At 45.9% G+C, this 230,686-nt stretch carries 208 protein-coding genes, 2 tRNA genes and 1 pseudogene (1 of these 211 cut by a window edge); 101 read left to right on the forward strand and 110 right to left on the reverse strand.

The window, feature by feature from the left end; genetic code table 11:
• Positions 1–187: 187 nt before the first annotated feature.
• The 3 genes from ACN5NT_RS05460 (at position 188) to ACN5NT_RS05470 (ending at position 3,299) form a co-directional block, all read left to right on the forward strand.
• On the forward strand, positions 188–880 hold the full coding sequence (locus ACN5NT_RS05460; RefSeq protein ID WP_419174759.1) for a hypothetical protein: 693 nt from the start codon (positions 188–190) through the stop codon (positions 878–880).
• Positions 881–976: 96 nt separating this feature from the next.
• Positions 977–1,306, forward strand: coding sequence for a hypothetical protein (locus tag ACN5NT_RS05465; protein ID WP_419174760.1), 330 nt, complete (start codon positions 977–979; stop codon positions 1,304–1,306).
• 1,060 nt (positions 1,307–2,366) lie between these two features.
• On the forward strand, positions 2,367–3,299 hold the full coding sequence (locus ACN5NT_RS05470) for a DnaJ C-terminal domain-containing protein (protein ID WP_136799295.1): 933 nt from the start codon (positions 2,367–2,369) through the stop codon (positions 3,297–3,299).
• 91 nt (positions 3,300–3,390) lie between these two features.
• On the opposite strand, the gene ACN5NT_RS05475 is transcribed toward ACN5NT_RS05470, so the two are convergent.
• Together ACN5NT_RS05475 and ACN5NT_RS05480 are read right to left on the reverse strand one after the other, a co-directional pair.
• A complete protein-coding gene (locus tag ACN5NT_RS05475; protein WP_419174761.1) occupies positions 3,391–3,924 on the reverse strand; it encodes a 3-isopropylmalate dehydratase small subunit in 534 nt (177 codons plus the stop codon).
• Between the two features lie 14 nt (positions 3,925–3,938).
• Positions 3,939–5,225 carry a 3-isopropylmalate dehydratase large subunit gene (locus tag ACN5NT_RS05480; RefSeq protein ID WP_136799293.1) on the reverse strand — a complete coding sequence of 429 codons (1,287 nt, stop codon included), beginning with the start codon at positions 5,223–5,225 and terminating at the stop codon, positions 3,939–3,941.
• A 211-nt stretch (positions 5,226–5,436) separates the two neighbouring features.
• Here ACN5NT_RS05480 and ACN5NT_RS05485 point away from each other — a divergent pair, with 211 nt between their 5' ends.
• The 4 genes from ACN5NT_RS05485 to ACN5NT_RS05500 all read left to right on the forward strand — a co-directional run bounded on the left by ACN5NT_RS05485 (position 5,437) and on the right by ACN5NT_RS05500 (position 10,645).
• Positions 5,437–7,233, forward strand: a complete 1,797-nt coding sequence (locus ACN5NT_RS05485; protein ID WP_419174762.1) for an extracellular solute-binding protein — start codon at positions 5,437–5,439, stop codon at positions 7,231–7,233.
• A gap of 236 nt (positions 7,234–7,469) precedes the next feature.
• The gene (locus ACN5NT_RS05490; protein WP_136799291.1) at positions 7,470–7,685 is read left to right on the forward strand and encodes a cold-shock protein; all 216 of its coding nucleotides are present in this window, start codon (positions 7,470–7,472) and stop codon (positions 7,683–7,685) included.
• Between the two features lie 501 nt (positions 7,686–8,186).
• On the forward strand, positions 8,187–8,672 hold the full coding sequence (gene tsaE / locus ACN5NT_RS05495; protein ID WP_136799290.1) for a tRNA (adenosine(37)-N6)-threonylcarbamoyltransferase complex ATPase subunit type 1 TsaE: 486 nt from the start codon (positions 8,187–8,189) through the stop codon (positions 8,670–8,672).
• A 224-nt stretch (positions 8,673–8,896) separates the two neighbouring features.
• The gene (locus ACN5NT_RS05500) at positions 8,897–10,645 is read left to right on the forward strand and encodes a YcaO-like family protein (RefSeq protein WP_136799289.1); all 1,749 of its coding nucleotides are present in this window, start codon (positions 8,897–8,899) and stop codon (positions 10,643–10,645) included.
• Positions 10,646–10,738: 93 nt separating this feature from the next.
• On the opposite strand, the gene ACN5NT_RS05505 is transcribed toward ACN5NT_RS05500, so the two are convergent.
• Genes ACN5NT_RS05505 through ACN5NT_RS05520 form a run of 4 tightly spaced genes read right to left on the reverse strand, consistent with a single transcriptional unit; the run spans position 10,739 to position 14,422 of the window.
• Complete coding sequence (locus tag ACN5NT_RS05505; RefSeq protein WP_419174763.1) at positions 10,739–11,164, reverse strand: hypothetical protein; 426 nt, start codon at positions 11,162–11,164, stop codon at positions 10,739–10,741.
• A complete protein-coding gene (locus ACN5NT_RS05510) occupies positions 11,164–11,565 on the reverse strand; it encodes an ATP-binding protein (RefSeq protein WP_419174764.1) in 402 nt (133 codons plus the stop codon). Before ACN5NT_RS05510 ends, ACN5NT_RS05505 begins: the two co-directional genes overlap by 1 nt.
• A gap of 4 nt (positions 11,566–11,569) precedes the next feature.
• The gene (locus ACN5NT_RS05515; protein ID WP_419174765.1) at positions 11,570–12,712 is read right to left on the reverse strand and encodes a SpoIIE family protein phosphatase; all 1,143 of its coding nucleotides are present in this window, start codon (positions 12,710–12,712) and stop codon (positions 11,570–11,572) included.
• 21 nt (positions 12,713–12,733) lie between these two features.
• Positions 12,734–14,422, reverse strand: a complete 1,689-nt coding sequence (locus ACN5NT_RS05520; RefSeq protein WP_419174766.1) for a PAS domain-containing sensor histidine kinase — start codon at positions 14,420–14,422, stop codon at positions 12,734–12,736.
• Between the two features lie 459 nt (positions 14,423–14,881).
• Here ACN5NT_RS05520 and ACN5NT_RS05525 point away from each other — a divergent pair, with 459 nt between their 5' ends.
• The 11 genes from ACN5NT_RS05525 (at position 14,882) to ndk (ending at position 26,070) form a co-directional block, all read left to right on the forward strand.
• A complete protein-coding gene (locus ACN5NT_RS05525; RefSeq protein ID WP_167495877.1) occupies positions 14,882–15,874 on the forward strand; it encodes a cobalt-precorrin 5A hydrolase in 993 nt (330 codons plus the stop codon).
• The gene (gene cobJ, locus ACN5NT_RS05530; RefSeq protein WP_419174767.1) at positions 15,865–16,608 is read left to right on the forward strand and encodes a precorrin-3B C(17)-methyltransferase; all 744 of its coding nucleotides are present in this window, start codon (positions 15,865–15,867) and stop codon (positions 16,606–16,608) included. Before ACN5NT_RS05525 ends, cobJ begins: the two co-directional genes overlap by 10 nt.
• 12 nt (positions 16,609–16,620) lie before the next feature.
• Positions 16,621–17,211, forward strand: coding sequence for a histidine phosphatase family protein (locus tag ACN5NT_RS05535; RefSeq protein WP_419174768.1), 591 nt, complete (start codon positions 16,621–16,623; stop codon positions 17,209–17,211).
• Positions 17,208–17,756 (forward strand): bifunctional adenosylcobinamide kinase/adenosylcobinamide-phosphate guanylyltransferase, encoded by a 549-nt coding sequence (cobU, locus tag ACN5NT_RS05540; RefSeq protein WP_419174769.1) that lies wholly within the window; start codon positions 17,208–17,210, stop codon positions 17,754–17,756. The genes ACN5NT_RS05535 and cobU overlap by 4 nt, the downstream gene beginning before the upstream one ends.
• A 35-nt stretch (positions 17,757–17,791) precedes the next feature.
• Positions 17,792–18,859: a nicotinate-nucleotide--dimethylbenzimidazole phosphoribosyltransferase gene (gene cobT / locus ACN5NT_RS05545; protein ID WP_419174770.1), complete on the forward strand. Its 1,068-nt coding sequence runs from the start codon at positions 17,792–17,794 to the stop codon at positions 18,857–18,859.
• Between the two features lie 152 nt (positions 18,860–19,011).
• The gene (gene cobS, locus ACN5NT_RS05550; RefSeq protein WP_419174771.1) at positions 19,012–19,764 is read left to right on the forward strand and encodes an adenosylcobinamide-GDP ribazoletransferase; all 753 of its coding nucleotides are present in this window, start codon (positions 19,012–19,014) and stop codon (positions 19,762–19,764) included.
• Positions 19,765–19,839: 75 nt separating this feature from the next.
• Complete coding sequence (locus ACN5NT_RS05555) at positions 19,840–22,422, forward strand: cobyric acid synthase (protein ID WP_419174772.1); 2,583 nt, start codon at positions 19,840–19,842, stop codon at positions 22,420–22,422.
• Positions 22,423–22,458: 36 nt separating this feature from the next.
• Positions 22,459–23,454 carry an adenosylcobinamide-phosphate synthase CbiB gene (gene cbiB, locus ACN5NT_RS05560; protein WP_136799277.1) on the forward strand — a complete coding sequence of 332 codons (996 nt, stop codon included), beginning with the start codon at positions 22,459–22,461 and terminating at the stop codon, positions 23,452–23,454.
• Entirely contained in the window at positions 23,448–24,818 is a 1,371-nt protein-coding gene (locus ACN5NT_RS05565; RefSeq protein ID WP_419174773.1) for a cobyrinate a,c-diamide synthase, read from the forward strand. Before cbiB ends, ACN5NT_RS05565 begins: the two co-directional genes overlap by 7 nt.
• An 18-nt stretch (positions 24,819–24,836) precedes the next feature.
• Positions 24,837–25,484 (forward strand): precorrin-8X methylmutase, encoded by a 648-nt coding sequence (locus ACN5NT_RS05570; protein WP_419174774.1) that lies wholly within the window; start codon positions 24,837–24,839, stop codon positions 25,482–25,484.
• Between the two features lie 172 nt (positions 25,485–25,656).
• Positions 25,657–26,070, forward strand: coding sequence for a nucleoside-diphosphate kinase (gene ndk, locus ACN5NT_RS05575; protein WP_136799274.1), 414 nt, complete (start codon positions 25,657–25,659; stop codon positions 26,068–26,070).
• A gap of 124 nt (positions 26,071–26,194) precedes the next feature.
• Here ndk and xseA read toward each other — a convergent pair whose 3' ends face one another.
• Positions 26,195–27,550 (reverse strand): exodeoxyribonuclease VII large subunit, encoded by a 1,356-nt coding sequence (gene xseA, locus ACN5NT_RS05580; protein ID WP_419174775.1) that lies wholly within the window; start codon positions 27,548–27,550, stop codon positions 26,195–26,197.
• Positions 27,551–27,686: 136 nt separating this feature from the next.
• Between xseA and ACN5NT_RS05585 the strand changes: the two genes are divergently transcribed.
• Genes ACN5NT_RS05585 through ACN5NT_RS05595 form a run of 3 tightly spaced genes read left to right on the forward strand, consistent with a single transcriptional unit; the run spans position 27,687 to position 30,489 of the window.
• Positions 27,687–28,382 (forward strand): tetratricopeptide repeat protein, encoded by a 696-nt coding sequence (locus ACN5NT_RS05585; protein ID WP_419174776.1) that lies wholly within the window; start codon positions 27,687–27,689, stop codon positions 28,380–28,382.
• Positions 28,379–29,230, forward strand: coding sequence for a pantoate--beta-alanine ligase (gene panC, locus ACN5NT_RS05590; RefSeq protein ID WP_419174777.1), 852 nt, complete (start codon positions 28,379–28,381; stop codon positions 29,228–29,230). Before ACN5NT_RS05585 ends, panC begins: the two co-directional genes overlap by 4 nt.
• A 56-nt stretch (positions 29,231–29,286) precedes the next feature.
• Positions 29,287–30,489: a DegT/DnrJ/EryC1/StrS family aminotransferase gene (locus tag ACN5NT_RS05595; protein ID WP_419174778.1), complete on the forward strand. Its 1,203-nt coding sequence runs from the start codon at positions 29,287–29,289 to the stop codon at positions 30,487–30,489.
• Positions 30,490–30,575: 86 nt separating this feature from the next.
• Here the strand turns inward: ACN5NT_RS05595 and ACN5NT_RS05600 are convergent, their stop codons facing one another.
• Positions 30,576–30,938: a cell wall hydrolase gene (locus ACN5NT_RS05600; protein WP_136799269.1), complete on the reverse strand. Its 363-nt coding sequence runs from the start codon at positions 30,936–30,938 to the stop codon at positions 30,576–30,578.
• Between the two features lie 471 nt (positions 30,939–31,409).
• On the opposite strand from ACN5NT_RS05600, the gene ACN5NT_RS05605 reads away from it, so the two are divergent.
• Entirely contained in the window at positions 31,410–31,826 is a 417-nt protein-coding gene (locus ACN5NT_RS05605; RefSeq protein ID WP_136799268.1) for a secondary thiamine-phosphate synthase enzyme YjbQ, read from the forward strand.
• Positions 31,827–31,861: 35 nt separating this feature from the next.
• Here the strand turns inward: ACN5NT_RS05605 and lpxC are convergent, their stop codons facing one another.
• Both lpxC and lpxK read right to left on the reverse strand, forming a co-directional pair.
• Positions 31,862–32,857: a UDP-3-O-acyl-N-acetylglucosamine deacetylase gene (gene lpxC, locus ACN5NT_RS05610; protein WP_136799267.1), complete on the reverse strand. Its 996-nt coding sequence runs from the start codon at positions 32,855–32,857 to the stop codon at positions 31,862–31,864.
• A gap of 446 nt (positions 32,858–33,303) precedes the next feature.
• On the reverse strand, positions 33,304–34,365 hold the full coding sequence (lpxK, locus tag ACN5NT_RS05615; RefSeq protein WP_419174779.1) for a tetraacyldisaccharide 4'-kinase: 1,062 nt from the start codon (positions 34,363–34,365) through the stop codon (positions 33,304–33,306).
• Positions 34,366–34,561: 196 nt separating this feature from the next.
• Here lpxK and ACN5NT_RS05620 point away from each other — a divergent pair, with 196 nt between their 5' ends.
• The 8 genes from ACN5NT_RS05620 (at position 34,562) to ACN5NT_RS05655 (ending at position 41,907) form a co-directional block, all read left to right on the forward strand.
• Positions 34,562–35,674, forward strand: coding sequence for a branched-chain amino acid ABC transporter substrate-binding protein (locus tag ACN5NT_RS05620; protein ID WP_419174780.1), 1,113 nt, complete (start codon positions 34,562–34,564; stop codon positions 35,672–35,674).
• 91 nt (positions 35,675–35,765) lie between these two features.
• The gene (locus tag ACN5NT_RS05625; RefSeq protein WP_136799264.1) at positions 35,766–36,668 is read left to right on the forward strand and encodes a branched-chain amino acid ABC transporter permease; all 903 of its coding nucleotides are present in this window, start codon (positions 35,766–35,768) and stop codon (positions 36,666–36,668) included.
• A 14-nt stretch (positions 36,669–36,682) separates the two neighbouring features.
• On the forward strand, positions 36,683–37,894 hold the full coding sequence (locus ACN5NT_RS05630; protein WP_419174781.1) for an ABC transporter permease subunit: 1,212 nt from the start codon (positions 36,683–36,685) through the stop codon (positions 37,892–37,894).
• A 14-nt stretch (positions 37,895–37,908) separates the two neighbouring features.
• The gene (locus tag ACN5NT_RS05635; RefSeq protein WP_136799262.1) at positions 37,909–38,700 is read left to right on the forward strand and encodes an ABC transporter ATP-binding protein; all 792 of its coding nucleotides are present in this window, start codon (positions 37,909–37,911) and stop codon (positions 38,698–38,700) included.
• On the forward strand, positions 38,693–39,400 hold the full coding sequence (locus ACN5NT_RS05640) for an ABC transporter ATP-binding protein (RefSeq protein ID WP_136799261.1): 708 nt from the start codon (positions 38,693–38,695) through the stop codon (positions 39,398–39,400). Before ACN5NT_RS05635 ends, ACN5NT_RS05640 begins: the two co-directional genes overlap by 8 nt.
• Positions 39,401–39,460: 60 nt before the next feature.
• Positions 39,461–40,438 (forward strand): Gfo/Idh/MocA family protein, encoded by a 978-nt coding sequence (locus tag ACN5NT_RS05645; RefSeq protein WP_136799260.1) that lies wholly within the window; start codon positions 39,461–39,463, stop codon positions 40,436–40,438.
• A gap of 18 nt (positions 40,439–40,456) precedes the next feature.
• Entirely contained in the window at positions 40,457–41,602 is a 1,146-nt protein-coding gene (gene lpxB, locus ACN5NT_RS05650; RefSeq protein ID WP_419174782.1) for a lipid-A-disaccharide synthase, read from the forward strand.
• An 11-nt stretch (positions 41,603–41,613) separates the two neighbouring features.
• A complete protein-coding gene (locus ACN5NT_RS05655) occupies positions 41,614–41,907 on the forward strand; it encodes a Smr/MutS family protein (protein WP_136799258.1) in 294 nt (97 codons plus the stop codon).
• A 67-nt stretch (positions 41,908–41,974) separates the two neighbouring features.
• On the opposite strand, the gene ACN5NT_RS05660 is transcribed toward ACN5NT_RS05655, so the two are convergent.
• The 3 genes from ACN5NT_RS05660 to queD all read right to left on the reverse strand — a co-directional run bounded on the left by ACN5NT_RS05660 (position 41,975) and on the right by queD (position 44,845).
• On the reverse strand, positions 41,975–42,787 hold the full coding sequence (locus ACN5NT_RS05660) for an RluA family pseudouridine synthase (protein WP_419174783.1): 813 nt from the start codon (positions 42,785–42,787) through the stop codon (positions 41,975–41,977).
• A gap of 239 nt (positions 42,788–43,026) precedes the next feature.
• Entirely contained in the window at positions 43,027–44,307 is a 1,281-nt protein-coding gene (locus ACN5NT_RS05665; protein WP_419174784.1) for a nucleotide sugar dehydrogenase, read from the reverse strand.
• 157 nt (positions 44,308–44,464) lie between these two features.
• A complete protein-coding gene (gene queD / locus ACN5NT_RS05670) occupies positions 44,465–44,845 on the reverse strand; it encodes a 6-carboxytetrahydropterin synthase QueD (RefSeq protein ID WP_136799256.1) in 381 nt (126 codons plus the stop codon).
• 373 nt (positions 44,846–45,218) lie between these two features.
• Here queD and ACN5NT_RS05675 point away from each other — a divergent pair, with 373 nt between their 5' ends.
• The 5 genes from ACN5NT_RS05675 to thiL all read left to right on the forward strand — a co-directional run bounded on the left by ACN5NT_RS05675 (position 45,219) and on the right by thiL (position 50,747).
• Positions 45,219–45,977, forward strand: coding sequence for a tRNA1(Val) (adenine(37)-N6)-methyltransferase (locus ACN5NT_RS05675; protein WP_419174785.1), 759 nt, complete (start codon positions 45,219–45,221; stop codon positions 45,975–45,977).
• A 67-nt stretch (positions 45,978–46,044) separates the two neighbouring features.
• Positions 46,045–47,571: a YifB family Mg chelatase-like AAA ATPase gene (locus ACN5NT_RS05680; protein WP_419174786.1), complete on the forward strand. Its 1,527-nt coding sequence runs from the start codon at positions 46,045–46,047 to the stop codon at positions 47,569–47,571.
• A 12-nt stretch (positions 47,572–47,583) separates the two neighbouring features.
• Positions 47,584–49,296 (forward strand): DUF3352 domain-containing protein, encoded by a 1,713-nt coding sequence (locus ACN5NT_RS05685; RefSeq protein ID WP_136799253.1) that lies wholly within the window; start codon positions 47,584–47,586, stop codon positions 49,294–49,296.
• 9 nt (positions 49,297–49,305) lie between these two features.
• A complete protein-coding gene (locus ACN5NT_RS05690) occupies positions 49,306–49,695 on the forward strand; it encodes a hypothetical protein (RefSeq protein ID WP_419174787.1) in 390 nt (129 codons plus the stop codon).
• Positions 49,696–49,718: 23 nt separating this feature from the next.
• A complete protein-coding gene (gene thiL, locus ACN5NT_RS05695; protein WP_419174788.1) occupies positions 49,719–50,747 on the forward strand; it encodes a thiamine-phosphate kinase in 1,029 nt (342 codons plus the stop codon).
• Positions 50,748–50,775: 28 nt separating this feature from the next.
• Here thiL and ACN5NT_RS05700 read toward each other — a convergent pair whose 3' ends face one another.
• Positions 50,776–51,282, reverse strand: a complete 507-nt coding sequence (locus ACN5NT_RS05700) for a deoxycytidylate deaminase (RefSeq protein ID WP_136799250.1) — start codon at positions 51,280–51,282, stop codon at positions 50,776–50,778.
• A 26-nt stretch (positions 51,283–51,308) separates the two neighbouring features.
• On the reverse strand, positions 51,309–52,145 hold the full coding sequence (locus ACN5NT_RS05705) for an alpha/beta hydrolase (protein ID WP_419174789.1): 837 nt from the start codon (positions 52,143–52,145) through the stop codon (positions 51,309–51,311).
• A gap of 607 nt (positions 52,146–52,752) precedes the next feature.
• Between ACN5NT_RS05705 and ACN5NT_RS05710 the strand changes: the two genes are divergently transcribed.
• The 10 genes from ACN5NT_RS05710 (at position 52,753) to ACN5NT_RS05755 (ending at position 61,739) form a co-directional block, all read left to right on the forward strand.
• Positions 52,753–53,181, forward strand: a complete 429-nt coding sequence (locus ACN5NT_RS05710) for a PPC domain-containing DNA-binding protein (RefSeq protein WP_419174790.1) — start codon at positions 52,753–52,755, stop codon at positions 53,179–53,181.
• Positions 53,168–53,770, forward strand: a complete 603-nt coding sequence (locus ACN5NT_RS05715; protein ID WP_419174791.1) for an ECF transporter S component — start codon at positions 53,168–53,170, stop codon at positions 53,768–53,770. Before ACN5NT_RS05710 ends, ACN5NT_RS05715 begins: the two co-directional genes overlap by 14 nt.
• Positions 53,771–53,841: 71 nt before the next feature.
• Positions 53,842–54,627: an energy-coupling factor transporter transmembrane component T family protein gene (locus ACN5NT_RS05720; protein WP_419174792.1), complete on the forward strand. Its 786-nt coding sequence runs from the start codon at positions 53,842–53,844 to the stop codon at positions 54,625–54,627.
• A 3-nt stretch (positions 54,628–54,630) separates the two neighbouring features.
• Complete coding sequence (locus ACN5NT_RS05725) at positions 54,631–55,500, forward strand: energy-coupling factor ABC transporter ATP-binding protein (RefSeq protein WP_419174793.1); 870 nt, start codon at positions 54,631–54,633, stop codon at positions 55,498–55,500.
• The gene (locus ACN5NT_RS05730; RefSeq protein WP_419174794.1) at positions 55,484–56,290 is read left to right on the forward strand and encodes an energy-coupling factor ABC transporter ATP-binding protein; all 807 of its coding nucleotides are present in this window, start codon (positions 55,484–55,486) and stop codon (positions 56,288–56,290) included. Before ACN5NT_RS05725 ends, ACN5NT_RS05730 begins: the two co-directional genes overlap by 17 nt.
• 197 nt (positions 56,291–56,487) lie before the next feature.
• Positions 56,488–57,540 (forward strand): selenide, water dikinase SelD, encoded by a 1,053-nt coding sequence (selD, locus tag ACN5NT_RS05735; RefSeq protein WP_419174795.1) that lies wholly within the window; start codon positions 56,488–56,490, stop codon positions 57,538–57,540.
• 13 nt (positions 57,541–57,553) lie between these two features.
• On the forward strand, positions 57,554–58,162 hold the full coding sequence (gene yedF, locus ACN5NT_RS05740) for a sulfurtransferase-like selenium metabolism protein YedF (RefSeq protein ID WP_419174796.1): 609 nt from the start codon (positions 57,554–57,556) through the stop codon (positions 58,160–58,162).
• A gap of 467 nt (positions 58,163–58,629) precedes the next feature.
• On the forward strand, positions 58,630–59,352 hold the full coding sequence (locus ACN5NT_RS05745) for a hypothetical protein (RefSeq protein WP_419174797.1): 723 nt from the start codon (positions 58,630–58,632) through the stop codon (positions 59,350–59,352).
• A gap of 410 nt (positions 59,353–59,762) precedes the next feature.
• On the forward strand, positions 59,763–60,512 hold the full coding sequence (locus ACN5NT_RS05750; protein WP_419174798.1) for an HNH endonuclease: 750 nt from the start codon (positions 59,763–59,765) through the stop codon (positions 60,510–60,512).
• A gap of 126 nt (positions 60,513–60,638) precedes the next feature.
• Positions 60,639–61,739, forward strand: coding sequence for a hypothetical protein (locus ACN5NT_RS05755; protein WP_419174799.1), 1,101 nt, complete (start codon positions 60,639–60,641; stop codon positions 61,737–61,739).
• A 1,224-nt stretch (positions 61,740–62,963) separates the two neighbouring features.
• On the opposite strand, the gene ACN5NT_RS05760 is transcribed toward ACN5NT_RS05755, so the two are convergent.
• From ACN5NT_RS05760 to ACN5NT_RS05775, 4 genes are all read right to left on the reverse strand, one after another.
• A tRNA-His gene (locus ACN5NT_RS05760) sits at positions 62,964–63,040 on the reverse strand.
• Positions 63,041–63,314: 274 nt separating this feature from the next.
• Positions 63,315–63,391, reverse strand: a tRNA-His gene (locus tag ACN5NT_RS05765).
• A gap of 68 nt (positions 63,392–63,459) precedes the next feature.
• A complete protein-coding gene (locus ACN5NT_RS05770) occupies positions 63,460–64,110 on the reverse strand; it encodes a zinc ribbon domain-containing protein (RefSeq protein ID WP_136796751.1) in 651 nt (216 codons plus the stop codon).
• Between the two features lie 69 nt (positions 64,111–64,179).
• Positions 64,180–65,880 carry a prephenate dehydratase domain-containing protein gene (locus tag ACN5NT_RS05775; RefSeq protein WP_419174800.1) on the reverse strand — a complete coding sequence of 567 codons (1,701 nt, stop codon included), beginning with the start codon at positions 65,878–65,880 and terminating at the stop codon, positions 64,180–64,182.
• Positions 65,881–66,263: 383 nt separating this feature from the next.
• Here ACN5NT_RS05775 and ACN5NT_RS05780 point away from each other — a divergent pair, with 383 nt between their 5' ends.
• Positions 66,264–69,209, forward strand: a complete 2,946-nt coding sequence (locus tag ACN5NT_RS05780; protein WP_419174801.1) for a DEAD/DEAH box helicase — start codon at positions 66,264–66,266, stop codon at positions 69,207–69,209.
• Positions 69,210–69,275: 66 nt separating this feature from the next.
• Here ACN5NT_RS05780 and ACN5NT_RS05785 read toward each other — a convergent pair whose 3' ends face one another.
• The 3 genes from ACN5NT_RS05785 to ACN5NT_RS05795 form a co-directional block, all read right to left on the reverse strand.
• The gene (locus tag ACN5NT_RS05785; protein ID WP_419174802.1) at positions 69,276–69,749 is read right to left on the reverse strand and encodes an SH3 domain-containing protein; all 474 of its coding nucleotides are present in this window, start codon (positions 69,747–69,749) and stop codon (positions 69,276–69,278) included.
• A 154-nt stretch (positions 69,750–69,903) separates the two neighbouring features.
• Positions 69,904–70,830 (reverse strand): S66 peptidase family protein, encoded by a 927-nt coding sequence (locus ACN5NT_RS05790; RefSeq protein WP_419174803.1) that lies wholly within the window; start codon positions 70,828–70,830, stop codon positions 69,904–69,906.
• 3 nt (positions 70,831–70,833) lie between these two features.
• Positions 70,834–71,634, reverse strand: a complete 801-nt coding sequence (locus ACN5NT_RS05795) for a type III pantothenate kinase (protein WP_136796746.1) — start codon at positions 71,632–71,634, stop codon at positions 70,834–70,836.
• A gap of 167 nt (positions 71,635–71,801) precedes the next feature.
• Between ACN5NT_RS05795 and cutA the strand changes: the two genes are divergently transcribed.
• From cutA to ACN5NT_RS05815, 4 genes are all read left to right on the forward strand, one after another.
• Positions 71,802–72,122 (forward strand): divalent-cation tolerance protein CutA, encoded by a 321-nt coding sequence (gene cutA / locus ACN5NT_RS05800; protein ID WP_176360052.1) that lies wholly within the window; start codon positions 71,802–71,804, stop codon positions 72,120–72,122.
• Entirely contained in the window at positions 72,119–72,325 is a 207-nt protein-coding gene (locus ACN5NT_RS05805) for a hypothetical protein (RefSeq protein ID WP_136796744.1), read from the forward strand. The genes cutA and ACN5NT_RS05805 overlap by 4 nt, the downstream gene beginning before the upstream one ends.
• A gap of 224 nt (positions 72,326–72,549) precedes the next feature.
• On the forward strand, positions 72,550–74,394 hold the full coding sequence (locus ACN5NT_RS05810; RefSeq protein WP_136796743.1) for a DNA topoisomerase IV subunit B: 1,845 nt from the start codon (positions 72,550–72,552) through the stop codon (positions 74,392–74,394).
• A 66-nt stretch (positions 74,395–74,460) separates the two neighbouring features.
• Complete coding sequence (locus ACN5NT_RS05815; RefSeq protein ID WP_419174804.1) at positions 74,461–76,551, forward strand: DNA topoisomerase IV subunit A; 2,091 nt, start codon at positions 74,461–74,463, stop codon at positions 76,549–76,551.
• A 129-nt stretch (positions 76,552–76,680) separates the two neighbouring features.
• On the opposite strand, the gene miaB is transcribed toward ACN5NT_RS05815, so the two are convergent.
• The 6 genes from miaB to ACN5NT_RS05845 form a co-directional block, all read right to left on the reverse strand.
• Positions 76,681–78,033: a tRNA (N6-isopentenyl adenosine(37)-C2)-methylthiotransferase MiaB gene (miaB, locus tag ACN5NT_RS05820; RefSeq protein WP_419174805.1), complete on the reverse strand. Its 1,353-nt coding sequence runs from the start codon at positions 78,031–78,033 to the stop codon at positions 76,681–76,683.
• A gap of 47 nt (positions 78,034–78,080) precedes the next feature.
• Positions 78,081–78,257: a DUF4911 domain-containing protein gene (locus ACN5NT_RS05825; protein ID WP_167495726.1), complete on the reverse strand. Its 177-nt coding sequence runs from the start codon at positions 78,255–78,257 to the stop codon at positions 78,081–78,083.
• A 28-nt stretch (positions 78,258–78,285) separates the two neighbouring features.
• The gene (gene purB / locus ACN5NT_RS05830; RefSeq protein WP_419174806.1) at positions 78,286–79,731 is read right to left on the reverse strand and encodes an adenylosuccinate lyase; all 1,446 of its coding nucleotides are present in this window, start codon (positions 79,729–79,731) and stop codon (positions 78,286–78,288) included.
• Between the two features lie 1,214 nt (positions 79,732–80,945).
• On the reverse strand, positions 80,946–82,622 hold the full coding sequence (gene recJ / locus ACN5NT_RS05835) for a single-stranded-DNA-specific exonuclease RecJ (protein ID WP_419174807.1): 1,677 nt from the start codon (positions 82,620–82,622) through the stop codon (positions 80,946–80,948).
• Positions 82,623–82,655: 33 nt separating this feature from the next.
• Positions 82,656–83,627, reverse strand: a complete 972-nt coding sequence (gene miaA, locus ACN5NT_RS05840) for a tRNA (adenosine(37)-N6)-dimethylallyltransferase MiaA (RefSeq protein WP_419174808.1) — start codon at positions 83,625–83,627, stop codon at positions 82,656–82,658.
• Positions 83,624–83,923: a helix-hairpin-helix domain-containing protein gene (locus ACN5NT_RS05845; protein WP_419174809.1), complete on the reverse strand. Its 300-nt coding sequence runs from the start codon at positions 83,921–83,923 to the stop codon at positions 83,624–83,626. The genes miaA and ACN5NT_RS05845 overlap by 4 nt, the downstream gene beginning before the upstream one ends.
• A 562-nt stretch (positions 83,924–84,485) precedes the next feature.
• On the opposite strand from ACN5NT_RS05845, the gene trmL reads away from it, so the two are divergent.
• From trmL to ACN5NT_RS05875, 6 genes are all read left to right on the forward strand, one after another.
• Positions 84,486–84,959, forward strand: a complete 474-nt coding sequence (gene trmL / locus ACN5NT_RS05850; protein WP_136796760.1) for a tRNA (uridine(34)/cytosine(34)/5-carboxymethylaminomethyluridine(34)-2'-O)-methyltransferase TrmL — start codon at positions 84,486–84,488, stop codon at positions 84,957–84,959.
• Between the two features lie 52 nt (positions 84,960–85,011).
• Entirely contained in the window at positions 85,012–86,094 is a 1,083-nt protein-coding gene (gene serC, locus ACN5NT_RS05855; protein ID WP_419174810.1) for a 3-phosphoserine/phosphohydroxythreonine transaminase, read from the forward strand.
• A 192-nt stretch (positions 86,095–86,286) separates the two neighbouring features.
• Positions 86,287–87,153, forward strand: a complete 867-nt coding sequence (locus ACN5NT_RS05860) for a radical SAM protein (protein WP_419174811.1) — start codon at positions 86,287–86,289, stop codon at positions 87,151–87,153.
• On the forward strand, positions 87,150–88,214 hold the full coding sequence (gene rlmN, locus ACN5NT_RS05865; protein WP_136796734.1) for a 23S rRNA (adenine(2503)-C(2))-methyltransferase RlmN: 1,065 nt from the start codon (positions 87,150–87,152) through the stop codon (positions 88,212–88,214). The genes ACN5NT_RS05860 and rlmN overlap by 4 nt, the downstream gene beginning before the upstream one ends.
• A gap of 12 nt (positions 88,215–88,226) precedes the next feature.
• The gene (locus ACN5NT_RS05870) at positions 88,227–88,967 is read left to right on the forward strand and encodes a SagB/ThcOx family dehydrogenase (RefSeq protein ID WP_419174812.1); all 741 of its coding nucleotides are present in this window, start codon (positions 88,227–88,229) and stop codon (positions 88,965–88,967) included.
• A gap of 101 nt (positions 88,968–89,068) precedes the next feature.
• Positions 89,069–89,494: a pyridoxamine 5'-phosphate oxidase family protein gene (locus tag ACN5NT_RS05875; RefSeq protein ID WP_419174813.1), complete on the forward strand. Its 426-nt coding sequence runs from the start codon at positions 89,069–89,071 to the stop codon at positions 89,492–89,494.
• A gap of 169 nt (positions 89,495–89,663) precedes the next feature.
• Here ACN5NT_RS05875 and ACN5NT_RS05880 read toward each other — a convergent pair whose 3' ends face one another.
• From ACN5NT_RS05880 to ACN5NT_RS05935, 12 genes and pseudogenes are all read right to left on the reverse strand, one after another.
• Positions 89,664–90,413, reverse strand: coding sequence for a hydrogenase (locus tag ACN5NT_RS05880; RefSeq protein WP_419174814.1), 750 nt, complete (start codon positions 90,411–90,413; stop codon positions 89,664–89,666).
• Positions 90,414–90,453: 40 nt separating this feature from the next.
• Positions 90,454–91,965 (reverse strand): hydrogenase, encoded by a 1,512-nt coding sequence (locus tag ACN5NT_RS05885; protein WP_419174815.1) that lies wholly within the window; start codon positions 91,963–91,965, stop codon positions 90,454–90,456.
• Positions 91,958–93,385, reverse strand: a complete 1,428-nt coding sequence (locus tag ACN5NT_RS05890) for a proton-conducting transporter membrane subunit (RefSeq protein ID WP_419174816.1) — start codon at positions 93,383–93,385, stop codon at positions 91,958–91,960. The genes ACN5NT_RS05885 and ACN5NT_RS05890 overlap by 8 nt, the downstream gene beginning before the upstream one ends.
• Positions 93,386–93,389: 4 nt before the next feature.
• Positions 93,390–94,043 (reverse strand): hydrogenase, encoded by a 654-nt coding sequence (locus ACN5NT_RS05895; RefSeq protein ID WP_419174817.1) that lies wholly within the window; start codon positions 94,041–94,043, stop codon positions 93,390–93,392.
• Positions 94,040–94,957 (reverse strand): respiratory chain complex I subunit 1 family protein, encoded by a 918-nt coding sequence (locus tag ACN5NT_RS05900; RefSeq protein ID WP_419174818.1) that lies wholly within the window; start codon positions 94,955–94,957, stop codon positions 94,040–94,042. Before ACN5NT_RS05900 ends, ACN5NT_RS05895 begins: the two co-directional genes overlap by 4 nt.
• Before the next feature lie 38 nt (positions 94,958–94,995).
• Positions 94,996–96,948 (reverse strand): proton-conducting transporter membrane subunit, encoded by a 1,953-nt coding sequence (locus ACN5NT_RS05905; protein ID WP_419174819.1) that lies wholly within the window; start codon positions 96,946–96,948, stop codon positions 94,996–94,998.
• A gap of 355 nt (positions 96,949–97,303) precedes the next feature.
• Complete coding sequence (locus tag ACN5NT_RS05910) at positions 97,304–97,570, reverse strand: hypothetical protein (RefSeq protein WP_419174820.1); 267 nt, start codon at positions 97,568–97,570, stop codon at positions 97,304–97,306.
• A 110-nt stretch (positions 97,571–97,680) separates the two neighbouring features.
• Complete coding sequence (locus ACN5NT_RS05915) at positions 97,681–97,923, reverse strand: hypothetical protein (RefSeq protein ID WP_419174821.1); 243 nt, start codon at positions 97,921–97,923, stop codon at positions 97,681–97,683.
• 480 nt (positions 97,924–98,403) lie between these two features.
• Positions 98,404–99,762: pseudogene (locus ACN5NT_RS05920) on the reverse strand (sigma-54-dependent transcriptional regulator).
• Positions 99,762–101,228, reverse strand: coding sequence for a sensor histidine kinase (locus ACN5NT_RS05925; RefSeq protein WP_419174822.1), 1,467 nt, complete (start codon positions 101,226–101,228; stop codon positions 99,762–99,764). The pseudogene ACN5NT_RS05920 and the gene ACN5NT_RS05925 overlap by 1 nt, the downstream one beginning before the upstream one ends.
• A gap of 419 nt (positions 101,229–101,647) precedes the next feature.
• Positions 101,648–103,261: a DUF445 family protein gene (locus tag ACN5NT_RS05930; RefSeq protein WP_136796721.1), complete on the reverse strand. Its 1,614-nt coding sequence runs from the start codon at positions 103,259–103,261 to the stop codon at positions 101,648–101,650.
• The gene (locus ACN5NT_RS05935; RefSeq protein WP_136796720.1) at positions 103,242–103,901 is read right to left on the reverse strand and encodes an HAD family hydrolase; all 660 of its coding nucleotides are present in this window, start codon (positions 103,899–103,901) and stop codon (positions 103,242–103,244) included. The genes ACN5NT_RS05930 and ACN5NT_RS05935 overlap by 20 nt, the downstream gene beginning before the upstream one ends.
• Before the next feature lie 194 nt (positions 103,902–104,095).
• Here ACN5NT_RS05935 and ACN5NT_RS05940 point away from each other — a divergent pair, with 194 nt between their 5' ends.
• From ACN5NT_RS05940 to ACN5NT_RS05960, 5 genes are all read left to right on the forward strand, one after another.
• A complete protein-coding gene (locus ACN5NT_RS05940) occupies positions 104,096–104,749 on the forward strand; it encodes a succinate dehydrogenase cytochrome b subunit (protein WP_419174823.1) in 654 nt (217 codons plus the stop codon).
• Positions 104,750–104,861: 112 nt separating this feature from the next.
• Positions 104,862–106,790: a fumarate reductase/succinate dehydrogenase flavoprotein subunit gene (locus ACN5NT_RS05945; RefSeq protein WP_136796718.1), complete on the forward strand. Its 1,929-nt coding sequence runs from the start codon at positions 104,862–104,864 to the stop codon at positions 106,788–106,790.
• A 66-nt stretch (positions 106,791–106,856) separates the two neighbouring features.
• Complete coding sequence (locus tag ACN5NT_RS05950) at positions 106,857–107,621, forward strand: succinate dehydrogenase/fumarate reductase iron-sulfur subunit (protein WP_419174824.1); 765 nt, start codon at positions 106,857–106,859, stop codon at positions 107,619–107,621.
• A gap of 110 nt (positions 107,622–107,731) precedes the next feature.
• Positions 107,732–108,766 (forward strand): FAD-dependent monooxygenase, encoded by a 1,035-nt coding sequence (locus ACN5NT_RS05955; RefSeq protein WP_419174825.1) that lies wholly within the window; start codon positions 107,732–107,734, stop codon positions 108,764–108,766.
• Between the two features lie 62 nt (positions 108,767–108,828).
• On the forward strand, positions 108,829–109,098 hold the full coding sequence (locus ACN5NT_RS05960; protein WP_136796715.1) for a hypothetical protein: 270 nt from the start codon (positions 108,829–108,831) through the stop codon (positions 109,096–109,098).
• 5 nt (positions 109,099–109,103) lie between these two features.
• Here the strand turns inward: ACN5NT_RS05960 and ACN5NT_RS05965 are convergent, their stop codons facing one another.
• The 4 genes from ACN5NT_RS05965 to pepN form a co-directional block, all read right to left on the reverse strand.
• Entirely contained in the window at positions 109,104–109,454 is a 351-nt protein-coding gene (locus tag ACN5NT_RS05965) for a putative signal transducing protein (protein ID WP_136796714.1), read from the reverse strand.
• 9 nt (positions 109,455–109,463) lie between these two features.
• Positions 109,464–110,183 carry an SDR family NAD(P)-dependent oxidoreductase gene (locus ACN5NT_RS05970; protein ID WP_419174826.1) on the reverse strand — a complete coding sequence of 240 codons (720 nt, stop codon included), beginning with the start codon at positions 110,181–110,183 and terminating at the stop codon, positions 109,464–109,466.
• Positions 110,184–110,283: 100 nt separating this feature from the next.
• A complete protein-coding gene (locus ACN5NT_RS05975; RefSeq protein ID WP_419174827.1) occupies positions 110,284–111,051 on the reverse strand; it encodes a Mut7-C RNAse domain-containing protein in 768 nt (255 codons plus the stop codon).
• A 66-nt stretch (positions 111,052–111,117) separates the two neighbouring features.
• The gene (pepN, locus tag ACN5NT_RS05980; RefSeq protein ID WP_419174828.1) at positions 111,118–113,748 is read right to left on the reverse strand and encodes an aminopeptidase N; all 2,631 of its coding nucleotides are present in this window, start codon (positions 113,746–113,748) and stop codon (positions 111,118–111,120) included.
• Positions 113,749–114,075: 327 nt separating this feature from the next.
• Between pepN and ACN5NT_RS05985 the strand changes: the two genes are divergently transcribed.
• Positions 114,076–115,299 carry an LL-diaminopimelate aminotransferase gene (locus ACN5NT_RS05985; RefSeq protein WP_419174829.1) on the forward strand — a complete coding sequence of 408 codons (1,224 nt, stop codon included), beginning with the start codon at positions 114,076–114,078 and terminating at the stop codon, positions 115,297–115,299.
• Positions 115,300–115,426: 127 nt separating this feature from the next.
• Here the strand turns inward: ACN5NT_RS05985 and ispH are convergent, their stop codons facing one another.
• The 15 genes from ispH to ACN5NT_RS06060 all read right to left on the reverse strand — a co-directional run bounded on the left by ispH (position 115,427) and on the right by ACN5NT_RS06060 (position 131,969).
• Complete coding sequence (ispH, locus tag ACN5NT_RS05990) at positions 115,427–116,350, reverse strand: 4-hydroxy-3-methylbut-2-enyl diphosphate reductase (protein WP_136796709.1); 924 nt, start codon at positions 116,348–116,350, stop codon at positions 115,427–115,429.
• A gap of 111 nt (positions 116,351–116,461) precedes the next feature.
• Positions 116,462–116,950, reverse strand: a complete 489-nt coding sequence (locus tag ACN5NT_RS05995; RefSeq protein ID WP_136796708.1) for a universal stress protein — start codon at positions 116,948–116,950, stop codon at positions 116,462–116,464.
• A gap of 204 nt (positions 116,951–117,154) precedes the next feature.
• Positions 117,155–118,552 carry a TRAP transporter large permease gene (locus ACN5NT_RS06000; protein WP_136796707.1) on the reverse strand — a complete coding sequence of 466 codons (1,398 nt, stop codon included), beginning with the start codon at positions 118,550–118,552 and terminating at the stop codon, positions 117,155–117,157.
• The gene (locus ACN5NT_RS06005; protein ID WP_136796706.1) at positions 118,549–119,094 is read right to left on the reverse strand and encodes a TRAP transporter small permease; all 546 of its coding nucleotides are present in this window, start codon (positions 119,092–119,094) and stop codon (positions 118,549–118,551) included. Before ACN5NT_RS06005 ends, ACN5NT_RS06000 begins: the two co-directional genes overlap by 4 nt.
• A gap of 101 nt (positions 119,095–119,195) precedes the next feature.
• Positions 119,196–120,140 (reverse strand): TRAP transporter substrate-binding protein, encoded by a 945-nt coding sequence (locus ACN5NT_RS06010; protein WP_419175031.1) that lies wholly within the window; start codon positions 120,138–120,140, stop codon positions 119,196–119,198.
• 373 nt (positions 120,141–120,513) lie between these two features.
• Entirely contained in the window at positions 120,514–121,875 is a 1,362-nt protein-coding gene (locus ACN5NT_RS06015) for a sigma-54-dependent transcriptional regulator (protein ID WP_136796704.1), read from the reverse strand.
• A complete protein-coding gene (locus ACN5NT_RS06020; RefSeq protein ID WP_419174830.1) occupies positions 121,875–123,734 on the reverse strand; it encodes a sensor histidine kinase in 1,860 nt (619 codons plus the stop codon). The genes ACN5NT_RS06015 and ACN5NT_RS06020 overlap by 1 nt, the downstream gene beginning before the upstream one ends.
• Before the next feature lie 123 nt (positions 123,735–123,857).
• Positions 123,858–125,447 (reverse strand): imidazole glycerol phosphate synthase subunit HisF, encoded by a 1,590-nt coding sequence (gene hisF / locus ACN5NT_RS06025; protein ID WP_419174831.1) that lies wholly within the window; start codon positions 125,445–125,447, stop codon positions 123,858–123,860.
• Between the two features lie 21 nt (positions 125,448–125,468).
• Positions 125,469–126,059, reverse strand: a complete 591-nt coding sequence (locus tag ACN5NT_RS06030; RefSeq protein WP_136796701.1) for an FmdE family protein — start codon at positions 126,057–126,059, stop codon at positions 125,469–125,471.
• 114 nt (positions 126,060–126,173) lie between these two features.
• On the reverse strand, positions 126,174–126,707 hold the full coding sequence (gene cobO / locus ACN5NT_RS06035; RefSeq protein WP_267313993.1) for a cob(I)yrinic acid a,c-diamide adenosyltransferase: 534 nt from the start codon (positions 126,705–126,707) through the stop codon (positions 126,174–126,176).
• Positions 126,700–127,479, reverse strand: coding sequence for a precorrin-4 C(11)-methyltransferase (gene cobM, locus ACN5NT_RS06040; RefSeq protein ID WP_136796700.1), 780 nt, complete (start codon positions 127,477–127,479; stop codon positions 126,700–126,702). The genes cobO and cobM overlap by 8 nt, the downstream gene beginning before the upstream one ends.
• A gap of 4 nt (positions 127,480–127,483) precedes the next feature.
• Complete coding sequence (cbiE, locus tag ACN5NT_RS06045) at positions 127,484–128,758, reverse strand: precorrin-6y C5,15-methyltransferase (decarboxylating) subunit CbiE (protein ID WP_419174832.1); 1,275 nt, start codon at positions 128,756–128,758, stop codon at positions 127,484–127,486.
• A gap of 4 nt (positions 128,759–128,762) precedes the next feature.
• Complete coding sequence (gene cbiD, locus ACN5NT_RS06050) at positions 128,763–129,857, reverse strand: cobalt-precorrin-5B (C(1))-methyltransferase CbiD (protein WP_419174833.1); 1,095 nt, start codon at positions 129,855–129,857, stop codon at positions 128,763–128,765.
• Positions 129,858–130,104: 247 nt separating this feature from the next.
• Positions 130,105–130,377: an HU family DNA-binding protein gene (locus tag ACN5NT_RS06055; RefSeq protein WP_136796697.1), complete on the reverse strand. Its 273-nt coding sequence runs from the start codon at positions 130,375–130,377 to the stop codon at positions 130,105–130,107.
• Positions 130,378–130,796: 419 nt separating this feature from the next.
• Positions 130,797–131,969: a homocysteine biosynthesis protein gene (locus ACN5NT_RS06060; protein WP_136796696.1), complete on the reverse strand. Its 1,173-nt coding sequence runs from the start codon at positions 131,967–131,969 to the stop codon at positions 130,797–130,799.
• A 377-nt stretch (positions 131,970–132,346) separates the two neighbouring features.
• Between ACN5NT_RS06060 and pheA the strand changes: the two genes are divergently transcribed.
• The 5 genes from pheA (at position 132,347) to ACN5NT_RS06085 (ending at position 137,263) form a co-directional block, all read left to right on the forward strand.
• Positions 132,347–133,432 (forward strand): prephenate dehydratase, encoded by a 1,086-nt coding sequence (gene pheA, locus ACN5NT_RS06065; RefSeq protein ID WP_136796695.1) that lies wholly within the window; start codon positions 132,347–132,349, stop codon positions 133,430–133,432.
• Between the two features lie 235 nt (positions 133,433–133,667).
• Positions 133,668–134,669: a tRNA (adenosine(37)-N6)-threonylcarbamoyltransferase complex transferase subunit TsaD gene (gene tsaD / locus ACN5NT_RS06070; RefSeq protein WP_136796694.1), complete on the forward strand. Its 1,002-nt coding sequence runs from the start codon at positions 133,668–133,670 to the stop codon at positions 134,667–134,669.
• 8 nt (positions 134,670–134,677) lie between these two features.
• Positions 134,678–135,178 (forward strand): DUF2062 domain-containing protein, encoded by a 501-nt coding sequence (locus ACN5NT_RS06075; protein WP_419174834.1) that lies wholly within the window; start codon positions 134,678–134,680, stop codon positions 135,176–135,178.
• A gap of 22 nt (positions 135,179–135,200) precedes the next feature.
• Positions 135,201–136,103 carry a 16S rRNA (adenine(1518)-N(6)/adenine(1519)-N(6))-dimethyltransferase RsmA gene (gene rsmA / locus ACN5NT_RS06080; protein WP_136796692.1) on the forward strand — a complete coding sequence of 301 codons (903 nt, stop codon included), beginning with the start codon at positions 135,201–135,203 and terminating at the stop codon, positions 136,101–136,103.
• Complete coding sequence (locus tag ACN5NT_RS06085) at positions 136,103–137,263, forward strand: iron-containing alcohol dehydrogenase (RefSeq protein ID WP_419174835.1); 1,161 nt, start codon at positions 136,103–136,105, stop codon at positions 137,261–137,263. The genes rsmA and ACN5NT_RS06085 overlap by 1 nt, the downstream gene beginning before the upstream one ends.
• Before the next feature lie 95 nt (positions 137,264–137,358).
• On the opposite strand, the gene ACN5NT_RS06090 is transcribed toward ACN5NT_RS06085, so the two are convergent.
• Positions 137,359–137,865 (reverse strand): hypothetical protein, encoded by a 507-nt coding sequence (locus tag ACN5NT_RS06090; RefSeq protein WP_419174836.1) that lies wholly within the window; start codon positions 137,863–137,865, stop codon positions 137,359–137,361.
• Positions 137,866–138,431: 566 nt separating this feature from the next.
• On the opposite strand from ACN5NT_RS06090, the gene ACN5NT_RS06095 reads away from it, so the two are divergent.
• Both ACN5NT_RS06095 and ACN5NT_RS06100 read left to right on the forward strand, forming a co-directional pair.
• Complete coding sequence (locus ACN5NT_RS06095; RefSeq protein ID WP_136796689.1) at positions 138,432–138,653, forward strand: RNA-binding S4 domain-containing protein; 222 nt, start codon at positions 138,432–138,434, stop codon at positions 138,651–138,653.
• 616 nt (positions 138,654–139,269) lie between these two features.
• Positions 139,270–140,478, forward strand: a complete 1,209-nt coding sequence (locus ACN5NT_RS06100; protein ID WP_419174837.1) for a multiheme c-type cytochrome — start codon at positions 139,270–139,272, stop codon at positions 140,476–140,478.
• Between the two features lie 269 nt (positions 140,479–140,747).
• Here the strand turns inward: ACN5NT_RS06100 and ACN5NT_RS06105 are convergent, their stop codons facing one another.
• Complete coding sequence (locus ACN5NT_RS06105; protein ID WP_136796687.1) at positions 140,748–141,677, reverse strand: manganese-dependent inorganic pyrophosphatase; 930 nt, start codon at positions 141,675–141,677, stop codon at positions 140,748–140,750.
• Between the two features lie 308 nt (positions 141,678–141,985).
• On the opposite strand from ACN5NT_RS06105, the gene ACN5NT_RS06110 reads away from it, so the two are divergent.
• From ACN5NT_RS06110 to ettA, 7 genes are all read left to right on the forward strand, one after another.
• Entirely contained in the window at positions 141,986–142,987 is a 1,002-nt protein-coding gene (locus tag ACN5NT_RS06110) for a hypothetical protein (protein WP_419174838.1), read from the forward strand.
• Positions 142,988–143,389: 402 nt separating this feature from the next.
• The gene (locus tag ACN5NT_RS06115) at positions 143,390–144,703 is read left to right on the forward strand and encodes a M18 family aminopeptidase (RefSeq protein WP_419174839.1); all 1,314 of its coding nucleotides are present in this window, start codon (positions 143,390–143,392) and stop codon (positions 144,701–144,703) included.
• A gap of 219 nt (positions 144,704–144,922) precedes the next feature.
• Positions 144,923–144,997, forward strand: coding sequence for a hypothetical protein (locus tag ACN5NT_RS06120; protein ID WP_419175032.1), 75 nt, complete (start codon positions 144,923–144,925; stop codon positions 144,995–144,997).
• A gap of 753 nt (positions 144,998–145,750) precedes the next feature.
• On the forward strand, positions 145,751–146,338 hold the full coding sequence (locus ACN5NT_RS06125; protein ID WP_167495721.1) for a TorD/DmsD family molecular chaperone: 588 nt from the start codon (positions 145,751–145,753) through the stop codon (positions 146,336–146,338).
• Positions 146,313–148,550: a molybdopterin-containing oxidoreductase family protein gene (locus tag ACN5NT_RS06130; RefSeq protein WP_419174840.1), complete on the forward strand. Its 2,238-nt coding sequence runs from the start codon at positions 146,313–146,315 to the stop codon at positions 148,548–148,550. Before ACN5NT_RS06125 ends, ACN5NT_RS06130 begins: the two co-directional genes overlap by 26 nt.
• 43 nt (positions 148,551–148,593) lie before the next feature.
• Complete coding sequence (locus tag ACN5NT_RS06135; RefSeq protein ID WP_136796682.1) at positions 148,594–149,409, forward strand: 4Fe-4S dicluster domain-containing protein; 816 nt, start codon at positions 148,594–148,596, stop codon at positions 149,407–149,409.
• Between the two features lie 281 nt (positions 149,410–149,690).
• A complete protein-coding gene (ettA, locus tag ACN5NT_RS06140; RefSeq protein WP_136796681.1) occupies positions 149,691–151,373 on the forward strand; it encodes an energy-dependent translational throttle protein EttA in 1,683 nt (560 codons plus the stop codon).
• Positions 151,374–151,665: 292 nt separating this feature from the next.
• Here the strand turns inward: ettA and ACN5NT_RS06145 are convergent, their stop codons facing one another.
• The 3 genes from ACN5NT_RS06145 to purD form a co-directional block, all read right to left on the reverse strand.
• A complete protein-coding gene (locus ACN5NT_RS06145; RefSeq protein ID WP_136796680.1) occupies positions 151,666–151,989 on the reverse strand; it encodes an Hpt domain-containing protein in 324 nt (107 codons plus the stop codon).
• Positions 151,990–152,139: 150 nt separating this feature from the next.
• Positions 152,140–152,778 (reverse strand): L-threonylcarbamoyladenylate synthase, encoded by a 639-nt coding sequence (locus ACN5NT_RS06150; RefSeq protein WP_136796679.1) that lies wholly within the window; start codon positions 152,776–152,778, stop codon positions 152,140–152,142.
• Positions 152,765–154,540, reverse strand: a complete 1,776-nt coding sequence (gene purD / locus ACN5NT_RS06155; RefSeq protein WP_419174841.1) for a phosphoribosylamine--glycine ligase — start codon at positions 154,538–154,540, stop codon at positions 152,765–152,767. Before purD ends, ACN5NT_RS06150 begins: the two co-directional genes overlap by 14 nt.
• 197 nt (positions 154,541–154,737) lie before the next feature.
• Between purD and ACN5NT_RS06160 the strand changes: the two genes are divergently transcribed.
• On the forward strand, positions 154,738–155,340 hold the full coding sequence (locus ACN5NT_RS06160; RefSeq protein ID WP_419174842.1) for a TetR/AcrR family transcriptional regulator: 603 nt from the start codon (positions 154,738–154,740) through the stop codon (positions 155,338–155,340).
• 50 nt (positions 155,341–155,390) lie between these two features.
• On the opposite strand, the gene greA is transcribed toward ACN5NT_RS06160, so the two are convergent.
• The 4 genes from greA to ACN5NT_RS06180 all read right to left on the reverse strand — a co-directional run bounded on the left by greA (position 155,391) and on the right by ACN5NT_RS06180 (position 162,288).
• Complete coding sequence (gene greA / locus ACN5NT_RS06165; protein ID WP_136796676.1) at positions 155,391–155,876, reverse strand: transcription elongation factor GreA; 486 nt, start codon at positions 155,874–155,876, stop codon at positions 155,391–155,393.
• Between the two features lie 87 nt (positions 155,877–155,963).
• Positions 155,964–159,968, reverse strand: a complete 4,005-nt coding sequence (locus tag ACN5NT_RS06170; RefSeq protein ID WP_419174843.1) for a hypothetical protein — start codon at positions 159,966–159,968, stop codon at positions 155,964–155,966.
• Between the two features lie 81 nt (positions 159,969–160,049).
• Complete coding sequence (locus tag ACN5NT_RS06175) at positions 160,050–161,225, reverse strand: DegT/DnrJ/EryC1/StrS family aminotransferase (protein ID WP_419174844.1); 1,176 nt, start codon at positions 161,223–161,225, stop codon at positions 160,050–160,052.
• Positions 161,226–161,295: 70 nt separating this feature from the next.
• Positions 161,296–162,288 (reverse strand): sigma-70 family RNA polymerase sigma factor, encoded by a 993-nt coding sequence (locus tag ACN5NT_RS06180; RefSeq protein WP_136796673.1) that lies wholly within the window; start codon positions 162,286–162,288, stop codon positions 161,296–161,298.
• 266 nt (positions 162,289–162,554) lie between these two features.
• Between ACN5NT_RS06180 and lepA the strand changes: the two genes are divergently transcribed.
• The gene (gene lepA, locus ACN5NT_RS06185; protein WP_419174845.1) at positions 162,555–164,351 is read left to right on the forward strand and encodes a translation elongation factor 4; all 1,797 of its coding nucleotides are present in this window, start codon (positions 162,555–162,557) and stop codon (positions 164,349–164,351) included.
• Positions 164,352–164,474: 123 nt separating this feature from the next.
• On the opposite strand, the gene ACN5NT_RS06190 is transcribed toward lepA, so the two are convergent.
• The 9 genes from ACN5NT_RS06190 to dctP form a co-directional block, all read right to left on the reverse strand.
• Complete coding sequence (locus ACN5NT_RS06190) at positions 164,475–165,353, reverse strand: DMT family transporter (RefSeq protein ID WP_419174846.1); 879 nt, start codon at positions 165,351–165,353, stop codon at positions 164,475–164,477.
• A gap of 325 nt (positions 165,354–165,678) precedes the next feature.
• The gene (locus ACN5NT_RS06195) at positions 165,679–165,816 is read right to left on the reverse strand and encodes a hypothetical protein (protein ID WP_419174847.1); all 138 of its coding nucleotides are present in this window, start codon (positions 165,814–165,816) and stop codon (positions 165,679–165,681) included.
• Positions 165,817–165,876: 60 nt separating this feature from the next.
• Entirely contained in the window at positions 165,877–166,032 is a 156-nt protein-coding gene (locus tag ACN5NT_RS06200; protein WP_419174848.1) for a hypothetical protein, read from the reverse strand.
• A 110-nt stretch (positions 166,033–166,142) separates the two neighbouring features.
• Positions 166,143–167,777, reverse strand: a complete 1,635-nt coding sequence (pruA, locus tag ACN5NT_RS06205; protein WP_419175033.1) for an L-glutamate gamma-semialdehyde dehydrogenase — start codon at positions 167,775–167,777, stop codon at positions 166,143–166,145.
• 118 nt (positions 167,778–167,895) lie between these two features.
• Positions 167,896–168,807, reverse strand: a complete 912-nt coding sequence (locus tag ACN5NT_RS06210) for a proline dehydrogenase family protein (RefSeq protein ID WP_136796669.1) — start codon at positions 168,805–168,807, stop codon at positions 167,896–167,898.
• A gap of 673 nt (positions 168,808–169,480) precedes the next feature.
• Complete coding sequence (locus ACN5NT_RS06215; protein ID WP_419174849.1) at positions 169,481–170,470, reverse strand: ornithine cyclodeaminase family protein; 990 nt, start codon at positions 170,468–170,470, stop codon at positions 169,481–169,483.
• Between the two features lie 462 nt (positions 170,471–170,932).
• Positions 170,933–172,255 carry a TRAP transporter large permease gene (locus tag ACN5NT_RS06220; protein WP_136796667.1) on the reverse strand — a complete coding sequence of 441 codons (1,323 nt, stop codon included), beginning with the start codon at positions 172,253–172,255 and terminating at the stop codon, positions 170,933–170,935.
• A complete protein-coding gene (locus tag ACN5NT_RS06225) occupies positions 172,256–172,834 on the reverse strand; it encodes a TRAP transporter small permease (protein ID WP_419174850.1) in 579 nt (192 codons plus the stop codon).
• Between the two features lie 97 nt (positions 172,835–172,931).
• A complete protein-coding gene (gene dctP, locus ACN5NT_RS06230) occupies positions 172,932–173,942 on the reverse strand; it encodes a TRAP transporter substrate-binding protein DctP (RefSeq protein WP_136796665.1) in 1,011 nt (336 codons plus the stop codon).
• Between the two features lie 914 nt (positions 173,943–174,856).
• On the opposite strand from dctP, the gene ACN5NT_RS06235 reads away from it, so the two are divergent.
• Positions 174,857–175,576, forward strand: coding sequence for a GntR family transcriptional regulator (locus tag ACN5NT_RS06235; RefSeq protein WP_419174851.1), 720 nt, complete (start codon positions 174,857–174,859; stop codon positions 175,574–175,576).
• Positions 175,577–175,794: 218 nt separating this feature from the next.
• A complete protein-coding gene (locus tag ACN5NT_RS06240; RefSeq protein ID WP_419174852.1) occupies positions 175,795–177,342 on the forward strand; it encodes an L-serine ammonia-lyase, iron-sulfur-dependent, subunit alpha in 1,548 nt (515 codons plus the stop codon).
• Positions 177,343–177,506: 164 nt separating this feature from the next.
• On the opposite strand, the gene ACN5NT_RS06245 is transcribed toward ACN5NT_RS06240, so the two are convergent.
• Positions 177,507–177,845: a hypothetical protein gene (locus tag ACN5NT_RS06245; RefSeq protein ID WP_419174853.1), complete on the reverse strand. Its 339-nt coding sequence runs from the start codon at positions 177,843–177,845 to the stop codon at positions 177,507–177,509.
• A 411-nt stretch (positions 177,846–178,256) separates the two neighbouring features.
• On the opposite strand from ACN5NT_RS06245, the gene ACN5NT_RS06250 reads away from it, so the two are divergent.
• The 3 genes from ACN5NT_RS06250 to ACN5NT_RS06260 all read left to right on the forward strand — a co-directional run bounded on the left by ACN5NT_RS06250 (position 178,257) and on the right by ACN5NT_RS06260 (position 181,695).
• Positions 178,257–179,705, forward strand: a complete 1,449-nt coding sequence (locus ACN5NT_RS06250; protein ID WP_419174854.1) for an ATP-binding protein — start codon at positions 178,257–178,259, stop codon at positions 179,703–179,705.
• Between the two features lie 92 nt (positions 179,706–179,797).
• Entirely contained in the window at positions 179,798–180,325 is a 528-nt protein-coding gene (locus ACN5NT_RS06255; protein WP_419174855.1) for a hypothetical protein, read from the forward strand.
• Positions 180,322–181,695: a sigma-54-dependent transcriptional regulator gene (locus tag ACN5NT_RS06260; RefSeq protein ID WP_419174856.1), complete on the forward strand. Its 1,374-nt coding sequence runs from the start codon at positions 180,322–180,324 to the stop codon at positions 181,693–181,695. The genes ACN5NT_RS06255 and ACN5NT_RS06260 overlap by 4 nt, the downstream gene beginning before the upstream one ends.
• A gap of 39 nt (positions 181,696–181,734) precedes the next feature.
• Here ACN5NT_RS06260 and ACN5NT_RS06265 read toward each other — a convergent pair whose 3' ends face one another.
• From ACN5NT_RS06265 to ileS, 10 genes are all read right to left on the reverse strand, one after another.
• Positions 181,735–181,953, reverse strand: coding sequence for a hypothetical protein (locus tag ACN5NT_RS06265; RefSeq protein WP_419174857.1), 219 nt, complete (start codon positions 181,951–181,953; stop codon positions 181,735–181,737).
• A gap of 36 nt (positions 181,954–181,989) precedes the next feature.
• Positions 181,990–182,694 carry a dethiobiotin synthase gene (gene bioD / locus ACN5NT_RS06270; RefSeq protein WP_419174858.1) on the reverse strand — a complete coding sequence of 235 codons (705 nt, stop codon included), beginning with the start codon at positions 182,692–182,694 and terminating at the stop codon, positions 181,990–181,992.
• Positions 182,691–183,482 (reverse strand): methyltransferase domain-containing protein, encoded by a 792-nt coding sequence (locus tag ACN5NT_RS06275; protein ID WP_419174859.1) that lies wholly within the window; start codon positions 183,480–183,482, stop codon positions 182,691–182,693. Before ACN5NT_RS06275 ends, bioD begins: the two co-directional genes overlap by 4 nt.
• Positions 183,483–183,508: 26 nt before the next feature.
• Positions 183,509–184,192 carry a DUF452 family protein gene (locus ACN5NT_RS06280; protein WP_419174860.1) on the reverse strand — a complete coding sequence of 228 codons (684 nt, stop codon included), beginning with the start codon at positions 184,190–184,192 and terminating at the stop codon, positions 183,509–183,511.
• On the reverse strand, positions 184,189–185,391 hold the full coding sequence (locus ACN5NT_RS06285) for an aminotransferase class I/II-fold pyridoxal phosphate-dependent enzyme (RefSeq protein WP_419174861.1): 1,203 nt from the start codon (positions 185,389–185,391) through the stop codon (positions 184,189–184,191). Before ACN5NT_RS06285 ends, ACN5NT_RS06280 begins: the two co-directional genes overlap by 4 nt.
• Positions 185,392–186,681, reverse strand: a complete 1,290-nt coding sequence (gene bioA, locus ACN5NT_RS06290) for an adenosylmethionine--8-amino-7-oxononanoate transaminase (RefSeq protein WP_419174862.1) — start codon at positions 186,679–186,681, stop codon at positions 185,392–185,394.
• An 11-nt stretch (positions 186,682–186,692) separates the two neighbouring features.
• Complete coding sequence (gene bioB, locus ACN5NT_RS06295) at positions 186,693–187,667, reverse strand: biotin synthase BioB (RefSeq protein ID WP_419174863.1); 975 nt, start codon at positions 187,665–187,667, stop codon at positions 186,693–186,695.
• Between the two features lie 122 nt (positions 187,668–187,789).
• Entirely contained in the window at positions 187,790–188,731 is a 942-nt protein-coding gene (gene fabD / locus ACN5NT_RS06300) for an ACP S-malonyltransferase (RefSeq protein WP_419174864.1), read from the reverse strand.
• On the reverse strand, positions 188,728–189,213 hold the full coding sequence (lspA, locus tag ACN5NT_RS06305; protein WP_419174865.1) for a signal peptidase II: 486 nt from the start codon (positions 189,211–189,213) through the stop codon (positions 188,728–188,730). The genes fabD and lspA overlap by 4 nt, the downstream gene beginning before the upstream one ends.
• Positions 189,214–189,215: 2 nt before the next feature.
• Entirely contained in the window at positions 189,216–192,038 is a 2,823-nt protein-coding gene (ileS, locus tag ACN5NT_RS06310) for an isoleucine--tRNA ligase (RefSeq protein WP_419174866.1), read from the reverse strand.
• A gap of 556 nt (positions 192,039–192,594) precedes the next feature.
• Between ileS and ftsE the strand changes: the two genes are divergently transcribed.
• The 5 genes from ftsE to ACN5NT_RS06335 are packed head-to-tail and all read left to right on the forward strand — an operon-like array spanning position 192,595 to position 197,289.
• Positions 192,595–193,302: a cell division ATP-binding protein FtsE gene (gene ftsE, locus ACN5NT_RS06315; RefSeq protein ID WP_228721345.1), complete on the forward strand. Its 708-nt coding sequence runs from the start codon at positions 192,595–192,597 to the stop codon at positions 193,300–193,302.
• A complete protein-coding gene (ftsX, locus tag ACN5NT_RS06320) occupies positions 193,299–194,186 on the forward strand; it encodes a permease-like cell division protein FtsX (protein WP_419174867.1) in 888 nt (295 codons plus the stop codon). The genes ftsE and ftsX overlap by 4 nt, the downstream gene beginning before the upstream one ends.
• A gap of 11 nt (positions 194,187–194,197) precedes the next feature.
• Positions 194,198–195,535, forward strand: coding sequence for a murein hydrolase activator EnvC family protein (locus tag ACN5NT_RS06325; protein WP_419174868.1), 1,338 nt, complete (start codon positions 194,198–194,200; stop codon positions 195,533–195,535).
• 33 nt (positions 195,536–195,568) lie between these two features.
• On the forward strand, positions 195,569–196,900 hold the full coding sequence (locus ACN5NT_RS06330; RefSeq protein WP_419174869.1) for a S41 family peptidase: 1,332 nt from the start codon (positions 195,569–195,571) through the stop codon (positions 196,898–196,900).
• Complete coding sequence (locus tag ACN5NT_RS06335; protein WP_136796645.1) at positions 196,900–197,289, forward strand: DUF1992 domain-containing protein; 390 nt, start codon at positions 196,900–196,902, stop codon at positions 197,287–197,289. Before ACN5NT_RS06330 ends, ACN5NT_RS06335 begins: the two co-directional genes overlap by 1 nt.
• Before the next feature lie 92 nt (positions 197,290–197,381).
• Here ACN5NT_RS06335 and ACN5NT_RS06340 read toward each other — a convergent pair whose 3' ends face one another.
• A complete protein-coding gene (locus ACN5NT_RS06340; protein WP_419174870.1) occupies positions 197,382–199,073 on the reverse strand; it encodes a serine hydrolase in 1,692 nt (563 codons plus the stop codon).
• Positions 199,074–199,293: 220 nt separating this feature from the next.
• On the reverse strand, positions 199,294–200,202 hold the full coding sequence (era, locus tag ACN5NT_RS06345) for a GTPase Era (protein WP_136796756.1): 909 nt from the start codon (positions 200,200–200,202) through the stop codon (positions 199,294–199,296).
• Positions 200,203–200,438: 236 nt separating this feature from the next.
• On the opposite strand from era, the gene ACN5NT_RS06350 reads away from it, so the two are divergent.
• The gene (locus ACN5NT_RS06350; RefSeq protein ID WP_419174871.1) at positions 200,439–202,442 is read left to right on the forward strand and encodes an RNB domain-containing ribonuclease; all 2,004 of its coding nucleotides are present in this window, start codon (positions 200,439–200,441) and stop codon (positions 202,440–202,442) included.
• 48 nt (positions 202,443–202,490) lie between these two features.
• On the opposite strand, the gene ACN5NT_RS06355 is transcribed toward ACN5NT_RS06350, so the two are convergent.
• On the reverse strand, positions 202,491–202,685 hold the full coding sequence (locus ACN5NT_RS06355) for a hypothetical protein (protein ID WP_136796642.1): 195 nt from the start codon (positions 202,683–202,685) through the stop codon (positions 202,491–202,493).
• Positions 202,686–202,981: 296 nt separating this feature from the next.
• Here ACN5NT_RS06355 and ACN5NT_RS06360 point away from each other — a divergent pair, with 296 nt between their 5' ends.
• Positions 202,982–203,950, forward strand: a complete 969-nt coding sequence (locus tag ACN5NT_RS06360) for a helix-turn-helix transcriptional regulator (RefSeq protein ID WP_419174872.1) — start codon at positions 202,982–202,984, stop codon at positions 203,948–203,950.
• A 45-nt stretch (positions 203,951–203,995) separates the two neighbouring features.
• A complete protein-coding gene (locus ACN5NT_RS06365) occupies positions 203,996–204,406 on the forward strand; it encodes a hypothetical protein (RefSeq protein ID WP_419174873.1) in 411 nt (136 codons plus the stop codon).
• A 27-nt stretch (positions 204,407–204,433) separates the two neighbouring features.
• Here the strand turns inward: ACN5NT_RS06365 and ACN5NT_RS06370 are convergent, their stop codons facing one another.
• On the reverse strand, positions 204,434–205,051 hold the full coding sequence (locus ACN5NT_RS06370) for a LysE/ArgO family amino acid transporter (RefSeq protein WP_419174874.1): 618 nt from the start codon (positions 205,049–205,051) through the stop codon (positions 204,434–204,436).
• Between the two features lie 97 nt (positions 205,052–205,148).
• Here ACN5NT_RS06370 and ACN5NT_RS06375 point away from each other — a divergent pair, with 97 nt between their 5' ends.
• Together ACN5NT_RS06375 and ACN5NT_RS06380 are read left to right on the forward strand one after the other, a co-directional pair.
• Positions 205,149–206,063: a LysR family transcriptional regulator ArgP gene (locus ACN5NT_RS06375; RefSeq protein ID WP_419174875.1), complete on the forward strand. Its 915-nt coding sequence runs from the start codon at positions 205,149–205,151 to the stop codon at positions 206,061–206,063.
• A gap of 240 nt (positions 206,064–206,303) precedes the next feature.
• Positions 206,304–206,912, forward strand: a complete 609-nt coding sequence (locus tag ACN5NT_RS06380; protein WP_419174876.1) for a DUF2284 domain-containing protein — start codon at positions 206,304–206,306, stop codon at positions 206,910–206,912.
• 2 nt (positions 206,913–206,914) lie between these two features.
• Here the strand turns inward: ACN5NT_RS06380 and ACN5NT_RS06385 are convergent, their stop codons facing one another.
• Positions 206,915–207,439, reverse strand: coding sequence for a DUF523 domain-containing protein (locus ACN5NT_RS06385; RefSeq protein ID WP_419174877.1), 525 nt, complete (start codon positions 207,437–207,439; stop codon positions 206,915–206,917).
• A gap of 277 nt (positions 207,440–207,716) precedes the next feature.
• On the opposite strand from ACN5NT_RS06385, the gene ACN5NT_RS06390 reads away from it, so the two are divergent.
• The gene (locus ACN5NT_RS06390) at positions 207,717–208,172 is read left to right on the forward strand and encodes a glycine zipper family protein (protein ID WP_136796635.1); all 456 of its coding nucleotides are present in this window, start codon (positions 207,717–207,719) and stop codon (positions 208,170–208,172) included.
• Positions 208,173–208,736: 564 nt separating this feature from the next.
• Entirely contained in the window at positions 208,737–210,185 is a 1,449-nt protein-coding gene (locus ACN5NT_RS06395) for a DNA integrity scanning protein DisA nucleotide-binding domain protein (protein ID WP_419174878.1), read from the forward strand.
• Positions 210,186–210,292: 107 nt separating this feature from the next.
• Here ACN5NT_RS06395 and ACN5NT_RS06400 read toward each other — a convergent pair whose 3' ends face one another.
• The gene (locus ACN5NT_RS06400; RefSeq protein ID WP_136796633.1) at positions 210,293–210,547 is read right to left on the reverse strand and encodes a hypothetical protein; all 255 of its coding nucleotides are present in this window, start codon (positions 210,545–210,547) and stop codon (positions 210,293–210,295) included.
• Between the two features lie 72 nt (positions 210,548–210,619).
• Positions 210,620–210,814 (reverse strand): 50S ribosomal protein L28, encoded by a 195-nt coding sequence (gene rpmB, locus ACN5NT_RS06405; RefSeq protein WP_136796632.1) that lies wholly within the window; start codon positions 210,812–210,814, stop codon positions 210,620–210,622.
• 1,100 nt (positions 210,815–211,914) lie between these two features.
• On the opposite strand from rpmB, the gene resB reads away from it, so the two are divergent.
• The 3 genes from resB (at position 211,915) to ACN5NT_RS06420 (ending at position 214,742) form a co-directional block, all read left to right on the forward strand.
• Positions 211,915–213,225 carry a cytochrome c biogenesis protein ResB gene (resB, locus tag ACN5NT_RS06410; RefSeq protein ID WP_419174879.1) on the forward strand — a complete coding sequence of 437 codons (1,311 nt, stop codon included), beginning with the start codon at positions 211,915–211,917 and terminating at the stop codon, positions 213,223–213,225.
• A gap of 95 nt (positions 213,226–213,320) precedes the next feature.
• Positions 213,321–214,169, forward strand: coding sequence for a c-type cytochrome biogenesis protein CcsB (gene ccsB / locus ACN5NT_RS06415; RefSeq protein ID WP_136796630.1), 849 nt, complete (start codon positions 213,321–213,323; stop codon positions 214,167–214,169).
• 150 nt (positions 214,170–214,319) lie between these two features.
• Entirely contained in the window at positions 214,320–214,742 is a 423-nt protein-coding gene (locus ACN5NT_RS06420) for a cytochrome c3 family protein (protein ID WP_419174880.1), read from the forward strand.
• Positions 214,743–214,877: 135 nt separating this feature from the next.
• Here ACN5NT_RS06420 and glyS read toward each other — a convergent pair whose 3' ends face one another.
• From glyS to ACN5NT_RS06465, 9 genes are all read right to left on the reverse strand, one after another.
• Positions 214,878–216,950 (reverse strand): glycine--tRNA ligase subunit beta, encoded by a 2,073-nt coding sequence (gene glyS, locus ACN5NT_RS06425; RefSeq protein WP_419174881.1) that lies wholly within the window; start codon positions 216,948–216,950, stop codon positions 214,878–214,880.
• A gap of 66 nt (positions 216,951–217,016) precedes the next feature.
• A complete protein-coding gene (locus ACN5NT_RS06430) occupies positions 217,017–217,742 on the reverse strand; it encodes a GTP cyclohydrolase I FolE2 (protein WP_136796627.1) in 726 nt (241 codons plus the stop codon).
• Positions 217,743–217,850: 108 nt separating this feature from the next.
• The gene (locus ACN5NT_RS06435) at positions 217,851–218,201 is read right to left on the reverse strand and encodes a response regulator (RefSeq protein WP_136796626.1); all 351 of its coding nucleotides are present in this window, start codon (positions 218,199–218,201) and stop codon (positions 217,851–217,853) included.
• Between the two features lie 24 nt (positions 218,202–218,225).
• A complete protein-coding gene (galT, locus tag ACN5NT_RS06440; protein ID WP_136796625.1) occupies positions 218,226–219,221 on the reverse strand; it encodes a galactose-1-phosphate uridylyltransferase in 996 nt (331 codons plus the stop codon).
• A gap of 6 nt (positions 219,222–219,227) precedes the next feature.
• Positions 219,228–219,590: an RNA polymerase-binding protein DksA gene (gene dksA, locus ACN5NT_RS06445; RefSeq protein ID WP_136796624.1), complete on the reverse strand. Its 363-nt coding sequence runs from the start codon at positions 219,588–219,590 to the stop codon at positions 219,228–219,230.
• Between the two features lie 40 nt (positions 219,591–219,630).
• Positions 219,631–220,134: a cyclic pyranopterin monophosphate synthase MoaC gene (moaC, locus tag ACN5NT_RS06450; RefSeq protein ID WP_136796623.1), complete on the reverse strand. Its 504-nt coding sequence runs from the start codon at positions 220,132–220,134 to the stop codon at positions 219,631–219,633.
• 6 nt (positions 220,135–220,140) lie between these two features.
• A complete protein-coding gene (gene dnaJ / locus ACN5NT_RS06455; RefSeq protein WP_136796622.1) occupies positions 220,141–221,274 on the reverse strand; it encodes a molecular chaperone DnaJ in 1,134 nt (377 codons plus the stop codon).
• Positions 221,275–221,295: 21 nt separating this feature from the next.
• Entirely contained in the window at positions 221,296–221,565 is a 270-nt protein-coding gene (rpoZ, locus tag ACN5NT_RS06460; protein ID WP_419174882.1) for a DNA-directed RNA polymerase subunit omega, read from the reverse strand.
• Between the two features lie 85 nt (positions 221,566–221,650).
• Positions 221,651–222,958, reverse strand: a complete 1,308-nt coding sequence (locus ACN5NT_RS06465) for an adenylosuccinate synthase (RefSeq protein WP_136796620.1) — start codon at positions 222,956–222,958, stop codon at positions 221,651–221,653.
• 447 nt (positions 222,959–223,405) lie between these two features.
• On the opposite strand from ACN5NT_RS06465, the gene ACN5NT_RS06470 reads away from it, so the two are divergent.
• Together ACN5NT_RS06470 and tatC are read left to right on the forward strand one after the other, a co-directional pair.
• The gene (locus tag ACN5NT_RS06470; RefSeq protein WP_136796619.1) at positions 223,406–223,921 is read left to right on the forward strand and encodes a twin-arginine translocase TatA/TatE family subunit; all 516 of its coding nucleotides are present in this window, start codon (positions 223,406–223,408) and stop codon (positions 223,919–223,921) included.
• 81 nt (positions 223,922–224,002) lie between these two features.
• Positions 224,003–224,776 (forward strand): twin-arginine translocase subunit TatC, encoded by a 774-nt coding sequence (gene tatC / locus ACN5NT_RS06475; RefSeq protein WP_419174883.1) that lies wholly within the window; start codon positions 224,003–224,005, stop codon positions 224,774–224,776.
• Between the two features lie 80 nt (positions 224,777–224,856).
• On the opposite strand, the gene ACN5NT_RS06480 is transcribed toward tatC, so the two are convergent.
• From ACN5NT_RS06480 to ACN5NT_RS06495, 4 genes are all read right to left on the reverse strand, one after another.
• A complete protein-coding gene (locus ACN5NT_RS06480; RefSeq protein ID WP_419174884.1) occupies positions 224,857–225,900 on the reverse strand; it encodes a radical SAM protein in 1,044 nt (347 codons plus the stop codon).
• A gap of 31 nt (positions 225,901–225,931) precedes the next feature.
• Positions 225,932–226,549, reverse strand: coding sequence for a nucleoside deaminase (locus ACN5NT_RS06485; RefSeq protein WP_419174885.1), 618 nt, complete (start codon positions 226,547–226,549; stop codon positions 225,932–225,934).
• A 116-nt stretch (positions 226,550–226,665) separates the two neighbouring features.
• Positions 226,666–227,928, reverse strand: a complete 1,263-nt coding sequence (locus tag ACN5NT_RS06490) for a hypothetical protein (RefSeq protein WP_419174886.1) — start codon at positions 227,926–227,928, stop codon at positions 226,666–226,668.
• 3 nt (positions 227,929–227,931) lie between these two features.
• The gene (locus ACN5NT_RS06495) at positions 227,932–229,071 is read right to left on the reverse strand and encodes an SPFH domain-containing protein (RefSeq protein WP_419174887.1); all 1,140 of its coding nucleotides are present in this window, start codon (positions 229,069–229,071) and stop codon (positions 227,932–227,934) included.
• Between the two features lie 119 nt (positions 229,072–229,190).
• On the opposite strand from ACN5NT_RS06495, the gene ACN5NT_RS06500 reads away from it, so the two are divergent.
• Positions 229,191–229,565: a hypothetical protein gene (locus ACN5NT_RS06500; protein WP_419174888.1), complete on the forward strand. Its 375-nt coding sequence runs from the start codon at positions 229,191–229,193 to the stop codon at positions 229,563–229,565.
• 64 nt (positions 229,566–229,629) lie between these two features.
• On the opposite strand, the gene ACN5NT_RS06505 is transcribed toward ACN5NT_RS06500, so the two are convergent.
• Both ACN5NT_RS06505 and aroB read right to left on the reverse strand, forming a co-directional pair.
• On the reverse strand, positions 229,630–230,133 hold the full coding sequence (locus ACN5NT_RS06505) for an FmdB family zinc ribbon protein (protein WP_419174889.1): 504 nt from the start codon (positions 230,131–230,133) through the stop codon (positions 229,630–229,632).
• Between the two features lie 60 nt (positions 230,134–230,193).
• Positions 230,194–230,686, reverse strand: the end of a protein-coding gene (aroB, locus tag ACN5NT_RS06510) for a 3-dehydroquinate synthase (protein ID WP_419174890.1). It continues 581 nt past the right edge of the window; only the last 493 of its 1,074 coding nucleotides appear in the window; its start codon lies off the right edge, out of view; the stop codon is at positions 230,194–230,196.

Raw genomic sequence — 230,686 nt, forward strand, 5'->3', positions numbered from 1 at the left:
TGAACTGTATTCTTTGGCATGTCGTTTCTCCCTGTGAAGGTTATCCAAGGGATTATGACATGCCAGGGGTATCACAGAGTGACCACCCTCAAGGGTTTTTTAAATGCTGAGCTTTAGGGGTAATCAGAATAATGATTACAGTGCCGGGGGAAATCTTATCGCCCTTACCTAACATTACACATATAAAATGGAATTAGCCATATTCATAGGAATAATAATTTTAATTCAAAAATGCCTGGAGAAATTCAATATTAAGATCAGGCATAAGGAAATCACTTTAGGCCTCCTTGGTATTCTGATTGTTATTTCCGCAATGTTAGGTGCTGCCTTGTTTTCACTGCGTAGTGGCAAGTACAGCAGTGGACTTAACATGTTCTTTGTCCCAATCGCAATTTCTATGCTATCGGTTTTTGGTTTCATTAAGGCTTTCGGATCAAATGTGAAAATATCAAACGAAAATAACACATTCCAAACATCGAAAAAAAACATCATAGCCATGAGCGTTCCACTTGTCATAATGGTGTTTGCAGATTATTCCTTCAAGTTACCAATATACAAACCGAATATTTTTAAACTTAGTGAACCTTCACCAGTCATGGCAGTCACTGCCTATGTCATATTTGCAATTATCTTGGCAATTTCAATGTATTATTTTTTTAGAATCAATAAAGAGTCTTTGTGTAAAACCATCGCCTTGGCACTAACCGGCTATTTTGTTTTTCAAACAACAATTTATAGCTTGGCTCTTATTTATGGCCTTATAAAAAGATATGAAGTCAGTTATACATGTTGGGGTGGTCTTCTATCGCTATCATTTATTCCTGTGATTGGCTTCCTGGTAAGTATTTTACAGGAAAAAGACCATAATGTTAAAGTGTAACAAAAACATCAACATGGCTTCGCTAAAGCTCGACCAGTTGTGTCCAATTTATGCCAGGGAGAATAAAATATCGCTTTAATCGGGAGGTGAACTATCGTGAAAAATATCATTTTATGTCTCCTCAGAAGTATTCCTCTTTCCGCCTTAATTATTGGCTTTGGCTACCTTTACGTTTTTTTAATTATTCAAAATCCAGAAAAACTAGACTTTACTTTATTTGTATTAGGTTCAATCCCCATAGTAATATTTCTGCCAAGTGTTTTTAGCCAATCTAAAAGTGGGTGCTTGCACACACCAAAGGTTATCTTCCGAAAGGTTGATACGCTTGAGAAAAGAGGAGAGGGAAAAACGGAAAGCCTTTTCCCGGCATTAAGTTATGTTCTTGCAGGAATTATAACCTGGTTATTTAGTTCTGTAATTTATTAAAAATAAGGCATCGCAAAATGTAGAAGGAGCGCGGAAGTTCATCCGATTTAGTAGACACCAGAAATTAACTCGAATTTGATGGTGTTCGATGGCAGGAGACAACAACCCAGGAACGATCTGGAATTCTCATGAATATTTAAAACTGGAGCCAATGAAATTTAGTCCGTAGAGAGGAGTGAAGGTAAGAGAGAAAGTAACCAGAACATCTCTTTTTTTTGCTGTGTTTTTCGCTCATAATACTCCCCGGTAGCGGTATTGAGGTGAGTATCAAAAGGCTTCTATTCCCTTTACTGTATTGTCCCAGTATGCACCATTTTCCTGAACATTTTCTGGAATCATAGGCTTACTTTCCCGCAAGATATTCAGTGCTATTCCGTTAGAGCCTGAATTTCCATAGATTTTCTCCAATAGCGTTGACGTCAGCCAATGCCGCCGCCTGGAATTAACCTCCTGATGGAAGGGTGAAAATTAAAGATTCTGTTCTTAGTGTGAAGCACCGTGGTCATTTCTCTTTCAGCTCCGAGGTGGTTTGGGTCTAGCCGAACTCCTTCAATGTGCTGGCAACATACCTGGATATGCAAGTACAGGCTATTTTCTGGTAACGGCAGGTTGAAGATTTAATCCCCGAAAAGCTATATTGCTACTCTGCTACATCTGGATTACATCCCCCAGAGAGAGTTGCATTATTACTCGAATACAACATGTAGCCATCTTGATCGAGTGAGAAAAAAATTTACAAAGAGAAGCATGTTTGTTAGTGTTTCCAGCTCGTATATACACTGTAAATGGTTCCTGATAACAAACGGTTGGGTTCGCTTTAGCGTTGTTCTTATAACGATAAGCAACACTTAACCATCTGATGATAAACAGCACTTTCACTCAATTATAATTGGGTTGCCTTATGGAATTGAACAGGCAGCCTTTTTTTGTGTCTCAGCCATTTGTTTTGACAAAGAAAAATCACCTTGACTGAGAGATGGGGCATCCATATTGTGATGGTAGTGGAATGAGGCAGGTTTGGAACCGTCAATGAGACGAATTCAAATGGTGTAAAGCATAAATGGGATATTACGAAAAGTTAGGTGTTGCCAAGAGCGCAACTACCAGTGAAATCAAGAAAGCTTACAGAAAACTTGCGCTGAAATATCACCCTGATAAAACCAAGGGCGACAAGGCATCTGAAGAAAAGTTCAAGGAAATCAGTGAAGCATATGCCGTCCTTTCTGATGCTGAGAAAAAAAGGCAGTATGATACGTATGGTTCTGCAGGTTTTCACCAGCGGTATTCACAGGAAGACATCTTCAGAAATTTTGATTTGAACGACATTTTGCGCCAATTTGGTTTTGGCGGTGGAATGGGTGGGCAGCATCAATCCGGTTTTAGCAACGGCATGGGAGGAGGAAACTATAATTTCTTCAACCAGGGCAACATGCACGGAGGAGGCTGTGGTGGCGGTTGTCACCAACCTGAAAAAGGCCAGGATATGACCTATCAGATCACCGTGACACTGGAGGAAATATTGAGTGGCGCGGAACGATCCATCTCCCTCAGAAAGAATGGTCAACCTGAGCAGGTAAGCGTAAAAATCCCTAAGGGTATCGAGGCCGGAAAGCGACTGCGCCTGCGCGGAAAAGGTGGCCCTTCGAGAAATGGTGGTCCATCTGGAGACCTTTACCTTAAAGTTGATGTTGCAGATCACGCAGTCTTCTCCCGTGACGGTGAAGATCTTATCGTAACCCAGCATCTCAATTTCAGTGACATCTGCATGGGAGGTAAGGTTGAGGTTCAAACTCTTGAGGGTAAGAAATTCAATGTGAGTGTGCCTAAGGGAACCATTGATGGTGCCAAGCTGAGAATTCGAGGCTATGGGCTACCGAGTGGGCCTTTGGGTGAACGGGGCAACCTCTACGTGAAGTTGGCAGTCAGGGTGCCTGAAGAGTTGAGCGAAGACCAGCTTAAGATTGTTGAACAGCTCAAGGAAGTAGGGCTTTAGACGTATACCTGCTATTCTGGCAGCTGCCATATAAAAAAAGGGGCTTGTGATTTCGATCACAATCCCCTTTTTTTATTTATAAATCTACAAACTAGAACTTCTGGTCTGCATATGCGAGCCAGCCACCAGCGCTGACAAGATCTTTATCGAACGAATTCATATCAAATGAGCATACCACAGGTTCTCCGCCCCTGGTGGAGGTTGCTGTCATTTCGCATTTGCTCATGTCTACATCAATGGCAACATCACCCTCTATGGCGAAGAGTTTGTTGATATCTTCCTTGGGGAGTTGGATTGCCAGAATGCCGCAGTTGAACATGTTCTGACGGAAAATGCGCGCAAAGCTCTCGGCGATGATAACGTTGATATCATTGACTTCAAAAGCCCACACTGCATGCTCACGGGAAGAACCACAGCCGAAGTTCTCTCTGGCAACAACGACATTAGCGTTCTGCAGTGCCGGGGCAGTGGGGTCGAAAGCCTTGCCGTCAAGAAGAAGATCTTCGAGGAGATGTGGTTTAAGTGCTGTCTTGGTGATCTCGGTCAGATATTTTGCCGGGATGATTTCGTCAGTGTTAATGTCGTTTCTGTCAAAAAATATAGCAGGACCTCCAAACTTTTTCATGTGTATGCCTCGTATTAGTTAAGATATTCGCGGGGATCGACAATGGTGCCGGCAACAGCGGCGGCAGCTGCACTGTATGGGCTCATGAGATGAACCATACCGCCTTTACCCATTCGTCCGTTGAAGTTTCTGTTGGTGGTAGAAGCGCACACTTCGCCTTCGGCCAGAACACCGGAACTCATTCCAAGACAGGCGCCGCAGGTCGGGTTCAGAACGCAGAAACCTGCATCCATGAAAATACGGATGATACCTTCTTCGAGAGCCTGGCTGTAAACAGCCGGGGTTGCAGGAGTAACGATTCCGCGCACGCCATCGGCAAGTTTCTTCCCTTTAAGGACCTGGGCGGCATCACGAAGGTCTTCAATTCTGCCGTTGGTACATGAACCGATATAAATCTGATCGACAGGGGAGCCGGCCAGTTCCTGAATGTCTTTGACCTGATCAGGTTTGAAGCCGTGAGTAACCTGTGGTGAGAGTTCAGTCACATCGATGGTCAACACCTGTTCATAGTCAGCGTCTGGATCTGAGTGCCATTTCTGGTAATCTGCAACGGCGTCATCAATTGTGGTGTACTCATCTTTGATAAACGGCCAGAGGTACTCAGCGGTAACCTTGTCCGGCATGCAGATGCCACAGGTGCCGCCAGCCTCGATTGCCATATTGCAAAGGGTCATACGAGCAGCCATTGACATGTTGTCTACAACCGGTCCGACAAATTCAATAATCCTGTCAGTTGCCCCGTTTACTGTGATTTTCTTAATGATTGCCAGAATGACGTCTTTGGCGGTTACACCGCGGCTCAATTCGCCCTCTAGTACCACTTTCATGGTTTTAGGGGTTCTAAAAGAGCAGACACCCTTGTAAATGCCAACTTCGAGGTCAGTGGTGCCGACACCTGCTGCAAAAGCACCGAAAGCGCCATGGGTGCAGGTATGCGAGTCTCCCATAATAATAGTGTAACCTGGGCGGACGAAGCCTTTTTCCGGGAAGAGAGCGTGGCATACACCGTTCTGGCCTACGTCAAAAAAGTCCTTGATCTGGTGACGCTTGGCCCAGTCGCGCATGATTTTGCCCTGGGTTGCAGTCTTGGAATCTTTGGCAGGGGTTACATGATCGATAACTGCCTTGATTTTGGTGTTGTCAAAAACCTTGTCCATACCTTTTTCGACCAGATCCATAATGGCGATAGGAGTGGTGATTTCATGGCACATGACGACATCTAGATCGAGAACCATATTTTCCGGGGTCGGTTGGTCTCGCAAGTGAGCTTCAAATATTTTCTCAGCTATGGTTTTTCCCATGAGTAAGCTCCAGAAGTGTTGGGGTGTTGAATGTTGCAGTACTGTAAACATGCAGGATGCACTGTAGCTGCGTAATGACGAAATGCACCTAAGACAGCGCACGAAAGATAAGTAGGTTCGACATAGTACCCCAAAAATGCTATTCTTTCCAGAGTATAATTCTCTTAGTATTTCTGAATCGTTACATTTTTCTTCAAGGTTAAAAAAGCGAATGCGCCATTTTCTTTCTGTAATTCTGTTGTTTATTCTTACTCTCGCAAATGGGAGCACAGGTTATGGTGCTCACGGTATCACCCTGAACGGTGAACTGCGCTATCCCGCTGATTTCGAACAGTTCGAATATACTTCATCCGATGCGGTCAAAGGCGGTGAGCTGGTGCTCCATGGCACAGGAGGGTTCGACAAAATGAATCCTTTTACCCTGAAGGGCACGGCTCCCGACCTTATTGAGATGCTCCTTTTTGATAGCCTTGGAGTCGCAAGCCTTGATGAGACTTCTGCAGAATATGGTCTTATAGCCCAGGATATTGAAGTTGCTGAAGACGGTCTCTCCATGGTGTATACCATTAACCCGAAAGCACGGTTCAGCGATGGAAGCCCGGTAACTGCTGAAGATGTAAAATTTTCCTTCGACACCTTGAAAGGCCCTGAAGTACATCCTTTTTATCCATATTACTATCGTGATATTAAAGAAATACTGGTTTTAGACGAGATGAGGGTACAGTTGTCGTTCAGCCAGCCGAACAGGGAATTGCCAATGATCGCGACCCAGGTCCCGGTAATGTCTCGGGCGGGCTATGAGGATGGCGAGAGTAGAGACGGATTTCCCAAAGCGCCCATTGGCTCCGGACCGTATGTGGTGGGAAAGGTAAAGCCGAACAAATCTATTACCTATACACGAAATCCTGATTATTGGGCCAAAGATCATCCGACCCGGAAAGGGATGTTCAATTTCGATAAAATTACCATCGAATATTACAAAGACTCGGTGGTAGCTGTTGAGGCCTTTAAAGCCGGCGAGTTTGATATCCTTTCCGTTTATATTGCCAAACAGTGGGCCAGGGATATGGATGGCCCTGCATTTTCTTCAGGTCGGTTGAAGAAGGACTTGTTCCCGCATGGGAATAACGCCGGTATGCAGGGTTTTTTGATGAATAGCCGCAGGGAGCTTTTCAGTGATCGCAAGGTTCGTCGGGCAATAGGGTTGGCCTTTGATTTTGAATGGACCAACGAAGCACTCTTTTATGGTCAATACACCAGGGCCGATTCTTTTTTCAGCAATTCCTATCTGGCAGCTAGACAACTGCCGGAGGGACTGGAGCTCGAGTACTTAAACGAATATCGGGATACTCTGCCTGCAGAGGTCTTTAGCACTCCGCCGGCGCCACCAGCGGCCAGAGACTGGCGGGAACTGCGGGATAATCTACAGCAAGCCCAGGAGTTGCTCAAGGAAGCGGGATATGTGGTGAAAGACCAGAAACTGGTTGATAGCCAGGGGAAGCAATTTGAGTTTGAAATTCTTCTGGTTCAACCAACCTTTCAGCGGGTGATGGCCCCTTTCGTACGTAATCTTGAGAAGCTTGGCATGAAGGTGCAGTACAGAGCAATTGATATGACTCTTTACAGCTCGAGATTGAAAAAATTTGATTTTGATATGATCGTTATGAGCTATGGTCAATCTATGTCACCGGGCAATGAGCAGAGGAATTTCTGGCACTCGGAGGCAGCTGACAAAGAAGGGTCCAGAAATTATGCAGGAATACGTTCTCCGGCAATTGATGGTCTGGTAGATAAGGTTATTTATGCGCGTAATCAGGAACAATTAACAGCGGCTTGCAAAGCTCTGGATCGGGCACTCTGGTACGGCTATTATCTGGTGCCCAACTGGTATATGAGCGGTTACAGGATTGCCTATCGCGATAAATTTTTTATGCCTGAAGTGTTGCCAAAGTATTATTCTCCCAGCGCTTTATTTATGACCTGGTGGAGCCGTGAAAAGGCTGAATAGTTGAAAAATACAATTGTCTAAGCGTTTGAACACTATCTGGCCTCTGTCTCCCACTTTCGCTAAGCCTTCAAAATAGTGTGCTAAATGTTCGTTGCACCCTTGACTCCCTAACCTATTATTTGATATGAAGGAAAGTGTCCCCTAACGTGTTATGGGGCACGGTAAATCGGGCGCGGCCCGTTCTTTTCCGGCGCGACGGAGGACTTCCGTCGTATTAATAATGGGAGGATTTTCGGATGTCAGATCGTGTGAAAGGCAAGGTCAAATGGTTTAATGCAAGTAAAGGGTACGGTTTTCTGGAAAGGCCAGACGGGCAGGGTGATGTTTTCGTGCACTACAGCGCCATTAAGGGAGACGGTTTTCGCAGTCTCGAAGAAGGGGAACCGGTAGAATTTTCAGTGGCTAAAACTGAAAAAGGTCTACAGGCTGAAGATGTCTCAAAAGTGGATTGAGCGTTTTCAGTACAATGATTGCATGCCCTGACAATCGTAATGCACCATTGTCAGGGCATTTATTTATCTGATTCCCTATGAAGCCTCCAGGAATTGCGCTGGAGGCAGGCGCAAGGCAACAGGGCATATGGGATACATTTCGAGGTGAAATGTTGAGTAAATTAAATAGAATATCCTACAACCTTGAACAACCGTTTAATAGCGAATCGGTATGATGAAATGTTGCTCCTCAACTCTTTCTCCAAACCCATCACAACTCTTAATTGAGGCCTGGCGCTAAACATACATGTTCTATATGTCATTCAATTTAGGTATGTGTTTCTTTTAAACAGCCTCAGCTTTCTGCTCCTCTGGTGGTTCCCAATAGATCCCTGATTTGTCCGAAAGAATATTTTCATCGCGATAATGATACATATCTTGTATGTTCACAGGCCGAAATTACGTGCTAAATGGATCGAATTTCCGCATATGTAAATATACCCGCCCATAGAAAAAACTGTTATGCAATCAATACGTTTCTCATTAACTAGCCGTGAGGAGACCGAGAAATTCGGTTTCTCCCTTGGGGCGTCTGCAAAGCCTGGTGATGTCATTTGCCTCGATGGTGATCTCGGTGCAGGTAAGACCACACTTTCCCAGAGTATAGCCAGAGGTGTAGAGGTACCTGGAGATTGTTATGTCACCAGTCCATCATTTACCATCTTTCATGAGTATCCTGGCAGAATTCCGATGTACCACATGGATTTTTATCGCCTGGGAGACGCTGCGGAGGTGGAGGATCTCGGCTTTGATGAGTATTTTTATTTATCGGGTCTCACCGTCATTGAGTGGGCTATTCGGGCTGAAGAAATACTGCCTGAAGAACGCCTGCACATCATGATTGAAGTATCCGGAGACGAGTCGCGCGCAGTACAGTGCCTGTTTGCCGATAAGAGATGGCGTGAGCTTATCGAGAAAGCGTTGGATGATGCAGGTGTTTCGCAATAATCTGCGGGGTTGTTGTACTTTCAATTATATGAATGAAAATGAAAGGCTAGGAGAAAAGATCAATTGCAGGCATGTTTTCCTGGTACTGATAGGCACATTTTTGTACATGAAAATGCATGAAAGAAATGAAAAAAAGACCACACTGTGGTACTTTGTGAGCGTTTGTTTATAGCTGGTTATAATAACAGGAACAATTCAAAACTCGAAAAAGGTTTTAATACATAATGAAAAAGAAGACCCTGCAGTTTAATGACTGTCTCAAAACATTCACCAGGGATCAGGATAAGGCGATCAGCCCGGAAGATACCCTGAAGAGATTTTACCAACAGGTTGAAAAGCTTGACGTTAATATCATGAACGAGATTAACAGGATCGACAACGGAAGGCTCGATATCCCTGTTTACTTCAGTGTTTGTGGTGAAGATGCAAGTAAATTGACTGGTACCAAGAAGCAGATGGGTAAAGGTGCTTCTCCGGTTCAGGCAGAGGCGTCCGCCTGTATGGAGCTTGCCGAGCGCTTTTCCTTCTTTTCATTCAAAAACGATGCAGGCAACTTTATCACCGGTGATTATCCGCAAATGATAAAAGCGGGTTACCCGGTTATGTCCATGGAGTTGCTGCTTGAGTCGGTTCATGATACGACCACACCGGTTGCAACTCTTGAGAAGTTACTTGAAGGCATTCCAATGCAGTGGACCTGGTCCACCAATATCACCACTGGAGAGAATGTCCTGGTGCCTTTCTCCTGGTTTTTTGCAATCAATGAGTTTAACGGCCCATCCTCCGGTAATACCTATGAAGAGGCTGCCTTGCAGGGGCTCTGTGAGATCATTGAGCGTCATGTCTGCTCCCTGATTGATCATCAGGAAATAGAGACACCGCTCATAGACCCCGCTTCCGTAAAAGATCCGGTTGCCAAAGAGTTGCTTGAGAAATTTGAGAAGAACGGCATTGAGATGTATCTCAACGACTTCACACTCGATACCGGCATATGTACCGTAGGTGCCCTGGCTATCGATCGCTCCACTTTTCCTGGGTTGAGTGAGATAGTCTACACTGCCGGAACTTCTACCTGCCCTGAAAAAGCAGTAATCAGGGCAGTGACTGAGGTTGCCCAGCTTGCTGGTGACTTCAACAGTGGTGCAAACTATGTTGCCTCCGGTCTGCGTAAGCCGCTTTCCATGGATGAGGTAAAATATCTTACCGAGTCTTCAAAGTGTACGACCATTTCGAAGATGGCAAATCTCACCGATAACAACATGAGAGTTGAGCTTGAGAAAAGCATCAATGCGCTCAAAGAGCGGGGAATGCAGATTTTCATGATGGATGTAACCCATGAAAAACTGGATATCCCGGCATTGTACACCATTATTCCCGGTGCGCATTTCCGTGAGAGATCAATGGTTCAGGATGTTGGTCTTTTTGCAGCCAAGTTGCTGTTTGACCTGGTAGATGACCCGGAACTGCTTGAGAACAAGATGCAGCAGATGGAAGGCCTCATGCCGGAAGCGTACTTCCTGGAGTTTTATCGTGGTAAGAACTTCGTGACCATGGGCTTCCCTGAATCTGCCATTGCTCATTTCGACAAGGCACTGACCTTGAACCCCGAGCAGGAAGATCTGCCATACATATACTCCTATAAGGGCCACTGCCTGAAAGAGATGGAGAAATACGACGAGGCGATCAAGGTGCTGAAGCAGGGCACTGATGAAGATGATGAGCGTCCTGATCTACACAATATGCTTGGCGTATGCTTTTTTAAGAGAGAAGAGCATGAGACCGCAATCTATCATTTCAAGCGGGCTGTTGAGCTGAACCCGGCTTCTGGTATCGACTACGCAAACCTGGGCGTGAACTACAGCAGATTGGGAAAAAGGGATGAGGCTATCGAATATTTCACCGTCGCCCTGACCATAGACCCGTCGCTTGACTTTGCCAAGCAGGAGCTCTCCGGCCTGATGAAGGCAGAGTAGGGAGAACAGCGTCTCTCACCCTTATGAAATATAAAAAATCCGGGTCGCGACACATCGCAACCCGGATTTTTTTTGGTTCGAAAAAGAAAAAAGCTATTTTGGTATCAGGCTGGAGAGGCCTTCTTCGACCGACTGAAACGTTACAATTCTTCCCAGATCATCTCGAAACCGGGTGCCTGTGCTGGTGTCTGTGCTGGGTTCACCAGAAAAATTCGAAGTAATAATCCCATAACGCCTTAAAACATCCTTCACTGTCGGCTGCAAGCCGCATAATGCGAGGACGGAAATCTTCTTATCGACAATCAGCGAGCAGAACAATCCGATAAGTTTGGAACCTATGATATTGAATCCAGAGAGGTCAAGAAAAAGAAATCTATCAATTTCCAGCAGGGGATGACTCTCGTTGGCCGAGAGGAACTGTAATGCATTTTCCATATCTTCCAGGCCGTCTTTTATCGATTCAAACTCTGAAGCGCGAATAATTGTGACTCGACTGTCACTCATGGTGATATCAGTCATTAAAGCCTCTTTGCACGAAACATAAATGTTATGGCGTTCCCTTTATCATTGAAATGTAAAGAGTCTGCGTAGCATTTCATGCCATATAGTCCACGCCCCTGTTTTTGGGATAAGGGTGGTGGTTCTTCCGGTATGTCGGGTCTGAATCCTTCCCCCTCATCTGTTACACTGTATGTGTATGTATCTTTATCATGCCAGCACCGGATGGTTATTATCTTATGTTCCTGTTGTTTGTTGCCGTGTTCATAGGCATTTTCTATTGCCTCCATCAGGCAAAATTCTATTCGGTCTTTGATCTTCTGGTCCAGTTTTTGCCATTTGAGGTAACCGATCCGGAACTCATGCAAAAAGGAGGAGATGGCGTGGCGTTCGGTACGGATAGATTTTGTGAATACAATCATTTCTCTATTTTCTCTCAAGTACCAGCAAAGTCAGATCGTCACTGGCGGTGGCCCCGGCCAGGAAACTGTTTAGCTCCTTTGCCAAGTTAGTCAATACCTCCTGACAATCTATGAATCTGTTAGCAGACGTCAAGGACGAGATAAGCCGATCACGACCGAAAATCTCACCATCACTTCGAGATGACTCAACAATACCATCAGTATAAAGAATGAGTCTGTCGCCCTGTTGGAAGGTAAACGAAATCTCCTTGTATGGTGATGAACTCACCATGGCAAGTGGCAGACCGTTGAGTACCAATTCATGTATTCCTGAATTGTTGACCAGGAGCGGGTAGGGTTGTGCCGCATTACTCATGGTGCAGATGTCAGAAGTAAAGGCAAATGCTGAGGCTGCAATGAATTTTTCCGTGGTTAGCAGACCGCAAAGATCAGTATTCATGGTATCAAGGACTGCAGCAGGGGAATTACCATTATTTTTAATCTGATGCAGAAGGCCGATAATTCGCATGGAGATAAGGGCAGCAGATAGACCGTGACCACAGCTGTCGCCCAAAAATAACGAAACGGTACTATCGCTTTTACGAGTCAGAAAAAAATCACCTGATACAGGGCCATGGGCCTTATTGTAGACGCACGCCTCGATACCGATCTCATTGAACAGTGAAACTGTAGAGTGTGCATCCGTCAGGAATCTGGCCTGAATACGCGCCCCATCAGAGATATCTTCCTTAACCCTGCGTTCAAGGTATCTGTTACGAAGCAGGGTCTTAACCCGGGCGACTAGTTCTTCTTCGGCGAAAGGTTTTTGGAGGTAGTCGTTGGCACCTGCATCCAGGGCTTTGACGATGCTTTTAGTTTCAGTCCTGGCGGTCAGCATCAGGACGGGTATGTCCTTCAGGTTGGCATCCGCTTTCAGGCAGGCCAGCATCTCAAATCCATCTATAATCGGCATCATGATGTCGAGCAAAATGATGTCGGGGATGATGTCTTTGGCGATAGTGAGTCCCATCTCGCCATTTTCGGCATTGTAGATAGGGAGATTCAGGTGTTCGAGACTGATGGCACAGATATCACGGTTTATTTCATTGTCATCGACAACGAGAATACCGCCGTTTTTCCTCGAGGGAATGGTTTTGAATACCGCCATATCAATAACAGCCTGTTCCGGTTATTTCTTTTTTTTCTGCAGCCACAGGGCTTTGGTGAGGTTTTCCTCTGAAACCAATCCTTCTTTTAAAAGGATCTGGCCAATTTTTTCAGGTTGTTCAGATGTAGGAAGCGTAAAGTGAAATGAGGTAAGGCCGTTCTCGCTCTCTGCCCAGATGATTCCGTGCATATCGTTGAGAATCCGCCTGCAAATGGAGAGACCGAGGCCTGTTCCACCTGCCCCCGTTCTGGTGATGCTGCTCTGATAAAATTTATCGAAAATCGCTTCCGATTCATTCTTTGGAATGCCTATTCCTGTGTTGATTATAGTCGTGCGCAGGCAGTCTGAGTTGTTTAAAGCCTTGTCTTTATGGAAGAATATTTCAACAGTACTGCCAGGTGTACTGAACTTGAGAGCATTGGAGAGAATGTTTCTGATTACCTGACCAAGGCGTTGCCTGTCAAAGCTGGCAACAGGTTTAAAGGGTGGATCATTAAGTTTAAAGTTGATCTTCCTTTCTTCAGCAAGGGGTGTGAATTCTGCCAGCGCCTGAGAAAACTCTTCACGTATATCATCAAAGCAAAAGGTGTACTCCATTTTGCCCGCCTCAAGCTTGGAGAGATCAAGCAGACCGTCTATGAATGGAAACAGTCGATGGGCAGATTTACTTATCTGGTTGAAGTAATGGCCGAGGTCGCTTCTGGGTGAATCCTGGTACTTTTTCTCGCCATATCTTGAGTAGCTCAGTATGGCGTGTAAAGGAGTACGCAATTCATGGGACATGTTGGCGAGGAAATCACTTTTGGCATCGTTGGCTCTTTCCGCTGCCTCTTTGGCCAGACGGAGGCGTTTTTCATAGATCGCTCCTTGGGTGATATCGCGATCTATCCCTCTAAAACCTGCAAACAAGGTCCGGTTTCTCAGGGTCTTGAAGACCGGTTCGCCGCTGGACTGCATGGTGATTTCCTGACCATCTTTGTGTTTGAAAGTGTAATTCCAGTCTTTAAATTTTTTTATCTGTAAATCTCTGGTTTGTATTTCAGAGAAAAATTTATCGGCGGTAGCCGGATTGCGTAATAAAAGGTATTGGTGGCCCAGCAATTCTTCAGGACTGTAACCAAGGATTTCATAGCATTTGGGGCTGGCATAAGTGTACAGTCCATTGGCGTCTATTTCCCAGATAAAATCACTCGTGGTTTCAGTTAGATTGCGAAACCGCAGTTCGCTTTCCTGCAAAGCCTTGAGGGCCGATTGGTGTCTTCGAATTTCTCTTCTCAATCTTTCATTGGTTTCTATCAGATAGCTGCTGTTTGCTTCAGTGCGACTTGACGAAGTTGAGAGTTGATTTTGGTCAGCAGGAGTGCTGTCTTTTTCTGATCTTTCAACAACTGCTATCGGCTTGGTAATTGTGAAGGTAAATATTCTCTTGGTGACAGTGCTGTCATCCGCAAAAGAAGCGTGAGAAATGATAGTTTTGGGAAAATTCCTTTGAATTTCAAAACTCCAGAGAGGCCAACCAATTTTGAGAGTGGTAAACGAATTTGTATGGGCCAGTATATCCTTGCGGAAGGAGTCATCTTTGAAAACATCAGAGAAATCAGACAGAAGATCGAAAATATTTCTCTCAACAATTTCAATTTGTTCTTTGCCGCAGAGTTTACTGAATAAAGGGGTGCAGTAATGAATAGACAAGGATTGACTTGTTATCACAACTGCTGTCTGCTCGGGTAAATATGCCTCCAATTTTCCAGATAGATTGCTAAATGAGAAGGTTATAGGATGAACACGCAATGTGACCATGGAATACTGTGGAATATGTCTGTTCATGGCACGTATGTGCTTAAAGAATGGTACTATTTTCGTTGGTAAATCAATGAAAAGTCAAGGAGAAAAACATATATCAAGACGTGGAGCAAACAGGGCAAAGTTGATGCCAGATATACAAGCTGTATTTGATAGGTAATTGATGAAATAACAATTTTTTCATCAAGAACATGATCAGGCTATTTCAGGCTCATTTCACTTGCACCAGATGGGATGTGTGCTATCTATTCATTCACAAAAGCTTAATCGAAAGAACTGAATAGGATCAGGTGCAACAAACTATGTTCCTTGGGCCAGGCCAAACTATTTGTAAACATTTTGTCGAAATTCTTGAGAGATTAGATTTTGAAAACATGCATTATTTATAAAACCGAGGGCGGCAGGGCAATTGCGGAAAGGATTGCTGCTTCGCTTGAGGGTACCACTATTCTGCCCCTTGAAGAAAAAGTCGCTCTTCAATTATCCCACGCCTGGCATGAATTTGACGGCATTATTTGTGTAATGGCTGCGGGTATCGTTGTTCGTTCAATTGCTCAACTTATAAAAGACAAACTGACCGATCCCTGCCTGATAGTACTCGATCAGGAAGGCAGGCATGTGATCAGTTTACTTTCGGGTCATCTCGGTGGGGGAAATGCACTTGCTTTAAAAGTAGCAGAGATCACAGGAGGGACTGCTGTGATTACTACAGCAAGTGATGTGCTGGGTAAAACCGCGCTGGATCTGTGGGCAAAGAGAAACTCTCTGTCGGTGGACAGCAAGGATAAATTGACCAGGGCATCTGCCAAGATGGTAAATGAAGGCTCCGTAACAATTTTCAGCACCCTGGCACTTGATTTCTTGCCCGCAGATATAGTGAGATACGATGAAAGGGATACGGCTGATATTGTCGTAACCATTAATAAATACATGACATCAAATGCGCTCTGTTGTATACCAAGAATCCTCTACATCGGCGTCGGCTGTAACCGTGGAACCGGGGTAAATGATATTGCAGAGTCGTTTGGCGAATTGTGCGATGCACATGATATCAACCCGAACGCTGTCGCCGGATTGGCAAGTGTCGATGTGAAGCATGATGAGGAAGGAATTTTGGCTTTTGCCGAATCGATAGGTTTGAAGCCGGACTTTTTTTCCCGAGATCAGTTGAATGGTGTTAAGGACGTTTCTTTTTCAGCGGCGGCAATGAAAGCAGTTGGTGTTCAGGGTGTTGCTGAGCCGGCAGCTCTTCTTGCTGCACAGGCTGATGGTTCTGAGGCAGAACTTATTGTACGGAAGATGAAGTGGAAAGACGTAACCCTTGCAGTAGCGGAAAGGAAAAAGAATAGATGGGAATGATACACGTAGTTGGTACGGGTCCCGGGGCAGTAGCAAGCATTACTCCGGAGGCAGTCGGATGCATTCAGGATTCAGATATTGTTATTGGCTATTCCACCTATCTGGATCTCATCGAGCCATATCTTGATGGCAAGAAAGTTATTTCTTCCAAAATGATGCAGGAGGTGCAGCGTTGCAACACAGCATTCGATGAAGCTGAGAAGGGCGCAGTCGTCACCATGATCTCAGGAGGCGATCCGGGCATTTATGCCATGGCGGGACTGATCTACGAGATAGCCGCCGAGCGGGACACCGATGTGTCCATCAACGTGGTTCCCGGGCTTGCGGCGCTTAATAGCTGCGCAGCCCGGCTTGGTGCACCGTTGATGCATGATTTTGTGGCGATAAGCCTCTCTGATCTGCTGACGCCAATGGAGCTTATCGAAAAAAGAATTGAGGCTGCGGCTTCTGCTGACTTTGTGATCGTTCTCTATAACCCGAAGTCAAAGCGCCGTACCGCCCACATTGAAAAAGCTCAGGAAATTATCAGCAAGTATCGTGATCCTGACACTCCTGTAGGTATCGTCACAGCGGCCACCAGGGAACATGAGACTGTCGTGGTAACAACCCTGAAGGATATGCTTGCTGAAGAAATTAACATGCAGTCCTGCGTGCTCATCGGTAATAGCTCCACTTTCACCTGGCGCGACAAAATGGTGACACCCAGAGGTTACAAAGACAAATACTCACTCTGATACGGAGTCGATATGCCGAAGACGCTATACCTGATGCGTCATGGAGATACTGGGGCAGGGGGTAGATTTATAGGCAGTACAGACCTGCCGGTGAGCCAAAGCGGATTTGCCAGGATCGACACCACTGCCGAGATGCTACGGGAGACCGGCATCTCAAAGGTTCTCTGTAGCCCAATGCTTCGATGTCGCCAGACTTTTGAGAGAATTGGGCTCGCTTGTGCTGTTGATTTTCAGGAAAACCTGCGTGAAGTTCATTTTGGTCTCTGGGAAAACAAAACGTTTTCCGAAATAAGCAAGGAGTGGCCGTCCGAGGTGGACTCGTGGGCTTCCTGGTCAGAAGAGTTCCGTTTTCCAGGGGGAGAGAAGACAGCCGATTTCCTCAGTCGTATTCAATCCATCAAAAGATATATAGACGACCTTGATCAGGAAAAAGTCCTGATTGTCAGTCATGGTGGTGTTATCAGGCAGTTGATTTGTCTCTATCTCGGTCTTTCTCCGGTCAATTATCTCTTATTCGATATAAAAGCGGGCTGCTATTCAACCCTCACACTTTTTAGTGAGGGCGGGATACTCACTACGCTTAATTCAGGGTATTCAGCATGAGCACATTTACACTGGTTACGGGTGGAGCGCGTTCAGGAAAAAGCTCCTACGCTCTGGAACAATGTGAAGAGCAGGGCCGGAATCGTTGCTTCATTGCCACCTGCCCCGTGATTGATCCGGAAATGGATGATCGCATCAGGGCTCATAAGCTTGAGCGCCAGGGCAGAAACTGGCATTCCATTGAAGAAGAGGTCAATCTGGCCGCAAAATTGGACGGACTTCACCAATCGCAAGTTGTACTTATTGATTGCCTTACGCTATGGGTGAACAACCTGATGTACCGCTCTTCACAAGTTCAAAAGATTTTTGGCGAGCAGGAAATAAAAGCTGAGGCAGAAAAGCTGCTGTCTGCCATAGAAAGATTTCCCGGCCATGTTTGCTGTGTAACCAACGAGGTTGGATTGGGCATAGTGCCTGACAATGCTCTTGCACGTAAATACAGGGATCTGGTCGGCAGTTGCAACCGCTATCTTGCTAAAAATGCAGACGAAGTTATACTTGTTTCCTGCGGGATACCATTGGCTTTGAAATCCCGCAGTAACTGATTTAAACCGAGAATCACCAACAACGGATATTAGGTATGGGTTTACTGGAAACAACCAAACAAGCAATTTTCCCACAAGATTCAGAAGCGCGCGAGCTGGCAAAGGCGCGGCTTGATAACCTGGCTCTTCCCCATTGGGCACTTGGAGATATAATGGATCTCGGTCTTGATTTGGCTGGGATTACTAAGACAATCACGCCTGAGATCAAAAAGAAGGCTATTGTCACCATGGCTGGTGATCATGGCGTGGTGGCGGAAGGGGTCAGCAAGTTTCCAAGCGAAGTAACTCCCCAGATGGTTTACAACTTCGTACGTGGCGGTGCCGGTATCAATGCCCTGGCACGACAGGCGGGTGCGGATGTATTCGTGGCCGATATGGGCGTTGCCGCCGATCTCAGTGAGCTTGCCAGGGATGGCAAAATATTCGATAAAAAAGTTGGCTTTGGCACCAATAATATTGCTGCAGGTCCGGCGATGAGTGACGCCATGGCGCGCAAGGCTTTAGAAGCCGGTATCGAGATCGCCAATGAGCTTTCGAAGGAGTACGACATATTCGGGACCGGCGATATGGGGATCGGCAATACCACACCATCAACCGCAATCGCCGCAGTATGTACCGGAAAAGATGTTGCTGAGCTGACTGGCAGAGGTACCGGGCTTGATGACGATCAGCTCCTGCACAAGATCGAGGTGGTGAAAAAGGCCATCGAGATCAATAAGCCGGATCCCAAAAACGGAATTGATATCCTTGCCAAAGTAGGTGGTTTTGAAATTGGCGGAATCGCAGGTCTGATTCTGGGCGCCGCGGCACACAGAAAACCAGTGGTTATCGATGGTTTTATTTCTACCGCAGGTGCTCTTATTGCCTATAAAATTGAACCGTTTGTACGGGACTACCTCATCTTTGCCCATCGTTCTGTTGAGCCGGGGCACAAGCACATGCAGGAAGCGCTGGGTTGCACCAGACCGTTGCTCGATTTGAACTTTCGCCTCGGTGAGGGAACTGGAGCAGCCCTTGCCATGAATGTGGTTGAAGCGGCTGTCGCTGTCATGACAGAGGTGTTGACCTTTGAAGAAGCTGCAGTTGCCGGCGCAGACAAGTAGGCTGCGCTGAACTCATTTCATTTCTAGCAATGTAAAAAATGTTCTTCCCTGTCTGTCCTTATAAAAAGAGGATGTTTCTGGAGGCAGGGAAGCGTTGCTTCATATAACAGCCCCAATGCAGGCTTTAAGGGGCGTAAAAGGAAAGGGCCATTATGATTCCGTTCTTTACTGCCTTACGATTTCTTACAGTGATTCCAATATCGTGGCGTGCTGAGCGTGATGGCGAACTTTTCAAGCAGAGCATTTACTATTTTTCCCTTATTGGTTTATTGATAGGCAGTTGTGGCTGGTTACTGGTATCAGCGCTCGGCTTTATTCTACCCAACTCCTGTGTTGCCTTTTTTGCTTTATTCTATCTATCTGCAATATCCGGTTTTTTGCATCTGGACGGGCTTGCCGACAGCGGTGATGGGCTTCTCAGCTATCGACCAAAAGATGCTTCGCTGAACATTATGAAAGATAGCAGAACCGGTGCCATGGGGGTCGTGGTATTGATGATGGTGCTGCTGGGCAAATACTCTTCACTTTCAAGCCTTCCTGTTTCAACTATTGCTCTAGCCGTATTCTTTATGCCCCTCGCTGGTCGTACTGCAATTCTGGTAACCATGGCGGCGAACAATTATGCCCGACCTGAGGGAGGACTTGGTGGACTGTTCTATTCCTCACGTTCGTTAAAGGCAGCTCTTGCCGGATGTTTGCTGTTATTTGTTGTCGCAACTTTCGTCGCTGGCCTGAAATATGCCGCAGTTGTGGTTTGTTGCATGTTATTCACCGTGTTGATTTTTTCCCTGTTCTGCAGAAAGCGGATAGGAGGAGTAACGGGTGACACCCTTGGGGCGATGTGTGAGCTGACAGAATTGGCCATTGCTCTTGCAGTAGTTGTGATGTTTACCATCAATGGCTGAAAGAGAATTGCATTCGTGGTGGCAGAAGCAGAATTGCTGAGCAAATAGTTAACAGAACTTACTAGGAATTATTTGATGACAGAAATACCTGGCAGGAATCGAACTGGACATGGCGGAAATATTCACGCAGTTCTTCAACAGGCTGGATGTGAATATGGTGAAATTTTAGATTTCAGCGCCAACATAAATCCGCTTGGACCACCTGAGTGGTTGCGCTCCATGGTTTCCCGGGAGTTGGACAAAGTCCTGCACTACCCGGACCCGGATTATAGTGATCTGGTCGAAGAGATTGCCAGGTTTTACAAGGTTGATTCGGATCAGGTTATTCCGGCAAACGGATCGACAGAACTGTTATACATCCTGCCACGGCTGCTTGGCTGTAAACGCGCTGTTATTCCGGTACCTTCATATATCGATTATGTTCGTGCTGTTGAATTGGCCGGGCTTGAAGTATTGCCGTTGGTATTGAAGGAAGATGATGATTTTCAGCTGGATCTAAAAGAGTTGAGCAGGGTCATTGGAGATGATGATCTGGTGATTTTCGCTTCTCCGAACAACCCTACAGGCAGCATGGTGGAGGCTGATGCAGTCCTGGCCCTGGCGACTGATTTTCCCGGGACGAAATTCATTATAGATGAAGCATTCCTCGATTTTGTCGAAGGTGGAGTGAGTGTTGGCGGCAAATTGCCAAACCTCATAACACTGAACTCCATGACCAAATTTTTCGGTGTCCCCGGGTTGCGACTCGGGTTTGGACTGATGCCTGCGGATATTGCCGCCGCAGTAAAGCAGGTTATGCCCCCCTGGACCTTGAACAGCCTTGCCCAATCCTTTGGTGTCGAGTGCCTGCGCGATGAAGAGTACCATACTGAAAGTAGAAAATATGTGGTGGCCCTCAAAGAGAAGTTGTCGAATGATCTGGCAGCATTAGAACCGTTGACGGTATATCCGTCCCATGCGAATTATCTGCTGCTCCGTTTAAATAATGGGGTGACTGCCCCCGAGCTTGCACAAAGAGTGCTGAAAAGTGGTATCCTGATTCGGTGCTGCGACAATTACAACGGCCTTGATGAACGGTTTTTCAGGGTTGCAGTACGTACCGAGCAGGAAAATGAACGTCTGGTATCGGCGCTGAAATCCGGGCTTATGATCGAAAGAGAAGCGAAGATCAAAAGCAGGAAGCGTACCCCTGCAATCATGTTTCAGGGTACTTCCTCTAATGCCGGTAAATCTGTTTTGACCGCTGCTCTCTGTCGCATTCTGCTGCAGGATGGCGTGCGGGTTGCTCCTTTTAAGGCCCAGAACATGTCCCTTAACTCCTTTGTTACCAGAAATGGTGAAGAGATGGGAAGGGCACAGGTCGTTCAGGCGCAGGCAGCAAAGTTAGATCCCGATGTGCGGATGAACCCCATCCTGCTGAAACCAAACTCCGATACGGGGAGCCAGATCATTGTGTGCGGCAAACCTGTCGGCAACATGTCCGTTCTTGATTATGGCAGGTATAAACCTGAGGCTTGGCAGGCAGTGCGCCAGTGCTACGATAGTCTGGCAGACGAGTATGAAGCGATTGTGCTTGAAGGCGCAGGTTCACCCGGTGAAGTAAACCTGAAGGCCGAAGATATCGTAAACATGCGTATGGCCCGTTACGCTGATTCCCCGGTTCTGCTCGTCGGAGATATCGACAGGGGAGGGGTCTACGCCTCTTTTGTGGGCACCATGGAGGTGCTTACCCAGTGGGAGCGCGATCTCATAGGCGGTTTTGTGGTTAACCGGTTCAGGGGGGATGCATCACTTCTTACCAGCGCGCATGATTATTTGCTGCAACATACCGGTAAAAGCTCCCTGGGGGTCGTGCCGTACCTGATGGATCTGGGGTTGCCGGAAGAGGATTCAGTTTCCTTTAAAGAAGGAATTTTTCACAGGGAATCCAAGGAGAATGAAGCGGTCGATATTGTATTGATTAACTTCCCGCATATCTCCAATTTTACAGATGTGGAACCCTTTCTCGATGAGCCGGATGTGAGCCTGCGGGTCGTCGACACGGTATCGGAACTTGGCAACCCTGATGCTATTCTTCTGCCTGGCTCAAAAAACGTTATAGGCGACCTGAGCTTCCTCCTTGATCGTGGTTTTGGCGATGTCCTCAGGCAGAAAGCGGAGACAGGTTGCGAGATAGTCGGGATCTGCGGAGGGTATCAGATTCTCGGCAGGGAAATTGATGATCCGATTGGTCTGGAATCAAACCTGAAAAGTCTCGCAGCGCTTGGGCTCATGGATATGACCACCGAACTCAAGCCGGAAAAGCAGCTGACGCGCCAGAAAGGGGTGCATTTACCTTCGGGCCTCGAAATTTTCGGTTATGAGATCCATCATGGTGTTTCAAACTCAGCCTTAAAGCCTGTGGTGGAATTTGATTCAGGTGGCTATTGCGGTTCGTTGTCCACTGCCGCTAATGTCTGGGGATCATATTTGCACGGAATCTTTGACAGTGACAACTTTCGTCGCTGGTTTATTGATAACCTGCGCGAGAGAAAAGGGTATAGGCGACTTGAAGAGGTCCAGGCTCCTTATGATCTCGAGAGTGCTTTTGATCGCCTGGCAGATACGGTTCGTAACAATATCGATATGGATCAGGTGTATAAACTACTCAAAATTTGATTACGGGTTCTTCGGGATCTTCTGGACCGTTTCTATATGCTTTTTTCTTTGCAATTCATGGGCAGTATGCTGCTCGACTTTATTTTTGGTGACCCAAGGTCAATCCCGCACCCGGTACGCGGGATTGGCTGGTTGTGCACCAGTTATGAGACTGTCACCAGGGCGATATTTGGCAATGCCCGTTCTGCGGGAACTGTAGCATTTCTGCTCGTGCTGTTAAGCACCGTAGCGATTGTTACAGCCTTGCTGATGTTTATCCATTCATTCTCCATCTGGGCAGAGGCCGTCGCTTCGGTATTGGTATTGTACAGCAGTGTTGCCTGTCGGGACCTGCAAAGACACAGCATGGAAGTCTATAATGCTCTGACTGGAGGTGCATCAATTGAAATTTCCAGGCAGAAAGTAGCCTGTATAGTCGGCAGGGATACCGCATCACTCGATGAAGCCGGAGTCAGCCGGGCCACAGTCGAGACTGTGGCGGAGAATCTGGTGGATGGCGTGACGGCACCGGTATTTTTCGCAATACTGTTCAGCGCTTTGCCCCTGGACGGGATACTCTCTCCAATCGCACTTGCCGCCATAGGGGCCTATTTTTATAAGGCAATCAATACTATGGACTCCATGTATGGCTATAAAAATGAGCGGTATATCAAGTTTGGCACGGTGGCTGCCAGAGTCGATGATTGCGTAAATTTTATACCAGCCAGAATTACCGGTGTAATTCTGGTCGTTACCGCCTGGTTGCTGAGGCTCGATGCAAAAGCGAGCTGGCGGGTGTTGTTGCGGGACAGACTCCAGCATTCAAGCCCGAATGCCGGCCATCCTGAAGCCGCCGTGGCAGGTGCCCTGGGGATTCAGCTTGGCGGCACCTCCGACTATTTCGGTAAGGCGGTGCACAAGCCGACTATCGGCGATGCAGTACGAGCTGTCTCGCCACGGGATATACAATTGACAAACAGGATTATGTTCGTGTCATCATTTCTGTTTGTCGTACTCTTTTTAGCTCTTCGATATTGGATTGTACAATGGTGAATTCCGGCAGATCCGAATTTCTGATAGGTGCGACCAAAAGTGGATCAGGCAAGACCTTAATAACCCTGGGCATATTGGCAGCACTGGCAAAGCGGGGGATAGATGTACAGCCGTTCAAGTGCGGGCCGGACTTTATCGATCCGACTCTGCATCAACTCGTTGTGCCGAGGCCATCAATCAATCTCGATTTGCAGATGATGGGGGAGGAGGGGTGTCGTAACTCCCACCACTTTTATGCTGCTGATGCCGAGGCCGTGGTTGTTGAAGGGGTAATGGGGTTATTCGATGGGGGACTGGCCAGCTCTGCGGCTTTGGCAAAATCACTGGATATCCCGGTGTTGTTAATCGTCGATGTGCGCTCAGCAGCCGAGAGTGTGGCCGCTGTGGTTAAAGGTTTCGAAACGTATAGTCCTGATACCAGGTTACTCGGGGTGATATGCAACAGGGTTGGGTCGAGCAGGCATCGTCAGTTAATAGAAGACGCGATTTCGGCCTCGTGCCAGACTCCGATTCTTGGTTTTTTCCCAAGAGATGTCGATTTTGAAATGCCATCACGGCATCTTGGTCTGTATATGGGGCATGAAATAGACCAGGATCAGCGACGAATGGAAAAGTTGATCCAGACAGTAGAGGAATCAATTGATTTAGACAAATTACTTGAACTTTCTCTGAAAAAAAATCCTATCACCCCTGATCTTCGCGCGGATGATTCGCAGGTTCAACAAAATACCAAACCTCGCCTCGCTGTAGCCAGGGACGAGGCGTTTTGTTTCTACTACCCTGAGAATATAAGAATATTTGAAGAGTGCGGCTTCGAGATAGTAAATTTCAGTCCGTTACATGATAACGCACTGCCTGATGATATTGCGGGTATCTATCTTGGCGGCGGTTATCCCGAGCTGTACGCCCAGCAGTTGTCTGCAAATATTTCTATGAGAAATATTATCAGAAAGTGGGCAGATGATGGTAAGTTCATATACGGTGAATGTGGTGGATTTATGTATATGACCGATGATATTGTCGATCACGATGGCCGGTTGCATGAAATGGCTGGGATTTTCCCAGTATCAGTCGCGATGAAGAAGCGTCTGTCCAGACTTGGCTATCGTAGCCCGGAGCTGGTAACAGATTGTTTGCTTGGCGATGGTGGCGAGCAATTTTTCGGTCATGAATTTCACTACTCAGACATTGTCAATCGGGCAGATGAACTCGAGTTTTTGTACACATTAGCTGATGGCAGGAAAGAAGGGTGCAAGAGGGCTCAAGCCTATGGCAGTTATATTCACCTCCATTTTGCCCGTAATGTTAAGAGTATAAAAAAACTTCTGGAAGAGCTGGAAGTTAATCGAGCAAAGCGTGGATAACGTATTAAGAGGATATATATGGTACGCCTTCAGAATGTATTGCCGTCAGAGATAGAAGCTGAAAGCTTCAGGATAATCGAATCTGAATTTTTTGAGCAGACAGGAAAAAAAATAACTGATTATTCAGAACCAGAATTCAGGGTGTTACAGAGGGTCATCCATGCAACCGGTGATTTCGCTCTGGCAGATACGATAGTCTTTCAGCATGATCCGATTACTGCCGCGATTTCCGCCATTCGATCTGGTGGTAACGTTCTCACTGATGTAAACATGGTTTCCAGCGGTGTGAGCAAGGTGAACCTGGATCGGTTTGGTGGCAAGGTGTATTGCGGGGTAAGTGACCCTGAGGTCGCTGTATATGCGAAAGATAAAGGGATAACCAGATCGGATGCGGCGATGCAGCTCTATCACGACAGAAACATAGCCGTGTTGGCTATCGGCAATGCCCCGACTGCGCTCGTCTCAGCCCTCAAGCTCATTGATAAAGGACATTTCAAACCTGGCGTTATTGTTGGGGTTCCTGTTGGTTTTGTTAATGCTGCGGAGTCTAAGGAGATGCTGAAAGAGAGAGCAGTTCCTGCTATTACCGTGTCCGGTAGAAGAGGGGGAAGCCCCATAGCTGCGGCTATCACCAACGCTTTATTGAAACTCGCTCTCCTGAATTAAAACGTTGTAGAGCGTAATAAGGCTTGGTAGTTCCGGCTGAAATAGGCAGGTTGGCCAGACACTGCACAAATATTAAGAAACTGAATTTCTAATACGAACCATGAAGCTTGACTTTTGTATTGAGTGATGCTAACTCTCTGTATCTCGTTAACATTATTCAAGAGGGATTTTCATGGAACGAACATTTGCAATCATTAAGCCCGATGCATTCAAGGCGGGTAATGCAGGAAAGATTCTGGCCAGAATTTACGCAGAGGATTTCAAAGTTGTTGGACTGAAAAAGTTGTTTTTGAGTAAAAAGGAAGCGGAAGGCTTTTATGATGTTCACCGGGGCAAACCGTTTTTCGATGAGCTTACAGATTTTATGAGCAGTGGACCGTGTGTCGTGATGGTACTGGAAGCTGATGGAGCTATCAAAAAGTGGCGTGATCTGATGGGTGCTACCAACCCGACAGAGGCTGCTGACGGTACACTTCGTAAGGAGTTTGGAACCTTCGTTGGTGAGAACGCCACCCATGGCTCAGACGCTCCCGAGACCGCGGCCTTTGAAATCGGATATTTCTTTTCAGGCCTCGAGCTTCTGTAAAAACGTTTTAGCTGTACGCTCCGCAGCGGCACTCTGTGTTGCTGCGGGCAAGTATAGAACTTTTAAACTCCCCGCCCAACGCTTTTGTCCAGAGAAGTAATTATCCCGCAGACCTTGTCAAAGCTCAACTTTCCGTCTTCGCCAAAACCTCGCAGAGAAGTTCTCCCTCATGGAGCAGTACGTTGACGTTTTCTCCAATGGTTACTTGTTTTGCCGAATTGATGGTGGTTGATTCCCCTGTTCTTTCATCCTTTTTTTGAACGATACTGTATCCTCTGGCCAGGGTAGACAGTGGACTGACGCCTTGCAAAAGGGCGGCGGATTTAGCCAGTGAGTTCCGGTTTTTCTGAAGAATTCTTTGTATGTGCTGGGTGAGATTGTTATGTAAGTGCCCGATTCTCTGCTGTTGCAGAGCAATCTGGTTTAATGGAGCCTGGTGATTCAGCCTTTGGTTGAGATCCTTCAGGTGCCGCTCTCTCTCATTAAAAAATCGATATCCAGCTCTCTGGAATTTCTCTGTCGACAGGTCGACCCTGAGCGAGAGTGTTTCAAGTCTGTTGTGGAAGTTGGCCAATACCCGTGACTGGTGTTGTACCTGTCCGGCAAGTTGTGAAATAGAGTTGCTGATAGTTCTGCGAAGCCTGTTTCGCGCCGCCAGTAATTGAAGGCCAAGTTGTTCACTGTCGGAGATGATCATTTCAGCCGCACCGGTTGGAGTCGCGGCTCGTACATCAGCACAGAGATCAGCTATGGTCGTGTCAATTTCGTGACCAATCCCGGTGAGCACAGGAAGGCGGGAGGCATAAATTGCCCTGGCGACGATTTCTTCATTAAAGGCCCAGAGGTCCTCCAGAGAGCCGCCCCCCCGGCAGAGCACAATCATGTCGCAAGGGATTTTCCTGTTAATAACAGATAGTGCACGGGCGATCTCCCCGGCAGCCTTATCACCCTGCACAGCTACAGGATACACTTGAATATGTGCGCTGGTTTTGCGTTGTTTGCAGATTTTAAGAAAATCCTGGATGGCGGCACCGGTAGGGGAGGTAACGACAACGATCTTTTGTGGAAAATCGGGAAGAAGCTTTTTGGAACTCACATCAAATAGCCCTTCCTCAGAGAGTTTTTTCTTCAGTGCTGCAAACTGCATCTGCAATACACCAAGACCGTGATGGTCGATGGTGTCGACAATAAGCTGGTACTCTCCCCTTGGCTCGTACACAGAGATTCTACCCCGGCAAATAACCTGCTGGCCATCACGCAATTTTTCGGCAAGGTATCTCTGCTGCCCTTTAAACATAACCGCACGGATCTGTGCATTTTCATCTTTTAAGGTGAAATAATGGTGACCTGAGAAGGGTGTACGTAGGTTGGAGATTTCTCCGCCAACAGCAATAAATCGGTATTGCCCTTCAAGCATCAGCTTGATTTCAGTTGTAATCTGTGTGACGGTGCGTACTGTAGCGTGAGGTTCAATTTGCATAATATAATGGCTAATTGGGTTATAAGTATAAAGGCTGCTATGTTTACGCATAGACAGTGAATGCAGTATATATTATAATCGCCCTGCCGAAACAATCTTATATCCATATTTGTTGTACAATCATTGGAGACGTATAATGTCTGGTCCGAGCGCTTATGAAAAGAAATATGTAGACCCTAAAGATCAAAGTCAGGTTGAGGGACTGCTTGAACATTTCAATCTTCCTCCGAAAGTGATCCGTTATCTGCGGGAAAACAAACGTCAGATACAGATCGCCCTTGCTGTAACTCTAATCGCAATTGTTACAGTGTCACTTTATGGTTCTTACAAGGAGAAGCGTGTTGAGAAAGCTGCATCTGCTCTTACGCTTGCCGAGAAAGAAACAGGCGATGCCCAAATCGCAGCATTTGAGAAAGTTGCGTCCGAGTTCGATGATACCGCATCCGGTGTATGGGCCAAGGTCGAATTGGCTCATCTTGAGATGAGAGAAAAAAATTATGATTCTGCCGCCCAGAAATATAGTGATGTCAGCAAGGGGTTGAAAGCAGATAGTCCACTGTATCCGCTTACCTTGGTTGGACTTGCTGAAGCTTACGAGGCTCAGCAGAAATATGACGAGTCCTATGCAGCTTTTGAATCACTCAAAACTGTTAACGGCTATGAGCTGACAGCCTATGCGGGAATGGCACGTATACATGAGACTCGAGGAGAGTTCGACCAGGCTATGGGCATCTATGGCCAATATCTTGCGGTGATAGGCGAGGAACCAGGTCTCGATGCTCAAAGAGCGTATGTAGATGAAAAAATTGCAAGAATCAAGGCACAGAAGTGAGAATTGTTCGCACAACCAAAGAGCTTCAGCAGCAGGCAAACCAATGGCGAAGTAATGGTTTAACGATTGGTTTGGTTCCAACCATGGGCTTTTTCCACGAAGGTCATCTGTCGCTCATGCGTGAGGCGCGAAGACAGTGTGACCGTGTCATTACTACGCTCTTTGTCAACCCCATGCAGTTTGGTCCGAATGAAGATCTTGACTCATATCCTAGAAGCTTTGAGCGGGATCAGCAAATGGCTGAAGGTGAGGGTGTCGATCTGCTCTTTTGCCCGGATCCGAGCGAAATGTATGGTGAGCAATTCCAGACAAAGATCAGCCTGGACAAGGTTTCGCAGGGACTATGCGGCGCAGATCGTCCAGGGCACTTTGATGGTGTCGCAACAGTTGTCACCAAGCTATTTAATCTGGCCAAGCCGCACAAAGCAGTATTTGGACAGAAAGATTTTCAACAACTTGCCTTGATTCGACAACTGGTAGCTGATTTAAATTTTGATATAGAAATCATTGGTCATCCTATCGTTCGTGAAGAGGATGGCCTGGCAATGAGTTCGAGAAACAAGTATCTGGACGCCAATGAGCGCAAGATCGCTGTGTGTCTGTCCCAGGCGATCGGTCAAGCGAAGAAGATGCTTGCCGATGCAGGTGGAAGTCTGCCGGCTCAGGAAATCATCACTATGGCAGAAAGCATGATAGAGCAACATCCGGAGTGTTCTGTCGAGTATGTCAGCATTGTGCATCAGAGCACCCTGCGTCCGATGGAAATCGCCGATGGTGAAAGCGTTCTCGCTATGGCCATGAAGGTCAATAATAAAGTTCGTCTGATCGATAACTCACCTCTTTGTTGAGCTACTTGATTACGACTACAAGCAAAAGATTGCACTAAAGCATTAAGGAGTACATTATGCCAGGTTTTGAAATATTTGGTGAAGAAGAGAAGAAAGAGATCCTTGAAGTTCTCGATACCGGTGTTCTGTTTCGTTATGAGTTCCCGGAACAGCGTAAAGGTATATACAAGGTAAAGCAGTTTGAGGAAAACTTTGCCAGCTACTGCGGCACCAGCCATGCCCAGGCGGTTACATCCGGCTCCACCGCGCTGAAAGTAGCCCTTACCGCTCTTGGCGTCGGGCCTGGAGATGAGGTTATCACCCAGGGTTTTACCTTTGTAGCAACCTGGGAAGCGATTTTTGAAGTAGGTGCTGTACCGGTATTTACTGAGGTTGACGAGACCATGAATATGGATCCGGAAGACCTGAAAAATAAAATTACCGATAAAACCGCATGTATCATTCCAGTCCATATGCTTGGCGCTCAGGCAAATGTGGAGGAAATCGTCAAGATTGCAGCGGAGCATAATATACCTGTACTTGAAGACACTGCTCAAGCCACTGGCGGACATATTGGCGGCAAGTATCTCGGTACTTTCGGCAGCTGCGGTACCTTCTCATTCGACTCTGTTAAGACCATGACCACCGGTGAAGGTGGAATGATCATTACTGGTGATGAAGAACTTTGGCGTACCATGTCTGAGTACCACGATCATGGCCATGACCACATTCCCAACCCTGGTGCACGTGGCGGTGAGGGACGTCGTTTCATTGGTTTCAATTACCGTATGATGGAAATCCAGGGTGCAATCGGCATTGCTCAGTTGGCAAAATTGCCTTACATGATCGAAGCTCAGAAAAAGACCAAGTCCCGGTTGCTTGAAACAATCGCTGAAATTCCAGGGTCAGGCGTTAGAAAGCTCATGGATCCGGAAGGTGACACAGCAACGTTCTGCTGTTTTACTCTGCAGGATCGTGAGCAGTGTTCCAGAGTGAATGAGGTTCTCCGTGCTGAAGGCTTTGGTGCAATCAACTTCGCAGAGAATACCTGGCATTTCTACCCGGCATGGGAACACATTCTGGCAGGTTCCACCCCGATAAAGTCAGGTTGGCCTTTTGCTGAGCCAGGCGGTAAGCGCAGGGTTGTCTATGATCCAACAGCATTGCCGAAATCTGCTGACCTCATTGGCAGAACCCTCGTATATCCGGTTCCTGTCAAGATGCCCGAAGACAGACTCGATGCAATGTGTAATGCGCTGAGAAAAGCGAAAAACGCCTGATGTAACATAGTATATTGATGCAACGAAAAAGGCCTGGTACTCGAAATTGAGTATCAGGCCTTTTTTATTGGATGTGGATCGGGGAACTACTTGTAAAACTTATGCGATCCGAACTGGTCAACATAGGTGTATTGTTTTGCCCAGTAGGGGGTGATGGTATCCAGGTGGTAATGTGTGGCACCATTGGTGATGTCGGCCGTTTGCAGGGCAACATATACAGATTGTAAGCACTGCATGAAAGCCTTGGTGTCGTTAGGTACGTAGGATGCCTTCTGGAATGTCCAGCTAAACTGGTATGGCTGAGTTACCACTGCTTTGATCGGCATGTTTTGCTCTTTGGCCCGGTTCAAGGTTACATGAACTATTGCGACCTGCCCAACCTGTGGCTCTGAGCGAGCTTCATGATAGACGTTAAGGGTCAGCCATAGTAGGCCTTCAAGAATAGACACTTTGTTCCTCCAAATAATTGGTATAGATAATCGTTACCAGATAGTGAAGAATACTATTTCCAGTTATCTTTCTATGTGTTGTAACAATTTGTAATGACTTGGTTTGCTGTTGCGTATGTATTTAAACTACTTCACAAAGGAAAAGCTAATGGTGGCAAGTGATAAGTCTAATATACAGGAATACGGGACAAGGTCAATAAAATAATTATTTTTTGAATAAAATTTCTTTCAAGAATTTCTGAGGATAACAGTGGCTTGTATTGCTTGTTGCGTGTTACGGCGAATGGTAAGGCAAAGTTCAGATCGCAGTTGTAAAATGATACACCAATTTCAGTGTCAATGCATGGTGTTGATAGGCGGACAGTACTGGATCATGGCGAGTTGTGCAGCAATTGGCGTGATCCTTTGAGGCCTAACGGACGTCACATTGCCCTTTACCAGAGAGAAAAGCAATATTGAACGGAGGGTTCAGTGAAATCATATTTTAAGGAGTTGACCTTTAACGTGCCATCGAGGAGAGGTCTTATCAATATTACGCCTGAGGTTGAAGCGTGTTTGGCTGAAAGTGGCATTACCGAAGGTCTGCTGCTTTGCAATGCTATGCACATTACAGCGTCAGTCTTCATTAATGATGATGAGAGTGGACTGCATCATGATTATGAGGTCTGGCTTGAGAAACTTGCACCTCATGCACCTGTTGAACAATATCGACATAATGGCTACGAGGATAATGCCGACGCGCATATGAAGAGACAGATAATGGGTCGCGAGGTTGTGGTAGCTGTTACGGGTGGCAAATTACATTTCGGCACTTGGGAGCAGATATTCTACGGGGAATTTGATGGTAGAAGACCAAAGAGGGTGCTGGTAAAAATAATCGGAGAGTAAGTAACGAGTAGTAAAGGTTCTTCACCCGCCTGTGATCAGGCGGGTGAAGTGGCTGGACTGCCAGCGCTTGCACCGGCGAAAATAGGCATAATGATGTCTTGCGCTGCTTTGGTGCTATGGAAAACATCATTGAACACGGACTGAGTGCCATTGTGGCTGAGTTCTACCAGTTCCCAGCATTCGGGGCTGTCGACAATAGCCTGCATGAGACCCAGGTGCTGGGTGTGACCAGCTTTGTATGCTTCAATATGACCGAGCACAGGGCAACCGAGAAGGGCTATATCACCGACCAGATCCAGAACTTTATGTCTGATAAATTCGTTATCGAAGCGAAGTCCATCTTCGTTGAGGATGGATTTGCGATTCCAGTGAATAGCAATAACGTTATCCAGGGTGCCTCCAAGGGCAAGGCCATTGGCCCAAAGCTCTTCGACCTGTTCGACGTAGCCAAAAGTGCGTGCCCTGACGATTTCTTTGTCAAATCTATCCTTCGTCAGATCAATTGAAAATTTCTGGGTCTGGATAAATTCGTCATCAAACTGAATTTCGCCGGTAATCTTCAGGCCGTTAAACGGGCTGATGGTTAATTTTTTGTCGCCGTCTGTATAATGAATAGGGCTGGTTATGCGGAGTATTTTACGAAGACTGCCCTGTCGCTGTTTACCACTGTTTTTGATTATGGCAAAAAATGGTTCCGCGCTGCCATCCATGATAGGTACTTCGCCAGCATCAATTTCGATATCAGCATTATCAATACCGTATCCGTGCAGGGCTGCCATCAAGTGCTCTGTGGTAGAGATGGTGTGGTTCTCTTCGCCAATTGTTGTTGCAAGCCGAGTATCGACTATTTTATCCATGTGTGCTCTGATGGGCTTGCCTGGCGCAAGATCGGAGCGGAAAAAGCGAATACCGTTGTCAGCAGGCGCTGGCTTGATGGTGAGGTTGACAGTCCTTCCGGTATGAAGGCCAACTCCACAGCAGCTAACGGTTTTTTTGAGTGTATATTGATATGGATCTAGTGACAACGACATAAAAAATTCCTTAACGATAAATATATTTAAAATCCTTTCATATAATTTTATGCAAATAAGATGCCAGGCGGTTGATTGGACACTTCTTGTGTGGCTGACTTGAATAAACGACAGAATAGTAGGCATATAGCTGCAAGTGTTAAATATTGTTGAAGAGTGTGTTGTTTATGCATTTTGTGGTGTAAAAGACAACACGTGGCGAAAATAACACTCACTGTGTGTTTTAGTTCTCAATTTTTATAGCGATAAATTCGAATGAAGACGTTACAGATGCACGGCAAAATATGAGGTGAGCAGAATTGAAAATATGCAGATATCTCGATGCAGGCTGAACCATTTTGTTTCGCTATAACCGCACATGGGTTCATGGCCCGGCAGGAGAGTACACATCTTGTTGACATGGGGTGAGCGGAGGAGGGTACCTTCGAGTGTCTTTCAACTGATTTTCATCCTTTACTCAAGGGTAATGAGAGCCTGGTAGCTATATAATCATAAAAACCACCTGATGGCTGTGCAGAAATTTTCAGGCAGTAGAGTGGTAGCCCAGGTGCAAGATTTTCCATCTTTACCAGATCCTTGTGCGTCGTGATGATTCCTTGTGCACCACTGGACAGCGCTTTTTGAGAGATCTTTGCAATGAGTTCGCTATTGTACTCTGTGTGGTCTTTCAGGGCAGTGCGGCCTGACAGGCAGATGCCGCTGTCGGTAAGGAGTTGAATGAATCTTTCCGGGTTGGCAATTCCGCTCAAGGCGTAGAGAGGGCTGACTGAGGCGTAATCTGATACATTCAAGACGTTGTTATTCTGGTCATACACGCCATCAACGCTGTTTTGTGTAGTGAATACCGGGGTGTTCGGGAATTCGGCCGTGAGCTTGTGCTTGAATGCCAAAGAATTCTCACGGTTTGCATCTGTTACACCTGTGAGCAGGAAGATATCAGCCCGCTGGAGAGCGGATTTTGGTTCCCTGAGATCACCTGCCGGAAAAACCCGGTTATTGCCGGCCAAGGTGGTTGCGTTAAACAGTACGATGTCAAGATCTCGGTGGACTGCCATGTGCTGAAACCCGTCATCTAATATGAGAACATCGCACTTAAGGTGATCCTGAGCGTATTGCGCTGGGATAGAGCGTTTTTTTCCTGTAACAACCCTCAGACCCGGCACCGATTGAGCGAGCATGAATGGCTCGTCACCGGCTTCTTCGGCGGGCAATAAGATATTGGTACCGTCTGATACGACATTGATGTCTTTATTCGCTTTCCCTCCATACCCTCTACTGATAACTCCAACTGTAAAGCCACTTTTCTGCAGAAAGCGCGATAACATTTGAACAGTTGGTGTTTTGCCGCTGCCACCCATTGTGAGGTTGCCCACAGAAATGACCGGGATGGAAAGTCTGGAAGTTTTCAAAACGTTTTTGCTATACAAGAGAGAGCGAATCTTCATTGCCATCCCGTAAAGCGGGCTGAACGGAATACCAAGAAAGTAAAAAAGCTGAAGAGGCTTCATGTTTAATGCGATGGGGATAAAGTGGTTAAAAAAAATAGGCAAAAAGACTTTTTTTGTTTATTTATTTGCAAATGAAGAATAAATAAGTCTCTACATTCATACGCAGTACTCGCTTTATTTGCAAATTTCTTTTGCGATCCGAGTTAATTGCACCAGGTGCAGTATTGTCAATAACTGAACGAGGGAGGAGAAAGGCATGAAAAAGGTATTTGTAGCTGCAACAGCTATTTGTGTAGCATTATCGGCACCGTTAATGGTGTCTGCCAATGACACCATTAAATTCGGTGTTGCAGGTGCACACAGTGGTGATCTGGCATCTTATGGTTTGCCGTCAGTCAATGCGGCGAAACTGGTCATCGACAAGGTTAATGCCAACGGCGGTATTAACGGCAAGCAAATTGAACTGCTGGTCGAAGATGACGTATGTAAGCCAGAGGTAGCGACCAACACAGCAACCAAGCTTGTTTCTGACGGTGTTGATGTTGTTCTTGGTCATATCTGCTCTGGTGCTACCAAGGCAGCTCTGCCGATTTACAAAGATGCAGGCGTTCTCGTTATGTCTCCATCTGCCACCAATCCTGCTCTCACCCAGAGCGGCGACTATCCGAACTTTGCCCGTACCATCGCCCCTGATGATGCTCAGGCCCAGGTTGATGTCGAGTTTGCTCTGAATACTCTTGGTTACACCAAGATTGCAGTCGTTCATGATAAAGGCGATTACGGTAAAGGATTTGCTGAATTTGCCAAGAAATTCCTCGAAGAATCAGGAAAAGCAGAAGTTGTGCTTTTTGAAGGCGTTACCCCCGGCGCAGTTGATTATTCTGCCGTTGTTCAGAAGGTCAAGCGCTCCGGTGCAGAGGCTGTAATGTTTGGTGGTTACCATCCGGAAGCTTCCAAGATTATCAGCATGATGCGTAAAAAGCGTCTCAAGGCCGACTTCATCTCTGATGACGGCGTTAAGGACAACACCTTCATTAAGGTAGCTGGTAAGAATTCTGAGGGTGCGTATGCTTCCGGTCCTAAGGACACCACCTCCAACCCACTGTCCATTCAGGCTGTTAAAGAGCACAAAGAAGCCTTCGGTTCAGATCCCGGCGCATTCTTTGAGAATGCATACTCCGCAACTCTGGCTATGCTGAATGCTATCGAAAAGGCTGGTTCCACCGATCTTGATGCTCTCAAGAAAGCACTGCAGACTGAGAAAGTTGATACTCCGGTTGGTAGCATCTATTTCGATGAGAAAGGTGACGCAATTGGTGTCGGCTTCTCCGTTTACCAGGTACAAAATGGCGAATTTGTAGAATTATAATAGCTGTTTTTTCGTACACTTAAATATCACCTGAAACAGGTTGCGCTCAGTGTTGGCGGCCTGCTTCAGGTTCTTTTTTTTGTGGTATCTTATGGATTATTTTATAGAGCTACTTTTTAGCGGTCTTTCCCGGGGGGCAATCTATGCCCTTATCGCACTGGGATATACGATGGTTTACGGTATTATCGGTCTGATCAATTTCGCCCATGGTGAAATTTACATGATTGGAGCTTTTACCTCATTTATCGTTGCAACCGTTCTTTCCATTTACGGCTTTCCTCTTTTGGCCATAGTTGCACTCGCTGGCGTCGCAGCAGCTATCTGGGCGGCATCATATGGGTTAACTATCGAAAAAATTGCCTATAAGCCTCTCCGGCATGCCCCGAGACTTTCTCCGCTTATCAGCGCGATCGGTATGTCGATCTTTCTGCAGAACTACGTTTTGCTCGCACAGACCTCTGACTTTCTGCCGTTTCCGGAATTGATTCCTGAATTCGCCTTTATGGAGCCGGTTGCCCATATTGTTGGCTCATCCGATCTTGTCATCCTTGTTACAACTGCGGTGGCCATGTTGATTCTCACCTACGTCATCAAGTTTACCCGACTTGGCAAGGCAATGAGAGCGACTGCGCAGGACAGAACCATGGCAATGCTGGTTGGAATCAATGTGAACAATATTATTTCCGCCACCTTTATCATCGGTTCAGCTCTTGCTGCCATAGGCGGGTTGTTGATTGCATCCCACATCGGACAGATCAATTTCTATATTGGATTTCTGGCTGGAATCAAGGCCTTTACCGCTGCAGTTCTTGGTGGAATCGGCTCTATTCCTGGAGCAGTGCTTGGAAGTCTCATTCTTGGGCTGACTGAGAGTTTTGCTACCGGTTACGTATCGAGTGATTATGAAGATGTCTTCGCCTTCTCTTTGCTGGTGTTGATTCTTCTTTTCAAACCGTCCGGTCTTCTCGGTAAGGCTGAAACACAGAAAGTGTAACTTGTAAGGTTGCTATGTTTTCTCTAAATGAACTTAAGAAGGGCGCCCTCATTTCACTCTGGTTCGTTTTTCTGACCTTTCCAATCATGGTGATCAAGGTTGATCCAATTGAGAGGATCGTTCAGTGGCGCTGGACGAATGCGCTTATGGTGGGTATCGGCACATTTATCGTGTACTGCATCATACAGTTCGCCAAATATCGAAAATCTTTAAAAAGCACGGAGGAAAGTGAAGAAGACTCAAAAGAGCAGGCATCTTTCATCCACAAAATATTAGCGAACACAAAACAGCGAAATATGCTTTTTATGGTGCTTGCTGCCATTATTTTGATATTCCCTCATCTGTTTTCAACCTATCAGACCAACATCATGACCACTGCGCTTATGTATGTGGTACTTGGTCTTGGTTTGAACATCGTTGTAGGTATGGCTGGCTTGCTCGATCTGGGTTTTGTTGCCTTCTACGCGGTTGGTGCCTACTCCTACGCATTGCTCAACCACCATTTCGGGCTGGGCTTCTGGGAAGTGCTGCCTATTGGTGGCGGACTTGCAGCAATTGCCGGTATTTTGCTCGGTTATCCTGTATTGAGGCTCAGGGGCGATTATCTTGCCATTGTCACTTTGGGTTTTGGTGAGATTATTCGACTGGTACTGGAGAACTGGAATGAATTTTCCAAGGGGCCAAGTGGTATTTCCAACATCTCCCGGCCTGAGTTTTTCGGTATCGAGATGAGCCTGGAAATGTCAATTCTCTATATTTACTACATAATGGTCGGCTTTATGGTATTCACCATTTTTGTAGTGAACAGGTTGCAGGATTCTCGATTAGGCCGCGCCTGGATTGCCTTGCGGGAGGATGAAATTGCCTGCCAGGCCATGGGAATAGACAAGCAGAAGACCAAACTTACAGCCTTTTCTCTGGGTGCGTTCTGGGCTGGTATTGTGGGGGTGATTTTCGCCGCGAAGACCACTTTTATCAATCCTGCGAGTTTCACATTTCTCGAATCCGCTATCATTCTCTCCATTGTAGTGCTTGGTGGAATGGGGTCAATTGTCGGTGTTATTATCGGTGCGCTTGTTCTGATACTCATGCCTGAATATCTGCGTGCCCTGTCAGAGTACAGAATGCTGGCTTTTGGTGCCATTCTGGTAATGATGATGGTATTCAGACCCCAGGGTTTGATCGCCAATGTCAGAAGAACGTACAGATTTGAGAAAAATTCATAAGGCACAGCAGAGATATGACTACCCCAATATTGAAAGTTACCGGCCTTACCATGGATTTCGGCGGTATTCGTGCGCTGAATAAACTGGACCTTGATGTACACTCCGGAGAGATTGTCGCTCTTATCGGTCCCAATGGTGCAGGCAAGACCACATTCTTCAACTGTGTTACCGGTATTTATATGCCCACAGCTGGAGATGTGATGTTGACTCCTCCGGGAGCTGGTAAGAGTACCAGCCTCAAAGGGCTGAAGCCAAACTACGTTACGAAGAAAGGTCTGGCCAGAACATTTCAGAACATCCGGCTTTTTCCTAAAATGACGGTGTTGGAAAATGTTATGATCGGCCGGCATTGCCGAACAAAAGCCTTCATTCTCGGTGCAATTTTCCGCGGCCCTGCCACCCGTAGGGAAGAGCAGGAAATAATGGAGATGAGCTACAGTCTTCTGGAGAAAATCGGCCTTGCAGAATTTGCGAATGAACGAGCCGACAATCTCTCGTATGGCGCGCAGAGAAGATTGGAAATAGCCAGAGCTCTCGCCACGGAACCGCTTCTGCTTCTACTCGATGAACCTGCTGCTGGAATGAATCCCCAGGAGACTCAGGAACTTATTGATCTGATAAGGGAAATATCCTCTGATGGTCAGGCAATTCTACTCATTGAGCATGATATGAAATTGGTTATGACGCTCTCTGACAGAATCTTCGTTATGGATTATGGTAAGAAGATAGCCGAGGGCAAGCCTGAGGAGATCCGTACCAATCCAGATGTTATCAAGGCATACTTAGGTGAGGACGTAGATGCTTAAACTCGAGAATGTACAGGCAGGTTATGGCAACATCCTTGCCTTGAAAGATGTGAGCCTGGAGATTAATGAGGGTGAGATAATTACCCTCATCGGGGCAAACGGCGCAGGCAAAAGTACTACCTTGATGGCGATTTCCGGAGTTGTAGCTTGCAGATCCGGTAAAATTCTGTTTAATGGTGATGAAATTCAGGGCAGGAACTCTGATGAGATCGTCAAGAAAGGGCTTTGTCAGGTGCCTGAAGGAAGGCATATTTTTCCGCAGCTGACTGTGCGGGAAAATCTTGATATGGGTGCGTTTCTAAGGAATGACAAGGCGGAAATCAAGAAAGATATTGAGTATGTTTTCGATCTTTTTCCCATTTTAGCCGAGAGACGAAACCAGGATGGCGGAACCTTGAGTGGTGGTGAACAGCAGATGCTCGCCATGTCACGTGCGCTTATGGCGCGGCCGCAACTGCTGCTTTTGGATGAACCGTCCATGGGGCTTGCACCGCTGGTGATCAAACAGATTTTTGAAATAATCAAGCAGATAAATTCAGAAAACAATACAACAATTTTTCTTGTCGAGCAGAACGCCAACCAGGCACTGCACATTGCGGACAGAGGATATGTACTGGAAAACGGAGCCATTACCCTGAGTGGACCGGCCAGTGATCTTCTGGCGAATCAGGATGTGCAGAAAGCCTATCTGGGAATCTGATCGGCAAATTGATCCGGGGCACGGATGAGGTGCCCTGGAGGTGTAAGGAGCAAGCCCTCTATGGGAAAGACTAAAGTCGGTGTAATTGGTGTCGGGTATCTCGGAAGGTTTCACGCGCAGAAATATGCGGCGCTTGAGAATGCTGAACTGGTTGGTGTAGCAGATGTAAGCCTGGAACAGGCCGAAAAAGTGGCCGAAGAGTGTTCATGCAAAGCGTATGCGGATTATAAAGAACTTATCGCGCTGGTTGATGCAGTTTCAATTGTAGTCCCCACCAGTCTCCATCATAAAGTAGCAAGCGATTGTCTGAACGCCGGAGTTGATGTTCTCCTGGAGAAACCAATAACGGTAACTCTGGAAGAAGCAGATGACCTGATACGCATTGCTGAAGAGAAATCTCTGGTCTTTCAGGTTGGTCATCTAGAGAGATTCAATCCTGCGGTTCAGGCGATGGAGCCATTTCTTACCCAGCCTGTGTTCATCGAGAGTAATCGTATTTCTGTATTCAAAAATCGTGGTGTAGACGTTGATGTCGTCCTTGATCTTATGATTCATGACATCGATATTATACTCAATATCGTCAAATCACCTATCAAGCAGATTCACACTGTCGGGGCACCAGTTGCCACAGCGACCACCGATATTGCCAACGCCAGACTTATTTTCGAAAATGGAGCCACTGCAAACGTAACTGTCAGCAGGATATCCCGCACCAATATCAGAAAAATGCGTATCTTCCAGCCAGGTTCATACATTAATGTGGACTTTGCCAATAAGAAGGTAATGACCATTCACCTGAAAAAGGAACTCATGGATTCCGGCATGCCAAAACAGGATGTTGAGATCAATTCCTTTACAGAAGGTGACGCTCTGAGAAGTGAGATAGAGCACTTTGTTTATCACGTAGAGAATAGAACCAGGCCTGCTGTGTCCGGTCACGAGGGCAGAAGGGCTCTGGCGGTTGCTCTGGAAGTGATGGAGCAGATTAAGCAGCATCAGAATCTTGACGTATTCAAAGACTATCTTAACACTAAGTAAAATACTGTGAAGTCTATCATGATAGTCACCGGAGAAGCCTCCGGTGACTTGCATGGCTCGAATCTTGTGAAGGCCATGCGGCAAAAATGCAGCGATCTCTCCTTCGCAGGGATGGGAGGGGAGGAGCTGGAAGCTGCTGGTGTCGAAATTCTCTTCGATGCCAAAAAAGTCTCCGTTGTCGGTGTTTCCGAAGTTGTTTCCCACCTGGCCGATATCTTTGCCGCCCAAAGAATTCTCCGCCGTTTCCTGGCTGAAAAACGCCCTGATTTACTTATTATAATTGATCTGCCTGATTTCAATCTGATGCTTGCCAAGGCTGCAAAAAAGCTTGGTATTCCTGTTTTCTATTATATTTGCCCCCAGGTATGGGCCTGGCGGTCGGGTAGGGTGAAAACCATCGCCGAACGCACAGACAGGGTTGGTGTCATTCTGCCTTTTGAAGAGAAGTATTTAAAAGACAGGGGGGTTGAGGCTGAATATGTCGGTCACCCGCTGCTGGACAGCGTTCACGCTGATCTATCAAGAGCTGAGTTTTTGAGAAAACATAGCCTCACTCATAAAGAGGGGGATGATGACGGCTGCAGGCTGATCGGTTTGTTGCCGGGAAGCAGATCAAAAGAAATTGCATTTTTGCTTCCGACGTTTCTTCAGGCTGCAGAACGTTTACAGAAAAATAGCAAACAGCGCCTTATCTTTTTACTCCCGTTGGCTTCTACAATATCTGAAGAAGAACTGAACGCGCAGGGTCTCAGGGAGTATCAGCAAAAACTCGATTTGCATGTAATTCGAGGGGATCGCTATAATCTGATGGCCGCATGCGATGCGGTAGTTGCCGCATCCGGAACGGTTACTCTTGAGCTGGCTCTTCTCAATACGCCTATGGTTGTGACCTATAGGCTGGCCCCGCTGACGTATTTTCTGGGTACGCTGTTGATTGACATTAAATATTTTTCGTTAGTCAATCTCATTGCAGAACGTGAAGTAGTTCCTGAGTTGCTGCAAAAAGAAGTTTGCCCTGAGAATATTGCAGATCAGTTGCAGGGGTTGCTTGAAGATGAGAGCAAGATGCAGGATATGCTGAACGGATTGGCCGGTGTTCGCAATCTCATGGGTGGTCCCGGTGCTTCAGTTAAAGCAGCGGACCTGGCTCTGAAACTCCTGTAAAAGGTCTGGCGATGGATGAATTCCATGAACACGATGAACAGGTTGAGATGCCCATTGACGGCATTCTTGACCTGCATCCATTTTCCCCAAAAGATCTTAAGTATCTGATCCCTGATTACATAGAAGAGTGCAGGCAGAGAAATATCCTTGAAGTTCGGTTTATTCACGGTAAAGGAATAGGGAATATCCGACGCTCTGTGCATGCGCTGTTGGAAAGAAATGAAGCTGTAGCCAGTTTTCGACTGGCGGGCGAAGGCGCAGGTAGTTGGGGAGCAACTATTGCGGTATTAATCCCTCTGAAGTGATTTCGGGCCCTGGCAGCCCGATCTATTTATTTTAAGGTGGCATGTTTGGGTAACGAATGTTTCAGGCTTACTGCAAAGTGTAACTCTTCGCCTGTCCGGTGAGTGGACAGGTGAAACTCAGCCTGCACGCCTTGAGGTGGAGTTTTTCACCCTCTGGTCTTCCATACCTGTGATCACCGATAATGGGGTGACCGATCATGCTGAGATGGCGCCGTATCTGGTGATATCTCCCTGTTAGGATCTGTATCAGTAAGTCGCTCCGGTCTCTTTGCTGGTCAATTGCGATTACTTTGACGATGGTTGTTGATGACTTACCGTCAAGCGGCAGTTCGATTCGAAGTTCTTTGCCGTTTTCGCCGAGCACCTTCTGCACAGTTGCCTGATACCACTTTTCAACTGATTTATCTTTATGATGCCCAAAAATTGTAGAAAAGGCAGCTGCTGCCTGACGGTCATGGGCAATTAAGATTAAGCCGGAAGCTTCGCGATCAAGCCTGTGTACTAGAAAAACATCTCTATTTTCAAAATGTTTTTCAACAAGCCGCAAAAGGGAACAGTGGTCCCCATATTTTGTGCCCTGGCTGAGAAGACCTGCGGGTTTATTCCAAATACTGTATCTGCCTTCATCTGAAATACAAACCGGTTCCGGCGCAGGCTGTGAGAGTATGGATGTATCGTAATACAGCTTGACCGAATCTTTCTTTTTAAGCTGGTATTTGGCCCTTCGAACTCTGATTTCCTTCCTTTTAGGTCTCCTTAACCAAACAGCACCTTTTTTCAGGCAATCCTTGACAATGCTTTTGGAGAGGCCGGTTTCTTCAGAAAGCAAATCAACCAGGAGAATAGGGGCCTTAACTTCGGTGTGGTGAGTAAATTTCAAAACTATACGATACCTAACGTTACAGCTATGGGGAATATTATTATCTGATACCCCCTTAATCTTCAGCTTGAAAAGGTAAAGGGAGAGGCGTGAGGAGTGGTAGTTCTGCAAGTGATCTGCATATTGATTAACTCAATATATCGAAATTTTAGGGGGGTAGCTTTAAACCATTGCCCCTATGCTCTTGCTCTTCACGCCCCACTTCCTGAAGCCCGAGTTGTATTATTCAGAGGATATTTTTATAGACTGTCATCCACCCAGTCGCGCGGATAGAGAGATTTAACATCGAAAATTATTGAACGCTCTTCTTTTCGAAGAGATTGTAGATCGTCACGGCTCATTTGTGCGAATTGCTTATGGCCGACAGCTAAAATGACAGTGTCATAGCTGTGGGGAACAAGGGTATCTACCAATTCAATGCCATACTCCTTAAGTGCTTGCTCCCGATCAACCCAAGGATCGTGTACGTCAACCCCAATTCCATATTCGCGCAATTCGTCAATGATGTCTGTTACCCGGGTGTTGCGAAGGTCTGGACAATTTTCTTTAAAGGTGAGCCCCATGATCAGCACTCGACAATTTATGGTGTCGATCTTCCTTTGCAGCAGCATTTTCACTATTCGTGCGGCAATATGATGGCCCATGGCGTCATTGGTACGCCTGCCAGCGAGTATCATCCTGGGTCTATAGCCTACTTTTTTAGCTTTGTAGGTGAGGTAATACGGGTCGACCCCTATACAGTGACCGCCTACCAATCCCGGGCGGAATGGTAAAAAATTCCATTTGGTACCTGCCGCCTGAAGAACTTCCATGGTGTTGAGGCCAAGCTTATTAAAAATAAGCGAGAGCTCATTGATAAGGCCGATATTTACGTCTCTCTGGGTATTTTCTATGACCTTTGCGGCTTCAGCAACCTTAATTGAACTTGCCTTGAATGTACCTGCATCGATTATAGACGAATATAGTTTATCTATCAGTTCAGCTGCTTCCGGCGTAGAGCCAGAGGTAACTTTAACGATAGTTGGTAATCTGTGCTCATGATCCCCGGGATTTATTCGCTCCGGTGAGTAGCCACAACAGAAATCCCTGTTGTAGGTAAGACCCGATATCTCTTCAAGAAGGGGGACACATTCTTCCTCGGTGGCACCCGGGTAAACAGTAGACTCGTAGATCACAATATCGCCCCGTTTCAGACAGCCTGCCACTGTTTCGGTTGCCTTGAGTAGCGGTTTGAGATCCGGCTGCTTGGCATCATCAATAGGTGTTGGGACCGCCACAATAAAGATATTGCATTTGGTCAGTTTCTCCACCCTGTCTGTGTAGCTCAGAAATTCGGCAGCCATAAGCTGATCTTGAGGGACTTCAAGGGTTAAGTCTTTGCCGGACTGTAACTCCTCTATTCTAGCTCTGTTCAGGTCGAAACCTATTGTCGGGTATTTATACCCAAACTCAACCGCCAGGGGCAGACCTACATACCCTAACCCAACCACACATAGTCTGGCTTCTTTAAGAGTAATCATGGAGAAAACCTTTATTTTAGGCAAAAGATGTTAAGGGGGTGCAGTTAATATAAAAAATGTAAAACAACAAATGGGGCAGAAAGTGGTCAGGCGTTTTTGTAGATTAAAACAAAACCGCCCGACTATAACCTGAGTATACAGGGTAAAAAAGGAAGCACTACTGGTCTGAATTACCGTAGTAAATCAAGCCTTGGTTATCTGTTTCGGAAACAGAAATGCTGTATAGAGAATATCGTTCATGGTCGAGTTTGTCCACGAGATTGTTGTAAATATATTGAGCAATATTTTCAGATGAAGGATTTAATATCCTAAATGCTTCATGCTCATTGAGATCGCAGTGATCAATGGTATCAATAACTTCTTTTACATGCTTTTTCAGGACGGTAAAATCAATACCCATGCCGAGGTTATCAAGGCCGGTGGCACGAACAGTCACTTTAACCTTCCAGTTGTGACCATGAGGGTGTTCGCAGTCACCGGGGTAATCTCGCAGATGGTGCGCTCCGGCAAAATGGGTTTTTACAAAGATATCGTACATACATGACTCCTGAAATTTGATTTAACAAAGAGCGCTTTCGTATCATCTGAAAACTGAGATTTCAGAGTGATTACGAAAGATCACGGTCACCTCTTTATAATATTCCTTGTCACCATATTCCATAAAAAAAGAGGGGCGGCGTGCAGACAATACAAGGTACAAAGCACATGGTGCAAGAACGTGTTATGGTGAAAGGTGCACTATATCAGTAGTATCAGATGTATCTGATTTGTCAGAAACTCTACCTAAAGTGAGAAGAATTCTTACGAAATAGCAGGAAATTCCGAGCAGCACATGCAAGCATGAGTCTATATGCTCAGATTCAGAGAAATTGAAAAATAGAAACACAGAGGATTAGAGGTTATAAATCAAAATGGTAGAAGTACCTGAAAACTCACAACAGATGACTGCAGATACACTCTTTGATGGTGAAGTGTATTGTAGTCAATTCAGGAATGGCTATCGGTTTTCGGTGGATGCGATCCTGGCAGCACACTTTCATACTCCTGCAAAAGGTGAAAAGGTGTTGGATCTCGGTGCGGGGAGCGGTGTCATTGGTTTGATAATGATGCACCGGTGGAAACAGCGAATCGCCACTTTGCGTTCTCTCGAGTTGCAGCAAGAACTCTGTGATTTAACGAACAGGAATTATGCTGAAAACGAATTTGCCGAAAAATGCTCATGTTATCAGGGGAACGTGAAGGAAATATTAAATATATTTAAACCTGAGTCATTTTCCCTGGTGGTTTGTAATCCGCCATTCTACAGACCGGAAACTGGTCGTCAATGCCTTGATACGCAAGCTAAAATAGCCAGGCATCAGATAACAGCCGATATCTTCGGTTTTGCCAAGGGCGCCGCCGCTGTATTAAAAAATGGTGGCTCCGCTGTGTTTATCTATCCGGCTGAGCAGTTTGTAGAGCTTTCCTCAGCTCTTGCTGCTGTGCGGTTGGAGATTAAGGATCTGCAATTTGTTTACAGCTATCCCAATGAGCAGGTCAACGCCAAATTGGTGATGCTCAGGTGCCTTAAAAACGGCGGCCGAGGTGTCCGGATAAAAGAACCCTTTTACATTTACCGGGAGAAAAACGGGGAGTATAGCGATCAGATGAATCGGCTTTTCGCTCCTTAACAGGCGTGACATCTCGTATCCCGCTCAATTTTCAGATCATCAAACCTTTCAACAGATAGTCAACATCATGCTTGCCAAAATCACTAGCTGTACCTCTTATGGAGTTAGCGGTCTACTCATTGATGTCGAAGTGGATGTTGCCCTTGGTTTACCGACCTTTGCCACTGTAGGTCTTCCTGACAGTGCTGTCAGGGAGAATAAGGACAGGGTTAAAGCCGCGATTAAGAACTGCGGTTATGAATTCCCGAACAAGCGAATCACAGTCAATCTGGCACCAGCAGATGTCCGTAAAGAAGGGGCGGGTTTCGATCTGCCCACTGCCATGGGAATTCTTGCGGCTACGGAACTAATACTGCCGAAGCAGCTTGAAGAAACATGCATAGTCGGTGAGCTTTCTCTGGATGGATCCGTACGTCCGGTAAAAGGTGTTCTGGCAATGCTTTTGGCAGCCAGGGAGGCTGGCATTAAGAGATTTATTGTTCCTAAAGAAAATATGGAGGAGGCAGCAATTGCTGCCTCCTCCATTGATGTTTTCCCTGTTGCCAGCCTGCCGGAAGCGGTTGAGTTTATTCATGGCAGACGAGAGCTCAAAGCTGTCCGTGCAGCCATTTCACCGAAAAAACTCATTGAACAGGATTACAGTGCTGACTTTTCAGAAGTAAAAGGCCAGTTGCATGTAAAAAGAGCTCTAGAAATTGCAGCCTCCGGCGGACATAATCTTCTCATGCAAGGTCCACCAGGTTCCGGTAAGACAATGCTTGCCAGGAGAGTGCCGACTATCCTGCCTGAAATGACCTATGAAGAGATCATAGAGACCACAAAAATATATAGTATCAGTCATCTGGGCGAATCGGGACCAGCCCTGCGAGTTCATCGACCTTTCCGTGCACCGCACCACACTATTTCAGATGCCGGGCTGATTGGCGGCGGTAATACTCCAAAGCCAGGTGAAGTTTCTCTTGCTCATAATGGTGTTTTATTCCTGGACGAGTTGCCTGAATTCAAAAAGCACGTTCTGGAGGTGTTGCGCCAGCCCCTGGAGGATGGACATGTTACCATTACCCGGGCCAACATGTCGTTGCGCTTTCCTTCAACCTTTGTATTGATTGTCGCCATGAATCCATGCCCTTGCGGTTATCTTGGTGATCGAAGAAATTCATGCACCTGTAGTCCGGTTCAAATCCAGCGATACCAGAGCAAAGTATCTGGTCCTTTACTTGATAGAATTGACCTTCATCTCACCGTATCTGCATTGAAATATGATGAGATGAGTGGAAAGGAGTGCGGTGAGACATCGCAAAAAATCCGGGAACGTGTTAATAGAACAAGGAAAATTCAACAAACCCGTTTTTCGGGAATTTCCCATGTAGAGTGTAATGGGCAAATGCAGACCCGGGAAATCGAGGAACATTGTTCATTGGATCAGGCTTCATCTACGCTTTTGAAAAGAGGTATGGAGAAGCTTGGATTGTCCGGAAGAGGCTATCACAGGATACTCAAACTGGCCCGCACAATTGCCGACATGGAGCTTTCTGAAAACATTGCGTCCAAACATATTGCAGAGGCAATACAGTTTCGCAGAAACAGTATCTAAATAGAGAGTAATATGCGTATCGTCTTATCCGTTTTGGTCAGTACCTTAATGGTGCTCGGAATATTTCTTGTAAGTCGTATAGAGATTCATGAGCTGGAAACAACCCAATTCCTCCCTGTGGATACCCTCATCTACGCAGAGCAGGTTGATGGTGTTGAGTCAATGAAGAGATTCTTTAACTCACGATTTGGCAAGGCCCTTGACTCAATAGATTACGAAAAAGTGCTCAGTGAGGGTGGTTTCAATAATCAGTATCAGGCTGAGATACGAAAGGTGCTCGAAGGGGTGGACAGATTACGAACTGATCCGCTTGTACAGCATATTCTCGGTGAAAAATGTTCCGTTGCCTTTGTTCCCCAGCGTAACTGGTCCAATCATGATGATTCGCTTGACTTATTTGTTCGTCATCACACGCTGCTGATCAGTAAACCGGATCTGCCTCAACTTAGCCTGGCAAAGTTACTTACCTTCTATGGAGGCACATTCGATAATACCTCTGTAATGTATGGGAAGCACACTATAAACCGAATGGTTCTTGAAAACTATACACTCTATATTTCGGTTGTAGAGGGATACGTTCTTGCCTCTTTTGAGGAACGGATCATACGGGAGTCGTTGGATATCTTTGACGAGCAATCTGTGAATCTTGGAACTGATCCGGATTTCCTTGCTCATCGTACTAAACTCGGCGAGGCAGAGAGATTCCTTTATATTGCAATAGATGGCCTGCAGGAGTTGGCGCAATACGGTGCCAGTCGATCTGCTGACGAAAGGGCGAAAGCGGTACTTCATGAGATGTCCACCCTCAGAGGTATAACCACACTGTCTTACGGTACCTGGCGTGATAAAGATATTTCCAACGATAAAATTCTGGCCAAAATCAACCAGGAAGCTATGGACATACAGGTCAGGGAAATGATCAGCACCCGGCCGTCTATCAATGATACTCTGTCTCTCGTGGGAGATAATGTACTGCTCTATTACTGGTCCAACACTCTGAATCCAAGACTACTGTGGAATATGTTTGTGGCTGAGGCGGGTGAAACAGACGCAGATATTGAATCCATAAGGTTTGAGATCAAAAATTCAACAGGTTACGAGGTTGAACAGATTATAGATATGGCTGATTCAAGTGTCTCCATTCTGCTCAAACCGAGTTTGCGGGCACAGTTTATCCCGATACCAGACACGGCGCTGATGATAAGGCTCCGTGATGAGGAGTCTGTCAACGCGCTGATTCAGGAAAGTTTAAACCAACTCGACATTCATTTGCAGAGCCGGAAATATAAGGACGTTCAATATTATGTCTGGGGCATCTATGACCGCGAAAGCCTGCAACCGGTCTATACAATTTACCGGGGTTACCTTATTATTGCTAATACCATGGATATGCTGCGGGCAATCCTGGATACTCCGTTGACCGAATCTCAACTTGTTGCGGCAGAATCGTTTGAAAGACTGGATCCGGGCTTTCAAAAGCTGAACAATTCTGTATTCTATGTGGATCAGGCTACCCTGGCCCTGCATCTGGAAAAGATTGTCAGCTGGCTCAGTACTATTATAGCGGTACAGGACCGGCAAGCCGCGATCCATGCCAGAGTGATCACGGACAACCTGATTAGCCCTATATTACATGGGCTTGCCATGTATGAAAAATCCGCCACAAGGACTTCGCTTGATGGCGATACCATTATTATAGAGTCAAAAACCAAGATTAGAGAGTGATACTGATTCATGCAGAAAATAGTTAAAGAATTACAGCAACACGTACCGTTCAAGGATACTACTGAAATCGGCGACATCGTTCTGATAGCTGCCAAAGAGCCGCAGATGCTCATGTATGCCAAGGTTACCGATATAGAGCGCGACCCAAGCAGGAAAGATGAATGGTGGCATGTACACTTTTCTGTACTCTCGATACCGTTGCAGAATATGGTCTGGACTTTGCGAACATCGCAGATGACAGGGGAGATTTTCACCATGGGCGGAGAGGAACGATTTGTCCAGGCCATTGATTTCCAGGCCGAGCAGGATGAGGAAACACCTGAACCCGATCAGGAGACCGGAACACCCGAAATGAAGAAACCTGCAGGCAAAATTCACTCTTTGAAACGAGTCAAATAGCCTCCGGATGTGTGTACCTTTCCATGATTGAACGCGATCTTATTAAGCACATTGCTGCCAAAGCACATAGGTCTCATCCCAATCTCCTTAAAGGCATAGGGGACGATTGTGCTGTTTTCCGTCAGGAGGCAGATCGGGAGTGGCATATATCGACAGATATGCTGGTGCAGGGTGTCCATTTCGACACAAGCTGGCACCAGCCATACCTGCTGGGACGTAAATCTCTTGCCGTCAATATAAGTGATATTGCTGCGATGGGAGCGAAACCGCAGTTTGCCCTTCTTTCAGTCGGCCTTCCAGGAGATTTGGACAGCAACTGGATTGAGAGTTATGTGGATGGAGTGTTGGCTATTCTCGATGAATACCAATGCGTGCTCGTCGGCGGCGATACCGTATCGGCAAAACAACTCACTATTTCCGTCACCGTCCTGGGGACAGCCCCCCGCGGATGCTCTATACCCAGAGATGGAGCCGCGTCCGGGGATAGTGTCTATGTGTCTGGAAACCTTGGTTCATCAGCTGCCGGTCTTTATCTTTGTCAAATGCGGAAGTCAAGCGATCCGGGTTTACAGGAATTAGCCTGGCAGCAACTGGTCATGGCGCATCTGGACCCAAAGCCTCGAGTTGCGCTCGCTGAAATACTTTTACAAAGCGGGATGGTCACCTCAATGCAGGATATTTCAGACGGCATTGCTACAGATCTCAGCCATCTCTGCACCGCAAGTAAGGTTTCTGCGATCATTGAGGAAAAGAGCTTGCCGGCGCATGCTGAACTTATTGAGATGTGTGGTCAACTCAATGTGTCACAGCAAGACTTTCAGCTGAAAGGCGGAGAGGATTATGAGCTTGTCTTTACAGTCAGGAGTGGGGCAGAAGAGATGTTTGAGAACTACTGCCGGGAACAACGCCGAAAAGCAGCAGAAAAAGGGCAACCGGATATTCCTGTTGTTACCAGGATAGGCGTAATTCAGCCGGGTGATGGTGTATGCATGCGCACTCACTCAGGAGAACTGATCGATATCGCATACCAGGGTTACGAGCACTCCTCGTAACCCTGGTTTATATTTCGTTCCATGCAGTTTAATTCGACTCTTCCCCTGGCAGCAGGAACGATAGCCTCACCATATCCAGACCCGTCTTCAGCTGGCGATAGCTGATATTGGGGGATTTGTTCAGCATGACCTTGGATGCCTTTACAGCATCTGTATCTTTATATTTGTCTGAAAGATATATAATTTCGCTGATTCCAGCCTGGATGATGACCTTGGTGCACTCATTGCACGGAAACAGGCCGACATAAAGACGACAGCCTCTAAGGTCGGTGGTAATAGCGTTAAGCACCGCATTGAGTTCGGCATGACAGACGTACGGGTATTTGGTATCGAGAAAGGCTCCTTCACGATTCCAGGGCATCTCGTCATCAGAGCAGCCCCAGGGAAATCCGTTGTATCCGACGCCAACGATCTTGTTTTGATCATTGGCGACACATGCTCCGACCTGGGTACTGGGGTCTTTGCTACGCTGGGCCGAAAGCAGTGCGACCGCCATGAAGTATTCATCCCAGCTTAAATAGTTGGTTCGTTTCATAATTATCCGAAAATTTACAGTAGGTATTATTTGGAATCAGGCCGGTTGTACTTTCGACGCTTGTAGCTCCACTTGGTGATACCGCACGCCTTATCGACAAAGCTTTTAATTACGTCGAAGTATCTATCGCCACCAACCTCAACGATGTTGTTGTGGTCAGCACCCGGGACCATGATGAACTGTTTGGCTCTTGCACCGCTGCAGGCCTGAAGTTTTTCTGCTAGCTGTATCGGGATGATGGTATCCCTTGCACCATGAAGAATAAGTGTTGTCAGCTTGATTTCTGCAATTTTTTCGCTGTTACCGAAGCAGTCTTCTTCAGTTAGTTCAGCTTTCTCAGAATCGATACCGAGGTTTTCAGTCAGAGGCAGGGTGTCTGAGAAGCCGCTCTCGATAATCAGACCCTTCAAAACCTTCTGGTGGCGTTGGACAAGGTCGATTGCCGCAGCAGAACCGAGGGAACGTCCCATTGCGAAGATGGAACCGGTAAAGCCTTTTTCCTCAAGCCAGACCTGAGCCTTCTGCAAAATAATATCCGTATCGGCAAGCATACTGGTAACAGTGGGGCTGCCGGTACTCCAGCCATAACCACGGTAGGTTGTAACAAGAAAGTTCATACCAAATTGATTGTATTTTGCACCTACCTCATCATAATCTGCAACCGTCTCGCCGTTACCGTGGAAAAAGATGATTGTTGGAGCTTCTTTGCCGGCGGCATGAAAGCGGCAACCGAGAACGATATTTTCTTCAACTGTACAGTCAAAGTCGCAAGCGTTCTCAGGAAGAGGCGTACGTTCGAGCTGGAGCGGATAGAAGATATGCGAGAGAATTTCAGGGCGATCAAGTTTACTGTAATTAGACATGTTTATAATAGGATATGTATTAATGGGAAGTTGCCCTGTTTTATATGCTTATATAGCTCAGAGGCAAAAATATTCAGCGTACTCAATGAGGCTGCAGTCTACAGTAGATGAAGCAAAAATTCCATATCTGAAACCTGGGCTATACAGGCGGCCGGAATTATTCGGAAAGTAAAGAAAAAATTGACCAGTTCAAGGCTGAAGCCGCCTTGAGCGGATTGGTGATTTTTTATAACAAGATTGGGTGGTCGATAGTATTCCAACCCACGGAAGCTGTGTGAATAACCTCTTAACCTCCATCTCCTTCCATTTACATTCAATCTGATCCCCTTGCAGTTCAGCAGGAACTGGTCGGATGTTAAGCCTAAGGTGACAGGCTCAACTCGTTCCCTTTTTTCCTCGAATACCGGGTATAGAACCCATAGATCAGCGCCGGTCTGCTCCGCATGCTACCCTTTATGCCTTCCTTGCATACAAATTGCTGATAGGTAGACAGAGAACTATAAGATATAACGATTTGTGTTATAGGATATGCTTGTGTATATAATGGTTTGTTTTTACCTGGACTAAATATTAACTACCTGACAATACAACAAGTATATCAATTATTATGGACGCCCTAAGCCTCAGGTTACATCCCGGGCAGGATCTCAAGGCAGAACTTGATCGACTGGTCGAAGATCATGAAATTGAAGCGGCCTGTATCCTTACCTGTGTAGGGAGCCTAACCACCGCAGTGTTGCGATTCGCCAACAGAAATAGCCTGGAAAAACTCGCTGGACATTTCGAGATAGTTTCATTGACAGGGGTCCTGTCCAGGCATGGCTCGCACTATCATATTGCCATTGCTGATGAATGCGGCACAACGTACGGCGCCCATTTGATGGATGGCTGCACAATCTATACTACAGCTGAAATCGTTATTGGCATCATTCCGAATATTTCATTTTTACGGGAATTTGACGTGCATACAGGATACCCGGAACTGGAAATCGTTTCCCTACCACAAGAAAGGAGCAAAGAGCATGAGCCTCAGTAAACAATTCAAAGAAGATTTTACCACCACGACCATAGTACTGATGTCAATTGCAATTGTTATCAATATCGTCGCCGGGCAATTGGTATCGATGCTCAAGCTTCCGATATTTCTTGACTCAATAGGTACAGTTCTGGTCGGTCTGCTCGCCGGTCCCTGGGCAGGCGGCCTTACCGGGCTGTTAACCAACCTGATCTGGGGCATGATCAGTTCTCCTGTCGCCGCAGCTTTTTCACCGGTGGCAATGGTCATTGGTGTTGCAGCAGGTCTGTGTGCAAAATACGGGCTGTTCAGGAGCTTGTGGCTGGCTATAATCAGCGGTGTGATCATTACAGTGTGCAACGCTGTTGTTGCCGTGCCAATCAGGCTCTACATGTTTGGTGGTATCACCGGTTCCGGTGCCGATTTCATGACTTCCTACATGTTGGCACTCGGTAAGGATCTGTTCGGTTCTGTAGTTGTTACTGTCTTTACTTCAAATCTGCTCGACAAGGTTGCCACTGCAGTACTTGCCTGGGGTATCGTACAGGCCCTGCCGGAAAGAACAATTGGGCGACTGAACAGGGCAAAATGCGTAGTTATAACCGGGTAAGGAGCTCTAGTTTAAAACTGGTTCTGCCGGACAATCCATAATTACCAGTGAGAGGCAGAGCCAGAGAGAAAATGCAGCCAAAGAGTACGACTACGACCCTCTTTATTGACAATAATTCGTGGGTTCAGCGCCTACATCCATTCACGAAGTTGTGTTATGTCCTGTTTGCTGGAGTGGGCGTCTACGCCGGACCTTCCGGGTTTTCGTATGACGCTCTGCTGCTCCTGGTCAATGTGGCTGTTGCAGGAAGTGCAGGGGTGCTGAAAGGGGCCTGGCGGACTTTCGTGCGGATTTTCCTACCCTTGTTGCTGTTCATGATTCCCATCCATAGTGTGCTTTATCCCGGCAATCAGACCATTCTTCTTCATTTTTATTGGTTGAACATCTACCAGGAAGGTTTGATGTACGCCTTCAATACCCTGCTGCAGCTGGCAGCGGTGCTAACTGCATCTCTGCTCTTTGTCTTTACTACCCATCCGGCAGATCTCATTACGGCCATATCCCATTCAGGTAAATCACCGACCCTGGCATACCTGCTGGGCAGCCCCCTGTTGATGATGTCGGCTATGCAGGAGAGGGTGGCAACCATTCAGGCGGCCCAGCGTGCAAGAGGGTTGAACACCGGGGGGAATTTTATCCGGCGTCTCTACAGCCTCGCCCCGCTCGTTGTTCCTCTGGTTGTGGGAGCCATCGTCGAAATAGAACAACGTGCTATCGCTCTGGAGGTCCGGGGCTTTAAGGCGACCACGCCCAGAACTTCATTTCGGATCCTGGCGGATTCTTCATTTCAACGTATGACTAGATGGCTGATGCTAGCGACAGCCGCAGTTCTTGTTTTTCTCAGATTGTTAAGGTGAAGTATGCCCCAGCTTGAAACAGATGAACTCACGTATCATTATCCCGGATCTTCGCAGCCATCCCTCAAAGCTGTTTCGGTCAAGATCTCCGAGGGAGAATTCGTAGCGGTCATAGGTGCAAACAATAGTGGCAAATCTACCTTATGTTATGCCTTGACCGGTGTGGTTCCCCAGCTTTACCGTGGAAAGATGAAGGGCAGGGTCCTCATCAACGGGACAGACAGCAGAGAAAAAACTGTGAGCGAGATTGCCCAGCACATCGGGCTCGTGTTGCAGGTTCCCGGCAATCAGATGTCCGGGGTACGTTATACCGTTTTCGAAGAGGTCGCTTTCGGCCTTGAGAATCAGGGGATAGCAAGGGAAAAGATGACCAGGCAGGTTGAAAAAGTCCTGGCTATCATGGGCCTGGAGAAGTATTCGGCATGTTCGCCGTACCATTTGTCCGGTGGGCAACAGCAGCGACTTGCACTGGCGACCGTATTGGCTGTGGATCCTGCCATCCTGGTCCTTGATGAGCCAACTACATTTCTTGACCCCCAGGGCGCAAAACTGACTTTTGACATCCTGCGTCGCTTGCAGCAACAGGGCAAGACCGTAGTGATAGCAGAACAGAAGCTCGACCTTATTGCAGAATATGCTGATCGTGTGCTTGCATTTGATAAGGGACGACTGGTAATGGATGGCCCACCGGGTGATGTACTCACCTCGCCCATGATAAAGAGTATCAGACTTGATTGGAACAGATATACGCAGGTAGCTGATCTGGCACGACGGCAAGGGTTATGGTCGAAAGGGCTTCCATTGTCCACGTCGCTTTCCGATACAATTGACGGACTTTTACAGGGCAGGTGTATTCATGGACATTCGCGTTGATCACCTGTCATTTGACTATCCAGGTTCCATCCGTGCATTACAGGATGTGTCTCTTGAAATTCAATCTGGAGAACGTGTGGTGCTCATGGGGCACAACGGATCGGGAAAATCGACCCTTGCAAAGCATCTGAACGGTCTGTTCAGGCCCTTGACTGGTACGGTGTGGTTAGGTGGCAAAAATAGCGCAACGGCCGAAGTAGGTCGGTTGGCCGGTCAGGTGGCCCTGCTGTTTCAAAATCCGGACGACCAGATTTGCAAAAGAACTATATGGAATGAAGTCGCCTTTGGGCCGCGAAATCTCGGTTATCCTGCAGAGCGGATAGAATCTTTGGTAGAGGAGGCTCTGGCCCTATTTGAGCTGACGACTTTCAAGAATAAAAATCCACATGATTTTGGTTATAGCGAACGCAAAAGAATCGCCATGGCGTCCATTGTGGCGATGGACACACCAATACTCGTTTTTGATGAGCCGACAGCAGGATTGGATTATTACGAAATTACCCTTTTCAGCAATGCATTGGTAAAGTTGCAAAATGAAGGAAAAACAGTCATTGTTATCGCCCACGATATGGATTTTGTGGCTGAAAATTTTTCCCGCGCGATATCTCTCACTGATGGCAAGGTAGTATTTGACGGCAACGTCAGGGAATTGTTCAAGCACCTTGATCTCATGACTGACTGTGGTATCCTGCAGCCCCAGGTCGTTCAGCTCAGTAACGCTTGTGGCCTGAGCTTACCTGCATTGTCCCCCCGTGAATTTATTGCGGAACTTGAAAAACAATTGACTTGAGAACATGGAACTCTATTTCACTTGCCCAAATAAACAGACTGTTTTTGGCACATCTGATTATTTTCTTCAGGATGGTTATGAAATAGTGGTGTCCGATTCCGGTGAAAAGAAACTTATCGGGAACGTTTCCTTGAGTTCAGAATGTCCTTTATGCGGTGAATATCACACCTACAGGGCTGAAGAGGTTATTTGTACATATGGCTGATAAGAAAGATGCAATACGACTTACCAAATGTGTGAAAGGCGGCGGTTGAGCTTCCAAACTTGCTCCAGCGGATCTGGAGCGTGCCTTGACCCAGTTACAATTTCCAACAGATGCAAATGTGCTCGTGGGAACAGCGACAGCAGACGATGCCGGAGTGTACAGGGTATCTGAAGAGTTGGCCCTGATACAGACGGTCGATTTCTTCACCCCTGTCGTTGACGATCCATATCAGTTTGGCCGCATTGCTGCAGCAAACAGTCTCTCGGATGTCTATGCCATGGGTGGTGTTCCGAAGACGGCGATGAATATTGTCGCCTATCCGATGGACGTGATGGGCCCTGAGCCGTTAAGAGAGATTCTTGCTGGTGGAGCTGATACCCTGAAAGAGGCGGAAACGGTTCTTCTGGGTGGCCACAGCGTTGAGGATAGTGAACTGAAATACGGGCTGTCGGTCACCGGCTTTATCCATCCTGGTCGTGTTTTGAAAAACCAGGGACTTCGGGAAGGGGATAGCCTGATTCTTACCAAACCGCTCGGAACCGGCATAATCAATACGGCAATGAAGGGTGGGCTCGCATCTGACCAGACCATTGCCGCCGTCACGGAGTTTATGGCCAGTCTTAACAAAACAGCGGCTGAAGTAATGGAGCGCTTTCCAGTTTCAGCCTGTACCGATGTTACCGGTTTCGGCCTGCTCGGGCACCTGGCAGAAATGCTCACAGGCACCGGGACCAAGGTCACCATAGATACAGGTAAAATGCCCATAATGGCTATGGCGTATGAATTTGCGGCAATGGGGTTAGTGCCGGTTGGTGCTCACAGAAACAGGGAACACATACAGGATAGAGTTTCCATGCCGGCTGAATTTGACCCTGTCTTACGAGACATTCTCTTTGATCCACAAACCTCAGGGGGCTTGCTTATCGGTTGTCCTGAAAAAGAGAGTGACAGGCTCGTTCGGCAGCTTGCAGATAATGGTGTCGAAGCTGCCGCTGTTATTGGTGAAGTGGAGAGTGCAGCTCAAAATAGGATAATTCTCAAATAATAAGGATAGAGAGATGGCGAAAGAAATCGATGCGTGTGGATTAACCTGTCCTGCGCCAGTTTTGCTGGTAAAAGATGTCGTGGAAAAAGAAGAACTGAGCGAGTTACGCGTTATTGTAGATAATGCCGCTTCGTCGGAAAATGTAACACGTTTTCTCAATTCCAGAGGATATTCTGTTACTTCTGTTGCTGACAAAGGAAACAGTATACTCACTGCCAGCTTCGATGGTCAGCAGCGGGCAGAAAAAGTGCAACAAGCTGCTACCGATGTGACTCAGGAGACCCGAAAAAATGTGGTTTTAATAATGACGGACCGCATGGGGCAGGGGGATGACGAACTCGGTAAGAAATTGATGATCAATTATATCAAAACCCTGAAAGAGATGGGGCCTGAGTTGTGGCAGATAATTTTTGTGAACAGCGGAGTGAAACTGACCGTACAATCGTCTCCTGTGGTTGAAGAATTACGAAACTACCAGAGTGAAGGGGTAACTATTCTGGCTTGCGGAACCTGTCTGGAACATTATGACTTACTTGCCCAGAAAGAGGTTGGCGATACAACCAATATGCTGGACATCGTAATGGCCACCCAATTGGCTGACAAGGTAATTACTCTGAGCTAACCCAATTGGCCGATAGGCCGATATGAATCGAAATTTGATCAGGTACTCTTTCCCCTGATTCCTTCTGCTCATTGCGATGAGGACGGTTGAAGTGTTTGCTTAGAGGGGAGTGGATGGGGAGCTGGCAATCTGGTCAGGATGTTTTCTATCAATCTTTGATAACTGATTTTAAAAAATTTCAGAACGTGAGTGTTAGTTCGAATCTCGATTTCTAAAGTTCAGACTAGATAAAAAAAAGGCCCCGGTCATCATTATGATGCCGGGGCCTTTCTTATTTCTGATTCTGTACTTCAGGTTGCTCAACAGTTTGAAGTTAAAATAGCCTCATGTATTGAAATTCCATGCAATAGATGGGGTGGGCTATGGGACTCGAACCCACAAAAAATGTTTGCTCCCTGATAGCATGTCCCCAAAAATTCTAATGAACAACGCTTGCAGTTAAAAAACGGCCATGAAATGGTGGTGACATGCGGGAGGCGATTAAACGTATAGTATTGAGGATGTTTCCGGAGCTGGCCGGTGGCTATCACCTGGACCGCTTTGCCCGAATAGTGAAAATTTCGGATCCACCTGCAGGTGGTGAAACAAGCGATAGATTTAAGCCAAAGTTTGCTGCCGATATTGAAATTCTAACACCGGATGGAAACCCGGCTGAAGGTTTCCCGTTATATGAGGCGGTACCGCTGCCGGTCCCGGCTGCCGGAGAAAATGCCGGGATGTTTCACTGGCCGAGCCCCGGCACAATCGTAACCGTAAGGTGGATAGAGGGCAGGCCGGACCATCCTGTTATCCAGCGCATCTATGCCATTGGCAGATCAATGCCAGCGGTACCAGATAAAATGGGCCGGTGGCAGCAGGCCGATGGTGTGTACCAGGTTGTGGACCCTGCAGGCAATTGGGAAAGAAAAACCGGTGGCTCGATTACCGACAGTGCCGCAACCATCACCGAAAACGCAACCGGCAACCGTACCGAAACCGTGGGCGGAAACTCAACAGAGAATGTTTCAGGACCCAAAACCACCACTGCCGGTGGTGGGTACAATATTCAAGCACCTAAAATTTCAATAAGTGCACCAGGAGGACCAAGCTTATTACCGGAGATAACCGGCGCCCTGGATGCTATAAAAAGTGCCCTGGACACTTTGGCAACGCACACTCACCCCGGAACCGGTCAAGTGAGTTCTGTTTAATCTTCTGTTCTTTCTAATTCCACCAGTGCCGGATCCGCAAGCACCAACTTGCAAAAGCTTCAATAGTACTGGGGCATCACATCATGTTAGATGGTAATAAAATACTTAACTGTGTCGTGAAATATACTTTTTCATGAGCAATTATCCTTCCTGACATTTTCCCCATTTAGCCAAAAGCATTACAATCACGACCTTTCATAGCAAGTTCTCTTTCAATAGGCAGATATACGCATTGACATATTTCATGTTTTTGGGTCATGTTGTTTGATGCATATGTATCTGCTATTGCTGATTTTTTATATTTATGAAGCTTTGTGAGTAGCTGTACAGTCATTCTAGATAAAACTCATTTTTTGATGTTATACAGATCTGTATAATTACTTATTATGTGAAAGGATCGATTCAGTGCCATGAATAGAAAACAGTTTGTCGAATCTCTGGGGGCATCCTGCGTTAATTGGACGTGGAGTTGGTCATTTGTAAATCACGAAAGGAGACAAGTAATTTTTGGTTCTTGGGACACCTTTAGTGATGGCAGTAAGAGTCTTATCCTAAGTGACACGTGGACGCGGAGCAGGAAGGGAAGAAAGCAGCCAGCTTATTCCCAGTCTCGCGAACATATCCGTCTAATTTTAGAAGAAGGATATACGCTATACACGTTTCCTATGATTCGATCGCTCGCAGATGAAGATGATGAGTTTAGCCCTTCCAAGATTGCCGGATTTACACCCGAGGTAACCGAACGCGAGTTGATCAGGGTTGGCAAAGGATGGTACGCAGCAAGCGAAGATCAAAAAACACACTTGCCTGAAGAAGTTGATTCTAAGGAAATTTTCACGGAAGGTGCGATTAAGTCTGTAACCGTGAACACTTTCGAAAGAAATGGTGCTGCTCGCCGAATATGCCTAGAAAAGCACGGGTACGGTTGTTGTGTTTGTGGCTTCAATTTTGAAGAAAAGTACGGTGAAATAGGCAGGAATTATATACATGTTCACCATGTGGTTCCCATTGCAGAAGTACGCAAAAAATATGAATTAAATCCAACTGCGGATCTTGTGCCTGTATGTCCCAATTGCCACGCAATGCTTCATTCGGTCAAACCCGCATTGAAAATAGATGAGCTGAAGGAACTCATATCGGTGTCACATGAAATCACATAACAAGCTGGTGCAGATGGAACCTACACTCCGCAGCCAAAAATATGCTTTCATTTCATTACAGCATATTTTAGTCCACCTCGTTCCGGCCCACTGACCAGGGTGTTGGGCATCAAAAAGAGAATGTGAATGGAGAAATTCTGTGTCTTCTGTGGTGAAAAACCACAATCAAAAAATCTTGAGCATATAATTCCTCATTGGCTTATCAGAATGACTGGTGACCCAAAGAGAAAAATCAATCTAGGATTAGACTGGAATAAAAAAGATACTCCCCAACGTATGTATCCATACGACCAGTTTAAATTTCCTTCTTGCGAGAATTGTAATACCAAATTTGGAAGACTTGAATCAAAAGTTAAGCCTATAGTTGAAAAATTGGTAAATGCTGAATCTATCACAAACGATGAAGTAAGTTACTTTTTAGATTGGCTAGATAAGGTTAGAGTTGGCTTGTGGTTAGCCTATCTCTACCTTGACAAAAATATGTCTAGTATCAGACCTAGGTATCATATAACGAAAAGAACCGGGTTATATGACAGAATGGTGGCAGTATATAAATGCAAAGACTCTCTCGAAGGGGTTGGTTTTATTGGGGCTAATACTCCTTCGTTTCAATACTCTCCTACTTGTTTTACTCTGGTTATTAATAAGTATCACTTTTTTAATATTTCGAGAGTATTCCTCTTTTCGGGCAGATTAGGTTTTCCGTATGCAACTAGAATCATAGATCACCCAGATAAACATAAATCCGAAGTAGAAGTAGTAGGTGGGAGGGAGAGAGTGATGTATCCAATCATTCGTAAATCAATAAAAACTGGATGTACTCAATTATACCAACCTATGTTCAGTAGAGATGAACTCCCTGAAGACCTAATCCATGAACACTATAGCACTGATTATGTCCAAAACAATTCACTTAATTGGGAAAATGGTGTCGGGGATGTGTTTATTCAAAATAATGGTGAAATTGTAAAGTTTCCACAAGACACTTCTAGTAAAAAATGGGAACCAAATGAAAGCGAAGAAAGAGAAGAATTATCTCGAAAGCTAGCTATACAGACATTTGAATTCCAAAATCACCTTCTTGAGAGAGACCCATTTGTTGATGGCCTGGATAAACAATATAAACAACAGATAAAAAAGCATATACGGCACGCCAAAACTATCAACAATTACATGATAAGAATTGCAAATAAAGGCCCAGCCAAGCGTTCGAGGCGGACTCGCTGAATAATAAAGGACATCCATGATAAGTATTACCGCAAAAAAAAACGGGCTTCCAGGATACCATAAAAAGTACCCTGGATGCTTTGGCAACACACATCCCCCCGGAACCGGTCAAGTTGAGCGATGTTTGATCTTCTTCTCTTTCAGCGCCGGATCCGCAAGCACCAACTTTCAAGAACTTCAATAGTTCTAACTGCTCTGGCAGCTCAATTGGGGAACAATAGGGGACGGACCACGATTTAAGTACTGCCGAAAATGACTGGCGCCTTGCATACCATAAAAATTTCCCTGGATACTTTGGCAATACACACCCACCCTGGAACCAGTCAAGCTAAGCGATGTTTCATCTTCTGTATTTCAGCGCCGGATCCGCAAGCTCCAGCTTGCAAGAACTCCAATAGTTCCATTTGCCTTTCACAACATTTCCCCTTTATTCTAGTTAACTGATAAAATAAAAAGTCCCCAAAGCATTAATTCTTTGTAAATTCAGCGGTATTACACAAAATAGGCGAGGATCCGTTTTTTTATGAAACTCTGAAAACTATTGCTAACCATGCAATGGGCTTTTTCTCAAGCAATCCAGCCAGTGGCCAAGGCCCACAGACCGATTGCCAACACCACCTTAATTGCCAATAAACGTACCAAATCTTGCTAAGGAGAGGTGTGGAGGAGCGCTTTTTTTTCGGCTTTCCTATTTTTGGCGAGAGCCTAAGAAAAGAATAGACTCACCATGCTCCTGCCAGGGCTTTCAGAGCTTATTGGCGAAATGGAAGGGTAGTTGCATGGATGTTAGGCCGGCTAGCTCGTCAAAGTGCCTTCCCTGTGATTTTTATAAGTCGCTCTTGTATAGTCTGGAGTGTAGCAACCCTATACGAAAGCTCGTTCGCGTCTATCATGCTTCTGGTTCTTTTAAAAGGTACTTTCTGCCGGATCAAAGCGAAAAGACTGCAGCCACTATGCAGGTTGTGGAAATGCAGAAAAGAGCAGGGGAGTGGTTAAGAAACTAAAGATTCAAAGCTGAAAGGGGAGTTCAGACTGTAAAGACAGAAAAAGCCCTGGTCATCAATGTGACGACCAGGGCTTTTTTATTTCTGAACAACCAGGCTGAATACGTACTGAACAACCGAGTTGAACAACGTAATTTACAAGACTTTAAGCTGAACAACTACTGAACAACATTATTTCAGCCATAAATCTACTCAAAGAATTGAAATTACAAGAAATAGATGGGGTGGGCGATGGGACTCGAACCCACGGCCTCTTGGGCCACAACCAAGTGCTCTAACCAACTGAGCTACGCCCACCATCTATCATCTTTTCATGTGCGTCTTAAGCGAGCAACTATATACAAATTAAATGAATCTTTTGCAACCAGTTAACCCGGGAATACAATAAAAAAGTCAAAGAAGCAGAAAATACTATAAACGATACATCTATTCTAGCATTCATGACCCCATGCTTTCCAGACCGTCGATGAAAAACAGGGCATTTTGTACAATCCCACTCTATGTGGTCGTGCAGGTGGGATTCAATAAAAAAGGCGGATAGCATGTCGCTATCCGCCTTATACAAATCAGATGGGGTGGGCGATGGGACTCGAACCCACGGCCTCTTGGGCCACAACCAAGTGCTCTAACCAACTGAGCTACGCCCACCATCTGTTATGTGCTGCTCAAGAGACGTCCTTTATACTCGCTCGATTTCCCTTTTGCAACAATATTTTTTACATATCTGCTTTACAGTGCATACACTTAGCAGCCTGTGCCTTAATAATCTCAGAACAATAGGGACATTCTTTTTTGAAATTATTCTGCAGCAGTTGGGATATCACCATGTTGATATCCTGCTCAAAAGAGGTATCGCGAAAGGTGTGATTGCGAAGCGGGTCTATGCAGGCAAGGTCATTGAGAGGTAGCAGCAGGCTGATCGCTTTTTTACGCTGCTCTCTGTTTGCAGCCTCATCCAGGATGAGCGTCAGGACCGGTCCAAGGTCCTTTTTGGCGACACAGCTATCAAGTGCCTCGGTTGCTTCTTTTTCCTTATTGTATCTGGTATTTTGCTGCAAGATAGCTTCCGGGTCAATGATACTTCCCTTGAAAGCCATGGCATTACCGACCATCATCACGTTACCTTCCTTGCTGCCGGGGAGTTCCATATAGCGATAGGAAGATCTGTGACCGTACTGCTCTTCAATTCGTTTCCAGCCGTTTTTAAAGAGAGAGCACTCATCATTAAGGCAGATGAAAAGTACATCAGAACCCCAACCGAGGCCGTCCCCAACGTGGAATTGCGGTGCTTCACAACATTCCAATTTCTGCTTGCAGTGAGGACAGACGTGCTCTTCCTCAAGAAAACTGTAATCTGTGTTAAACATGCGCCAACGCTCCTGTAAAAAATGAAATACATCTGCATGTATTGCAGATGTTTAAGTTTTTAAGAAATTCTACAAATCAAATTTTAAGCCACCATCGCTCAGAACCGAATCCACCGCTTTTGCCTGTTTCATCCTGCTCTGCAGGAACTGCGGGGTCATAAACTTTCTGTTATCTTCCATCATTTCAGAAATTTCATGAATTTTTCCCTGCTCGGCCATTTCGACTATCTGTAGCAGATTTTTGGCAAAACTCTCAACAATCTTTCGCCCGTCACCCTTGGTGGCCATGATTTCGGCATAGGTTCTCGGGTTCTGATTGTGAACCCGTGCCATCGAAAGAATACCGTAGAGAGAGGTAAGGGTGGAATGACTTCCGATATCCTCGCAGGATATTTCATGCTCCGCCAAAGTTCGTGCGAGGGCAACAGAGATCGTGGTCGGCAACTTCTGGCCGACACCCATTAACAGGTCGTGCTGGCGTGCATTGTCATGGAAAATCTCAGCACCATGTTTGTACATGAATGCTTCAAACTCGCTGCAGAAGCTTCCGCTTCTTGGTGTGCGCACGACGATGGCATTTTTATCCTTCATGCTCACAGCCTGCGGCCCCCAGAGATTATGTACAAACATAATTTCAACAGAGGGGTCGGTGGAGTCCATGGCTGTCTGCAAGGTGTTTTCAGATTCCCCGGCAAGTATGATAAGGGCTTGATCACCTTTAAGCAACGGGCCATATTGCGCGATTGTATCAGCTGTTACTGAGATTGGCACACATACTATAATCACATCCGCCATATCTATCATCTGTTCAGGGCGAAGTTCGGTAGACCTGCCGGTAACATAGGTGGTGTAACCTTCACTCTGCAGACGATCAGCAAACCAGGTAGACATGGCGCCGGAGCCTATAAAACCGAATGACTTGATCTTTTTCACTCGCATATCCACACGAGGAAAGGAACCGAGCAGCTTAAGTGAATCTTCCTCCTGGATGATTACATTCTCAAGACGGTTTACGGCATCCTGCATGTTCTGGTTTTCGACGTGCCCCTCAACCTCAATATAGATTCTGAGCTTCTGTGTCTGGATATCATTTTCTGATTGCAGATCGAGAATGTTGATACCCCGCCTGGTAAACTCACCGAGAATATCTGCCAACATACCGACCCTGTCTCTCAAAGGGCGAGTGATTATGGCGGTTGCATCGTAACCGGTGGTAGGGGCAAGCTCACGACTTATCACAGCAAAGCGGGTCCGGTTGTGTGAGACAACTTCACGCTCGATGAGCTCAAAGCCGAATTCCTTAACCAGCTCCTCTGATTCAATAATGGCGTAGTTGGTACGTATGTTATCTTCTATATCCTTAAAAGCGGTTTCGATATCCTGAACCGCCATAAGAGTTGCATCAGGGAAGTGTGTATCTATATATTCCTCACACTGTCTGAATACAGAGCTGCGCCCGATCAACACTTTTACAGGGAAGCCAATTTTCTGACTGCCGGGAAGACGTGAAAGACTGAGATGTATAGGTAAAACAACATTATCTACCCAATAGCCATCATCAAGCTGGGAAACAAGGCGGAAATATTCTTTTACCTCGCCTTCCCTGGTGTTATAGACAGGGACTACGACGCTATCAACCTTACCAGCTGAGAAGGACTCAAAAACTTTTGAGATCCTGTTAAAGAGGACTATTTCTGCATCCGGATCGTACTGGAGTACGGCATGGTACCCATCCGAACCTTTCGGACCAAGCGTTGCAATACGTGCCATTGTATCGTAAGTGTATCGTTAGTTATTAGATTGTGTTAAGCCAACTGCAACTTCACTGAAAAAGCAGACAGGTGGGGACGTTGCAAGCATTCTGTAATTTAATTTGCAAGGTCTGACAATAGCCCCTCTGCCCTGTTAACGCAAGTGAATATGGTGATTTGGGAGGACAGGGGTTTGCTGCAGGTTTTTTTATGATAGTGAAAATCTGGTTGCATGGGCAGCAATCTTGTATCATTGCCAGGATGTTTGACAGACACCCTGATATTTCACAAGTGATACAGTAATTATCCGATCTCCAGCCCCAAAAAAATATATACACATACTCTGTACCCGGTTTTCATAATTTATCCAAAACAGGCGCAGCAGGACAACGGTAAAAAAAAATGTCAAATGTGCAGGAATATATAGCAGCTTTGAAGGCATCCAGAAAATTTGGGCCTCAAGTCGTCTCCCATAAAACCGTTTCGGCAAAAGCGCTCTCGTCCAGACAGTTTCCGGATACGCTTCACCCGAAGCTCTGTGATTTTTTAAATACGCGTGGGATAACTGAACTTTACAGCCATCAGCAACAGGCTCTTTCTTATGTTTTTGCAGGCGAAGATGTAATTGCAGCTACTCCGACCGCTTCCGGAAAAAGCATGATCTACAATTTACCAGTCATAGACATGCTGCTTCGCAATCAATCCGGTACAGCCCTATATCTTTTTCCGCTCAAGGCGCTGGCTCAGGATCAACTCAGGGTTTTCAGTGAATTTAACGAAGTGTTGCCGGAACAAAAGAAGCGCTATGCTGCGATTTACGATGGTGATACATCGAGCTACCAGCGTCGGAGAATCAGGGAAGAGGGTGTTCCGATTCTTATGACCAACCCTGAAATGCTGCATTTATCACTTCTTGCCTACCATGGCAACTGGGTTCATTTCTTTAACAATTTGAAATATATAGTCATTGATGAAGTGCACACGTACCGGGGGGTGCTCGGTGGGCATATGGCATGGATACTCAGGAGACTGCAGAGGATAGCACGTTATTACGGCGCAACCCCTCAATTTATTATGCTTTCAGCAACCATTGGTAACCCTGCCGAACTTGCCGAAAAACTAACGGGCAGACCAAGTGAACTGATCAGCAGCAGTGGTGCTCCAACCGCTGAAAAACATATGGTGCTCTTGAACCCTTGGGACAGTGCAGCATATACCGCAAGTCAGTTGCTTGAGGCTGCGGTAAAACGGGAATTACGTACCATTGTCTATACTCAGTCGCGGAAGATGACTGAACTCATTAATATATGGACCAGCCCGAAACTCGGTAAACTCAGTGATAAACTCAGCTCATACAGAGCTGGATTTCTCCCTGAAGAGCGGCGAGATATTGAACAGAAATTAGCCAGTGGCGAACTCTATGGGGTTATCTCTACCTCGGCTCTGGAACTTGGGATTGATATTGGTGATCTCGATATCTGTATCCTGGTCGGCTATCCGGGTTCCATTATGGCAACCTGGCAAAGGGGAGGCCGGGTAGGAAGAGCGTTCAGGGACTCAGCTATCGTTCTGGTCGCCCAGGAGGATGCACTTGATCAATACTACATGAGAAACCCTGATGATTTCTTTCGACGTGGTGTTGAATCGGCAGTTTTAAATCCGGACAACAAGGCGATTATGGAGCAGCACCTGCATTGTGCTGCTGCGGAGTTGCCATTGGAAAGGGATGAAAGTCTTCTTACTGCCCAGGAGGTTGCCGATTCCGTTGATTCGCTCGCCAATCAGGCAGTATTGCTTCAGTCTGCCGATGGCAATATCTGGTTCTCTACGCGGAAGTACCCTCAAAGACTTGTAAGTCTTCGTGGTGGCGGCACTCAACTCTCGATTATAAACAGCGAATCCGGAGAGATTATCGGGGAAGTGGATAGCGGCCGGGCAATGAAAGAATGTCACCAGGGTGCTGTCTACATTCACAGGGCGAGAATCTGGGTGGTACAGAGCCTTGATTTTGAAGCGAGAGAGGTTGTGGTAACCGGGATGAAACCGAGCTTTTTTACTCGGCCAATGTCTAACAAAAACACAGAAATTCTCGACACCCGGAAAACCATAATGAGTTTCAGGGGCAGGGTGAGTTTTGGCAAACTCAAGGTAACGGAGCAGGTTACCGGTTACCAGAAAAGAAATAATTCAACCCAGAAGCTGATTGCCACTGTGCCGCTGGAACTGCCGGAACAGATTATTGAGACAGAAGGTATCTGGCTTGATATCCCACCCGCTATAAAAGAGACGCTGGAAAAGGAAAAATATCATTTCATGGGAGCAATTCATGCCCTTGAGCATGCGATGATTGCGTTGTTTCCATTGCTGGTGTTGTGTGATCGTAATGATATAGGCGGTATATCATGTCCACTTCACGAACAGACTGAAGAGGCGACGGTTTTCATTTATGACGGTCATTCAGGTGGCGTTGGTCTTGCCGAAGAATCTTTTGATCGTATTGATGAGCTGCTGCAGCAAACACAAAAAATGATTTCTTCGTGCAGCTGCGAAAATGGCTGCCCGTCTTGTGTCCATTCCCCTAAATGCGGTTCTGGCAACAGGCCGATCGATAAAGTGGCCTGTCTGAAGCTGATTGATTTGCTCCTTTCGAAAAATTCTTCTGATCAGTCTGAATTCAGCGCAACAGACAATGCACGTGTTCTTCCTGATCCAACCCCTCAAGGTTCTTCATCGTTGCGGGTACAAAAACAGCAGCGGCTTGGATTAGAGGCTTTGCCTGGTCGATATGGTGTGTTTGATCTGGAAACGATACGATCAGCAGAAGAGGTCGGAGGCTGGCATCGGGCTGAAAATATGGGGATTTCTGTCGGCGTAGTCTACGACTCTGAGCTTGATGGTTGTGTCACCTATCTCGAAGACGAAATCGATGAGCTTATTCATCATCTGCAACAACTTGATCTCGTTGTTGGTTTTAATAACAAGCGATTTGATAACAGGGTGCTTTCTGGCTACAGCAGCTATGATTTCCAGCAAATGCCGAACCTTGACCTGCTTGAGGAGATCAGCAATCATCTCGGCTACCGGCTGAGCCTGGACAGGCTGGCGGAACATACTCTTGGTGAAAAAAAGTCAGCAGACGGACTTCAGGCGTTGCAGTGGTATAAGGAGGGAAGAATCGACTTGATTCAAAAGTATTGCAGAAAAGATGTCGAAATTACCAGGGATCTATTTCTTTATGGTCTTGAGAACGGCTTTTTCCTGTTCCAGAATAAAGCAGGTAAAACAGTTCGACTTCCCATGAATCTGGAGCCTTCAATTGAAAAAGCACTTGCCCATGCAAGTAGATGAATACTTCGTGCGACAAGTGCTTATCAAATCATAAAGGCTGCTGGATAGAGCTGGTTATGCCTTGCTCTATGAGTTGGGCCACAGCAGCGGGGAGTAAATCCAACCCACAGTGCCGGAACTGTGTTTGAGCTTGATCCATTTGCCATCCTGGCCAATTTTGGTCATGATAACGCCACGCTCCACGTCAGCAACAATCGCTGCGTCTGTGGATGGGCCTGAACGCATGTTGACACTTTTTTTGGCATTAATAATGACAGTGTCGTTTTTACTAATCAGTGTGTTGTGAATCCAGCCGGAATCTCCCTCATAGTCACGGATCTGACTCCACTCTCCCTGCTTTTTCAACACCTCGAGAGGATATCCCTGGAACAACTCCATATATACAGAGCTTCCGGTGTCCGGCTCTTGGCGTACATTTACCTTGTCCTTGGAAACAGAGACGTATTCTGCAGCGAGAGCGGGAGAAGTCAGAGCAAGGCATGTTGCTCCGGCTACGATAAGAGTACGTGTGTGCGATCGTAAATATTTATAGAATGACATGAATTTTCTTTTGTATGGAAATTTGAAATTATCTTATGGATGCGATGTGCTAAAACCAGACTCTTCTATAGCATTATTGCCCTTTGAAGTCAAATATCATATCTCGTTAATGGAACATGTTTTTGGTAAATCCTGTCACGCAAAACTAAACATACTACTCGAATCTCAATTCACCGCTACCACAATCCATGATCGCAGTCGCTCCCAAGGGAATGGTGAGATTGTCCGGACAATGCCCTGAAGGAAAATTGGCCCATACAGTGGCCTGGCTGGTACGAGTCAGTTCCTTGATACGAGTCCATATATATTCGAGGTTCCGCATCTTTTCAAGGAAATCGAGGTTTTGGCCAAAGTTGAAGTCACCGAGAATAATGCCCTTTACCTTGTCGAATTTTCCAGCCAGACTGAGTTGAGTCAGCATCCTGTCAAGCCGGTAGAGTGGTTCACTTACGTCTTCGAGGAGAACTATTTTATCCTCCCAGCTGAAATCAAACGGGGTTGCCAGAACTGTCATGAGAGTACTCAGATTGCCACCGACAAGCATTCCTTTTGCTTCACCTTCACCACGTATGATTTCAAGATTTTTAGGAGTAATTCCTTTGCCCCAGTTACCGGTTATGCAGTGATAAAATCTTTCCAGAGCCGGTGGAGTACAATCGCAGAGGGAGGTTATAACCGGGCCATGCAGGCAGAGAAGCCCAGCTTGATGAACGACCTGATTCAACAATAATGATATGTCCGAAAAACCCACCAGCATTTTTCGCTCTCTCCTGATCAACTGCATATCGACGTCGCCGGCCAGGCGAAGACAGCCGTAGCCGCCCCGTGCAGCAATGAGCCCTTTAATTTCCTGATCGGCAAAATTCTTATGGAGCTCTGCAAGGCGGTTGGTATCAGAGTCGGCCAGGTAGCCGTAGCCCGGCCACATAGTTCTTGGGAATCTAGGTTCAAACCCCATCTCGGAGAGGATTCTGATACCAGTCTCAAAGCGGCTGATATTCGGTAATTGACCGGCTGGAGCAACGAGCCCGATAGAGTCTTTCCTGGCAAGTGCTGTGGGATGAAGCATTGTTTCAATCATGGTTTATGCGGTTTGTTTTCGGTTATAAATAATACGCAATCCGTCGAGAGTCAGGAGAGGGTCGACATAGTCAATACAATTAGAATAAGGGGAAATGAGCCGTGCCATTCCACCGGTGGCAATAACCTTGAACTCCTGATCGTCTGATTCGGTCATTTCCTTTCTGATACCGGCTATCATTCCGTCGAGCATCGCACCGTAACCATAGAGGATACCACTCTGCATGGCTTCAACGGTATTCGTGCCGATCATTTTACCTGCTGGTTTGGACACATCTACGTGTGGTAATTTAGCAGTCCTGGTCGAGAGAGCCTCAAGGGATATGGCCACCCCGGGGAGGATCGCTCCACCGAGATATTCGTTTTTGTCATTTACACAGTCGAAGGTAATTGCGGTGCCGAAATCAACGACCACCAGGTTGCACCTATGGCGTTCAAATGCTGCAATGGAATTCACCAGTCTGTCTGCGCCAACCTCAGAAGGGTTTGGGAGCTTAATGGAGATCATATCGTTGACATTTGTATCCGAAATAGCCAATATAGGTTCCGCCAAATGACTGAAAAAATGTTTTTTGCAGCAGGATATCCAGGCACTCTCAAGGGCTGGAACCACACTGGCCAGTACAACCCCATTGATTTTTCCGGTGTCTATTCCCTCCATTGCAAAAAGCGAATGGTAGCGAATTGCCAGTTCATCGTCGGTTCTTTTGCGATCAGATTTGAGTCGCCATCTGCCGATCAGTGAATCTCCGTCGTAGAGCCCTGTGACGGTGTGTGAATTACCGACATCAATGACAAAAAGCATAGTATCTCCTTTAAGAGCTTGCTGAGTGAGAATTTTGTATTTGAACAAATCCCTGCTAGAATATTCAATCGAGGCCAAAAAGAAAAGGGAGATGGTGACGGTGAAGATCGGTCACAATCACTGTAAATCAAAAAAATCCTTAAATATAAATAATATATGGCATGAAGATGGCAGAAGCGCTTATAGTTACGACAACTCTTGAAAGACAGGAACATGCCGAAAAGCTTGCACGAGCGTTACTCGACAATCGTCTGGTCGCTTGTGCGCAGATTCACGGACCAGTGAAAAGCCTTTACCATTGGCAGAATGATATCGCTGAGTCTATTGAGTTTGTTCTCTCTGTAAAAACCCTGGAGTCATTGTATCCTGAGGTAGAGGCACTACTTTTAGAACAACACCCATACGATGTGCCCGAAATAGTAGCAGATCAACTTGTAAAAGTGAATGATAAGTATCTTGCTTGGATGTATCAGGAATTGAAGAAATGAGTGAACGTGTTAAAAAGGCCGGGTACCGCCTCAGAAAGCTTGGCGAATATCGGTGTCATTGCTGTAATGAGAAAAAAGAATTTTGCTGGAGTTGCCCATGTGGTTTCCAGATCTGTAAGGAATGTTTTGAGGAAAACAAATGGGGAATTTCCAACGGCCCGACCTGGATCTGTCCTGACTGCGAGCGCATCCGCATGATGTAGTTCGTCACGCACTGAGAGCCTTCGGTCCTCTCGTCCTGCGACCCCTCAACGCATCTATTACTGGATTGTTATTTAACATCAACTTGAAGTTTAGTGGAATGGTGCGACTTGACTGGCCTTATCAGGAGTTGGGTACGCTTGGTTTCTGGCTGTTGCCAATTACTATAAAATACAATACTATGTCGGCAATTCGATAAAGCTCAACCTCTCGCATTATATAGAATATGAACGCATCCACTCACAATTATGACGAAAGTAAGATAAAGACCCTCAGTTCCCTCGAACATATCCGAAAACGTCCGGGCATGTACATTGGGCGCCTGGGTGATGGTTCGAACCAGGATGATGGTATTTATATTCTGCTTAAAGAGGTGGTGGACAACTCTGTCGACGAGTTCATCATGGGGGCGGGAAAGCGCATTGACATTACCCTGGAAGACGACGGCACAGTGAAGGTCAGGGATTTTGGCCGTGGTATTCCTTTGGGGAAAATTGTCGATTGTGTTTCGGTGATCAATACCGGTGCAAAGTATAATACTGATGTTTTTCAGTTTTCCGTCGGCTTGAATGGTGTAGGCACCAAAGCTGTCAATGCCTTGTCGAGTTTCTTTAAGGTTACCGCCTATCGTGACGGGCAGTTCGCTACAGCCCAATTCAAAAATGGTGAACTTGTCTCGCAGGATGCAGGAGAGACCAAGCAAAAGAATGGCACCAGTATTGAGTTTTTTGCAGACCCGGAAATGTTTCCTGATTTTGCGTATGACCTCAAATTTGTTGAAAAACGAATGTGGCGCTACGCGTATCTCAATGCCGGATTAAAGCTCTACCTGAACAAGGCCCTGTACTACTCGGCTAACGGTCTGCTCGATCTGCTTGATAAAGAGTTGGACGAAAATAATATCTATACACCGATTTATTACAAAGATTCTGTGTGTGAGTTTGCATTCTCCCATGTCGATTCCTACGGTGAGAATTATTTTACCTTTGTAAATGGTACCTATACCAGTGAGGGCGGCACCCATCTTTCTGCATTCCGTGAAGGAATCCTGAAAGGGATTAATGAATTTTCAGGTAAAAAATTCATTAACACCGATGTGCGGGATGGAATAGTCGGTACTCTGGCGATTAAGATTAAGGAGCCTGTTTTCGAGTCGCAGACGAAAAATAAGCTCGGCAATACTGAGGTACGTTCCTGGATAGTCAATAAGGTCCGGGAGGCAGTCTCCTCCACCCTCTATAAAAATACAGAAATGGCCGAATTGCTGCTGGACAAGATCCAGCGCAATGAAAAGGTGCGCAAGGAATTGCAGACCGTGCGCAAGGAGGCCAGGGCAAAAGCCCGGAAGGTCGCCTTTAAAATACCAAATCTGAAAGACTGTAAATATCATCCGGGAAGGGGTAAGCCGTCTAAAGAGGGCAGGGATAACATGATCTTCATAACAGAGGGTCAATCTGCTGCCGGTTCCATTGTTTCTTCCCGCGATCCGCTGGTTCAGGCTGTTTTCTCCTTGAAGGGAAAGCCCATGAACGTGTTAGGGCAAAAACTCAATATTCTCTACAAAAACGAAGAGATGTATTCCCTGATGAGGGCTCTTGATATCGAAGAATCCATCTCAACTCTTCGTTTTGATAAGATCATCCTGGCCACCGATGCCGACGTCGACGGTCTCCATATCAGAAATCTGCTGCTCACTTTTTTCCTGCATTATTTCGAGCCGTTGGTGAAACTTGGGCATATTTACATCCTGGAAACCCCTATTTTCCGGGTGAGGAATAAACAAGAGACAATCTACTGTTATTCCGAAAAGGAAAAGGTTGCCGCCACCAAAAAACTGCAGGGCAGAGGCAAGCGGAAAGTCAATGTGGAAACTACTCGCTTCAAAGGGCTTGGAGAGATTTCGCCGAAGGAGTTCAAACAGTTTATCGGACCTGATATTCGGTTACGCGATGTTACGCTGGACTCTCTGAGCGAAGTACCGAAGGTTCTTGCCTTCTACATGGGGAAGAACACACCCGAGCGTAAGCAATACATCATGGACAACCTCCTCTCGGTTGAAGAGCAGGCATAAGATAGAGTGGTAAGAGGCGATTAATTAAGACCAGCAATAACAGCAGAGGCAAGATCGAGTAACTGAATGGATTCTTCACCAGGTAAACTGCATAAGCTTTTTGACGAGAATTTTCTTGAGTACACCTCCTATGTTATCAGGGAGCGAGCAATCCCTGCCATTGAAGATGGATTGAAGCCAGTACAGCGACGCATTCTCCAGACCTTGTTCAATATGGAGGATGGCAGGTTTCACAAGGTAGCTAACCTTGTCGGTGAGACCATGAAGCTACACCCCCACGGTGATGCTTCGATTTTTGCTGCTCTGGTCAATCTGGCCAACAAGGGCTACCTGATCGACAGACAGGGAAATTTCGGTAATATCTTTACAGGTGATCAGGCTTCTGCCGCGCGATATATTGAGTGCCGCCTGTCACCCCTTGCCAAAGAAGTCCTTTTTAATAAGGATCTTACAGAATTTATCGAGTCGTACGATGGCAGGATGATGGAGCCGGTAACTCTACCTGCTAAAATTCCGATGCTGTTGCTACAGGGGGCAGAGGGTATTGCGGTGGGCATGGCCACCAAGATTATGCCTCATAATTTCTGTGAGTTGCTTGAAGCACAAAAGGCAATTTTACAGGGTAAAGAGTTTATTCTGTATCCCGATTTTCCTAAAAAAGGTCTGGTAGATGTCTCAGGGTATGATGACGGAAATGGTAAGATCCGTTGTCGGGCACGGATTGAGGAAGAGAACGATAAAACGGTCATTATCAAGGAAATACCTTATTCTACGACCACTACTTCCCTCATAGAGTCGGTAGAAAAAGCTGCCAAGGCCGGCAAAATTAAGATTGTCTCAATCAGTGATTTCACCGCGGAAGATGTCGAAATTGAGATAAAGCTGGCTCGTGGTATTCACGCCGCCGATACGATAAAGGCGTTATATGCATTTACCGATTGCGAAATTTCAATTTCACCGAATCTGACCCTGATTTGTGGTGATCGGCCTGATACGCTTTCGGTTTCTGAAGTCTTGCGTTCAAACACCGAAAAGCTTGTAACCGATCTGACCAGGGAGTTGGAAATTGATCTTGGCAGATTGAAAGACAAACTTCACGCCAGGATGCTCGAGCAGATCTTTATTGAAGAGCGACTGTACAAAAACATCGAGGAACAGACTACATACAAGAAAGTCGTCGATACGGTTGAAAGCTCTCTCTTGCCTTTTGCTGACGAGTTGATTCGTCCCGTTGTGCTGGAAGATATTGAGCGGTTGCTGGAAATCAGGATCAAACGTATTTCAAGGTACGATATTCAGAAACAGCAGAAAGAGATTCGTCAGATCAATAAGGAAATTAAGGTAATAGAGAAGTCTCTCAAGGATATGGTCAAGTACACCATATCGTATCTTGATAAAATTCTGGAAAAATATGGCGCAAACTTCCCACGACAAACCGAGATAACAGAATTCAAGGAAGTGAGTGTCAGAAAGGTTGCGCTGTCAAACCTCGTTGTAGGCTATAACCGTGAGACCGGTTTTCTCGGACACCAGATTAAAGCTGAAGATGAGAAAAAAGGGGACTTCTCAATACCGTGTTCGGAATATGACAGAATATTCCTCCTTTTTGAGAGCGGTGTTTATAAGATCATTCCGGTTTCAGAGAAGATATTTATTGGTCATGACCTGCTTTGGGTTGGCAAAGTCTCTAAAGACCTCGTCTTTAACATGATATATCGGGATGGTGCGGAGAATCTTGTTTACATCAAGAGATTCAAAATGCCGTCCTTTATTATGGAGAAAGAATATCGGGTCTTTGCCGAAGATAAGCGCTCAAAAATATTGTTGCTCAGTTTTGGCGAAGGTAAACATGCCAGGGCCAATCTTATACCATCACCACGTGCCCGCTCTAACTCGGTAAATATCAGTTTTGATGAATATCTCCTGAAAGGGGCGGCCGCAAAAGGCAAACGACTGTCAAACAGAGTGGTTCGGCGTGTTTATGAAACCACCGAAAAAATAAAAGTGACGGAAGAGGAAAAACAGAATCTTGTCCTGCCGGGTCTGGGGGAATCCCAAATTTCCAAAAAAGATTTACCAAGTGGCAAAGAAGGGCAGGAGGCTGACTCCAGCCAGACGCCAGATGTGAAACCAGCCGGGGAAAGCGAGGAAAGTTAATCTGTGTGACAGGTTGGTAAAATCTCTTGCCGCAAAATCAGAAAAGGGCTGACAGTATTTTTACTGTCAGCCCTTTTCTGATTTTAAATATGTTGCGTTCTGAGTGAAGAAATTCGCTTTACCCTGATATCAGCTGTTGATTTTCCCCTTGAGAGAATGCTGACCGGCATGATAAATCTCTGTCATCAGAAGGTCACCGGGTCGGATATTGTCACCAAGCCCTGAACTATCGACATGGACAATGTGATTGGTAGTGGTGCGGCCCTTGATACTGTCACTATTAATGGATTCCACCATTATCTCTTTGGTCGAGCCAAGGTATTCCCTGTTTCGTTCAAGGCTGATCTCATCCTGACGTGCTTGAAATTCAATGAGCCTTCTGGTCTTCACATCCTCAGGGACTTTATCGTCAAAATCGGCTGAACGCGTACCAGGCCGATCTGAGTACTTAAATGAGAACGAACCGTGATAACGGACTTGCTCAAGCAGATCCATCGTTCCCTGAAAATCCTCTTCGGTTTCCCCTGGAAATCCCACAATGATATCAGTGCTTAACGCGATTTCCGGGCGATACGAGCGAAGTGTATCAACCAGTTCAAGATACTGCTGAACAGAATATTTTCTGTTCATTCTTTTAAGAACGGCATCGGATCCGGCCTGTACCGGCAGGTGAAACTGCGGACAAAGTATGGGTATATCCCTGAAACAGCGCATTAACTGATCGGAAAGATCTTTAGGATTTGAGGTAGTAAACCTCAATCTGGACAAGCCGGGTATTTCCGCAACCAGGTGCAACAGGTCGGCAAAAGAGCAGGGGAGTCCGTTATCTGTTACAATATTGGTTTTACCGTAGGAGTTCACGTTTTGACCAAGCAGGGTTATCTCTTTGATACCTCCCTCAATCAAAACTTTAATTTCGTCGATTATGTCACTGACTTTACGTGATACTTCACGCCCGCGTGTGTAGGGGACAACACAGTAGGAACAGTAATTGTTGCAGCCCTGCATGATGGTGACAAATTTCCTGAATTCTGCCGGTTTGTTTGCAGATAAATCACTATCAGGCATAAATCGGGGAATATCGTAATTATCCTGCAGATCGATAGCAATAAAACCGGGATTTTTCCTGGCATACTCAAGACACTCGCCGATCCGGTAAATATTTTGTGTTCCTATGATCAGGTCAACATGGGGCATACGTTCGAGTAATTTTTCCCCTTCCTGCTGAGCAACACAGCCAGCGACACAGATTTGCATCCCTTTATTGCTTGCCTTTGCTTTTCTCAGCATTCCGAGCAAACTCATAACCTTCTGCTCTGCCTTGGCCCGGATGGAGCAGGTGTTCAGGATAACAAGATCAGCCTGTTCCATAACCATGCCTTCGACATAGCCGTGCATGGAAAGGGTTTGGGACATGATCTCGGAATCCCGTTCGTTCATCTGGCATCCAAATGTCTTTACAAAAAATGTTCTTTGATTCATCACTTCTAAACAGAGTAAAATTTACCAGCCCTTATAAAAAAAGGAATTTACACCAACTTCGGGGCAATAGAGCTGAGAAGACCATAAAGCTCTTTTGCTGAGTCAGAAATATAACGAACGCGGACTATACCGTTTTTTCTGTCGTGGCTGGAAAGGATGGCCAGATTATCATATCCCTCCAGGATAAATTTCAATATATGAAATTTATCCGGAGAGATTCGCAAAAATATTTCCTGGGAAAAGCTCATTTGATCAAACGGAGAGTGAGGCGTCATATTCGCCTATAAATTCTTTATTATCCTCTAAAACAGGGGATACTATTTCTTTCAGGAATTCTTCAGTCTGCTCGGCGGCCCGACCGGTAAATTTCTGGTAGTCGCCAATGAGTTCATTGAGTTCAGCCATAGAGAAGGGGACACGATCATCGGCGGCCAGACGGCTGAGCAGATCATTATCTCCTCCTTCCTCTTTCACAACCTTACCCGCAGCAACCGAATGCTCCTTAATTACTTCATGCATTTCCTGTCTGCTTTCGCCACGCTCAACTGCCTCCATGAGTATTACTTCGGTTGACATGAACGGCAATTCTGACTTGAGATGCTTTTCTGTTTGTTTAGGATAAACAACCATATCAGAAGTAATGTTAATGAATAACTTTAAGATTGCATCTGTTAAAAGAAAAGCTTGGGGGATGTCCATTCTGCGAATTGCAGAGTCATCCAGTGTTCTCTCAAACCATTGATTGGCATATGTTCCAGCGAAATTCTGTGGCAATCCCATAAGTTTACGGGCAAGACCAGTCATACGCTCAGAGCGCATTGGGTTGCGCTTATAGGCCATGGCAGAGGAGCCGGTCTGTTGCTTGGCAAAGGGTTCTTCCTGGGTTTTCAGATTGGAAAGCAGACGCAGATCAACCGCAAATTTATGCGCGGTAGCACCAATTCCGGAAAGTGTTTCAGCAAGCTTCATATCAAGCTTTCTGCTGTACGTCTGACCGGTCACAGGAATTGTACCGGCAAATCCAAGCTTTTTAGCAACTAATTCGTCGAGTTCACGAACCTTTTTATGATCGCCCTTGAACAGCTCGAGAAAGGTGGCCTGGGTGCCAACAGTACCTTTTGCTCCGCGAGCCTGAATGCGGCTTAAGAAGAAATCAACATAATCAAGATCAGAGAGCAGATCCTGAAGGTAAAGGGTATTTCGTTTACCTACAGTGGTGGGTTGGGCTGGTTGGTAGTGGGTATAACCGAGAGTTGGCAGGCTTTTGTGCTCATTACAAAACTCACCAAGATTTTTGATAACCTGAAGCAGGGCGCTTCGAATAAGTTCGAAGGCTTTTTTCTGTACAAGGAGGTCGGTATTACATACTACGAACTGAGAAGTGGCGCCGAGGTGGATGATGCCGGCAGCCTTAGGGCATTTGGTGCCGAATTCAAAGACATGTGCCATGACATCATGCCGAATTTCCTTTTCCTTTGCAGCAGCCATGTCGTAATCGATGTTATCGACGTTGGCTTTCATTTCGGCAATCATCTCTGCAGAAACGAGCTCAGTGAGACCAAGCTCATATTGAGCTTCAGCGAGAGCGACCCAGCACTTTCTCCAGGTAGTGAATTTCGTTTGCTCAGAAAAGAGCTGCTGCATCTCTATGCTCGTGTATCTACTGACAAGTGGCTCTTGATATATCTCTCTGTTCATTCTCTTCACCAGTGTAGTTTGTAGTGTGGTACCCAGAGTTAACGCAAAATTATATAAACTGTCTGCGGCCCCTCAAGCGATACGTCGTGTTGAGAAGCCTTTGGGAATTGTAAAATGCAAAACTACTTACTTTACCACGAAACAGCAAAAAGTGAAACCATCCTGTTATCCACATCGACCAAAACCATCGCAAACTCATAACCATTACAATCGACTTTAAATAAACCATTTAAGCTATGTCGCATAATGTATATTATGTATATATATAAATAATGCAATAAGAACAAGCATATACAGCATTTGCCTCCCCAGGTCGTTCACACCTTCATTGCTGAATCAGCCGAACATCAAGAACTTAAAGAACTGCATGAACAATACATTTAGGCTGATGTTTTGCTCCAGAGAAAATCTGATGATGGTTTGGGTGTTCCCCAGTGAATCATTTGCTTTTGGCAATATGCATTTTATTTCTGTCTCATCCTTTAGTGGAAAAATCTGCAGTATGTGCGCTATGCGGTTTGCCCTGCTCTGGTTAAAATGGGTTTACGCATCCCACTGAGAATCGAGAAAACATAGTTGTTTTTTATTCACCTGAGAATTCCCGCTTTATAGAGCCTTCCCGTTCCTTTGGGCGCGTTGAGAATCACAAAATTCTGATCAATATTTTTCAACTCATAAATATTCGCCCTGGAAACAGCTAACTTGACCTTGTTTTCTTGCCGGATAGGATCTGACTGGCAATTGAAGCCAAATCAAGCAATACGCTTCTCCAGAAAATCGTCTGATTTGGATATGTGGCTGTAAAGCCGCAATTATTTACCTTTTAAAGAGAAAAAACAGGCTATTGGCTGAATTCAGACCCTGATCTGTAATCTGATGCTCAGTAATACCTCTCCTCAAAGAAAGATAAGACGACTTTTCCCAAAAAAAGAAATTTCCTCCAGGGATGGCTAAAATACAACCATTAGCAACACATGACAATGCTTTCTCTTCGGAATTATTGCAGGAAAAAATACAGTTGGATTGGATTTTGGCGGTCAGGATGCTATGCGTGCCTCGTATGAAGCGGATAATTCGTTATAAAAATAAAATTTCTCTCAATTCGCACTTCTGAAGGCATAATTCTAAAAAGCACCCGGCAATGTCGCATAATGTTAGCGGTCGGGATGTTAATGATGACGCTTATTGACAAAAAAGTCAGTGAAAGTGTGTTCTCAGATCTCTATTATTCGGAGTTGCCACTCCACAGAACCTCGAAATCTATTCATCATTGGTGTAAAAGTGATTGATCTCTCAGGTTGCTTCTTCACTTCTGAGATCCGCTCCCCCAAACCGAAACCAATAGCTCGATAATTCGTGTATTTACCACGCACAATGAGTTGTAAATGCTGTCCAAGCCCACCTATTGCCTTGCAGGAAATTACCTGCGCTTTTGGGTCGGTGAAAATCGGTTTTTCGTTTTCCGGGCCAAACGGCTCTAATTTCATCAGGTAATCAATGGCATTCCCGGACATTACCTCGTCCAGATTACATTCTATGTTGAGAGTGTTGCCTTGAGCACCCTGTAAAATATTCATTTTTTCAAGCTCAACATGGCGACTCATCTCTTCTCTGAAAGATTTTATGTTATTTGCAGCAATTGATAAGCCGGCAGCCATAGCATGCCCGCCGTATTTTCCCAGGAGATGTGAACAATTGTGAAGACAACCCAGCAGGTCTATTCCCTCAACAGAACGCCCAGACCCTTTGTATGAAGTCGATTCATTTTCACCCTCTTCTGCAAATACAACGGTTGGCTTCCGATACACATCCACTATTTTTGACGCGACAATACCGATAACTCCTGGGTGAAAATCTCCAGCAACTACTATAGCGGATTTTTCAGCAAGGTTACCCCGCTGTATCAATGTTAAAGCAGTTTCTAGGTTATCTGAACAAATAGACTTTCTTCTTTCATTGTATGATTCCAGCTTTTTTGCCAGATCGCTTCCTGAGGTATGGTTGTCACAGGTCATCAGCTCCACAGCGACATCAGCCGTACCAAGTCTTCCAGCGGCATTGATGCGTGGCCCAATTGAAAATCCTATGTCTTCAGAGGTTAAAAGTGAGCCGTAGAGTCCGGCACTCTCTAAGAGATATCGCAAGCCTGGAATTGAAGAATTGGGTAATGCCTCCATACCTGCTCGTACCAGGATACGATTGGTTTCTGTTATTTCCACGAGATCCGATACCGTTCCAAGAGCTACAAAGCCAAGATAATCTTTGAGATTTGGCTTCTCGTTCTCCCTGAAGTACCCATGTTTTTCTAATTCTGACCTGACGGCTGCGGCAAGGTAGAAGGCAACACCAACTCCGGCCAGCTTTTCGCTGGCAAAATCACAACCGTCCTGATTAGGGTTGAGGATTACGCAACCAGGTAAATCCCCTAAAGGGAGCTGGTGATGATCTGTGACTATAACTTTTCCACCAAGTTCGAGAATTTCTGCAACTTCCTTACTGTTTGAAATTCCGCAGTCGACAGTAATGAGAAGGAAATTATCAATTGAATGCGTACTCTTGAGTTGTTCAAACACCTCAGTGTTCAGGCCATAACCATCTGTTAACCTGTTCGGGATATGCCAATATGGTTCAATGCCTAATTTTCTGAAGAAATTTACTAAAAGTGAAGTCGCTGTGGTGCCGTCAACGTCATAATCACCCCAAATGACGATATCATCGCCCTCCTCTACCCCTTTGACAATGCACTCAACTGCCTGCTGCATGCCCTTCATCTTTAAAGGATGCGGAAGAGTTTCGAGTTTAGGGTGAAGGAAACGAAAAATCTCCTGATCATCTGTGATGTTTTTTTTGGCGAAGATTTTTTTAATAAGTTCTGGAAGTTCGTCTTGCATATTGTCTCTGGCTTTAAGGAATTTAGTATCTATTTAGTGCTGTTTTTGCAGCCAGTTAGACATATGATCAATTATGATTTTTTTGTTTTCAACTTCAAACCATTCAAGATCGGTAATTTTGTTGAACCAGGTATACTGGCGCTTAGCGTATCGCCTGGTATCACGGGCAAGATATTCCATCATTTCCTCGTAATTCCACAATCCGCTCAAGAAGTTCAACATATGCCGGTAACCTATAGACTTCATGGAGTTGAGATTTTCATGATAACCCATCTTGAGGAGCCCCATAACCTCCTCTTCCAATCCCTGTTCAAGCATGATCTCAGAACGCATATTGATACGCTCATAAAGTTTCTGCCGATCGCAGGTTAAACCAACCTGCAAGATGTTATTCACTATCCCGTTTTGCTCTGACTGTTTCTGGCGACGCAGATGCTCAGACCAGGGAACCCCGGATGCAAGGTAAATCTCAAGCCCTCTGATTATTCTCAAAGTATCGTTGGGATGGATTCTATCGGCGCTAATACGGTCACATAGGGATAATTCCTCGTGTAGTTTCGAGGTGCCCTCGTTTGCCGCTCTCAGCTTAAGCTGTTCCCTGATTTCACGATCTTCGGGAACACCGGCAAAGAGACCGTCAACAAGTGCCTTGAGGTAGAGTCCAGTGCCTCCGGTAAGTAAAGGTGTTTTACCTTTTGCAATGATTGCAGCAATTGCGGCGGCAGCTTCTTTGACAAAACGTGCCGCATCATATTCTTCATCGGGGTAAGCAACATCAATAAGATGATGAGGGATCCCCGCCATCTCTTCCGGCTTGATTTTCGCGGTACCGATATCCATGAATTTGTAAACCTGCATGGAGTCAACACTAATGATTTCGCAGTTACAAACCCTGGCTATTTCCAGGGAGAGATCTGTTTTGCCTATAGCTGTGGGACCAACAAGAGCAAGTACCGGGGTGTTCGTCAGTTCTTGGTAAATCGTGTCTGTGGATTCGGTCATCATTTAAAAGTGATATGGTTTGCGAGCTGTGCAGATCGCTTTTCGCCTATTCCAGGTATTTTTTCAAGTTGTTTTATCGTTGTTACCGGTCCATGCTGCCTGCGGTGTTGCACTATCCGTTCTGCCATGGCAGGACCGATCCCGGGCAGTGTCGACAGAAGCGAGTAGTCAGCGCTATTGATAGGTACAGGTTCAAAGAAAAACGGTGTCAGATGAGAAGCTCTATCTCTATCAGCATCAACGGATTCATCATGTTGCTCATTTACAAGTGTCAACTCACCATTTACCTGACGAAGCATTACCTTCTCCGTTACGACAGTGCTGCACCCCAGTTCAGAGTAAAATTGACCTAAAGCTTGAGTTATCAGGTATATGGCAGCTAATACGAGTAGAATCAGCTGATTAGCATCTAGATTACGAAATTCTCTCATTAGATCTGACGTTAATCTTACAATTAGAAGATTGAACCACATGGATATCTAATCTATCGCATCAGGAGTCACCAGGAGTCTGTTGGATTAAACCCTTTTCAACTAACTCATCGTTATCGAATGAAAAATAATGCTCGCAATATCAAAAATATGGCTCTGCTTATTTTTCCTTCGATGTCTCGATTTGAGTGAAAATCGCAATAGTCCGACAGTCTCCTAGAATGTATCTTGAAAAGGGATTATTGCAATAATCATTTGCCGCTGTCAGAATTCGATCAGCCAAAAGGAACGTTTTTTCCTTGTGTTGCCTGAAATCTGGCTGTATAAACCTTGCTTCCAGTCAAAAAATGTTACCGGAAATCCCTTGATGGGTACAAGGTGCTTTCGGTAAACGCTAAACCCTTGTAAATCAAATCGGATAAGTAAAGTGATGGATTCAGCAAACACATTTAACATAGTACTCGTTCAACCTGAAATTCCACCAAATACCGGCTCTATAGCCAGGCTGTGCGGAGCAACAAAAACCATTCTTCACCTTATTCATCCACTGGGTTTTTCCACTGATGATAAACACTTAAAGCGTGCAGGGCTCGATTATTGGCAATATGTAGACATTGTTTACTGGGATAGCCTTGATGACTTTTTAGAACAGCAGGATGAAAAAAGGCTCTACTTTTTCACCACAAAAACTGACAAGCCTTTTACAGACGCACAATACAAACCCGGTGATTTCCTTATTTTTGGCAGGGAAACAAAAGGGTTGCCTGAAGAGATAAGAACATTGTATTCTGACCGTTGCTATACGTTACCTATGCAAAGTCCTGATATCAGGAGTCTGAATCTAGCAATGACCGCGGGTATCGTCCTCTACGAAGCACTACGACAGAACAATTACACGATTTAAGTTAACAGTTTTCAGTAAGGAAATTGTGTTGTTATCCAAGGAGAATCCTAAAATGCCAGAGAGAGTCTTTAATTTCAGTCCAGGGCCCGCCACCCTTCCCTACGAAGTTCTGCAGCAGGCAAGCAAAGATATTGTCAATTTCAAGGATTCAGGTATCGGACTCATCGAAATCAGCCATCGCTCAAAAGAGTTCATGGCAGTTATCGAAGATGCCGAATCGCTTTTGCGAGAGCTTATGGCGATTCCCGATAACTACAAAGTACTCTTTCTTCAGGGCGGAGCTTCAAGCCAGTTTTTCATGGTGCCGATGAATCTTATGGTTGGGAAAAAGGCAACTTATCTCAATACCGGCACCTGGTCGAAAAAGGCCATTAAAGAGGCAAAGCTTTTCGGTGATGTCGATGTGGCATTTTCCAGTGAAGAGGATAGTTTCAATCGCGTGCCAAAGCAGCAGGAATACAGTGTCGCAGATGATTCAGAATTTCTCTATTTTGTCTCGAACAACACTATCTACGGCACCCAGTTTCATGAGATGCCGGAAACTGAAAAGATGCTTGTTTGTGATATGTCTTCCGACATTCTTGCCCGAAAGATAGATGTTTCCAAATTCGGTCTTATATTTGCGGGTGCCCAGAAAAATCTTGGGCCGGCTGGTGTTACCTTGGTGATTATCAGGGAAGATCTTCTTGGTAAAGCACCTGAGAGTACGCCTACCATGCTGAACTATAAGACCCATGCGGATAAAGGGTCTATGTTCAATACCCCCCCTACTTTTCCCATTTACATAGTGGCTGAAGTATTGAAATGGCTGAAGGCTAAGGGTGGTGTCACGGAGATGGAGAAAATCAATCGGGAAAAGGCAGCTCTCATCTATAGTGCGATTGATGCCACTGACTATTATCGTGGTCATTCAGATGCTGATTCACGATCAATCATGAATATTTCTTTCAACCTTCCCACGGCTGAACTTGAAGCAAAATTTATCGCCGAAGCAGCCGAAATCGGACTTAACGGACTCAAGGGCCACCGCTCCATAGGTGGATGTCGTGCTTCCATATATAATGCATTCCCAAGGGAAGGCGTTGTCAAACTGGTTGAGTTTATGAAAGAGTTTGAGGCAAAAAATCCCGCATAACAGATGTGCTGAACATGGGGTGTTGCTGTAATGTTTTCGGGCTGGGATACAATACGTTATCCCGGCCCTTTTAGGTCTATAGATTTCTAAAGACTACAACTGAATCACACCAAAAGCAGTGAAAAATTCGCCGCTGCGCTGAACTAAGCTGGTTGATTTTCATTTCTTCAAATATCTTATTTAAAGAGGACTATGCATTACGTAGGACAAATCATCCGTCCACCGAGCGAAGCGCATTCGATCATCCTTCAGGTGACTGTGGGCTGCTCACATAACAAGTGCACTTTTTGCGGTGCTTACAAAGATAAGCGCTTTGAAATCAAAGAAGATCCGATTGTGCAAAGTGATTTAGATTTTGCGGCGCAATATTGCCGGAATCAGAACAAGGTCTTTCTTGCAGATGGTGACGCACTTGTTATCCCCTTTAAGAGATTAAAAAAAATATTTTCAGATATTCGGATAAAACTCCCATGGGTAAACCGAATATCTCTTTATGCCAGCGCCAGGTCAATACGAAGCAAAAGTGTCGAACAGCTCGTTGAGCTGAAAAAGCTAGGACTTGATCGGGTCTATCTTGGTCTGGAGAGCGGTAATGACAAGGTGCTCGCTTTAGTAAAAAAAGGCGAAACGGCTGAGTCCATGATTGCAGCGTCCGAAAAAATCAGGGAGGCCGGGCTGTTTCTTTCCGCAATGGTTATTTTAGGTTTAGCCGGGCGTGAATTGTCCAGCGAGCATGCGATAGAGACTGCAAAAGTATTGAATAAGATGCAACCCAAAAGAATTGCTGCTCTGACTCTTATGCTGCTCGACAATACAGAGCTTGCCAGACTCTATCGCGATGGCCGATTTGAGCTACTCGAGCCAGTTGAAATGTTAAAAGAATTGAGATTGTTGATAGACAATCTCGATACGCCCAGTCAGTTTTTTGCCAATCATGCCTCCAATTATCTGCCGATCATGGGACGGGTGCCCAGAGACAGGGAGAAAATGTTGGAAATGATTGATGATGGATTACAGTATACACACCAGCTTGTACCTGAAGGTTTTAGAAGGTTATGACAGAAAAAAAGACAGATTTACGTAATTTTGACCAGGAACAGCTGATTCAGTTTGTGGAGAGCCTGGGGCAACCGGCATTTCGAGGTAAGCAGATCATGGCATGGCTCTATCGGCCAGGGATAAATGATTTTGCCGAAATGACCGATCTTGCCAAATCTTTTCGAAAAGTATTGGCAGAACACGCCTACTTATCGAGTTTTACGAATCCGATTATTGAGAAATCATCGGACGGTTGTGTGAAGTTCGGTTTTATTCTCGATGACGGACACATTATAGAATCGGTGCTCATTCCAGAGCCAGATCGAAATACGCTCTGCATTTCGTCCCAGGTTGGTTGTGCTATGCACTGCTCTTTCTGCCTTACCGGAACAATGGGTTTCAAACGTAATCTCACCGCAAGTGAGATCGTAAACCAGGTCTGTGCAGTACGGGATTATCTGTTGGCACAGCCGGAGGAAGATCTCATCGGCCCCGACAGGGTGACAAACCTGGTATATATGGGCATGGGAGAACCATTAAATAACCTGAAGAATGTTATCACTTCGCTCTCTATTCTTACGGAACCGAAAGGCCTCGACCTGACTGCTCGCAAGATCACTGTTTCCACCTGCGGAATTGTGCCGAAAATGCGAGAGCTTGGCTTAAACTCAAAGGCCAATCTGGCAATTTCCCTCCACGCGGTGGACGATAACACCCGTGACGCACTTATGCCTGTCAACGAACGATATTCACTTGACGAGTTGTTGCAGGCCTGTAGGGATTTCCCCATGCCGAAGCGTAGACGAATCATGTTCGAGTATATTCTGCTTGCAGGTATTAACGATTCTGATAAGGATGCCAGGATCCTGGCTAAAAAACTTCGAGGTATCCCCTGCAAAATCAATCTTTTGCCGTACAATGAATGTGCTGAACTTCCCTATAAGAGTCCACCTCGTGACAGGATGCTGGCATTTCAGAAAATCTTGCTGGACGCTCACTATTCAGTCTTTATAAGAAATAGCAGAGGATCAGATATTTCAGCTGCCTGCGGGCAGTTGGCTGGCAAAGATCAAGCAAGCTAAGGAGGGGCCGATATGGCGTCTGGAGATATGGTTTCGATGCAATTTATGCAAAAAAGCAGTATCTCAAGAAACGGATTGAAAGCTGAGAGATCGCCGATGCTCAAAGCGGCCCCACCCTTTAAAACCTATCCCGATGCCCAACGCTTTAAGCTGCCGGAAAAAAGCAGCGGCTTCACACCTCAAGAACCCGATCTGAACAAATTGCTTAAAAAGAGGAGATCTGGTCGGGTTTATTCAAAAGCACCAATAGCTTTTGATTCTCTTGCCCACATTGTCTGGGCAGGACAAGGAGTAACAGCTGCAGCCGGAGACAGGCTTTTTCGTACGGCACCATCAGCCGGAGCTCTCTACCCCATCGAAACCTATCTCTCTGTTCAGAATGTCGACACTCTCTCTCCCGGCCTGTATCATCTCGATGTAACCAACTTGGCCCTCGAATACATTCAGGAGGGGCATCTGGGGAGCCAGATCACCAGGGCGTGCCTCGATCAAACATTTCTCTCCCAGGCTGCTGTTATATTTATCTGGACAGCAGTTTTTATGAGAACTTTACCCAGATATGGCGATCGCGGTCTCCGGTTCATTTTCATGGAATCAGCTCATATCTGTCAGAATATCCTGCTTGCAGCTGAAGCGAATGATTGCTGGGGGTGTCCGGTTGCAGCTTTTTTTGATGCCGAGATGAATGATATTCTAAAAATTGACGGGGTACATGAGGCAACTATCTACGTGGCTGCTATAGGAAAGCGATAACAATTGGATTGGTTGCAAAAAAACTGCCGATAAGCGAAATTGATTATGACGGATACAGTCACCTACAAGAACCTCTGAGCACTGCCGAAAGGACGTACGATATGCCTGATCTAAAACAACGTATATTGGAAATCATTGCTGAGCCGCATCTTGCCAGTTTTGCGACACTGACATTACAAATGAAACCCTGGGTAAGATATGTAATTGCTGTTGGTGATGATGATTTGACGATTCGTTTTGCCTCGTATGTTGACTCAAGAAAGATTGAACAGATACGGGCAAACCCGGAAGTGCATATGACTTCCGGGGTATCTGGTTTGGCCGATCTGAACCCGTATCTGCAGATTCAAGCGACAGCAACTTTTTCAACAGACCATCACGACAGGCACGGATTCTGGAACGAAAAGCTTCGCTCAATTTTTGCCGGACCTGATGACCCGTTGTACTGCGTGGTGATCATATCACCTTACAGAATCGAGTATTGCCGACAAGGCCCCTATGAGCCTGATGTGTGGATTAAAATATAAACTCTGCCAGAGGGTGTTTTCGTTTCTGTTGAATGGCCAATTAGAATGAGCCCGAGCATACCAGAAAATAATATCAAGACAGCAGTGTTTCACGTATCTGAGTGACCAACTCTGACCCATCCCTTCAGTCTCTGTATAGATTGAAGGGATGTGTCGTTGCTAAAAGAAGTTACTTAAAATAGTTCAGCAAAGCATGCAAAGTTGTCAACGGATGTGGCGGACAACCGGGGATGTAGAGATCGACAGGAACCAGGCTGCTTAAGTCACCGATGATCTCTTCACTGCCGCGAAACGGGCCGCCTGAAATCGAGCAGCAGCCGCTTGCAATAACGACCTTGGGCGACGGCACCGCCTCATAAGTATCTATAAGTGCCTGCCGCATATTGCGCGAAATTGGCCCGGTGACATGAATACCATCTGCGTGTCGCGGAGATGCGACAATATCAATACCAAATCGAGAGAGGTCAAAAAACGGTGTATTAAGTACATTGGTATCAGCTTCGCAGGAATTGCAACCCGCTGCCGAGACCTGGCGAAGCTGAAGAGAACGTCCAAAGAGTTTTTTGAAGTGCTGTTTTGAATGATCAGCCAAAGCTGGCAGTGCCCCACCGGTAACAAGATCTTCCCGGTTCGCTGCCCCTAGTTCAAAATTTTCGCTGAAGCTGACAAATGCACCCCCTTCCCCTTCCACCGATTCGCATTGACCGCAAAAGGTACAACGCCCCAGATCAATAGTTTTTTCCGTAGCGTCAATTGCTTCCTGCGGGCATATACAAACACACTCAGCTATAACATCTGCACTGCAATCTGTGTTGATTACCGGCATCCCTCGATAGCGATGATACAGAGCAATAGGCTCTTTGGGGTACTTTGAGGTTTTGTTCCCCTGCTCAAGTTTGTTCTTTAGTATTTTCAGCATAGTTCAAACCTTATATATCACTCATTGCGGTTTAACCGTTTTACAGATCAAAGCCGCAGTAAGAAAGATTGTAGCTCTTGTTGCAGAGCGGGAAGTCAGAAATTTCCTGATTGCGAAGAGACATTGCCAGGCCGGTCCAGTTATGAAAAGAAGGATCTTTAATCTTATAGCGCTGCACCTTGCTTTTATCATCGGTAAGGATGCAATGTGACACTTCCCCCCTCCATCCCTCGTTTATGGTCACCACGAACGAATTCGGGCTAAGAGCGCACTCCTGCATATGAACAGGCTTTTCGGTTGTATCTATTGAATCCAACAGCATGGTGATGAGTTTCAGTGAATGCATGATCTCTTCACGTCTCACCGTTGCCCTGCTGTTCACATCACCGCTGGTCACCTCATTTGTATTAGCGGGCAACTCTGCATAGCATTCCGTCGGGAACGCTACTCGCGCATCATAAGCTATGCCGCAGGCTCTGCCGGAATAACCCACCAACCCAAGATCCTTGGCCATCTTATGCTCTACCGTACCAGTATGTTCAAATCGGGCCTGAACGGTGTGGGCGCTGAATAGCAAATCGCAGACATTTTCAATTTCAGGGGTAATTTCAGCAAGCTTATCGCGAATCAACTGTCGTTGTTCCTCGCCCATAACCAGCGCAACACCACCGGGTCGAACCAGCCCTTTTCCAAAACGGTTACCGCTCAAGACCTGTAGCAGATTGAGAAATTCACCCCGGATTCTTCCGAAATATGCTGCCGGCGGGTTAAAAGCCACATCTCCACTCAGCGCTCCCAGGTCACCAATATGGTTGGCTATCCGTTCAAGCTCAAGAGCTATGGTGCGTACGATACTCGCACCTCTATCTACGCTCTTACCAGCAAGTCCCTCAAAAGCCTGGCTGAAACAGAGTGTATGGGCAATGGTCGTATCACCTGCGATTGATTCACAGATACCGGGATAACGCTTCTGAGGCAGGGTCGGCAACAGTTTTTCTATGCCGCGATGCTGGTAACCAAGCTGAATCTCAAGGTGCAGTACCTCTTCACCGGCACACTGAAAACGAAAATGTCCGGGTTCGATGATGCCGGCATGCACCGGACCTACTGCAACTTCATGTATAGACTCGCCTTCTATGGTGAAGTATGGATAATTACCGGGGATTTCTTCATCGTAATTATTTTCGAAGACATCCTTTTCACCAGTGTAATTTTCGTGATAACGAACCATCTTCAACCATGGATGCCCATCCGGTTTAAGCCCGTACTGCTCGGCAATCTCCCGCTCAAACATATGGAATTTTTCACTGGCTGAGCCCGTCAGCGACTGAAAAGTAGTTCCTGTTTCGGAGCCAATCACGTACAGCGCGGTGTTTCGAACAACAGCTATAAGTCTATAAACACCACTCTCCTCATAGGCGAAAAACTGGACAATATAGCCGTCATTTTTAACAAAAGCTGAGAGAGTCTTAAAAAACTCGCCGTATGGAACCTGAGGTATGTCGGACCGTGAGATCGCTTTACCATTTTCTATTTTCAGGAGGTTATCCATGAATTCCACCTCCAATTGTTTCGATTGTATTGATGATTGCCTGGTAGAGTACATCCGGCATCCAGATGCAGAGAACTACTGAAGCGACTAACAAAGCATAGGGGGGCAACAGGCGGAGCGTTCCTTCACCATGCTGAATCTTGGCATCTGTCTCACCAAATGACATAGACATAAACACCCGTCCTGAACCGGCGAATACAAGGAGCAGAGCAAACAGAAACAGCCCGATACTTAAATATCGTCCACTTTGAAAGGCACCGGTTATTATGATAATTTCACTAACAAAAAGACCAAAGGGAGGCAGGCCGGAGATACCGATAAAACCGGCAAAAAAGGAAACAAATGTTTTCGGCAGATGGTTTATTAAACCGCCTATCCGCTGCACACGCTTGGTACCAAAAGCAAGCAGAACATTCCCGGCTGAAAGAAATAACGATGACTTCAGCAACGAATGGTGAATTAAATGTAGAAAAGCGCCATACATCGCAAAACCGCCGATCCCGACACCGAAAGCAATTACGCCCATGTTCTTGATACTGGAATAAGCAAGCATTCGTTTATAATCAGGCTGGCCGATAATAAAGATTGCACCAACAAGCATTGACAACAAACCAAAGCCGATCAGAACATTACTGGAGAAATCACCAAGACCAGCAACAGTCATCAACACATGCACTTTAAAAATACCAAGAAAAGCACAGTTGAGCAGTGCACCGGAGAGCATTGCCGAGGCAGGGCTTGCTGCCTGACTATGAGCATCGGGCAGCCAGGTATGCATTGGTGCTAGTCCCATCTTGGTGCCAAAACCAATAACCACAAAGATAAAGCCGGCTTTTAACCAGACGGGGTCAAGTTTGGTAGCAACCTCGTTTAACGAATTAAATGATAATGGTGCGTCAATATTTCCGAGATCCATAGCCAGAGTGATGAAAAAACACCCAAGCAACGCAAGAGCAATACCAACTGAACATATAAGAATATATTTCCAGGTAGCTTCCAGCGCCTCACGTGAATGGTGTACAAATATCAGAGGAGCACTTACAAGAGTTGTCGCTTCGACCGCTATCCATAAGACAATTGGATGCTCAGCGAGGGTCACCATTGACATAGTGCCGAGAAAAAGCAGCATACAACAGTTGAAGACCGGTTTATTCTCTACTCCGGTTTCATTGATATATGAAAATGAATAAATCGAAATCCAGACAAAGATAAACGAAGTAACCAACAGAATCAGCAATCCTTCGGTTGAGGCGCTGAAGAAGTTAGAAAATGTCGGAGTAAGCTTGCCCATCCAACTCATTATAGTCAGCTGAAAATGAAGCAGTGCCGTTATCAGGAGCAGTATCCTACCCATGCTTACAGGCAGGGTTAGTGCTGCAAGCCCCGCAACTATCGGGAGTATAAATACAAATTCTATCATAGTATCAGTCCTTTAATCGTCCAAGCAAGGTAGTGTCGACATCCTCGAAGGTACTGTTGATATTGTGCAGGATGACCCCCATAATCATAACGCCGACCAGAACGTCAAGAAGCACCCCGAATTCGACCACATATATAGTATGTCGATGATCGGTCAGGGCGGTACCTATAAGATAAATGCCATTTTCGAGCATAAGGTAGCCGATTATCTGGGTGATAGCCTTGCTTCTGCCCATCATCAGGAAGAAGCCGGATGCCATGGTAGTGATTGCGGTTATCAAGACCATATCATGCCCTTCGAACAGAGAGAGCCGAAGATGGTTAGTGATAAACACTGAGACAAGAATAATTGCCAGACCAACCAGGATAGATGCGTGATAGCCAATAAAAGGTTCAATTTCCCGTTTAATGGATACCCGCTTGACCGCCATATATAAAAGACCCGGAATAAGCAGCCCTTTAATCAGAATCATCACCTGAAAAAAGATGATTGCGCCACTGCTCAGTGAGCCGTGGCTCTTCAAGAAGAGCGGGGTCAATGAAACCATTACTCCCTGCAAAGCCATAATCTTGACTAACATCATCAATCTGGTTGATCCAAGAGACAGCAACACTGACAGGAGAGTAATAACCAAAATTATTTCGGTAATATTTATCATTGGAAAACCCCCATAGTGAGAATTGCTCCGAAGAAGACCAGGGCAAACGATGTAAGAACGAATTTAGGTACAAGATTCATTTTAAATCTGGCCATGACCGACTCTGTTATTCCCACAAAACCATAAACCAGGATCAGAAGGCCGTAAAACATGAGCCAGTTACCAATACCGGCAGCTATAGAGAATGGATAAATAAGATGGGTGATAAACGCCGAATAGAAAAAGAGCTTGTAAAACGATCCCAGTTCGATAAGAGCCAGATCAGGACCACTATGGTCAAGGATCATAACCTCATGGATCATTGTCAGCTCCAGATGTGTTGCAGGATCATCAACAGGAACCCTGGAGTTCTCTACAAGCAGCACCATGAACATCGCTACTACTACTAAAACCAATAACGCACCTGAATCACTCATGAACGAAATGGGATTCTCACCGATAAAATACTCGGAAAAACTCAGTGACCCGTTCATTCTGCAAAACAGCAGGAGAACCGTGAATACCGTAATTTCGGCAAGCATTGAAAAAAAGACTTCCCGGGCAGCACCCATTCCCTCAAATGGAGAGGCGGTGTCAAGTGCAGCGATTACAGTGAAGAATCGACCTAACCCCATAAGGTAGAAAAGAACAATTACATCTCCATGAAATGAAAAGAGCGGCGTAGTCCCTGCAAACGGAAAGAACAACAGCACAGTCAGGGCTGAAACAAATCCGACAACCGGGCCAAGTTTAAAAACAAACGTTGTACTATTGCTATACACCGAACCCTTTCGTAGAAGTTTGCCTACGGTATAATACTTTATCAGTAGTGGCGGTCCCTGTTTTCCGGCAAAAAATGCTTTCACCTTCAAAATGATACCTGGAAAAAGCGGGGCTCCCAGTATCGCTAAGGCGAGTGATATAAATGTTTCCATGTGTTACCTCTAGTATGAAAATGCAATCCTTTCTGCCGTTATATAAACAGCAGAAGCGCAATGATTGTCACAACGATATAGCCAATATACAGCTGGATATGACCATGCTGTATCCAGCGAAATTTGCCTATAAGGTAGAGAAGAGGTGTGACTATTCTGTCGACCAGTGCCACTTCGGAAATATCATCCACCCGTGTTTCATACGTCGTTCGACCGGGAAATATCCGATTAATTCCTGAATATTTAGTCCTTATAAGAATAAAGGGACGGAAAAAGTCGACTATACTCATCGCATAGGATGTCCCGGTATATTGCATCCGTACAGTGGGTTGAGTAAATCCGCAGCCCCATGTCGGACCCCTGGCAATGTCCTTTCGAAGATACAGTACTTTACGCAGTATCAACACCAAGGCAAACAGTGCAAGAATCAGACGAGCCGCAAGAGCAAGGTTAGCCGTTACCACCGAAATTTCTTCAACTCCGACAGGGACAAGCGCTTTGAAACTTGCCAGCCCCCAGAATGCCAACTCAACAAATGGAGCCGGGAATATACCGATAATCAAACATAACGCAGCCAGCAGAACCATAGGCACGGTCATCATCCCGACCTCTGTAGCCTGAGCAGCCTTTTCGGATCGTGGTTCCCCAAGAAAAGCAATACCCACAACCTTGGTAAAGCAGGATCCAGCTAAACCGCCTATTATCGCTAAGGATAGAATCGCCAGCACAACAAATATATACGATGAACCATTCAAGGTGATGCCATGAAACGCACCGTAATAGATAAGAAATTCGCTGATAAAACCATTGAAAGGTGGAAGGCCGGAGATCGATATAGAACCTGTCAAAAATGTTCTGCCTGTTGTCGGCATTTTTTTCAATAGGCCACCAAGCTGATTGATATCTCTAAGCCCCGTTTTATGCAGCACCGCACCGGCACCCAGAAACAGTAAAGACTTGAAAATCGAGTGGTTTATCACATGCAGCAGACTACCGGCAAAACCAAAACTTGCCATTACCATATTACCGGAAGCAAGACCGATCATTCCGACGCCCGCACCAATCAAAATAATACCAATATTTTCAACGCTACAATACGCAAGAAGTATTTTTATATCTTGCTTACCATTTGCATAAACAACTCCCAAAATACCTGAAATTATACCAAGAATTAGAACAGTCTGACCAAAAATCAATTCCGGGGCATCAAGCAGAACGTAAAGACGTAATATCCCGTAAATACCCATTTTGATCATAACCCCGGACATAATCGCCGAGATATTACTCGGAGCAGCCGGATGGGCATAAGGCAGCCACATATGCAGTGGGAAAATACCGGCTTTGGAGCCAAAGCCGACCAGAGCCAGGAAAAATACTACAATTTTGATGTGATCAGGGATTCCTGAAAAAGATGCAAAATCAAACGTTCCAGTATGACTGTATGCCAGGGCCATAGCCGCAAAAATAAACAACGCCCCGGCCTGGGTAAAGATAAAATAGATGTAACCGGCTTTGCGTACGGATTTCTCCTGATACTCAAACAACACCAGTAAAAATGATGAGAGAGACATACACTCCCAGACCAGGACAAAGCTGATAATATTATCAGCTGTCGCCACTAAGACCATGGAAATAATAAGTAAGGTACAAAAGAAAAAGCTCACTCCGACCCGCCCTCTTTGCTCCGGGTGATCCATATAGCCAAAGCTATAGATTACTGCTAAAGGGCAAACAACGAAAATTGGAATGAGAAAAAAGGCTGAAAGCGGATCAACTGAAAAAGATAGTGTAAAAAGATGCAGCCATGATTTAGAAAATGTTACAATTTCTCCCCCCTGCAGGGGTGTTGCGATTGCATATAATCCTATCAGGCAGCCAACTGCAGTGATAGCGATATAACCTGCTTTCATCAGGCTGAACAGTCGGTAGGTCAGTAGTGCAAACAACCCGCCGGCGAGTAAAACAGTAAGTGAAAGTAGAAAGGTATCCATCGTTCCTCGTGGTAATAAAGCTTGAGGGTATCTTGAAATAGCAGTAATTCGATCAGGATCAAGTCCGGAAAAACATTATCGGTGGTTTGAATCTCTACCTGAATGTTTTCCATAACGCAGATACTGGAAGGAACGTCTCTATTTAAGATAACCTTAAATAACTATGGTGAATGTTGTGTTGCCTGTGCGGCCCATTGTGTCAGCATGTTAGTGTCATTAACCCTCCATGTAATAATTTCTAAATTTGTCATAATTCCCATATATTTTTTGTATATTAAATAGGTTACACGTTTTGCTATGGCGCACAGAATTCCCCTGAGTAAGATATTGAGCATATAAAGGGGGGATTTAGTGACTAGAGAGCCGACTGCTCACAGTGCGCTTTGGATTCAATGCATTCGCAGGTAAAACCATACCAGTGATCACTTGAAATGGATGAAGAGGGAGACTGAATGTGTTTATACGCGCCTGTACGTGCCATCATGAATTTCATCCAACCTGAAGCCTCTTCTAGCGAATTGAATGGCCCAACGATGGCAGTTGTTCTTACACCTTCAGTTTTTGTAAAAATCTCTTGCTCTGTTTCTTCTGGAGCCTGGGTGATTCCAATAAGAACTATCATAATGATTTCCTTTGGGAAGCTATGGTTAAACAGCAATATGGTCGTTTCAGATTCGAATACTATTTAAAAACAACGTCAATCATAACAGACAATTAACGTTTATATCGTCTTCACACATCTCCAACACTTTCATAGGCAAATCCATACCAGATCGAATCTTTACCTGATTGCAGTTCAGGAATGATTTCTTCGAACTCACCAATTACACTTTTGAGATAAACCAACCAATTGAGCGCGTCCATTTTTGATAGAAATGGACCAACCTCAGTCAAAGATCCTGACTGTCCATAATGCTGGAAAAGAAATTCTTTTAATTTTGCCGGTTCCTGAGTAATGCCGATGATAATTTTCACGTTCAACCTTTCCGGAAAGCAAGTTTTAAATGTTGAGCATCCGAGGAGTTAGAGCAATATGTGTGCCATCACCAATACGAAAACAGCTAAGTACTTGTTAATATAGGGTATTATTTGCATACCATTACAGGTAATTGGAGGGGATTTTTCGTGATACTGCAGGAACTGAGAGAGAAAACCGATGATACGAGAGAAGAATAACGTACATATGGGGCAGGATGCCCCGATGAAAGAGCGATTGTGAAGCGACCTATAGCAGGTAAACGAATTTACTGCTGAAATATATACAATCCAGCCCTGCTCGCAGGCAGTTCCAAACCGTATAACTCTATTTCGCTCAGGTATTTTGTTAAATGAGGACTATTGGAATTGCCGGGAAAATACAACGGGGCATTTTACCCCACAGTGGCAAATTGCCCCGGCGTCAGCGATATAATCTTATTATATGTTGGGCATTTTTTTTTACGATCAACTCAAGAATTACTGCTCTTCATATCGCTGTAATTTCCTGTACAGTGTTTTTCGGTCAACCTGCAGAATTCTCGCGGTTAATGTTCTATTGCCGCCTGTGGTCTAGAGGACATGCATGATGTACCTCCGCTCCATCTCCTCCATAGAAATGAGCTCCATGGGGTCCTGATCGCCTACAAGGAAATAGTCATTTCTGAACAGCCGTATTTTTTCCGGCAGATCTTCAGGAACAATCTTATCAAAGCGTGTCAGGGCTACAGCATGTTCTATGGCATTTCGGAGTTCTCGAACATTACCCGGCCATGAATAATCAAGCAGTTTTTCTGCAGCACCATCTGAAATACCAGTAACCGCTTTATTCTGCCTGGCTGAAAAATTTTCCACAAACTTTCTGGCCAATTGGAGAATATCCGCCCCTCTGGAACGTAACGGCGGCATCTCGATCTGGATGACATTAAGCCTGTAAAATAGATCTTCTCTAAAAACCCCGTCTTCAACAGCAGATTCCAGATCGCGATTGGTTGCCGCAATTATCCGGACGTTAAAAGGACGTTCCGTCGTTCCGCCAACCGGTCTGACGCAGCGTTCTTCCAGAACTCTTAAGAGCTTCGGTTGCAAATCGAGAGGGATCTCCCCCACCTCATCAAGAAAGAGTGTACCGCCATCCGCCTCTAGAAATAAGCCCTTATTGTGTGATCTGGCGTCGGTAAAGGCTCCTTTTTTATGTCCGAAAAGTTCACTCTCCAATAGCTGGGCCGGCATCGCTGCACAATTTATTGTCACCAGGGGATGATCTTTTCTTCGGCTATGCGTATGCACGGCTCTGGCGGTGAGTTCTTTACCAGAACCACTTTCACCGGTTATCAGCAGCGATGCTTCCGAGTCTGCAATTCGACTTAGTTGCGAGAACAGCTCTTCCATCGCAGGGCTTTCACCAATGAGATTATCAAAGTGCAGCGGTTGTTTGGCAGCATTACTGAGTTTTTTTACAGTTTGCTGCAGGTTGCGGTACCGGACAGCCCTTTCAAGTGACAATGCCAGAATATCCAGATCCAACGGTTTGGTGACAAAATCGTATGCACCGGCCCTGATCGCAGCAATTGCTGTATCCATACTGCCGAAAGCGGTCATCATTATCACCGGAATGTCAGGCATATTGCTAACAATTGCATTACAGATATCAAGACCATTAATATCCGGCAGGTTTATGTCGGCAAGCACCACATCTGTTAAATGCAGATTAACAGAAGCAAGCCCTTCTTTACCTGAGACAAACGTTTTAACAGAAAAATCCCGCCGGCTCAGTCCTGCTGTCAACAGATCACACATATCCTGGTCATCCTCAATGACTAGAATGTTCCCGCTCATTACTCATTCTCCTTCATAGGGAGGTACACTGAAAAGCATGCACCGTTCCGGATACTGTTCTCGACGTCTATCCAGCCGCTGTGTTCTTCTACAATCCCGTGGGCAATTGAAAGACCAAGGCCTGTGCCGGTGCCAACGGTCTTTGTTGTATAAAATGGAGTGAAAATATGTTCAATATCCTCCTGGCAGATACCTTCACCTTCATCAACAATTCGTACTTTTATATACTTTTGTGGTTGTTGATCCGCTTTAAGGGGAGCCTTCAGCATTTCATTTGTAATACTGACCGAAACGGTCCCGCCATTGGGCATTGCCTGGACACTGTTCATCAGCAGGTTAATCAAAACCTGCTGTATTTGTGAACCATCAACACTCAGTTCAACTTCGGCATCTTCGCTTCTGTTAAAACTGAAGCTCACATGCTGTCGACTCGCCATAGGATGAAGTAACTGAAATATCTGTTTCACAAGAAAGGCAATATTTTCTTGCGAAATATGCTGTTTGGGACGTCTGGTGAAATCGAGCAATTGTCTGATGATAAGGGTCATTCGCTCGGCCTGGCTTTTAATTATCGCCGCACATTCCTTTATTTCCTCATCACGCAAATCTTCGTTTATGATCATTTTCGCCCTACCGTCAACGACATTCAGCGGCGTTCCGATTTCATGGGCTATTCCTGCTGAGATGAGACCAAATGTTGATAACCGCTCAGTATGACGAAGCTGATCCAAAGTTTTGAGACGGGCATCATACTCAAATTTAATTTTATCTTTGGCAATGATCAGACTTGAGCACATATCGTTCATGGTTCTTGCCAGATCTGCAAGTTCATCATTACCCACAATATCGGTCTCTACTCTGAGATCACCCTGTCCTATCCGTTTAGCCTGCCTTGTAAGACGATTGAGCGGTACACGTATTTTATTATTGATAAAGAGATACAGAATCACGCCGCATATGACGGCAAGAAGAGCAGTAATGATGATTGCACGGATCAGCATTCTACCAGAATACAGCTCTAAGGCAGTAAACGACTGGCGTAACTCCAGCGCGCCGATTCGATTCAGTCCTATGTCTACAGGAACATATGTATAGAGGTGAATTTCCCCTCTTTTGTCATGAATTTTTAAGGTAGTTGTTTCCTGTAATGTCAGTTTTTCCAGCTGCTTTTTATCACTACCGGCCATCATGGAATTATCAGGAAAGCTATCCGCCCATACCCAGCGAATATCAATTGTTCCGGAATTACTCGCATCACGTATCAATTCAAGCGCTTTTTGTTCACCACTTTCCCTCCAGACATGTGCAATCATACCAGAAATGCTGTTGCCGTTTTGCACGGCATTAGTAACCATGTCTGCTTCGAATTGCTTTACTTCTTCATGAAAACTCAAATATTCATCCGTTACAATAAGGATGATCATGCCGAAAAGAAGATAGCCGAAGATGTGATAGAAAAGTTTCATTATTTCTGCAATATCTTGAAGTTCTTTAACAAATAATCTTCTTCCAGCCAGAGCAGACCATTAACCCACCAAATCGATTATGCACAGCACATTTTTGCCAGCTTAATCGTGGGAGAATGATTCTGTATGTGGGGCAGCCCCGGGCCTGAAGGCGAAAAGGGAAACGGGTGGACATGACAAGATAAAAAGCTACCTTGAAAAAGTACATTCTCAGGCAAGTATTTAACACCGGATGCGACAGATCACAATATCAAGATATTATGATCTGTGCAGAACTGGGATAATCTTCAGGCAGAAAAAATAGATTAGGCCTAAGAATCAACACTTCCAAATTCTGAATACTGAACCACGAATGGCATACTTACAGTAACAAAACCGATCAGAAATGTAACATTTTTGATTATCCCTGATTTCAGAAATTACGTGAGGTGCAGAAACACCAGATTCAGACAACCTAATATAAAACCAAGCAAGGCACCAAAGAGGTTGATATACTTGAACTGCTCTTCCATAATCGAAAGCAGCAACCGCTCCAGGCGCAATAAATCAAGCGAATTCAGCTTATCGGCAACAATTTGTCTGATATCAAGTGAGTCGACCAGACCGGGAACCTCTTTCTCAAGCATCGAGGAGGCCATTTTCTGGATTGAGAGGTAAATTTCTTTACGAACATCACCTGGCAGCACATTTGATATTTTGCCGATCTTCTTATGAACTACTGTGTCGACCAGACTTTCAAGCAGTGCATCAAGCGTTTTTTTGGTATCAGCAGAGCGCAGCAGGCTCACACATTCTTTCTTGGCCCAGTTTTTCGCTGTAACCGAACCTGTTGGGCCGAAGAAATCAAAGAGCAGCGTTCTGATACGGACATTGCCATCATCAAGATGAGTTTCAACGTTATTCTTGATCATGGCCGAGAGAGCCACTGATACTTCTTTTTCCCTCAACAGAGCAGAAATCTGCGCAGAGGCAGTAGCGCAGAATGTATCAACCTTATCGGCATCTGCGGTATTTATGAGTTTGACCAGTGGCGTGGTGCAAAAGTGTGCAAATCTCTCTGATAAAATCGCCCCAACCTTCTCCTGGAGCTCTTCTGACCCAAGCCAGTTCTGAATATCCTCTTCTTTCTCATCGAGGTATTCTCTGATCTTGACCTCCACAGTCTCCATACTGATGAAATTCTGCACCATGGCAGACATGGGACCAAGAGAAGTAATGAAACTCTCAACTCCACCACAGGCGCCCTGAACTATATTTGTTCGTACCTGCTCGTCTTTGAGAATTTCGGCGAGCTTTTTCAGGATATTGGGAGTCTGTTGACGTATAGAGGTCTCAATCAGCTCAAGCAGCGTTTCAGGGAGAACTTCCGACAGACATTTCTCCTGCTGCAAAGTTTCATACACCTTCTGGCGTACAAACTCATTAACCCATTCCTCCATAACCGGGCTTGCCAGCATTCTCTGCAAAGATTCCTCAAGAAATCCGTAGACAAAGTCACGCTGACCACTGTTCAGCATGTCACCGACCTGACGGTCCAGAATATGCTCGAACTTATTTTCGATAGCCTGGCCAATCTGCTCTTCAAAGTCGTCTGAGTCTATAAACTCATGAACATTTTCCTTAAGCTGATGTTTTACTGTCCTGAGGCCCAGATCAAAGTAGATCGAGAATTTTTGCGGCACCAGCTCGGCAATGGACCCGAGATCCCGGTGGAGGATATCCCCTACCCTTTCAGAGATAACATTGAGCAAATGTTGTTGGAATTTATCTTCTTTGAGCGCGTTACCAATCTCTGTGCTGGTGAGCAGATGATCCCCGACAACCTCGCCCATGTTATCAGCAAGTTGGGCCCTTTTGGAGGGAATGACACCCGGAGTCATAGGCACGCGCAATCCGAAAACTCGCCACTCTTTGAGTGGCCTGAACAGCATGCGGATGGCGACACGATTGGTTAAATAGCCAATGAACGCACCAACCAGGGGCGGTGCAGCATATTTCAGGTAAGGTGCGAGTTCAACTGGTAGCAAGGACATATTCAACGATCTCCTCAGGGCTTGAAACAATTATATCGGCGTTGTTCTGTTGCAACTCTTTCTTTTCCCGAAAGCCCCAGAGAACACCTATGGTATACATACCAGCTGATTTACCCGTTCGCATATCCACAGAGGTGTCGCCAACGTAAATGCATTGAGCTGGATCAACCTGCATAATATTCGCTATCTCTATGGCACCGGCCGGGTCAGGCTTTTTCTCAACGCCTTCACGTTGACCAAAGACAACTTCAAAATCGTCCGAGTTGAAAAAACGATCGATATAAATCCTGGTAAACTGATGCGGCTTGTTCGAGAGAACACTGCACCGGATACCTTGACTCTTCAATTCATGAAGCATTTTGATAATACCGGGATATGGGCGGCTATTCGCATCCCAGCAGCTATCATAGATTTCATTGAACAAGGAACAGCAGGCTTGAATTTCACTCTCATCAACATCAGCTGGAGTAATTCGTTCCATCAGCACCTTTAAGCCATCGCCAACAAAATGTTTATATGACTCGACAGGGTGTTGGGGAAAACCCCGCTTCATCAATACGCTGTTGCCGGCATATGCAAGATCATGGAGGGTATCGAGCAAGGTACCGTCAAGATCAAAGATTGCAGCTTTACAATTCATAACATCATTCTCAAAAAGGGATTGGTGAATGGCTCGGCAAAGCGTTCGACCTAACCAATTTCATTATTATAATCATCTGAATTACTGATATATTCCGAGTCAGAAAGTACTTTCATTTTTACTTAAACTGTAGAACTATTACCGATGTCAACCATTGTACGCTTCCTTAAACCTTCAGCTTCAAGGGTGTCTTCATGTGGTTCATCAATTTTTTCAAAACGTCCATCGGAAGAAAGTATGTCATGGCAATTACCGGTTTGTTACTGGTGCTGTTTCTCTGCACCCACGTCTTCGGTAATGTCACAATCTACCTGAGTGCGTCGGCATTTCAACACTATGCTGATGCATTGCACAGCCTCCCTGTACTGGTATTTATTTTCTCTACATCGTTGTTTACGGTTCTTGCCGCGCATATCGGCTTCGGCCTCTACCTGTTTTTTCAAAACAGAGAGGTCAACAACTCCCGCTATGCTGTACAGGCTGAAATCGTGACAGAGAAGAAATCAATTGCGGCAAAGACCATGCCCTATTCCGGTCTTCTTTTGTTATTGTTTCTGCTGGTTCATGTCTCAGGTTTCACCCTTTCCGGAGGTGAGATGCCAATTTCAGAATTGGTTAAAGAGCGATTCAGCGGCTTTTTCTACAGCCTCTTCTACCTCATTTCATTTGCAGCGATGGCACTGCACCTGACGCACGGTTTCTGGTCTATGCTTCAGACTCTGGGAGCCAACCACCCTCGCTACAACGACGCAATTGACAAACTTACGTATATCGTTCCAGCGTTTTTCCTCATTATGTTTGGCGGAATACCACTCTATTTCATGACCGGTCTGGGATCGAATTTTTAATCCAGGATCTAAAAAAAACAGTGTGGTCTGATACCTAGACACGCAAACATACTCTAAACCTCTGCCCGAAGATGTTTACATCCGGGTTAAAAACACGTCAAGGTTTTATACTATGGAACTTAATTCTCATATCCCTTCAGGCCCCCTCTCAGAAAAATGGGATAATCATAAATTTGCCAATAAGCTTGTCAACCCTGCAAATCGTAGAAAATTCTCCGTGATTGTGGTCGGAACAGGACTCGCCGGCGCTGCCGCCTCCGCCACTCTCGCAGAACAAGGATATAAAGTAAAAACATTCTGTATTCAGGACAGCCCGCGCCGTGCACACTCCATTGCAGCCCAGGGCGGCATCAACGCTGCAAAAAACTATCAGAACGACGGCGATTCGGTTTACAGACTCTTTTACGACACGATTAAAGGCGGTGACTTTCGGGCCCGTGAAGCTAATGTGTATCGTCTCGCCCAGGTGAGCAACAATATTATCGACCAGTGTGTTGCACAGGGAGTGCCGTTTGCCAGGGAATATGGCGGCACTCTGGCTAACAGGTCTTTTGGTGGCGCCCAGGTAAGTCGTACTTTCTACGCCCGGGGCCAGACAGGTCAGCAGCTGCTGCTTGGAGCATACAGCGCCCTTTCACGCCAGATACATGCCGGTAAAGTAGAGATGTACCCCCGACGGGAGATGATGGATCTGGTCGTGGTAGATGGCAAAGCCCGTGGCATAACGGTTCGCAATCATATTACCGGTGAAATTGAAAGTCACAGTGCAGATGCCGTGCTGCTCTGCACCGGCGGCTATGGTAATGTCTATTTCCTCTCCACCAACGCCATGTCATGTAACGTTACCGCAGCCTGGCGTGCCCACAAGCATGGCGCGGGTTTTGCCAATCCATGCTTTGTGCAGATTCATCCGACATGTATTCCGGTTCATGGAGATTATCAGTCAAAACTCACTCTCATGAGTGAAAGTCTGAGAAATGATGGCCGGGTCTGGGTGCCGAAAAAACAAGGTGACACTAGACCACCTGCCCAGATACCTGAGTCGGAGCGTGACTATTACCTCGAAGGTAAATATCCGAGTTTCGGAAACCTGGTACCACGTGATGTTGCCTCCCGTAACGCCAAGGAACAATGCGACCTCAACAAAGGTGTCGGTTCGACCGGCCTTGCTGTCTATCTTGACTTCGCAGATGCAATCAAGCGAGATGGCGAACAGACCATTCTCAAGAAGTATGGCAACCTTTTCCAGATGTACGAAAAAATTGTCGACACCAATCCTGTAAACGAGCCAATGATGATCTACCCAGCTGTGCACTATACAATGGGCGGGCTCTGGGTTGACTATAACCTGATGACCACAATTCCAGGTCTATTTGCCCTTGGTGAGTGCAATTTCTCAGACCATGGTGCCAACCGATTGGGTGCAAGCGCCTTGATGCAGGGACTGGCGGATGGCTATTTTGTTGTTTCGCCTGCAGTCGCCAATTATTTTGGTTCCACCCCGATTGATAAAGTAACAGCGGACAATTCAGAATTTTTGGCATCCCGTGAACGGGTTAACAACCGGATCAGCAAAATTCTCAAAAACTCAGATAAAGGACCCAAAGGTACCGTCACAGTAGATGAGGTCCATAAAGAGCTCGGCAAACTTATGTGGGATAATTGCGGTATGGCCCGCAACAAGGAGGGGTTGAAAAATGCTCTTGAGGCTCTGCCAGCCATTAAGGATAAATTCTGGGACAAAGTATATGTACCCGGTTCCGGCAAAGACCTGAACCAGTCCCTGGAAAGAGCCGGAAGAGTAGCAGATTTCCTGGAATTTGCCGATGTGATGATTCACGATGCGCTGGAAAGAGAAGAATCATGCGGCTGCCATCTCAGAGAAGAGAGCCAGACTGAAGAAAATGAGGCCAAACGTGACGACAACAACTACTCACACGTTAGTGTCTGGGAACATAAGGGTGAAGATGAAGCTCCGGTAATGCACAAGGAGCAACTCGCGTTTGAAAACGTTACCCCAAGCCAGAGAAGTTACAAATAATGGCGAACCATGGTTCTCAGAAAGTGTCGATACCAACTTTCCTAATCGCATTCGATTTTAAAACAGGTGGCTAATATGAGCAGCATTGACCTCACACTACAGATCTGGCGCCAGAGAAATAATGACGCGCTTGGCAACTTCGAATTTTACAATTTAGACGATATCAGTACCGATATGTCCTTTCTTGAAATGCTTGACGTGCTGAACGAAAAGCTGACCAAGGAGGGAAAAGACCCTGTTGCTTTTGACCATGATTGTCGGGAAGGGATTTGCGGGCAGTGCGGTTCTGTCGTCAACGGTATAGCACATGGCCCTGAAAAGGAAGTTACCCTTTGCCAGCTGCACATGCGCAACTTCAAATCCGGCGATACTATCGTTATCGAACCGTTTCGCTCGCGTGCTTTTCCTGTCCGAAAAGACCTGGTCGTAGATCGTTCCGCTCTGGATCGGATAGTCCAGTCTGGTGGATACGTATCGGTGAATACCGGCGGAGTTCCTGATGGCAACGCCACCCCTATTCCTTCAGAAACAGCAGAGCTTGCAATGGATGCCGCTGCCTGCATTGGCTGTGGCGCATGTGTTGCCAGTTGCCCCAATGGGGCGGCGATGCTTTTTACCAGCGCCAAGATCAGCCAGCTCTGCTTATTGCCGCAAGGCCAGGCCGAGCGGAAACAAAGGGCATTATCCATGGTGGAAACAATGGATAAAGAAGGGTTTGGCAATTGCTCAAACTACAAGGCATGTGAAATAGTGTGCCCTAAATCCATATCCATCCGAAACATAGCCAGAATGAATCGGGAATTTGTGACCGCTACCCTTACTGAGGGATAGCAAAGAGTTCGCTATTTGAGTATACTTTGCTGCCGTACATCCTTTGCAGGCTTTCGTTTACGGGTGTACGGCACTTTTTTTTCAACATACTCAACCCCATATATGACATTATGCAGTATTCAGTTGTAATTGCCGGCGGCGGCCCCGCAGGTCTTTCCTGTGCCAAAGTTTTGGCTGAGAATGGTACCGACGTACTGGTGCTTGAGAGAAAATCCAGGTTCGGACCGAAGGTATGTGCTGGAGGTATTACCTGGAGCGGTCTGATAAACACTATCCCAGGCCAGATAGAAGAAAAGAGATTCCCAACCCAACACGTCTTTACCAGACTACAGCACGCTAAAGTCGTCGAAAAGGAACCAATTATTGCAACTGTAAGCCGGGAAAAACTCGGCCAGCATATGGCTCAGCTTGCAACAAAGTCCAGCGCAGTACTCAAAGCCAGTTGCCAGATTATCAAGATCAAAAAACACTCGTTAATTTACCTCGATCGCCTTACCGGTGAAGAGCATAAAGTAGATTTCGGGTTTCTGGTTGGCGCAGACGGCTCAAGCTCTGCAGTTCGTAGATATCTCAAAATTCCGACAGAATCAATGGGAGTGGGAATTAACTACCAGGTACCACGACATGCAAATGAAATGGAATGGCATCTGGATAATCGCTTTTTTGGAAATGGGTATGGTTGGATTTTTCCTCATACCGACAGCGTTTCGATCGGTGCCTACGCTGATCGAAAAACCATGCCAGCCCAGAAATTGAAATCCGGTCTTATAGACTGGGCCAGAACCCGGGGCTACAGGCTTGATAGACACTGGGCCAGAGCGGAGTATATTAATTTCGATTATCGTGGTTGGGATTTTGGCAATATGTTTCTGGCTGGAGATGCAGCTGGTTTTGCCTCAGGGCTGACCGGCGAAGGGATTTACCCGGCGATTGTATCAGGAGAATATATCGGTAGACAGCTTGCCTCTATAGAAGGTAATGACAAGAATTTCCATAAACTGGTTCGAGTGCAGAAGATTCATGCCAGAGCATTGAAACTGACAGGTAGAAACAGCCTTTTGACCGGGCTGCTTGCAGAGTCGGTTGCTTTAGCCCTCCGCACTGGGCTGTTTGACTTCAAAAATCTCGAAATGGGAAACAGGTAGTCAGCAGGAAAGTATCGAAACGTTACCTTTCACCTTAATCTTAGAACGAAACAACGGGAGCTATGCCAAAGTTTTCAAAAGGAAAAATGATTATTCTCAATATCTGCTTCGTGGTGATCGGTGTTTTTATTGTCACCTTTTTATTGCGTGCTCCCAAAGCAACGACTTCGACTTTGCCGCACGATGAGTTGCATGAGGAGTTTTTTGCTATTGAAAGCAAGAAAGAGGCAGAAAAAAACTGTGTATCCTGTCACGTGGAGGGTGGCTCCTCTCCTCTATCAGAAAACCACCCGCCCAAATACCGGTGTCTTTTCTGTCATAAAAGAGACTAGAACGACTACTTCAACTCCCTGTTTTCAATGATATCCTCACGGGGAGTACCACATTGCCAACAGGCAGTGAACTGCTGCTCCAATTGTTCCCCGCAACTGGAACAAACCCAATACTCCCCTATCGTCCCCTCTTCCTTCATCTTGCTGTCATACTCTGTCACAACATTAATGGCCTGCTGGTGATCACTGTCTTGTAGTATCCAGACAGTGGGAAAGGTGTCACCAACCATGGGTAACTCTCCCCGCACGCTGAACAATGCCTCGCCACGAACTTCTGCGATAATATTGTGGGATTCAAGTATTCCACGAACAATATGCGCTTCAGCCGGGTTCGCTGCCGTATACACTTTTTTCATAGCGTTCTGTTATTGTTGAAACTCTCGCACATCTGTATATGCGCCGCTCTTCACCACATCAGGAAGCCGGTCGATGCAATTTGCTACTATCTGAGCTGCTTCGGCAGGTTGTGGCATATATTTTGTGTTTCTGGCTTCTTGTAGCTTCTTCAATACAAGATAATCATTGCTTGCATCCAACCCACAGAGATGTTCCTGCATTGCGGAATCAATTATTCCAGGTGCCAGGGCGCAAAAGTGTGTTTCTGACCGTTCCGCCGCATAGAGCTTCACCATCATGTTCAGCGCAGCTTTGGATATTCCATACCCGTTCCAGCCTCTTGCCCCGCTTACAGAAGCACCGGAAGAGATTGCCACCACCTGTTGTACCGCCACACCATTTTGGAATAGATAATCGAGAATGACCTTGTTGACCCAGAGGTTCACATCCATCACCTCTTTCATCACCTCAAGCCTGGTTGTGGTCATATCTCCAAAATCACCGAGGATACCAGCGTTCAGGACAACGAGATTTATGTTTTTAGTCTCAATGCGTTTCTTTAGAGATTCTTCGGTTGCCGCAAAATCTCTCAGATCAACAGAGCTGAATAAAAATCTTTCATCTTTCATCAACTCGGCCGGCTCTCTTCTACTGAGACCATATACGGTACAGCCCCGCTCCAGATACAATCCAGCCAGCGCTTTGCCAAGGCCGCCACTCACTCCTGTAATCAGTACTTCAGCTCCCATAATCTCTCCTTTTTATAAAAGTTTCAGCTATTGGCTAAAGGATATTACAGTCATCGAAACAACGTTCTGCTTCTGCACTTTTTTACTGATTTTGATTCATTCAGATGGTGCCTGCAGACACCCGCTCTATTATTTTCAGCATTTTCTCATAATGGGTGCCCTTCCAGTACACTTTACCGCACCCTGTGCATCTGGAGAATTCGTCGTAATATTTCCTGGTGAGCGGTTCCAGCAGCTCAAACACTTCTTCTTTACTGACTCTTTGCAGCGGAGAATTGCATTCAAGACATCGACTGAATAATGCAAGAGAATCTGTTTTGAGACAACCAAAACGTTCCAGAACCTCTCGTAACTGCTTTTCAGGATCTTCAGAACGTAATAACTGTCCATAGGCCAGGGATTTAAGCTTTAACAACTCTTTGTTTCTGGTAAGAATAATGCGTTTTTGCTGCCTGGCACTTTCAGCCACTGCACGAATCCTTGTGGAGTGTGCCTGTGAGGTATCAACCCCGAGCATTCGCAGGATTCTTGCCAGTTTCAAAACGTTTACGTCTGCGAGAAAACGTAAGCTTAAAGGACTCTTCGGGCGTAAAGGGGAATTGACTGCGATGGTGAGGTCTTTCGAAAATGGAAGTATTTCAATAAATTGTGATGCGTCCGGAATGTGTTCGAATTCCGATTCCACACCATTTACCAATATCGCTCCCACCTCGGTATGGGGAATACCAAGGGCTTCGATGATATCTTTCATTGAAGCCCTTCGCTTAAGAGGATAGCGCACTACTCCATCATCGTTGCATGGATATTGCCTCGGCAGCAATGTCTGGTTGTTGCCGATTATCTTGATGAGAAGTATCGATTCAATCATGTGCTGTTCTGCGTACCGTTTGTGCGACTATTGTCTTCAAATTTGTCTTCAAATTTGTCTTCAAATTTAGAGGCTTTTCTTTACTATCTCATAAACATCACGCGAAAGCCCTTCTAAACTCACAATTTTTTCAAGCTGATCTCGCATCATTGCCTGACGTTCACTGTCATATTTTCGCCAGGTAGTGAATGGCGAAACCATCCGCGCTGCGATCTGAGGGTTGATTTCATTGAGCTGAATAATTCTGTCTGCCAGAAATGCATACCCTTCGCCTGAATTATCGTGGAACCGGACGTGGTTCATCGCGCAGAAACTTCCGATCAGCGAACGTACCTTATTCGGGTTCTTGATTGAAAATACCGGATGAGCAAGGAGCTTTTTCACCTCTCCAAGGGTTTCCTTACGCTTTGAAGTCGCCTGAAGTATAAGCCATTTATCAGTTACCAATGGATCCTGACGCCATTTCTCCAGGAAATCTTCCAGCATTTCTTCCCGAACATCAAGTTCGCTATTGGAGATAAAGTTCAAAGCGGTTACCACATCCGTCATGTTACTCCCATTCTCATATTGAGCAAGACAGATATCCACCACCTCCTGCGGTAAAGGATCAAGGCTCATCAGGTAACTGAGAGCGGTATTTTTCAGGCTCCGTTGTCCCATTGCCTCCGGAGTTATCTGATACTCACCAGCAACATTATTTTCCTTATACAACGTGAGAAATACATCAGAGAGGCTGCTTGCCAGTTGTCTGGCAACAGCCTCTTTGGCTTCGTGCAAAGCATCTGGATCGATAACGTCCATCTGGGTGGCCAGATATGTTTCAGGCGGCAATTGCAGTGCCTGGGCCAGCAGCATTTTATCTGTTTCCCTGCCGCTGGCGATGTTGGTTGCTACGGCTTGAACATATGCGTCGTCAAGTGTAAATCCCTCTCCCTTCTGATGTGCGGATATACCGTCAAAAATAACATATTCAGCAAGCTTTGAGGCTGCTTGCCACCGATTGAATAAATTTGAATCATGGGCCATTAAAAACGACAGGTCCTGCCTGGACTGGAAATCTTCAACCTTCACCGGGGCAGAGAAATCACGCAGGAATGACAGAACCGGTTCATTTTCAACTCCGTAGAAACTGAACTGTTCTTTTTCCTCCTTGAGTTCCAGAACTATTGAATCTTCTCCTGTTATTGAAATGTCATTGCCATCCTGGTCGAGTAAGCCGATTTTGATAGGGATATGGAATGGTTTCTTTATTTTTTGGCCCGGGGTCGGCGCGCATTTTTGTTCAATAACAACAACGAATTCCTGATTATCGGCGTTAAATTCAGTTGTTACTGCAAGTTGAGGGGTACCTGCCTGGCGGTACCAGCGTTTGAACTGGCTGAGGTCATAACCGTTTGCATCTTCCATGGCAGAAACAAAATCGTCACAGGTTGCCGCCTGACCGTCATGACGCTCAAAATAAAGATCCATCCCCTTGCGATACGACTCGGCACCAAGCAGGGTATGCATCATACGGATCACCTCAGCTCCCTTGAGATACACGGTAGTTGTGTAGAAATTGTTAATCTCCACATAGGAATCCGGGCGAACCGGATGGGCCATGGGACCACTGTCTTCACGGAATTGGGCGGTGCGCAGCACTCGAACGTCATCAATTCGCTGAACCGGCCTGGAATTCATGTCCGCTGAAAACTCCTGATCACGAAAAACGGTCAACCCCTCCTTCAGGCTCAGCTGGAACCAATCCCTGCAGGTCACCCGGTTTCCGGTCCAGTTATGAAAATATTCATGGGCAATAACACCCTCGATACCGAGATAGTCATTATCTGTAGCAGTTTCAGGAAGCGCCAGCACATATTTTGAATTAAAGACATTGAGGCCTTTATTCTCCATGGCGCCCATATTGAAATCGTCCACGGCCACTATCATGAACTGATCAAGGTCATACTCAAGCCCATACACTTCCTCGTCCCACTTCATCGATTTTTTCAGGGAGCGCATGGCGTGCTCGCATTTGGCAATGTTCCGTTGCTCCACATAAATCTGCAGCGCTATGTCACGTCCTGATCTGGTGGTGAAGTTGTCTTCGATATATTTCAAGTCACCAGCCACCAGGGCGAACAGATAGCACGGTTTTGGAAAAGGGTCTTCCCAAACCACATAATGCGTGTCTTCATCGAGGTCGCCTTCCTCTATTTTGTTGCCATTGGAGAGCATCACCGGGCAGGAGGTTTTGTCCCCTTCAATCCTGGTGGTGAATTTGGCGAGGACATCAGGCCTGTCCAGATAATAGGTGATCTTTCTGAACCCTTCTGCCTCACATTGTGTGCAGAAATTGCCACTGGAACGATAGAGTCCTTCCAGTGAGGTGTTGGCATCCGGGTTTGTTCTGGTAGTGATTTCAAGAACAAAGGCATCATCACTCACATCAATCGACAGCCCTTTCTCACTCACTTCGTAACGCTGGTCGGTTAGCGGCAAATCGTTATAAAAAATAGTCAGCAATTCAAGCTGCTCGCCATCAAGCTTGAGTGTTTTGCCGCTGTCACGGGAGGCCGGGTTTTTGCGTATCTCTGTTCTGGCGGTTACATCAGTATGGTTTGCACCGAGCTTGAAGGTAAGCTGGATGGTATCGACAAGGAAAGGCGACGGTTGATATTCTTTTCTATATATAGTGCGATGTTCCTCTGTTTTCATACAGGGCATCTCCTTGGTTAAATTTTATGGTTACAGCCAGGATTGTAACGTTTGTTTATTGACAGAGTTTGTAAGGCCATTATAATCGTTAGTATTCAATCTACTATGCAAGATTTTCACTGTTTTTACCAACAATGGGAACTGTCTGTTCTGAAGCAGTTACCCCCATCTCTTTCCATCCCGCTGCAGAAATTACGCCAATAGCTATATTTAGGCGACAGCAGCACATATCAAGAGAACATTTTTATCGGGGACAGCAGTGATCAGCATTAACGCAAAGTATCAACCAGAGAACTTCAAACAGAGACCACTACAGGAAGCATTTCAATGATTACAATCAATGAGCATTACTTAAAACTTCAGGCATCCTACCTCTTTTCCGATATTGCCAAGCGCGTCGAAACTTTTCAAGAGAACAATCCGGACAAGGAAGTTATTAAACTTGGCATTGGTGATGTAACCAGGGCTCTCCCCAAGGCGAGTACCGATGCATTTCATGCGGCGGTTGACGAGATGGCGACCGAGAAAGGCTTTCGTGGTTATGGCCCTGAGCAGGGGTATGCATTCCTGCGTGAAGCCATTGCCGAAAATGATTTTGCTTCCCGCGGAGCCGAAATTTCCCCCGATGAAATTTTTATAAGCGACGGTGCCAAGTGCGATACTGGTAATATTCAGGAGTTATTCTCTCAGGATATCACAATTGCAATTCCCGACCCTGTATATCCGGTTTATCTCGATACCAACGTAATGGCCGGTCGCACTGAAGAGTTCGCCGATGGCCGTTTTAAAGGTATTGTCTACCTCGATTCAACGAAGGAAAATCAATTCGTTCCAGCCTTGCCAAAAGAGCCGGTAGACCTGATCTATCTCTGTTTCCCTAATAATCCAACAGGTTCCACCATCACCAAAGAAGAACTGAAGACCTGGGTAGACTATGCACGTGACAACAAGGCACTGATTCTCTTTGACGCTGCATATGAAGCATTCGTGCAGGATGACGATCTTCCGAAATCAATCTACGAAATAGAAGGCGCCAGAGAGGTCGCGATCGAATTCCGCAGTTTCTCCAAAAGTGCCGGCTTTACCGGCACCCGTTGCGCCTTCACTGTAGTGCCTAAAGAATGTGTTGCCTATGATAAAGCAGGCAACAGCCACTCAGTCCACACACTTTGGAACCGTAGGCACTGTACCAAATTCAACGGGGTGTCCTATCCTGTGCAGAGAGCTGCAGAAGCTGTTTACAGTGAAGCAGGAAAGGCAGAGTGCAAAGAACTCGTCGAGTACTACATGAAGAATGCCGCGTTAATCTGTGAAACCATGGACAGCCTCGGATACAAGTATGACGGCGGAAAAAACTCACCATATATCTGGATTGAAGGCAACATGGACTCCTGGGAGTTCTTCGATATGCTGCTCAATAAAGCCGGTGTGGTGTGTACTCCGGGTGCAGGCTTCGGTAAATGCGGAAACGGCTACATTCGTATCTCCGCCTTCAACAGTTATGAGAATGTCGTGAAGGCCATGGAGAGAATCAAGGAAGCTTTGGCTTAGTAAAGGGGCCAAAATGCACTTTGCCTGAACCGGTCAGTAATTCGGGTTTAGGAACCGATACATCAAAAAGGCGAGTTGAATACTATTCAACTCGCCTTTTTTGTTCATTATCTTCGCTTTCTACCTATTATTCCAACTCGGCTGGTTTGAAATGAATGTTCTCCTGCAGGCCATTCATGGTGGCAATATCCTTTGCGCCATGTTTTTTCAAACAATCCGTTACGCCTTCGACCAGTCTCTCAGGAGCTGAGGCACCGGCTGTAATGCCAACGGTTTTCACCGAGGTAAGCCATGCCGGGTCTATATCTGTCCAGTCATCTATCAGAAACGCATCTGTTCCTGCTTTCAGGGCAACTTCCCGTAACCTGTTCGAATTTGAACTGTTTTTGGAGCCAACTACAAAAATCAAATCCGTTTCCATGGCCAGCTTCTTTACAGCGTTCTGTCGATTTTCAGTGGCAAAGCAGACGTTAGACTTCGGCCCGCGAAGCATGGGAAACCGCTCTCGCAGTATTTTTTGGATACCGGTAATATCATCCTTACTCAAGGTGGTCTGGGTTACAAATGCCACTCTTTTACTGTTTTCGATTTCAAGTTCCCTGGCCTCGTCCTCAGTGGAAATTACATGAACCTTTCCGGTGACTCGACCTGCTGTCCCCTCTACTTCCGGATGTTTATGGTGGCCGATAATTATCACATTATAACCCTCAGTGAAGTACCTTTCGACCATATGGTGGACTGAGCCAACAAGTGGACAGGTTGCATCAATGGTACGCAGCGAGAGCTCTTTTGCCCTTTCTTCGACTGCCACAGCAACACCATGAGCACTGAAGATACAGATTTCACCCGACGGAATTTCATCCAACTCCTCTACAAAAATGGCACCGAGTTTTTCAAGTTCATGAAGCACATGCTTGTTATGGACGATCTCATGTAATACATAAACGGGTTTGCCATGGTCCTTTATAGCCTGTCGTACTGTTTCGATGGCGCGTTCAACTCCGGCGCAAAAGCCCCGTGGAGAAGCGAGAATGATGTTAAAACTGTTCATCAGTTAATCCGAATATAATTGTGTAAAGAAAAAGGGGATTCTGGTAGCTCAACTGAGCTGGTTCAAGATTCAAGTTTTCTGTATATGCAGTGAAAATCACTATACTTCAGGTTACTGGTTCGGCACAATAAGAACAGGTACTTTTGCCAGACGGTTTACCCATCTGGTGGTTGAGCCCATGACCAGACTGCCCCGTACCTTATGGGTTGATTTTCCAATTACTATCATATCCACATTGTTTTCTTCAGCAACTCGCAGAATTTCCTCACTGGGCTTGCCTGCGACCACTATTATTTCTTCAATAGGTTCACTCTTCAAGCTTTTACCGCCAACTTCTTCCTGCAAAAAATTATCAATGCGCTTTTTCATGTAGTTGAGCACCTTTTTCATACCATCTTTACGGACCTTTTCAACCTGTTCATGAGACAGGTAGGTTTGAATCACTGCGTTTGCTGTTTCTGTCATCGGCTCAACCACGTGCAGAACAGTTAATGATGCATTGTTATTTTTGGCTTGGCCGAGAGCATGCAGGAACACAGGTCTGGTATGCTTGCCGAGATCTGTGACATAGAGGATTTTACGTATAGCGGGAATGTTCATGACAGCCTCCGGTGATTTGTTGACAGAAGACAATTTTAACAGCCTGTTTAAAGTATAATGATCTTTAAGCCGATGGCCAAAATCAGAACATTCGAGCAAAAACATTTAATGAATGAGCAACAAAAAAAAAGCCCTCAGTTCCAGGTTGGAACAGAAGGCTTTTTTTTTGGCAAGCTAAGAAATCTAACGAGTCATTCGGCTCAATCAATATCCCTGAATTTTATCCAGCAGCTCAGGCAGGAACAGAGATATCTGGGGAACATAGGTGATAAGAATGAGGAATGTAAGCAACACTAATAGCCAAGGCAGAGCTGATTTTATAGCCCAGCCCATACTATGCCCCGTTATACCTGATATGACGAAGAGATTGAGGCCAACGGGCGGTGTGAGCATTCCGATTTCCATATTTACAACCATGATGATACCGAGATGAATCGGGTCGATACCAAGCTGGACTGCAATTGGAAAAAGGATAGGTGCCATGATAAGCAGAATTGCGGAAGGCTCCATGAAATTGCCGGCTATCAGCAGCAGGATATTTACGACAATGAGGAACATCCACCAGGAAAGACCAAGATTGACTATAATCTCAGCAATATGGTGAGGAATTCGTTCAGTGGTGAGTACGTGGGCGAAAAGCATTGCATTGGCAATGATAAAGAGCAACATGATGCTCACCTTGGCAGCATCGAGAACAACCTTGTTCACCTCTTTATCATAAATACATTTCGGGAAAGAAATAATAATGCCGGAAATATTTCTAAACAGCATCGCACCGACTGATTCACCATCTTTACGCCAGGGCTCGCCTTTCATGGGCCCCATATCTCGATAGCCGAAAACTGCGACCAAAAATGCATAAATCGCGGATACTGCAGCAGCCTCGGTGGGACTGGCAATACCACCGTAAATTGAACCAAGCACGATAATGATCAGCATCAGGCCGCCAAGGGCACTGATACCTGAGCTAAACATCTCTTTAAATCCACCCCATGGCTGACATGGAATATTTTTGTACCTGGCAACGAAATAGATAACAATCATCAACATCAAACCCATCATAATGCCCGGGATGAAGCCCGCCATAAACATTCTGGCCGCGGATTCTTCCGTTGCAGCGGCGTAAACCAGCATTACGATTGAAGGTGGGATGAGAATGCCAAGGGTTCCTGCGTTTGCGATAACACCGGCTGCGATTTTTTCAGGGTAGCCGGCCTTTACCATACCGGCGATGACGATCGAGCCAATTGCGGCAACGGTTGCCGGGGAAGAGCCGGACACGGCGGCGAAAATCATACATGCCAGGACAGATGCCATGGCGATACCGCCACGAATGTGGCCAACCACACTCAATGCAAAGCGAATGATGCGCTTGGCGACACCACCAGTAGACAAGAAAGCCGATGACAAAATGAAGAACGGAATTGCCAGCAAAGTGTAATGTTCGGACAGGGCCTCGAAGAGTTTCAGGGCAATGGAAGCGAGGGAGTCACTGGAGAACATCAGGATAGTTGCAATACTCGAGAGACCGAGAGCCATAGCGATCGGCAAGCCAAGCATCATACAGCCAAAGAGCAGGATAAACAGGCAGGCAGTTGTCATTTGTTCTCCCCCTCTTTCTTCAATTCTTCTGCAATTTCCATACTTTCCTTTGCTTCATCGGCGTGTTTAAAACCGTCAGACTGATCGGTGATAATGGACCAGAGAATCTGCAACAGACGAATAGTGATAAAAGTGAAGCCTACAAGCAACATGCTGTGGGCAATCCAGGTAGGAATCGGTACATCTTCGAGATCGATACCGATCATTTTCATTTTTGCCAGGTATATCCAGCTGCCGTAGAGTATCAGGCCACAGTAAACGATACCGATTATGGCTGCGATGCCACTCAGTATCCTGCGCCCTTTTCTGGGAAACAGCTTGACGAAAGCATCCATTCCTATATGGGAGCCGACCTTGAGCCCATAGGATGTTCCAAAGAGAACGAACCACGCCGACATATGCAGCGTAAGCTCCTGCGACCACATAAAACCAGTGTTAAAACCAAATCGCATGACTACGTCGACAAACACGAGTAGTGTCGTTAGCACCAGCAGTAACGATATCACCGCCTCTTCGGTGCGATTCAGGATGCGCCAAAACATATTTTTCCCCTTCTCAATACGAACAGCCGGGGCAGGTATCCACCTGCCCCGGCAGGAAATACTCCACTTCTCCCAGGTACCTCTACAACTAGCAGTTACTCTTACTGATTAGAAGCGTATGCGGCGTCGATAAGGTCTTTGCCGATCTCATCTTCAAACTGTTTCCACACTGGCTTCATGACCTCTACCCACTGAGCGCGCTCTGCGTCGTTAAGGGTTATGATTTCAGTACGTTTGGAGTCGATAATTTTCTGCTTGTCTTCGTCGTCTTTCTTCGCTGCTACTTCGTTACCGAAAGCAATAGCCTCGTCGAGAGCGGTCTTTACTTCAGCGCGAATATCTTCAGGCAGTCCGTACCAGAATTCCTTGGAGGTCACGACCATGTAGTCAAGCAGACCATGGTTTGATTCGGTGATGTAGGGCTGAACTTCAAAGAATTTTTTGGAATAGATATTAGACCAGGTGTTCTCCTGACCATCGATGGCTCTGGTCTGAAGAAGGGTGAAAACCTCTGAAAAAGGCTTTTTGAGCGGGTTGGCACCTACAGCATGGAACTGCGCTTCCAGTACCTCAGAAGACATGATGCGGAATTTCAGGCCATCGGCGTCGGCTGGAACTTTCAGTATCTTGCTGGCAGAAAGCTGCTTCATGCCATTATGCAGATAACCAAGTCCAACCAGTCCCTTTTTCTCAAGAGATGTGAGAAGCTCCTGGCCTTCCTGAGACTGTTGGAACTTATCTACAGCGGTCATATCTTTGAACAGGAATGGCAGATCGTACAGCTGAAGTTTCTTGGTGTATCGACTGAATTTGGAGAGACTCGGAGCGCCCATCTGGACATCACCAAGCAGCATTGCTTCCAGAACCTTATTATCACCAAAAAGCTGCGAGTTAGGGAAAACCTCTACAACAACTTTGCCCTCAAGGCGTTCAGCAACTAAATCTTTGAACTTATTTGCGGCCTGTCCTTTCGGGGTGTTTTCTGCGACAACATGGGAGAATTTGATGGTGATTGGAGCAGCAAAAGCTGACCCAGCGACGATCATGGCGGATACTGCAGCGGTTGCAACCAGGGTGGTGATTGTGCGAAACATACTTTTCCTCCAGATTGATTTTAAGGACTTCAGCACTGCGCCGGTAATAACGTTTGAGATATCACTACCAGACAGACCAACCAGGCAAACACTTGCCTATGTTAACCTTAACGGTAGCAACATGGAGGCCAACTGAAGGAAAAAAATGAATATTCGGGTTAATGGCCCTACCTAAAGGGCTCCCGAAGGAATGTATCAATAATTGTGATGAAAAACATTTGGAGGATTGGTGGATTCCCGCCATTTTCAGAAGTACACTTTGGGGATTTCCGCCAATTTGAGGAGAGATTGGTCTACAAACGATACCGAAAGGCACATTAGCACGCTACGGCAGGGACTTATAGTCACTCTTGTCCAGCCCGTACTTTCGCATTTTATCCGAAAGAGTTTTTCTGGGTACTGCCAGTGCGTCCATTACATCTTTGATCGAACCATTGGAAACAACCAGCGCCTGCTCGATAAGGCTTCGTTCAAAACAGTCAACATGCTGGGACAACGTACGCTGCTGTTCCTTCTCAGCCCCTGATAATAAGGCATCTATCGACCAACCGGATTGTCCTCCCAGCAATACGTAACGCTCTGCTACATTGCGTAGCTCGCGAACATTACCAGGCCAACCGTATGCCATAAGCGAGTTGAGTTGTGCTGCACTGGGCTGTGGAACCTCCTGCTGGTATCGATGGCAGGCCACCAGCAAAAAGTGATGAAATAACAATGGTATATCTTCTCTTCTATCCCTGAGAGGTGGGATTTCCAGGGTAACTACATTGAGCCGGTAGTATAGATCTTCCCTGAATTCACCTATTTCGGCATGGTTTTTCAGGTCTACCTTGGTTGCTGCAATCACTCTGAAATCAAGCGGTATCAATTCATTGGAACCAAGACGCTCGAGGCTGCGCTCCTGCAGAACCCGCAGCAGGTGAATCTGAACACGCAAAGGCATCGATTCGATCTCATCCAGCAGTAAAGTACCACCATTTGCATACTCGATTTTGCCAATCCGCTGGGATTTGGCATCAGTGAACGCTCCCGCCTCATGACCGAATAATTCACTTTCAATCATTGTCTCAGGCAAAGCTCCGCAATTTACAGCCACAAAATTTTTTCTACGGCGATTACTATGTTCATGCAGGGATCTTGCGACCAATTCTTTGCCTGTTCCTGTTTCACCAAGAACCAATACGTCAGCACCGGTATCGGCCACCTTGGAAATTGTTGTCCTGAGTTTTTCCATCGCCGGGGTATTGCCAATAATTCTGGGCCCAGGTGTTGAGTGAGCTTCGAGCTCGCGTCTGAGATTTCTGTTTTCCAGAGTCAGACCTCTTTTTTCAAGTGCACGTTGTACTGTTTTGACTAACCTTTCAGCTGAATATGGCTTCTCAATAAAATCATATGCTCCATCGCGCATAGCCTGCACAGCGGTTGAAACGTCGCCATGACCGGTTATCAGAATAATAGGCAGATCCTTATCGATCTTTTGTGCTTCCAGCAGAAACTGAAGTCCATCCATTTTGGGCAACCGGATATCGCACACGACCACCCCCTGCAACTCACTGCTTATGAGCGGCAAAGCCTCTTCTGCAGACTCCAGGCATATCACCTCTAAATCGGCAAGTTCAAGGGTTTGACGGTTGGCTTGTCTGATATGCTTTTCGTCATCTATAAAGAGTACTTTATTAATTTCCATCACTGCGCCTTCTCAAGCTCTATCTCAAAACAGGCACCAGGTTCTGACATTTTCACATACCGAATAGCGCCATTCATATCACGCAAAATTCTATCGGTTATGGCAAGTCCCAATCCCAGACCCTGTCCTGATTTTTTAGTTGTGAAAAATGGATCGAAAATGAACGGCAGGTTGTCTGCATGAATCCCCGCTCCACTATCTGTTACAGTAATAATTACACGTTCTTCTTTACAGTAGGAATCTACCAGTATTTTTCGTCTTTCAAGGCCTTCAACTGCATGTACCGCATTGCCAAGCAGATTCACCAATACCTGCTGCAGCAATAAATTATTTGCCTGCACTTCAAGGTGGTCCGGGATGATTGAAATATCTATTGTGACATCATGCTTACGAATAGAAGGTCGTAATATTTCCAAGGCGCCATCAATTACCCCGTGTAATGGCACCACATACATGTTGCCACTGGTCTTTCTTGAGAAGGCTTTAAGCTGAATGCCTATCTGCGCCATCCTTTCAGTCAATTCACCAATCTGTTCCAGATTCCAGAGGGCTTCTTCAAGTCTACCTTTTTCGAGGAACTGCCTGCCATTGTCTGCATAACTTCGTATAGCTGCCAGAGGCTGGTTCAGTTCATGATTGATACCTGCCGACATTTGGCCAAGCACTGCCATTTTTGCTGCATGGATCAATTCATTTCTGGCAGTTCTGAGTTTAGCCTCTGTCTGCTGTCGATCTTTTATTTCCCTGACAAGCAACTTGTTTGTTTTGGTCAGCTCGCGGGTACGCGCATCAACTCGAACTTCAAGTTTTTCATTGGCACGTTGCAGAGCCCTTCTGGTTTTCTCTCGTATTCTGGAAAGCTCTTTCAATCGATACTGGCGTTGCATTAACAACAGGAACAGCAAATAGGTAAGAAGCAGTATACCACCGGTCATCACGTTGACCCACAGTACACGTTTACGTACCGGGAGTGTATCGGTCATTATGTGCACACTCCAACCGGCTTCAGACATCTGACGTGATAATTGCAGATGGTCACGCTTTTTTTTGATGTTTGAATCATTCACCTGAACCAGCTGCCAGCCTTTATCGCGGTTTTCTCTGACATACGACAACTGGGTGAGTGAGGCATTAGGATATCGCCGACTGGCAATGATGCGCTTTTTTGCAGCTGGTTCCAGTTGCTGAATGGTCTTGAAACGCCAGTCCTGGTTGGTGGTCAGGAAAATGACTCCATCCGGATCTGTTACCAGAAAACTGTCTTCACGATCGCCCCAACTCTGTTCCACGTGGTCTATATTTATTTTGATAACAACTACGCCTAAAATTTCGCGGGCTTTACGAACCGGATACGCAAAATAATAGCCCCGCTTCGATGAGGTTGTGCCAAGGGCAAAATATCGCCCCAATTCACCCCTCATTGCTTTTTCGAAATAAGGCCGAAACGAAAAGTTTCTGCCGACAAATGGACGTTCCGCCTGCCAGTTGCTCGCAGCGATAGTCAGGCCTTCACTGTCCATCAGGTAGGTATCAGCGGTATCGCTGATGCTGTTGATTGTTTCCAGATACCTGTTGAGTTTTGCTATCCGGTCTTTTTCATGCGGATTCTGTAAGGTATTCACGAGGTTTTTGTCAACCGCAAGCAGTTCTGGGAGACTTTCATATTTTTCCAGAACACCCTGCAGGTATGTGACAAATAGTTCGAGCTTAATAGTTCCCTTTTCAGAGAGAAGATCAAGTCCACGCTGATAGGTGAACTGGGAGGTGAACCAGAGTACGAATATGCTGAATATCAGAAACAATGTTCCGCTAAACAGGAAAAACTTCTTTCTGGGGTTTCTGGTTTTTCCCTTTAACATTGTTCGATCAGCACCTCGTAATAACTTGCTTTTGCTACGGCTGCCTCTCCGGGAAAGATTTTCTTTTCCCGGAGCATTATATCAATTGCAGCTCATTGACTTGTATTGGCTGCAGAAAACATTTTAACGTGTTTCGATCCCATCAGCTGCAACAACCGACTTTACTTCGGAAATAGGTACCTCACCACGGTGAAATATTCCCGCTGCCAGGGCTGCATCCGCATTTGTTTTCTTAAACACTTCAGAAAAATGTTCAGCTGAGCCCGCTCCGCTGGAAGCAATAACCGGAATGGTAACCGCATCTTTGACCATCTGGATCAACTCGAGATCAAAGCCTGAATTGGTACCATCCTTATCGATACAGTTGAGTAGAATCTCACCCGCTCCAAGCGCTTCACAAACTGTCACCAGTTGTACCGCGTCAATATCTCGCCCTTCCCGGCCACCACTTACAGTGCATTGATACCAGCAATATTTTTCACCATTAGGGCCCGGGGTGGCACACTCGATGGTGTTGTGGCTTGTCTCATCCGGAGAATTTACATAAACTCTGCGCGGGTCGACAGATATGACCACAGCCTGTGCTCCGTAAACAATCGAAATTTGCTCAATGGCAGTCTTGCCGCTCTTTTTCCCCGTAGCAAGATATTCTTCAACTGCGTACACGGCATCGCTGCCAATAGATATCTTGTCTGCGCCAGAGCGAAAATAACGTGAAGCAACGTCAAGCGCGGAATAGAAGTTTCCCTCGCTATCGGTGAATTCACGAATTCCGCCGCCTATTGTAAGGGGTACAAATACATTTTTTGAGGTCTGCTTCAGCACCTCGAGCATAGGCTGATCCTGAAGCGGGAAATCCCTGAACCCTGTAATATTGAGAAATGTTACTTCGTCAGCTCCTTCCTCGTAGTATCTGCGGGCCAGTTCCACAGGTTTACCGAGATTTCTCACCTCCCCTTCTTCACGCACATCATATTGATCGCCCTTGGTGACAACCAGGTCACCAGTATCATTGCTGCGAACATCAAGGCAGGCAATTATTCGCTTGGCGATTCTGGTCGGCTCGGTACGTAGATTCCCTTCCGTGACAACAGACTCAACAACTTCTCTATTTTCGAGGAATCGCTGCAAAAGTCTGAGACCTGCGTCACCACTTTTCTCCGGGTGAAACTGAGTCGCAATAACCTGTCCTCTGGAGACAGAAGATATGAATTCTTCACCATAATCGGTGGTAGTCAGAATCCAATCTTTGTTTTCTTCACTTGGAGTGGCTTTAAAGGAGTGAACGAAATAAAATTTTTCTCCCCGGTACTGTTCAAATATTGAATTGTTTTTCCGTAACTTAATACCATTCCAACCGATTTGAGGAACCGAAAGGGTGTGGTCGGGAAACCGCTCAATCTGTCCCGGGATAATACCCAGACCAGGAACCCCCGGAGACTCTTCGCTCCCTTCGAAAAATGTCTGTAAGGCAACACAGATACCGAAAGTTGGTTTGTCCAGACCAATTCTCTCGATCAGCTTTTCTGCATATCCGTCCCGAACCAACCTCTCCATTACCACACCAAAATTGCCCACCCCAGGAAAAATGAGTTTATCCGCGGTAACAATATCATCTGGAGACTGGACATTCCGTACCTCGAAACCGAGCTTGCGTATTGCGTTTCTCACGCTTCGAACATTACCTGCGCCATAATCAAGAAGAGTAATCATCTCAAACCACCACTATATAGTTCAATTACTGATATTTTTTGTGAAATAGCAATTTCCTGCACAATTTTTGCAGTAAACTTTTCCATTTACTTCAACATCTCTACTGTCTTGCACCCAATCGCCGCATTGCTGACATTGAACTCTCCGCGTTGGTTTGCCGGGTAAGTTCTCCTGGGGAATGTCAACCTGAACATGTTCTACACGAAACAGCTCATGTTCAGGCATTATCTTATACGCCTCCAACTGGCGCTGGTGCTTATCGAGTATATGGTCGCAATATTTCTTCGATAGTTCCCGGGACTCCTCCAAGGCAACAATCCGTACAGCCTTACCCGTACCCAGGTGAACAAATGTTGCAGCCATTATGCCGTTATCCTGCCAGTAGAGCGACCGTTTACCAATGGAGCAACCCGTAACCGACTGGATTGCGTCCGTGGCGCAACGATCGATTTCCACTATTACATAAAGATTTTTCCGGTCAGCACCCTTGGGATCATAAATTCCTATCTCTGTTAAACCAAGCATACTGAGACGGACACCGAGCACCTGGCCCGGACAAATATGGCCGTGGATTCTGGTTGATATTTCAAGTAACTGATCAAAAGATTCCATGCGCTCTCCATAATCGTTTCATCTCTAACCCTGATTTTTCATCAGCTCAGGAATACATTGTCATAAAATAATGATGTTTCAAAATTCGGACAAAATGGAAATGAGAAGTGACGGCTAGAAATCGAAGCCTTTCTGGGCTTTAATTCCGGAAGAATACGGATGACGGGTATTTTCCATCTCTGTCACCAGATCCGCAGCATCGATAAATGAATTCGGGGCGTGACGTCCAGTAACTACAACATGAACATGCTCTGGCCTGGACAAAATAGCATCAAGTATCTCATCTTCAACAACCATTTTGTACTTGACGAGGTAGGTGAGTTCATCAAGTATCACCAGTTGATGTTCACCCGCAGCAATGATTTCAGCTGCTCTCTGCCAGGCTTCCCGGGCCAGGGCGGTATCTTCTTCAATATTATCCGATTTCCAGGTGAAGCCCTTGCCGCACACTTGAAAATCCAGTAACCCGGGTTGACTGTTCGAAAGAACTTCTGCGAATTTCTGTTCTCCTGTTCGCCAGCTGCCCTTGATGAACTGAATGACAGAAACTTTCTGGCCATGTCCCAATGCCCTGAAAACAAGTCCTAACGCTGCGGTGGTCTTTCCTTTACCATTGCCGGTGTGAATTGCGAACAACCCTTCAGTCACACCTTGCCTCTCTGGTACCGTGACTGAACCCGGCATCATAAAGTTTAGAGACTGCACTTAGCTCGTCCTGGCCAAATACTTTGCCAACACAGATCATGGCAGTTTTCACAATATTTTCAGATTTCACCAAGGGGCAGATGGTACTCAGGGTACCGCGCACAATTTTTTCATTTTCCCATGTCGCACGCTCAACTACTGCAATAGGTGTGTCGGAACTGTACCCACCTGCAATGAGTTCTTCGACAACTTTTTCCAGCATACCGACTGAGAGAAAAATCATCATGGTTGTCTGGTGACTGGCAAGATCCCGAAGCTTTTCGAGTTCCGGTACCGGGGTTCGGCCTTCCTGTCTGGTAATGATGACAGTCTGAGAAATCTCAGGCAAAGTAAGCTCGGCTTTTAAGGAGGCAGCTGCTCCTGCAGCCGAAGTCACACCGGGAACGACCTCATAAGGCACACCGAGCGAATCCAGTTTTTGCATTTGCTCTTTTATGGCACCATAAATTGAGGGGTCGCCGGTATGTAGACGAACGACTTTGCCACCTTTTTGCCAGCTACCATGCATCACTTCAATTATCTGTTCCAGATCCATCCCTTTTGAATCATGGATCTCAGCTTTACACCCGGCTAATAACTGTGGATTTACAAGGCTGCCTGCGTAAACGATACAATCTGCATCATCAAGCAGTTTTCTCCCTTTCAGAGTTATCAGTTCTATATCCCCGGGGCCCGCGCCTACGAAATGGATCGAATTTGCTTGGAGTTCAGTCACGTATTTATTCCTTTCTTGCCTGCTTTCTACCAACTATTATGGTAATCGGGTTGAGTGAATTTTCTACCCTTTCCGGGTAACTGGAACGTGTCACGGAGATGGTGTGCATATCAACTTTCAACCCACATTTATGCATGATCTCCGGGGCCATTTCCCGCGTTTTATCCAGCACTGCTGTAACGACCATCAGGCCTTGCCCGGTTAAGGCTTCGTTGCAAAAAGTTATGATATCAGAAAGGTTACCACCACTGCCACCAATAAAAATGCGATCTGGTTTTGGCAGCCCTTGCAGGCTCACTGGTGCCGACCCTTTGATAAGCTGAAGGTTTGTCAGTCCGAATTTCTCTCTGTTCGCCAGGATATTCTGGTGCTGTTCCTGATTCTTTTCGATGGAATAGACGAGTGTATCCGTATGCATTCTGGCAGCTTCCAAACCGACCGATCCGGAACCGGCACCCACATCCCAAAATATCGAGTTATCTGGGATTTGCAAAAGATGTAAGGCTGCGGCCCTGACCTCATGCTTCGTTATCAATCCCCTGGAGTGTTCAATATCCTGTTCTCTCAGCCCGAATGAATAAGGGTAATTATTCTCAGTGGTATGGCAATTTTTGGTATTGCAGTCATTCTTCACCACAATCACCACGGAGAGACTGCCAAAAGATTCCCTACGTACTTCTTCTGGTGAGCCTGAAAAAATCCTTTCATCCTCAAGACCTATATTTTCAGCTACATGCAATGTGAAACGTGTCTGGTCAGCACCCAAAAAAGAACAGATATTTGAGGCGATGATTTCGGCCCGATGAGATCCATCAGTAAGAATGGCAGATTTGTCTGAGCTGAGAATTTTACCAAGATAATTGATTTCCGTTCTGCCATGAAGACTTATAAATTTTGCATCATCCCATGGAATACCAAAACGAGAGAACGCAAGCTGGATAGAAGAGACCGCTGGGTAGACTGTTGTGTTCTCGATGCCAACCAACTGAATCAATTTCCTGGCTATACCGTATAAGAGTGGATCTCCTGAGGCCAACACCACCGCATCTTTTCCGTTTTGCTGTTTATCGCAGGCAACCGTGAGGGCATTTTGAAGCGGAGTTATTGCAACACGCTCGCAATTATCAATCAAACTGTTTCCTGAGGGAAGAGCTTTCAGGAAACGATCAGTTCCTATGATGGCAGCACAATTTCCCAACGCGCTCTGCGGTATAACAATTTCCCCTGCAGCGTTCTCAAGATCTATGCCGACAATGTGTATTTTTCCCTGTTGCTTCAACCTGCTACTCCGCAATGGTTATAATCTCACCGGTATGATGAACGAGATAAACAGTTACCGGCAGACCTGAGACATCCTCGTGATATTTTCTGGCTAAATGGCAGACCAGATGTATCACCTGCTGATCCCCTTTCTGAATCAATCGCTCATATATTTCTCTGGCTGTATTGGAATTATCGAGATATGAAAAATCACGATCAGGCTGTAGGTGTGCTATACAATCTATAGCATTTTGTATCTCAAGAGCGCCAAAACGGACGTGAGTTTGGGGAATTCGTAGAGCCGCTTTTAAAATCTTTGCCCACATTCCAGCCATGTGCAGTCTTTTAAAAGAGTGTTTTGCAGCCGCGAGCAAGGCATATTCAAGATAATCGCCCATCATGATTAGGGCTTCGGGCGTAAATCGACCTGTTTTTTCCAGCGCTTTTTCAGAGGTTCTACCTGTCGACAGAACAATCTCAACCACCCCGTTTGCCTCAGCTACATCCATTGAGGTGCTTATGGTATCGGTCCAGGCTTTGGCAGAAACAGGTTTTACAATACCGGTTGTGCCAAGTATCGAGAGTCCATCTACAATGCCGAGTCGCTCATTCAGCGTTTTCTTGGCAAGTTCCCTGCCTGCAGGAATAGATATTTCGACAATAAGGCTGAGAGTGTCATCTACCCCACTCTCAGAGATTCCCTCAAGGACAGCCTGGTTTATCATCTGTCGGGGGACGGGGTTTATAGCGGGCAAACCAGGACTGACGGCAAGACCAGGCTTCGTTACTGTTCCAACACCTTCTCCGCCAATTAAGGTGATTTTTTCACTCGTGTCTGGCGAATAGCTTACAGTGGCTGCAATCAGGGCACCGTTGGTAACATCGGGATCATCACCGGCGTCTTTGATAACTGACGCGCGGGCTTTCATGGGCTGGTCATTCCCGCCATCTTCCAGTTCGCACTGCTCGAGTGCAAACCTGAATCTTTCGCCTTCAGGGAAAGGAATATCTACTTCCTGGCAACTAAACCCACTTTTCAATAGGAGAAGTGTAGCACCCTTAGCTGCAGCTGCAGCACATGCACCTGTGGTAAATCCTGAACGCAGTTTTTTTTTCATAAACAAAAAAAAGGTCGCCCCTTTTAACAGGAACGACCTTCCTTGTGTACATATTGAGCACATTCAAAGAATGCAATATGTATCAAATGTCCTTTTATCCAGTCCTGTAGTCTGGCAGGAAATCTGTACAGCGAGTATTTCGCCTGTAATCCCCCGCTAGAACCGATTATATTAATCCAGGTTGCAGCAGTCAGATTAGCAGTAATACGTCCGCAAATCCATGATCAACAACTGATCGGACCAGGTCTTAGTTGATAGCTTCGGACAGCTTGCTGCCAGCTTTGAACTTGGCAACTTTCTTTGCTGGTATTTCGATTGCTTTACCAGTCTGAGGATTTCTTCCCTGACGAGCTTCGCGAGTTGATACAGAGAAAGTACCGAATCCTACCAAGGTGACTTTGTCGCCTTTTCTCAGGCTCTCTGCGATTGCAGCAAGAGTACCGTTAAGGGCCTTCTCTGCAGCTGCTTTGCTGATATCTGCAGCGCCTGCGATGCTCTCAATAAGTTCCTTCTTGTTCATGAATGCCTCCCTGCTAATCTTTCTTTGCTTTTACCAGGACAACACTATTGTTGCCTATCTCCTGAGTATGATGCTGTACTCTGACAGCATCGGGATGTCAAAAGATAAAATGTGTCCCAATCTTTTGACATGGAAACGCTAAGTACGCTACAACCCTTTATAATTAGGCTTTTGCGAGCGCAACGAAATCACAATAATTGAATAGAGACACAGAATCAAGAACTAAATCAACTGATAACCCAAGAAAATGCTATTTTTATTGCCTTCCCCGGCTTTCCGAGACCGAATTCCCCACCATCAGGTGCAGTTTCCCCGGTCCAGATGCTGTTTTTGCACAAATTAACCATGCTCAAACATCAAAAAAGGCCGAAATAACTCGAAGATGCTTTTCCGGCCCTCCACCTGTTGAGTAATGAAATTCATCTACCATCAGGCAAAGTTTCTGCGGGCTTATTGAGCAGGAATTTTCCCTGTTCAATTTGAGATTTAAGAATATTTGCTATCTCTCTTGCCTTGGGGAGACTGGACAATGGTGCGGTGGGTATCTCTTTTCCGTTTACAATGATTGTTCCTGACTTCAATTGCGCATAACTCACTTCCCCATAATTCCTTGAAATGCCGTTGGTATAGTCATACCCGTAATCTACTACCTGTGTGTAAATATCCTCATCTGAAACACCGGTAAAGGCTGCCATCTCCGCATCAAGAACAGGAATTGGCACGCCAAGGCCAACAGCAAGTGTGTTTCCATATCCAAGTATTGATACACCGCGTACCCAATCGGCTGACATCTGTTTGAGATCGCCTTGAACCATTAATGTACCAGCAGGTCGCTTCGGTACTCCAGAGGCAGTTCTCAGAGCTGAAGGATTATGCTGGGTACCGTGCCAGGTCACATAACCTGTGCCTCCACCGAGAAATATCCTCGTGCCCATACCGATAGTTCGGTAATACGGGTCATTAAACAGCGGACTCAGCTCACCAGCGCTGCAATAATTCGCATTTCGGCATTTCGGTTTAAGCATTCCCATATATGTATAAACAGCCTTTTCAGACAGATTTACGGCACAATTATAATTTTGATAACCATTTCGGGGATTGCACAGCAAAGCGTAAGGCAGGTCATCAAGAGTAACTTCCTTTTTCATTTTCTTTGCTGCATAGCAGTCTGTTCCGTAGGCTTTGGCCTCAAGCAACAGCTTTTTACCACGGAGCAGTTCTTCTATCACATGCCCTCCGCCATATCTGAACTCACCGGGATAAATTTTGTTGAGCGGATCATCCTCCGCTGGCTCTGTTGCTCCTATGTAACTGTCAACAGCAGCAAGTCCTGCATAGGCAGGTACTTTATTCAGCCAGACTTTAGAAGCTTTGATTGTCGGGGTCATTTGACCAAAGTTGAAGAACATTCCTGAGGAACACATTGGAGCAAAGGTGCCGGTGGTAACCACATCAATATCTCTGGCTGCCTGTTCTGGCCCGCGGTCACGGACGATGCCCACCATTTCTTCAGCAGTGACGACAACAGCTTCACCAGCCTGTATTTTGGCGTTTATCTCCTCAAATGTCTTTTTGACTTTCTGAACACTCATCTACCCACTCCTATGCAATTGAACATGATTCCACAAAGAAATTTCGCTTATAACATCCAGCGCTTATATCTGGTAGCTAAAAACAGCTGTTTTACGTGAAGAAACTTCGGTACCAGAGATGAAACAAACTCGTGACCACCTCTTGAAGATTTGAAAATCTGCCTTTGATTTCAGGATAATAACTTTCCAGATTGGCAAAAGCATGGACAATAAGCTTTACCATGAGATGCATGAACTTGAAAAGGGAGAAATTCCGGAGAGTTTTCATTACACCTTGACATACATTAATGTTTTGCCTACTTTTAAGCTCTTCGGACAACCAACTGCATTCTCGAATGTTCGCATTTCCCTTCCGTTTGCATTAGCCACAGGACCTTATGACTACCGATAAAAAAGACGAAATTAATGGTGTGCGCACCCGCATCGATGAAATAGACAGCTCAATCCTCGATCTTCTCAAAGAGCGTTTGGGACTTGCCAAAGATATAGGAAAACTAAAAGATGATGGTAACAGAGCCAAGTGGGATCCTTATCGGGAACGGCAAATCTATGAAAAATTATTAGAGACCAACGCCCGAACCTTTCCCGAAGATGCTCTACGCTCTATTTTTCATGAAATTATAACTACCTGCAGGCTCTCTCAGAAAAAAGCTGTGGTTGCCTATCTTGGACCCGAGGCAACTTTTACCCACCTTGCCGGAGTGAAGTATTTTGGCCATTCGGCCAGTTACAGGGCCATGGAAACCATCGACGAAGTTTTCTCGGAGGTTGAAAAAGGCAGGACAACCTATGGAATAGTACCAGTCGAAAACTCCATAGAGGGTGCCGTTTTCTCAACCCTTGACTCTTTCATGAAATACAAGGTTCAGATTTGCGGTGAAATCGAGTTGCCAATCACCCATAATCTGGTTTGCAAGTCAGGAAACATTGAAGATATCCAGACAGTAGCCTCTCACTCCCAGGCACTTGCCCAGTGTCGGGAATGGTTGAGGAAGAATCTGCCCAGCGTCCCTACTCTCGATAGCTTTTCCACGGGTGCAGCGGCGAAGATGGCTTCCAATAATCCTAATATTGGTGCCATAGCCTCCTCGCTGGCAATCAAGACCCATGATCTGCAGGTGGTTGTAAAAGGGATAGAAGATTACGCAGGAAACACCACTCGCTTTCTCATTATTGGAAAAGAGTCACCAAGCCCCAGTGGTGCTGACAGAACTTCCCTTCTCATTGGTACAACCCACAGGCCAGGCGCCCTGAACGAGATTCTCACTATTCTCTCAGATGAGGGCATCAACCTTATGAAACTCGAGTCTCGTCCGGTGAAGGGCAAAAAATGGAAATACCTCTTCTTCCTGGACATGATGGGCCATATGGAAGATGAGCATATTCGTCGAGGCTGTGAAAGCATACGTGACCTCTGCTCATATTACGAATGGCTTGGTTCTTACCCGAGAAGTGAGGCGTAAAACTTCTCCACCCACATTTTGTAGAAAGAAGCAATCAGGCCCTCCCCGTCTTGAAGTAGGCGTTTGGAGGGCCTATTATTTGTTGAATGGTGCACTGTGCAAAGCTGGTGCCGTTTTATGGTAATCTGCAGAGTTGACTTTATCGATGCAGATCTTTATATTGGCGCGTCTTGGCATTTTTTGAAATACTTCATTTATTATCCAGCAGTAGAGACGACGGCAGGTCTGAACCAGCATGCGTATTTTAGGTATAGAAAGCTCTTGCGACGACACAGCAGCCGCAATCCTTGAGGACGACTGTACAGTTTTAAGCAGTGTCATCAGCAGTCAGGATGAGATTCACAGCCGCTTTGGGGGAGTTGTACCAGAACTCGCATCCAGAAAGCATCTTGAAAATATCCACCCTATTGTTTGCGAAGCTCTCGATCGCGCCCAACTTACTCTTGCTGATATTGATCTCATAGCAACTACCCAGGGGCCCGGACTGATTGGTTCTCTTCTGGTCGGTTTTTCATACGCCAAATCCCTTTCGTACCAAACCGGCATTCCCTATATCGGTGTAGACCATATGGCTGGGCACCTGCTGGCTGTTTTCCTTGAGGACGATGTTGAATTTCCATATGTTGCACTTATCGCTTCAGGTGGGACCAGTTCTATATTTCAAGTGCAAAGCCATACCGACTTCACCCACCTGGGAAGAACCCGGGATGATGCCGCTGGTGAAGCTTTCGACAAGGTCGCTAAACTGCTCGGTCTTCCCTATCCTGGCGGACCACATGTATCAAAAATGGCTGACCAGGGGGACTCCGGTGCCATAAAATTTCCCAGGGCCTGGCTTGAAGAGGATTCACTCGATTTTAGCTTCAGCGGCGTTAAAACGGCTGTTTTAAACCACTGCAATCAGCAAAAACAGAAAAACAACTCTCTCAACCTTGAAAATATATGTGCCTCGTTTCAGGAAGCAGTAGTAGAGGTGTTAGTAGAAAAGACGATTCTGGCAGCCAGGAAAGCAGGTGTTACGACAGTTGTTCTCGGTGGTGGAGTTTCTGCTAATCCACGTTTGCGGTCGGCCTTCCAGCATCGTTGCGCTGAAGAGGGTCTTAATTTTCATGTGCCAAAACCCATATTCTGTACAGATAATGGTGCCATGATAGCTTTAGCAGGGTACTATAAATATTTGGAGCAGGGAGCAATGTCAACAGATGAGGATGTGTATTCCAGATCAGCCTTAGGATAGCGCAAGACATGCAAATAGGGCGTTTAGGTAAGTATTATTTCAGAAGATTACAGCGCCTTAAAGGTGATCCGATCGCACTTGCCGGAGGTTTCGCCATAGGTGTCTTTATTGGTTTCACACCGACCATGCCTCTTCACACCGTTGCGATAATTATTGCAACACTGGCTACTAGAACATCAACAATAGCTGGAATTTTGAGCAGTTGGGTAGTCTGCAATCCTCTCACCTATTTTCCTATTTACTACTTTTCGCTGGTTATCGGCAATGCAGTCACGCCATACCATCTGAATTGGGTAAAAATTAAGACAACACTCGATCTGCTTCTTACATCTGAATCCATATCCCAATCCATGAAACTGGTAATGGGACTTGGATGTGAAACAATAGTCGTTATGCTCGTAGGCGGAATAATTTTAGCTCTTCCTTTTACCATTATGAGTTTTTACCTTTCGCTGAAGTTCTTTATTACAGTAAAGCAGAAAAGAGCTCAAAAGCAGATTCTCAATTAAATACAAACAGATAGTCAATTAAATGACCAGATATGGTGAGACCAGGAAATCCCTGGGCAAACACAATCTCGCGCCGAAAAAGCGGTTTGGGCAGAACTTTCTTGTTCACAAACACACCGCCGAGGCCATAGTCCGTGCAGGCAAAGTTGCTGCCGAAGATGTAATAGTTGAAGTTGGGGTAGGGCTTGGTGCGCTCACTCAGCCTCTGGCTGAAAGAGCCAAACAGGTTATAGGTGTCGAGATTGACAGCGGTCTTATCCGCTTTCATGAAGAGGAAAATGACCTCCCCGAAAATGTCACCTTAATTCATGAAGATGTTCTGAAAGCCGATTTTAAAAAGCTTTCCGACCAATGCGGCGGGCCCATGAAGATCATGGCCAATCTGCCCTATTCGATCTCAAATCCATTCATTTTCAAATTGATTGAGAATAGACAATACGTGATTTCCGCAACCATCATGCTGCAGAAAGAAGTAGCGGACCGGTTAATGGCTGCTCCAGGCAGTAAAGATTATGGAGTGCCTTCGGTTCTCCTGCAAAGTTGCGCGACAATAACCGGCCTGATGACCCTCAAGCCGAGTGAATTCCATCCGCAACCGAAGATCGACTCTACTGTGATTCGAATAGAGTTTGATCACGCTCCTTTCCAGACCAGGCAAGGCACATTGTTTGCCTACCCGGTTTTCCAGCGTATTGTCCGATCAGCGTTTAACCAGCGAAGAAAAACTATTCACAATACGCTGTCAGGTGCCGGATTTTTTATGGAGGATGAAGCAGTTGACAAAGCAGACAACAAAAGAATTACTGAAGAAGTAATAGTTGCTGCCGGGTTATCTCCATCTTTACGCCCTGAGGCACTTTCACTTGACCAGTTTATGGATCTTGCCGTTTCTTTTGAAAAACGCCTTCAAGCTAAGAACACCTGATGCAAAACTTCGTTTACCATAATCCCACCAAGGTTCTTTTCGGTCGAGGGGTGTTGGAGCAGATAGGTTCTGAAACCAGCGTTTATGGCAAGAATGTATTGCTTGTCAGTGGATGTAATCATGCCCGTCAAAGTGGCCTGATTGAACGCATCGCCAGCATCATGGCAGCGCATGATCTCAATGTCATAAACTTTGATGGTGTTCAGCCCAACCCTTTGCTCAGCCACGTCCAGAAAGGGGTCGCAATTGCAAAAGATAACGAGATAGATGTAATCTGTGCAGTAGGCGGTGGTTCTGTCATTGATTCAGGTAAAGCGATTGCATGCGGTGCCCTGGTTGAACACGATGTCTGGAAGTTTTTTACCGGAAAAAAAGGAATAAAAGAAACACTCCCGGTAATTGCAGTCAGCACACTTGCAGCATCTGGATCTGAGATGAATTCCGGAATGGTGCTCACCAGAGAGCGTAGCCAACAAAAATTCGGTTTTGCCCATCGGATGCTTTTTCCTAAAACGTCATTCATGGACCCGGAACTCACCTTCTCTGTGTCGGCAAGACACACTGCGTACGGAGCTGTTGATGCACTTGCCCATTTGGCCGAGTTTTATCTCACATCGTCAGGAGGTACCCCTGTCCAGGACAAATATATGGAAGGACTTGCGGCGACCATTGTTGAGTGCGGTCCTCGGGCAATAGCCAAACCAGATGATTATGAAACCAGAGCTGCCTTGATGTGGGCTGCTGCCTTATCACTCAACGGCCTCTCTGCTGCCGGGCTTGGCAAGGTTGGCTTCCCAATGCACCTGATAGAGCATTCCCTCTCCGCTCTCTATAATGTGCCACATGGCGCGGGATTGAGTGTTGTGATGCCTGGCTGGTTAAAATACAATCAGGGTTCAGGCAATGAGCGAATTTCCCGGTTCTTATCGGCATTATTTAACGAGCCTGGCAACCTTGATCTGCTTTTCGAGAAAGCCGGTATCGAAAACCTCATCAATTGGTTAAGGCAAATCAACACCCCGACCACACTTGGTGAGCTGGGTATCTCTGAAAGCGATATTCCAGAAATCACCGAAAACAGCTTATCACTGGCCAAGGTCTGGCGTATGCGTGAATACGATCAGGTGCGCGTTGAGGAAATACTCCGCCTGTGTGTTTAAACTACTATGAATGCGTTTTTTACAGGCTCAAGCAAAAAAGCCGGTTTACCCTTGAAAAAAAGGTAGACCGGCTTTTTTGTATCGTGGACTATCTGTTAGTTAACCGGTTCTCCAAATGGATTGAGTTGGCCGGCTGCTGCCTTGTCAACAGTGATATAAAGAGTTGCAGTGGTGCTGCCATACTTGCCGCCGAAACCTTCGGTAATCTCAATCATGCAAGTCTTATTCGGCTTCGTGAAGGCTAATAGAAATCCTTTAGACTGGACTTCCCCCACCAACTTCCACTTGTTGTTATCCATGGAAGAAATTATGAAATTCTTCAACGAATAGAGCTCCACCCTTCCGGAGTAACTCAGAATTCCACCATTAAAGGATTCTGTCTTAATCGCCATACTTTGGTCGCTGTTCCAGGTCATATCGATGGGTAACTCGATATCTTTGAAGTCAGCAACTGTGGCAGAGACAGTACCATAGTCAGCCGGGGCAGCATAATCATCACCTGCGCCGGAAGAGCTTTTTCCCATACAGCCACTGAGAAAAACCATCATCATCAAACCAATCAGGGAAAATAGTGTAGTACGTATTCTGAGTGCTTTTATCATTTCCTGTCCTCCTGAGTTTATAAACTATCGTAAAGGTCTACTTTGAAATCGCACGTATTAACAGACAATTCTGTCAAAGATAGCGTATAGTGCCGAGACTCGCAAGCACACATCTTTCGAGACACTCTTGTCAGTAACGTTTACCGGTAGAACATTGGAGATAGCACGGATGAACTATATAAATCTCAATTTTTTTTCTCCACCCTTTACATCTCTCCTCTAAATAGCAAAAGAGATCATCCCGCCAGTAGCTCCGAGAGTTCATTGCCAGCGTTGCGCTTCAAAACTCTTGTAATTAGTTTATGCTGAACTGATTGTCCAGTATTTAGTATAGAGATTCGAGTGAAGCCATTGAACAGGATGGGAAAATGTGCTTTCTCTATATACAAACTGGTTTTATATTATGTTTGAAGTACCCGATCCGTTCGCGAGTTGGACTTGCACAAAGGTGCTGAATGTGTTTTATGTTCTGCGCTTTCCGATTGTATCTATTATTCATCAATGTCTCGCCAGAATTGCTTGCAACCGAACGCAATGAGCGAAAATTAACTTAACACAATATATCTATGTCCAGTCTGCAAAAAATAGTTGTATCAGAACTTCCTATTCGCCTTGGTCAGTTCCTGAAGCTGGCAAATCTTGTTCAGGACGGTTTCGAAGCTAAAATTCGAATTCAGCATGGTGAGGTTTCGGTAAACGGAGTTGTGGAGACTCAAAGGGGAAAACAGCTCAATGAGGGTGACATAATCGCTTATAACGAAAAAGAGTTTGGCATCATCAGGGGATAAATGAAATTCTGAAGACTACTATATTCTTCATCCTTCCCGTTCTCTGATCACGAGATTATTATCAGGTTACCCTTGAAGTTCATGAACAACCGGACGGTAAAAGTGATCCGGGGTGCACGAAATCACGTCTTTATTTCATTAGTCAAACTATCCTGCGTAAAATCACTCTCAGCCATTTAAGTCCAGATCAACCATACTGGCAAGTTTCAGATTTATCTGCCAGCTCTGACGAATCCACCACCGGCATTGACAATATAGCCAACAATTATCAGCCTACTCTTTAGCTGACAACAGTTACTGCAACAGAGCCATAACGGTATTGAAAATATATCACAAAGCGAATAGATTTTAGCAGCCAACCAGCAACTTCCCGTTATATATCAGAGAGTAACCGCGTCATTAACGCTCTCAATAAAATCTACTTCATATTTCATACCTGGCACGAATCATGTTCAGACTACTCACCCTGATTACCCTGTTTTTTCTATCCTCGAATAGTTTCGCTGAAAATAACACCAACGATCTAAACATTTTCTATTCCAATGACCTCCTTGGAGAGCTTGAGCCCTGCGGTTGAAAGTCAAAACAACTGGGCGGTCTGTCCAGAAGAGCTTTATTGATTGAAGAACTTTCAGCCAACGCCGGCGATGTACTTCTCTTGGACGCCGGCAATCTCCTTTTTTCCAGGGATGGAGCAAGGGAATTACTGCAACAGGATGTAGTTACTGCGAGAGGCATTTACGAAATTTATGAAGACCTTGGCTATCACGCGATAGCTGTCGGTCCCTACGATCTCACAGCCGGCCTTAGCACAATTACCGACCTCTCGGGCTCGGTACCCTGGATTTCTTCCAATATTATAACCCAGGGCGGAGAATACATATTTCCTCCCTGGGTTCTTGTTGAATTTGAAAAACAGAAAATCGGGATTGTGGCGCTGACAGCCACTCCACGAATAGTAAACGATAATTACAAGATGCTGGAGTGGAGGGATGCTCTCACTGATGTGTTGACCAGGATCTCTCCTGATTGCGATGCCATTATCCTGCTTTCCTCTTTGGATACAGCAACAAATCAACAGATAGCAGAACAATTTTCTGACATCAGCCTCATCCTGACCGCTAATAAGCGGAATGGAAATCGTCCTCCAAAACAGATAGGTGATGCGATCACCAGTCAGGTGCAAAGCCGTGGCCGATATCTTGGAGTTCTCACCTTCCCCATGGGGCTGAAAAACCTACTGACAGACAATAAGAAAACGGAAAACTTCCAATACAGGTCGATAGCTCTTCAGCCCAATCTTGAAAAATCACAAGCTATTGATAAAAAGGTTGCTGAAATACAACGTGATATAGCAAAAATTGGCAAGCGTGCGAAATATCAACCCCAGCAAAAAACACAATCAGATACTTCAAACAACCAGTCTGAAATATCTTCCTACAGGACGTGTGTTGATTGCCATAAGGAAACGGTCGCCAGGTGGGAAAAATCCCCTCACGGTCGGGCATATCAGACCCTGGTAGATAATAATCAGCAATACAACCTTCGTTGTTTGCCCTGCCATGTGACTGATTCGGCAAACCAAAAGGCAACAGGGGTTCAATCCATGCAAGCTGATGACCTGAACTATAAACTGCTTCATCTCAGCTCTGAAAAGCAATCCGTCAGCTGTAGTGCCTGTCACCCAGGCTCCGGACTCCATGCCAAAAACAATGGTAATTTAAGGTATCTGCAAAAAGTTTCTCTAGAGCTATGTATCACATGCCACACAAAGGAACTGACTGCGGATTTCAACTTCAATAAAAAGAAAAAAGACGTGCACTGAACACTACTGAACAACAGAGAGACCGTTAGAGATAAATCGGTCCTCAAAAAAGAGCAATCCAGTTATTATTGATCCTCAACTGAAGATTTGCGAAGAGATAGGAGATAGGGGTTGGCGTGGTTCTGCTTCAGATCCGGGTATCAAAAAGAACACTCAGATCTTTTTGACGGACAATAAAAAAAAGGGGGGTTGCACCAGTCGGTGCAACCCCCTTTCTCTTATCACTACAGGTCGAAACTACGGTTTCGACACAATTCAGTATGCTCGAATTAGCAACCGAAAGCGGTCTGCAGGTTAGGAACAGTCTGCTTCTTACGGCTCATCATGCCGTCAACCCACATGGAATTATCTTCCAGTTTGCCACCGAAAGCACCTTCTACAAGAGCGGTATCGTCAGAGAGAACTACCAGATCGGTACCCTCTTTTACAACGTCGGTAAGCATGAGCAGTACAGAATGACGTCCTTCAGCCTTGACCTCTTCCATAGCTTTCAGGAGATCGGCACGGATAGCAGCTACCTGATCAAGAGTAGCAAGCTCGAGCTGGCCTACACCAACTTTGTTGCCATTCATGTCAAAATCTTTGTAGTCACGGAACAGCAGGTCTTTCGCAGGCACACCGTCGACAGAAGACTTCGCCTTGAGCATCCCCATGAAAAGTTCCTCGGTGTCAGCAACACCGGCAACTTCTTTCAGCTCTGCAACTGCAACTTTGTCATCTTCGGTGCAGGTAGGAGACTTGAAGTTTACGGTATCACTGAGAATTGCGGCGAGCATACCACCAGCAATGTCCTTAGGGATAGCAACACCAGCCTCTTTGAACATTTTGTTCAAAACGGTACAGGTACAGCCCACAGGCTCCGCACGGAAGAGAATAGGATTGTTGGTGGTTACATCACCAATTTTGTGATGATCAACAATGGTAACCACGGTAGCTTGATCAAGGTTAGCAGGGCCCTGAGCGATATCGCTGAAGTCAACCAAAGCGATCTCTTTACCGGCAGCGTCAGTAATTTCTTCTGGCGCGGTCAAACCAAAACGCTCGAGAACCATGGTGGATTCCGGGTTCAAATTTCCAGCAGTGGACTGCATAACAGCCTTTGCTTCCTGTCCCTGTGCGTTCAGGAGAGCAGCCAGCGCGATTGCAGAAGTAACTGAATCTGTATCGGGATTTGAATGTCCTACAACTAAAATAGCCATGTTCTTCCTCCGTAAATAAATTAATAATAAAATCAGACAACTATATTAATAACAAACTCGTTTATACTGAGTTTTTTCATTTGAAATTGATGGCTTAACATAGTGTCTTCAACTCATCCAGTCAAGCAGAAAAAAAAGCCTGCAATCCTTGTTGTAAACTCAATTTCTAAGTTGCCAAAATCTATGGCGCAGCCACTTAATATGCTTGCTGTTCTGCTACCGTTTTGTTTGGTGACATTGCTATTCGGTTGTAATATATTGTTTAGTTGTTCACGCCTTCACCTATCACCTCAACACATCAGATCGCCATGGAAGACCAAATAAAGGAACGAACAGAGGTCCTGAGAAGAAAGCGTCGCAACCGCTCACTTTTTCCAGCTGCTCTAGTATCAGGTATCTTCATCGTTGTTGTTAGTGCATTCTTTTACTACCAGAACAAAACAGATGTACAATCTCCTGATTCCAGCCAATTAACAGCAACAAAACAAGCTGAACCTGCTGTTTCAGTGCCTCCGAAAGTTGTTTCCGAACAGAATTCTGGCGCCCCGAACAAGCTGGATACTGAAGGGGACCCTATTGGAGATATAATCTCCTCAAGTCAAATTGAAATTCCTGAAATAATACCCCAAGCACAACCTGCTGTAGAACAAGCCACGCCAAAGGTTGTCGCTGAACCGGTAATTGAACCGGATGTCTATCAGCAGGCGGCGGATAGAATCAGGCATTTTTATTCAGAGATGGATGAGAAAAGATATATTAAGGGGTATCATCTGAATGAACCAAGTGAGAGCTATTTCTCTTCACTTACCCAGAAGGCTTTGGACAATCCTCCTATCGTCTCCGGCGAAACAGATGATCTTTTCAATGTGCTTAAAAACACTGCACATTTCTTCAGAGTCGTTGGCAAAAAAAACATTATCGTCATCAAATCCATCCTGCATGAAGAAAAGAAGTCATACGAAGATGTGCTTGCAGATTACTACCTTCTCAGCAAGAAACCTGAATACCTAAATAAAGAATTTTCGTTACAGGTTACCGACGATGCCTTATTGGAGTATGCCGGTTTTTTCCTGAACACCATGGGTGGGAGGCTTTACCTCTTCAGACGAGACTCCGTATCCCGTATGCTGGTCAATTATTACGCTATATTAATAGTTGACCAGGCAAACCATGAAGCTCGCAATAGTTACGGTATAGATATCAAGCCTGCCATTACAGCCCTCATTGACGAACTCGAAACGAGCAACGCCCAACTGCAGTCAAAAGAGACATATCTCGATACCCTCTACACCTTAAAGGAAAGGTATTGATCCAGAAATCGGTTAGAGGTGCTTTCAGACCGACACAGGTATCGTGAATATGCGCGGTGCAGATATAAACTAAAGAAGTGATTCTCTGAAACAGGAAGACATCCCATTGGAATTTCAACTTGATGCCGCATTTGAAGCCAGGGCGTAATCTACCCTTTTCGATGTTTACACTAGGCATCAGTGGATAAGGAAGACGTTTCTCACAAAGGAAAATTCAACTGCACAAATTACTGCAGTTGCCTACTCCTGTTTAAACCGTATTTTACAATCACTGGCCAGCAACAGCGTCAAGGGCACCCGGCGCTTTATAATTGTATCTGCTATAATGAACACTGAGCAGCCCTGATCTATTCATAATATTCATAATCATACCATTGCAGCCCCATGACTGAAACTCATCACATGAAAGAACTAACAGAAAGGTATAATTCAGATCTTTTTCAATATCTGGACGCATCTCCCACAGCTTTTCATGCAGTCGCAGAATTAGCAAGTATGTTATCAGCCAGGGGCTTTATAGAGCTTCACGAAACTGAGCCCTGGAAGCTGCTGAAAGGCAAGAGGTATTTCGTAACCCGCGAAAATTGCTCGCTCATCAGCTTTATTTTGGGCAACGAAGATAAACCTTCTGATGGATTCCGCATTATCGGCAGCCACGCTGACAGCCCTGGCCTGCAATTAAAGCCGAAATCCATGGTAATCAATGATCCATACCTTCAACTTGGTGTAGAAATATACGGCGGTCCCCTGCTGAACACCTGGTTCGACAGAGATCTTTCCCTGGCCGGCAGAGTGAGTTGCTCTGACGGCCAGGGAAACCTGGTGGAGCACCTGATAAATTTCCAGCGTCCTCTGCTTTCAATTCCAAGTCTTGCCATTCACCTGGACAGGGAAGCCAACGAGGGACGCGCCATAGATAAACAGAAAGCTCTTCCTCCTGTATTTGCTCAAACCCTGGATGTCAATATTCCGGAGTTCAACCAGATTATCATGGCCCAGATACAGCAACAAAACCCTGGCTCTGTTGCTGAGAAGGTGCTTGCTTTCGACCTGTTTTGTTACGATCCACAGAAGGCAACCTACCTTGGAATCAATGATGAATTTATTGCCAGTGGCAGATTGGACAATCTCTTGAGCTGTCATGTTGCAGCAACAGCCATGGCGAATTGCAATGGAAAGCACAACAATTTCTTTATCTGCACAAACCATGAAGAAAACGGCTCTACCTCTACAACAGGCGCTCAGGGTTCTTTTGCTCAAGATGTATTGTCACGAATAATACCTGAGCCCGAAAGTCAGCAAATTTCCATTCGCAATTCATTTTTTATTTCAATCGATAACGCCCACGCTTCTCATCCGAACTTCAAAGAGACTGCTGAACCTGATCATTGCACAGTGTTAAATGGCGGACCGGCAATAAAGATTAATGCCAACCAGCGTTATGCAACCAATAGCAGGTCTGCTGCTGTTTTTAAGTTATTGGCCCAAAAAGCAGATATTGAGGTGCAGGAATTTGTAATGCCTACCGGTAAACCATGCGGTAGTACCATTGGCCCAATGACTGCTGCCAAACTCGGAGTGCAGACTATTGATATTGGTGTCCCCACTTTCGCCATGCACTCCATTCGTGAGATGACAGGTGCCAGCGACCCGTACAAATTACTGCGAGTCATCCAAACCTTTGTTGACTCCCCTCATATGCAAAAGAGCAAATAATCTTGCAACTTCTTGAAAGCCAATGGAATTTTTTTGAAGTTCAAAAAGTGCACCAGTATGCAAACGTAACAGCTATGTGCAAATATACGCCGGCGTAAACATCACCGAACCTGCGCTGGCGAAACTCAGTCAAGATGATGAGTTGATCGGATACATCACCTCGTTTGATTTTTTTGAAACCGGCCGAAAAGTACACAGTGATTTTTTTTTCACGCTCTGATACTTGCCGAGTCCCATGCTGACCCTGATGCAGTTTCAGCCAAAGATGCGATTGGGCTTGGTCAAATTTTTTAGATACCATAAGAAGGGTTGGACACTCAGAATAAAACTTAACTATATCAATATGGACCAACTGCAACACATCGCCAGGAATGATCTCTTTGATCCTGCACTTAATATTCTTCTCACCTGCTATTTGATCAATAAATATAAATATACATTTCGATGGTCTTCTTGATCTTGTCGTTGCTGCCTGGAATGGTGGTGAAAATGTCAGTGCTTTAGTCTTTCGCAAACATCCACCTTACCAGGAAACTGAAAACCTCATAGACAGAGTAAACAGATATTATCTTACACTTTTACAAAATATTTTCGAGCCAGCACCATATCCCCTTACCTGCCCTTCCCCTGCTTCCCATTACGGCAGGCGCGATCCACAGCAATGGATCGCAATTTCTTTGCAACTACAACCACCTCGAAAGCCCAGCAAGCCCAACCTGCACATTCGACACAGAGCTTTAAAGACACCGATTTTGTTGTCTTTAAAGGAAAATGGCAAAATTTATTGACATGCGGAAGCTAAAGTATTTAAGTATATAGTTATTGACATATGTCGTATACCACTGATTTCCCGTGGATTCGCGTAACTTACGCAAAAAAAAGGATTTTATCAGGTAATGAAATTCCAGACCTAACAAGTCAAATTGCCACAGTGTGGTAATTGACAACGGTGATAGTCACAGGTAGATTTCCACCTCATTTGCGAAGGTTATGTTTTATTCACCCTCGTTACAGTACGGTTGATTTGCCGCAAACCAGATGGGCATTATGACAAGCACAACGACTCTACGAATTGCTACACTTTACAGGTTTTGCGCGCAAAGCCTCCAATACCCTGACACAAACTGGCTCAACGCAGATTATTTGCAGGGATTGTATTCACTTCTCGAAAGTCTTGGAGCAGATGATGAACTTGAACAGGTCCAGACAGCTTTTGAGACTGATCCAGACATTCTTGAGACGCTACAAATTGAACACACAAGGTTATTCATAAACGGTGTTCCACACGTTGTAGCCCCACCTTATGGCTCGGTTTACGTGGATAAATCCCTGCAAGGATTGCATACAGAAAAAACCCTCAATTTTTATGCAGAGTGCGGATACAGCCTGAAGCACGGGTCAGATCTGCCGGATCACATCATCCACCAACTTGAATTTCTGTCTCTGCTGGCGGAAAACAACGACGCAGAGCACGAATCAGAATTTTTGCAGACCATATTTCTTCCATGGTTCAGCAAGTTTGGCGCGAGAGTAAAGCAGGAGACTCACCACCCGTTTTATTCTGTAATTGTTCAACTCATTGATTATTTAACGAAGGAGGAAGACGAACATGGCATTCAACTTGACGAGGCGTAGATTTTTACAATCTGCCTCTCTGGCAGCTGCTTCCATACCGCTTTCAAAAGTTGTTTCCGCAGAGACCGGGTTTGTTCAATCCCCACTTGAACCGAAAGGCTCCCTCAAGGAAGAAACCGCAACGGGTGGTATCTGTGAAATGTGCTTCTGGAGATGCCAGCTCATAGGTAAAAAACGTGACGGCAGACTTATAAAGCTGGAAGGTAACCCGAAATCAATAGACAACGGCACTTCCATCTGCGCCAGGGGCAACGCTGGCATTAAGCTGCTTTACGATCCTGATAGATTGAAATACCCTCTGAAAAACGTGGGCGAAAGAGGCAAACCCGTCTGGAAACGAATCAGCTGGGAAGAAGCGCTTGAGGAGTGTTCAAGCAAATTGAAGGGTGTTGTCGATAAATACGGTCCCCAGGGGATTGCAGTCTTTCCCCATGGCTCGACTGCCAAATACCCGATGCATTTCTTTGAGAGAACCGTCGGAACGCACAATGTCAGTGAGGCCTCTTTCTTCCAGTGCAGAGGTATTCGTGATACAGCATACTGGGCGACAATCGGCAAGGCTCCAGGCGAAAATGTGGATATGCCGAATTCCAAAGCCATTATGCTTCTCGGCTCGCATATTGGTGAAAATGTCCATGTTTCCCATGTTAAGAGCTTTATCAAAGGCCTCCAGAATGGCTCCAAGCTCATCGTTGTTGATCCACGATATTCCGCAGCCGCGGCAAAATCTGATGTCTGGGTGAAAATCAAGCCCGGCACCGATACCGCTTTTCTGCTGGCGATTATGAACTATCTCGTTAAGACAGAGAAATATGACGTCGACTTCATTGATGAATGGGCAGATGGTTTTGATGAGTTTGCCGAAGGTATTGCAGACTGGACTTTTGAAAAAGCTGCCAAGGAATGCAATATCCCTGTCGAGCAGATCAAGGAAGTAGCAGACATACTCGCAGACAACGCTCCCAATGTTTCTATCCATCCTGGTCGCCACGTTAGCTGGTATGGAAACGACTTTCAGCGACAACGCTCACTCGCTTGCCTCACCGCACTTCTTGGCGCTTATTACGTAGAGGGCGGCTGGGTACCAGGTATTAAACCCAAGGTTGGTAAAGTAAGCTGGGCCAAGCATGATCATGGTGACGAGCACAACCTCAATTACAATGAAGACGAGGAACTTCGCCACCCATTTACACCTCCGGGAACACCTACAGAGTTGATTCGAGATGCGGCTCTGACTGGTAAACCGTATCCTATCAAAGGTTGTGTAATCTGGGGCCAGAACCCTATCCAGACCATCCCTGGCCAGGAAAAGATGAAAGATGTGCTCCGCCAGATGGATTTCGTCATGTGTGTTGACGTGATGCCAACAGACGCGACCATGTGGGCTGATATTCTTTTGCCTGAGGCAAGTTATCTTGAACGCTTTGATCTTGTGAAAACCGGTACACAGTGGGATTTCTCCGAAAAGCATCAACAATACATCACTGCCAGGATGCCATTGGTTGAACCAATGTTTGAACGCAAGGACAACGTGTTCATTACCAACGCCATCGCCAAAGGTATGGGCCATGAAGAAGAGATTCCAGTGAAAACCGTTGAAGAAATGGTTGAAAAGAATCTCGCTGTAGCGGGGCTCAGCATAGCACAGCTCAAGAAAGAAGATGGCATTCATCTTCGCGACGGCAAGGACCCATACGGCATCCCTGAAGACTTTGAGGTTCTGCTTTATAACGAAGATATCGAAGATGCAGGATTTCCTGGTGTGCCAACCTATATGCCTGTCGAACCACCACCAGCCGGCTTTGCCCGGCTACTCTATGGCCGTGTGCCTGTCCATACGTTCAACAGGACCCAGAACAACGCCTGGCTCAATTTTGCCATGCCGGAAAACCCTGTCTGGATTAATGATGAGACCGCGAACAAACTGGGCCTGAAAGATGGTGACATTGTCGGTCTGGTTAACAGTGAGGGATTCAAGTCCCGCACCACTACTACGGTTAAGGTAACTCCCGGCATCAGAAAAGATTCAGTCTATATGGCCCATGGTTACGGTTCCGCCAATCCGCTGCTGAGTGTTGCAGTGAATGCAGGTGTCGATGACACCAGTCTTATGACCAAGATTGCGATAGATCCTGAGACTGGTGCCCATGGTATGCGGAACAACTTTGTCAAGCTGATCAAAGACGGCAAAGTGCTGGACATTCCGGCATAGCTCGCATTAGCGTAAATAATTTCCCTTGAGGAGGAAAATATAAATGCAATACGGAATGATAATAGATCTCGAACGATGCGTTGGCTGTCATGCCTGCACTATTGCCTGCAAGGCAGAGTGGGAAGTTCCTGTCGAATACGGCAGAAACTGGGTACGGCGCCTGGGGCCTTCAATTGTTCAAGGCGAGATGGCTTCCACCTACTATCCCGGGTTGTGCAATCACTGCACTGAGCCACCCTGCGTAGAAGAATGTCCGGCAGATTACGAAGAGCAAACATTTACCAACCCGAAAACAGGTGAAACTATAACTCTTGAGGTTGCAGCCACCTGGAAAGATCCTTTTGACGGTACCGTACAGATAGACAAATCCCGCTGTCTGGGATGCGGAGCCTGTGCAGACGTATGCCCTTACAGCGCACGCTACATCAATCCGGATCTGGTTGACGACATGTCCGAGGACGGCAAGGCTGACAAGTGCACCCTCTGCAAGCCTCGGGTAGATGCCGGCTCACTGCCTGCCTGTGTGCAGACCTGTATTACTAACGCCCGAATTTTTGGCGATCTAGATGATCCCAAGTCAGAAGTTGCCAAGTATATCAAGAAGGGTGCAAAAGGAATCGAACCTGTTGATGGAGAGCTTGGCCCGAATATCAAATATTATGGCTGTAAAAAGGATGTTGACCTGCTCTTCGGCACCTCTACGCCTGAATTGGTAGACGTTGGACCAATTCGACGCCGGGCAATGCTGGCAGCTCTTGGCAGTGGAGCAAAAAAATCCCTGCGCAATGTCGGACTGCTGGGTATCGCGGGTGCATTTCTTGCGTCGGCAGCCTCAGATGGGGATGCCAGCGACAAATAAGCTTTACGATTCAGAATAGCAGTACATTTTACAGGACCATAATCTCAATTTGATTATGGTCCTTTTTTTATGTATTATCGTGGCACATTTGATATACCCGCTAATTGTGGCAGCCTTTTCATCAAATAATTATATTCATAATGAAAATATGCAGGGTCAACTGATTTTAGTGATTATTACATAGAATACCTGATAGCTTAGTAGAGGCTTTACCGGCTGCTTTTGAGCCAACACCATAATTGTCTCTCTAATAAATTGAAATAATTCCCAAAAGGAAAACCATGAGCACAGACGATAAGAAGATCATTTATTCAATGATCAAAGTATCGAAGTATTACGATAACAAACCAGTCATAAAGGATATATCTCTCTCCTATTTCTATGGCGCCAAAATTGGCGTCCTCGGTCTGAACGGCTCCGGTAAAAGTACCCTGCTGAGAATTCTTGCCGGGGTGGACACAGAGTTCAACGGTAAAACAGTTCTATCTCCCGGGTTGACTGTCGGCTACCTTGAACAGGAGCCTGATCTCGATCCGGAGAGTACTGTTCGCGCAATCGTTGAAGAAGGTGCCCAGGAGACTGTCGATCTGCTCCAGGAATTTAATGAGATCAACGAAAAATTCGCCGAGCCCATGACCGATGACGAAATGCAGAACCTCATCGACCGTCAGGCACAGGTACAGGAAAAACTCGATCACCTCTCAGCCTGGGATCTCGACAGTCGACTTGATATGGCCATGGATGCCCTGCGCTGCCCTCCCCCCGAATCTAAGTGTGGCGTGCTCTCCGGTGGTGAAAAACGTCGTGTTGCTCTCTGCCGTATTCTATTACAAAAGCCAGATATTCTGCTTCTCGATGAGCCCACAAACCATCTCGACGCACAATCAGTAGGTTGGCTTGAACAACATCTTCAGGAATACGAAGGAACAGTTATTGCTGTAACCCATGATCGCTATTTTCTCGACAATGTCGCAGGCTGGATTCTCGAGCTGGATCGAGGGGTAGGAATTCCCTGGAAGGGCAATTACTCCTCTTGGCTGGAGCAGAAAGAGAAACGTCTTGCCATGGAAGAAAAGAAGGAGAGCAACCGCCGCAAAACGCTCCAGCGCGAACTTGAGTGGATCAAGATGTCTCCCAAGGGACGACGTTCGAAATCCAAGGCACGTATCAGCTCTTACGAGAAACTGATGGGCCAGGAGAGTGAAAAGCTCGAAAGAGATCTCGAAATATTTATTCCACCAGGACCACGCCTCGGTAAGGTTGTTATTGATGCGGAAGGCGTGCAGAAAAGATATGGCGACCGAATTCTGGTCGACAATATGACCTTCAATCTTCCTCCCGGTGGAATTGTAGGTGTTATCGGTCCCAACGGTGCTGGTAAAACCACCCTGTTCAGGATGATTACCGAACAGGAAACACCGGATGCCGGTTCTATCAGAAAGGGTGACACCGTAAAGCTCTCATATGTAGATCAGTCCAGGGACTCCCTTGATCCCGAAGCTACTATCTGGGAAACCATCTCTGATGGTCAGGATACCGTCTGGCTTGGCACTCGCGAAGTAAACAGCCGAGCGTACGTCGGAAAATTCAACTTCTCAGGATCTGATCAGCAAAAGAAAGTCGGCTTACTGTCAGGTGGTCAGCGTAACCGTGTTCACCTTGCCCGGATGCTTAAAGAAGGCGGCAACGTATTACTGCTTGATGAGCCGACCAACGACCTTGATGTCAACACCTTACGAGCCTTGGAAGAGGCGTTAGAAAATTTCGGCGGCTGCGCGGTTATCATCAGCCATGATCGTTGGTTTCTCGATAGACTTGCAACCCATATTCTCGCATTTGAGGGTAATTCAGAAGTGGTATGGTTTGAAGGAAACTACTCAGACTATGAGAAAGACAGAAAAGCAAGACTTGGGGCAGAAGCTGACCAACCCCACCGCATAAAATACAGGCAGCTGACAAGATAGCACAGCGGTCGACGTAGGGAGAGCCTCGACAAATTTTGCACTGTCGGGGTTCTTTGGGTTGGTGAACCATGATAATTCTCGTGTTTGCTGTGTGCTCAATGAAGTCTTCAGAGACAGCGAGTAGTAATCTGCAGCAAGCGTTTGGCAGTAACGAGTTTGAGGTAAGCGGTCGTGGCGTTGGGTTAAAAAATGATCTGCTCTACCTGGAAAAAGCGACAAATCCGATGTGCTTTAGCGGATCAGGAGCTTGATATTTTAGGTAAAACTACACAGGTAACATGACTGCCAATCGTTACAGCTCCTTCAGTTCCTGCTGCATCTGTTGCAGTTTTGGCAGGAGTTCCTTTGCCAGCTCAACCCTGCCGGATCTGGCATCTTGCTCAATTTGCTTAGCGAGCATGGTAACCCCTTCTATCCCCAGAGTTGCTGCGGCCCCTTTGATGGAATGTGCGGCATTTGTTACCTGAAGCGCATTGCCACAGTTGATACCCGCCTCCATTTTGGCAACGTCATTCTCAAAGCTAATTTTAAAAAGATCTAAAAGTTCCTGCAGCAAATCAATATCGCCGGCAGTCTGCTCAAGTGCAAATTCCCTGTTCCAGCCCAGTATATTCATTTATAAATCCCGTTTTGCAGCTCAGACCTTTTTTCTGCTGGCAGCCCACCGGCAATACGTTCCATATGTTGTACGTTTTGGCATTTCATCTAAAGGATAACACGGAATACTATCTGGACAAACAGTAACGGCAAAAGGCAATGTGAATTTTTATCGTAATGTGGATCTCAATGGCAGACCCGGCAACCGAATTCGCCCAACTCTCTCAATGCACAAGATACCATCAATCACATTGACTACTGTAGACCCCAAGCCTTCATCAGCCGGCCCCCCGTCTACGACGTACGCAAGCTTGTCACCGAACGCCTCATGAACCTGTTTGGCAGACCGTGCCGGCTCATGCCTTGATGGATTCGCACTGGTAGCAGTGATGGGGTTTTTGAACAGATCTATTATGCGGCAAACTGTTCTATTGGGAGTCAGCCTGATACCGATGGTTCCGGTACCGCCTGTAAGAAGATGAGAGACGCTCGGCCTGGCAGGAAAAACAAGAGTTAGTGGTCCAGGCCAGTAGTGTTCTATCAGACTTTCGTATTGCTTGGGAATAGTCTGAGCATACTTCGCCACCTGTTGAACATTTGAGACAAGCAGCAGGATAGGTTTATTTTTCGGTCTCTGTTTTACCAGGTAGAGACGTTCTATGGCCTGATCGTTATCCGGATTAACGGCAAGTCCATAATAGGTTTCAGTTGGGACTGCTACCACGCCTCCCATCCTTATGGCTTCAACAGCCCGCCGAATGTCATCATTCGACGGGCTGATAACAGACTGTTTATTAGAGTGATTCAAGCTTTTTGGCCTTTTCTTCTACTTCTTTGACCATATTTTCCTTAAATTCAACCAGCTTGGCTGCAATGGCCTCATCACTCAAAGCGAGCATTTTCGCTGCAAAGACAGCACCGTTTTTGGCACCAGCTTTACCGATCCCCATGGTGGCAACCGGGATTCCAGGAGGCATCTGAACTGTTGCCAACAGAGCATCCATACCATTTAAAGGAGAGGCATCCAATGGTATTCCAATTACAGGGAGATCTGTATGAGATGAGATAACACCGGCCAGGTGTGCAGCCATGCCGGCACCACAGATGATAACTTTGAGACCACGTTCTTTAGCAGTTTTTGCGTATGTTGCAGCTTTTTCGGGAGTTCTGTGTGCTGATGCCACGGTCATCTCAAAGCCGATACCAAACTGCTTTAATAAATCTCCTGCGGCCTTCATCACAGGATAATCGGAATCACTCCCCATGAGAATTCCAACAACCACCGCTGCATCACCTTCTGTTCTTTTCATTGCTTTTGCTCCAATATCTCTACGAAAATAACTTTCCTGCCAGCTGATACAATCAACTGCTCTGTAACACGAGTCAAGAGCATCTCCCAGCGTGTCACCTATAGCCGTAACACCAAGAACCCTGCCTCCATTTGAAACAACTTTACCGGATGCTTCTGCAGTCCCGGCATGAAAGACAACCACCCCCGGTATTTGACGGGCCTCTTCAAGGCCTGTTATAGGATAACCCTTTGTATAGCTTCCCGGGTATCCACCAGAGGCCAGTACTACACAGACAGTAGGCCTTGGGTCTACTTTCAGATCAATCTCATGTAATTTACCATCTATTGCAGCCTCGAACACATCGACAATGTCAGACTGAATCCTCATGAGCAACGGCTGTGCTTCGGGATCACCAAAACGACAGTTAAATTCGAGTACATCGACCTTGTCGCCATCAATCATGAGGCCTGCATACAGCATTCCCTTATAGGGACGACCTTCCGCAGCGAGACCTTTGACAGTAGGGATCATGACGTTTTCCATTACATAATCACTTATCTCCTGTGTTACCACAGGTGCTGGCGAATAGGCACCCATGCCGCCTGTATTTGGCCCCTTGTCTCCTTCATAGATCGCTTTATGGTCCTGAGAGGTGGGCAACGGTAACACCGTTTTCCCATCAGTGAAGGCAATAAACGAAGCTTCCTCACCAATCAGACATGCTTCAACCACAACAGTGTTCCCCGCAGATCCAAAAGCTCGATCCTGCATAATAAGGTCGACGGCCTCCTTCGCTTCATCCACTGTGGCAGCGACGATAACACCCTTCCCTGCTGCAAGTCCATCTGCTTTTACAACTATTGGTGCTCCACATTTGTCGATGTAAGCCTTTGCTTCATCACTCTCGGTAAAAACACCAAATGGTGCTGTCGGAATATTGTATTTGGCCAGAAACTCCTTGGTAAAGACTTTACTTCCTTCCAGAATCGAAGCCGCTTTGTTCGGTCCAAAAACCCTCAACCCATTTTCTTCAAAACTATCTACAACTCCCTCGACCAATGCTGCTTCAGGACCAACAACAGTCAAGTCAATTTTCTGGTCCAAGGCGAATTTCAGCAGCTTATCAACCTCAGTAGCACCTATCTCAACACATTCAGCGATTTCGGCAATACCTGCATTACCAGGTGCACAGAAGATCTTTTCAACCTTGCTGCTCTGGTTAATTTTCCAGGCCAGTGCATGCTCTCTTCCACCTGAACCGATGACAAGTACTTTCATGTTAGTGACTCCATGTATAATTGAATGAGAAATTCTATAAACTCTGTAACTCGATGCGAACCCAACATTTTTTTGGCAAAAATATATGTAGTTTGCGCATTGACAAACGGTGTGTCAGCAAATATAAAAAATGAACAGCCATTCATTATAAAATTGCTTCAATTTGCGATTTTTGAAAATCAAAGCTTCCGAAAAGTATGAAAGCAGTCAATAAACATGCAAGGATAATTACAGCGGCAACTAAAGTTTTTGCCAAAAAGGGCTTTTTCAACGCCAGAATATCCGATATTGCCAAAGAAGCCAAGGTTGCTGATGGTACTATATACCTCTACTTCAACAATAAATACGACATTCTTATTTCTGTTTTTGAGGGGGAAATAGGTAAGCTCATTGCCCAGGCTGAAAAAATTCTCGCCAAAGAAAATGATCCCCAAAAAATGTTGGAGCTCTTCGCCACCAATCACCTCAAGGCCATGAAAAAAAATAAAAACCTTGCTGAAGTGATACAGGTAGAACTCCGCCAGACAAACAAGACAGTAAAGGACTACCGCAACACAACCTTCACCCAATACACTGATATTATTGGTCACATCATCCGTGAAGGGCAGAAAGCAGGCATCTTCAATGATAAAATACAACCAGATCTTGCCAAAAGGGCATTTTTTGGTGCTCTGGATGAAATTTCAAGGATATGGAATATCTCACTTGAAACCCATTATACGGTAGATGAAACCGCTAGCCAGGTGCTTCACCTCTTTCTAAACGGTCTGTTACAGCCGGTTCGAGCTGAAAATGTTTGATGTGAAATAGCCCGGTGTTCATCTGACAGTAAAAAACTCTGTCCTGTTTTTCAGGAAAAATCTGAAGACTGAATATCCATAACCTCAAATTCTCTACTCCCACCAGGGGTGTTCACCAAGACCTCGTCCCCAATCTCTTTACCAAGAATGGAACGGCCAAGTGGTGAGAGTACCGATATAGACCCCTTTTTCACATCTGACTCTTCAGGGCCAAGTAGCTGATAGGTAACTTCCTCGTCAGTATCGAGATCAAGCAGAGACACAACTGTACCGAAAACAGCTCTTGAAGTTGAAACTTTGGAGCAATCGATCACTTCCGCTCGGGAGAGTTTATCCTTGAGTTCCATTATACGCCCTTCGATGTGTCCCTGACGTTCTTTTGCTGCGTGATACTCAGCATTCTCCTTCAGATCTCCATGCTCCCTGGCAACCTCAATAGACTTTACAACCTCAAGTCTATCTACTTTTTCCAGCCTGCTCAGCTCATCTCTCAAACGCTGGTTACCAGCTTTTGACATTGGAATACGTTGTACCATCTTCTTTCTCCATAAAAAAAAATTCCTGCCAGAATCATTTTCTCCACTGGGCAGGAAACATTGATATTTCTTTAGAAATACTTAATTTTACCAGCGATACATCAAAGACATCGCCGCCGTTTTCTCATTGTAGTTGTCACTCCGTGAATAAAGCACCTCTCCTTTTAATAAGAAATGCTCATTCATTTCAAGAAAAATATCAAAGGCACCAGTATATCTCACATTTCCATCTGCTTCATAACCAATTGCAAAATCTAGTAAATAGAAACTTGGGGTGTTCTGAAAGGTATCAAAATCTTTTAACAGATGCCTGAAGGAGAACGACAGCTCATGTTGCCAATAGCTCCCGGGGCTCCAGTATGGTAAATCGTTGAAATTATCGGCGCCGGACCCTGTATCAAAACTTCCATCTGCTGTATCGGTATCTGAAACAATAAAATTGGACTCACTACTTTTCAATAAATCGTAACTGTATTTCACACTAAGGGAAGTATAGTCACTGAAGAACGTATATGAAGACCAAAACTGCATTCCGTCCTGATCATTGCCCCCTTTGAACCACTTATGCTGGAACTCACTACCAATGCTTACTCCGGAAGCCCCATCGATTACCAGGCCTCCTATCAGAGAGCTACGGTAAATTCCCTGATTCAGCGCCTCTACAGTGTCATCGACAACATCTTTGCGAAATTGCAGATAACCCTTTAATACCGGGTCAAACTCATGGTCGAATTTGATGGCATAAATACCCATACTGTCTGGGTCAGATTCCAGCAGATGAAAACCACCTTCCAGCCGTAAAGAAGTATTTTTGCTCAATTCAAACCGGGCTTTTCCTCCAAACTCCCTACCATCGATTGAACTTCCACCAGATTCAGGTTGGTATTTCAATTCTCCGTATTCGAATTGAAACTCTTTTCTTAGTCCTGCCAGATATTTAAAATTCGCACCATAGTAATATTTCTCGATATCGACAGCTCCGTCTCTACCACTCCGCTCGCTGTACATTGCCTCACCGGAAAGAGTCGGCGCCCTTGCTAATCTGTTCCGCTCCATCAATTCCTGAAGCTCCGGCAAGGTTTCTCCGCGAGCCTGGAGATACGCATAAACTTCAGCCTCTTTGGTATAATTCCCCAGCCGTTCGTATACTTTGGCCAGATCCTTGAGGCCTTCTACTGATTGCTCTTCTTTCAGCCGGGCCCGGTTCTGCCGTTCAGCAATAACATAGTTTTTATCTTCGACAGCTTCCCTGATCTGATACTCGTTCTTAATTAACTTTTCCCAACGATAGCTATCATACAATTCGGCAACTATCTCTCCCAGGGGGGTCCCGGTAATTGATAAAAAACCATCTTCCGCTCTGAGTGTATTCAATTTATCAAGTTGCCCCGGGCCCTCATGGGTGAATAACGACCAGAACATAGCCTCGCCCCCCTCCTCCCAGTCTAGGTGGAGATCTTTTTCAGCAAGCCTTTGTTTGAACTGGCTACTCACGTTTGGAGTCAGCAGTTCTCTGTACGTAACCAAGGAGCTTTTCAGCTCACCCAGGGCCCAGAGAGTCCGGGCTAAAAGCAGTTTTTGCTCTACAGGCAAAGTCTCAAAATCTTTTTCAGCCAATTCCCCCAGAATAGAATCGTAATTCCCCCTGCGAAATTCAAGCAAAAGATACTCAGTCATAAAGACCCCTGAGTCACCGCCCCGCTCGTTGAGGTCACGAAATTCTTCTGCGGCATCATTGAGGCGCCCAATATTTGACAGTGCTCTGGCCAACTGAATCCTGGCTCTTCTAGATTCAGGCTCAATCTGCAATATGAACTCGGTTATTTTCACGGCGGCATGATTTTCACCATTTCCAACAGCCTTCACCGCAGCTGAGAACAGCCCTCGAAGCCCACTATTTGGCTCTTTGAGATCTCCGTTTTCTGTATACAGTTCTTCTGGAACGAAACGCCCTTCTCCCTCAAGATACTGCTGAGACACCCATACATCGGGATCGTGCAATGTGTTTTCAGGGTATTCCCGCAGTATTGACCTGCATTCTGCGTTTTTATCAATGACAAGATAGAGATCGCAGAGTTTCAACTCGCAGTTTCTATAGCTGGATGGTGAATCGCGGTCCTGCGCTTTGGGGGGAAACTCTTCGAGATAATGTGTAAGATCACTAATGGCCAGATTATAACTCCCCTCTCTTTCTAGCAGATAGATGTAGGTCAAAAAAACCTCTACAAGATCTGACTCCGATGGTTCACGCCAGTTTTTTTCATCAATACCTGATACGTAAAACCAGAAAAGTGACCACCCATCGTTTAAGGAATCATTTTCAGCAACACTTTTTATAAGTTGAATTATGGCATCCTGGTTATAAAGGTCTTCAGCGATTATTTCCCTGAGTACTCTCTGTGAATCAAACAATTTCCCCATGTCACGAAATGTTCTTGCCTTACTGAGAGTAATTTTATTCCGAGCATCTGGTTCGTTCCACTGGGCATTGAGCATCTTTGCATACAGACTTTCAGCAACACTGTATTGCCCATTCAGTCTAAGGCCTTTAGCGTAGGCCAGATACACTTCGAGTTCATCGCTGACAATGGGCCTGCTGGTGAGAGCATCACCCAACGCCTTTAGGGTATCAAGCCTGCCAATATCACCTGCAATCTCAATAGTATTTTTGAGAATTGAAAGATTATCCTTATCCCAATCGAGGGCGCAGAGATACGACTCGAGAGCCTCAACATCAAGCCCTATATTTTCTTCGAGTTTTGCTTTTGCCAAACAAAATTCCATGCTGGCCGACAATTGACCGCTAATGGTTGTCAGGTATTCGTAGGCAAGTTGCTCGTCACCTCTTCCAGCATAGAGATTTGAGAGTTTAAATTTAACATCTTCGTTGTGAAGGCTATTTTCATCGATAACCTCCAGAACTTCGATTAACTCTGTAGTTTTCTCTTCTAACTCCAGACGATTGGCCATTATCTTGAATAGAGCCATCCTGTCATCGGTAATCTTGTCCAGATCGTTCCACAATAGACGTGCGCCGTTATTTTCAACTATAGCAAGAAGAGCGTCGGCGATTTTTTCACGTACCTCTTCTAATTCTCGTTTCGCTTGACTGTTTTGGGGAAAAACTTTCAAATATCGTTCAAAATATCGAAGAGATTGATCTACACGATCACCTTCCCGTGCATAGATACGCGCTGTTATCAGTAATAATTCCGGATCGAAGTTTTTATCATTATCAATGAGGGCAAGAAGATGTGGCAGCGCTTCCCTGCCATTTGCACTGCTCAGATAATAGTCTGCCAGTTTTTGATGATAAGCTAAGGCTTCAGGTTTTAACCGGACTATAGATTTCCAGAGCGGATAGGCTCTTTGGTTTTCTCCATACTCGACGAAGATATCCGCAGCCTCGGCCAGAACAGCAACATTGTCTTTTGACTCATCAGCGAGCAGTGAATAATAGTCCAGCGCCTTTTCGCGCTTGGCAAGTGCTTTACTCTTCCGGGCAAGATCGTGCAGTAAAGAAAAATCTTTGTTTTTACGCTGTCGAAGCTGTTCGTAGAGCACAAATGCCTCTTCCAGCTTCCCCCGACCCTCGAGCGCTTCTGCAAAGTCCTGTAGTAACCGGGCCCCTTCTTCTCCTTCAGGCGTGAGGGAATAAGCCTGGCCAAGGTATTGTACAGCCTTCTTGTATTCACCAAGTTCCAGGGCAACCTTGCCTGCGAGCTTTATGTATTCAATATTATAAGGATTGTTTTCTATCAATCCTTCAACTAAAGGCGAAATCTTTTTATATTCGTCCAGGCGAAACAGAATTTTACAGTATTCCCACTTCGCCTCTTCAATTTGCGGCTTGAGCAAAACCAGCTCTTTATAATATGCGGCAGAGTCTTGATATTTCCCAAGTCGGGCAAGTTCCCGACCTCTATCCCAATGCTTTTTCCAGGTCGGAACATCAGGCGCATCTATGGGAATAATTTCGCGTTCAGGAGCTATTGCAGAGTGGAGATTGGCGGAAGGAAGTATCAGCAAAAAAGCGAGGATTGGCAAAAATACTATATGAAGCGGGAACGCATCCGGCTTTTTTGATACCATGATGTAGCCCTTTCAGGCGGGGAGGGTTGTAGAATTCATCCCGACAGGCCGTAACGACCTGCCGGGGACAATAGCATTGCTCTATTGATAGTATTTTTTTATGTTTTCTACAACATATGTCTGCATTTCGTCTGTCAGCTCCGGGTAAACCGGCAGGGCAAGGGTCTCTGCTGCAGCCTTTTCAGCTTCGGGCATAGACCAGTTATCAGCATCAGAGCCAAGACATTCCTGCTTGTGCATTGGCACCGGATAATAAATTTCGCAACCAATTTCATTTTTTAATAACCAGTCTCTCAGACCATCCCTGTCAGTGACTCTGATGATATACTGATTATAGATATGGCTTGCGGAATTTTCCTCACCAGCAACCCCCTTATAAACTGCAGCAGGAGGAACCACCTTACCGCTCTCAATCAGGCCGGATTCAGCAAAAAGGCGGTTGTATAACTCTCCATTTGCCTTTCTGCCTTTATGCCAGGAATCCAGATAGCGAAGCTTAACCCTCAGAGCAGCCGCCTGTATGGCATCGAGCCTGAAGTTGCCGCCTACCATGGAATGGTAATATTTAGGATGTGCTCCATGATTTCGAAGTAATTCAATTTTTTTCGCAAGCTCTTCATCCTGACAGGTGACCATGCCACCGTCCCCTATTCCACCAAGATTCTTGCTTGGAAAAAAGGAAAAACACCCAGCTGCCCCCATTGATCCTGCCCTTTGCCATTTCACCTCGTCTCCGTCAACAAACGGATATTCAGCACCAATGGCCTGAGCTGCGTCCTCAATGACCGGCAGCTTGTACTCGGCAGCAATTTTCAGAATTTCGGCCATATCCGCACACTGGCCATACAGATGAACCGGGATGATCGCCTTAATTTTCTTATCTTTATCAGCTTCTAATGCCTGGCGCATTTTCTGCGGGTCTATGTTGTAGCTGACAGGGTCTATATCGGCAAAAACAGGACGGGCACCAAGTCGAAGGATAACTCCCATGGTCGCAAAGAATGAATACGGGGTAGTTAATACCTCGTCACCCTCTTTGATATCAAGTGCCATAAGTGCAACAAGAAGCGCATCGGTTCCACTGGAGACACCGATGCCGTGGTTTGCACCACAATATTCAGCCACCTCTTTTTCCAACCCGACAACCTCAGGGCCATTGATATACCAAGTAGAGCGAAGGACCTGGGTTACCGCACTGGTAAGTTCATCTTCAAGGTCAGCAAATTGCGCCTGCAAATCAAGTAAGGGTACTTTCATAGCGTTGTTAGTTATAGAACAGTAATGGTTTTTTAAATGGGCTGTTCGGTAGAAAAACCACGTCAAGCCTTTAATCCCTGGAATTGATGACTATCTTCTCTCCATCAAAGAAATCGACTATATCCGGCATCTCTGCTTCAAGATATTTTTTCATTTTCTTTAACAGATTTACTTCTATTTGTCGCACCCTTTCACGCGATATGGCAAAGCGATCTGCGATATTCTGCAAAGTCATCGGTTCATCGGTAAGCAACCTTTCCTCAAGAATCATTTTCTCTTTGTCGTTCAGCTTATCCTTGAGCACATCGAGCAGTTCTGTGAGTTTTAGCTTAATTTCCTTGCCGGCAACGGTTGACTCAATATTAGGTCCCTTGCTTGGAATGAAGCTTTTCTGCTCGTCATCAGAGTCAGAACGAAGGGGGCTTTCGAGAGAAACATCCCAGTTATCCATCCGCTGACTCATCTCGATAACTTCACGTTCCTTCACGTTGAGTCGCTCGGCAAGCAGTTTAGGTTCAGCCTGAAAGCCTTGAGATTCCAGAAGTTTTCTCTCTTTGTTAAGACTGAAAAACAGTTTTCTCTGGGCCTGGGTAGTGCCAATCTTAACCAGGCGCCAGTTATCCATTATAAACTTCAGGACATAGGCACGAATCCAGTAGGCGGCATAGTAAGAAAACTTTACCCCCCGATATGGATCGAACTTTTTCGTAGCTTGTACCAGACCAACATTTCCTTCCTGGATCAGATCCATGAAATTTTGCATCCAGTATTTCTGAAAATCCATTGCAACTTTGACAACCAGACGCAAATTAGAAGAAACCAGCCGGTATGCTGCCTCTTGATCTCCATGCTCTTTGAATCGGATAGCCAGTTCGTCGGTTTCTTCTCTGCTGAGCAATTCGTACTGACTAATCTCCTGCAGATACCTGTGAAGGGCTGGATTGCTTAAAGCTGGTAAGTTGTCATCATCTGAAATTGAGACAAGTTGATGTGCCTTTTGGTGATCAATAACTGGGATTTCTTCTTCGAACTCAACTTCCAAATCAACGTGATTTTTACTCATATGAATCAGTCTCCAGACTGTTGTTAAGCGATGAATCACAGAAAAAGATTACAATTTTACCTTGCATAGGTGAAAGTGCAATCATTATGTGCAAAACGCTGTGTGAAACGGTTATATATGCTAATATCAATCATGCAAAAGCCGTTCTCTACTTAAAGGAGAATTGTGTTTTATATTTATTGTTTTTGTGCTAAAAACAACCGTCCCGCTGCATTTATCCAACCTACAGTATACTCTTTTGACTGTAATTTTACCAATTACACGCGATGAAAAATATAAGAAACTTTAGTATCATTGCTCACATAGACCATGGCAAATCGACTCTTGCTGACCGCATGATTCAGATGTGCAATCTCATTTCCGACAGAGAGTTCAAAAACCAGCTCCTCGACAACATGGATATTGAGCGTGAACGAGGCATTACCATCAAAAGCCAGACTGTGTGCCTCCCTTATAGAGCCAAAGACGGCCAGGATTATTCCCTCAATCTCGTAGATACCCCAGGCCACGTTGATTTCAGCTATGAGGTATCCCGTGCTCTCACGTCCTGCGAAGGTGCCCTCCTGCTGGTAGATGCTGCACAAGGCGTTGAAGCTCAGACCCTTGCCAATCTCTACCTGGCAATGGAAAACGATCTTGAGATAATTCCTGTCATCAATAAAATCGATCTGCCCTCCGCGGAACCCGAGAAAGTTGCCTTGCAAATTGAAGAAGACCTTGGTCTCGACAGTGATCTTATCCGTTACTGCTCCGCCAAAAATGGTCAGGGTGTGGAAGAAATCCTTGAGACCATCGTTACAAGTCTGCCTGCCCCTGAAGGGGACCCCACCGCTGCACTTCAGGCTCTGATATTCGATGCGAACTATGACGCTTTCCGTGGTACTATCATTTCCGTCCGCATTATCAATGGTACCCTTAAAAGCGGGGACACCATCAAGTTCATGTCCACAAACACAGAGTATCGTGTAGAGGAAGTTGGCACATACCAGGTACAGCGCAACAAAGAAAAACAACTCTCTGCTGGTATGGTCGGCTATATTATCGCCGGAATCAAGAGCGTTCAGGATGCCAAACCTGGTGACACCATCACTCTCGCCGACAATCCTGCCAGTAAACCGCTGCCAGGATTCAAGGAAATTCAGCAGGTAGTTTTTTCCTCTATCTATCCTATTTCCACCGATGAGTATGAAGATCTTGCAGCAGCACTTGAAAAGCTGCAGCTCAATGATGCGGCTCTCACCTTTCAAAAGGACTCTTCTGCGGCCCTCGGTTTCGGCTTCAGGTGTGGTTTTCTGGGTCTGCTTCACCTTGAAGTAGTCCAGGAGCGTCTTGAACGCGAATTCGATGTTTCCCTCATCCTCACTGTCCCATCCGTACGATACAGTTGCTATCTGAAAGATGGCTCCATGGTTGAGGTGGATAACCCCGCCTATTACCCGGACCCGGCCAATATCGACCGTACCGAGGAACCATACATCAAGGCGACTATCCTGATGCCCGAACGCTACATGGGCGCAGTGATGACACTTTGCATGGAGCGTAGAGGTGAAAACACCCAGTACCACTATCCTACACCCGGCAGGATAGAGTTCACCTGTGAGATCCCACTGGCTGAGGTTATCTATGACTTTTACGATCGATTGAAGTCCATTACCCAAGGTTACGGCTCTTTCGATTACGAAATCCTCGACTACCGCGCTTCTGACCTGGTTAAACTTGATATTCTGGTCAACGGGGAACGTGTTGATGCCCTCTCACAGCTGGTGCATCGCGATAACTCCAGAGCTCGCGGACTGCACGCCTGTGAAATGTTGAAAGAGGAGATTCCCCGCCAGATGTTCAAGATCGCTATCCAGGCAGCGATAGGCGGAACAGTTATTGCTAGAACAACCATCGCAGCTTTGAGGAAAGACGTTACCGCTAAATGTTACGGTGGTGATATCTCTCGAAAGAGAAAACTGCTGGAAAAACAGAAGGCGGGTAAAAAGCGAATGAAGACAGTTGGTAATGTCGATATTCCACAAAACGCATTCCTTGCCGTTTTGAAGTCTGACCAAAAATAGTCACCAACCATTCGCTTCACAACCAGTTCAGGCCACGTCCCATTTTTTTGGGGCGTGGCCTTCTTCATTTAATCCCATGTAAATTGCTCGGCTTAGTTTTTCCTGTTTACGACTCTTTTCGACTCAATTTTTTGCCCTGGTTTGAATGATAAGTCCGGCAACAATAAAAAACAATCCGACCAAGGTGGATATCATGATTTTTTCGCCAAGGATAAAGTAGATAAATATCAGAGAGAGAAATGGTGAAACAAAGATGAGATTAGCTATTCTGGCTGTATTTTCAGTTAATTTCATTGCTGTCAACCAGAGTAGAAATGCCACTCCCATCTCAAATACACCTATATAAACCGCCCCTGCCAATCCTCTCATGTCAGGTATGCTCATTCCTTGAGTAACCAATAAATACAACGCTATCATCGGCACTGCGCAAATGAAATTCATAAGCAGCCCAACGACAGGGTCACGTGAATCTCTGGTGTTACCGATCCAATAGAGGGCCCAGAAAATTGTCGAAAGCAACGCCAGGAAGATGCCAAATGGACTTTCCATGGAAAACGAGAACAGATTGCCATTAGTCGAGATTACCAATACCCCAAAATAGCTGATGGTGATTGCCAACAACTGCCCTCTGGAAAGCTTATGCCCCAGAAGCGGCACAGAGAGTATGGAAAGCGTGATAGCCCAGGTATAATTCAAAGGCTGGGCTTGTTGAGCCGGCAGCAGATCATACGCTTTGAATAACACAAGATAGTAAAGTAATGGGTTGAGCATCCCCAGTTTGGCTGACAGAAACCAATCCGACCACTTCATAGTCGCAAGCAAGGGCAACTTTTTCTGTATGATAAGTACCATTAGCAATACCAGGCATGAAACAATAGAACTGAAGAATACCAGCTCTGCCGGCTTGATATAGTTGAGCGATAGTTTACAGGCAGTGGCGATAGTGGACCATAATCCCACTGTTACCAATGCATAACAATACGCCCTGCCTTGTCTGGTCATATTTTTCTTTCCTGGTTAAAAAACTCAGAGTCATTCTGTTTCCTGATTGTACTCACGCCCATTCCCCTCTGGTATTCCGTAATTCCCCATGAATGTTTGAATTTTTCATGCACCCGTAACTCAATTTTCGTGAGAAATTACTGCCGGAACAACAAACCTGCCACAAGGGGTAAATACGTCGCTCCTTGCGGCAGGTTTTATAGACCAGCTGAACCGATAGTATACTACTGTTTTGAAAACAATAAAGAAAACTCTATGGCCCCCATATTTACATTTCCAAGAACACTTCCTGTATTTTCGCTTAGGCGAGAAGCCCCGCAGCGCTTTATGAGATTACAATTTTACCAGCCTTGAGTACCTGTCCCGGATCAGCGAGTGTCAACGCATCCCTGCCGTTGTATTTAACCTGCAGAACCATCACTCCAGGCTCATCAGGAATACGTACGCCTGTCTCAGCGGCCATGGCTTATGCCATCTCAACCCAGTGCTGTATTACCATACGACAGTGAACCTGACGCGGCGCTTACTCATGCTCACGTAAATTGAAGAAATCGAGCAACTCGCCAACCCTGTTCCAGCAGTCACGCTCATCAAGACGGCAGTGAGGGGTATGACAGATGCCTTGGAACATGCCCTGGTCTGCTTTGAAAATGAAGGCCAACCACTCTATTTTGGCCACACTCATCTCACTGAAAAGAGGAATTGTCAGGGATGCAGGGCTGAGCGGAAAGCACCTCCATTTCCCATTTCCCAGGAGGTGTGCAGATTACACTATAAAAACAAAAGGAATCAGTCCATATAGGGGTACCTGTATTGTACCGGCGGTACAAAGGTCTCTTTTACAGTTCTGGGTGAAACCCATCGAAGAAGGTTGGTCATTGCCCCGGCCTTGTCATTGGTACCTGATGCCCTGCCTCCACCAAATGGCTGCTGACCAACCACAGCGCCTGTGGGCTTGTCGTTGATGTAAAAATTGCCGGCTGCATTCTCAAGTTTCTCAAGAGCAAAACTTGTCGCTAACCTGTCTCTTGAGAAAATTGCCCCGGTTAGGCCGTACATTGTAGAAGAATCGCAAATCTCAAGTGTTTTTTCAAATTCCTCATCCTGGTAGACAAAGACAGTTAAAACCGGGCCAAAGATCTCCTCCACCATTGTCTTGTATTGAGGGTCGCTTGCAATAATCACAGTAGGTTCAATAAAATAACCGACACTGTCGTCACAGCCACCGCCAATAAGAATCTCTCCACCAGTGCTTTCTCTGGCATAAGCAATATAGTCCCTGATGGTTTCAAAAGCATTTCTATCAATTACTGCGCTGAGAAAATTGCTTAAATCTGTAGTCGGTCCCATCTTGATCGATTCGATCTCCGTGAGTAACAGAGGTTTGACTTCACTCCACAAACTTGCAGGAATGTAGGCCCTACTCGCTGCGGAGCACTTTTGGCCCTGATATTCAAACGCACCTCGTACCATAGCGGTAACAAGTTCTGAGGCATCGGCAGAGGAGTGTGCAAAGATGAAATCCTTACCACCAGTCTCACCAACAATGCGAGGGTATGATTTGTAGTTGGCAATATTGTTGCCGATGGTTTTCCACATTTTCTGAAATACTGCCGTTGAACCTGTGAAATGAACACCTGCCAGATTCGGGTCGTTGAGACAAATCTCCCCAACAGCTGAACCGCTGCCAGGCACGAAATTTATGACCCCCGGCGGCATTCCAGCCTCTTCCAGAATTTTCATGAACAGATACGGTGTATATACCAATGAAGAGGCAGGTTTCCAGACAACGGTGTTCCCCATAATCGCTGGCGCTGTCGGCAGATTCGCGGCTATTGCTGTAAAGTTGAATGGGGTTACGGCAAAAACAAATCCTTCAAGAGGTCTGTGCTGGACAAAATTCCAGACACCTGGCGAGGAATCAGGCTGAGTTGCATATATTTTTTCAGCAAAATAGACGTTGAACCGAAGAAAATCTATGAGCTCGCAGGCTGCATCTATTTCTGCCTGAAAAACTGTTTTTCCTGCGGAAAGCATAGAACCGGCATTTATTTCATACCGATACTTGGAAGCAAGCAGATCTGCCGCTTTGAGGAATATCGCACATCGTTCTTCCCAGCGCAGTCTACGCCAGTCTTTATGTGCCTTTACGGCAGCGTCGATGGCGGCTTGCACCTCATCTGACCCTGCTTTGTGATAGGTAGCCATGACCTTTTTGTAATCATGGGGCATAACCACCTGACCGGTCTGGCCAGTTCTGTATTCCTGTCCGTTAATGATCACAGGAATATCGATTGTCTCCTTGCCCATCCGCTCAAGAGCTTTTTTCAGGAGGGTTCTTTCATTTGTACCTGGAGCGTAATTATAAATTGGTTCGTTTACAGGCGTGGGGGTTCGTATTATGGCGTTATTCAACAGATTCATCATTACACCCCTTTCTTTTCAGTATTTTAGTGCCCTGCTCCACCTCTTTGTCTTTTGAATATAATCATTTGCACGGCCTGACCATGGGCCAGGCCGTGATTTTATCTAATTCCTGCTATTATCCTTTCTTAAACAGCGCCTTGATAATTACGCCGGCCATTGCCGGGTTCTCTTTCAGGCGTCTGGTACAGTATCCAAACCACTGCTTGCCGAACGGTACATAAACTCTCATTTTATGCCCCCCATCGACAATTGACTTACGCAGTGCAGGGGTAACGCCGTAGAGCATTTGGAATTCATACATGTCTTTTGGAACATTGTACTTTTTAATGAGCTCAAGAGAACCTTCAACAAGGGGCTTATCATGGGTTGCAATCGCAGGATACATTTTGTTCTGCATCATGTACTCAACATCCTCAAGGAAGTGCTTGTTGATGTTCTCATACTGCTTATACGCAATTTCTGCAGGCTCGTTATAAATTCCTTTACAAATTCGGAAATTGAGCGGGATTTCCTCGCTGTTGAGATCCTTAAGGCTCGCGATGTCATCATGGGTCCGCTTAAGATACGACTGAAAAACAAGACCTACATTTTTGGGGAACTCGGCTTTAATCCTGCGAAGCAATGCTATAGACATGTCGGTACAAGGAGAATCTTCCATGTCAATGCGAACGAAGTTGTCATATTCTGCTGCTTTGGCGACAACTTCACGGATATGCTGATATGCAACTTCCTGGTCAATAAGCAGACCAAAGAAAGTAGGTTTAAGTGAGTAGTTGCCGTCAACGCCAGCGGCCTCGGCTTTTTCGATCACTTCAAGATATTCCTGCTTGTTCGCCTCAGCCTCTTCAAGGGTAGTAATAAACTCACCTAGAACGTCTATGGTTGTCAATATCCCCATATCATTGAGTTTCTTGGCATTTACTATCGCCTCTTCAATTGTCTCACCAGCAATGTATTCCTTAGAGAACAACCACACCAACTTTTTGGGCATAAACGGCAAAATTTGAGAAATAAGCTTGTTGATCATAACTTTCTACCAGTTGAATTGAATTGACAGAACGGCAAACAGCCGCGACCTGGGGCAGCCCGGCAACATCTCTGGTTACCGGAACAATGCATACGTGACATTCACCGGATAACTGCCGGTGGGGGACAGAGTTACTTAGCAAAACAGTGTGACAATATTAAACACAGCATCTTTTTTCAATAGCACACTTCATTTGTATACAATCTCTGCGTGCAGAATAAGTACGCTATAGGTTTGTATAATGTCAATATATTTTTCACTATTGCTCAGACATAGTCTTCTTTCTATCACCAAATCTAACAATCACCAGCTTCCCCATAGCCAGAGTCAAGGCATATTCCAAGCATGAGTCCGGGTCGACCGCACTGTATCGAGACCGTATTTTCAAGCAAATAGGGTTTTGATGGAGCAGCACTCACTCTTCATTATAGAGCATCATTTCGCGATACCAAACACCAGCGTAATGCTACTTCTCTGGCAATTTTGAGCCATGAATACCTTTTGGAGCTTCAAAATGAGGTAATTCAGCCCATATGAATTACCTCATTTTCTAATCGTTTATGACTGGTCGATCCACACAGCTTCCTGTTATCTGTTCGGAGAAACAAGAAAGGGTTACTTCTTAAGAAGCAACCCTTTCATGAACATCAACCGAGCTTCCTGAAAACGTATACTACAGGTTCAATTCAAGCCCCTCACCGGTTTCCAGGGCGCTTTTCAAAAGGAGGTCAGCGGCTACCAGATCTTGAACCGCTACCCCTACAGATTTGAAAAATGTTATCTCCTGCTCACTTTGTCGAGCTGGAAGTGTTCCATTTGCGAGTTGACCGAGTTCGGCATGAATGTGGCTCTCAGCGATAAGTCCCGACATAATTGGTTGAACAATGTCGCCAGCCTCGGCAAGACACGCGGCTCTTTGATCCACGACCACCGTTGCCCTGGCAACGGTTTCAGGGGGGATTTCGATCATATCAGTTTTATACGCACCAACTGCATTGATATGGGTTCCAGGCCTGATATGCTTATCATCAAAAAGAGGCGTTGAAGACGGTGTAGCGGTGCAAACAATGTCAGAGGCTTCAAGATATTCCATCGAATCCGCAACCACCACACTGATGTTAAGCGTTTCTGCCATTTTCCTGGCAAAGTCCTCAGACTTTTTTTGATTCCTGCCAAACACATATGCTTGCTCTATCGACCTAACAGCGCATACAGCCTCAAGCTGAGCTTCTCCCTGGGCCCCGGGGCCAAATATAGACACCACTTTAGCATCTTTTCGTGCAAGATAACTGGTCGCCAATCCAGAACCGGCACCGGTTCTCAAAGCGGTTAAAGCTTCTCCATCCATAATTGCCAGTGGCTCACCATTGCTTGAATCAAATAGCATCATCATGGCATGAACAATAGGTAAGCCTTTAGTGCTGTTTTCTTTGTGATTCGTGACTGTTTTCAGGCCAACTCTATGCAAACCCGGCATGTAGGATGGCATAAATAGCGCATTGCCGTTATCAGCCTCAAGTTCCAGCCTTGAGCGAACCGGCACAACCGCCTGATCGCTGCTGAGTGCACTGAAGGCGATCTTCATTGCCTCAATACACTTTTCCATACTCAGGATTTGCCTGATATCTTTGCCCGAAAAATAGCGTATGGTATTACCTTGCATGATTAAACCTAGTTAAATTTTTTAAATTGAAGGGTGACTAAACTACTTTTTCAGAAAATATGCATTCATGGACCACTTCTATATCAATCCAATTCCTTTGTTGCTCCATTGCCGACAGGTAACTGTTAAATCAGAGCTAAACTCTACGGCAGCTCAGAACTTATGCCGGATAAGATAAGGGAAAACTTGTTTTGTACGAAAGCAAATAATCTCCTCCCTGGTTTTAGCAGAGAGAAGATTATTTACAAATGAGGACTGTCTGGTGCGGAAATATTTTGATCAGAGGATCTGATGCAACACCTTAAAACGGGTCAGGCCATCCTCTTTTCTCTGCAGTGCGTGACAAAATTGCAAACAACATAGCAACCAGATACGCCCAGGGTGCTCCGGTGGTAATGGCTGCCAGGAAAAAGGCAAAGCACAGTATTGCAAAGAGATTCCTATAAAAATTCATACGTAATACTACCACGGTACGCCCATGATGAAATGGGGCAGGAACAGAGAGATTTTAGGGAAAAATACCGTTACGAAAAGTACCGGGACCCAACACAATACAATAAACCATAAGCATGGTCTCATCATCTCGTCGATTGGTGCACCACCTAATCGTCCAGAGAGATAAAGAACTGGTGCCGCAGGTGGAGTAATGCAACCGAGACCGGTATTAACACCGACAATCGCAGCATAGTGAATGGGGTTAAAGCCCAACTCAATAATGATTGGCATCAGAATAGGAGTTGTAAGTACAACAACACTGATGTCATCCATCAACATGCCCATGATTACCAGAAAGATATTAATCATGAACATAATCATCAACGGATCACTTGAAACAGCATAAAACACCCCAAGCAATACACCCGGCAAATCTTCAAGGATATACAACCGGCTCAGCATGGCAACAGAATAGAGCATTACCATAATAACGCCTGTGGTCACTGCGGTTTCTACGATAATCTTATAGGTACCTTTCAGTGTAAGCCCTTTATAGACAAACATACCGACTGGGATTGCGTAGAGAACTGCCATCGCCGACGCCTCGGTGGTCGTCATAATACCGCCGTAAATACCGCCGAGCACGATAAACGGCAGCATGAGTGCCGGCAATGCCTGCTTTCCTCTGGTTTGGAAAAGTCGAACTTTGTCTGCGGTAGTTCTGTCTGTTTTAGCTGCAGCCAATACTTCAGTATTTTTTCGCAGCAACCAGCGATTCGCTGAACAGATCAGAATGATAGTAATAAATCCAGGAATTACTGTTGCCAGGAAACAGGCCAGAACAGATTGGCCACTGATCCAGGCAAAGATAATAAGGGTAGCGTTCGGCGGTATGAGTAAACCCAGGAGGGAGGCGTTGGCCAACAGAGCGGCAACAAGACCTCTCGGGTATCCTTCTGCCTCAAAACGCGGAATCATGATGGAGCCGACACAGGAAAGGGTCGCACATGCAGCGCCACAGATTGAGCCAACAATTGCACAGGAGATTGTAGCTACTATTCCCAGTCCACCCTTTAGGTGACCTACAAAAACATCGACAAAATCAATGAGTTTCTCACCAATCTTGCCTCGTTCCATAATGCCGCCTGCGGCGATAAAAAGAGCGATAGCAAGGAGTGAAACGGAATTCATCTGAGCATAACCGTAGGGTAGCAGCTGCGAGGCGGCATACCCTTCTCCACCTGGACCGCCGAAGAAAATCAACCAGGCCGCAGAGGCCATAAAGCTTACTGGCACAGGTACACCAATAATCAGACAAAATACGAGGATTATCAGGGCTATAAAAATCATTTATCTTGCCCTCCTGAAAAGTGCACGGGCGCTTTGAATAAGATCTCTCATGAAGTAGTAAGCCATAAAAGCAAGCCCCAGGAAGACGGAAAGATAGCCAACCCAGAAAGGTATCCTCCATACGGTGGTTTTAGGAATAGCAATTCCAGTGCCGAGCGGACCAGCGTAACCAAACATGAAGAATTCCCAGCCGTACCAGACAAAAAGAAGGCAAACGCCGACAGTTATCGAGTTCCTCAGGAATATCAGTGAGTTTTTAAATGTTCCGTATGACAGGTACGCATTTACAAGATCTGCTGAAACGTGAGTGCGATTATAGGCGCCGATGGCTGCACCGAGAAAATAGAGCCAGAAAGCCAGAATTTTAACCCATTCCTCATATCCGTACAGGTCACCTTGCACGACATAGCGAAAAAAGGTCGCGGCACAAATAATCAAGGTCAGAGCTGCAGTGGCCGCGAAGCAAATAGCGGAGAATGAACCAATAGCTATCCGGTCAAAAAGATTTCTTGGGGCATTAAAAAGATTTATGCAATCAGAAGTGTTAGTGCATTGAGTTTCTATTTTGTTATCTGACACAAACTAGCTCCCTCTCAAGCATCATGAGGCCCAGAGAGCGTACTCTGCCTCTGGGCCTCATTTTATTGGTAAAAACAAATGCAGATGAACTATCGGATTACTTAGGAGCGAGCTCGGTTCTGAATTCGTCCATGAGTTCCTTGGTCATGTTTTTCTCAAGCTTTGGCCAAGTCTCAGCAACAGCCTTCATCATTGGAGCGAGCTCTTCCTTGCTGTAAGTAACAACCTCAATGCCTTTCTCTTTCATGAGGTTCATGTAGTGCTCATCAACGCTCTTAGCGTTTTCAATACTACTGATGGTAGCACGGGAGAGGATATCCTGAATTACTGCCTGATCTGCAGCACTGATCTTCGCCCAGGTCTGGCCGCTGATCATGAAATTGAGGATCTCCATGGAATAGTTGGTTGCATACCAGTGCTTGATTACATCGCCAAGAGCGGTGTAAGCAGCTGCGGTCGGATAACCATTAACGCCATCAACAACGCCAGTCTGGATCGCCTGGTAAACGTCAGAATACGGCACGGTTACAGTTCTGTAACCCATTGCCTCTGCAGCCAGTTTGTAAACATCCATGTTAGGCACACGAACGAGAACGCCCTGGTCAGCAGCAGGATTCAAAGGATCTTTTGCAGGCTTGGTGGTACCGGTACCAATCATACCCTCAACGAAGAAGCCGAGAAGCTTGACGCCAAGTCTCTCGTTGAACTCATTCATTTTACCGAAGAGCCATCCGTCCTGCGCGAGAACGTTCTTCACGTCATCGTAGTCACCAACAAAACCGTTGATGTAAATCAGTTCCATGCGTGGATCGAACTGGCTAGGAACAGAGATACATGACATATCGATGGTGCCACGAATCTGCTCTTCATATACCAGGCTGTAATCACCAAGCTGGTTAGCAGGGTATACTTTTACCTCGATGCGGCCGTCGGTCTTCTCCGCAATCTCTTTCGCAACATCTTCCATCATCTTACTGGCTGGATGATCAGAAGCATTCTGTCCGGCAAACTTGAGTACCATCTCCGGCTTAGCGAAAGCTGAACCACCAAATGCAAGCAGTGTACTTGCCAGGGCGATACAAACAACAGACTTGAATTTAGAACTCATTCACTTCTCTCCTTTGTTTTGCTCTATAAAAACGGATTATGTCTAATACATAACCCACACCTACCCACTATAACATTGATACAGTGCAGAAATCTCAGTTTAAACATCGCACATATTGCCACGAACAAGCAATTGCTTCAATCATCATCTCCCCAGCCTAATAAAGGAAACTGGTGTCGGTGCCTGTATTTCCCCGGAGCATTCAGATTCAAACATCTCGATGCGTTGTCAGTGCTCATTACAGCCTCCATCGCAAGACGTATTTCTACACCCGACAATGGAAAAAATCGCCTAAGATTTCAAAAAGTGTACCAATTAATCGATTTCCCCTGACATTCTAACATTTTGAGGTAGTCAGGATACATCATGTCGACACGTGCACTTTAAACTTGCTGAATCGCTACAGTCAAGATTTTTCATTGTTTTATTAAGAAGTTGGGTAGTCGACAATTGTTGTATACCATTTTAACTACTTGATAATTCAGCAATGTTTCACCCAAAAAAAAAATACAAAAATTCATCATGCTGGGTAACCATTTTCTAAATATTGGTATTTTTATCGACTCACCCCCTGCAAATTGCTCCTGTTAAATCCGACAACAACCTTCTGTGGGTCTGCCGGATCACAGAAGAACAACATCTTACCAGTTCGACTCAAGACTTCTGAACTGAATTCAACTTGAAGTCAGTCACTAATTTTGCTGTAATCACTTGCTATTAGAATCGACCTTCAAATCCCAACATTATTGTTGCCAACATCCCTGCCTGTGCTCCCCGCCGTTTTGTGTTGACACCGTGTCGACATGCTGTACATTGATCCGCTTTTGCAGCTATAAGTCGTTAAATCAACCTATGATCCAGACAGATTTCAAAACACTTTGTGTGCTTGAGTGAACAGAAAGAACAGAAATGTGATGACAGAATCAGCTCCCCAAAATGGAAATCAGCCAAAAAAACGTGTTCGAGGAGAAAGAGGTCTTCAAATTTATCAGAACCTCAGGAGAGAGATACTCACTCTAGCTCTAAGGCCCGGCAAACCGCTGGACGAGACGAAACTTGCATCCAAATACAACACCTCCAGATCACCTGTTCGAGAGGCCTTGATCAGGCTTTCAGGAGAAGGTCTGGTTTTGACCCTCCCCAATCGTTCAACTCTGGTTGCACCATTTGATCTGCTCCTTATCCCCAAATACCTCGATGCCCTGAGTCTGCTTCAACGCACCACGCACTATCTGGCTGCGATTCAGAGAAATACGGGACAACTGGAAGAGATAAAAAAGGCGCAATCGCATTTTCTCGAAACTTTAGGCCAAAACGATACCTCTACCATTGAAGCCAACATGGAGTTTCATCTTTCCATCAGTGTGGCGTCCTGCAATCCATATTTCACCACTGCCTATAAGCGCCTATTAAACGAAGGAATGCGGATGCACCACATGCACTTGGAATATATAGGGTGGGAATTGGAGGAGAAGGAAATTTCTGAACATCAGGAACTTATCGACGCAATTGAAGGCAAAGACGCTCTTCGGGCTGAAAAACTTGCACAAAGCCATGCCGAAAAGTTTGATCACCGTTTTATTCGCTTTCTTTCCCAAAAGCTTTCTGAGCATATTCAGATAAATACCCATTAATCCGCTGTTACATGCTCGTTTAGCGTTGGTTTCTTCAAATAGTAAGATCGCCTTACTGGGGCACTGGTTGTGCTCCTGCCCTTCTTTCCATAAGGATTCAACCCTGTGGAACTTACCCAACGCAGTGGTTGTTGAATAATTTTCTATTACCTGATTACTATAGATAGATTACTGATTAATTTTCCTGATCATCAATTGCAATGAGGAGTATCCAGAGAATGCATATCCCAAGCATACTGAACGATGTCATAGGACCTGTTATGCGTGGCCCTTCGAGTTCACACAGTGCTGCGGCAGTGCGCATTGGCCAAATTGGCAAAGAGCTGATGGGCGGAGAACTCGACAAAGTGACTGTTCGTTTTGACCTGTCCGGCTCTCTACCAACTACTTACATTTCACAAGGTTCTGACATGGGGCTCTGTGGCGGTTTATTAGGTTTTACAGCCGATGATACTCGCCTTGTCAATTATAAAGAAGAGTTACAAAAATCAGGATTGACCATCACATATATCAACGACAACTTCGGCGATCCGCATCCCAACACTTACAACCTCAGCCTTCGAAATGGGAAGGAACAGCACCACATGGTGGCGATATCTCTAGGTGGAGGGATGATTGAATTAATAGCTATCGACGACGTGCCGATATCCTTTTACGGCGATAGCCACGCTATCGTTATCTGGACCGATTCAGCTGATTCAGAATTGCTGGAATTGTTAAACGACGCCAATGTAGAGCACATTACCGGCAATAACAGTGATGAGACTATCTGCTTTGCCCGACAGGAAACACCTTTTGACGGTGTATTCCTCGAAAAACTTTCCAGTTTGAGCTGTGTCTCAAAGGTCAGGCCACTTTCTCCGGTTCTGCCTATTCTCACCTCCCCGAAAACGTCTGTACCTTTTGCCAGCGCTCTTGAACTTTCAGGTTATGCGGATAAACATGGAATAACCGATCTTGCCGACCTGGCACTTCATTATGAATCGCAACGCGGCAACGTCAGTCAGGAAGACGTTCTTGCCCAAATGACTGATATTGTCGAAATACTCGAAAAATCAATTCAAAGCGGTTTGCAGGGTACCGATTATGAAGACAGAATACTTGGCTACCAATCAGGCATGTATCTCAAATGTGAAGCTGCAGGCACCTTGCTGGATCTCGGAGTGCTCAACCGGGTCATACCGTATGTTACAGCTTTAATGGAAGTTAAAAGTTCACTCGGAGTTATAGTCGCTGCACCCACTGCCGGCTCCTGCGGTGGGCTGCCAGGAACAGTTATAGCTGCTGCAGACTCTATGAATCTGGACAGACATGCAAAAGTCAGGGCACTCCTTGCGGCTGGTGCCATAGGAGTACTTGTTGCGACCAAGAGCACATTCTCTGCCGAAATTTGTGGCTGCCAGGCTGAGTGCGGCGTCTCCTCCGGCATGATCGCTGCAGCAATGGTGTCAATGATGGGGGGGAACTACAATACCTCCCTCGCCGCTGCCTCCATTGCCCTGCAAAACAGTTTTGGCATGGTCTGCGATCCTGTTGCCAACCGTGTGGAAGTTCCATGCCTTGGCAAAAATATACTTGCGGCCAGCAATGGGCTTTCTGCAGCCAACATAGCCCTGGCAGGATTTGACCATGTCGTTGATTTTGATGATGTCGTACAAACAATGGATGCTGTTGGCCGGGCAATCCCTCATGAATTGCGCTGTACAGGGTTAGGAGGGCTGTCGCTCACCCCAGTATCCCAAAAACTCGATCAGAGGTTAAACTGATAACATCAGTGAGAAATGTACCTTCCTGCTAATGGATTAGGTCTTTTTCAAAAAAAAAGAGGCCATCCTTTCAAGGATGGCCTCTTTACCCCAGGTGACCGTTAAGTCAAAATGCGCATGCGGAACCTACCGCACCCGCAAATAGAGTTTACCGCTCAAGCGGTTCACTCTTGTACTTCTGCTTTTGCTACATAAATAATCCGTTCCTCCTCATTTTTCTTAACCACACCGGTTAGATTAACCTTTTTTCCTACTATCTCGTCCAGACTGAGACCTCTGATGCGAAATGCACCTTCTGCGGTCTCCAGGAATAGTGAATCACCAATTTTGCCAACCACACCAGTCAAAGTTTTCTGAATTCGCTGAAGACTGGATTCAAAGACCACCACAGAATTTTCAGTCATACTCCGCACCGACTGAGCATGTAGTGGCGCGGCAGTCAGGATGACTGCAGTGCAGACAAACAATGCCTTTACTACTGCTTGTATTTGAATATTTTCCACTATCTCCGCTCCGACTTTTTGCTGGCTGTTTCACTATAATTCCCGGTTATCTTTATGCCCTTTTGCAAATTTCATTCACAGGCTTTGCAATCTCATAACCCTGTAGCAAATTGCATGCCATCATCTCATGTCTAGAAATTTCAATAGTTTGCTCAACGGACACCATTCACTGACTGCAGATAACGTGCAAATCTCGCCCCCTGGTGTGCAATTTCAAGTATCTGTGGCAGGACCTTATTCAATTGAAGACTGCATAACTGTAAAACAACTTCAGTGATGTTGTTTTACAGATGCTCTTTGCTCGCTTTCAACTCCCGTACCTGTTAAATTCCTCGTCTACTATCGCCAAAACACCTGCATATTGCGTATCAAGATATCAGCACTGTTTTATTTCTGTCATATGAGGTCCACTTGAAAACCGTATTGCCAAGAATCCCTATCACAGCCAGGCTTGCCATTCTATTGCTGATTTTCGTACTGATTTTCTACGGCACCATTGTCCATGTTTTTCTACATATCCGACATATGGCAACCCTCTCGGAGGAAATAGTACGCATCAACAATGTGGTATCCATCCAGTCTAAAATTCTGATTGAGGACTTGCTTGAAATGGATTCCAACGCCAAAAAGTTCAATCTGCTAAATCGCGAAATGTACAGGGAATACTTTGAATCCGCCCGTACCACATTCGACAGCAGCCTGCTCACCATCAGTCAACTTTCTTCGCTTGGCTACAAAGCCCCAGCTCCTTTTGTCGACTTTCTCGAGGAGTATGCGGAGCACGTCAATGTCATGGGTTTTGCCAGCCTTGAACATCCTGAGACTATCGCCTGGATAGATGAAGACACCCTGAATGGCTGGTTATCACTCTTAGTGCAGCTCCGTGATCTGAATCAGGATCATATTTCAGAGTCAATGACCGTAATTCACGATCGTACTCTCCAGGCCACAAGAAACGGAATGATATGTTTTGGAATAGCTGTTATTACAGCTTTTTTTGCTGTAATATTTCTTTCTAAATCAATTCTTATCCCTCTGGGACAGCTGACTGAAGGATTGAAAACACTTTCAAAGGGAGATTTCTCAAAGCGGCTTAAGGTTACATCGAAAGATGAATTTCAAGATCTCGCTACTGCCTACAATGAAATGAGTCTCGAACTCCACGAACAGGAAAGTCTTCGCTCCGATTTTATTGCTACACTCAGCCATGAAATTCGCACACCTCTCTCCACTATACAAGAGTCTGTGAGTATGATGCATGATGAGATACTTGGGAAAATCAATGAAAAGCAGAGGAAGTTTCTGGCTATTGCGGAATCTGAACTTATTCGAATTACAGAACTTCTACACCATCTTATGGATGTCTCCAGGCTTGATGCCCTTCATGGCCAAGGCAACAAGGAGGAGATAGACCTCATGCCTCTCGTTGCAAAATGTGCCGCCAGCGTTACCTCTGCCGCCGACAAGAATGGAATCACCATTGATCATGATTTTGCCAGCAAGTCAGATATCATTTTGGCAAATCGAAAAGAGCTGCAACAAGTTTTTATTAATATTATTAGCAATGCTGTTAAATTTTCCCCTCAGGGTGGTCATATTCGCATTGCTATTCTCAAAAAGTCAAAATCAGGGTATGTTCACGTGGGCGTATCAGATGAAGGCCCCGGTATCGCAGAAGAAGAAATCCCATTGATATTCAACAGATACTATCGAAGTAAGATTGTTCGCAAGCACATGGACGGTATGGGTCTTGGTCTCTACATATCTAAAAAGATTATCGATGCGCTCGGGGGGACAATTGTCGTAACCAACAATTCCGGCAATGGCTGCACTTTCTCAGTTACCCTGCCAGTGCAATAATTGAACAACTGAGCCTTAATCATACTGTCAGCATGGTATTGTCAGAAATTAGAGCCACATATACAAAACTTATCAATTTTCACGAGCGGACTATGAGATTATATACTTATATTTTTTTCGTCATATTGCTGCCTCTCATGCTCTCAGGTTGCGGCTCCGTGCCCTTGATGCATCACCTGAACCCTGATTCTCATCAGATCAAATTAGGTGAGAAGGCCTTTGCAGCAGGAAAGTACCAGGAAGCGGAAAAAATATTTTCCGAGGTCTATGACGGTAATAGCACCAAAGAGGCAAAGAACACCGCGCTCTACTATCTCGCCAGTACCCGGATCATTACTGCTCAAAACACCAGTCAATTCATGTCGGCGGTGGGGCTTCTCGAAGAATGGAAAACCAGTTATCCCAAACTCATGTACGGTGAAGACCCAGATGTTTTGAAAAAAGCCCTGGAAGTTGGCTCCAAAAATATGGCCGGCCAGCAACAGTCACTGCGGCGGACTGTCGCAAATCAGAAAATGCAGATCGGTGAGTTACAGGAAGACGTTAAAACCCTGCAGCATCAGATTTCACAGCTTGAAGCCATCGACCAGCAAATCCAGGAAAAGAGAAAACCACTATGAGCAGTACCAAATACACCCTGCTACTTGTCGATGACGACACCAATATCCTCGAAGTACTCGATGCACGATTCAGTGCTGCGGGTTTTCGCACCCATAAGGCCACAAATGGCCAGACAGCCCTGGCATTACTGACCAGCGAACAGATCGATCTCGTTATATCCGACGTAAAAATGCCGAGCATGAGCGGTATAGAACTATATGCAGAGATGCAGCAAAAGTCCCCGGGATTGCCGGTGATTTTTCTCACTGCATTCGGAAATATCCCTGAAGCAGTGACCGCTGTTCAATCCGGCGCCCTGGATTATCTTACCAAACCTTTTGACGGCAAAACTCTGGTTCAAAAAGTAAAAGATTTCTTCGCAGCAGGAAAAACTGTCCCATCACATACCGGTACTAATGATGTGGAGGAAGGCAGTGCTGGCTTTATCTGGGGTTCCAGTAAGCCTATGGTCGCAATCAAAGAAATGGTTTCCCGCGTAGCGTCCAGCGATGTCAATACACTGATATTAGGTGAGAGCGGTGTTGGCAAGGAGTGCATTGCAAAGGCTATTCATGACGCCAGCCCCAGAAGAAACGGCCCACTCATTGTCGTGGACTGTGGCTCAACCCCACCCGGCATTCTTGAAAGTGAACTCTTTGGCCATACCAAAGGTGCCTTCACTAACGCTATACAGGACAAAACCGGCCTCATTGAAGCGGCTGAGGGTGGCACCCTTTTTCTTGATGAAATCGGCAATATCTCATCTGAAATGCAGCATAGACTACTCAGATTTCTCGAAGACAGGAAAATTCGCAGGGTTGGCGCGATTGACGAAAAGCAGATTGACTGCAGAGTTCTGGCTGCAACAAATGCGGATTTAACTGCTGATATCGAAGAGGGCAAATTCAGGCAGGATCTCTATTACAGATTAAGGGTAGTAACACTCAATCTGCCCCCCCTGCGAGAACGTCGACAGGATATTCCCAGGCTTGCCAAAATGTTCGTTCAACGCCACTGCAACACTTATAACATTCCTGTAGTCCATATCCCTGATTCAACCATGGACTGGCTTGAGCAACTCGATTGGCCGGGCAATGTGCGCGAACTGAAAAACGCGCTTGAAGCCGGTGTAGTGCTCTGTCGAAACAATACTCTACTGCCTGAAGATTTCCAGCTCGAGCAACCGACGTCAAAATCACGCAAAGAGGATTCGGCACCTGATCAGGGCAGTGAATTCTCACTGGAGAACAGTGAGCGGGAAGCTATAATCAGGGCCCTGCGTCAAACTAACGGGGTACAAAAAAGTGCAGCAGAACTTTTGGATATCAGCAGGAGATCTATCCATTACAAGCTTAAAAAATACGACATCCAGCCCTCAGATTATAAATAGCAGAGGGCTGGGTACGCTGATGCAAAAGGGATCAACAGGTTATTGTTGATCTTCCTGCTTATTTTCCAGCTGCTTTTTCACCCAGCCAGCCCTTATGTAATATTGCTGTCCCGCTGTTAACCAGCTGGCACAGACATCCTCATGCCCCATGATCGGATAATCAGGCGACAATGTTTTATCAATACGACAAATCCCCTCTACAGTATCTTTGGGACGAAAATGACGACAAGTGAGGCAACGTTTCACCAAATGCTTCATACTCTCTTACTATCCTAATATTGAAAAATTATCGTATCACCCGGCCAGACAGAGTGTCGAAAATGGCAGACAGGCACCTGGTGCCTCATAGTTTTCAACCCCGTACATCTCAATAAGTGGGCAGTTAAAACCATATTTCCGCAAATTACTTGAGATCATGTCCAGGGAATCCTCTGCGATCCGTAAATCGCTGTCATCGTGGCGGTTATAAACCACACCGGACAATGACATGCTCCTGTTATGCAAAGCCTCCAGAGAAGCAAGTGTATGATTGAGAGAGCCAAGCCGTGAACTGCTTACCAGAATCACAGGTACCTTTTCTTCGGAAAAATAATCAATCAAGGTAACCTCTTCTGTCAGCGGAACAAATAAGCCTCCAGCTCCCTCAAGCAAAACAAACTGATAATGCATAGATAGCTCCCTCGCGTCACGAGTTATCTTCTTCGGGTCAATGCTCCTTTTGGCAAGCCGTGCAGCAAGATGCGGTGAACATGGAACAGGAAAGAGGTAGGAGCATGTCTTTCCGTCAAGGTCCACTTGCTGCCTGGGGAGACCCATTATGTTTCGATGTGCCACGATATCCTCACTCACATCGTCACAGCCTGTTTGTACAGCCTTGTGGGTTATAACTGATCTCCCGGCCTCCAATAAACCTCTGCCAATCAGACCAGTTGCTATTGTCTTGCCTATATCAGTGTCTATACCTGTGATTGCTATAATTTTGCCTGGTTCTTTTGTCATGAAAGCTTTCTCGCGATTACCGTGATGGCTGCGTAATCCACCGGTACTCCATTAGCAGCACCAAAACGGGAACAGTACTCGGTTTCAAATGCCCTGAGTTTAGAAGGAGTCCAGCGAAAACCACAGACTCCTCCAACCCCGGTATTCTTTATATGGCGCAGTACTTCCCGCGGTGAATCCAGATATATACGGTGGTGAGACGTGTCAATGAGTTCTATAGTGAACAGTCGACTGACAATAGCATGGATGCTGTTCTCATCCGGGTAGTTCAACCCGACCCCGGTGAGTTGCTGTACCTGGCTCATGGTACCGGGACCAAACATGCTGAAGGCAAAAAAACCACCTTCTGCCAACGTCGCTTCAAGCCTGGTAAAACAGGCCGCCAGATCTTTCAACCACTGATATGTTGATGAAGAAATTACCAGGTCAAGAGATTGTGGGAGCGGCACTGACTCGATATCACCGGGCAAGGCAATGGCTTCTTCCACCTGTGCGCCTATTCTCTCGGCGGTCATAGAGCAACACTCTTCAACCAGGTCATTCACCCAGATTTTTCTGATATCGAAGGAATCGCAAAGCATAGCGGTAGTGGAACCGGTGCAACAACCGACTTCCAGAACACGATTCTGTCTGAGGTCACTGAAAGAGGTGAGCTGATCAACCAGGTTCTGTCCCACGACCTGCTGAACAGAGGCATTTTTTTCATAGCTTGGAATACTTCGTTTGAAATAGCTGCAGATTCGCTCTGCATTTCCAACCCCAGCTCCTGTTTCTATATCAGCACGCATAGAAATCCATCACGACCTTGCCGTTCTCATTTATTTGGTAATTGAAGTAATTCAGACCAGCTTTGTTTCTGGTAGAAGGGAAAATGGCCACCATCGAGCAGCTGCACATCACTTCCCCAGAAATTCAGTTGGTTTTCGGTCACCATTATTTTATCTTTTCTAGACACCCACGCTTCATCAAAAAAACTCTCTTCTGCCAAACTACAGCTGACGCTATCCAGATACCAATCCAACTCCTGTCGTTGATCTTCAACAGAACGCGCAGGCTCATTTGCGGTGAATCGGTCTGTCAGCTGTTTTTCACCACACATGCGGCGGTAAAACTTTTTTCTGGCCGGGTCTGACCAGTTCAAGGCAGTAGCAGAGAATATTTTTCGGGAAATTCCATAACTATCGTGGATTGGGCAGAGCGTGCCATTGACAGCGATTTTTCTCTGAAAAATAGTAGAATAGCCGTTAAACAAAGTATGTGCGGCCCAGACCCCCATAGACCAGGCGAGCAACACACGCTCCCGGTAATGCTCTACCGGGCCCATCTCCAATAAAATGTCCCTTCTGTCCTGGCCGGAAACTTTTGTGAAATCTGAAAGAACGAGTACATCAATACCTTCTGCGAGCAAAGGAGCAAAAGGCCGCTCATCCATCCCCCAACCATTCCAGAAGACCAGCAGTCGATCCGCCCCCTGCCTGGCCAGCCAGTTCCATTTCATCTTTCGCTACCAGCCCGGTGCAAGGGGCCAACGGCTTTCGCTATCCTGGCTGCCAATGGGGCAAGATCAGTCCATTGCATATCTGCAGTCAACGAAAGCCTGAAACGCGCCGTTCCTTCGGGAACAGTTGGAGGCCGGACCGGAAATATCAGATAGCCGTCCTCCTGCAAGCTATTCGCTGCGGAAACGGTGGCTTTGTTCTCACCTATTACTACCGGTACGATATTGGTGCTCCCGGCTGTGCGCAGCCCGTACTCCAGTAGGCTTTCCCGGAGTCGGACACTCAACTCAATCAAATGCTTACGCTCATTGCCCATCTGCTGAATCAGTCTGAATACGTAAAGGTTCCAGCTGGCGATAACCGGTGGCAGCGCCGTTGTGAAAATTAACGACCTGCTGGTATTTACAAGATAATCGTGGATTTCAGCATTCGAGAGTACAAAAGCACCCATGGAGGCACAGGCTTTACCAAAAGGCCCGACAAGCAGATCAATTTTATCAAGAACGCCAAATTCCTGAGCTTTCCCTAGCCCTGTCTGCCCCCAGACTCCCACTGCATGAGCCTCATCCAGATAGAGCAGACAATCATACTTCTCCTTAATTCGTACCAGCTCTGAGAGATCTGCAACATCTCCATCCATGCTGAATACGGACTCGGTAATGATGACAACCCGCTGATAGGTGTCACGATGCTGCTGAATCAACTTCTCAAGGTGGGTGTAGTCACAGTGCCTGTATCGCTTGTAAGTGGCCCTGCACAGGCGAATACCATCATGGATGGAGGCATGATTAAGCTTATCGGTGAGGATAAGGTCATGTTTACCTAGTAGAGCGGGAAGAATGCCGATATTAGCATGGTAACCGGAGTTGAAGAAGAGCGCTGCCTCGAAACCGTAAGCCTCTGCAAGCTCCTTTTCCAGTAGATGCATTTGCTCACAGTCACCGCTTAAAAGCCTCGATGAGGTAGAACCCAGACGGAAATTTTCAAGGGAATTTTCCCGGTTAAGGCCACTGTAAAAGAATTCGACATGCTCTCTGTTGCCCGCAATTCCCAGATAGTCGTTGGAAGAGAGGTTCAACAAAGCGCGATCAGCTGTTACATTCAACCGGCAACCGTCTCTGCCGGAAAGAGGTTTAAGCTGCCTGAACCTGCCTGACGCTCTCAACCCATCAAGTATGTCTGAATAGCCGAGATCCATCTATTCATTCCCCAGTGCAACAACATCACAAATCGTTTCAGTCAGTTCAGCCAGGTCGGTATCAGAAATTATATATGGCGGCATCACATAGACCAGTTTTCCAAAAGGACGAACCCATACACCTCTGTCGGTAAATTCTACCTGAATTCTGGCCATATCCACCGGCTGTTTCAGTTCAACCACGCCAATTGCACCAAGAACCCTGACATCCTCTACCTGAGAGTAATCCGCACATGGAGCCAGTCCACGTGTCAGGCCTGAGGCTATTCGCTCAATATTTTTCCGCCAGTCTGAATTCAGCAGCAGCTGCAGAGAAGTAACTGCAACACTGCAGGCAAGTGGATTGCCCATAAAGGTTGGCCCGTGCATAAAAACACCAGGCGCAGCTTCGGATATGGTCACCCCGATACGTTCCGTGGCCAGTACCGCCGCCAACGTCATATAACCGCCGGTCAATGCTTTGCCAAGACACATGATATCCGGGCTGATTCCTGCATGATCACAGCCAAAAAGCTCTCCGGTTCGACCAAACCCCGTGGCGATTTCGTCGGCGATCAGCAGTACATCATACTTGTCGCAAAGGGTACGCACAGCTCGCAGATATTCGGGGTGATAAAAGTACATGCCCCCAGCACCCTGTACGATAGGCTCAAGAATTACCGCACCAAGTTGATCGCAGTTATCGGCTATCAGTTCTGCAAACGGTTGTATATCTTCAGGATACCAATCCTGCCCGAATCTGCAGGTAGGCCGCTCGGCAAACAAATATTCAGGCAGCACACCTGAATAGATATTATGCATTCCGGTTACCGGGTCACAGACGGACATGGCATGGAAGGTATCACCATGATACCCTCCCCTGATCGTGAGAAATCTGTTTTTATTTTTCCTGCCCCGGGCATACTGATATTGCATGGCCATTTTCATAGCCACCTCTACAGCGACAGAGCCGGAATCACATAAGAATACCTTCTCAAGCCCCGCCGGAGAATGCTCTACCAGCAATCGGCACAGATCTACCGCCGGCTTATGAGTAAGCCCACCAAACATCACGTGGGAAAACTTTGCAGCCTGCTCCTGAATCGTTCTGGTCAACTCGGGATGAGAATAACCATGAATGACGCACCACCACGAGGCCATGCCGTCAATCAGTTCTCTGCCGTCAGCCAGGCGGAGGCGGACGCCGGACGCCGACTCAACCGCATACACCGGAAGTGGATCTGTTATGGAAGTATACGGATGCCAGAGATGTTTTCGATCGAACTCAAGGAGTTGCTGCAAATCTTTCACAATCTCCTCTCCTATTCCCTGTTTTCGGGCAACTCAACGTTAAAGCCAAGCGAGGTGAACATTGCGATATCTTCGGCAAGACTGTTGCCTGCCGTGGTGAGGTAATTGCCTACTATTGCACCATTGGCCCCTGCCAGAAAACTCTCTCTCTGGCTATTCCCCATAAGCCCTCTGCCACCGGCAAGCCTGATGACCGCCTTGGGATTTATGAATCGAAACATGGCAAGACAGGTCAATATTTCAGGGACTTCCAGCGGCGCGACATCAGCCAGTGGAGTATTGGGGATCGGGTTCAGAATATTAATTGGTATTGAACGGATTCCAAGCTCACGCAGCTCAAATGCCATTTCCAATCGCTGCTCAAAAGTCTCACCCATGCCAATGATGCCACCTGAGCAAACTTCCATCCCAGCCTGCTGCGCAATTGTTATGGTCTCAACCTTTTCATCATAGGTGTGGGTGCTACAGACCTCTGGAAAATAGCTGCGGCATGCCTCAAGATTGCAATGATATCTGCTGACCCCAAAAGATATGAGTTTTTCGGCTCTTGCCTGGGTAAGAAAACCCATTGATGCGCAGAGGGAGTGGTTGGTAGCCTCGGCAATTCGACTGAACAAATTACCAAAACCAGCCAATTGCCCGTCAGTCAGGCTCCTGCCTGCAGTTACAAGAGAAAACCGCTTTACACCATATTCCTCGTTCTCTCTCGCCATTGACAGCGCAAGTTCGTCGCTGACAGAATCATAGGATTCAATAGCGACATCATGCCATGAAGACTGTGCACAGAATTTACAGTTTTCACTACACTTACCTGACTTGGCATTGACGATGGAGCAGAGATCGATGTTGTCTTTGTGAAACTCTCTACGTAACCGGTCAGCGGCTTCGAATAAATGCTCAGGCTGTGTATCCCGGGCCAACGCCACCGCCTGCTCGAAATTAATAGAACCTCCACCCCGAACAAGATGCATACACTGCTTTAGCATAAGACGTACCTGACTGACAGCAATTCAAAATCGGATATCTGTAAGGGATTGTGCTATTCAATTGCAAACACAATCCCTTACAGAAACGGTTTTTGGATGAATGTACTAAGGACTTTCAATCATTAAGACAGCTTGGCGAGACAAGCCGAAAGGGACTCTGGAGTATCACACTGAAGCGTGGTCAGCTTGACACCCTTGGGTTTGATCTTCCGCAACATGCCCTTGAGTACGGTCTTTGGTCCGACCTCGATAAAGGTATCGACGCCATCCTCAATCATCTGGGTAATGATCTCGCACCAACGAACCCGCGAGGCAATTTGTCGCCCCATCATCTTTTTGATATTTATCGGGTCTGCGGAAGTTTCGGCAGAGACGTTAAAATATACCGGGGTCTGAGGCTCCTTGAATTCAACTTCAGTAAGAAAATCTTCAAAATCCGGTACAGCAGCGGCCACCAGCGGGCTATGATTTGCTACACTGACATTGAGCGGAATTACCTTGGCGCCTTTTTCTTCTGCCATTACAGTGATGTCGTCAAGACCTTGCATATCTCCGGAGATAATAACCTGTTCCGGCGTGTTGTGATTTGCCGTCGTTACAACACCCTCACCCTGGTACTTACTGATAAGCTGGTCAACTTCATCTATTGTCAAACCAACCACAGCCCGCATACCACCAGGATTCTGACGGCCTTCACGCTCCATGAGCGAACCACGCTTAGCCACCAGCCGAATAGTATCTTCAACGCTAAGTACCCCGGCCGCACACAGTGCGGAGTATTCGCCAAGGCTGTGACCTGCAAAGTAACTTACCTTTTGCTCACCAAGTTCTTTCTCCATCGCTTTCCAGCAGATGAGATTGGTCGCGGTAATCGCCGGTTGCAGATTGGCGTTCATGGTAAGTTCTTCCATCGGGCCGTTGTTTATGAGTTTTTCCAACGGCAAATCACTAATCTCTTCGGCAAGTTTCAGTAAATTGTTGCTTTCAACACTTTCCTGTACGAAATCGCTGCCCATACCAAGATATTGTGAACCCTGACCTGGAAATATAACTGCTATTTTCATTGAACGTTCCCCTTCTGACCTTTTCTTGATTCCAAGAGAGAGATCAGGATAAATACACCGGCACCAACACATATGGCTGAATCCGCAACATTAAATGCCGGCCAGTGGTAACTCCCTACGTATACGTCTAAAAAATCGACCACTGAACCAAAGCGAACCCTGTCAACAAGGTTACCGGCTGCTCCTCCCGCAATACTGGCAAAAGCAAAGCAATACCACGGGCTCTCTTTTCTCATTACAAAATAGCCGATGGTCAAGCCAACCATGGCGACAAGTCCCACTCCTAAAAAGAAGTAGTGGCGCCATGGAGAATCCACATCGGCTAAAAAGCTAAATGCTGCACCCGAATTCGTCACGAAGACGAGATTGAAGAATCCAGGGATAACTTCCCTGGATTCATACAGGTGAAACGAATTAACTATCACATGCTTCGTGTACTGGTCCGCGATAAAGACTATCACGGCAATTATAAAATATGGCACGTCTACTCTTCAGCTGGCAAGTCCATTTCTGCAACAACACCTGCACAGCGCTCGCAGATTAACGGATGATTGCTGTCCATACCTACTGTGGTAGAGCGTGTCCAGCAACGTTCACATTTAGCACCCGGTGCGGGCCGAACCGCAACCTTCACTCCGGGCAACTCCTCACTTGCTATAACGTTCTCTACAACACCGGATGCTGTTTCGAGATCGTTGAGCTCGGAGACGATTGAAATCTCTTTGATGGTCTGCCATTCCTGTTTGACAAACTCAGCGAGTTCTCCTTCAACAGAAAGCAAGACCTCTGCTTCCAGTGGATGTCCAATCACTTTCTCCCGCCGTGCGTGCTCAAGAGCACCGGTAATTTCGGAGCGAATTTTAATCAGCCTGGTCCAACGTGCCTCCCGCTCGGCATCAATACCTGTCTCGGCAGGCGCTGGGAAATCCGAGAAGAACACGCTCTCATTCAGAGCTGTCTTCTGATCATGCCCGTGTAGAGACTCCCAGGCTTCCTGAGCGGTAAAACTCAACACAGGGCTCATCAGTCTGAGCAAACCATCAAGGATATCATAGAGCACAGTCTGCGCTGCCCTGCGTGATTCAGAATCTGTTCCCGCAGTGTAGAGACGATCCTTTATGATATCAAGGTAGAAAGCACTCATGGTTGTACCACAAAAATAGTTCAGACCATGATAGATCGAATGAAATTCATACTTTTCGTATGAAGTGTAAATCCTGGATTTCAATTCTTCAAATTTTGCCAGTGCCCAACGATCGAGTTCCGGAAGATTCTCAGTTGCGACCTGGTGAACTGCGGGATCGTAATCGCTCAGATTACCAAGCATATACCTGATGGTGTTTCTGATCTTTCGATAGGCATCAGAGACCTGGCGCAGGATCTCGTCGGAGACCTTTACGTCGTCCTTGTAATCTTCACTGCTGACCCAGAGACGCAGGATCTCAGCACCGTACTTTTCAATGACCTCGCCCGGAGCTACGACATTGCCAACAGACTTGGACATCTTTTTACCGGCGCCATCAACAACATAACCATGGGTAAGAACGCCATGAAACGGTGCACAGCCACGAGTTCCCACAGAGGTCAGTAAAGAACTCTGAAACCAGCCGCGATGCTGATCGCTGCCTTCGAGGTACAAATCCGCAGGTGCTCTCAACTCGTCACGGATTTCACACACTGCGGCATGGCTGACTCCTGAATCAAACCATACATCGAGGATATCCTCTTCTTTAGTGAAATCTGTAGATCCACATGAACAGCTATGACCTTCCGCAAGGAATTCCCCGACGTCATGTCTAAACCACGCATCGGCACCCTCTTTGAGAAACAGCTCATCGATTTTGTTTACCACTTCTTCGCTGCGTACAATCTCACCACAGGAAGAACAGCTGATTACGGTAATCGGTACACCCCATGATCTCTGGCGTGACAAACACCAGTCAGGACGCCCCTCAACCATAGATTGGATACGCTGCATGCCCCAGGAAGGAGTCCATTCAACCTTTTCGATCTCACTCAGAGCCTTGTTGCGAAGCTCATTTTTCTCCATTGAGATAAACCACTGCGGAGTAGCACGATACATAACCGGCTTTTTGCATCTCCAGCAGTGCGGGTAGCTGTGATGGATCTTGTTCTGGTGAATCAGTACTCCTGCTTCGAGCATATCACTGATAATGCGCTGGTTGACCTCAGGCACTTTTTCGCCGGCGTATGGCCCTGCCTCTTCAGTGTAGGTTCCATCGTTATTCAAAGGAGAGAGAATCTCAAGCCCGTAACGCAGACCTGTCTGGTAATCGTCGGTTCCGTGACCCGGTGCGGTATGAACACAGCCGGTACCGGCATCGGTGGTAACATAATCTGCCAGAACCAGCAGCGAATCCCTGTCGAGGAAAGGGTGACGGCAATTCTTGCGCTCAAGGCCAACCGCTGAAAAAGTTGAAAGGATCGAATAATCTTCAATCCCAGCCTCGCTCATGACTGTTTCAACCAGCTCTTTTGCGATTACCCAGGTCTCTTCACCAACCTTGACCGCAGCATATTCAAAATCAGGATGCAGAGCTATCGCCAGGTTCGCAGGCAGGGTCCATGGGGTGGTTGTCCAGATAACAACGAACACCTTTTCTCCTGCAAGTGCTGAATCGACATCAGAAATGTCGTCTTTTACAGGGAATTTCACATATACCGATGGTGAGGTGTGGTCGTGGTACTCCACTTCCGCCTCAGCCAGAGCCGTGGTACAGGTTGAACACCAGTAAACTGGCTTCTTATTACGTATTACAGACTCTGAGAGCAAAAAGCGGTTGAACTCACGGGCAATGGCAGCCTCATACTCATAGGTCATAGTAAGATATGGCGCATCCCAGTCGCCCAGCACACCCAGCCTCTTGAATTCGGCTTTCTGGGTTTTAATCCACTTTTCAGCGTATTTGCGACAGGCACCACGCTTGGAAAGCTTCGGGATTACTTTTTTCTTCTCGCCAAGCTCTTTGTCTACATTATGCTCAATAGGCAGCCCGTGACAGTCCCAGCCCGGAATGTATGGCGCATTGAATCCAGCCATACGGCGTGACTTGAGAATGATATCCTTGAGAATCTTGTTGAAGGCGGTACCAAGGTGAATATGACCGTTCGCATATGGCGGGCCGTCATGCAGTACAAACAGAGGTTTTTCTGCAGAGTGCTCCTGGAGCATTTTATACAGTCCCTCTTTTTCCCAGCGTTTAAGGTATTCCGGCTCTCTTTGTGCAAGATTCGCCTTCATTTTGAACTTGGTCTGGGGCAGATTGAGAGTTGCCCTATAGTCCATGATATTCTCCTTTCATGTAAATCACTTCAACCAGAGACAAAGTCATAGTTGTCAAGTGTTAACGAATGTTTTGTTTGGGTGTTCAAGAGCCGTTGGCTAGTATCACATAAAACGAATAAAAATAACAACTGCGCTTGAACTTGCAAGGTTTAAAAAAAATGCATGGAACCAAGCCGCTTATCTTTGCGATGTGTTCGACAACGTTAATCTGAATAACCCGGTTTGTTTTGGGTAAATACTAATTTCCCAATCAGTCAGTTACACCTTTGTTTGTGCTTACGGTGAATTCACCACTATCCGGAACGATACCTATTCTGATTTTTCTCACAAAATTGAGATCATTTTGACTACTACCTTCATAATATCAGGTTAAAACGACTATTTTCGTATATGACGTCAGCCCTTAATTGTGGTATAAATTCTGGCGAGGACTATTTACTTTGCAGTTTCCTTAGGTTATACCCTTATTTAAAGTAAAACCCTTAAATTATCAGGCCCTCCAAGCCGAGAAAGTAATATCGATCATTTTCGATCAATAGCATTGATTTTAGATTCCATGACAAACAGCGCCAAAAGTCAAGACATCCCGATGGTAGAACTGATCAAGGTTTTCAAGCGATATCCACCTGATGTCGCTGCTCTGACAAACATTTCCCTATCAATCGGACGCGGCGAAAAGTTTTTTATCATCGGTCGCTCCGGAGCTGGCAAAACAACTCTTTTGAAGCTTGTTTCGAGTATGGAGCCTCCCTCAAACGGGCTTATAGAGGTTTCAGGCAAATCGATTCACAAAATACGGGGAGCAAAACTGGCTCGACTTCGCCAAAAGATAGGGGTTGCCTACCAGGACTTCAAGTTACTCCTCGATCGAACTGCTGCTGAAAATATCGCAATCTCCATGGAGGTCTCATATAAAAAACCGCAGATCATACGCAATCGTGTTCGATCACTACTTGAACAGCTTGATCTCTCCGATAAACATAATACCATAACGGCTGAACTCTCACGTGGAGAACAGCAGCGGGTTGCCCTTGCCAGGGCCGTCGCCAATTCTCCAACCATGGTACTGGTGGATGAGCCTACAGGCAATCTCGACGCCGATACCACAGAGCGTGTCGTGAAATTACTTAATAACAGTCATAAATCAGGCGCGACTGTGATTATAGCTACCCATGATGAGTCTATTTATACAGATAGTTCCAGTCGCATTATGGAACTGAGGGGTGGCATGATTCACTCTCTTACAGGAGGTACAGCTGTATGAGTTTCTGGTTTACGGTAATACGACAGGTGGGGCGGAACCTCAGACAGACCTGGATGTCGCAGATCATGACTTTACTCACGGTCAGTCTTTCGGTGCTTATTTTTACTCTGTTTTATCTCATCTATATGAACATGCTCAATGTCAGTGACCAATTGAGCGACGACCTGCGACTGATCGTATACCTTCAGGAAGAGCCGGTCCCAGAGATGAAGGAACAATTGAGAAACAAAATTCTCGCTTTCGATGATGTAGAGAGTATCAAATTTGTTTCGAGCGAAGATGCTTTTACACAATTTTCCGAGCAACTCGGCAATGACCGCGATGTGTTGGAAGATATGCCCAAGGATTTCCTTCCCGCCTCTATCGAAGTCACCCCATTGAAAACATTGAGGAGCCTCAACCAGATTCAGCTCTTCTCCGGCTATCTGGCTAAATTGCCCGGTACCATGAAGGTACAGTATGGAAAAGACTGGATTGAACGTTTTTTCCATTTCACCAGGTTGCTCTCTATCGTTGTCCTGCTCAGTGGCAGCCTACTGATTTTAACGACTGTTTTCATGGTTGCCTATACCATTCGTCTTACTATTATGGGACGGCAGGATGAACTTGAGTTGTTGAAGCTTGTCGGAGCCACCAATAATTACATACGCACACCATTTCTACTCGAAGGTTTTTTACAGGGAGCACTTGGTTCGACAGTCGGTCTTGCTTCCCTCTACCTTCTCTTTCAATGGATCACCATTCGCTTTACCGGCCAGGGATTTCTCAACCTGATTGATTTTGCCTTCTTCCCGCCTGCCACGGTAATAGCGATCATTGGTATATCGATTCTGCTCTGCGCAGTTGGCAGTCACACTTCAATGCGACGGTACCTGCGTATATGATTGATATTATCATGACATCAACCCGATCGCATGACAGTCACGGCTACCGGCTACCCGCACGGAGTAAACGCAAATGGTCCAGTGCGCCTCAAAAATCCCGGGCCGGATATAAGAGTGTTGCGTTTTATCTTTTATGCTCGGCTTTTATTTTGAGCCCGCCGATACTCGCAGCATCAACAGATGTCGACGCCTTTACCAGAAAAGAAATTCGCAAAAATATTGAAAGCCACAGGATCAACATCCAAAGACTTCAGCTTGGTATTCATAACCAGCAGGATCTATCTCGCAAATCCGTTCAAAAAGAAAAGGACGTTCTACACGAGCTTGAAGAGATAAACCAGAAGCTTCAGAAACAACTGGTAAAAGTTTCAAAACTCGAACAGCAGACACAACTTCAGCAGGAACTCATAGCTACCAAAGAGCAGGAAATTTCCCAGCTACAGACAGATAAGAAAAGGGTCCTGCACCATTTCACAAAACGTGGCAGCGCCTATTATAAAATGGGAAAAATTGGCTTCCTGAACGTTACCTTCTCTTCCCGGTCACTTCCTGAACTGCTGAGATTTCAGGAAGCGTTCCAGACAATGATAGAATATGATCAGAATGTAATACGCAAATATCGCGCCAAAATCCATGATCTGGAACGTGCAAGGGACGCATACGCCTTGGAGAAAGGGGTTCTGCAGGAGTTTATAGCAAATACCAGGGCCGAAAATGAAGAGACAGCCAAGATCCGGGCCAAGAAGGAACAGCTTCTTACTCATATTCGTACCCAGAAACATTTACATGACCAGGCGGTTCTGGAAATGGAGGCCTCTGCAGCCCAACTCTCCGCAAACATCATTCAGCTCAAAAGCCAGGAAGAAGACCTCAAACATGTCTTCTCTCGCTCAAAGGGCAAATTGCCCGTGCCTCTTTCAGGAGAAGTCATCACCTTTTTCAACCAAGAGAAAACCAATAATCTCGGAGTACTGCGAAAGTCAACAGGTATAGCTATTGACGCACCGGAGGGTTCTCGTGTTCAGGCCATTGCTGACGGAACTATAATATTTTCTGGATATTTGAGAGGATACGGGAATACAATTATCATACACCACGGATACCAGTATTACTCTATTACCTCAAGACTCGACAAGATAGCTGCCAAAAAAGGTGACAATGTCAAATCAGGCAGTTATCTCGGCCTCTTGAGCGAGACTGGCACCCTCCTTGATGAAGGATTGTATTTTGAAATTCGTCATGGAAAAGAATCTCAGGATCCGTTGCAGTGGATTGATACCAGTAAGCTGGATATCCAGGAAGCTGAACTTGAATTCAGCGATCTCAATTCCTCTCTCAAGCAAGGGTGATCCGGAAAGGATCACCTTGGTCGGAGCCCCAACATGAGAAGCACAGCGCTCGTTTGCCGTCTTACCTTTTTTTTTCTGACTTTCCTTCTTGTCTCATCGACACTCTCCCATTCCGAATCGGCTGAAAAAGCCAAGCAGAGACAGGAGACCTACCAGCAGCTGGAAGTGTTTGCCAACGTGCTGAGTATCTTGCAAGATAACTACGTCGAAGAAATCGATACTCCTGAAACGATTAACGGAGCTATAAGAGGTCTCCTCTACTCGCTCGATCCGCATTCCGCCTATCTGGACTCTGAAGGATTCAGCGAACTCCAGGAAGAGACACAAGGCCAATTCTCAGGTATCGGCATAGAAGTCACTATCAAGGATGACATTCTGACGGTTATCAGCCCAATAGAGGGCACACCGGCAGACCAAGCCGGCCTTAAAGCAAAAGATATAATCGTAGAAATTGATGGCGAAAAAACTAAGGAGATGGGTGCAGTTGAAGCTGTTAAAAGATTACGAGGCCCCAAAGGAAGTAGTGTTAAAATAACGGTATTCAGAGAAGGCTGGAGCGAGTTTAAGGAATTCAATCTTACCCGTGACATTATCCCCCTCCAGTCGGTACGATCTTTCATGCTTGCACCTAACATTATCTACTCCCGTATAACAAACTTTCAGAGTCACACCACCGAAGATTTCAAAGAAGCGATAGCCCGACTTTCTGCAGACACAGAGATCAAAGGCCTTATCCTTGATCTTCGTAACAATCCCGGCGGCCTGTTGAATCAGGCTGTAAGCATTACGGATTTGTTCGTTGACGAGGGTCTCATTGTATACACCAAAGGCAGAACCGAGAACCAGAACATGTCGTTTAAAGCCAAAACTTCGCCTCAGGATTACCAGTTTCAGCTTGTTGTACTGGTCAACGAGGGTTCGGCCAGTGCTTCTGAAATTGTGGCCGGAGCCTTACAGGATCACCAGCGCGCGATAATTGTCGGCACCAGGACTTTCGGCAAAGGTTCCGTCCAGACTATCATACCTCTTCCCGGTGGCGCAGGATTACGTGTTACCACAGCACGTTATTTTACCCCCAACGGAAAATCCATACAGGCCACTGGTATTTTGCCTGATGTTGAGGTACCTTTTGTGCCATGTAACGGCCAGGTCGAAGAGAGTGACGAGGATGAAGAGAAATTTCGTGAATCTGATCTGAAAAATCACATCCCCGGCACTGAGAAAGCTAAAGATACCAAAACCGAGTCAGAGCAAAATCAGGCTAAACAGAGGCTGGCTGAAGATAATCAGCTGCGCTCAGCCTTGAATATACTGAAAAGCCTTAATCTCTACTCACGATTTTGTGAAAAGGACAACGAGACCTAATGGATTGCCTCACCTTTATTGCCGAACAAAAGATCGCTCAAGCCATTGAAAATGGCGAATTAAAAACATCTGGCTGGAAAAACAAACCACTCAAGCTCGAAGATGACCATATGGTTCCCGATGACCTGAAAATGGCATATAAACTGCTTAAAAATGCTGGCTACATTCCACCAGAGATTGAGCAGAGAAAAGAGATAACCAGACTCGAAGAACTTATCGCGAAAACGGAAGACGAGCATGAACGTTTGCAGCAGATGCGAAAACTCAGCGTTTTATTAATGAAGGTCGATGCTAACCGTATCACACCAGCCAACATCTCCCACGATGATGAGTATTATCGTAAGCTAGTTGAGAAAACTTCCGTTCATTCCACAAAGAAAGATAAATAACTTCGAAAATCCACCCAGGCACAAAAAAAAGCTGAAACCGTTCTGAGTGAACGATTTCAGCTTTTTTAATGTTCTATACAATGAACCTATGACTACATGAAGTTATGCTTCTCCTTCATGTCCTGGTAAACGATCGTCGAGACCTTCCTGATAACGTTGCCCCGGGTGAGCATCCAGTTTCCATAATTTGCGGGCCTGGAACTTCCCTCGATAACCCCGATAATTGCGTATGGATAGCGCTTTCCCTGGCGGGTTTTGGCGACGATAATCCCCATATCCCCACAAAGGTGGGCTGTTGAACCTGTCTTATTATAGACCAGTGTTCCTCGTGGAATCGAAGTGCCATAATAGAGGCGGTCACGTTTGGGCAGGGCCATAATTCTTCGGATTTCTTTACTGTATGGCAATTCCACATTCCATAACGCTCTTAGGAAACGTATGTAATCTGACGGCGGTGCCGAGTTTTTATAGGTTCTGCCACTGGCTGGAATATATTCAGTGATAACAATATTGCGAAATATCGATCCGTAGTGATTTCTCAGCAAACGCTCTGTTGCCGCAGGCCCTCCCACCTGGCGAATTGCCCAGTTTGTAGCAGTGTTACTGCTACGCTGAATCATCGCCTCAAGCATCCGCCTACTCTTTGGTCCATATTGTATTTTGCCGTTCTTTACCTGATGAAAGAAGGCCAGGGCAACAAACGGTTTAATCATACTGGCAGCCTGAAATTGCTGATCGCCATTGATATTGACCAGACTGCGATCATTTTCGAGATCATAAACCATCCAGCCGGTACGCTCGTCACCTCGAATTTGTCCCTTTCTCCGCAATTCTTTGATATATTGATTAATATTCGACTCAACCAGTGTTCCGCTCGAAACTGCGTACACTTTTTTAGTCTTCGTTTGAGTGATGGCTACGATTTTTTCAGGTTTGTTAACCTTTGCAGGAGGCTGAGGCTGTACTTCTTTTTCAGGAGATTCCAGAACGATCGTCTCAGACGGTTGGCTCTCCCCGGACTTCTGATCTCGGCTTGCAATAATTTTATTAGAAAGTTCACTGACAATCCGGTTTACGGCCGCCTCGACCTCCTCCGGCTTGATTGGCGATTCAGGTACCTCTTTTTCAGTCGCACCCTCACCTGCGTTCGCTACCTGCGTATCATCTCCTTTCTCGGCCGCCTCTCCTGGTGAAGAATTGCTGGTATCATCAAGAAGGCTTGACTCACCATAGACTATCGGATTGTTATTTTCCGGGGTAATTGAGGTCTTTATATGACGACTTTTCAGCATTCTGGCGTGACTCTTCGCCACATTCATGGTGGACCGTCTATCACCCTGCCGTCTGTAGATAAGAATGTAATTGTTTGAATTGGTCTTCTCAATGAAGAGATCTTTACCGACCTGTTCCCCAAGGATCACATACACCCTGGTATAGAGTTTTTTCAGAGAGTCCAGATGCGGACCGAGACCATAACTGACATTGTAAAGCCGGTCATAGCCCTTTTCCTTGATAGCCCAGGCCTCATCCAAACCTGCCTTACGGAGCAACTCACCCTGCCTGGCAATGCTTAAAATGACATTTCTAGGGGAATCGTTGGCATCGTAGATCACCCCATACTCTTTGTCTTTGGTAACAACCTTCAGACCCCGGGAGATGTCTTCATCGAGCAACTCCTGAAGTTGCTCCTTGTAATCGAGAACCCTTTCCAGATCTGAATCCCAGATATACATGATGTCATAGGTATCTTCCTCGGCACGGACACCTTGAGCGGCGAACAGCATGGAAAATACCCACAGCAATATGAGAAAAGAAGATAAGAAGACAGGAGAAATGAATGTATTCTTCAACAAGTGCATTATACCGCTCTATCCTGGATGCAAGAACCTGATATATTTACCGAAATAAATCCGGAGAAATGATTTACGAAACGCAGAAGACAGAGCATCGTAACACGTGCTTTTCGGGCTCTTCAACCCAAATTATCAAGATTTTCCAGAATATTTAAAATCCCAGCTCTTTAAGAAATCTTTCGTCCTCGGACCATTTCTTCTTAATTTTCACCCAAAGCTTGAGCAGAACCTTTTCACCGATTAACTTTTCTATGTCAATTCTTGCAGCGGTGCCTATTGATTTGAGCTTTTTACCACCCTTGCCTATCACAATGCCTTTCTGGGAATTCCGTTCAAGAACAATGGTAGCATGAATAGTTACCAGTTTCTTCTCCGAATCCTCCTTAAACGACTCAATGGTCACCGCGGTTGAATATGGGATCTCCTGGCCAGTCTGCAGAAAAACCTTCTCACGAATAATCTCCGCGACCAAAAATCGTTCAGTGGCATTAGTTGGTATATCTTCAGGGAAATAACGCGGCCCCATGGGCAGCAAATCGAGAATCTCATTCAAAAGGATATCTGTACCGTCTCCTCGCAGAGCAGAAAGAGGGATAACCGCCTTAAAAGGGAAAAGTGAGGAATAGGTTTCAAGCATAGGCAGCAATCGTTCCTTTTCCAGCAGATCAACTTTGTTCAGCACCATGATAGCGGGGCACTTGACCTGCTTCATAACCTCTGCGAATTCTTTCTCCTTCTCCTTTCTCAGCTTTTCCGGCATTGGCAGGGATATATCAATAAGAAAGAGAACAACATCGACATCGCTCAGGGAATCCATGGCAATCTTCACCATCTCCTGATTAAGCGGCACCCGTGACTTATGCAAGCCTGGAGTATCAAGAAGTACAACCTGATAATCATCCTCGTTGACCACACCAAGAATTCTGTTACGGGTGGTTTGTGGCTTCGGCGTTACAATGGAAATCTTCTGCCCCAGCAGATTGTTCATAAGCGTGGATTTACCCGCGTTAGGTGGGCCGACGATAGCAACCATTCCGGATTTAACCGGTTTTCCAAACATATCCATAGATAATAAGAGTTAATTGAAGTGTAATAGTGAAAATAGTGTGCTTCAAATCGTGATTCACACTATAGTGAACATTCGTGCCTGAACATTTAAGCATTCATATAAATGATAGAAGATAATACGCATCGAAGTAACATGTGAACACTATTTGCGCTAGTTTTACTTCACCTACAACGCTTCTGCATGTGTCGCGTTTCGCATATAACTGATAGTAAAAAGCTTCTCACCCAATGATCGATTCTGGAAAAATCATAGAGTATCTGGATAATGGACGATTTATCTGTGCCTTGATCACGGAGGCCCAGCCTAAGCGGGTCCGCCTGATCAATCAAAATGGCAGGGAAGTTAACCTGCCGGCTTCGCGCATCGTTCATTGCTCCAAAATGGTCCTATCTCCTGAAACCAGCCGTGACACCCTGGTGAAAACTCTTAAAGAGATTACCGATAAACGGCAGGAGCTTGTCGACCAAATTTCCCTCAAGGATATCTGGGAGCTCACGATAGAAGAGCCCTCTGATACTTTTGATCCGGATTTTCTCGCAGAACTCTCCTTCGGTCAGGAACTTAATGACGACATAACCGCTGCCTTTCTTCGCTGCGTTTTCCTTGATAAATTGTACTTCAAATATAAGGAAGGAAAACTCCGGGCGCACAGCGAAGACCAGGTCGAGCAGATCCGCCTGCAGCGCGAGCGTGAAGCCCAGAAAGCAGAACTGATTGCCAAGGGTGCATACACTATACGCGAAATGATGCGTCATGGTAAATCGCCCCAGGAAACCACCCGCTGGCAGGAGGAATGCCTGAAACTCCTCAGGGATTACTACCTGTTTGGAAACGACGCCGATAATGCCGACATTGCCAGACAGATCTTAAAAGAAGCAGAACTTACCCGGCCACACGACGCTTACCATATTCTCGTTAAAGCCGGTGTGTGGAACAAAAATGAAAACATACCATTGCTCAGATCAAATTTGCCGGTAAGCTTCAGCCTGCCCGCCCGCCAACAAGCTGAAGGTATACTGCAAAGCCGACTCGAGGATCTTTTCAACGACACGGGACGGGTTGACTATACCCACCTGAAACCAATGACCATCGATGGGGCTACGACTCTCGATTTCGATGATGCCCTCAGTGTTGAAAAGAAAGGTGATGACTACCTGGTTGGAATTCATATATCAGATGTTTCACACTATGTTCGCCCCGGTGACCCTCTTTTTCAGGAAGCGATGAAACGCGGTACCTCCATCTACTTTCCTGAAGGGCAAATCCCAATGTTGCCCCGCCACCTCTCTCAGGGTATATGCAGCCTCATACAGGGAGAGATCAGGGCCACTTTCAGTTTCATGATTCTGATGACCGCTGAGGCAGAAGTCAAAAGAGTTCGCATTCACCCCTCAATCATTAAAGTTGCCAGGCGCCTCACCTACGAAGAAGTTGACAGGATTATACAATCCGACGAAGAGCTTAAAATACTTAATGTTCTCAAACGGAAACTACGTGAAAGAAGACTCTCCCAGGGGGCATTACTACTGCCTTTCCCTGATGTAAACATCTTCATAGACACGGCAAGCAGAGTTCATGTCAGCCTTGGCAGAACCGATACTCCTGCAAGAACACTTGTCTCGGAAATGATGATACTCGCCAATAGCGAGGCGGCGCGTTACATTTCTGATCGTATGGTACCCGGTTTGTTCCGCAGTCAACCACCTTTGAGACAGCGTATTGTACATGGTGAAGACGATGATTTGTTTTTAAATATCCGGCAGCGCAAGCAGCTTCCTCGAGGTGAGCTTTCCACCAACGCCAACCCTCACAGCGGGCTCGGTGTCTCCCATTATACAACGGTGACCTCACCAATACGCCGTCTTCTCGATCTGGTAATGCAACATCAGCTCAATACCATCACCAGAAGGCTCGAACCATGCTTTACCGAGGATATGTGCAGAGACTTCTCCTCAATTATCACCAGGGCCTTGTCAGCAGCCAACAACGTAAAACAACAGAGACATCGTTATTGGTTGATCAGGTATTTGCAGGAACGAAAAGGACAACTCGTCAATGCTCTTGTTATCGACTCCGGTCCCAAAAGGGTCACCCTTGTTCTTACAGATATCCTGATGGATGTTGATCTTGCTTCACCTTCTGGTTACAGACCAACACCTGGAACCACTATTCAGTTGAGAGTGAGTAAGGCTGATCCGATGGATAACACGGTTCGATTTGATTGGCCCTAGGTAATATGTTGTCAACTCTAACAACATATTACCCTTTTCGGTTGCAGCTTACTCCTTATCACGATCTGTCTTAATCTTCACCCTTCCCTTCTCGGGAAAGCCTTGAGAACGCGCACCACAATCCATCACCAGCACTGTGCCTTTTTTTTCAACGACTACGCACTTAGCGGTTGCGCCCACACTGTTCTCTGCACCCAGAACAAAAACTGCCATCAAAGCTGATATCACGGCTGCTCCTTTCATCTCCGCCTCCTCTATATAGCGTTCACTTTACTCTTTTGTAGCGTTATTTATACATCCTCTACTGTTTTCGATATGAATGAAGCGTAATCGCCATGACATATTTAGTCAGCCGACATAGGCTGGTTTCTGCAGGCATCAGGCCCGACATGACCCGACATGAAGGTATATCTCCAAGTATATATGCCTAATTTCATGGATATTATATCTATTTGAAAACTCTTGGCTTCCAACCGATAAGTCGAGTTGGTATATTCCTGTAGGAAATACTCAACTCGACTCTAACCCAGAATTAAACTATGACCGAAACACAGCATCAGGGTGTCATGGCGATGGTAAAAATTGATGGCAGCAAAGCGAGACAACTCCGTGAGCAGAAATCTCTCACCCAGTTGTATGTAGCAACCGCCGTGCAAGTCACCACCGATACCATTTCCAGATGGGAAAATAGACGATACCCCACGATAAAGAGAGAGAACGCCCTTAAGCTCGCCGAAGCTCTTGAAGTAGCTCTTGAAGAGATACTGGAAACACCGCCCGTACCGGAACCGAATGACGATGAAGCGGAATCACAACAAGACAGTGTGAATTTCCAGCATGAAAAAGAGCGAAGGACAGAGACTGTCAAACAGGGTGTGTACGTTCGCTGGCCGATACTTCTGCTCTCCTCGACCATTGCTGCGCTTATTTGTCTGGTAGGCTGGGTTTACTTCAACATGGAGGATTCACCCTCAGTTGCTGTAACGGCCAAGAGAAACTTACCCGCTCATTGCACCCCGGGTCAGGTATTCCCTGTCAGCATTGAGGTAAACGTCCAATCAGACGAGCCTCTTGCCTTTATAGTAAAGGAGCAGCTACCCGACGGCTTTGAAGCTATTCAGGCCGCACCGGCACTGTCTAGTTCCGGTAAAAAGGTGAACACTCTCAAGTGGCTCCAGAAAGGTCACGGCAAACACATCTTCACATATACCACCATAATGAAAGATACAACCATCGAAGCTGATGAGTTTTCAGGAGGCATAGCCATCAACAAACAATCCGGAGCTTCTTATTCCATCCTGGGTAGCGACACGATCATCGTAAGTGATTACCACTGGGCCGACAGCAACCGCGATCGGGTAATAAGCGATTCAGAGATCCTGACCGTATATGACCAGTACGGCGAAGTGGAAGTACACGGTATCGACCTCGATCTTATTGAAGAGATCTGGCTTGGCTCCGGATATACCTGGAACCCAGATACTCAAACCTACCAAATACTCCCGTAGAAGTTCAACAGGCAACCGATAGCAAGCGGAGGCATTCAATAATAAATGCGTACAATTAAAACAAACCATTCCTGTATTTATCGAATAATCATTACATTATTCACCCTGTTGTTGCTTTCTTCTATTGAGGCGATGGCCAAGGAGCCGGTAATCGGAAAATATCTTAGTTCCTCAGGGAATACGATCCGCCTTCAACTCTCAGTCAGTTCCCCGGCCCCCCAAAATCTGATACTGCAACAGCACCTGCCGCCAGGCACACGGGTCCTGTCAACCTCCCCAAAGGCCATAAAGATTTCTCAGAATAATGGTGTTGTCAAATGGCTCTTCAAGGGAGTATCGCCTGGCCAAATAGAAGTCGTGATGAAGATTGAGCCTCCAGCGGCAGGCTCAGTTCGCGGCTCCATTCGCTATAGAATGGCAGACGGCACCATGCACGAAAAGCCTGTCGGAAGATAACGTCAACCATACCCTCACGGCCTGTTACTATCCTGCTGTGAGGGAACGTATCGGCACGAGATGAAATGCTATAGTCCACATGGTAATGCAGATCAAACCATCCAATATTCTCCAGGCTGTTTTTCCATTTAAGATTGGCGAGAGCAAAACACCTCCAAGGCTTAAGGTGTAAAACCAGATAAAGGAGGCCAGGCACGCCCCCGCAGCAAAGATGTACCGCCCCTCAGCACCAAACTGCCCACTTATCCCTCCAAGAAGAACAACTGTATCCAAGTACATATGAGGGTTTAACAAAGTAACTGAAAATGTTGCCAATATCACGGCCCACCTGGAACTGTAGATATCATTTGCCTTCTCAAGTCTGTTGCCTGCAATCGCTGAGCGCAGCGAACAATAACCATAATATACAAGGAATAGTGCTCCACCCCATCCGGCAACATTTCGTATAACCGGATTTTGCACTACTAGAGTCCCTACTCCCGCTGCACCTAAAAAGATGAAAAATGCATCGCAAAAGCTGCAAATAGTTGCCACAGCCCAGTTATGCTGCTTACGTACTCCCTGGGTCAACACAAAAGCATTCTGGGCCCCGATGGCGATGATTAGACCTGCACCAGTTGCCATACCCTGTAAAAACACATTCATGACCTACTCCTTTATTTGAAATGATTCACAGAGTACGCTACTAATACAAAGAAGGAAAATTAAATAATTTTATCATCCATTAGCATCCCTAATACTCATGCTCGATTACAAGCTACTAGAAGCATTTGCCATGGTCATTTTGGAAGGCGGGTTTGAAAAAGCTGCCCGAAAGCTTTGTTTAACGCAATCGGCTGTTTCTCAACGGGTTCGACAACTCGAAGACCTTTATGGGACGATACTGCTGAAACGGACAACCCCGCCACAGCCCACCGACTCAGGTCTTCAGCTCTTAATTCACTATAAAAAAGTAAAACAGCTGGAACGTGATCTTGATCAGCAAAATTCCGGTGATGAGAACACATTCCACTCCCTTTCCATAGGGGTGAACGCAGACACCCTGGAAACATGGTTCTTTTCTTCAGTCCAGAGACTGCTTCATCAGTACAATATTGTGCTTGATCTGCAGGTTGACGATCAGGATATGACCCATGAACTTTTAAAAGATGGCAAGGTTTGGGGTTGTATCAGCACCCGCCCGACACCTCAACAAGGTTGCACCGCCGAATTTCTCGGTGCAGTTCGTTATGGGATTTATGCAGCGCCGATTTTTAAAGAGAAATGGTTCTCTTCAGGCATAAACCTTGATGTCTTCCAGAATGCTCCACTAGTACGTTTTAACCGGAAAGATGAATTGAGTAGAAAAATTCTTACTGAAATTTTTGGTGAGTTACCAAAATCAATCGCCGATCATTCAGGACTGACACGACCACCGGTGTTCTTTGTTCCCTCCACTGAGATTTATGCGCTCTTCGTTACAGATGGATTGTGTTGGGGAGTGTTGCCGGAACAGCAAAGCAAGCCTTTGGAATCTTCTGGTAAAATTGTCAATCTCAGCCCCGAAAATTACGTCGATGTAAATCTGTTCTGGCATAGCTGGACTTTGAAATCAGAAACCATGCAGTGCTATTCAAAGCATTTCATCACCCAGGCCAGAGAAGTGTTGCACAATTAACTCTCTGTAATTTCCAATAGCTTTGTCGCATAAGAACCCGTTTTTGCGGTTCTTATGTCACATTTTTCGTCGGCGACGCAATCATTTGCCCTGGCTCTTTCAATGGTGGTGCATTTCAATTCAAAAAGCTGTAATCTTAGGCACATTTACAATGTTGTACGCGCGAAACCAGCCTGGAAGTTCCAGGGATTATCTACATGAAGGTCAGACCTTAATCACTTACATTTTCACTAATATCTCATGAGTAGCCATACCCCGAAGGAAGCTGGTGCAATCTCCGAATTAATTGCTTACGCAGAAAGCATTGGTGTCACCCGTGCCGCACGAATCTCTCCTCAGTCTGTTCTGGTCGAATCTCGATTAGCCGCATACTGCAGAGAACCCAAGTGTCCGTATTTTGGCCAATCCATGAGTTGCCCACCCCATGTCTCCGGGCCCGCAGGTTTCAAGAAACTGCTTGCCCAAAGTCGCCATGCTATAGTTTTGCGTATAGAGTTGGATGGAGACTCACTACACGGAAACGATCGACCGGAATCCATGCGACTCCTGCACTCATTAACTGCTGCAGTGGAACTTGAAGCGAAACGAAAGGGCTTTGACAATGCTCAGGGCTTTGCCGGTGGTTCCTGCAAAAGAAGCTTCTGCGATGATTATGACAGTTGTGCGGTACTCTCCGGGGAAGCTACATGCCGTTTCCCCGACCAGGCACGGCCGTCCATGTCCGGGTATGGTGTAAATGTAGGCGAACTTATGAAAGAAGCAGGCTGGTCAAACAACCTTTTCGCTGAAGATCAGCAGGATAAGGAAAAACAGATGGCATGGATTGCCGGCCTGGTGCTCCTATTCTGATCTCAAAGTTCTGTCAGATGTTTCAAAACGTCCTCAAGTTGATTCTGACTGAAGACCTGAACACCGTTTTCCTTCAGTAAGGCTGTCGTTACACCCACTCCAGATATTTTTGCACCACTGAATGTACCATCGTAGATCATGGTAACCCCACATGATGGACTCCTTTCAGTTAAAATAGCCACCTGCACCCCGTTTTCCTGACATACTTGCAGGGCCAGTTCAGCTCCCTTGCTAAACTCCTCAGTAACATCAACATCTTGAGCTGTCTTAACCCGGGCGATTCCTGCAAGTACTGCTTTACCTCCTGTCTCCTCACCGTCCGTTCTGATTTCCGCTGGCGATCTCGGCACGGGCAATCCACCTGCCATTTCAGGACAACAGGGAATCATTACACTTTGATCTGATATTTTTTCCAGTAGAGCCTGATCCACCTCCACATCAGAACCATCATAGCGAACCTTTTCACCGGTCAGACAAGCACTGATCAATATCCTGACCTTTTCTCCAGCAATGGTTTTACCCGACATTCGACCAACTCCTCCAAAGACACAAAGATCAACTTATACTACTGTATTTACGTCACATAACAGCTAGCATCGGACCCGACATGCCCCTGCATGTACCCCTGAACCGAGGTAAAAGTAACCCCGTTTGACCAGATGTCAGCTATCTCTCTGAACAAAATGAAAATATAAATAACCCATACCCAGAAGGGATGCAGCAAGCTTTACAAATTTCATTAAGAATCAAGACACTATCATTAACCTTAGTGCAATCAGTTCAATTACAACCAGGAGGCACATCATGAAAAGGACTCGAATAGCAATATTGGCAATCGTAATAAGCGGCCTTGGTCTCAATTCAGCCCAGGCAGGTGAAAAAGCATTAAACGGTATGCTCATCGGCGCTGGCAGTGGTGCAGTACTTGGCCAGGCTATAGGTCGGGATACAGAATCAACTATCGCCGGCACAGTTGTTGGCAGCATAACAGGCCTGGTAATAGGCAGTAGCCTTGATCATGGGAAAACACAATATGCGCACCGTAGGCCTCCTGTAAAACATGTCTATTATCCACCACCAAGATATAAACACAAAGCAAAGCATCATCGTCCCCATTATGCACCTCCGAAATATAAGAATTGCACCAAGGTGGTGAAAGTAAAAAACAAACATGGCCATAAAAAACGAGTGGTAACCACTACATGCTATGACAGACCTCACAAAGCACGATATCACCACCATCCTGTTGTCTATCGCTAAAATATAATCGTTATATTTTAGCGATAGTTTCAGCCGTCTCACCTGCAAACCAGACGCAACCATCTTGTGGTTGCGTCTGGTTTTTTCAACTAAAGTCCATATTTCAAAATGTTATAATATAGACATACCTGATTACACCCAAAGCTCAACCGCACGAATCGAAGCGTGAGGGTGAGCAGTTAGGGAAGAAAACAGCCTGAACCTAAGAATGTTTTCCCAGCAACTTATTATAATGATTCGATTTCAGGAGGGCTATGAGCTGAATCAACCACCCCTCACCTCTTCAAGCTGAAGACTGAGGGTAATCATAGTAGATTATGTGACTGATGTTACTACGCTAAAAGATACGTAACGCAAATCGAATTTCATGTTTCATCCCTTCTACCTTTTCACCCTCCCTCCACAAAATTTGGCAAGACGATTGCCGGTGATCAGACAATTCTATAATTTTCCCTATCACTTCCTATTTTCATCTGCAATTTCGGTACCGTATGGTAAGATGCTATTAATTCAACAAGCTAAAATAGATTTTTGATAAAATGTCCTGCATTCTCACGTGATTTAATGAAAACAAAGCACCATAGTCAATCATTTATAGGACGCTGCATTTTAGACACCCTGGCTGGCCTGCGAGAGGGGCTTTCCCGCTTTTCCGGAAACAGTCGCAGTGCTGTCATTTTCTGTCTTAATCCTGGGGATCCCCTGCTTATCTGCGATCCACAGAATTTACTTCGAGGGTATGAGCCCAAACTCAAAGATTTATATATAGATAATCAGAGTTGGAGGGACGAAGATTGCCAACGCTACGACCGCAAACTCTACAACCGCATAGCACCAGTTGAAAACCTGCAACTTGACGGCCTCATCAGTTATGGAGGCTGCTCGGGTGCTGTATACTATCAGGTCTGGTTCACCGAACACCATCCAAACATGTGCTCCATCGGCCCGACAGAGAGATGGCTCGAGCACACCGTTCTGCGCTTCTCTCATGATATGGCGAACGAGAGCCGCCTATACACTGGAATTTCAGGCAGTTTTCTCAGAGAATACACCACTCACGCGGTGAGAGATTACATTGTCGATCAGGTAAATCTGAGACTTGGGATAGATACCCACGTGCGGATCTATCAGGCACTAGAATCTGTACTCGGCATCTCAAAAACGCCGGAAGAAGGAGCTGTGCCACATGGAGAACTTATCTTCGTGGAACCACGACTCCTGCACCAGTTGAACATGATTGCCGAATTCAGCTCGGAGCAGCAACCACAATTAAACCATCATAAGCATATTCGCAAATTGCTGCTCTCTGTTGAGCACAGTAACAACAAGTTAGTCTCTAATGGCACCAGAATTCTTGGGGTTTGTGATCAGCATCTACCTGAATTCTGTCTTGTTGCCGATTTTCAGGGAAAACTTGGTTATCTGCGGCTCAATGACGACCTTGTTTGCAGCTTTGAAGATGGCAGCTTCAACTCCACCACTCATCGAGCTAAGCTTTTCGAAGTCGAAGAAATCCTGCTCGACTACGATCTTGACACCAGTGTCAGAAACAGCCTGTTCCAGGTTGTCTCGGCTCTGGTCCACAATGCCGAAACCAACGGTTTTGGCTGTACGCTTGTGGTCGATTTGGAAGATGACTACACAGGAATATCAGGGCAACTTCTCACGCCACCAATTGATCTTCAACAGCCAGAGAGCCTTGCCCTCGCTGCAGGCCTTTCCCGCACTGATGGAGCCCTGCATATACGTGCTGATCAGTATCTCTATGCCTTCGCCTGCCTTCTCGACGGCTTGAGCATCCCTGGAGAGGATAGAGCCCGCGGCGCCCGCTACAACTCTGCGCTCAGGTTTACTGCTATTAGAAATAATAGCATTGTAATAGTCGTCTCCTCAGATCGCCCGGTATCCGTTATATATAGAGGGGTTGAGGCTCGTAAACGCCACCCGTTCACGCCGGCTGACTTCTGCTCACTCTCTACTGAATTACTCAGCACCTGGCTTGGCAGTGACTAGGCCCGGATTACTTGATGCTTTCCGCACAGCAGAATCAGACACACAACAAAAAAGGCCATATGAAATAATTATTTCATATGGCCTTTAGATAATGTATTCCCTGTAAATCAGTCTTCCAGCACCCAGTCTGGTATATGATTCAGGATATAATTCTGTACAGCTTCTTTCTGCTCCCCTTTGGCTACTTCTCCAACGGCATTTACCGTTTCTTCGAAGTCAAACCAACAGAGTTCTCTATCGTCAGTTGAGTAAACTGTCAGGATACGGCGATTTGTCTGCTCGATATCCTCTTCCTCCTGAATGGCACCTACAATGTTGACTGCCTGTTCATAGCTGAGGAAGGTAATTTTATCTTCACCCATATCATCACCTCAAACGGAAAAAGGCGAGTAGGATAAGCTCCACTCGCCTTAATTATTATGTATGGTTTCGAATCAGGCTGGTTTTACAACAGACCCTGAACGAATACAACGGGTACAAACACGAGCGCGCTTAACACCACCGTTAGCAGTTACCATACGGACCTGCTTAAGATTAGGCAACCAACGCCTTCTGGTCTTGTTATGGGCGTGTGATACATTGTTACCGGTTACTGGTCCTTTTCCACAAACTTCACATACTTTGGCCATTGCAATTCTCCTTATATACCTTTTTTCTCCTCAGTCCCCCAAATACGAAAGGTGGAGAAGAATTAGAAAATGTGTGCGACAAATGAAATCAAGAACGTCCTTTATTACAATCTTTCGTAAGCGATAGCAAGATGTTTTGTTCCAAAACTACGATTTATCATCGTCCCCTGCCTCTGCTACGCTTACATGAGACGCTCATTTCCTTAGTTATACGTGTCTTTTCTGCTAACAATATATTTTTTCGAATTCAGAATTTGGCTTACGAATTTTTAACAACACCCGATTAACGATTCTTTCCAGCAAATTACTTTCGCTTTATCAAATTTTCGCATGAGCCATAGGGCCTGAGATATTCGGTCACCTTGCATCCAGTTTATCAAATAGTAACATTCAGCTGGCATCTTTGCCAGTGGCGGTCAGATGGTCGGAGCTCCTGACGAGAACTGTCTATAGTATATTGCAGACCCAGAATGTAATCACAATTGGCACTGGCACAACTTCCGCCTTAGTGACCAAACCCGTCCCTTGCTACCTTTCTTTTACTTACCACATGACCTGACCGATAATAAGCCCATGTTTTTTTTGTCAATAATTCAGCATGATGATTTGGCTTGTTTTCATATTCCATGATATACTCGATCTCATATTGTTTGGCAGGGAAACAGTCATTTATCAAACCTAGTCCAAACAATACATTGACCTACCTTAGGCTCTAGACACATAGACATAGCCTGAACCATGTATGCGTCATTATGGAAATACACGCGACTTTTGGGTACCAACCAAATCAAACTGTTTAACATTAGATAATTTACTAATTGTTCGAAATTGTTGTCTATCTATCGGCTTGTTCGTTACCTTGATCATATTGAGGATTTGCGGGTCTATTTCCTTCAGCAGACTAATAATATTCAGGTTATTGACTATCCTGAAGTTACGTCTATAATGCGCCATTTAACCTTACATGACTTTCTCCGACGAACCGATAGCTATGTAAGAGATGTGCCTTGAAATGTATACATTTTTTCCATTGCATTTCTAAGTTTTGCATGGTAGCTAAAAAAGCATTATTAACAATTATTCTCATTAACGGATAGTGCATGAAAGACAAAAATTCAGTCTGGAGCTTTTTTGCTTCGGTAAAACTCGCCCTTTTCACCCTCAGTGCCATATCTATTACAGCCATCATTGGAACTGTAATACCACAGAACCAGAAATTTGGTGTGTATGCGCAGCAATATGGTGACACTGCCGCCCAGGTCATCAAGGTTCTTGATCTTCATGATATGTATGGTTCATGGTGGTTTCTTGGTCTCCTGGGGTTATTGAGCGCCAATATTATAATCTGTTCTATCGATAGATTCCCTACTGCCTGGAAACAGATGACAACAGATCAGTCTGGCATCGCCATTGCCAAGATTGAAAAAATGGCCTTGAGCCATCGTATCCCCGCAAGAGAAAAGCTTTCACCTGATGAAGTGAAAACTGTCCTGAAAAATGAAGGGTGGAAACTCACCACCAAAACTTCCGATGATGGCACGGTTATAGCCGGACAAAAAGGGAACTGGTCAAGAATGGGTGTTTATCTTGTTCACACTTCAATGCTTGTCATCTTCATCGGCGCTATGATCGGTCACTTCTTCGGCTTTAAAGCCAGCGTATTTCTTCCTGAGACGAGAGTTACAGACAAAGTTTACGCTGCCGGCCACAGATCACCCATTGATCTCGGCTTTGAACTGCGATGCGATTTCTTCACTATCGACTTCTATGACAATGGGATGGCGAAAAAATATGTTTCCGGCCTCACAGTGCTGGAAGACGGCAAAGCCCCTTTTTCCACTGAGATCGCCGTAAATACGCCGCTTAAACATAATGGCATCACCTTCTACCAGGCAAGTTACGAAGGTTATAAGGATTTCGTATTCAAGCTCACTGATCCCGCGGACGGCACTGTGCATACCTTCATTGCACCGTTCCAGGAACAGGTTGAATGGAAAGATAATGACATAGTATTTGGTGTTGTCAATGCCGAAGCCTTTCGAGACCACGTAACACGCATCAAAATCTGGTTCAAAGAAGGCAACTCCGAACCTGTCGAATTCTGGGTTGAAGATAATGGCATTCAGGAAGTCGCTTCAGTATCTGGTGCACCTTATAGCCTCCAGGCAAAGCAGATGTACGCCACCGGGCTTCAAGTCGCCAAAGACCCGGGTGTCTGGCTGGTGTATCTCGGATTTTTCATGATGCTGGCAGGGTTGTACTTTTCATTCTTCACGTCACATAAACGAGTCTGGATTGTTACCGGACAGGGACGCGAAGTATTGGTTGCCGGCTCAGCGAACAAGAACAAAGAAGGTTTTGAAAAAACTTTCACAACGCTCACTGATAAGCTCACAGATAAACTCGCATAATAGCCAGTCACTTAGAGACAATACCAGGCCGAGCCTGAGTTCTGACCTGTTAGCCAGTCATGCACTGGCAAAGGAAAATATACGGAGCCTTACGAATGGACAGTTCACAATTAATTGGTATCACAACCTTCACCTACCTGTTTTCAAGTCTTCTTTACGTCGGTATTCTGGTCTTTAAAGCCGAGCGTCAGGTTGGTAAAGCTGCGACATTTTTCACCCTTGCCGCCCTTATCATCCAAACCATCGGTATAGGCTTGAGGTGGTATGAATCGTACGAATTGGGAATTGGGCGAGCCCCATTGACCAACATGTATGAATCTGTAGTCTTTTTTGCCTGGGCAATCGTCGCCTTCTACCTTTTTCTTGAATGGAAAATTAAAACCAGGGTAATTGGAGCCTTTGCAATACCATTTGCTTTTCTCGCAATGGCGTACGCCTCTTTTTCCTCAGTTAACAAAGCTATCACGCCACTACTCCCGGCTTTGCAGTCAAACTGGCTTATTGCGCATGTTGTTACCTGCTTTATCGGTTATGCCGCTTTTGCCGTTGCCGCAGGGCTAAGCCTGATGTACCTGGTCAAAAGTACAGTCGGCGACAATATTCGTCCCGGATCAGTACTTGACTCTATTCCGACGCTCAAGGTGATAGACGACATCACCTATAAAAGCATGATATTTGGTTTTATCTGGCTGACTGCAGGGATCATTACCGGTGCAATCTGGGCTAATTCCGCCTGGGGTACCTACTGGAGTTGGGATCCTAAAGAGACCTGGTCATTAATAACCTGGTTTGTTTATGCTGTTACCCTTCACGTCCGCTATACCCGTGGCTGGAGCGGCAAAAGAATTGCCTGGTTATCGCTGCTTGGTTTCATCTCTGTTCTCTTTACCTATTATGGTGTAAACTTCTTATTGTCAGGCTTACATAGTTATGGCTCAAACTAAGACTACTGCACATTGTGGTACTATTCTGACTAATAATTTTAGGTATTTATGCTGTTTGACAAATTTAAGCAATCGCTGTATAAGTAGGAAAAATCAGCTTTGTATTAACCTCAAACCTGCACCATTAACCTGAATAAAGAGGAAAAGACCATGGTTAAAAAGGTACTCGTAGCTATAGCTACTTCGGCACTCATCTTCTGCGGTATTGCCACATTAAATGCTGCCGACAAGGGGCCGGCCGAAATTACTATCGAGAACCCTGACGCGAAAAAGCCAAAGCCAGCTTATTTCCCACACAAGGCTCATCAGGATGCTGGCCTTGCCTGTGCTGAATGCCATCACGGAATGGGTGATGATGGTGCGCAGGTTGCCTACGAGGAGGGGCAGGCTATCCAGAAATGTGCTGAATGCCATAATTCTGACGTTCTCGCAGGGAAGACTAAGGGCAAAGATAAACTTGACACTCTCAAAGGCGCTTTCCACGCAAACTGCCTTGCCTGTCACAAGGAAGTTGCCGAAAAAGATGAGGCCAAAAAAGATCTCAAGAAGTGCTCTACCTGCCACAAAAAGTAATAAGATAACCGGCTATATTGCATAAAATCAAAAAAGGCTGGCAATCCGAAATCGGATTGCCAGCCTTTTTGTGTTTCTCAGCAATAATCTCATATGGGCTGCGGCAACATGGCTACAGCCCCACTTCAGATCATCTTATTCCTGGATCTTGGAAATATCTCCAACCTGCAGAATAAGTTCGCCAATAGCGGTAAGCAGGTTAAGCCGATTGGTACGTACCGCTTCATCTTCTGCCATAACCATGACCTCATCGAAAAAGCTGTCAATCGGTTGCTTGAGTTTCAGCATAGCCTGGAGACCTGCAACATAGTCACCTTTCCCAAGCAGATCTGCCATCTCAACTTTTACTTCCTGGTATGAGGCATAGAGTACCTTTTCTGCGCTCTCGGTAAAAAGAGCCTCATCCAATTCGATGTTCTCATTCTGCTTGATAATATTTCTGATTCGCTTGTACGATGCTGCGAGCACAGTAAATGCTTCTTCATCACGAATAGTTCTAAGAGCCTCGATTCTGGTAAGGGCGTCAGTAACATTGTCAAAGGAAACAGAGGTTACGGCCTCTACCACCCCTGCATCAATCCCCTTGGCTACACAGTCATTGGCGAATCTTCCTCTGATAAAGGAAAGTACTGTTTCAACAGTTACACTGCTGCCATCGACTTTATCGCCATAAAGCGCTAACGCCTTAGTGACAATTTCCTTGATCGATATATCCCATCGGCCATCAATTAAAATTGCGAGCACCGCAAGGGAGAGTCTCCTCAATCCAAATGGGTCCGCGGTACCGGTTACTTTCTGACCGATACCAAAGCATCCAGCCAAAGTATCAAACCTGTCAGCCAGGGCGACGATCGCTCCAACTTCGCTTGCTGGCAATTCAGCACCGGAGCGTTTAGGCATGTAGTGTTCTTTGATAGCTACTGCCACCTCTTCCGCTTCGTTTTCATTCCTGGCGTAAGCATATCCCATCACACCCTGTAAGGAAGGGAACTCGCCAACCATGTCAGAAATGAGATCAGCTTTACACAGATGTGCGGCCCTGCTTGCCAGATCGGCTTTTTCGGGAGAAATTTTTTCTGCAAGAATTCTGGATAGTTTAACCAGTCGCTCACTCTTTTCGAGCATTGTGCCCAGCTTTGCCTGGAAAATAATGCCATCCAGACGCTTTCTCTTTTCCTCCATGCTGCCTGCACAGTCACCATTAAAGAAAAAAAGTGCATCTTCAAGCCTTGCCCGTAATACACGCTGATGACCTTTTCTGGTTACATCCTGATCTTTAACTTTTGTGTTATTTACTGCCACGAAACCAGGCAGCAATTTCCCTTCACTGTTAACCACAGGAAAGTACTTCTGGTGCTCACGCATTGAGGTTATCAGGACTTCTTCCGGGAGTTTGAGAAACTTTTCATCAAAATTTCCACAAACGCCAAAAGGCTTCTCGACGAGGTTGTTAACCAGATCAACAAGATCTTCATCTACTGCCACCTTGGCATCCTGCAGAAGACCGGACTCGGCAACAGCCTTATTGATCTCTTCTACAACCATTTCGCGACGCCTGGCAATATCTGCGACAACATGATTGCTGTCGAGAATCTCTTCATACACACCACTGTTTTGTACAGTGAATTCGCTATTGGCCAGGAAACGGTGTCCACGGGTAACGTTTGAGGTGGTAATTCCTTCATGTTCAAAATCGAGGATGTCATCACCTAAAACCGCTATCAGCCACTGGATAGGACGAGCAAAGGCATGCCTGTTTGCTCCCCAACGCATGGATTTGGCGAACGACAGTTCAATCAGGATATCCTTGAGCATTTCAGGTAAAAGCTCTCGAGTCTCCCTGCCTACAACCTCGCGGACCAGCATCAGATAGGGCCCTTTGGCAGTATCCACTTCTTTCAGATCATCAACACTACCACCCCTGGATCGGGCAAATCCTTCGGCAGCCTTAGTGAATTTACCTTCAGAATCCTTACCGGCCTTCACTGATGGTCCCAGCAACTCTTCTCGAATATCTTCCTGCTTGTCCGCTATGCCTTCTACAATCAAAGCAAGGCGTCGTGGCGTACCTTTTACGATGATTGTCCCATGCTGAATTTTCAACTCTTCAGCTTTCTTTTCAAACTTCTCCTGCATCTGTTTTAATGCAGGTTGCACAAAAGATGCGGGCAGTTCCTCTGTTCCAATCTCGTAAAGTAGATCACGCATAGCTTATATATTGTCTGTGTTTAGTAAGAAATGATTGAGCCGTACCTTGCGCCTTGCAAAATGCTATCAGGACTCAAGCATGGCAAAGGTTGAGTAGTCATCAGAAAGGTTTTCTACTCGTACAGCATAACTTTTTATCCCTTTGAGCGTGTTCAGGCAAGTACCAATTCCACGGGTAACCGCTTCTACTGATAAAATATTTTGGCTCGCCTCGGCAACTGCCTCGATTTCTCGAGCTATACAACTCTCAATCTCGTTGATAAGATCCTCGATCCACATAAAAGTATTGAATCGAACAGCAATCTCGGCGTTCCCCCAATTCCCGGTCGACCTTGGCAATGAATTTTGAACGTACTCCTTGCTCATCGGCAAAGCTATGGGGACTGTAATTCGAAATTCAAGTTCCTGCTCCTGATCAAAGGAACCGCACATCATACACTGATACTTCCTGGTATTGAGTGATTCTTTTGATTTACCGTTTGTCAAAAAAAACGGGAACTCAATCTCCATATGTGATGCCTGGGCTTCCAGGCGATGTTTCATCTCTTCCAAAATCTGATGAAAGTTACGAAGATCAATAGCCCCGTGGTATTGATTGAGTATCTCGACAAACCTGCTCATGTGCGTACCTTTGAAACAATGCGGCAGGTTCACGTACATGTTTACTGTCGCTATTGTTTGCTGATGGCTTTTGGCCTTATCGAGAACTGTAACAGGGTAGGAAACTGTCTTAACACCGACCTTTTTTATATTTATCCGTCGATGATCAACCTGGCTTTGAATATCTTTCATGGTATTTCGTTCATGTACTCAGTCAATACCGGGGTATTACTTTAACAGCAAAACACCGTAATGAATTTCAACGGCCAGAGTTAAATAGTGCAGATCGGACCGCTCTAATTATCCTATGAATTTTCGTACAGCCTTTTTCAGTTCGTCAAGATCAGCAGATTTAACCACATATTCATCCGATGCCCAACTGCTCAGATCCTGCTTATACTCATGATAGGCTGAACTCAAAATTACAGGAATATCCTCATTTATCATTTTCATCTGCCTAAGCACTTCAATTCCATTCATTCCTGGCATCTGAATATCGAGAATTACCAGATCAGGGGGGTCGTTATTGAATTTTTCCAACGCCTCCTCGCCATTCATTGCCGAAATAACCCGGTAACCTTCTTCTTCGAATTCCTCATGATACAGCAGTTGTATACTTTCTTCATCATCTACTAGCAGTATCTTTTTCACTCAAACCTCCGTTATGATAATTTACTATGCTTGACGTAAATAATCGGCTGCCTCTTCGGGGGACATGGGGTTAATATAAAACCCAGACCCCCATTCAAAACCAGCGATTGAGGTTAGCTTAGGGACTATTTCAAAGTGATAGTGATAATGGTCAAGCCCTTTGGTCTGCAATGGCTCTGAATGAAGTACAAAATTATAGGGTACGTCAGGAATGCATCTATCAAGCCTGAGTAAGGAATCTGAAAAAATCTGCGCAAGCGAGAAGAGTTTGCTTCTTTCTTCAATGCAGAAATCTGAAGTGTGCTCTTTGGGCAGAATCCACATTTCAAATGGAGTTCTCGGCGCGAATGGAGTCAGCGTAATGAAGTGTTCATTCTGGCAAACAATGCGAATATCCTGTTGAATTTCCTGTCTGATGATATCACAGAAAATACAGCGCTCTTTGTATTTGAAATAAGAGAGCGCACCCGATAGTTCAGAAACTATCATGCGTGGAAGAATCGGCAGAGCAACAAGTTGCGAGTGAGAGTGCTCAAGGGAAGCACCAGCTGCCTTGCCATGATTTTTAAATATCATGACATATTTGAACCTTGGGTCCCTCCCGAGATCGTTGATACGCTCCTTGAAAGCCAGTAACACATACAACATACGCTCGGCAGGAAGAGTGGCGAAACAATCGTCGTGGTTAGGGCTCTCTATTACTACTTCATGAGCACCTATGCCGTTCATCCGATCATATAGCCCTTCACCGGCCTTATCCAACCCGCCTTCTATGACAAGCGCCGGATATTTGTTCGGAACAACACGAACCAACCAATCCGGCCCGTTTTTCTGTTGATTCTCGCCGGATCTGTAAGCCAGAACTTCAGACGGAGTGGTGTTTTCATTCCCTGGACATAGCGGACAGAATCCACCGCTTGTCTGAGGTTTTTCAATCAGGAAGTCAGTCGGCCGTTTTCGCCTTTCTTGAGAAATTATAATCCATCGGCCGAGAACAGGATCTTTTCGCAGCTCCGGCATCTCAGGTTATTGCCCTTTAGATTTCTCTCGTGTTTCCTGTAGAGTTTTACAATCAATACAGAGCGTGGTTACAGGTCTGGCTTCAAGCCGCTTCAAACCAATTTCCTCTCCGCAATCTTCACAAATACCAAAGGTGCCTTCTTCAATACGAAGCAACGCTTCATCGATTTTCGAAAGCAACTTGCGTTCGCGATCACGAATACGTAATTCGAAGCTACGACCTGATTCAACCGTGGCGCGATCATTCGGGTCAGGAATATTAGTGGTCTGATCCGTCATCTCGTTCAAGGTCTTGCCAACCTCATCCAGGATCTCTTGCCTCTTATCAGTAAGACTCTGCCTGAACTGCTCGACTAATGCTTTTTCCATCAAGCCTCCTGTAGAACTGAAACAACGTGCAAGTGAAATTTCAGTCTGATATTTCTTCGCGAGTATATGTGCCGCTTTTTCCACCTGTTTTTGTCAACAATCGGATATCACTTATCACCATTGATTTATCAACAGCCTTGCACATATCGTAAATTGTCAGAGCCGCGACTGATACAGCGGTCAACGCCTCCATCTCAACTCCGGTTTTACCAGTTATTCCAACTGTGGCAAAAATTTCTACCAGATTATCTTCGTCTTGAAAAGAAAAGTCAACGTTGACCTTACTAATAAGTAGCGGGTGACATAAAGGAATAAGCGCATCTGTTTTTTTTGCAGCCATTATTCCGGCAACCCTGGCAATGCCCAAAACATCACCCTTAGCCATTTTTCCGCTTTTGACTTTGGTGAATGCCTCTTTGCTCATGGTTATTTTTCCAGCTGCGTGAGCGACGCGGGTAGTTTCATTCTTTTTGCTCACATCAACCATTATAGCATTGCCATCACTGTCGAAGTGCGTAAAATCTTTATTCCCTTCTGCTGCCATTGATACTTATCCCTTGTGATTTTTACCCACTACTTCGTTAAAAAGCCTGGCAAAGAAGCCTTCACGCTCCTCCTCCTGCCCATGTTCCTGGCACAGAGTTTCAAACTCTTTCAACACCTTGATCTGTTCATCGCAGAGATTGGTAGGGGTCATAACCTGCAATTCGATAATCATGTTGCCCTTGCCACTGCCCCGTAGTCTCGGTACACCTTCATTTTTGAGGGTAAATCGCTCTCCGGATTGGCTGCCTGCAGGGATTTCTATTGTCTTTTTACCATGTACAGTAGGCACTTCGACTTTCGCACCGAGTGCGGCATCCACCATGGAAACCGGCATTCTGGCAAAAATAGTGTCACCCTCACGCATAAAGAACTCATGTTCTTCAACATGGACAATCACATAGAGATCACCCGCCGGACCACCTCGGCGCCCACCTTCGCCCTCACCGCGCAAACGCATGCGAGCACCGTTGTCAACACCGGCAGGAATCTTAATTGCGACAAGTTTGCTTTTATGAACAAGGCCGGAACCATCGCAATCGGCACAAGGGTCTGTAATAATCTCCCCCTCACCATGGCACTGCGGGCAGGTAGAACTCACCTGAAAAAATCCCTGGGAGCGGATTACCTGACCACGACCTTCACACATCGGGCATGTTTTCTTGGGATGGCCAGGACGACTACCAGTACCTTCACATGTCCAGCAGGTATCACGACGACTTAGCTCAACCTCTTTTGAAGCTCCGTGAATTGCCTCCATGAAGCTTATATTCACGTCATAACGAAGATCATTACCGGGACTGGGTCCATCCCTGCGAGTGCGCGAACGACTACCACCAAAGCCAAACAGATCACCAAAGATATCCCCAAAGCTCGAGAAAACATCTTCGAAGTTGCCTGGTCCGCTATAGCCACTATTTTTCAGACCATCATGACCATAAGTGTCATAAATCTGCCGTTTCTTTTCGTCACTGAGAACCTCATAGGCCTCTGTGCACTCCTTGAATTTTGCTTCTGCCTCCTTATCATCCGGATTTCTGTCCGGATGATACTTCATCGCCAGCTTGCGGTACGCTTTCTTAATCTCGGAGCCTGATGCTGAACGGGAAACAGTTAAAATATCGTAATAATCTTCTCTCATTGTTTCTGAATAACCTATTACTTACGCGGCAGTTTTTGCAGATTCGGAAAATTCGGCCGCGTCAACATCATCGGCATCCAGCTGCTCAGGCAGATCTTCAATATTCTCCATAGTTACTTTGCCAGAGGCAATCTCACGCAGAGTCATAACGATCTCCTTGTTTTTGCCATCAACCACAAAAGGTTCCCCCTGCCTGTGTTGCTTTACGCGCTTCACAGCCAGATGGATCAGATTGAACCTGTTGTCATCGCCTACAACATCAAGACAATCTTCAACGGTAATTCTTGCCATATTTATGTTCCTCGTTGTGTACGTGTAATCCTGCGCTTCTGGTCGGACGACCTGCTAACTAAAACAGATTACGTACTTACAGAATTTAGCTTACTTTTTTTTCAAACGGGTTTTCCAGGAGCAGGGTTTCATTCCTGTCCGGGCCAACTGATACGATCTGAGCTTTAACTTCAGTAAAGTCCTCGATACGCTTAATGTAGTCTTTGGCCGCTGTTGGCAGATCATCAAAATTGCGAACTCCTGCAATTTCCTCACTCCAGCCCGGCAAGTCTTCATAGACAGGCTTCACCGCTGCCGCCGCATTAATATTGGAAGGCATTGCATGAACGGTCTTACCGTTGAGTTCATAGGCATTCGCCATCTTGATATTCTTGTGTCCGCTCAGAACATCTAACTTGGTAATTGCAAAGCCGGTAATGCCGTTCAGACGAACTGCATCTTTAGCCACAATCCCGTCAAGCCATCCACATCTTCGGCGGCGACCGGTAGTCGCACCAAACTCATGTCCCTTTTGCTGCAACTGCTCACCTGCATCATCAAAAAGCTCAGTCGGGAATGGGCCGGCTCCGACACGGGTGGTGTAGGCTTTCATGATACCCACAACCGCGTCAATATGTGCTGGGCCAAAACCAGTACCATTACAAGCATTGCCAGCGATAGTATTGGAGGATGTCACGAAAGGATACGTACCATGATCAATATCGAGCTGGGTGCCCTGAGCGCCTTCAAACAGGATATTTTTCCCAACTTTGCGTGCATCATCAAGCTCTATGGAAACATTGCCTATGAAATCACGCAGCTTTTCAATATGCTGCATGAACTCGCCGTACACCTGATCGAATTCGACTGGGTCAGCGTTATATTTTTTGGTCAGCAGAAAATTTTTCTCATCGAGTGCGGTCTTGAGCTTTTCAGAAAAAAGTTTTTCATCCAGAAGATCTCCCGCCTTGATACCGACCCTGCCAACCTTGTCCATATAACATGGGCCAATTCCACGACCTGTGGTACCGATCTTCTTGCCATCGGAAAGCGCGGCTTCCTTCGCCTGATCGAGGCGTGAGTGGTACGGCATTATCAGATGCGCATTCTCACTAATCATGAGCCGCTTCGGATTAACACCAAGGCCCTGCTCTTTCAACTGATCCATTTCTTTGAGAAGTACACCTGGATCGATGATGACACCATTTCCGATCATGCACATTTTATCTTCATAGAGGATTCCGGATGGAATAATATGAAAGATAAATTGCTTACCGTCTACAACTAGGGTGTGACCGGCATTGTTACCGCCTTGAAAGCGAACGATATAATCAGAATATTGCGTGAGCAAGTCGACGATTTTCCCCTTGCCTTCGTCACCCCATTGTGACCCGACAACTACGACACTGGACATCTATATTCTCCTGGTATTTATACTGCAGCACATGACTGGTTGGCAGAACAGGAAATGCCGGACAGGCAAAAACTCCAGGTCTGCATTAGACAAACCACGAAGTATAGCTAACTCAATCGACAAAGTCAATTACTGAGATTTAATTGCTACATATATCAGATAGCTGCTTTTTACGATGCAACTCCATCATATTGCACAATTAACGGTCAAACAAGAGCTGTGGAATCGTTTTCCCCGAACATTGACACCTGTCTGCAAATGCCGTAAAGTTGGTCCGGTTGTCAATCATAACCGTACAGGAATAAGCATGTTCAGGCAGGTCGTCAAACAGGGCCGGGAAGGTTCCAAAGTTTTCGGACAAATAACAGACTTACTGCTCTAGAATTTCGCAATAATCCGTTTTTCTGCTTCACCGCTGAAAAACCTTAATACAGTGAGGCTTCACCTATGTTTGGTATTGGCTTGCCGGAAATGATTCTCATTCTGGCTATTGCACTTATCGTTGTTGGCCCAGACAAACTCCCCGATTTAGCTCGGTCTGTTGCCAAGGGCATCATGGAGTTGAAAAAAACGGCCGATGGCTTGAAAGAACAACTCAACGAACAGGGCAACCCGCTCGACGACATAAAACCTGATCTGGAGGATGCTGCTAAAGAATTCAAAAGCCATATGCTCGATCATCCGGAAAAAGGTACATCAGATCTCTTTCCCGCCCAGGGGGTCAATCCAGATGTTGACCAAGCCAAACGAGCCTATGAAGAACTCACCAAGGCTGGTTTTGATCCTGCCGATGTCCCTATGGATAATCTCAAAGAGGGTGAAACCGTTGACCTCTCTGCTGATGACATGACAGAAGTGGTACAGCCTGTCGCTGCGCCAGATGATGAAAATAACCAGGATCCTGCCAATAATGCGAAAACCGAAAAGACCCCGCCAAACAACGATAAGGTCGACAAGGGTTGAAACAGGCAGAACAGCGCATCAGATATCAGTTTTCACGATAAATACAACCCATTATAATAGTATACCTCAAAGTTGCATCTAATGAGCGATTATAATCTTCAGAAAACTATTCCTGCACTAGAGCGCAGTCTCGCCTTTTTCAGGCCCCATCATCTTGAGTTGCGGAACCGTCTCGTTAAAGTGATGGCTGCAATTGTAACTTGTTCGGTGGTAGCCTACATTTTTATTGAGCAGATTGCCCAGCTCTTTATCTCTCCGCTCATAGCTGCCAATCCCCTGGTGGGAAAACTTGTTTACACCAATCTGCCTGAAGCATTTGTAACCTATATCAAACTCGCTTTGATCATAGGCCTGCTGGCCAGCTTCCCTGTAAGTTTATATCAACTCTGGCTTTTTGTCGCTCCCGGCCTCAGGAAAAACGAGAAACGACTAGCTGTCACTGTGGTTTTCTGGTCTTCAATACTCTTTGCCGGCGGTGCATCCTTTGCCTTTTTAGTAGTGCTGCCTAAAATGCTTATCTACTTCACCAGCTACGCCAATGAAGGGCTTGAGCCACTGCCAAAACTCGGCCTCTATCTCACTTTTGTGGCCCGCATGATCCTTACCTTTGGTATCAGCTTCCAGATTCCTTTTCTCATGGTGATGTCCGGTAAAGCAAACCTTGTAACTGCCAGCTATTTTCGCAGCAAACGCATCTACTTCTACATGGCAATTGTGTTTCTCTCCTTCCTGCTTGCCGCCGGAGACTTCATGGCAACAGCCCTGCTGGCGCTGCCACTATTTGCACTTTATGAGGTTGGAATTTTTCTTTCTTCGCTTTTCAATAGAAAAAAAGAGCAAACATCTGAAGCGTAATCCGGAAATACCTGAAAAGAGCAAAAAAAAAGCCCTGGATCTAAGACGATCCAGGGCTTTTCTTTTTCAAAGAACCAGCATCAGCCTATCTCCTGCTTCAGGAGACAGCATGAAATCCTGTGCAGTGGCTTTCCGTAATCGTCATAATCGATAATATCCGGCTGAAGCAACTTATTCATCACACACCCTTCAGCAATATTCAATTGAAAGAATTTATCTTCGGTAAAACCATCATTTTTGATGAGTTTGCCGGATTCAATTCGATAACTGTGTACCGGGTGATCTTCGCAAAGCGGACATTGATATACTCGACCATTAGGGAAAATGAAGTAATTTTCCGCTTCAGTCCCTGCACATTGAAATTCTTCGTCATCTGCCAGAAAAACTTTTGGATAGGTGACATGGATGCCGGCTTCGGCGGCCGTTTGTGCCACCGCAGGTACCACTGCAAGCCACTCTTCCCGGCTTAACTGTAAAGAGTCGCTATCAACTTCAGCCGACTTTCCTCTGAGCCCGATTACCTGAATGAAAAACTTCTCGACCCCCAACTCAAGCAACAACGGCACCATACGGTGCAGGTGGTCAATGTTCTTCTTACTCACCGTATAGATCAGGCTGACCTTGAAGCCCTTCGCCAACGCCTTTCTCAGATTACTGACACACGTCTCGTAAACGCCTTCACCACGTATCGGATCATTAACTTCAGCGTCCGGCCCGTCTAAACTGAAACTGAGATAGTTGAGTTCTTCAGGGCTGATTTTCTCAAGAAAATCATGAAAAAGATACCCATTTGAATCCACAGTCACATCGTATCCCAACTCCCGGGCAAAACGTACCGCTTCCGGCAAATCCTTGTGCATCGTCGGCTCACCGCCAAGAAAAATGACATTGCCAACTCCCCGCCCATCACGGGAGGCTGTAGCGAGCTGCGTTTCGTCAGGCTGGAACAACTTCAACCATTGCTTGATGGTGGTAATCGAAAGCGTCTGGCTTCCATGCTGCTCCGGATTGATGTAACAGTGGCTGCACGAAAGATTGCATGCTGTAAGTATATGAAAGAATATATTTTTTTCGCCTGGACGAAAACCAACAGTCCTCAGGGCTTTTTGCGGGGTGGAACTCATAATGCTTCCTCAATACATATTCAAAAGTGAATCAAACAGAGACCAGCGGTTGGTCCAAAGTATACTTTGCAAGCAATGTATCTTTAAGATAGTCATTGTTGTCCGAACCAAAAAACTGCTGAAATAACTTCAGACTTTCAAGTCTCATCACTTTGGGAACTATCGATATCTCCAATGATGAATAGAGTGGCGACAAAAGCTTTAACGGCAAATTGGTGCCACCACCCATTACATCTTCATAAGCATACACCACGGAGCGTACACCATTAACAATCATGGTTGAATAGCACATCAGACAAGGCTCCATCGTTGAATATACAGTAACCCCGGACAAATCAAGGCCAGGCTGGGATTGCTGGAGATTTCTTAAAGCGACGATCTCTGCATGATCGAGTTCGTTCATCTCAGCAGCACTGTTTCTCCTGCCCCCCGATGCAATAATTTTGCCTTCGGAAACGATTACACAACCCACCGGAAATTCGTTGTTCAATAGTGCCTGCCGTGCTTCTGCCAAAGCATGACTCATAAATTTTTCATGGCCGTCCATCTCTTTCTCCTTAAATAATTCGGCCATTAGCCAATTTGTTTTCACGATCTTACCGGTGGTAACCGGGTAAGCGCTGACTCCGTCTACAACTATTGTTTTCATCAAAAACATCGATCCGACAACGTATTAAAGCAGCTTCATCTGTTAAGCTGAGAAGCAGGCCAGACTCTATTCAGTTTCCCGCAAAAGGTCAAAAAGAAGATGGAGGGTTGCCAGCTTCACAAACCTCGTCCAAACCTTAACGTTGCCGATGAAATACTGAAAACTGTATTCTCCTCTATCCAATCGTGACAGGATGGCTTGAATGGGATGTACTGGAGACAAATGCCTTTCACTGAAAATTGCAATCCCGGCAACAATTGCATTATTCGCCTTGCATTCACGGCGGAGGCCGCGATTACGGTCTTCAAAGCCTGTATGGCCTCCGAATATGGCAAGGTGGCAGGGTATCTCAGCCCATTCTTTACTTTTAGAGTTGGAGAGCTCTGCGGTAAGGAGTGCTGGAGGAGAGTGACATTCCGGGCGGTATGCAAAAACGCCTCTGGATTCAATTTAAAGGCAGGAATAAGAAAAGCAAGAGCATGTTCCCTGTGACAAGCATTTACCACTACAGGCTGGTTCGTTAACTGTATAAAGTCTGCAAAGCTCGACAGCGAAATCCCGCTGCCCTCGCTCCCCTCTACCTGCAGGTGCCAGAATGGCAGATATTGCACTTCTCTACTGTTGGTTGGCATCACCTGGTGTTTCACTCTGACAAATCGCCCTTTTTCCTCAAGCCATGCCGCATTGCAATTCTCACAATGCAATACCAGGCTGTTCATCTCTCCCTGCAAATCATCGCCACAACCCGGGCATATTGTCGACAAAAAACGTGGCTCCCAGTTTTTGTCAAAATCAAGCATCCGCTTCGTTTTGGGATTGGGGGAGGCGTTGCCAAGCTGATTGTGAGTGATTCCATCGAACATTCGACCTTTAGACTCATATACCGGCAGATATATCCTGCTGACAGTCTCACCAATGAATGCCCGGTGCTGTACTGTGCTCGTCTTGTCCTTGTCAAAAAGCGTAGTGAGTTTTGCAGCCTCTGTTAAAATCGTTTCTCCCTTGACATCTTGCGGCACGAAACGGCCCTGCAACTGTTCCGTCACCGGAGCGATAGCCATCGCCTGGGGCCTTAACCCCAGAGAGATAGGCAAGTGTTGAATACTGTGACCTACCCTGGTGGTGTCGATGAGCTTATGACGAACCCGGTCCCCCTGGCAAAAATAGATACTCCCCTTAAATCGCAAATACGGCATATAGAGCAGCTGCGCATAATCTATATGGGGAGGGAGTTTTGCCGGAAGTACGTAACGTGGCAATCGCTGGTGAATTCTGTAATTTTTGACCTCACAGAATTCACAACGAATCAAGCGACTATTCTCATTAATCCGTATTTCAGCTCCACAGGAAGGACACGGCTGGGTAATTGTGAGTTCCATAAATCAGCCGAGCCGTTCACCGCAATTGTTGCAGAACATAGAACCTGGCATATTTTCGGTACCGCAGCCGGAACAAAATTTTGATTTTATCCCTTCACCGGCTTTTTCACCGCATCTGGAGCAAAACTTAGCCTGTGGTGGAAGATTTTTGCCGCAATTCGAGCACTGGCTCAACACAACCTGCTGATGGCCACACATAGGACAAAACCTTGCGCTTTGCGGTATTGAACTTGAACAGTCCGGGCATTGAGAATGGACCTCATTCTGTTGATTCTGACTGTTTTGTTGCAGAGTTGAAGCAAATATCCCTGGCAACATAAGCCCCATCCCCATCCCCAAACCTGCTCCGGCACCAGAGCTTGCCTCCCCCTGCCCTTCTGCTGCTTTTTCCATAGCCATGGCAGCTTTAAGCTTTACGAACTTGTCCATATCCTGGATTGCGTTCATTCGACTCTTGTCATCTATAGCTTTTTGCACTTCATCCGGGGGAGTTATCGAAGTAATGTAGAGATGACTGAGATTCAGGCCAAAATGGGCAAAATCCTTGACCAGCCTTGCCTGAAGCTCGGCAGACAATTCATCAAATTTCCCTGTAAGATTGAGTATTGTATCGAGTATTTCACCCAGGTAATCGTTAAACCTGGAAACTATCACCCGTTTGAGATAGCTCTCCACCTCTTCGGTAGTGATTTTTCCCATTGTGCCCACAAGAGAGTTTATAAACAATACCGGCTGGACAACATTGATATTAAACACCCCGTGAGCCCGCAGGCGGATCAAGCCAAATTCTGAATCACGGAAAGCAACCGGGTTTCTCGTACCCCACTTGAGGTTGGTGAAATATTTCAAGTTCACCATATACACCTCAGCTCGTAATGGGCTGTTACCCCGCCATGGAATTGACAATATTTTTGTGAGGATTGGCAGGTTCAGAGTTTTAAGGGTATGCCTGCCTGGACCAAACGCATCACATGCTTTTCCCTGATAAAAAAGTACAGCCGCCTGGCTTTCTCTGACGGTCAGTTGGGCACCGAGCTTTATCTCTCCTGAACCGCTTTCCGGGAGACGATGAACCAACTCCAGCCCGCTCTCATCAAACCACTCGATATTCTCAAGGAAAACTGCACTGTCAAACCTGTTCATGAACTATCTCCAAGATCAATTAACCAGCAATTTATGCGAATACTGTTCTTTACAAAACAGAGTGCTTCCAACTTTGCAAGACCGTTAAAACACATTATATTAAAATTTGTAAGCAACATATGGAAAACATGAGAGAGGATAACATGAGCTTTAAGGACGAATGGGATTTAGCAAGCGCACTCAAGGTGTTACAGCACCCCACTGTAGATGGAAAACTCTGGGCTGAAGCTGTCGAGTGGTTGCTAAAATACGGTCCGCCATCCATTAAAAAAATTCTTCTGGAAGCTTCTCAGACCGCTACAGAAATGCAGTTCCCAGAACTGGAACCATCTCACCACACTGCAGACGGAGAGCCGGTTTATGATGTGGCTCAGCTGGCAATTACGCTTGGTATATCAGAGGAAGAAGTTCTGGAAATTATAGCAAAAAAAGGTGTTGAAAAAGAACCTCTTGAGCTGTTCGACAGTGAGAATGTATCTAAAACCATTCACTGATAGCCGTTGCATGAGCATGCCGGAGGCGGGAATGGAATTCTTTATTATTTCCATTCCCGCCTATTCAGTTTTCTACCCGTTGCAGGGGATACAATGTTTCGTCCTTAATAGGGGGAGCACCAGCTGAACGAACCTTCTTTTTTAGTGAATCAAGGTTGAAATCGTCATCCCCCAGCACATCACCCATCTCCTGCTCTATCTGGTCGGGATCTTCACCAGCCTCCATCCTGCTGATTGCCTCTTCCATTGCATCCCCCAGATTCAAACCGGTTTGCCTGGTGAAATTACGCATCAGCGAGGCCATCTGGCGAGGATCGTCTTCATTAATTCCTTCAGCCTCTCGCATTATCGACTCAAAGGCTTGCTCCATCTTTGTCTCATCCAGGCCTGCCAGAGCATCTGTTTCTTCGGAGCCTTGGGACCGGATAGTAGCAAACTTTGACACCTGTCTGGCCAAATCTTTTTTGCCGCACCTGGGACAATCCGGGCGGGTAGTGGTGTCTATTCTCGAAGAGAAAAAGTTAAAGATAACATTGCATGAATCGCAATAAAATTCATAAATCGGCATGTTCAGTTCACTTGTTCTTCAATGATAAGGTTTCTCAAGTCGCAAAAAAATCGGGGTGAATCAATTAAGCACCTGGTCGATCAAATCCACACTCACGTCATCGGTTATATAGGTGGAACCGATTTTATCAGGCAATACAAATTGCACTTTGCCAGAAACAGCCTTCTTGTCGGTTTTGAGATATCGTTTTATTTCGGCTCGGTCAAGATCTCCTGGAATCTCAGTCGGCATACCATAAGAAATCAGGATACTGGTTATACGATCCAGAACATCCTGGGCTAAAGTACCCTTCAATATACTCAATCGAGCAGCGGCCACCATGCCTATAGAGACAGCAAGCCCGTGGATAAGCTGAAAGCTGGAAGCTCCTTCAACTGCGTGACCTATGGTGTGACCGTAGTTCAAGATTTTTCTCAAACCACCTTCCCGCTCATCTTCAGCAACCACCTCTGCCTTTATTGCGCAACACCTGGTAATCATATCAACAATCACCTCAGGGGTCAGGGAAAAAATCCTTTCACGTTCTTTTTCCAGAAACGTAAAAAAACCTTCA

This window comes from Desulfosediminicola sp., from assembly GCF_048381775.1.
Taxonomy (GTDB): domain Bacteria; phylum Desulfobacterota; class Desulfobulbia; order Desulfobulbales; family Desulfocapsaceae; genus Desulfopila; species Desulfopila ganghwensis.

Bases quoted from the DNA above. Each gene is read 5' to 3' on its own strand.
- ACN5NT_RS05460 (WP_419174759.1), top strand. From the start codon at position 188: ATGGAATTAGCCATATTCATAGGAATAATAATTTTAATTCAAAAATGC.
- ACN5NT_RS05470 (WP_136799295.1), top strand. From the start codon at position 2,367: ATGGGATATTACGAAAAGTTAGGTGTTGCCAAGAGCGCAACTACCAGT.
- ACN5NT_RS05475 (WP_419174761.1), bottom strand. From the start codon at position 3,924: ATGAAAAAGTTTGGAGGTCCTGCTATATTTTTTGACAGAAACGACATT.
- ACN5NT_RS05480 (WP_136799293.1), bottom strand. From the start codon at position 5,225: ATGGGAAAAACCATAGCTGAGAAAATATTTGAAGCTCACTTGCGAGAC.
- ACN5NT_RS05485 (WP_419174762.1), top strand. From the start codon at position 5,437: ATGCGCCATTTTCTTTCTGTAATTCTGTTGTTTATTCTTACTCTCGCA.
- ACN5NT_RS05490 (WP_136799291.1), top strand. From the start codon at position 7,470: ATGTCAGATCGTGTGAAAGGCAAGGTCAAATGGTTTAATGCAAGTAAA.
- tsaE (WP_136799290.1), top strand. From the start codon at position 8,187: ATGCAATCAATACGTTTCTCATTAACTAGCCGTGAGGAGACCGAGAAA.
- ACN5NT_RS05500 (WP_136799289.1), top strand. From the start codon at position 8,897: ATGAAAAAGAAGACCCTGCAGTTTAATGACTGTCTCAAAACATTCACC.
- ACN5NT_RS05505 (WP_419174763.1), bottom strand. From the start codon at position 11,164: ATGACTGATATCACCATGAGTGACAGTCGAGTCACAATTATTCGCGCT.
- ACN5NT_RS05510 (WP_419174764.1), bottom strand. From the start codon at position 11,565: ATGATTGTATTCACAAAATCTATCCGTACCGAACGCCACGCCATCTCC.
- ACN5NT_RS05515 (WP_419174765.1), bottom strand. From the start codon at position 12,712: ATGGCGGTATTCAAAACCATTCCCTCGAGGAAAAACGGCGGTATTCTC.
- cobJ (WP_419174767.1), top strand. From the start codon at position 15,865: ATGGGAATGATACACGTAGTTGGTACGGGTCCCGGGGCAGTAGCAAGC.
- ACN5NT_RS05535 (WP_419174768.1), top strand. From the start codon at position 16,621: ATGCCGAAGACGCTATACCTGATGCGTCATGGAGATACTGGGGCAGGG.
- cobU (WP_419174769.1), top strand. From the start codon at position 17,208: ATGAGCACATTTACACTGGTTACGGGTGGAGCGCGTTCAGGAAAAAGC.
- cobT (WP_419174770.1), top strand. From the start codon at position 17,792: ATGGGTTTACTGGAAACAACCAAACAAGCAATTTTCCCACAAGATTCA.
- cobS (WP_419174771.1), top strand. From the start codon at position 19,012: ATGATTCCGTTCTTTACTGCCTTACGATTTCTTACAGTGATTCCAATA.
- ACN5NT_RS05555 (WP_419174772.1), top strand. From the start codon at position 19,840: ATGACAGAAATACCTGGCAGGAATCGAACTGGACATGGCGGAAATATT.
- cbiB (WP_136799277.1), top strand. From the start codon at position 22,459: ATGCTTTTTTCTTTGCAATTCATGGGCAGTATGCTGCTCGACTTTATT.
- ACN5NT_RS05565 (WP_419174773.1), top strand. From the start codon at position 23,448: ATGGTGAATTCCGGCAGATCCGAATTTCTGATAGGTGCGACCAAAAGT.
- ACN5NT_RS05570 (WP_419174774.1), top strand. From the start codon at position 24,837: ATGGTACGCCTTCAGAATGTATTGCCGTCAGAGATAGAAGCTGAAAGC.
- ndk (WP_136799274.1), top strand. From the start codon at position 25,657: ATGGAACGAACATTTGCAATCATTAAGCCCGATGCATTCAAGGCGGGT.
- xseA (WP_419174775.1), bottom strand. From the start codon at position 27,550: ATGCAAATTGAACCTCACGCTACAGTACGCACCGTCACACAGATTACA.
- ACN5NT_RS05585 (WP_419174776.1), top strand. From the start codon at position 27,687: ATGTCTGGTCCGAGCGCTTATGAAAAGAAATATGTAGACCCTAAAGAT.
- ACN5NT_RS05595 (WP_419174778.1), top strand. From the start codon at position 29,287: ATGCCAGGTTTTGAAATATTTGGTGAAGAAGAGAAGAAAGAGATCCTT.
- lpxC (WP_136799267.1), bottom strand. From the start codon at position 32,857: ATGTCGTTGTCACTAGATCCATATCAATATACACTCAAAAAAACCGTT.
- lpxK (WP_419174779.1), bottom strand. From the start codon at position 34,365: ATGAAGCCTCTTCAGCTTTTTTACTTTCTTGGTATTCCGTTCAGCCCG.
- ACN5NT_RS05620 (WP_419174780.1), top strand. From the start codon at position 34,562: ATGAAAAAGGTATTTGTAGCTGCAACAGCTATTTGTGTAGCATTATCG.
- ACN5NT_RS05625 (WP_136799264.1), top strand. From the start codon at position 35,766: ATGGATTATTTTATAGAGCTACTTTTTAGCGGTCTTTCCCGGGGGGCA.
- ACN5NT_RS05630 (WP_419174781.1), top strand. From the start codon at position 36,683: ATGTTTTCTCTAAATGAACTTAAGAAGGGCGCCCTCATTTCACTCTGG.
- ACN5NT_RS05635 (WP_136799262.1), top strand. From the start codon at position 37,909: ATGACTACCCCAATATTGAAAGTTACCGGCCTTACCATGGATTTCGGC.
- ACN5NT_RS05640 (WP_136799261.1), top strand. From the start codon at position 38,693: ATGCTTAAACTCGAGAATGTACAGGCAGGTTATGGCAACATCCTTGCC.
- ACN5NT_RS05645 (WP_136799260.1), top strand. From the start codon at position 39,461: ATGGGAAAGACTAAAGTCGGTGTAATTGGTGTCGGGTATCTCGGAAGG.
- lpxB (WP_419174782.1), top strand. From the start codon at position 40,457: ATGATAGTCACCGGAGAAGCCTCCGGTGACTTGCATGGCTCGAATCTT.
- ACN5NT_RS05655 (WP_136799258.1), top strand. From the start codon at position 41,614: ATGGATGAATTCCATGAACACGATGAACAGGTTGAGATGCCCATTGAC.
- ACN5NT_RS05665 (WP_419174784.1), bottom strand. From the start codon at position 44,307: ATGATTACTCTTAAAGAAGCCAGACTATGTGTGGTTGGGTTAGGGTAT.
- queD (WP_136799256.1), bottom strand. From the start codon at position 44,845: ATGTACGATATCTTTGTAAAAACCCATTTTGCCGGAGCGCACCATCTG.
- ACN5NT_RS05675 (WP_419174785.1), top strand. From the start codon at position 45,219: ATGGTAGAAGTACCTGAAAACTCACAACAGATGACTGCAGATACACTC.
- ACN5NT_RS05680 (WP_419174786.1), top strand. From the start codon at position 46,045: ATGCTTGCCAAAATCACTAGCTGTACCTCTTATGGAGTTAGCGGTCTA.
- ACN5NT_RS05685 (WP_136799253.1), top strand. From the start codon at position 47,584: ATGCGTATCGTCTTATCCGTTTTGGTCAGTACCTTAATGGTGCTCGGA.
- ACN5NT_RS05690 (WP_419174787.1), top strand. From the start codon at position 49,306: ATGCAGAAAATAGTTAAAGAATTACAGCAACACGTACCGTTCAAGGAT.
- thiL (WP_419174788.1), top strand. From the start codon at position 49,719: ATGATTGAACGCGATCTTATTAAGCACATTGCTGCCAAAGCACATAGG.
- ACN5NT_RS05700 (WP_136799250.1), bottom strand. From the start codon at position 51,282: ATGAAACGAACCAACTATTTAAGCTGGGATGAATACTTCATGGCGGTC.
- ACN5NT_RS05705 (WP_419174789.1), bottom strand. From the start codon at position 52,145: ATGTCTAATTACAGTAAACTTGATCGCCCTGAAATTCTCTCGCATATC.
- ACN5NT_RS05710 (WP_419174790.1), top strand. From the start codon at position 52,753: ATGGACGCCCTAAGCCTCAGGTTACATCCCGGGCAGGATCTCAAGGCA.
- ACN5NT_RS05715 (WP_419174791.1), top strand. From the start codon at position 53,168: ATGAGCCTCAGTAAACAATTCAAAGAAGATTTTACCACCACGACCATA.
- ACN5NT_RS05720 (WP_419174792.1), top strand. From the start codon at position 53,842: ATGCAGCCAAAGAGTACGACTACGACCCTCTTTATTGACAATAATTCG.
- ACN5NT_RS05725 (WP_419174793.1), top strand. From the start codon at position 54,631: ATGCCCCAGCTTGAAACAGATGAACTCACGTATCATTATCCCGGATCT.
- ACN5NT_RS05730 (WP_419174794.1), top strand. From the start codon at position 55,484: ATGGACATTCGCGTTGATCACCTGTCATTTGACTATCCAGGTTCCATC.
- yedF (WP_419174796.1), top strand. From the start codon at position 57,554: ATGGCGAAAGAAATCGATGCGTGTGGATTAACCTGTCCTGCGCCAGTT.
- ACN5NT_RS05745 (WP_419174797.1), top strand. From the start codon at position 58,630: ATGCGGGAGGCGATTAAACGTATAGTATTGAGGATGTTTCCGGAGCTG.
- ACN5NT_RS05750 (WP_419174798.1), top strand. From the start codon at position 59,763: ATGAATAGAAAACAGTTTGTCGAATCTCTGGGGGCATCCTGCGTTAAT.
- ACN5NT_RS05755 (WP_419174799.1), top strand. From the start codon at position 60,639: ATGGAGAAATTCTGTGTCTTCTGTGGTGAAAAACCACAATCAAAAAAT.
- ACN5NT_RS05770 (WP_136796751.1), bottom strand. From the start codon at position 64,110: ATGTTTAACACAGATTACAGTTTTCTTGAGGAAGAGCACGTCTGTCCT.
- ACN5NT_RS05775 (WP_419174800.1), bottom strand. From the start codon at position 65,880: ATGGCACGTATTGCAACGCTTGGTCCGAAAGGTTCGGATGGGTACCAT.
- ACN5NT_RS05780 (WP_419174801.1), top strand. From the start codon at position 66,264: ATGTCAAATGTGCAGGAATATATAGCAGCTTTGAAGGCATCCAGAAAA.
- ACN5NT_RS05785 (WP_419174802.1), bottom strand. From the start codon at position 69,749: ATGTCATTCTATAAATATTTACGATCGCACACACGTACTCTTATCGTA.
- ACN5NT_RS05790 (WP_419174803.1), bottom strand. From the start codon at position 70,830: ATGATTGAAACAATGCTTCATCCCACAGCACTTGCCAGGAAAGACTCT.
- ACN5NT_RS05795 (WP_136796746.1), bottom strand. From the start codon at position 71,634: ATGCTTTTTGTCATTGATGTCGGTAATTCACACACCGTCACAGGGCTC.
- cutA (WP_176360052.1), top strand. From the start codon at position 71,802: ATGGCAGAAGCGCTTATAGTTACGACAACTCTTGAAAGACAGGAACAT.
- ACN5NT_RS05805 (WP_136796744.1), top strand. From the start codon at position 72,119: ATGAGTGAACGTGTTAAAAAGGCCGGGTACCGCCTCAGAAAGCTTGGC.
- ACN5NT_RS05810 (WP_136796743.1), top strand. From the start codon at position 72,550: ATGAACGCATCCACTCACAATTATGACGAAAGTAAGATAAAGACCCTC.
- ACN5NT_RS05815 (WP_419174804.1), top strand. From the start codon at position 74,461: ATGGATTCTTCACCAGGTAAACTGCATAAGCTTTTTGACGAGAATTTT.
- miaB (WP_419174805.1), bottom strand. From the start codon at position 78,033: ATGAATCAAAGAACATTTTTTGTAAAGACATTTGGATGCCAGATGAAC.
- purB (WP_419174806.1), bottom strand. From the start codon at position 79,731: ATGAACAGAGAGATATATCAAGAGCCACTTGTCAGTAGATACACGAGC.
- recJ (WP_419174807.1), bottom strand. From the start codon at position 82,622: ATGCAAGACGAACTTCCAGAACTTATTAAAAAAATCTTCGCCAAAAAA.
- miaA (WP_419174808.1), bottom strand. From the start codon at position 83,627: ATGATGACCGAATCCACAGACACGATTTACCAAGAACTGACGAACACC.
- ACN5NT_RS05845 (WP_419174809.1), bottom strand. From the start codon at position 83,923: ATGCTTCGTCAGGTAAATGGTGAGTTGACACTTGTAAATGAGCAACAT.
- trmL (WP_136796760.1), top strand. From the start codon at position 84,486: ATGGATTCAGCAAACACATTTAACATAGTACTCGTTCAACCTGAAATT.
- serC (WP_419174810.1), top strand. From the start codon at position 85,012: ATGCCAGAGAGAGTCTTTAATTTCAGTCCAGGGCCCGCCACCCTTCCC.
- ACN5NT_RS05860 (WP_419174811.1), top strand. From the start codon at position 86,287: ATGCATTACGTAGGACAAATCATCCGTCCACCGAGCGAAGCGCATTCG.
- rlmN (WP_136796734.1), top strand. From the start codon at position 87,150: ATGACAGAAAAAAAGACAGATTTACGTAATTTTGACCAGGAACAGCTG.
- ACN5NT_RS05870 (WP_419174812.1), top strand. From the start codon at position 88,227: ATGGCGTCTGGAGATATGGTTTCGATGCAATTTATGCAAAAAAGCAGT.
- ACN5NT_RS05875 (WP_419174813.1), top strand. From the start codon at position 89,069: ATGCCTGATCTAAAACAACGTATATTGGAAATCATTGCTGAGCCGCAT.
- ACN5NT_RS05880 (WP_419174814.1), bottom strand. From the start codon at position 90,413: ATGCTGAAAATACTAAAGAACAAACTTGAGCAGGGGAACAAAACCTCA.
- ACN5NT_RS05885 (WP_419174815.1), bottom strand. From the start codon at position 91,965: ATGGATAACCTCCTGAAAATAGAAAATGGTAAAGCGATCTCACGGTCC.
- ACN5NT_RS05890 (WP_419174816.1), bottom strand. From the start codon at position 93,385: ATGATAGAATTTGTATTTATACTCCCGATAGTTGCGGGGCTTGCAGCA.
- ACN5NT_RS05895 (WP_419174817.1), bottom strand. From the start codon at position 94,043: ATGATAAATATTACCGAAATAATTTTGGTTATTACTCTCCTGTCAGTG.
- ACN5NT_RS05900 (WP_419174818.1), bottom strand. From the start codon at position 94,957: ATGGAAACATTTATATCACTCGCCTTAGCGATACTGGGAGCCCCGCTT.
- ACN5NT_RS05905 (WP_419174819.1), bottom strand. From the start codon at position 96,948: ATGGATACCTTTCTACTTTCACTTACTGTTTTACTCGCCGGCGGGTTG.
- ACN5NT_RS05910 (WP_419174820.1), bottom strand. From the start codon at position 97,570: ATGATAGTTCTTATTGGAATCACCCAGGCTCCAGAAGAAACAGAGCAA.
- ACN5NT_RS05925 (WP_419174822.1), bottom strand. From the start codon at position 101,228: ATGAAACTTTTCTATCACATCTTCGGCTATCTTCTTTTCGGCATGATC.
- ACN5NT_RS05930 (WP_136796721.1), bottom strand. From the start codon at position 103,261: ATGTCCTTGCTACCAGTTGAACTCGCACCTTACCTGAAATATGCTGCA.
- ACN5NT_RS05935 (WP_136796720.1), bottom strand. From the start codon at position 103,901: ATGAATTGTAAAGCTGCAATCTTTGATCTTGACGGTACCTTGCTCGAT.
- ACN5NT_RS05940 (WP_419174823.1), top strand. From the start codon at position 104,096: ATGTGGTTCATCAATTTTTTCAAAACGTCCATCGGAAGAAAGTATGTC.
- ACN5NT_RS05945 (WP_136796718.1), top strand. From the start codon at position 104,862: ATGGAACTTAATTCTCATATCCCTTCAGGCCCCCTCTCAGAAAAATGG.
- ACN5NT_RS05955 (WP_419174825.1), top strand. From the start codon at position 107,732: ATGCAGTATTCAGTTGTAATTGCCGGCGGCGGCCCCGCAGGTCTTTCC.
- ACN5NT_RS05960 (WP_136796715.1), top strand. From the start codon at position 108,829: ATGCCAAAGTTTTCAAAAGGAAAAATGATTATTCTCAATATCTGCTTC.
- ACN5NT_RS05965 (WP_136796714.1), bottom strand. From the start codon at position 109,454: ATGAAAAAAGTGTATACGGCAGCGAACCCGGCTGAAGCGCATATTGTT.
- ACN5NT_RS05970 (WP_419174826.1), bottom strand. From the start codon at position 110,183: ATGGGAGCTGAAGTACTGATTACAGGAGTGAGTGGCGGCCTTGGCAAA.
- ACN5NT_RS05975 (WP_419174827.1), bottom strand. From the start codon at position 111,051: ATGATTGAATCGATACTTCTCATCAAGATAATCGGCAACAACCAGACA.
- pepN (WP_419174828.1), bottom strand. From the start codon at position 113,748: ATGAAAACAGAGGAACATCGCACTATATATAGAAAAGAATATCAACCG.
- ACN5NT_RS05985 (WP_419174829.1), top strand. From the start codon at position 114,076: ATGATTACAATCAATGAGCATTACTTAAAACTTCAGGCATCCTACCTC.
- ispH (WP_136796709.1), bottom strand. From the start codon at position 116,350: ATGAACAGTTTTAACATCATTCTCGCTTCTCCACGGGGCTTTTGCGCC.
- ACN5NT_RS05995 (WP_136796708.1), bottom strand. From the start codon at position 116,950: ATGAACATTCCCGCTATACGTAAAATCCTCTATGTCACAGATCTCGGC.
- ACN5NT_RS06000 (WP_136796707.1), bottom strand. From the start codon at position 118,552: ATGACAACTGCCTGCCTGTTTATCCTGCTCTTTGGCTGTATGATGCTT.
- ACN5NT_RS06005 (WP_136796706.1), bottom strand. From the start codon at position 119,094: ATGTTTTGGCGCATCCTGAATCGCACCGAAGAGGCGGTGATATCGTTA.
- ACN5NT_RS06010 (WP_419175031.1), bottom strand. From the start codon at position 120,140: ATGATCGTCGCTGGGTCAGCTTTTGCTGCTCCAATCACCATCAAATTC.
- ACN5NT_RS06015 (WP_136796704.1), bottom strand. From the start codon at position 121,875: ATGGAAATTAATAAAGTACTCTTTATAGATGACGAAAAGCATATCAGA.
- ACN5NT_RS06020 (WP_419174830.1), bottom strand. From the start codon at position 123,734: ATGTTAAAGGGAAAAACCAGAAACCCCAGAAAGAAGTTTTTCCTGTTT.
- hisF (WP_419174831.1), bottom strand. From the start codon at position 125,447: ATGATTACTCTTCTTGATTATGGCGCAGGTAATGTTCGAAGCGTGAGA.
- ACN5NT_RS06030 (WP_136796701.1), bottom strand. From the start codon at position 126,059: ATGGAATCTTTTGATCAGTTACTTGAAATATCAACCAGAATCCACGGC.
- cbiD (WP_419174833.1), bottom strand. From the start codon at position 129,857: ATGAAAAAAAAACTGCGTTCAGGATTTACCACAGGTGCATGTGCTGCA.
- ACN5NT_RS06055 (WP_136796697.1), bottom strand. From the start codon at position 130,377: ATGAACAAGAAGGAACTTATTGAGAGCATCGCAGGCGCTGCAGATATC.
- ACN5NT_RS06060 (WP_136796696.1), bottom strand. From the start codon at position 131,969: ATGAGTGTTCAGAAAGTCAAAAAGACATTTGAGGAGATAAACGCCAAA.
- pheA (WP_136796695.1), top strand. From the start codon at position 132,347: ATGACTACCGATAAAAAAGACGAAATTAATGGTGTGCGCACCCGCATC.
- tsaD (WP_136796694.1), top strand. From the start codon at position 133,668: ATGCGTATTTTAGGTATAGAAAGCTCTTGCGACGACACAGCAGCCGCA.
- ACN5NT_RS06075 (WP_419174834.1), top strand. From the start codon at position 134,678: ATGCAAATAGGGCGTTTAGGTAAGTATTATTTCAGAAGATTACAGCGC.
- rsmA (WP_136796692.1), top strand. From the start codon at position 135,201: ATGACCAGATATGGTGAGACCAGGAAATCCCTGGGCAAACACAATCTC.
- ACN5NT_RS06085 (WP_419174835.1), top strand. From the start codon at position 136,103: ATGCAAAACTTCGTTTACCATAATCCCACCAAGGTTCTTTTCGGTCGA.
- ACN5NT_RS06090 (WP_419174836.1), bottom strand. From the start codon at position 137,865: ATGATAAAAGCACTCAGAATACGTACTACACTATTTTCCCTGATTGGT.
- ACN5NT_RS06095 (WP_136796689.1), top strand. From the start codon at position 138,432: ATGTCCAGTCTGCAAAAAATAGTTGTATCAGAACTTCCTATTCGCCTT.
- ACN5NT_RS06105 (WP_136796687.1), bottom strand. From the start codon at position 141,677: ATGGCTATTTTAGTTGTAGGACATTCAAATCCCGATACAGATTCAGTT.
- ACN5NT_RS06110 (WP_419174838.1), top strand. From the start codon at position 141,986: ATGGAAGACCAAATAAAGGAACGAACAGAGGTCCTGAGAAGAAAGCGT.
- ACN5NT_RS06115 (WP_419174839.1), top strand. From the start codon at position 143,390: ATGAAAGAACTAACAGAAAGGTATAATTCAGATCTTTTTCAATATCTG.
- ACN5NT_RS06125 (WP_167495721.1), top strand. From the start codon at position 145,751: ATGACAAGCACAACGACTCTACGAATTGCTACACTTTACAGGTTTTGC.
- ACN5NT_RS06130 (WP_419174840.1), top strand. From the start codon at position 146,313: ATGGCATTCAACTTGACGAGGCGTAGATTTTTACAATCTGCCTCTCTG.
- ACN5NT_RS06135 (WP_136796682.1), top strand. From the start codon at position 148,594: ATGCAATACGGAATGATAATAGATCTCGAACGATGCGTTGGCTGTCAT.
- ettA (WP_136796681.1), top strand. From the start codon at position 149,691: ATGAGCACAGACGATAAGAAGATCATTTATTCAATGATCAAAGTATCG.
- ACN5NT_RS06145 (WP_136796680.1), bottom strand. From the start codon at position 151,989: ATGAATATACTGGGCTGGAACAGGGAATTTGCACTTGAGCAGACTGCC.
- purD (WP_419174841.1), bottom strand. From the start codon at position 154,540: ATGAAAGTACTTGTCATCGGTTCAGGTGGAAGAGAGCATGCACTGGCC.
- ACN5NT_RS06160 (WP_419174842.1), top strand. From the start codon at position 154,738: ATGAAAGCAGTCAATAAACATGCAAGGATAATTACAGCGGCAACTAAA.
- greA (WP_136796676.1), bottom strand. From the start codon at position 155,876: ATGGTACAACGTATTCCAATGTCAAAAGCTGGTAACCAGCGTTTGAGA.
- ACN5NT_RS06170 (WP_419174843.1), bottom strand. From the start codon at position 159,968: ATGGTATCAAAAAAGCCGGATGCGTTCCCGCTTCATATAGTATTTTTG.
- ACN5NT_RS06175 (WP_419174844.1), bottom strand. From the start codon at position 161,225: ATGAAAGTACCCTTACTTGATTTGCAGGCGCAATTTGCTGACCTTGAA.
- ACN5NT_RS06180 (WP_136796673.1), bottom strand. From the start codon at position 162,288: ATGAGTAAAAATCACGTTGATTTGGAAGTTGAGTTCGAAGAAGAAATC.
- lepA (WP_419174845.1), top strand. From the start codon at position 162,555: ATGAAAAATATAAGAAACTTTAGTATCATTGCTCACATAGACCATGGC.
- ACN5NT_RS06190 (WP_419174846.1), bottom strand. From the start codon at position 165,353: ATGACCAGACAAGGCAGGGCGTATTGTTATGCATTGGTAACAGTGGGA.
- ACN5NT_RS06195 (WP_419174847.1), bottom strand. From the start codon at position 165,816: ATGGCCGCTGAGACAGGCGTACGTATTCCTGATGAGCCTGGAGTGATG.
- pruA (WP_419175033.1), bottom strand. From the start codon at position 167,777: ATGAATCTGTTGAATAACGCCATAATACGAACCCCCACGCCTGTAAAC.
- ACN5NT_RS06210 (WP_136796669.1), bottom strand. From the start codon at position 168,807: ATGATCAACAAGCTTATTTCTCAAATTTTGCCGTTTATGCCCAAAAAG.
- ACN5NT_RS06215 (WP_419174849.1), bottom strand. From the start codon at position 170,470: ATGCAAGGTAATACCATACGCTATTTTTCGGGCAAAGATATCAGGCAA.
- ACN5NT_RS06220 (WP_136796667.1), bottom strand. From the start codon at position 172,255: ATGATTTTTATAGCCCTGATAATCCTCGTATTTTGTCTGATTATTGGT.
- dctP (WP_136796665.1), bottom strand. From the start codon at position 173,942: ATGAGTTCTAAATTCAAGTCTGTTGTTTGTATCGCCCTGGCAAGTACA.
- ACN5NT_RS06235 (WP_419174851.1), top strand. From the start codon at position 174,857: ATGACAGAATCAGCTCCCCAAAATGGAAATCAGCCAAAAAAACGTGTT.
- ACN5NT_RS06240 (WP_419174852.1), top strand. From the start codon at position 175,795: ATGCATATCCCAAGCATACTGAACGATGTCATAGGACCTGTTATGCGT.
- ACN5NT_RS06255 (WP_419174855.1), top strand. From the start codon at position 179,798: ATGAGATTATATACTTATATTTTTTTCGTCATATTGCTGCCTCTCATG.
- ACN5NT_RS06260 (WP_419174856.1), top strand. From the start codon at position 180,322: ATGAGCAGTACCAAATACACCCTGCTACTTGTCGATGACGACACCAAT.
- ACN5NT_RS06265 (WP_419174857.1), bottom strand. From the start codon at position 181,953: ATGAAGCATTTGGTGAAACGTTGCCTCACTTGTCGTCATTTTCGTCCC.
- bioD (WP_419174858.1), bottom strand. From the start codon at position 182,694: ATGACAAAAGAACCAGGCAAAATTATAGCAATCACAGGTATAGACACT.
- ACN5NT_RS06275 (WP_419174859.1), bottom strand. From the start codon at position 183,482: ATGCGTGCTGATATAGAAACAGGAGCTGGGGTTGGAAATGCAGAGCGA.
- ACN5NT_RS06280 (WP_419174860.1), bottom strand. From the start codon at position 184,192: ATGAAATGGAACTGGCTGGCCAGGCAGGGGGCGGATCGACTGCTGGTC.
- ACN5NT_RS06285 (WP_419174861.1), bottom strand. From the start codon at position 185,391: ATGGATCTCGGCTATTCAGACATACTTGATGGGTTGAGAGCGTCAGGC.
- bioB (WP_419174863.1), bottom strand. From the start codon at position 187,667: ATGCTAAAGCAGTGTATGCATCTTGTTCGGGGTGGAGGTTCTATTAAT.
- fabD (WP_419174864.1), bottom strand. From the start codon at position 188,731: ATGAAAATAGCAGTTATATTTCCAGGTCAGGGTTCACAATATCTTGGT.
- ileS (WP_419174866.1), bottom strand. From the start codon at position 192,038: ATGGACTATAGGGCAACTCTCAATCTGCCCCAGACCAAGTTCAAAATG.
- ftsE (WP_228721345.1), top strand. From the start codon at position 192,595: ATGACAAACAGCGCCAAAAGTCAAGACATCCCGATGGTAGAACTGATC.
- ftsX (WP_419174867.1), top strand. From the start codon at position 193,299: ATGAGTTTCTGGTTTACGGTAATACGACAGGTGGGGCGGAACCTCAGA.
- ACN5NT_RS06325 (WP_419174868.1), top strand. From the start codon at position 194,198: ATGACATCAACCCGATCGCATGACAGTCACGGCTACCGGCTACCCGCA.
- ACN5NT_RS06330 (WP_419174869.1), top strand. From the start codon at position 195,569: ATGAGAAGCACAGCGCTCGTTTGCCGTCTTACCTTTTTTTTTCTGACT.
- ACN5NT_RS06335 (WP_136796645.1), top strand. From the start codon at position 196,900: ATGGATTGCCTCACCTTTATTGCCGAACAAAAGATCGCTCAAGCCATT.
- ACN5NT_RS06340 (WP_419174870.1), bottom strand. From the start codon at position 199,073: ATGCTGTTCGCCGCTCAAGGTGTCCGTGCCGAGGAAGATACCTATGAC.
- era (WP_136796756.1), bottom strand. From the start codon at position 200,202: ATGTTTGGAAAACCGGTTAAATCCGGAATGGTTGCTATCGTCGGCCCA.
- ACN5NT_RS06350 (WP_419174871.1), top strand. From the start codon at position 200,439: ATGATCGATTCTGGAAAAATCATAGAGTATCTGGATAATGGACGATTT.
- ACN5NT_RS06355 (WP_136796642.1), bottom strand. From the start codon at position 202,685: ATGAAAGGAGCAGCCGTGATATCAGCTTTGATGGCAGTTTTTGTTCTG.
- ACN5NT_RS06360 (WP_419174872.1), top strand. From the start codon at position 202,982: ATGACCGAAACACAGCATCAGGGTGTCATGGCGATGGTAAAAATTGAT.
- ACN5NT_RS06365 (WP_419174873.1), top strand. From the start codon at position 203,996: ATGCGTACAATTAAAACAAACCATTCCTGTATTTATCGAATAATCATT.
- ACN5NT_RS06370 (WP_419174874.1), bottom strand. From the start codon at position 205,051: ATGAATGTGTTTTTACAGGGTATGGCAACTGGTGCAGGTCTAATCATC.
- ACN5NT_RS06375 (WP_419174875.1), top strand. From the start codon at position 205,149: ATGCTCGATTACAAGCTACTAGAAGCATTTGCCATGGTCATTTTGGAA.
- ACN5NT_RS06380 (WP_419174876.1), top strand. From the start codon at position 206,304: ATGAGTAGCCATACCCCGAAGGAAGCTGGTGCAATCTCCGAATTAATT.
- ACN5NT_RS06385 (WP_419174877.1), bottom strand. From the start codon at position 207,439: ATGTCGGGTAAAACCATTGCTGGAGAAAAGGTCAGGATATTGATCAGT.
- ACN5NT_RS06390 (WP_136796635.1), top strand. From the start codon at position 207,717: ATGAAAAGGACTCGAATAGCAATATTGGCAATCGTAATAAGCGGCCTT.
- ACN5NT_RS06395 (WP_419174878.1), top strand. From the start codon at position 208,737: ATGAAAACAAAGCACCATAGTCAATCATTTATAGGACGCTGCATTTTA.
- ACN5NT_RS06400 (WP_136796633.1), bottom strand. From the start codon at position 210,547: ATGGGTGAAGATAAAATTACCTTCCTCAGCTATGAACAGGCAGTCAAC.
- rpmB (WP_136796632.1), bottom strand. From the start codon at position 210,814: ATGGCCAAAGTATGTGAAGTTTGTGGAAAAGGACCAGTAACCGGTAAC.
- resB (WP_419174879.1), top strand. From the start codon at position 211,915: ATGAAAGACAAAAATTCAGTCTGGAGCTTTTTTGCTTCGGTAAAACTC.
- ccsB (WP_136796630.1), top strand. From the start codon at position 213,321: ATGGACAGTTCACAATTAATTGGTATCACAACCTTCACCTACCTGTTT.
- ACN5NT_RS06420 (WP_419174880.1), top strand. From the start codon at position 214,320: ATGGTTAAAAAGGTACTCGTAGCTATAGCTACTTCGGCACTCATCTTC.
- glyS (WP_419174881.1), bottom strand. From the start codon at position 216,950: ATGCGTGATCTACTTTACGAGATTGGAACAGAGGAACTGCCCGCATCT.
- ACN5NT_RS06430 (WP_136796627.1), bottom strand. From the start codon at position 217,742: ATGAAAGATATTCAAAGCCAGGTTGATCATCGACGGATAAATATAAAA.
- galT (WP_136796625.1), bottom strand. From the start codon at position 219,221: ATGCCGGAGCTGCGAAAAGATCCTGTTCTCGGCCGATGGATTATAATT.
- dksA (WP_136796624.1), bottom strand. From the start codon at position 219,590: ATGGAAAAAGCATTAGTCGAGCAGTTCAGGCAGAGTCTTACTGATAAG.
- moaC (WP_136796623.1), bottom strand. From the start codon at position 220,134: ATGGCAGCAGAAGGGAATAAAGATTTTACGCACTTCGACAGTGATGGC.
- dnaJ (WP_136796622.1), bottom strand. From the start codon at position 221,274: ATGAGAGAAGATTATTACGATATTTTAACTGTTTCCCGTTCAGCATCA.
- rpoZ (WP_419174882.1), bottom strand. From the start codon at position 221,565: ATGGCAAGAATTACCGTTGAAGATTGTCTTGATGTTGTAGGCGATGAC.
- ACN5NT_RS06465 (WP_136796620.1), bottom strand. From the start codon at position 222,958: ATGTCCAGTGTCGTAGTTGTCGGGTCACAATGGGGTGACGAAGGCAAG.
- ACN5NT_RS06470 (WP_136796619.1), top strand. From the start codon at position 223,406: ATGTTTGGTATTGGCTTGCCGGAAATGATTCTCATTCTGGCTATTGCA.
- tatC (WP_419174883.1), top strand. From the start codon at position 224,003: ATGAGCGATTATAATCTTCAGAAAACTATTCCTGCACTAGAGCGCAGT.
- ACN5NT_RS06480 (WP_419174884.1), bottom strand. From the start codon at position 225,900: ATGAGTTCCACCCCGCAAAAAGCCCTGAGGACTGTTGGTTTTCGTCCA.
- ACN5NT_RS06485 (WP_419174885.1), bottom strand. From the start codon at position 226,549: ATGAAAACAATAGTTGTAGACGGAGTCAGCGCTTACCCGGTTACCACC.
- ACN5NT_RS06490 (WP_419174886.1), bottom strand. From the start codon at position 227,928: ATGGAACTCACAATTACCCAGCCGTGTCCTTCCTGTGGAGCTGAAATA.
- ACN5NT_RS06495 (WP_419174887.1), bottom strand. From the start codon at position 229,071: ATGAACAGGTTTGACAGTGCAGTTTTCCTTGAGAATATCGAGTGGTTT.
- ACN5NT_RS06500 (WP_419174888.1), top strand. From the start codon at position 229,191: ATGGAAAACATGAGAGAGGATAACATGAGCTTTAAGGACGAATGGGAT.
- ACN5NT_RS06505 (WP_419174889.1), bottom strand. From the start codon at position 230,133: ATGCCGATTTATGAATTTTATTGCGATTCATGCAATGTTATCTTTAAC.